We start from the raw sequence: 174,829 nt of genomic DNA, 5'->3' as shown, positions 1-174,829 counted from the left end.
ACCACCTGCGCGCGCTTTACGCCCAATAATTCCGGATAACGCTTGCCACCTACGTATTACCGCGGCTGCTGGCACGTAGTTAGCCGTGGCTTTCTGGTTAGGTACCGTCAAGGTGCCAGCTTATTCAACTAGCACTTGTTCTTCCCTAACAACAGAGTTTTACGACCCGAAAGCCTTCATCACTCACGCGGCGTTGCTCCGTCAGACTTTCGTCCATTGCGGAAGATTCCCTACTGCTGCCTCCCGTAGGAGTCTGGGCCGTGTCTCAGTCCCAGTGTGGCCGATCACCCTCTCAGGTCGGCTACGCATCGTTGCCTTGGTGAGCCGTTACCTCACCAACTAGCTAATGCGACGCGGGTCCATCCATAAGTGACAGCCGAAGCCGCCTTTCAATTTCGAACCATGCAGTTCAAAATATTATCCGGTATTAGCCCCGGTTTCCCGGAGTTATCCCAGTCTTATGGGCAGGTTACCCACGTGTTACTCACCCGTCCGCCGCTAACTTCTTGAGAGCAAGCTCTCAATCCATTCGCTCGACTTGCATGTATTAGGCACGCCGCCAGCGTTCATCCTGAGCCAGGATCAAACTCTCCAATAAAGTTAGTTTGTCTAGCATCTAAAAATAAAAATTGACGTTTCACGTTGTTTGTTTCGTTCAGTTTTCAAAGAACTACTCGGTCGCTCATTTGCGACTTCCTTATGTTAACATCTTCGTTTTTCGATGTCAACTAAGTTTTTTAATTTCTTTTTTGTCGTTTTCTGCATTTCCGCATCAGCGACGGTTATTAATATATCATGTAGTATATAAGGGGTCAATACTTTTTATAAAAAAAATTCACATCCCGTTAAAATCTTAAAACCATGTTCCAAAAACCATTATAGTCTCCCTTCATTCTGCATCATACTCCATATCTCATATCTTATCGGTTTATCACGTTTACGAACGAGTGAAAATTCTAAATTTTATGTTATATTATTATTATAGGAGTGTGATGCAAATGAGCATTAAGTATTCGAACAAAATCAATAAAATCCGGACCTTTGCATTAAGTTTAGTATTTATCGGCCTCTTCATTGCATACTTAGGTGTCTTTTTCCGTGAAAACATTATTATTATGACAACATTTATGATGGTTGGCTTTTTAGCTGTTATCGCTAGTACTGTCGTTTACTTTTGGATTGGCATGTTATCTACTAAAACTGTACAAATTATTTGTCCAAGCTGCGATAAGCCGACCAAAATGCTCGGTCGTGTCGACGCATGTATGCATTGCAACCAACCTTTAACAATGGATCGAAATCTAGAAGGAAAAGAATTTGATGAGAAATATAATAAGAAGAGCTATAAATCATAGGCATATATAGGTACAATGTGCCCTTACAAAACTAAATGTTAAAAGGTGATTTCTTTGTTAAGAAATCACCTTTTGTATTTATCTTTAATTAAATTAGGTTCTTCACTGAACGTTTTAAATCCTCCTGAACCTAACGTAATTCCCATATATAATAAAGAAAGAGGGAGACGTTTACGTCTCCCTCTTTCTTTATTATATATTACGCCTTATGACACTCTGGACAAACGCCATAAATTTCTAAGCGATGACTATTAATAACGAAGCCTGTCGTTTTCGCAGCTTCCTCTTCAAGCTGTTCCAAACCTCCATAAGGAAAATCAACAATCTTACCACATTTTTCGCAAATCACATGATAATGTTGACTTGTAACATAATCAAATCTACTTGAAGCGTCTCCATAAGTTAATTCCTTTACAAGTCCAACCTCTTTAAATACACGTAAGTTATTATAGACAGTTGCAACACTCATATTTGGAAACTTACCTTCTAATGCTTTATAAATGTCATCCGCTGTTGGGTGCGTCATAGATTCCACAAGGTACTCTAAAATAGCATGACGCTGTGGAGTAATGCGTACACCCGTATTTTTCAGCATTTCTAGCGCTTCTTTTAATTCTTCTTTGACCACCGTCATGCACCCCGATTCTATACGGATTATTATTTTATAATTCTTATAAAGAGTGTACTCCTTTTCTTATAAATCGTCAATATTTCTACTATAAGTATGTGGTTTATTTTTGTATATAGCCTTATTCTTATATATCCTTCCCCATTTTCTATACATTTACATAGAAAAAAAGTGCGACATAATCGCACTTGGAATACTATCATCTGAGGAGGTATGCCCTACACTTCACTTTATGTAAGACGATAAAATATGTATAGACACTCGCCTTACTTCTATATATTTTATCTCCACAATGAATTTACTTTATATAAGAAAGAACCTCGTCAGTATGTCCCTTCACTTTCACTTTACGCCACTCTTTTACAAGCTCACCGTCTTTATTAATAAGGAATGTAGAACGCTCGATTCCCATATACTCTTTTCCAAAGTTCTTTTTCAATTTCCAAACATCGTATAATTCCGCTACCTTATGATCTTCATCTACTAAAAGTACAAATGGAAGCTCATGCTTCTCAATGAATTTCAGATGTCTGTTCGCTGAATCAGGACTTACACCAAGAATAACTGTATCTTTCTCTTGAAATAATCCATACGCATCGCGAAAATCACATGCTTCAGTTGTACACCCTGGAGTCATATCTTTCGGATAAAAATATAGCACTACGTTTTTACCACGAAAATCAGCTAAGCGAACTTGTTCCCCGTTACTTCCCTCTAATGTAAATTCTGGAGCCATTTCTCCTACTGTGATCATTGTTATCACTCCTACTCTTTTCTTTTACTATATCAAATGCTATCTTATTTTTCATTGTCTATTACAGACCTCATTACAAAAGCAAACGGTAATGTATATCCAATTAGCGCTTCTGCAATCGCAATCCATCTCCCTACTCCAATCGGAGCTATATCACCGTACCCAACGGACAATAAAGTAACTGCGCTAAAATATAAGCAAATTTCTACAAGTTGAAAAGATTGGGCATGCAAGCTTTCTCCATCTTCTTTCAAAACTGCAAAACCCATTTCTTCTAATACAACATAACTTAACCCAAACGCAATCAATACCGTTGTATAAATTAAAAATAAGGAGGCTAAATTATAAAGCGAAAAGAAACGCCTAGAATCTGAATATGAACTCCATAACAGTTGGACACTTCTCAAAATAGCAATTGCTGCAATTAATAGAATAAATCCCCATAACATGTCCTCCACCTCATTTTATATGTATGAGACGGCCATTGGATTTATCCCTTAGAAACAAACAAGCTTCTATAATTAATTCCCAGCACCACGGTACCTTTTTACCCCTTGATTCCAAAGAGTAATTGCAATCGTAAAACAGATAACACCAACGAATGGTGTTGCAAATGCATAGCTATTCCACTCTGTTTTTCTTAAAAAGTATGCTGCTGGATACACTCCGACAAACGCAAATGGTAAAACAAACGTTAAAATGAAGCGAATCACACGGTTATAAATGTTAACAGGATAGCGACCATAGTTACCTATGTTATACATTAGCGGCATAATTGAACTTTTCGCATCCGACCAAAAACCAAGGCTCGCAAGCGTAACAAATATCCCTCCGTATACAAGTGCTCCTCCTCCTACCATCAGTAAGAATAAGAAGAAATCGTACCAGTAAAAAGATAATTGCAGCTCCACTGCTGCATATCCCATTACAATTATTCCTGTAATCGCTCCAATTAAAGATTCCAGTTCCATTCTTTCTAATATAATTTGAAATAAACTATGAATCGGTCTCGTTAATATACGATCCATTTCTCCTTTAATAATGTAACGATCATTAAAGTCCCATATGTTAAAGAAAGCTGAGAAAATGGCAAACGGCACTAAAAAGAAACCATAAATAAAGATTACTTCTTCTCTACTCCAGCCCTTTAATGCTTGTGTATGCCCAAACACAACGAGAATAAAGATTAAATTAACAGCCTGTAGTGCTAAATCAGAAAGTAATCCAACGATAAAATCGCCCCGATACTCCAATTTTGTTTTTATATATTGGCTTGCATATTGCAAAAATAGGTTTATATATATCATCTCATCATCCCCCTTGTACAATTAGACGTTTTCTCGCCGTTCTCCACATAAGTACAATTGGAATAATAAGTACAATTGCCCAAATTACTTGGAATAATAATGCCTCATACAATTTACTTCCTTGTATACCTTCTGAAAAAATCATACTCGGAATATAACTAATCGCCTGAAACGGTAAAAACATCATTGCCTTTTGGGCCCATAACGGATAAAAACTAATTGGTAATAATAGACCTGAAAATAAATCAATAACGACACGTTTCGCATACATAATTCCACTATTATTAAATAGGAAGAACGTGAGCATTCCCGTCATTAAATTAATTTGTGTATTAATAATAAAACTAAATATTAAAGATAAGAAGAAATATAACCACGTTTGAAAATTCGTTGTAATTTGCAATGAAAATAATAAGGTAACGATAACCATACCTGGAATTGAAAAGAAAGCAAAACGAAATATTCCTTCACCAAGACCTTGCATCACTTTCATGCCTAAATAGTTATATGGACGAATGAGTTCTACTGCTACACGTCCTTCTTGAATCTCCATCGCAATTTCCCTGTCTATATTATTAAAATAAAAAGCACGTGCCATCCACGCAATTGCGATATAAGTAGTCATTTGCGAAATAGATAAACTTTCAATATTCTCTTTTCCACTATAAATTGCTTGCCATAAAAAATAATACGCACCGATATTAATTGTATAAATTAAAATCCCACTATAATAGTTTGTACGATACGCAAGCATCATTAAAAAGCGAATCCGAATCATTTCAATGTACTTACCCATGTTTAATACCTTCTTCATAAATGTTACGAATAATTTCCTCTGTAGATACTTCGTTAATTTTTAAATCTTTAATTTGAAAGGCTTGTACTACTTTAGAAATAAGCATTGAAATGATAACTTCTTCATTCGGTATTTTTGCAACCCACGCGTTTTCCTCTTTCGCTTTCGACCAAACGACATGACTATCTGGCATAACCATTGATAAAGCCTGATAGGAAACTGGTGCAATAAATTGAAAATGGATTTCCTTCTCTGCTCCCCACTGTGTACGAAGATTATTTAAAGAACCGTCATACATAATATTTCCTTCATCCAGCATGATAACGCGCTCACATAAAGCTTCAATATCAGTAATATCATGGGTTGTTAATAAGATTGTTGTTTTATAACGTTCATTCATTTCTTTTAAAAATTCACGTATTTTTAATTTCACAAGAACATCCAACCCAATTGTTGGTTCATCTAAAAATAATAACGGTGGATTATGAATTAATGCTGCCGCTAATTCACAACGCATTCTTTGACCTAGAGATAACTTTCGAACTGGCTTATCTAATAAAGGACCAATATCTAACGTTTCAATCACGTGTTCCATATGCTCTTTATACTGAGCGTCTGATACACCGTACACTTTTTTTAATAAACGAAAAGATTCTTGTACAGCAATATCCCACCAAAGTTGTGAGCGTTGACCGAAAACAACACCAATTGTTCTTACGAATTCTTCTCTCTGCTTATGCGGGTTCATCCCATTTACTAAAATTTCTCCTGATGTCGGAGTCAAAATCCCCGTAAGCATTTTAATAGTTGTTGATTTACCAGCACCGTTCTCACCGATATATCCAACCATTTCACCTTGTTTCACATTAAAAGATACATCATTTACTGCTGGTACTATTTTATAATTACGATTTAATAAATCGCGAAAAGCACCCTTTAATCCCGGACGACTTGAATAGGCTGTAAACTCTTTACGTAACCCTTGTACCTCAATTACCGATTTCATAATCGGCCCCCCCTTCCTAAATGTCACAACGAATAGTTTACCCAACTGCCTTCTCTATCACAAACAATACGTCTTTTCGAAAAACATGTTAGAATAATACATAGATTTTTGTAAGGAGATGAATTGTAGTGAAATTCACAAAATCAGAAGCATTACATAAAGAAGCTTTAGAACATATCGTTGGTGGCGTTAATAGTCCTTCTCGTTCTTTTAAAGCAGTTGGCGGCGGCGCTCCTGTTGCTATGGAACGTGGAAAAGGTGCTTATTTCTGGGATGTAGACGGAAATAAATATATCGATTATTTAGCAGCATACGGTCCTATTATTACTGGACATGCTCACCCGCACATTACAAAAGCAATTACAACAGCTGCTGAAAATGGTGTACTTTACGGAACACCAACAGCACTAGAAGTAAAATTTGCAAAAATGTTAAAAGAAGCAATGCCTGCATTAGATAAAGTCCGCTTCGTAAACTCTGGTACTGAATCAGTAATGACAACAATTCGTGTCGCTCGTGCTTACACAGGCCGCACAAAAATTATGAAATTTGCTGGTTGTTACCACGGTCATTCTGATTTAGTACTTGTAGCAGCTGGATCTGGCCCTTCTACGCTAGGAACTCCTGACTCAGCCGGTGTACCACAAAGTATCGCTCAAGAAGTTATTACCGTTCCATTTAATAATGTAGAAACTTTAAAAGAAGCATTAGATAAATGGGGACATGAAGTAGCAGCTATCCTTGTAGAACCGATTGTTGGAAACTTCGGTATTGTAGAGCCAAAACCTGGCTTCCTTGAGAAAGTGAATGAACTTGTTCACGAAGCTGGTGCACTAGTAATTTATGATGAAGTTATTACTGCTTTCCGCTTCATGTACGGTGGTGCTCAAGACTTACTTGGCGTAACACCAGACTTAACAGCGCTTGGTAAAGTTATTGGCGGCGGACTTCCGATCGGTGCTTATGGTGGTAAGAAAGAAATTATGGAACAAGTTGCCCCGCTCGGACCTGCATATCAAGCTGGTACAATGGCAGGAAATCCTGCTTCTATGGCATCCGGTATCGCTTGTCTAGAAGTTCTTCAACAAGAAGGTCTTTATGAGAAATTAGATGAACTTGGTGCGATGCTTGAAAAGGGAATTTTAGAGCAAGCTGCAAAACATAATATCGATATTACATTAAACCGACTAAAAGGTGCTTTAACTGTATACTTCACAACAAATACAATTGAAGATTACGATGCAGCACAAGATACAGACGGTGAAATGTTCGGTAAATTCTTCAAGCTTATGCTTCAAGAAGGAGTTAACTTAGCACCTTCTAAATACGAGGCATGGTTCTTAACGACAGAACATACAAAAGAAGATATCGAATATACAATTGAAGCTGTAGGCAGAGCATTCGCTGCTTTAGCGGATAATAAATAATCCCTTCATTGAAAAAGGAAAAAAGAAAGCACATCTTTCTTTTTTCCTTTTTTCTATTTCATAAATCCCTTATTAATAGTATAATTATTCATAATTATCTGTTTTATTTTTCTTTTATATCCTTACTATCCTTGTATATAAGGCTGCTCACGCCTTGAATAGTAAGATTATTCAAACTTCAATAAAAGGGGGGATTGACGGATGCTCAATAAAACAAATACATGGACACCGTCTTTATTTCGAGATTATAAAAATGCAGAACATGATGCGTGTGGAATCGTTTCCGTTATGGAGAAACTAAAAGTTGCCACGAAAGAAAACATTGATCTTTGCATACAATCACTTGTCAAAATGAATCATCGAGCTGGTTTCATTAATGGTGAAGGAGATGGTATCGGAATTCACATTGATGTCCCAAAAGCACTTTGGAATGAAAAGCTGAAAAATAACGGATACAATCCAACGATTGTGGATCATCCCCACTTTATCGTTGGACATTTTTTTCTAAACAAAAACGCAAATATCGTTAATTTAAAAAATCATATTCGTACGCAATTAAATAACGAAAGTTTTACTATTATTTTTGAAAGTGATGATGTAATAAATTCCGATGCACTCGGTCCACTTGGTAAACAGGAAGAACCTTTATTTTGGCAAGTTGCTCTTATCGCAGAAAATAAAGTTGAAAATGTTGAGCAAACATTATTTTCAGTAACGATAAAAATAGAGGAAAACGAAGCGATTCATGTTGCTTCATTAAGTCGTGACCATGTTGTATATAAAGTTCTAGGCGCTGGGGATACACTTGTTGCCTATTACAATGATTTACAACATCCACTTATCGCTTCAACTATGACACTAGGACATAACCGCTATTCTACTAATACATTATCTAATTTTTTTCGTGTACAACCATTTAGCATTCTCGGACATAATGGTGAAATTAACACAATTGCAAAATTACGTGATCAAGCTGACATGATTCATGTTCCACTTACTGCTGGGGGCAGTGACTCCCAAGATTTAAACCGCACCTTAGAAACTCTACTTGTTCAATACGACTACAGTTTATTTGAAGCAATGGATATACTATTCCCACCAATTATTAATGAAATGAAACTTTATGAACCGCATTTACAAGATTTATATACGTATATACGTGAAGCTTGGGGCCATTTTGCGCAAGGTCCAGCTGGTATTATTTCACGTTATAAAGATGAGGCTGTTTTCAGCGTTGATTCCCTTGGACTACGACCAGTATGGAAAGTAGAGACAGCGAGTTCTTATGTTTTCTCTTCTGAACCTGGAGTTGTATCACCAACTGAATATGTAGCAGAACCAAAACCACTCGCTCCTGGAGAAAAAGTCGGTCTAAAGTGGAATGAACAAGATGAACTTGTACTCTACGAATACGATGACTACCAAACTCAAGTATATAACCGTTTTAAAAAGCGATTTGATACTAAAGATTATCATTTAAACTTATCTATCCCAGAAACGAAAGAAATCCCAGGATTATGTGATTCTATACAAGTCGAAACGAAACAATACGTTGCTTTCGGATGGGACCGAGAACATATTCAGCTTCTTGAACAGATGGCAACAAAAGGCGTTGAGCCAATTCGCTCACTTGGGCATGACTCACCACTTGCAGCACTCGATACTGGTAGACGAAATATCGCTGATTTCATTAAGGAAAGTGTAGCCGTTGTTACAAATCCAGCAATCGATCGTGATCGAGAGGTCGAGCACTTCTCCACACGAACAATACTTGGAGAGCGCCCAAGTTTATTAAGCGGAGCTAAACGGACATTTGTAGTTGAGATGCTTTCCCCCATTATTTTAGAAGGAAGTGTAGCACAATCTATTACAGAGGAATTACACACAATTACGTACGAACAACTTATACAGCTATTCAATACTCATAGCTCTATCGCTACAATCTCTGCTACATTCAGTCCGACAGAAACTTTACAATGCGCCTTAAATCGAATTAGTTCTGAAGCGATAAAGGCCGTGAACGATGGAGCTTCCCTACTATTAATAGACGATGCCAACGCTCATCTAAATGAACAGTTATGGATTGATCCGCATTTAGTTACCGCTAAAGTACATCGAGTATTAAGCGAAAATAAATTACGCCGAAACTGCTCTCTCGTTATACGTTCTGGTGCCCTTCGCTCCTTACATGATATCGTCACACTGTATGGATTAGGAGCAGATGGTATGAATCCATATTTATTATTTGCAACCGTAAATGATGGAACAAAAACGCCAATTACGAATTTGTATAATGCTCTTAATAAAGGACTAGAAAAAGTCATTTCAACAATTGGAATTCATGAATTACGTGGTTACGGCCGCCTCTATTCTTCTATCGGATTACATGAGGAAATCGCAAATATATTACAAATTACGAATTTCTTCGGTTCAAATGATTTAGCTTTTTCGCTTGAATCACTTGCTGAAGATGCACAATTGCGAGCGGATGATTATAACAATCCTAAAGTTAGAATGCGAAAATCTTTTCATATATTCCCGCGAATTTGGAAAGCAATCGGCGATGTCGCAAAAGGAAATTCTTATGATGATTACCGTGACAAATTAAGTGAGTTAGAAGAAAATAATCCAATCGCGATTAGACATCTTGTTCAAACGAAAGAAACAAAACATGTCGTTCCGGCTGAAGAAGTATCCATCAGCATTCAAAATCATGATTTACCATTTATTATTAGTTCCATGTCATTCGGTTCTCAAAATGAAATTGCCTTTCGTGCATATGCAGAAGCGGCCGATCAGCTAAATATGATTAGCTTGAACGGTGAAGGCGGCGAAATTAAAGATATGATTGGAAAATATCCACATACACGTGGACAACAAGTTGCATCTGGGCGATTTGGTGTAAACGCCGAACTACTAAATTCATCAAACTTAATTGAAATAAAAATTGGGCAAGGCGCAAAGCCTGGTGAAGGCGGACATTTGCCTGGTTCAAAAGTAACAGCAAAAATCGCTGAAGCGCGTAATGCTACAATTGGCTCTGATTTAATTTCACCTTCTAACAACCATGATATTTATTCCATTGAAGATTTAGCTCAAATGATTACAGAAATTAAAACGGCTAATCAACTTGCGAAAGTAGCTGTAAAGGTCCCTGTTGTCCCTAACATTGGAACAATTGCTGTCGGTATCGCAAAGGCTGGTGCTGACTTTATTAACATTAGCGGATTTGATGGTGGTACAGGTGCCGCACGTATTCACGCATTGCAACATGTAGGCCTTCCTGTAGAAATTGGTGTGAAAGCCGCTCACAATGCTTTATTAGAAGCAAATATGAGGCACAAGGTAGAAATTTGGGCTGACGGTGGTATTCGAAGTGTTAATGATGCCTTGAAAATCATGCTCCTTGGGGCAAACCGTATTGGATTTGGTACATTATCCATGATTGCAATCGGCTGTACAACTTGCCGCGGATGTCATCTAGATACTTGTCACGTTGGAATTGCAACACAAATTGAGTCTGAAGCTCAGGCGAAAGAACACGGATTACGCCGCTTCGTCCCGCGCGAATTAGAAAGCGCCGTTGCTGGATTATTACATTTATTCACCACTTTTGGCGTAGAACTAAAACGATTAACAGGAAATCTTGGTTATACAAATTTACAAGAAATTGTCGGACATTCCGATTTATTAGAACAAGTTCGAGGCGAAAATTTATTAGACTTATGTAATTTACTACAAACGATAGAACACCCATCTGTTACAAAAACAGAATACGTACCAGAAAAACAATTTGAAACAGTTCATTCCCCTCATTCAAAAGAATTAGTAGGCGTTGGCGTAGAGCAACGCGTTATGGGTGGTCTAGAATCTTGCTATCGCGTTCGTAGTAAATTATATGAAGACACGAAGCTTGAACCACTTACATTAAAGTATACGAATGGCTCTATTCCTGGAAATGGATTAGGTGCTTACAATAGTGAGAACTTATTTATACACGTAAATGGCGGTGCACAAGATGGTATTGGTAAAACCTCCTTTGGTGGTGGTATTTATATAACGAAAGCAAAAGGAAAAGACGGCATATATTATAACGGTTCTGTCGGAAAAGGTTTTGGGTACGGTGCACAAAAAGGATCGCTATACGTTCAAGGTAACGCTGATGCTCGCGCTGGCATTCGCCTCTCTGGAGCAGACATGATAATTGGAGGGCGAATGACAAAGCCACTCCGTGAAAAAGAGCAAGGGAATATAGGTGTATACTCTAATATTAAAGGTTTCGCTTTTGAATATATGACAAATGGGCGAGCGCTTGTTTTAGGGGATCCTGGTCCATGGATTTGTGCTGGTATGACTGGTGGTGTTGTTTATTTACGTCATGATTCAAGCTCGGGTTTAACAGAACACGCCTTAAAAAGAAGAATCGCAAAAGGGGCAAATGTTACATTACAACCAATTAGTAAAAACGGCGTGCAAGATGTGACTGAGTTATTGTTAGATTACATTCGTGTATTAAATGAACATGAGCAATACGAGGAAGTTGCTTTATTAACACCGTTACTCGATGATATGCAGCAACAGTTTTTTGAAATTATCCCGAAAAAAGAGCAGGCTGATCCATCTATCTCAACAGAGTGATATACCAACTTTTCATTTTCAAGAAAAAATTGACGAAGTACACTTCTCATAGTAATCTATAGTAACAATTTGAAACCTGCTGAAATTCAGCAGGTTTTTTCACTAAAAATTGATGTTTAAAAAGAATTAGGAAAAAGTATAAAATGAATCTTAATTTCTTATTAACGTCACTAAAATATCACTTGCTAACATATTGTAATGAATGTATAGTATCATGTTGTACATTCATTATGACAAGAGAAAGGATCTTATTAAGGGTATGAAACTTGGTGCTCGCATTTTAAAAACGGGTATTGCCATCACATTAGCTTTATTTGCTTGTATTTTACTTCAATTACCGAGTCCAGTATTCGCGGGAATCTCAGCTATATTCGCTGTTCAACCGTCTGTATACCGCTCGTATTTAACAGCTCTTGAGCAAATTCAAGCAAACGTCATTGGTGCCGTATTCGCTATCGTATTTGCTACTGCTTTTGGACATAATCCTTTTATTATTGGATTAACATGTATATTAGTAATTGCGCTTACGTTACAATTACGATTAGAAAACACAATATCAATTGCTTTAGTAACAGTTATCGCCATTATGGAGTATCAGGGCGACGATTTCTTTAGTTTTGCCTTACTTCGCTTTGCGACGATTATGATTGGAATTATTGCGGCTTCACTTGTAAATTTAGTGTTTATGCCGCCAAAATACGAAACAAAACTATATCATCGTATCGTTGATAATACAGAAGAAATTGTAAAATGGATTCGAATGAATAGCAGGCAAGCTTCTGATTTTACAACGCTAAAAACTGATATTGATCGTATGAAAGAAAAGATGATTAAACTAAACCATTACTATTTGCTGTATAAAGAAGAAAGAAGCTACACGAAAAAAGTAAAGTTCGCAAAAATTCGTAAGCTCGTTTTATTCAGACAAATGTTAGCGACGACAAGCCGTGCTTTAAGTACGTTAAAATCATTACATCGTACTGAAAATGAACTGCGCTATATGCCAGAAGAATTTCAGGAATCTATCCAAAACGAACTTGACTCATTAACCCATTACCATGAACAAGTTTTATTAAAATTTATTGGTAAAGCAAAAAAACAACAATCCGTTGAAATGCTTGATGAAGTTGAAACAGGTAAACAAGAATTAATTGATATCTTTATGGATTATCAAAACAAGGACGATGAGGAAGCGTATAAAACATGGCTACACCTCTTCCCTCTTATTTCTGCCATTATTAACTATAGTGAAGAAGTAGAGCATTTAGATTTACTTGTGGATAGCTTCTACACATACCATAAACCAGAAGCAGAACTCCAAATCGAAGATAAAAAAGAAGACGAATAAAGAAAACAGCTCCTTTTACGCTAAAGGAGCTGTTTCTGTTATATGTTGAAGTTGATATAAATTGTAATAAAACCCTCTTTTTTTCATTAACTCTTCATGAGAACCTGTTTCTTTAATTTCACCATCTTCAATGTAAATAATCGTATCCACATGTGTAATCGTCGCCAATCGATGTGCGATTACGATCGTCGTCCGATCAGCAGCTAGCGTCTGAAGCGCCTGCTGAATATACCGTTCATTTTCTAAATCCAAAGCGGAAGTCGCCTCATCTAATATAAGTAACGATGGATTCTTTAGAAACACTCTTGCAATCGCTACACGTTGCCTTTGCCCACCAGATACCTTCACACCGCGTTCCCCAACGACAGTATCATAGCCATCAGGTAACTCTATAATAAAATCATGGATTTGCGCAGCTTTAGCAGCTGCAATCACTTCTTCCTCTGTAGCTTTCGGGTTTCCATATAAAATATTTGCCCCGATTGTATCACTAAATAACAAATTATCTTGCAGTACAATTCCAATATGACTACGTAAATTTCTCATATCATACTTTCTAACATCTATCCCATCTACATAAACTGCACCTGAAGAAACATCATAGAAACGTGGGATTAAGCTAGCAAGAGATGACTTCCCTCCCCCACTTGCTCCTACAAGTGCTACCTTCTCTCCTGGCAACATAGTTAACGAAAGGTTATGTAATATCTCTTTTTCATCCGAATTGTAACGAAAAGATACATTATCAAATATCACTTCACCATTTAATTTTGTCGTTTGTACCGCACTTGGCACATTGACAATATCGTATTTTTCATCTAACAATTCAAACACTCGATCCATCGATGCGAAAGACTGTGTTAATGTTGTAGAGGAATTGACAAGGCGGCGAAGCGGACTATACAAACTATCCATATATCCAACAAAGGCAACCATAGTCCCTAATGTTAACTGCCCCTGAATTACTTCATATGCTGCAAAACCGATCACCAGTAACGGGCCTAAATCGGTTAACGTATTCACTGCTGAAAATGTCCTTGCAGTCCAACTCGTATGCGTTAATGCTTTCGTCAAAAATGCATTATTTCTTTTTTCAAACTGCTTACCCTCATACTCTTCTAATGCAAAGCTACGTGTCACTTGCATCCCTTGAATACGTTCATGTAAATACCCTTGCATCGTTGCTAACGCCTGCGAACGCTCTTTCGTTAATTTTCGAAGACGCCCGAAAAAATATTTCACTGCCACTACATAAATAGGTAAAATTAATAACGCAACAAATGTTAATTTTATATTCATAGAAAACATAACAATAATAGCAATTGCAATTGTTGCAGTATCTAGCCAAACATTCATCAAACCAGTAATTACAAAATCCTTCGTTTGTTCTACATCATGGATTACACGTGAAATAAGCTCTCCTGTTTTTGTATTCGAATAATAGCGTAAACTCAACTTTTGTAAATGACCAAAAATATGTTTTCGTAAATCATATAGTATTGTATTTGCGATACGCTGCGCGAAATATTGACGATAATATTCAATTGGCGGTCTTACTACTGCAAAAATAAAAAAAGCAATCCCAACGGCTGTTACTAATTGGGATGTTTTATCTTGAAGTGACCCTCCCCCTTGAATTACATCATCGATAATATATTTTAATAACCACGGCATAATAAGCGGGATGCCGAATTTAACTAGACCAATCATAATCGTAATAGCAATAAGCCATCGATACGGTTTAACAAATTGCAAATATCTTTTTATACCTTGCACATAATCCCCCCTCTAATAGGACAAACCTGCCGGGAAATCCCCTGCAGGTTTGTTTTAATTTCTGTACATTAAATATCTTTCATACCACATATCTACGAAATCTGGCGCGAATGGCCCTTTTCTTTGATGAATCCATTGTGTTAATTGTGCTACATTTCGTTTTAAAATAGTATCAATAACAGGTGGATACTGCATAATTTGACTATGCTTTTCATACTCATCTTCATCTAAAAGCGTATATGTCATATCTGGATATACTTTAATATCTAAATCATAATCAATGTACTTTAATGCTTCAGAATCATATGCAAAAGGTGAGCCTAAATTACAATAATAATATACTCCCTCTTCCCTTAGCATCCCAATCACATTAAACCAATAATTTGCATGAAAATAACAAATTGCTGGTTCACGAGTAATCCATGTTCGGCCATCTGATTCTGTCACTACTGTACGATCATTTGCTCCGATCACAAGGCTCTGTGTCCCTTTTAAAATTGTTGTCTCTTCCCACATTCTATGAATGGAGCCATTATGTTTATAACTATGTATTTGTACTTTTTCTCCTTCTTTGGGAAATCCCATATATGCTCCCTTCTTTCAACTGCAAATGCCCTTTGAGCTGCATTCACTTTTTTTCTATTATAACTTTTTTGTCGAAATTTTAAAACTAAAGCGACAAGACTCTATTTTTCACACTGAATACTATATCCCTAATCTTCTTAGGAGACGGGGCCTTCGCTGAATGATTTACAAACGAGGAAATAGAAATAGAAAAAGCCCTTCCTTATTTCTATCTAAAGAAGGACCTTTCACCGGAAGGTAACAACATGCCTTACCCTAAATTCGAAATCATTTTTTCAGTCTCAAAAGATTGAATCACACTATTTGTTTGCTCTTCAAATTTCTCATGTAACAGTTTTAACGCTAATTCTGTTCTATATATTTCTTGGCGGATAAAATGTAATTCCTTTTTATCGCACGTATCCTTTTCGCTCATTTCAATTTGCTGATACTTCTCTAGATGAGCTTGTAACTTTAACAACTCATCCATCGTTTCCAATTGCTCTCCTACCAACTTATCAAAGTCGTTCATTACTTACCCCCTTTTGGACTTATTTATCAGTTATTCTTCCTCATTACATATTTCTCATCTTTAACTTCCTTCTCCTTTGACTACATTTGTTGACTTATTAGAAGTTATGTCGTTCACTTTATTTTCATTACTATGACCCAGGCACAAAGAAAACACTTCTCCCGAATTAGAGAAGTGTTTTTCTTTCATTACTGATTTGAACTAGAAGATTGTGATTGTTTTGCAGCTGATTGTGCATTTTGTTTTTTCACAGCATGCACATCTGTTTCAGTTGCGAATTCTGTACCATAACTAGCGTTTGCACTTTGTGCACCAGAAGCTTGTGCTTTCTTTGCTTCTGATTGTGCATTTGCTTGTTTTACTGCTTGTACATTTGTTTCAGTCGCGAACTCTGTACCATAACTAGCATTTGTACTTTGAATGCTAGCACCAGAAGTTGCCTTGTTATAACCTTGTTGTTTTTTACTCATCTTTCTCACCTCCACAACCAATAATGTAACCAATTCACTTAGAAGTTATCCGTGATTTTCTTTTTTTAATCTCCGTATATATCTCTTATCACTCATTCAAACTATAGGAAATGGAGGTGGAAATATGTATATAGGACGCGATATGACTGAACTAACGATGGTTTCAAAAAATGAGTGGAAAGAAGATGAATTAGCTTATTTTCATCACTCATTACAACAGATTTTGCCGTATTTAAATGCAGAAGGTCAAAGTATCTATAAAGAAATTGTAGTAGAAATTGAATCAAGAGGTGGCTTACAACAAGGTGAAGCTAATTGGACTCATGGGACAAAAATTTCTTACGATTAAAAAAGTGTTCCCAATCTAGGGAACACTTTTTTAATTTATTGCATTGTAATTTTCTCAACGCAATTCTCATAAATCGTACGATGCGATTTCGAGAATGGTAACTGCTCAAATGCTTCTTTCGATACAAATTTCAATGTATCTGTTTCAACAATATCACCAGTTATTTTTCCGTAAAATACGAATATATCCCAAGTGCGATGTGTAAATGTATGTTGTACATTCATTGCGTATTCTTCAATAGAAATCGAGAGCTCAAATTTTTCTTTCATATAATCTGTAAGCTGCTCTTTCTGATTCCGAATCCCTTCCCCAAGTTCAGCATTTGGAAACTCCCACATGTTAGCTAATAACCCGGTACTTGGACGTTTATTAATGACGTAACGACCATCTTCTGTTTGAAGTACCCCTGCAACAATCGGTACCATTGTAGGAGCCTTCGCTTTACTTTTTACTGGTAACTCCTTTTGAACACCTTCAGCATATCCTCGGCAATGTTCACGTACAGGACAAAGTAAGCAAGATGGATTTTTTGGAATACAAATTAGTGCACCTAATTCCATCAAACCTTGATTAAAATAAGATGGATTTTCAGCCGAAATAATTTCACGTACAATCTCTTCAAACACTTTTCTAGTTTTCGGTTTTGCAATGTCATCCCACACTGATAAAATGCGAGATAATACACGCATAACATTTCCGTCAACTGCCGGCTCTGGTATACCATATGCGATACTTAAAATAGCACCTTTTGTATAGGGGCCAACTCCTTTTAATTTTTCAATTTTCTTTACATCACTTGGTACTATCCCGCCGTATACTTCTTTCACTTCTTTTACAGCCGCATGTAAATTTCGTGCTCTAGAATAATATCCTAAACCTTCCCATGCTTTTAACACTTCTTCATCACCAGCATTTGCCAAAGCTTCTAGAGTAGGAAACTTCCCCATAAAATTCGCGTAATATGGTTTTACAGCTTCTACCCTTGTTTGCTGCAACATAATTTCCGAAACCCAGACGCGGTATGGATCTTTATTTTTACGCCACGGTAAGTCGCGTTGCTCTTTTTCAAACCAACCAATTAAATCATTTTGAAACTGCTCTATGTTAAAATTATTTAATATTTCAAGTGTCAAACTTGATCCCCCTCATTTTTTTGCATATAAGTACTATTATAAAGATTTTAGGAAAAAATTTAAGTAAGATGACATAGGAAATAGAAGGCAAAGGACTTGAGGTATCGAATAAAAAGAGTTACATTAATAAAAAACGGAGGTGGATTTCTATGGACACAGCCACTCACCTTGTTATGGGCGTTACTCTAGGCAGTTTGGCAACGTTAGATCCAGCCATAGCACAAAGTGATATTGGGCCACAAGCAGTTATGCTTGCTACAATTGCCGGTTCCAATATTCCTGACATCGATACAGTTTTAAAATTGCGTAATAACGCTAAATATATAAGAAATCATCGCGGGATTACTCATTCCATTCCTGCAGTGATTCTTTGGTCATTCCTTATAAGTGGCATCTCTTTCGCCTTCTTTTCACACGCTCCATATTTGCATCTACTACTTTGGTCATTTATTGCCGTCTTTCTTCATGTCTTTGTAGATATTTTCAACGCCTACGGTACCCAGGCATTACGGCCCTTCACAAAAAAATGGGTAGCGCTCGGCATCATTAATACATTTGATACCGTCATTTTCTTTATCCACCTACTCGCGATTGCTTGTATGCTTGTAGGTTCCCATAAAGGGTATACTGCCTTAGCAGCGTATATATTGATGATTATTTACTATATCGGACGGATTATGATGCATAGAAACATACGTAGCGTCGTATATAAACGTTTCAATCATGTGGAGAAAATAATCATTTCCCCTTCTTACAGATTTTATCATTACCATTTAGCAATCGTTACAACTGATTATTACTACGTTGCTAGATGGCATCGTGGTAACATCATGATATATGATAAGTTCGACCGGGTACCGTTCCCAGATAATGCTATTATGCGCGCAGCTAAACAAGATGAAAACATCTCAGCATTTCTATCTTTCTCCCCTGTGTATCGCTGGGACATTTTCGATTATGATCATTATTACGAAGTTCGCTTCATTGATTTGCGCTATCGCAGTAAAGATTATTATCCATTCGTTGCAATCGTTCAACTCGACCACAATTTAAATATTATTAGTTCCTATACAGGATGGATTTTTAGTGAAGAAAAACTTCGAAAAAAACTGGAATTACTTCCACATTAAAAAAAGCGACTTAAGTCGCTTTTTTTAATGTTTCAAATGATCTTCTTGATTGATTAAATGGCTATATTTCGGATTATTTGTACGCATTTCATGAAGGCGACCTCCATGATTATTAATCCATGTTCGTACCACTTGTTCAGTCATTTCATCACCTTGATAACGACCTGATTTAGCATAAGTTGTTTGAAAGTCTTCCCACAATAATTCAACCCACGCACGAGCTTGTGCGTAAGAAAGTTTGTCATTTTTGTCTAACAATTCTTTTGTTAATGTTTCGTGAATATCATTCATGTTCTATTCTCCTTTTACCTATTTATTCCCTTAATTTCTAAAGGATAGTTTCCTCTATTTTGCACATTCTATAAGTGATACTTCTTAAAGAGGTATCAACTGATGATGAGGAGGGCGTTCGCAATGGGTAAACAAGCCGAATTTTGGTCTGAGTCAAAAAACAACAGCAAAATCGATGGTCAGCCGAAAGCGAAATCACGCTTCGCTTCGAAACGACCTAACGGCACAATTAACACGCACCCACAAGAACGTATGCGTGCTGCAAATCAGCAGGAAGAATAGTTCAGGTACAACCTAAAAAATTAACTTCCTACACGAGGTGATAAAGATGAGCTACCGTGATCGCTTAGATAGTCGTTCTGAATTATTTAACCATACGTGGACTCGTCCGAAACATGCAAAGGCGCAAGTTAACGGACAGACGCAACAAACCCAGTCTCTCATTATACTGGCGAATGAATGTAAAAAACGCCAATTTTAGAATCTCCTATCTCCTGTAACGCCTACCAAAGATGAAAACCAGAGAGATATTCGCTCTCTGGTTTTCATTTTTCTTGCAATAAAGAAATCGGTATTCCAATCTCTTCATTATCATTTTGCTTATGTCCCCAAGCAAATACCCCGTTGAAATACGTAATTTCAAATAATATACCAGGTTCTTCTACTAATTCATATGTCTCACCAATATGGAATTTGTTTATATCAGTCATATAAGCACGAGCCATTGCCATCTTGCGCATTAATACATCGAACTCATTTACAATACCAAGCTGCTCTGCCTTTATTGCTTGCTCTTTCAAAACCCCAATTTCTTCCCTTAGCTCATGTGGTGTCATTTCACTGTAGCGCTTTGGCATATTCATCTTATTCCCCTCATCCCTCTTCACGTTTCATCTGCAAAAATATCTCTATCTCATCAATAGAGAACCCTTTGCGATATAACGCTTGTTTCATCTTATTTTCGAATGTCCATCCATCATACTTCTTATATTTCTCATAATATTTATTCCCATGATAGTGTAACGCTTCTTGTTGCTGTTCGTCATCTTTTTCGTCTTTCAATTCTTCCAAACAAATTTGAATCACATCTCTAGAATATCCTTTACGAACAAGCATTTCGTCTAACTTTAGCTTCATTTGTAAAAAGGAATGCTTTTGATAAGACCTTTTCTTCTTTTCTATAAGAAGTAAAGCATTCTCAATTTGCTTTTCCTTCGGATATTCTTGTAAACTATGTGTAATGATTAGATCCTGAACACCTTTATTTAATAACTCTCTTTTAATAACAGTCGGACCCTTTCGATTCACATTACTTTGCGTTCGCGTATATAAAACAGCATACTCTTTATCATTAATATATCGATCATGTAATAATTTCGAAACGACTTCAGAGATGACGGCCTGTCCCACTTCTTTTTTTCGTAAATAGTCTTCTACTTCTTTTTTTGTTCTCATTTGATAGGATAGATAGGAAATTGCTTGTAAATATGCTTTTTGTACCTCTTCATTGTATAAAATATTCCCTAACGCTATTTCATCAATTTCTAATCCTTTTTGTAATCCATGTTTCATTAAGATTACTTGATCCACACTAAATCCGTATTCTTCACCTTGACCTTTATCAATATAAATATTAAATCGTTCTTTCGATCGTTTTTGCACTTCTATTTTTGTAATGACAGCCATACTCTCACCTCTCTATTATTTTAACATAGTCAAGGAACGTTTTTGCTTTTCAAGAATATATATAATGAGGAGGAAATAATTGTGAGAATCGCAATTTCTGGTGGTACCGGCTTTATCGGTAAATACCTTTCTACTTTTTTTATTCAAAAAGGATATAATGTTTACATTCTTACTCGAAACAAAACTACTGAAACTTCCCATCCTAACCTTCAGTATGTACAATGGACACCAGATTTACAAACCTTCCCCCTCTCTTCTATCGATGTAGTTATTAATCTAGCTGGAGAGTCTATTAATAGTAGATGGACAAAGAAACAAAAGGAATCCATTTTAAACAGTCGAATTCAAACAACAAAAGGACTCATTAAACAATTGCAAACACTTGGTACAAAGCCAAATACATTTATTAACGCAAGTGCTATTGGATACTATGGAACGTCTGAAACTGAGTCTTTTACAGAACAGCATGAGATTCCTGGAAATGACTTTTTAGCAAATACAGTATATTCATGGGAACAAGAAGCATCTAAAGCACGTTCTCTTGGAATGCGAACAATCTACGCAAGACTTGGAGTTGTATTAGGCGCAGACGGAGGAGCTCTTCCCAAAATGCTACTCCCCTATCAATTCTATATTGGAGGTACAATTGGATCTGGAAACCAATGGTTATCATGGATTCATATAGACGATGTCGTTCGCCTAATTGATTTCATCATACACAAAGAAGAAATTGATGGCCCTTTTAACATCACAGCTCCCCTACCTATAAGAATGAAGGAATTTGGAGAAACCATTGCAACTATAATGAAAAAACCTCATTGGTTACCTGTCCCTTCATTTATGATTCACACTTTATTAGGTGAGATGAGTATACTTGTACTCGAAGGACAACATGTATTACCTAGTAAAGCAATTGAACATGGGTATCAATACACATTTCCGGCAATAGACCATGCATTACAAAATATACTTTCGCATACAATGTAGTACTTCTAAAACACAGTTTTACAGGGTCCCCTTTCAAAACTTTCATTTTCTAGAATCCGGAGCATTATTACACAAATAACCTTTCAGTTACTTTCCCTTAAATTCCATTAACATTGTAAAGTAACAGAAATGAGGTACCTATGAAAATATTGCTCAAACAAGCCATTGTCTATCCTATTACATCCCAAAAATTTCAAGGGGATGTACTCGTTATAGGAGAAAGAATTGCCGAGGTCAAGCCTTCCATTCAACCTACTCAAGATATGACAGTTATAGACGCTCGTGCTCTTCATCTTTTACCTGGATTTATTGATGTCCATACTCATCTTGGTCTCTATGATGAAGGTACTGGTTGGGCTGGCAATGATGCAAATGAAACATCTGAAGTTTCAACACCACATATCCGTTCTTTGGACGGAATCCACCCTTTTGATATTGCCTTTCAAGATGCTGTACAAAACGGAATCACAACTGTTCACGTTATGCCAGGAAGTCAAAACATTATCGGTGGTACGACTTGTGTAATAAAAACAGCTGGAACTTGTATTGATCATATGATTATTCAAGAACCTGCCGGCTTAAAGATTGCCTTCGGAGAAAATCCTAAAAAGGTCCATAGTAATGGAACAAAAGAATCCATAACACGTATGGGAATTATGGGATTACTTCGGGAATCATTCTATGAAGCACAGCACTACGGGCATGAAGCTGATTTTCGAATGCTTCCTATCTTAAAAGCATTACGCCGCGAAATACCCGTACGTATCCACGCTCACCGAGCAGATGATATTAGTTCTGCTCTACGCTTTGCAACAGAGTTCAATCTCGATTTACGTATTGAACATTGTACAGAAGGACACTTTATTGTTGAAGAACTTTCGAAACACAATTTGAAGGTTTCAGTTGGCCCCACTCTTACACGCCGTTCTAAAATCGAACTTAAAAACAAAACATGGGATACTTACCATATATTATCAAAAAATGGTGTGGAAGTTTCTATAACAACAGATCACCCTTATACACCAATTCAATATTTAAATATTTGTGCTGCTGTCGCAGTAAGAGAAGGATTAGACGAAAAAACTGCACTAGAAGGAATCACCATATTTCCAGCACGAAATTTACGTTTAGAGGATAGAATTGGAAGCATTGAGGTTGGAAAAGACGCTGATCTTGTGTTATGGACTCATCATCCTTTCCATTATTTAGCCAAGCCTGTACTAACCATGATTGATGGAAAAATAATTTACAAAAAAAATAAAAAAAACTAGTTTATTTTTTTGACTAGATAAAGTATTATACGATTATAAACTGAATGAAACCATAATCAATTTGTGTCGTGATTATCATTTTCAAATTGATGAATGGGGAAGGCAAATGGTGCGCCACCAGCGTTAGAAACTGGTTCTAGTGGGTTCGATTCCCACCCCGAAATTTTTTAAAGATTGATATAAAAATTTCGAGGGTGGGGTGTTTTTTCGTCATGCTACCCTCGTGTGAGGAGGAGTTAGTATGTTGAAAAAACGCGACTTACACGACAGCCACGTTCTATACGAGTTAATGGTGGACCCAGCTGTCTTCCCTTTTGTGCGTCAAAAGGCTTATTCTTATGAAGAGTATTTATTTTTAACGAAACAAACGATTGAAGCTGAAGAGCGTGGGGAATTAATTTCACGCACAATTTTAGATGAATGGGGTAACCCTATCGGAACAATTACTTTATTTGATGTGCAAGAAAAAGCCGGATTTCTCGGAACATGGCTTGGCAAACCCTATCATGGAAAAGGCTATAATAAATTGGCGAAAGATTCATTTTTTAGTGAACTTTTCTATGAATTAGATATTGAAACAATCTTTATGCGTATTCGTAAAATAAATATTCGTTCTATTAAAGCTGCCGAAAAACTACAATATGTAAATCTAGCAAACGAAACAAGAAAAGCCGTTTATGATGAAATTAACGCAAATGAAGAAGTATATAACTTATATGAAATCCCAAAAGATCAATATACACTTGCTACAATGCGAGATACAACGTTCCAAGATGCTCACCAATTAAAAGAAGCATAATCTAAATTTACAGAAAAAATAATTAATCATTAACATTTTACCATATACGTATATCACCCTATGTCTTTGGAAACGATAGATAGTGACTTTAGGACACGAGGTGATTTGTAATGGATAAAAAGAAACGTGACAAAACAAAAAACACATTATCTAGTACACAAGAAGTTCTTTACCAACGAGAATTTCGCAAAGCAGATCGCGCAGCGGGTTATCGCTCGAAAAGTATTTAAAGTGAGAATGAATAATTAGAAGTTTTCCCCCCTAATTATTCATTCTCATTACATATTTTTTCTACGTGATAGAATAGACAAAAAGGTTCCTTATTTATAAGGAACCTTTTTTGTGTGGATAACGTTATCCACACAATTTATAGAATTGTGAATAAATTCAACAAATCCTTCACAAGTTTATATGTTGTAACGCATAGTAAATGTTAGAATTGTGGATAGTTTTCTAAAAATTGTGGACAATGTGGATATAGTTGTTAATATTTCGACTTTACTGTTTAATGAAAACGTAATCTTCATGTGGATAAGTTACTACTTTATCTTATAAAACAATAAAGAACCCTCTTTAAACATATAAAAGAGGGTTTCATATTAAGTAAATAATTGTGCAAGAGCAGGTGATTTAATAGGTATATGATTCGGTTCTACATGATTTTCTGTCAAAATTGTATCCACAATATGACCAGCTGGCTCCGGACGATAAATGCTTTTCATCGCTTCTTTCATTTGAAGAAGCTTCATATCATCTTGTAATAACGCCTCTGTCTTTGCAAAAACCTCACTATCATCACGAATGACAACTGCAGCTCCTTTTCTTTCAAAGTACATCGCATTTTCATTTTCTTGCCCTGGAACAGGCTTATATAAAATGACAGGTACTTGCAATGCTGCCGCTTCACTTAACGTAATACCGCCTGGCTTCGTAATCATACAAGAAGTAACACGGAATAATTCATCAATATTTTCAACATAACCAAATACTTTTAATGCATCAGGATTTTTTTCCTGTACTCCTAATAAATCCTGTTTTAACGCTTCATTCTTTCCACAAACGACAACTACTTGTAAATCAGGTAATGACATAAATGATTGGCATAGTTCTTTTACACTTCCTAATACCCCATGAGCACCTGCTACAATTAGTAAAATCTTTTTATTCTTACATAACTGATATTTATTATATATAATGTCTGGATTGATCTTCAGCTCAAAACTACTACGAATCGGAATTCCAGTTTCAACAATTTGCTCCGAGGGCACACCAATATCAACCATAATTTTTTTCACGTGATCCGTTGCTACAAAATAACGATCTACTTCCCGATGAATCCATATTTTGTGCACACAAAAATCCGTTAATACGTTATAAACAGGAATTGAAATACCTGTTTGCTTTTTTAACTCTGGTACAGCTATGATCGGAAAAGTATTAATAACAATATCCGGTTTCTCTGCTTGTAAAAGTAATTTCAAACGTTTTCTTCCAAAGTTCGCATACCAAGATGCTATTTTTTTATCATAAATTTTTTCTACGCCATAATAAAACAAGCGGTATAATTCTTTTCCTATTGTATAACTTTTTAAATATAAATATTTTGTAATATCGGTTATAACTGGATGTGATTCTCCGAACAAATCGCATACAATTACATCTTTAATTCCTTTTTGGCGAAATGTTTGTTCTAATGTTTTCGCTACTTGCACATGACCATTACCGTAATGTGCAGTTAATATTAAAACCTTGGGGTTTTTTATCAAACAAATCCACTCCTAGCTTATTGTTTCTCCATATTGCATATACGACAATAGGAAAAACATTTTCCTTAAAAATTACATAAACAGATTCTAATACTTCTCTTTCAGCTATGTACCTGTCGTGGATATGCAAAGCATATAAGATTGACCCCTTAATCCTATCTGTGCTCATATCTTTACATTATACTTTCCTATAAGAGCTTTCGCAATAACTTACAAATGTTCTCTATTCCATGATACTCACTCTTTTACTTCTTAATTCTTTTTACTATTTTGATTTCCCTTTACAATTATGTAAATTTCTCCACTTATTCCTTACAAAAATATGGATATTCTATTTTTAGTATACTCTTTTCTATATACATACTCTAGGTTTTATTGTAAAGAAAGCAAAAAGCCTAATCCAATATTTGGATTAGACTGCTTGTAAAATATGTCTTGCTTGCTCTACATTTTTTTCAGTAGGTGGTTCTACATTCGCGAGTGGATATTTATGCCCAAGTGCCTCCCATTTATATACACCAAGCTTATGATATGGTAGCACTTCAACCTTCTGAACATTAGACAGGCTTTGAATAAAGCTAGATAATTTTTGTAGATCCTCTTCATTATCCGTAACACCAGGAACTAATACGTGTCTTACCCAAATTGGTTTATTTTTATCCGATAAATAACGAGCAAATTGTAAAATATGTTCATTTGGTTTCCCTGTTAATTTACGGTGTTTCTTTGAATCAATATGTTTCAAATCCAATAAAACTAAATCTGTGTAATCCATTAAAATATCTAGCTTATTTTGGAATTCTGGTTCTTCAGAATAACAACCACCCGAAGAATCAATTGTTGTATGAATTCCAACTTCCTTACATTTCTTAAATAATTCAATTAAGAAATCTAGCTGTAGTAATGGTTCACCACCACTAACTGTTATACCGCCTCCAGAAGCTTCAATAAAAGGAAGGTAACATGTCACATCCTGCATTACTTCTTCAACTGTTATTTCTTTTCCTTTACCGATCTCCCACGTATCAGCATTATGACAGTATTGACAACGTAATAAACACCCTTGTGTAAATATGACATAACGAATTCCTGGGCCATCAACAGTACCACAAGACTCTACAGAATGAATTCTTCCTTTTATCATGTTACTTCCTCCTTTATTGAAGTAGCCCCCCTCTGCTATTTATAAAAAGCAGAGGGACACTTTTTCACTTACATACTTTCATGCATTGTACGATTAATTACATCGATTTGTTGTTCACGAGTTAATTTAATAAAGTTTACAGCGTAACCAGATACGCGAATTGTTAATTGTGGATATTTCTCAGGATGTTCCATCGCATCCATTAATGTTTCACGATTAAATACGTTAATATTTAAGTGATGGCCTTCTTTTACTGCATAACCATCAAGCATTGATACTAAGTTACGTACTTGTACATCATCTTCTTTACCAAGTGCTTTTGGAATAATAGAGAATGTATTAGAAATACCATCTTGTGCATCTTCATATGGTAATTTAGCTACAGATAATAATGAAGCTAATGCACCTTTTGTATCACGACCATGCATTGGGTTCGCACCTGGTGCAAATGGTTCTCCAGTACGGCGACCATCTGGAGTGTTACCAGTTTTCTTACCGTATACAACGTTAGATGTGATTGTTAAGATCGACATTGTATGAACAGAATTTCTGTATGTTTTATGTTTACGAAGTTTATTCATAAATGTTTTTACAAGATTTACAGCGATTTCATCTACACGGTCATCATTGTTACCGTATTTAGGGAAATCTCCTTCGATTTCAAAGTCAACTGCAATACCGTTTTCATCACGAATTGGTTTTACTTTTGCGTGTTTAATTGCACTTAAAGAGTCTGCTACTACAGATAGACCCGCGATACCTGTTGCCATTGTACGAAGAACATTTGTATCATGAAGTGCCATTTCAATACGTTCGTAGCTATATTTATCATGCATGTAATGAATAACATTTAATGTGTTTAAATATAGACCTGCTAACCATTCCATTGTCATATCAAACTTACGCATAACTTCTTCATAATCTAATACTTCAGAAGTAATCGGTGCGTACTCAGGACCAACTTGTGCTTTAGATTTTTCATCTTTACCACCGTTAATCGCATATAGTAATGCTTTTGCTAAGTTTGCACGTGCGCCGAAGAACTGCATTTGTTTACCAATTCTCATTGCAGATACACAACAAGCAATTCCGTAGTCATCACCGTAGTCAGCACGCATAATGTCATCATTTTCATATTGAATTGCTGATGTTTTAATAGACATTTTCGCACAGTAGTTTTTAAAGTTCTGCGGTAATTGTTTAGACCAAAGAACTGTTAAGTTTGGTTCTGGAGCTGGTCCTAAATTATCTAATGTATGCAAGAAACGGAATGAGTTCTTTGTTACTAATGGACGACCATCTAATGCCATACCACCGATAGACTCAGTTACCCAAGTTGGGTCACCAGAGAATAATTCATTATAATCAGGTGTTCTTGCAAATTTCACAAGACGTAATTTCATAATGAAGTGATCCACAATTTCTTGTACTTCTTCTTCTGTTAAAGTACCATTTGCTAAATCTCTTTCAATATAAATATCTAAGAATGTAGAAGTACGTCCAAGACTCATTGCAGCTCCGTTTTGCTCTTTAATTGCTGCAAGATATGCGAAGTATAACCATTGGAATGCTTCTTGTGTGTTTGTTGCTGGCTTAGAAATATCAAAGCCATGAGAAGCAGCCATTTGTTTTAACTCTTGAAGTGCACGCATTTGCTCAGATAACTCTTCGCGTAAACGCATTGTATCTTCGCTCATTACACCGCCAGTTAAATTCAAATCAGCTTTTTTCGCTTCAATTAAATGATCAATACCATATAATGCTACGCGTCGGTAGTCACCGATAATACGTCCACGTCCGTATGCATCTGGAAGACCAGTAATTACACCTGATTTACGTGCATTTCTCATTTCTGGTGTATAAGCATCGAATACACCTTGGTTATGAGTTTTTCTCCAATCTCTAAAAATACGACTAAGCTCTTTATCCATTTCGTATCCATAAGATTCACAAGCTTGTTCCGCCATACGAATACCACCATATGGTTGTAAAGAACGTTTAAATGGTTTTTCAGTTTGGAAACCGACTACTTTTTCAATATCTTTATTTAAATATCCTGGTTCATGTGATGTAATAGAAGAAACAATTTTTGTATCCATATCAAGAACGCCACCGTTTTCACGTTCTTTCGTTGTTAAATCCATTACTTGATCCCAAAGTTGTTTCGTTGCTTCAGTTGCTCCCGCTAAGAAAGATTCGTCTCCTTCGAAAACGTTTACATTATTTAAAATGAAATCGCGAACATCAATCTCTGCTTTCCATTTTTCACCTTTAAAGTTTTCCCATGCGTTTTTAACATTTTCTAATACTTGAGTCATCCTAATCTCCTCCATTTTTGATTAGTACAGGACTAAGATTTTTTATATAACAGCTTACACACTTAGAATACTACTTTTTTGCTAAAGTGAACGAAATAGTTGTGACATATTTGTGAAATGTTGAGCAAACTACTATATGCACAGTGTTAACTTCACTTAAAAGTCTTTATAATTAACCCTTTCCTTAATTGTATTTTTTTGGTATCCTTATATACGAGTCCTATTTTGTAATATAAGAACAATACCCATTGTAGAGCTGTAATACTCTTATCTCCTAATCTGTTATAGTTTTTATAACAGAACAAAAAAGTGTACATATGTTGTACACTTTTTTTGTTACTACTCTAAAACATCTCTTTTTCTATTCCCATCATAGAATCCACCACGGCTACCTTCTAATACAATTAATTGCTCTAATCCTTCTATATGATCACCTATAATTCGCAAGACAGCTGGAGGATGACCTATTTTTGCAAAATGTTCACTGGGACGAATGCGGTTCATCTTATCGACCTCTACACGACTTACACACGCAATTTCGAATCCTGAAAGAATAGCTTTCACTTGCGCTACGCAAGGTGACAATAAAGACCTATACCCAATTGATTTCAAACACTTCTGGCTAAACGCATTAGGTACAGCGATAAGAGATCCTACTCCTAAATCTTTTCTATCACAAGCTAAATTTAATGCATATTTAAATGCAGTTACAAGATGAAGCGGTACTCTTAAATCTAAATAATGATTTAGATCATTTAATGCGACATCCATTCCATCTGCAATAGCTTTTGCAAATGGATATAGCTCACTAGCTGGAATAACAAAATCACCGTCTATAAATAATACAATTTCTCCTTTGGCGAAATAAGTCCCAAGTGAACGTCCCACATCGTTGCCAAGTGCTTCTTTATATACAATTGTTGTTGCTCCCTTGTCTTTTGCAATCGTTGCTGTTTTATCAGACGAACCATTTACAACAACGATAATTTCAAAAGGTTCAATTTTGCGAAGCTCTTCTATAACATTTCCAATTGTTTTCTCTTCATCTTGTACAGGAATAATGACTGATAATTGCTTTCCTTTATACAATTTAGATGTAATGCCCCATCCTTGATAAAGATCTTCGAAATCTAAAGTATGATAGACACTATCTCTTTTCCTATTTCCATCATAATATCCTCCGCGCTCATCACTACCTACTATTCGCTCCGCTACAGCTTCTATATGATCACCTATCATCCGTTTTTCAGATTGCGAAAGACCCGTGCCATATGCAGCATGCTCGGTCGGCCGAAATTTATTTGGCGTAATAACGTCAATTGCACAATGCCGACTAATTCTCCATTCGCTTTGAACGAGGCGTAAATGAGCCAAAATAGGATTAACAAAACATTCATATCCGATGCTTTGAACGACCTCTTTCGTCAGCGCATGAGGTGCATCTAATAAGGAATCAATTTTTAATTCTTCACGCTCTAACATTGCATTTAATATTTGGCGCCATACGGTAATAGAATGCGGTTTTTGTTTCTTTAAAAATAATGCGTCCAAATTATTTAAAACGATGTCGGCCTGATCATGTAAAATCGGATTCAGGAATAATTGTAATTTTGAAATTTGAATAGCAAAATCACCATCTATAAATAGTAATACATCACCTATCGCGTGTTTTGCGCCAATCGCGCGGCCAACATCGTTCCCTAGTAGCTCTATATACTTGATTACTTTACACCCTAAACGATCAGCAACTTCTTCTGTACCATCGTTACAACCGTTTGCTACTACAATAATCTCTATTGGATTTAATCCTTTTGCCGATTGGATAACATCTGAAATCGTTTCAACTTCATTACATACAGGTATAATGACCGATAGTGACTTAGCCATTATTTTCTTCACGGAACCACTTAATAGTTTCTTTCAATCCTTCTTCCCATGTTACTTCTGCTTGAAACTGAACAAGTTCTCTTAATTTCGCAACATCTGGTCTTCTATTTGGAATTTCTTCAAAGCCATGTGGGTACACCTCTTCAAAAGGAACTTGAACAATCTTTGAAGAGGATTTCGTTAGCTTTTTAATTACTTCTGCCACTTCTTTTATACTCTTTTCATTGTCAGAACCTATGTTAATAATTTCACCATTTACATTCTCATCCATCGCTCGAATCGTTGCCTCTACCGCATCACTTACATACGTAAAACAACGTGTCTGCTCTCCATCTCCATATACGAGAATGTCTTCTCCTTGCAAAGCCGCACTAATAAATCGTGGGATTACCCCTGCATACGGACCATCTTTCGCTCTTGGACCATAAATATTAAAATAACGAACAATCGTTACCGGTAAACCTTCTAATGCGTATCCTAAACATAATGTTTCTTCTAATGTTTTACACACTGCATAACTCCAGCGTATTTTAGAAGTTGCCCCGTATAATCGATCTCCCTCTTCAGAGAAGGGTGGCTTTGCCTTACCATATACTTCTGAAGTAGAAGCAAAGACCACTTTCTTCTTTTCTTTTAGCGCTGCTTGTAAAATATTTCTCGTTCCATCAAAATTTGTTTCAATAAGCTCTATACTCTTTTCCATTGTCGTTTTCACGCCTAAAATTGCTGCTAAATGAAACACTACATCATGTTGGTTTACTAATTCATAAATAGAATTTTTATCTAAAACACTTATTGGAATAACTCGAATTTCTTTCATTAACTCATCATGATATTTATTTTTCCCTTTATAGAAGTTATCAACGATCGTAACTCCATAGCCTCTTTTCACCAGCTCTTCAGCTAAATGTGAACCAATAAATCCTGCTCCACCTGTAATTAAACATTTCTTACTCATACACTCACCTTCTTTATAATTCCACGTGTATCTATTACTCGCTTCATTCCTTTAAAAAGCTTCCAATCGATATTAGAGTGATCAGTTAAAATTAAAATACAACCCGCTTGTTTAACGACATGTTCATCCAAAGAAACAGATTGGTACACCTTGCCTTCAAACTTTGCAGAAGAAATATATGGATCGTGATATTCGATTTCATATCCTTCTTTTAGTAACAATTCAATAATTGGTAAAGCCGGTGATTCTCTCAAATCATTTACATCTTTCTTATATGCAATTCCTACAATTAAAACTGATGCAGGTGATTGCACCATGCCTTTTACTTTCCGGACTATTTTCTCTGGCATTTCTTCATTAATCACATGTGCAGCCTCAATTAATTGACTAATTTCCCCATTCCTTTTTATTCTCCATTGGAAATATAAAGGATCTACTGGAATACAATGTCCTCCTATTCCTGGTCCTGGCCAATATGGGGTAAATCCAAACGGTTTTGTAGATGCGGCTTCAATCGCCTCATAAAAATCAATTCCTAAACTTTCACATAGTGTGTTTAACTCATTTACTAATGAAATATTGACTAGGCGCTGAATATTTTCAAATAACTTACACATTTCCGCTACTTTCGGAGAACTAACTGGAACAACGACATCAAATGTATTGCTATATAACTCCTGTACTTTTTGTTTACACTTTTCTGTTTGTCCACTAATAACTTTTGGAATCGTTTGAACGGAATAGTGACTATTAGCCGGATCAATTCTCTCAGGGGAATATCCGATATAGAAATCTTCTCCTACCTTTTTACCTGTTTGAGAAATAATAGGAATGATAACTTCCTCGAGTGTACCTGGATATGTGGAGCTTTCAAAAATGAAGGTTTGTCCTTTTTGAAGGTTTTGTTGTATATAATGTGAGGCTGAAATGAGGGCACTTAAGTCTGGTTCTCTTTGTTCATTAATCGGAGTCGGGACAGTAACAATAACATAATCACTATTTTGAAAATCAGCAATGCCTTGATCCGGTGTGTTCACTATTAATTTTTTTTTCACCAATAAACTTTGTAACTCTTTAGAAGAAACATCCGGAATATAGCTTTCTCCTTTTATAATTGATTCTATTTTTCTAATATCTTTATCTAACCCAAGTACTGTATGCCCTCTCTCTGCAAAATGGACTGCTAAAGGAAGGCCAACATACCCTAAGCCAATAATAGCTACTTTACTACTATTCATTTGTATTCTCTTCTTCCCTTCTCAATTGTTGAATGATATCTCTATCTCTATCTCCATCCGTAAAGCCACCGCGTTCGTCTGTACATTGTAATAAATACGCAATCGCCTCAATTTGATCACCGAAAATACGATCAAATGCTGAAATACGCCCATTTACAAATTCGTGTTGCTCTGGACGTACTCGATTTGTTTTTATAACATCTACTAACTCTACTGCTGTAATAGAGAATCCTTCTAAAATAGCTTTCACCTGAGCTAATGGAGGAATCACAAGAGAATCATAACCAATTTTCTCTATTACTTTTTTATGCATAGCGTGTGGTACTGCTGTTAATGAGTTATTCCATAAATCTGGTCGCTTCGCTATCAAATTCACAAAATATTTTCCCATGCTAATTGGATCTGCTGGATGAAACATATCTAATAAACACTGTAAATCATTTAATGCCACATCACTTCCATCTTCAATAGCACGCAAAAATAGAATTAAATTTGTTGCTGGAATAACAAAATCACTATCAACAAATAAACAAATATCTGCCGTAGCATACATGGCCCCTATCGCCCGTGCTACATTATGCCCAAGCACTTCATCCAACTCAACAACAATAACATTCTCTAGCTTTACTTGTTTAATGGTCTTTACGGCAGCTCCATTCACAACAACTATAATTTCATCTACACCTGCTTTTTTCACTTCTTGTATAACAGACCTTATAGTTGTTTTCTCTTCTGATACTGGGATAATGGCACTATATTTCGCTTTTTTCTTTTGTAATAAAACTGGTTTATACTTTCCTACAAACTCCCTATCTTTATTGCCCTCTGAAAAACCACCGCGATTACCGTATGTTTCGATTACGTATTGTAAAGCTCGCAAATGATCACCCATAATACGACTAGTCGCTTTCGGATAAGGAGAGCCAGGTGATGTGCCCGTATGGACAGGACGAACTTTATTTGTGTAAATGACATCAACTGAAGCCATATCAGAAATATCTACTCCTCTAGACATCGCCATCGCTTGAAATAGTGCTGGATCCGCTAAATTCCACCACCCTAGTTCTTCAATCACTTCACGACTTATCGCATGTGGTATCGCAATTAAAGATCCTACAACAAATTCTTTTTTGTTCAAATAACGGTTTAACATATATTTTCCAACCGTCGTATAATGCGGTCTCATCTTCAAATAAACGGACCATGTTAAATTATTTAAAACAATCTCATGTCCTTGCTGTATTCCTTTAATAAAATTGTATAATTCTTCACTTTTCATGACGATATCGCCATCTAAAAATAAAACAATTTCACCTTTTGCTTCTCTAGCACCAATTGCCCGTCCCACATCATTACCAAGAGAATATCTATAATAAATCACACGGCAATTATGCTGTAACGCTATTTCTTTCGTACCATCTGTCGATCCATTATCTACTATGATAATTTCATATGGTTCCAACTTCCTTACTTCTACTAAAACTTTTGATAAAGTACTTGCTTCATTATGCACTGGAATAACAACTGACACTCTCATACTTGTATCACGCTTACCCTTCCAAGCGAACATAAGCAATAATCGGAATACGTACAACTACATCTTCTGGTGGTCCATAAGAAGGAGAAGTACGAACAATTACTGCCCCATCCGTCACAGATAAAAGAACGCCTGCAATGATTTCTACAGCTGTCACAACTTGCACTAGTTCACCAACATGGTTACGTAATTCATCAGTAAATAACATATATAACTCTCCTTTCTTACGCTTCTTTAATTGATATAATACTTGTAAATGGTAATAAAACTTCTGTTCCTATTCCTTCTTGCAGTGTTAAGAAATCATCACCAACTGCTACAATCACACCCGTTAACTGTCCAACTGTCACAGTAATCTCTACGTTTTTACCCAAATACTGCTCTGCAATTTCTTTAAAAGGTGATGTATTACATTCTTTTAAAATGTTACAAATAATAGATTGAAATCTACTTGATTCAATAACTTCTTCCGTAGCTTGCTTAGAGTTTCTTTGAATAAATCTCGCGAAGTTTTGTGAAAATAAAAGTCTCTCCACAGCAGGCAATAACTTATTATCTAAAAAATAATCTAATTGTCTATTAAACAATCTCGATAGCTTTTTCCAATACTTACCGAACAAACACATACACTTCTCCTCCTATTATTTTTAAAGTATAAAAACACATCCATACATCTTAATGTATACAGAGCAGGCTTTTTTTGTGATAGGTAAGGCATACATTTTTCAAAGAAACCATCTTTTCTAGTCACACAAAAAAGATAGATGGTATCCCATCTATCTTTATGTATATTTTAATTTTTAATTGTAACAATGGCAGCTGCACTATAATAAACCGCTCGTGGTAATTCTGCCTGTTCACTTATAGAAGCTGTAACAAGTGAACCACCACTTGCCGAGAAATACTTAACAGCTTCTAAAGGAATACCATCTTCTTTTACATCAATATGCGTTCCATCTCGCCAATCTATTTTCTGCATTGTTGCTGAGAAATCGCCAGCCACTTTACCAATTTCTTCACCATCCATCCCTAAAAAGGTCCATTCCCACTTTGTTAAACTTAGTACTTGTTTCAACTCTCCAATTTTCTTTCCATCTATATTAGAAAAAGTATAGAAGTTTCGTACTCACATCTCCTTTTGAACACGCAACAATCTTTCTCCCGAGTGATTATATAAATAAAATTGTTGCTTATGTAGTCCCTTTAAAAGAAAAGAAAGTACAACTTGCCATACACGTTGAATAACAAAATCATACTCTTCTTTTAAAAAACCTAATGCACTGCCATCTAATCCAAAGTACGTTATTACTTGAAATATCCCTACCTCTTTACGAACAACAAATTTTTGTTGTTCAAATAATTCAGAATTCTCTATATTATAAATTTCCTTTTTAAGTATTTTTGATCTTCGTTTTTCCATAAAGCTATATATGAATAATCCAAATGCCGGTATTACAACACTTATTAATTTCAAATTTTCTTTCTCCGAAGTGAATAGCGTCCCTTTTTTATATTCCATCACTAATACAATTGTGAAAATAACCCATACAATAATAGATACAAAAAAAATGCGTTTTGCATTACGTGCGTGATGCCTATCTATACTCATACTCCTCCCCCTTTTCCATTTATCCCGCTATTCGCCGGGCAGTAAGACCCCCACTTCAAAATTCAGCGAAAGCAAAGAAGTTAGGTGGGGGATCGACTGCCCGTAAAAGCCCGATTGGTGAGGGCTAATAATCAGTGAGGGATGAAGAATCCCCCACTGATTAAAGTTTCACTTTATTTCATTATCCCATTGCCCCTACACTTCCTCAATAAAAAAAGACTATCCAATAGGATAGCCTCTTACACTTCAATATTTCGCAACATCGTATAAATGTCGTTATTCACTTTACCAAACGATTTAATATTATTTTGAATATTAGATAATAAAACGACATACACACTTCCGTTTTTGCTAAATCCATTTAAACAATTCCATCCTGGCATTACACCGTGATTCGAATAACTTCCCGGGTCTACATACCAACCAAATCCGTAATCCTTTTTCACAGCCGTAAACATTTGATTATAACTCTCTTTTGAAATCAGCTTTCCAGAGAAGAGTGCTTCATTAAATAAATATAAATCATGTGCACTTGTATATATATCACCACAACCATATAGTTGTGACATACTTGGAATATTAGGTGTTGTCATATTGTTATTTACTATTTTATAACCTGTTGATGGGAACCTTGTTTGCTCTAACGCTTTACCGAAACCAGAATGTTTCATACCCGCAGTAGCAAAAATATGTTGTTTAATATAGTCTTCTAACGGTTGTCCACTTACCTTCTCAGCGATATAGGCGAGTATCGAATAGTTCGAATCGGAATATTTCCATTTCTCTCCTGGGCTCCCAACACGCTTTTGCTTTCCTATTCGTTTTATCAGTTCTTCATGAGAAATATCCTCTGTTCCTTGCTCATACTCTGGAATTCCTGATGTATGTGTTAGTAAATGCTTTAACTGAATCCCATTACCTTGAGGGAAATCTGGAATATACTTTGCAACCGTATCCTCTACATTTAATTTATTTTGATCCTTTAATTGCATAATAGCAGTCGCTACAAATGCCTTTGAAATAGAACCAATATAAAAAGTTGTCTCTGAATTATTCGGTACTTGTTTCTCTTTGTTCGCCATACCGTATCCTTTATTCAAAAGAACTTTTCCGTTCTTCACAATAACAGCTGTCCCGCTAAATCCTGCGTTTTGTAAATATTGATCTAATTGAGCGTCTTCATTAATTTCTTGAGGTGGTCCCTCAGCAGGCTTTTCCACAGCTTGTGCTTGCTTCACTTGTTCTTCTTGTTCTTCCTGCTCTTTTTGTTTTTGTGCTTCTTGTTTCTTTTTTTCTTCTTCTTTCTTTTTCAGCTCTTCTTGTTTCTTCATTTCTGCCGCTGCTTTTAAAGTTTCTTCTTTCTTATTATGCGCAACAATTTTTGTATACATGAAATATACAAGTGAAAATAGTAAGACGAGAATGATTGTTCTTTTTATGTATACAATCGGCCGACGTGCTTTCCCATTCGCATTATTTTTTTCCTGATCCATGATTGCTTTTTTCCCCTTACTCACCAATAATTTACTTCCTCTACTAAAGATTTATTTTAGCAGATTATGGATACTCTATTCTATATCATCCCTACTTTATCACGCACTGCACATATTACCAACCTATATGTATAAAAAAGAAAAAGAAAATTTACAAAAGTAAGATTCCCGTTAAATCGTTAACATAAAAAAGAGGATATCCTCTAAAAAAATTGATGTTATCAATCTTTTGGGATATCCTCTTATCTCATTATTTATACGTGTTTTTTCATATCATCGGCAACAGATTCAACATTTGTACCTACGATAACTTGGACACTCGTGTTACTTAATTTCATAACACCTTTTGCACCAGCACGTTTTAATGCTGCTTCGTTTACTTGACCAGCATCTTTCACTTGTAAGCGTAGACGTGTTGCACAGTTATCAATAACTGTTAAGTTTTCTTTTCCACCTAAAGCTGCTACGTAAGTTTCACCAATTGAACCTGCAACAGGTGCGTCACCCTCTTCAGCTAGCTCGTCGTCATCTTCGCGACCAGGAGTTTTTAGATCGAACTTCTTAATTAAGAAGTAAAATACAACGAAATAAATTACTGCGTAAATTAAACCGACTCCCGCGAGTAATACTGGTTTTGTTGCAATACCGAAGTTTAAGAAGTAATCGATTGCACCGGCACTAAATGTGAAACCATCGTGAATGCCAAGAGTTGTTGTAATAAATAGAGACAGACCTGTTAATACAGCATGAATACCATATAATACTGGTGATAAGAACATGAATGAGAATTCAATTGGTTCTGTAATACCAGTTAAGAATGAAGTTAATGCTAGACCACCTAACATACCTGTAACCATTTTACGTTTTTCTGGTTTAGCAGCCGCAATCATTGCGAAACATGCTGCTGGTAAACCGAACATCATAACTGGGAAGAAACCAGTCATAAACATACCCGCTGTTTTATCTCCTGCAAGGAAGCGAGCAATATCACCATTTACAACATTACCTGCTGCATTTGTAAAGTCACCAAGTACGAACCAGAAGTATGTGTTCATTACGTGGTGTAAACCGATTGGAATTAATAGACGGTTTAATAAACCAAATAGACCTGAACCAACTGCCCCTAAATTAACAATTCCATGAGCTAATGCATCGATAGCATTTTGAATTGCTGGCCAAATTTGTGCGAATAGAATTCCTAATAGTAACATCACAACCGATGTAACAATCGGAACGAAACGTTTTCCAGCAAAGAACCCTAACCATTCTGGAAGTTTAATCTTATGGAATTTATTATAAAGAAGTCCTGCTATAACACCGACAATAATACCACCTAAAACTTTCATATCCACTTTAGTCGATAATTCGGCTGCCTTAGATACCTGTGTCATTGTATCTGCAAGCTTAGATGGGTCTACATTAGCGCTATTACCTATTAAATCTTGAACTTTGCCTAATTTATCTTGTAATTCTACAGTAGAATATCCCTTACTAAGTGCGTCAATACTGTTTTTCATAACTAGATAACCAATTGCACCTGCAAGACCTGCTGCACCACTACCATCAACAGACAAACCGATTGCAATACCAATTGCAAAAATAAGTGCTAAATTATCAAAAACTGCTGCACCGGCCTGTGCCATAACAGGAATATCAAATACATCTGGTTGTCCTAGACGAAGCAATAATCCTGCTGCTGGTAGCACTGCGATTGGAAGCATTAACGCTTTACCAATACGTTGTAGAAACTGCAACATTTTAATTCCCCCTAATTCAATTTATGAAATCGTTATCATTATAAGTACGCCTTAGAAAACGCTTTCTATTTACATAACCATAATAACATATAGTTGTATAGATGTGTAGTTTTTATTTTTGAATTTTTTATGGATAAATCTCCTATTTCCAAACTGTTATATAAAAGGAAAATTCTCCTTTTTTAATATAGAATACTCGAAACGAAATACCTACTATAGAACATGTAACTTTCGTTTTATCATTCCACCTTTTCATGTTATTATTTATTTCCGAGCATATCGGGAAAAGTAAACGTAGTTAATTCGAAATAGGAGCGTTGGTACTATGCAGTGCATTGAAACAAACAACTTACAACAGTTGTTAGAACAAGTAAAACCATATACGAAAAAAGGAAAGCTTGCTACTTATATCCCCGAACTAGGAAATGCAAATCCAGACGATTTAGGGATTGCCATTTTCCATAAAGAAACAGAATATATCCATGCTGGCAACTCACAAACACTATTTACTCTTCAAAGTATTTCAAAAGTAATTACACTTGCACTTGCCCTTTTAGATCGTGGTGAAGAATATGTATTTTCTAAAGTTGGAATGGAACCAACTGGTGATCCATTCAACTCTATTATTAAGTTAGAAACAACAAGTCCATCCAAACCACTTAATCCAATGATTAATGCGGGAGCACTAGCTATTACGAGCATGTTAACAGGAAAAGATAATGAAAAAAAAATGGAGCGCATCCTTCATTTTGTACGTGAAATAACAGATAATCCTACCATTAATTATTCTTCTAAAGTTGCCAATTCAGAATTAGAGACAGCTTACTTAAACCGTTCACTTTGTTACTACATGAAACAAAACGGAATTATCGATTGTGACATCGAAGAACTTATGGATTTATACACTCGACAATGTGCAGTTGAAGTAAACTGTATCGATTTAGCACGTATCGGCTTAATTTTTGCGATGGATGGATATGATCCATATAAGAAAAAACAAATTATCCCTAAACATATTACAAAAATCTGTAAAACATTTATGGTTACATGTGGTATGTATAACGAGTCTGGTGAATTTGCGATCCGCGTTGGTATCCCAGCAAAAAGCGGCGTAGCTGGTGGCATTTTCGGCTGCGTAAAAGGAGAAATGGGAATTGGCATTTTCGGACCGGCTTTAGATGCAAACGGAAATAGTATCGCTGGTTTTAAAATTCTTGAACTTCTTTCTGCTCAAGAAGGTTGGAGCATTTTTTAATTCAGAGTTATCCTGCTATACTAGCAGGATTTTTTTCATTTCATAAAAACCTCAACTTTATCCGCTATCCATCCCCTTACAAAACAGTACTAAAAGTTTCTCTATATCATGCATATTTGCTCCCCCCTCCTGAATAATATAGTACAACCTAGCGCTATATGTGGAGGTGTGAAAGATGAAACTAATATTTCAAATGGAAAAACAGCCTGTTCTTGAAAAAACGATTCTTCTTTTTATATTGAGTATTGTAGAAAGCTTGAAGTTAAAAGTGGTTTCACTCGATGAAGCTCACCGATACATATTCAATTTAGAAGTACTTGAACTACTAATGGATCGGAACATCGATGATCAAGTACTTGAACTTATTCATTTCGGAATGGGACTTGAAGACATTCATCATGTGCTTCCAGAAGAACTTGAACATACTATCGAAGAATTAAAGTGGCTTTGCATTCAAGTGTTAAGTGAATACAGTATGCATGAAGAATCGGAACAACTAATTGAAGATATACGTTGAAAAAGCACCTATGTAGGTGCTTTTAATGTTTTTTTAAACTATTTTTATACGCCTCAATATTTACTGGTAGCTCTTCCTCTTCTAAAGTATGTTCATTTACATCTTTATGAATAAACGCACCTTTAGGCGGTTGATGGTCATGCCCTTTTTTCTTATGATCAAATGCTTTTCCGCGTCCCATACGGATCACCCTTTCTTTAAAAGAAATCCGTATTAGTATGGAGAAAAGTACGTCGATATATGCAATCCTTTGCCATATTTCCAAGGAAATACTCGAATATTGTTTTCTGTTCTCCTCACAATAACTGATCTATCCCAATAAGAATTAATAGCACGCCCGCAATAACAGTAGCCCATTTCCCTAAGTATTCTGCTAAAAATCGTTTTCCTACATAAGCAAAACCACTAATACAAATAAAACTAAACACCCCAGAAATAGTTGCTGTAAGCCACAGATTCAAGTTTGTTACCCCAGCGTCAAATCCACCTGCAATATTATTAATAGACAACGCAACCCCTAAAACAATTGCTTCTGAAAAACTAATTGTTTTAGAACCATCAAAATCTGCTTTTTCTGGATCACGTAAAATGCCCATAAGTACATTACCATCTTTAGAACCTACAGTATTTCTTTGCCCCAAGAAAGGCTGGCACAAAATAAACACACCGATTATACCTAAAACGATTGCTCCAATTAGGTTTGCAGTAAACTCTGAAATAAATAACGCTATCCAGTTCCCAAAAAAGCCAGCTAATAAAGTAAATAAAAAACCAAAAAATGCGATGATAAAATTGTTAAGCCACGAAATTCGAATTTTACGAATGCCATATGCAATCCCAACACCTGCATTATCTAAATTAGAAGCAATACCGATTAAAAAAATTGAAAATAGACCTGCCGTACTCATAAACAGCCACCCCTTTTTCTCACTTTTCAATGCATATTATGAAAATGTTGAGCAACTGTGCCTGTCTGTTTCATATACATGTAAGAAATGCTCAACATTTTTTCAACAATAAAAAAGGAGTGCCTTCACTATGCCTAAAGAAAACCCAAATGAGCGGCTTAGTACATTAATAAAAAAACTTTTAAAAGAACGTGCCTTATCCATGCGTCAATTAGGAATGCATACAAATATTGATCCCGCAACAATCTCAAGAATTATGAATGGTAAACAACCGCCAAAACAAAAACATCTACAAAAATTTGCAGAATGTTTGCAAGTTCCACCCCAATTGTTATTTGATGAAATGTATCCTGATTCTCCTCACATTAATAAAGAAAAGACGGATATGTACACATCTCTTGATACAATTCAGCAAACGCTGCAATCCTCTAACTTATTCGATTTTGACTATACAACAACTCGCGTAAAACAAGAACTTGAAAACTATGAACGCTATGCTCAGACAACAGAAGGTGAAAAACGTATTCATGAAAGTTTCGCGAGTAAATTAGAACAAATTGATAGCGCTGGTCCTTTTATTGAACAATTAACCGATATGTATCAACAATTTTGCAATGAAACTATCTCAAAAGAAGAGCGTGCAGTTCTTGGAGGCGCATTACTGTATTTCATTTTATCGACAGATATTATTCCCGACTATCTCTTTCCAATTGGCTATTTAGATGATGCAATTGCTGTTGAATTAGCGAAAGAAAAATTAATCGAACTAAAACGAAAAACATAGAAAAATAAAGAACTATTTCAGTTGTTTCTGTTCAACTCTGAAATAGTTCACTAAAAAATCGTACAAGTATACATACCTGTACGATTTCAACACACTAATCTATTTTTTCGTGTGACACCATTCATATATAAATGCTGTTATTACTTTTGTAAATTCAATTAACTGTTCTACTTCAACTTTCTCATTTATTGAATGAGCTTCTTCTAATGTACCTGGTCCGTAAATAACAGCTGGAATATGAAATTCACTAAACCAACCACCATCCGTTACCGTTGCAGACATATCTAAAATTGCATTTTTAGATAGAATTGATTCGTGTACTGAGCTAAGAGTTTTTACTGCTTCATGTTCACTATCTACTTCTAAAGAAGGGAAAATTTCGCCACGATCCACAATCATTGATTCTCCGCCCCACTTAAATTGTGGTGGATTTTCACTTAACCATGGATCGGCAGCCGCTACTTTCTCAATATACTCTTCAATTTCTTTTATTATTTGTTCATGTGTTTCATTCGGATAGAAGTGCACCGTTATCCATAACCGGCACTCATCCGCAATAAATGCTGCATGCCGTCCGCCTTCAATAACAGCTGGGTTAATTGTTGTTGTTCCAGATGGATAACCTTCATATGTTTTCATAACTGCCCAATGACGCTCTAATTCTTGTAAACTTTGTACAATTTTCATCATTTTTTCAATCGCACTCGCTCCGAATAAACGTCCTCCAGCATGAATCATTTGCCTGCGTGTTGCATCATGAAACGTCTGGGGGCTTTTCACAGTAATCCATCCAGTAATTACGCCGCCCTGTCCTTGCATATGTAAATCACTTGTATCCACTACGACTGCAAAATCAGCATCATAACCTCTTTTGCAGCATTGAAGTGTACCTGCTTCTCCAACTTCTTCCCCAATTACTGATTGAAAGATTAAATCTCCAGGTAATTCAATGCCAGCTTCTTGTAACAGTTGAATAGCAAATAGTGCTCCAGCCAGTCCTCCTTTCATATCCGCCGCACCACGTCCAACTAACCAACCATCTTTTATAAATGGCTCAAACGGATTGGTTTCCCACGCTTCATCTACCGATACTTCTGCTACATCCACATGTCCATTAATAATAAGACTTTTATGTGTGTCACTTTCTAGCCCTTTTCTCACCCCAACAACGTTCGGGTCATTCGGATATACATCCCATTTATCAACACTAAAATTTCGTTTTTTTAGAAAATCTGCAACAAATTCTTGCGCCTCATTTGTGTTTCTCGCCGGCGGTGCTGGTGTTTCAAAACGAATTAAAGTCTTTGTAAGCTCTAGTAACTCATCTTTTCGTAAATCAATCTGTTCTAATAGCTGTGAAACTTCTTGATTCATCGCTAGTTCCCCTTTGCATACATAGTATGTTTCCAGCTTTATTGTCACAAAAAAAGAGACTGTTTACAATTTTACAGTCTCTTTTTTTAGCATAAGTTTCTAATATATTTACAAACTTTCTGCCTCTGTTGTATTCGTTTTTTCAATATGTTCTACCTTACGTGCCTTATTTCTTGTCGCACGGTAAAACAGTAAACAAACAATCATAAATGGAATACCACAATATAATGCCATTCTTTGTTCTGGAATAAAAGCCATACCAACAATTACTGTTACATTTAATACTAACGCAAGCAGTGGTACGAATGGATACAGCGGTGTTTTAAATTTCAAGTCCTTCACATCCCCGCCCTGCTTAATGTATGACCTTCTAGCCAACAAGTTAGATAGAGCAATAGATGCCCAAACTAATATCGCCCCGAACCCGGCAATAGAAAGTAGCCATAAATAAACTGTATCTTCCGCATAAATACCTGATAGTAATGAAAGGCAACCTACAATTGTACTTACAATCAATGCATAAATAGGAACACCATTTTTAGATAACTTACCGAAAATTGGACTAATCATTCCTTGATTAGACATAGACCATAGCATACGAGAAGTTGCATATAATCCTGAATTCGCAACGGATAGAACCGCTGTAATAATAACGAAATTTATAATATCGGCTGCATAAGGAATACCAATTTTATCAAATACAACTACGAATGGACTTTCTATCACTCCCGCTTGCTGCCAAGGGAATAAGCCTGCAAGAATGAAAATAGATAATACAAAGAACACAAGTATACGCCAAACTGTATTATTAATTGCCTTCGGAATCGTTTTCTCTGGATTTTCACTCTCTCCAGCTGCAATACCAACTAGTTCCGTTCCTTGGAAGGAAAAATTAACTGCAATCATCGTAATTAAAATGGCTGATAATCCATTTGGAAACAACCCACCATAATCAGTAAAGCTAGAGAACATCGGTGCTGGTTCATTTCCTTTCATATCTAGAAAACCAAACATTGCTGCCCCGCCTAAAATAATAAATGCAATGATTGTAATTACTTTAATACTTGCAAACCAAAATTCAACTTCTGCAAAACTTCTTGAAGATAACGCATTGATAGCAAAGAGAAGCACCGCAAACGCTACACACCAAATCCATGACGGTACATCAGGAAACCATCGTTTCATTAAAATACTAACTGCAATCAGTTCAATACCTATCGTAGCAGACCAGTTTAGCCATGACATCCAGCCGACTACATAACCCGCTGCAGGGGAAATGTGCTTTGTAGCATACGTTTGATAAGATCCTGCGTCAGGCATCGCAACAGCTAACTCTCCAAGACAGAGCATCGTTAAATACATAACAAATCCTCCAACAAGATACGCTACAATCGCTCCTCCAGGCCCAGCTTCATGAATTGTATACCCAGATCCTAAAAAAAGACCGGTACCAATAACTCCTCCAAGTGCAATCATAAAGATGTGCCTGCTTTTCAATTCCCTTTTTAACCCTTGGTTTTGATCCATCATATAAATCCCCCCTTTTCACTTTGGAAACCCATTTCATGTAAGCGTTTTTAAAAATGTTCATAATAAGAATAATTATTGAAAAGAGCAAAATACATAGTATCAATCACTACCTGTTATTAAAAGATCATCCCTCACTGTTATTAATAACTTTTTATCAGCGATAGCTTGTCCTTCTACTACTTCTAATGATTCGATATATCCACTGATTCCTACTTTAATTTCTACTTTCTGTTTATCTATTGTTTCAATTAACGCTAATTTCTCCCACTCGTATACGTAAGAACTTTCCGTAACAAATAACTTCTCTACTTTCCCGTAACAAGGACTATACACGCCTTCTATAACCATCTTCACTTTATAAACTCCTCCTTCTTATTAATCGGTACTGAAACGTTGCATATCCCTCCTTTAGAGATTTCAACTATTATTTATGCAAAATGCGTACCAATCTCCAATTCCTATTTAAAATGAAGGTTTCTCAAAAAAAAATCTTCATAACCGCAAAATTTTTCTATCATTTGAGAAGTTTTAAAGGGAAAATAGCAAAAAAATTTTGCGATTTTATAAGAATTTTAATAAAATTATAAAAAGTCAGTCTTCATAGGGTGAAATGAGGAGAAGATAATCTATGCGTACAGAAGAAATTAATTTTAAACAGATCATTGAAATGAATATGCTATATGAAACTTTACTCAATGAGCTCGATATCGGGATTCATATTATTAATGAGGAAAGTAAAACGATTATCTATAACCGCAAAATGATGGAAATTGAATCAATGGAACGCTCAGATGTGCTATATAAAAGTCCTTTAGAAGTATTCGCATTTGAAGAAAATAAAAATAGTACTCTAATAGAGGCATTAAAATTAGGAAAAACAAACAAAAATATAAAACAAACGTATTTTAACAATAAAGGGCAAGAAATTACAACAATTAACAATACTTTCCCTATAATAGAAAACGGAAAAATTAAAGGCGCTATTGAAATTTCAACAGAGATTAGCCATTTCAAACAAACAATGAAAACGAACCTTTCTCGAAAACAAAATAATAAGTTTACCTTTGATCACATAATCGGTGATTCTAATGCTATTCAATCTGTCATTACAGAAGCAAAGAGAGTAATTCGTACATCCTCATCCATACTTCTCGTAGGAGAAACAGGGACCGGTAAAGAACTATTTGCACAAAGTATCCATAATGAAAGTCAACGTTCAACAAAACCATTTATTTCACAAAACTGTGCCGCTATACCTGATACACTCATGGAAAGCTTATTATTTGGTACGAACCGAGGTGCATTTACAGGAGCTATCGATAAAGCTGGTTTATTTGAAGAAGCAAATGGAGGAACTTTGTTATTAGATGAGATCAACTCATTAAGTCCAGCACTTCAAGCGAAGTTACTACGAGCTATACAAGAAAAAACAATACGAAGAATCGGAGGCACACAAGAAAAAGAAATTGATGTTCGTATTATAGCAACTATTAATGAAGATCCTCTTGAAGCTATTACACATAATCGATTACGGGAAGACTTATATTACCGATTAAGCGTCGTTACTTTATGTCTCCCGCCTTTACGTGAACGAAAAGAAGATATTCCTGATCTTGTGCAGCACTTTATCGAAAAGTACAACATTCAATTTGGACTTGGCGTAACGGATCTAGATGTACATGTAAGAGAATTCTTGTATGCATATGATTGGCCTGGAAACGTACGAGAATTGGAACATATCATTGAAGGTTCGATGAATTTAGTTGAAGATGAAAATATTATTACAGCGTTTCATCTTCCCGCTCGCTTTCGTGAACAAATAAAAAAAGAATTCAATATGCAACCTTCCCTAACTAATAACGAGGATGATGCACCTAAAACGTTAAAGCACACAATAGAGACAATGGAGAAGAACTACATCAATCAAATTCTGACAGAGTATCACGGTAATATCTCACAGGCTGCAAAGTTTTTAGGATTAAGTAGGCAAAACTTACAATATCGAATTAAAAAATTGCATTTACACATATGAAATGAAACTTTAATCAAATATAGGATGAATCCGCTTCCAAGTACAAATGAAAATTGGGAAAATATGCTACAATAAACATATAACATACTAGAAAGGAACGATATATATGAGTAATGATAACAAATTAAAGTTATTACACTACTTAGCCTTCTTCCCTACCCTTGTATGTATGATGTTACTAGTTGATATGAATGCTTATCCTTATGCAAAACTATTAGCAACAATTAGCGGCTCCTTTGCAGCTATTATGCTTGCTGCTTTTTGGAATTTGAAGATACGTATGAAGAAAGAAAAATCTTCTTAATGCCAAAACAATAAAAAAATCGAGCTTACACAGCTCGATTTTTTTATTGTTTATTAAAATTCAACATTCTCCAAATACAAACCACTCGCCTCAGCAAGACAATTAATTTGATTACGTTGTTTTTCCTCTAAAATATTTGGGATTGCGTCCGCATCTAATTGTCCTAATCCAACTTCAATTAATGCTCCAACAATTTTTCGTACCATGTTATGAAGGAATCCGTTACCACTTACTCTAATTTGTACAAATCCTGCTTCTTCCATCACTTCAAGTGTATATACTTCTCGAACCATAGACTTTTTCTTTGATTTCGCATTTGAAAAAGCAGTAAAGTCATGTGAACCAACTAAATGTTTCGCAGCTTCTTTCATGCTTTTCACATTTAATTTTTTATTCACATGCATGCTGTATTTACGCATAAATGGATTTGTATGCTCTTCATTCCAAATTTTATAAAGATATGTTTTTGCTTTAGAATTATAACGAGCATGGAAGCGATCTTGTACTTCTTCTACATTCGTAATGCTAATATCGTTGGGTAAATATTGATTTAAATATTTTTTCACTTTATGTTCCACTAACTTCTCATCACTTTGAAAGTTAGCAACTTGATTCAAAGCATGTACACCCGCATCTGTTCTACTACAACCGATAATTTCAATTTCTTTTCCGATCATTTCAGATATGACACTCTCGATTTTTCCTTGAATTGTATTATCGTTATTACCGAGACGTTGCCATCCTTTAAAACGTGCACCATCGTACTGAATCGTTAATTTATAATTATTCATTTTACTCTCCTTCATAGAAAATATTCCCTCATATCGTGAGGGAATATGAATAAACTTTACTTTCTAACAAGCTTCACTACATTTTCTACATGGGCTGTATGTGGGAACATATCAACTGGTTGTACATATTCCACTTCATAACTCTTCATTAATGCTTGTACATCACGTGCTAATGAAGAAGGATTACAAGATACGTAAACAACTTGTTTTGGTTTCACTTTTAAAATTGTTTCCAGTAATTTATCATCGCAACCTGTACGAGGTGGATCGACAACAATTACATCTGGACGCCATCCTTCTTTTACCCATTTCGGTAACCATTGTTCAGCTTTACCTGCTTCATATTTCGTATTTGTAAATCCGTGACGCTTCGCATTTTTTCTTGCATCTTCAATCGCTTCTGGAATTACATCCATACCACGTACTTCCGCTGCATCATTTGCAAGCCAAAGACCGATTGTACCAACACCACAATAAGCATCTACAATTTTCTCATCGCCTGTTAAAGCAGCTGCTTTTTTCGCTTCATCGTATAAAACAACTGTTTGTTCTGGATTTAACTGGAAGAATGCACGTGCTGATAATTCAAATGATAAATCACCTAGTGTTTCTTGAATTACTTCTTTTCCAGCTAATTTAAATGTTTTATCACCGAAAATAACAGATGTTTTACGCCAGTTTACGTTTTGCATAATTGATTTAACAGCTGGCATCTGTTTTTGTACTTCTGCGATAAATTGATCTTTATTTGGTAATTCTTCTTTTGTTGTAATAAGTGTAACTTGTACTTCCCCTGTTTGAACTGCAGTACGTGTCACAATTGTGCGTACTAAACCTTTTTGTTTTTTCTCATTGTAAATAGAAACATTTAATTTTTCTAATATACGTCTTACAACTTTTGTCGCTTCATTCGTTGCTTTATGTTGAATCATACAGTGAGCAATATCAATTAACTGATGTGAATTTTGCTTATACAGCCCTGTAATAACCTTTTCGTCTTTACGTCCCACTTGTAATTGACTCTTATTACGATAATGCCATGGGTTTTCCATACCAAGCGTTGGACGAATTTTTTCTTCCAAACTGTTGTTCATATACTTCTCGAATGCTTGTACGACGATATCACGCTTTTGATTTAATTGTTCTTTATAATCTAAATGTTGCAGCTGACAACCGCCACACTCTTCATATACCGGACATGGTGCTTTCACACGATGTGGTGAAGCTTTACGAACTTTTTTCACTTTCGCTTCAGCGAAGCCACGCTGAATTTTCGTTGTTTCAGCAACAACTTCTTCTCCTGGTAATGCCCCTGGAATGAAAACAACTTGTCTCTTAAAATAACCAACGCCTTCTCCGTTAATCCCAAGACGTTTAATTGTCACAGGAAACGTTTGACCAACTTCCAACTTACTCTCATGTTGCTTTTGTATCATTATTACACCTCTACTCTATACTTTTCCATAAATATAACGCTGCATAACTGCAGTATGGTTCACACTCTTGTTTCACTTTTTCTAAAAATGCATCATCAGGTTTATCATCTAATTGAAATACACCTTGCACTGCACGCTGAATCCCAATGTCCGCTTTCGGAAACATATTTTTCCGTCCAAGCCCGAACATTAAAAAATTTTGCACTGTCCATGTACCAATCCCCCTAATTGGTAACAATTGTGCGGAAACCTCTTCATCCGCCCTGGTTTCTATACTCGCTAAATTTAATGTACCGCTGACAATACTTCGACCTAACCCTACTATATATTCAGCCTTTCGCTGACTAAACTTCTGCTCCCTCAATTCTTCTATTGAAATATTTGCTACTATTTCTGGAGTGGGGAAAAAGAATACACCGTTCTTCTCTGTTCCATATCGTTTCACAAACTGTTCTGTTAACACAGTAGCAAATTTCAAATTTATTTGTTGATGAATGATACAGCGAAGAAGACAAGCAAAATAATCAAACTCTAAAATAATTGGAGTATAAGCATATGTTTCAAATAGTGGACGTAATGATGTGTTTAAAAAATGATTTTGTATATCTTGAAACGGTTCATTCCAATGAAAAATGGCCCTCATTCGTTTCATGACTTTCTCTTGATCTCCTGCCTGACTAGAGATCCAAAACTGTGGATTTTGAACAGTACCAATCCCTTGCAAGCGAACAACAATCTGTTCCTCGTCTATACAAAGCGGGACATAAATGACTTTCTCATCTAATTGAATGACGTTAAGAGGATCAAAAGATAAACGTTTTAATACCTCTTCAAAATGATACGGATACTCTAACGTAACATGTTCGCTCCACATACGTTTCCCCATCCTTTTTACACATCATTATAGCATGAGAAAACCGCAAGCATACATGCTTACGGTTGATTGCTTTTTACTAAGTCATCTAGACTTTTAAAATGATACCCTTTCTCGCGCAAATCATCAATGATTTTCGCAAGTGCTTCTGCATTATCTTTTGATATTGCATGAAGTAATAAAACAGATCCTGGATGAATCATCGTCATTACATTATTATGTGCATATTGCCATCCTCTTTGCTCGTCCACTTTCCAATCCAAAAATGCAAGTGACCAAAATACATTATAATAGCCCATTTCTTTCGTAAGAGCCAACGTTCTTTCACTAAATACGCCGCGCGGCGGACGTACATATTTTACTTCTTTTTGCCCAGTTACTTTTTTAATCTCTTCCGTTACACTCGTTAATTCTTCACGAAGTTTCGCATCATTTACCGTTGTAAAATCAGGATGACTCCACGAATGATTTCCAATAATATGTCCTTCATTCTTCATTCTTAATAACAAATCTTTTTGGGTTTTAATATAATGACCCGTTACAAAGAAAGTTGCCGGTACTTTTTTCTCTTTTAATACATCTAAGATTTTCCCTGTGTATCCATTCTCGTACCCATTATCGAATGTTAAATAAATATCTTTTTTCTTTGCATCCCCTAAATAAAACCCACCATTTTTTTGTAGTAAATCTGTGTATAACTTTCCTGCATCTGGTACTGTTTCATTTTTAGGACGCGGGATTCCCCAGTTATGTGGAGTATTTGTATAAGCTAATGCTGAAACTGGAACAAGTGCCATCATAATTGAAAAAATGAGACCGATATATAACCATTTATATTTCATAAATAGTCTCCTTTCCATATATAATCGTACTTGTAGTTTCTGTTGCCGTGCATTCTTTCATGCTGAACATGTTTTTCTATATATACCAAAAAAATGCATCTCGAATCATTCGAGATGCATTTTTGTTTACTTAAATACTGGCTCTTTAAAGCTAGCTAATTTTTCAAGTGATGTTTTATCAACATCTGCATGTAAGCTATTACCATGAGAATCCATCGTTACAACTGCTTTAAATCCTTCGATACGTAAATGCCACATTGCCTCTGGAATACCAAATTGTAAGAAATCAACATCTTTTACTTCTTTAATACATTCGGCATAATATTGCGCTGCACCGCCAATTGCATTTAAATATACACCACCGTGCTCTTCTAAAGCCGCTAATGTTTTTGCACCCATACCACCTTTTCCAATGACAGCGCGAATACCGAATTTCTTCATAATATCGCCTTGGTACGGTTCTTCACGAATACTTGTCGTTGGACCTGCCGCTTTAATTTGCCAGTTTTCATTTTCATCTTTCACGACAACTGGACCACAGTGATAAATAACTTGTCCTTTTAAATCTACTGGACAATCGTTATCCATTAAATGCTTATGGATTGCGTCACGACCTGTATACATCATGCCATTAATTGTTACAACATCACCAACGCGAAGTTCACGAATTTGCTCTTCTGTAATTGGTGCTTGTAATACAATCTCACGTTGCTCTGTTTTTTCTTGCGCTTCTTGCTGAAGTGTATCCCCACCTTCTTGATATAGCCAATCCATAATTTCACCTGTTTCAGGATGGATTGTTACGCCAAGGCGGCGATATGCCCAGCAATTATACGCAACAGATACGTAGAAACTAGCTGGCAGACGATTATACACGCCAATTTTACAACCAAGTAAAGTTGTTTCTCCGCCAAATCCCATCGTACCAATGCCAAGCTTATTCGCATTTTCTAATACGTACTCTTCAAGTTTTTGTAACTCTGGTACTGGATTGACATCATCTAATGTACGGAATAATTGATTTTTTGCTAATTCGTAACCTGATGTGCGGTCTCCCCCGATACCAACACCAATTACACCTGCACTACAGCCTTGACCTTGCGCTTGATATACAGCATGAAGAAGGCATTTACGAATCCCTTCTAAATCACGGCCAGCGCGTCCAAGTCCTTCTAATTCACACGGTAAGCTATACTGAATATTTTTATTCTCACAGCCACCACCCTTTAGGATTAAGCGTGCATCAATATAATCTTTTTCCCATTGTTCAAACTTAATAACCGGTGTACCTGGTCCTAAATTATTTCCACTATTGTCTCCAAAAAGAGAATCAACAGAATTGGGACGAAGTTTACCATCTTTTGTCGCCCGCTCAAGCGCATTATAGATAGCTTCCTTCAAATGTAATTGATTCACACCAACTGGTGTATAAATTTTAAACGTTGGCATCCCTGTATCTTGGCAAATTGGCGAGATGTTATCATCAGCCATTTTAATATTATTCGTAATTGTGCCAAGTGCCATCGCAGAACGAGTCCCTGCATTTTCTCGTTCTTTCGCTTGTTGAATCGCACGACGAACATCTTTCGGTAAGTTCGTTGACGTTTCAACAATTAGTTGATACATGCTTTCTTGAAGCTTTTCCATTGTTACTTCCCCCTCAATTGTGAACGCTACCAAAACGTTATGAGCTGAAAATTCCATCGTTATGCTCTTCAGCTTTTTATTTGTTTCACGCTATTAAAGCATAAATGAAATTTTTCACAACTTGATTATACCTTTTTTTCTACCGTCCTTCTATTATCCATACAGAAAAAGGCTGCCAATTTTGCATTGGCAGCCTTTTTAATATATTATTCGTCTTTTTTAAATTGCTCACATTTTAATTCTAATTCATCTAACATCGCAAGAAGACGATCTACATCTTCTAACTCTACTTCTTCAGGTTCAATTGTATCAATTACTTCAATGAACATATTTAAACGTTCTTTTAAATATACTAGTTGTGAATCTTTATCTTCAATTGCTTTTCCCATGAAGGCACTCTCCTTTTAATTCGAGATGCTTTTATTATACCGCAAAAATGATTGCTATGGGCATGAAATTTCATCAATTTGTCACAGCCATTCATTCAAATGTAAGCCCTCTCTCTTTTTTCACAAAAAAGTTTCACTTTATAAAAAGTACATATTCTTCTATTATAGAGAATGGACAAATTGTTATTTCAATAGTCAAAGGAGTATTTCATATGACGATATCACAAAAAATGAAGCCGATTACTCCTTCTTACGATCCATGGGAAGCGTATATGGACCTTGAAGAGTACGGCAAACTACTATTAACAAACGTTGAGTTTACAACGACAACGTTATGCAATATGCGTTGCGAGCATTGTGCTGTTGGTTACACATTACAGCCGAAAGATCCAAATCCGCTTCCTATGGAACTTTTATTAAAACGATTAGATGAGATTCCTCATTTACGTTCTTTAAGTATTACTGGCGGAGAACCAATGCTTTCAAAGAAATCCGTCGACAACTATGTAACACCACTCTTAAAATACGCTCATGAACGAGGCGTTCGCACTCAAATCAACTCAAACTTAACTATAGATTTAGCACGTTACGAACAAATTATTCCTTATTTAGACGTATTGCATATATCTCATAACTGGGGAACAATTGATGACTTCGTTGAAGGTGGATTTGCAATGATGGAACGTAAACCTACTTATGAACAACGTGCAAAATTATTTGAACGAATGATTACAAATAGTAAAGCTCTATCAGATGCAGGTGTACTCGTATCAGCCGAAACGATGTTAAACAAAAGGACTCTACCGCATATTGAACATATTCATCGTCAAATTGTCGAAGAGATGGGCTGTAAACGTCATGAAATTCATCCAATGTATCCAAGTGACTTCGCGAGTAATCTAGAGATCTTAACAAAAGCTGAAATTCGAGATGCAATTGAGCATTTACTAGAAATTCGCGATGAAAATGTATGGATGTTATTTGGAACTTTACCTTTCTACGCTTGTAGCGATGACGAGCGAGACATCGCCACATTTAAGAAATTACAAGAAAGCAAAAATGTAACAGTTCGTAACGATCCAGATGGTCGTTCTCGTTTAAACGTCAACATTTTCGATGGAAATATTATTGTAACTGATTTCGGTGACGTTCCTCTTCTAGGTAACGTACAAACAAACACACTACAAGAAGCGTATGACAAATGGAGTGCTTCAAAAACAGCACAATCATTAAGCTGTCACTGTCCTGCAGTAAAATGCCTTGGACCAAATGTTCTTGTAAAAAATAGCTACTATCCGACAGAAGACTTCTTATCAAAAACAGCAAACATAACATTTTAAAGTTCAACTTTAATCAGTGGGGGTTTTGTTCATTCCCCACTGATTATTAGTTGAACCAATTGCCCACAAATAGCGGGATAAATAAAAACGTCAGCTTATAAGCTGACGTTTTTTCATATTATTGCGAGTGAGAAGAAGAAATGAATTTAAAATACAAATGATCATGAATTGGAATAGCAGCTCCGATTCCTTGTGAGGTAATATTTTTTACTACAAGCCTCTTTTGATTTCCTTTTAACACAAGGTACACTTCTCCAAATGTTACTTTTCCTTTTTCATTTACTGCTGGTGTATAAGCGTATAAATATCCAAGTTGACTCGGACTAATATTATACACACGCTCATGTCCAGTACCATAACCAATGGTCGTTTTAAATGCAAGTGGCAATTGTACTTTTTCAAGTGCTTTGAGAAGCATCATTTTTTTCACATCCGCAGTATTTTTCATATCTGCTGTTAAATCACCTTCAACCGTCTTTTGCGTTTCTTGCTTATAGCGTAGCGGATATAAGCGATCTCCTCCGCGATTATCGTACACATTGCGATTTACTTGTTTATATTCCCAATTAATCGACGTATCAACCGATTCATAATTTAAAGCCCATTGACCTAGATAAATCTTCGCTCGGTACCCTACCGCAAGCGGCGCATTCGAAATTGTCGTTTCATTAAACATTCGAATTAAGTCCGGATTTTCAATTTTAATATTTGCTGTTTTCAATAGTTCTTGAGCAAACTTACTCGGTTGTAAGCGCGGCAAATCTTGCGCATCATTTGGAAACGTATTGTCTTTAGAAATATTTAAAACAGATGAAGGCATTTTTGTTTCTACCGTTGTCTTTGCAAAACTCATGTTAGGAAATAATAGAATAAACGAGACCATAGTTGAAAGACATATGCTGTATACTCGTTTCACCTGTCTGGCTCCTTCCTATGTAAAGGTATATATACTACTTTGTTTATTGTTTTCTCTCAATACAATTGTTATGCCTATTTTTCATAATAAATAAAAACCAATTCCCATAATGACATACGCCGCTAATAAAGTACCGCCTTCAAACCAATTTGTATCTCCATCATTTGAAATCGCAATCGTTAAGAAAACAGCTGTAATCATAGAAACAAGTTCTGGTATTGTAAATACTAAAGGCATCCTTTGTGCAAGGAACATAGAAAGCAGTACTAATACAGGAGCAACAAACATGGCAATTTGCAACGTAGAACCGACTGCAATTTCAACTGCAATATTTACTTTATTTTTATACGCCATAATAATTGCAGATGCATGTTCCGCTGCATTCCCAACAATTGCAACGATAATAACCCCTATAAATAACTCTGACCAACCAAATGACTTTGCAACTGTCTCAAATGTATGCACAAGCGCCTCTGACACATAAGCGACCGCAATTGTCGCTATTGCTAAAATGAGTAGCGCTTTACCTTTCGACCACTCTGGTTCTTCCTCATGAGCTACTTCATCCGTTTTATGTTGATATACACCACGATGCGTAACGAGCTTAAATAGCAGTGCAGCAAGGTACATAATAATCATAATGATAGAAACACCGATACTTAATTGATACGTCTTCCCAGCATCCATCTTCATTGAAAAAATCTCTGGAATAACAAAAGCTACTACTACCGCAAAGATTAATAAAGCTGAATTATGCCTTGCATCATATACATTAAAACTTTGTCTTTTGTATTTAAGCCCTCCTATAAAGAAGGATAGCCCTCCTACTAATAATAAATTCCCAAGTACAGAACCCGTTAAAGAGGCTAATACAACCTCAATTAATCCCGCCTGAAGTGCAAAAATCGAAATAATTAGTTCAACAGCATTACCAAAAGTAGCATTTAATAATCCGCCTATTCTAGGTCCAGAGACAATTGCCAAACTTTCTGTCGCTCTCCCCATAAAACCCGCTAAGGCGATAATAGTAATGCAATACACAGCGAACATAATTGTTTGAGGCCAATGAAGCATTTTTCCAAGTACAGAAAGTGGTACCCCGATCAGCGCTACTATAAGAAATATTTTATTAAACATGCTTTTCATCCTTCCATCGTATGTATTTCTCCTCGATATTATTATTATTCTTCTCCTAACTTGTCCGATTTCATCACAATTACGTTTAAAAAATCGGATTGAAGAAAACAGTATAAAAGATATTTAAATTATCTTGTTTAAACGGAGAAAACAATAAATTATGAACAGGGGTTAAAAGCATGCATTTAAAAGAAAAAATTGAAACTATTATTTGCGGTCAACGAACTGGTGTATTATCTACTGTACGTGAAAATAAGCCTCATAGTACCTTTATGATGTTTTTCCACGAAGATTTTGTGTTATATGTTGCAACAGATCGGAAATCAAAAAAGATAACAGATATCGAAAACAATCCAAATGTACATGTACTACTTGGACGTGAAGGAAAAAAATTAGATGAAGATTATATTGAAGTTGAAGGCTTAGCCTCCATCGAGGAAGACTCCACATTAAAAAACAAGTTTTGGAATAATAGCTTAAAACGCTGGTTACTTGGTCCTGAAGACCCTAATTACGTATTAATAAAAATCAATCCCGACACAATTTATTACATCGATGGTGCTGGTACGACGGAGCCCGAGTTTTTACGACTATAAAATAAAACAAGCCCCCTTTAGGTGGGCTTGTTTTGTCGAAAAGTTCTTCTGAAAAAAACAATAAAATAGGTGGAACTTTCTAAAGATTCTGTTATATAATAGCAGTAACTTAAATAAACTGTATTAAAACAGATTGAGAGGAGAAATCAAATTGATGAAAAGAGAAGAACGCAAAAACATGATTGAGTTTATTGAAAAGAAAAAAGGGATTGAGCGTGATGAATTATTGTTTATGACAGACGATGAAGTAGAACATATTTATAATGTAACGTACTTTTTGTATGAAGAAATTGCAGAGTAGTATAATAATCCCCACCTTATTAGAAATATAAGGTGGGGATTATTTCGTTATTTGCGGAGCGGTAAAATCCCACTGATTAAAGTTTCGCTTTATACGTGAGAATGGTTTTCATGTATAATAATGTAAGATTGGAGGAATTTTACTATGAGTTCATGGCTCTTATTCGCACTATTATCAGCAATCGCTGCTGCCCTTGTATCTATTTTCGGAAAGATTGGTTTAGATGGAATCGATGCCAATGTTGCAACAACGGTTCGTTCTATTATTATGGCATTATTTATGGTGGGCGTTATTATTATCCAAGGTAAATTTCAAAATATCAGCGACGTACTGCTAAATAAAAAAGCACTGCTCTTTATCACATTAAGTGGGGTTGCAGGTGCTTCGTCATGGCTATTTTATTTTCTTGCCCTTAAAACAGGGAAAGTTTCACAAGTGGCTCCTGTCGATAAATTAAGCGTCGTATTTTCTATCATCCTCGCGATGATTATACTCGGTGAAAAGTTAAACTTTATGACTGGCGTTGGTGTAGTCTTTATTACAGCTGGTGTATTATTTATTGCTTTCAGCTAAAAAAACCGCTAATAGCGGTTTTTCTTTTTCTTTATATAAAACCATACAATACATGTAACAACTACTGAAATGAATAAAATCCATACTCCGTAATGATGTAGGCTATACTCAACGAAACGCCACTTCTCTCCTAACTTCCAGCCAAGTCCAATAAAAACACTTATCCAAATAAGCGCACCACCGTAAGCGTACAAACAAAAACGCCAAAGTGTTAAATTCGACATCCCAGCAAAATATGCTGTTAAATGACGTACTCCCGGGATAAAGTAACCAATCATTAAAAGAAATGGTCCATATTTTTCAAATAAAATATGCGTTTTTTCAATGTGATGTTCTTTAATTCTAATCTTCGGTCCATATTTTTTTAAAACAGGGAGTCCAAGTTTTAAACCTAATATGTAGCTTAATGTAATACCTAACATCGCACCAGCCATCCCGCTTAAAAAAGCAGCAGTTCCTGACATAACTCCTTTAGAAACATTATAACCAACGAAGGTCAATAAAAACTCGTCTGGTATCGGTAATCCAACAATTCCACCGGCCAACGCTATAATAATTCCAAAATACCCATAATGCGCGATTAACTCGCCAATATGTTGTTCCATTCGGAAAACACATCCTATGCACGATCGTTATTCCACATTGTGCCCTTTCTATCTTTCAGACAAACATGGTATACATATTCACTATACATTGTTTTTATAATGAACTCTACTTCTATCCATTCCTTTAGCAGGAAGAAAGTGAACCATTAATCAGTGGTGATTTGTTCATCCTAACTAATTTTTAGCACACACCAATTGTGCGCCCGACTCCCTCCTACTTCCCTTGTATTCACCGCTTTTTAAAGTGCTAGTCTTATTATCTGTAAATAGTGGGATTAAAAAATAAAAATTCATATGCTTGTTTTTTTGTTACAATAAAGGAAAGTTACTTTTCGCAACGGTTTAACTCTCAGGAAAAATGATATATCTAGCAAAAACATAGTTTGGTCGATATAATGCAACTTCTACCTATTAAAAGAACATACACCCTTTACATACAACATCATTTTTCTAAATTATACAGGGGGAACGAACATGACCATTGAAAATCAATTTATCCAAAAGGTTTACTATAAAACATTTTTAACAGAAGAAACTTCTACTCCAGTATCAGAAGTACTCGGTGAAGCATATATAAATGAATCTACAAATGAATTCTCCAACATTTCTAATATCCGCTTTGCTCAAGGTGAATTTTATTACCAAAATAAAGACTTTGAAGCAGCGATATTTAAATGGGAGAAAGTAAATAACGAACTTGCACTTTGGGCAACCAAAAATATTGCAGATTCTTATTTTGAACTAGGATTCTTGCCAAAAGCAGAAGAGATTTATCAATCTATTCAAACGGAAGATACAACTCTTACAATGGAAGTTTCCTTACAACTTCTTTCTCTGTACATCGAACAAGATCGTTTAGGTCTAGCATTTAAGACGATTAGTGAGGCCGTTGCATTTCAACCTGACTATCCTAATATTACTGCAATTGCTCGCTCATTCTATGAAAAACAAGAAGATTGGAATAATGCTATCGAACTTGCCGTTCAAGAAGGAATTCGAACAAAATCGTTACACTGGTTCGATACTTTAATCAATTATGTGAATCAAGGATTCACGAAACAAATCAAACCAGAATATTTCTATGAATCTTTAAAAGCATTATATGCAATTGATCAAGTCCAATTTAAAGAACTTGTTATTGCGCTTTGGAACAGCTATCAAAATGAAAACTTGCATCTACCTTGGATTCAAACAATAAATCATTTATTCTTACATATTGAAACAGACAACAATGACGATTGGCATGAAATTGTTGAACGCTATCAAGATACGTACTTTGAGTTAATTACTGGTGAGCATTTCATGCATGAAATGCAGGGACTTGTACCAGATTTATTAACCAATTGGTTTAGTTTAACGAAAGCAAAAGATGCCCTATTTGTCTCTGCTGCAGTGTTAGCATGGAATGAAGTTTCACCTACAACTTTAGAGTCATTACTCGTAAAAAGTGCGGGAGCCCTACTTTCTAATTCAACAGCTGAAACAAATGTAAATATGGAAACAGTTTCTCATTTATTCGAAACAATTGCTGTATGGGCTGAAAAAAACGATGTGGATTTAAGTCATCAATTTACGTTACTCGTTCACGAACTGTGTGATTTAAATGTTACACAATTACTAATAGCGGGAACTAGTGACCAGGATAAATCATCATTCATCAATTCTATACTAGGAGAGAACATCTTAACTGAGACTGTAACAACTCCTATTCTATTTAAAGATGATAGCCAAACTGAAATAACAGAATTCACTGCGTTAGATGTACACAATATACCTAGCTTTGATGAATTCCATCAAAGAATGGCTACACCTTCCGAATCAGAACTTGAGAAAAAATGTATAGAAATTAAGTTACCAAGTAGATTTTTAAGAAAAAATAAATTTGCATTTCTTGTTACGCCACCTGTTCAAGGGCAAGTGGATAAAAACAGCTCATATTTTGAATACTTACAAGCAGCAGATAGCCTTATTTACGTATTAAATTCTTCTTCACCATTACATGGTGAAGAACTTGATACATTACTTTATTTACGTGAACAAGTGCCAAATTTACAAATTCATTTCGTATTACACACAAATAATACGACCAATAACGAAAAACTAATGAGTAAAATTAAAGTCCATTTCCCAAATGCACAGTTCTTCCCATACTCTCCTTCACAAGAGAGTAGCCAGCAACTTGGAGACGTGACAGAGTCTATTCTTTCTAATCTAGCAGAACGTAACATGGAACAAGAACGTATAGAAAAACTAATATGGTTTACTCAAAAGACAATCGCATACCTTGTAAATGAACGTGTGGAGTTAGAAAATACATTAGTGAAATCCGTACGCTGGAATAAACATATCTCAGTTAAATTAAATGGATTTATTAACAACCTTACTGCTCTTGAAAAAGATAAAATTCGTTCTATTACAGAATCTTATCTTTTAACGAAAGAAGAAATCACACGAGATATCCATTCTCAAATTCCTGAATTATTACAGAGTTGTTCTGACCTCGTTCAAGAAGATAGCGACTTCAAATTAGTTCATGAAGAATTAAATACTGCGATGAACGAACGAGTTCAAAAACATGTACAACAAGTGCTTCTTCCTAAATTTACTGGTTCTATTCAGGAATGGATTGAAACAGCTCATAATGAATTTATTCAAGCTCAATCTTATTTAGATGAAATGAGTGAAACGTTTAATAAATTATATAAAGAAGAACGCATGAAACTTCCTTGTGATTTCAAATTACTAGATGACTGGCATCGAGATGTTGTACGCATGACAAATAGAATTACAGTAACGAACATCAATATTTTATTACGCTTTACACCGACACAATTTTTCTTAAAAAGTGCGGGAAAACTATTTGGTAACATGCAAAAAAATCAGTCTATGCTCGCAAACAAATATAAACAATACATTGAAACGGAAGACTATACGGAAATTGCTCAAACAATCTCAAAACAATTCTTCCTTCAATTTGAAGTATTTGAAGGCGCATTAGAACGAGATATCATGATGTTCTTTAAAGATCCACTTAGCATATTGAAACAAAATGTAGAAGCAGCTCAACTTGAAATACAGGAAGACGAGCAAACATTAGCAACATTAAGAAGCAACCCAGAAACTTATCACGATCCGTTAGCATTCTTTAAACTGCAACTATTGCAACACAAATTCGTTTTAAGTACAAACAAAAACAATGAAGACGTCTATGAATTTAATGAGTCTCCTACGATTTAACATAAAAAACCAAGCAAATTTCAGTTTGCTTGGTTTTTTACTTTAATTCATTATTTTCATATGTTCAAATGGATAATAAATTGCCGCTAATTCTCCTAATACATCTTCTCTATCAATAAGTCCTAAACCATTTCTACTATCTCTGCTTATTAAGCGATTATCTCCCATAACAAAAATCTTATTTTTAGGAATTGTAATCGGTCCAAAGTCCTCTGTTAAATTCATAAGTTTTTTTTCAGCTTGTTTTTTATTACTATACAAATACGCTTCCTGTGTCACTTCATGATTCACATATAATTGATCATTTCTCACCTCGATTACATCGCCAGGCAAACCAATAACCCTTTTCACATAAAAATTATCCGTCTTCACAACAATAATATCTTCTCTCCCATAACTTTCAAACTGCTTTGCTAACTTATTAACAATCAGCTTATCCCCATCTTGTAACGTCGGCTTCATGGACGCTCCTTTTACAGTCGTAGGAAAAAACACAAAAATTTTCGCTAAAAACACTAACAAACATGCAATTGCAATTGTTCCAAAGAATTCACGCAAACGTTTTTTCTTTTGCATCATTCCACCATCTCATCATCTTTTTACTTTTATTATAAGGAATTCAACTGTAAAATTTCCACAAAATTCTGAATTATAAAATTGTAATATTACAAACTTAAAAATAACATCCTCATAAATTTATTATTTTTATATACCATAATCTATATTTATCTCACTATTTGCGAGCAGTAAAAAAGATACTCTCAAAATAGTCTATCCACTATTTTGAGAGTATCTTTTTATATTCCCACATATACAATACACATTTGAGCCGCTACATATGTAAACCAAATCCAAAGTGGTTCATACTTTAATTTGCGTCCTCCAATATCTGTCACACCTATAATAAAATCAGAAATCACAAATAGTAAACCACCAAAAGCCGGTATCCACCATATTCCTATATTCTCATAGTATAGGGCGAATGCAAAGCAAGCCATTCCTCCAACCCACAATCCGTAAATTAGAGCTCCTATCGTAAACAATTTATCTTGTTTATCATTTCGTATAAAAAAGAACCATCCTATAATTAGAAAGAGTCCGTATACGAGTAAACCAATCCAAAAACCATTCCATGAGATGCCTGTTTGCAAAAATGCTTTTACATAAAAACAATGCGCAAGGGCAAAAGTAATCATACCTCCAATTAATCGATGACCAATTGGAATCAAACCTGCCATAAATAAATCTCCTACAGTTGATAACGTCATACCTAGTGCAACCCACGTACTATACTCTACTGATGGATCTTGTAACCATATCCAAATTGCACTTGCTGTTAAAGAAAAACTAAGAATAAGACGCACCGCTAAAGGTAACGGCATATTATTTCTTGTTTTTTTTGTCTGTCCTATTGCGTACATTGCACCAATTAAAAAAAGAATGATTTGTCCAATTAACACCATGTAAAATAGATTCATAACATGTTCTCCTCAATAAATGCTTTTTGTATCTTTTTTCGTTACACCTAGTCTATTATCCTTTTTCTATATAAAAAAAGAAGAACAGTACTGTTCTTCCATTGTAATCGTTTTCCTGTTATCTATGCTACTTGTTTTTCGTTCGCCCTTTTCTGCTTAGCTGTCGTTCGATTCACCACGATAATTCCCGCGGCTACACATGCCAAACCGAATAATACAAATGAATGAATTGCTTCTCCTAAAATCATGCTCGATAATAACACACCAAATACGGGTATAAAGAACATGTACATTGATACTTTTCCAACCTTGTTATACTTCATAATTGTATTCCAAATGCAAAAGCCTGCTGCGGATAAGAAAGATAAGTAGAGAAGCATAAGTATTGCATGTACACTAAATGTAAATGGCATGGCTCCAACTTGCAAAGCCCCTATACATAATAGCCCGATAGAACCAAAAATCATTTGGTATGCTGTCATATAGCCAACATCTAATGTTTTGCTACCTTCTTTCGCCAATATGTTTCCATATGAATACAACATTGCTGCACTAAGAAGTAATAAGCTACCGATTCCGAAATGGAATGACAAACTACCATCACTCGGTACATTTACTAAAATGACACCACAAAAGCCGATAGAGACCCCAATTATTTTTCTCATATTGAGAGCGTCATCTTTATATAAAAAGTGAGCGAGTAAAATTTGAAAGAATGATGATGTTCCTGAAATGATAGCTCCTTCAATGCCAGAACTATAACTCATTCCAATATAAAAACATATATATTGAAGAAATGTTTGAAATAAACCAATTTGTACTAACTGTTTCCCCGTTCCTTTTTTGAAGCTCATATCTTTTCCTAATACTTTAAAGAATAATAAGAGCATGACTCCAGATAAAAAGAAACGATAACCAGCAAATAATATTTGCTCCCCAACTTCTTGTGGCTGAATTCCAAGTTCAGCATAACTTAATTTAATAAATGGGAATGCGCTCCCCCATAAAAAAGTCGCTACTATTGCAGCAATTAGTACGCCAATCGGATGGGTAAAAAATTTCTCTGTCTTCACTTGTTGTCTTCCTTTCCGATCTTTATATGAACAATATTCATATATACCAAAGGTATTGCGAAAACACAAGTTTTCCGTTTATACTTGAAACAAAACTGTGCCATCTTATAAAAAGATATGATATACTATAGAATAATTACAACATAATAACTATTAAAATCAGATTCAACAGAAATGCTGCTATCCATTATGGATGGCAGCTTTCGTCGTTTTATAGGGGTTTCGATTTTGATTCTTTTTCTCAATAAGAATTTGGAAGGAGCGAGTAGAATGAACTCAGAAGTAAAAACATTACAAGTACAAAAGTCTATTTCTCATCCCTCTTTATGGGATACATTAAAGAAACATCATGAACTTATATTTGCAATCGCATCTGGTATTTTCATTTTAGCTGGTTGGTTATTCACAAAGAACGATGCAGTGAATGTAGGCATTACTTGCTATATCCTTGCTTATATAGTTGGTGGATATGCAAAGGCGAAAGAAGGTATTGAAGATACAATTGAAGAGAAAGAGCTAAATGTCGAAATGCTCATGCTCTTCGCTGCTATCGGTGCTGCAATCATTGGCTACTGGGCAGAAGGCGCGATTTTAATCTTTATCTTTGCACTGAGCGGTGCGATGGAGTCTTATACATTAAGTAAAAGTCAAAAAGAAATTTCAGCGCTTCTTGATTTACAACCAGAAGAAGCATTACGTATTTCTAATGGAACCGAGGAACGTGTTCCTGTTGGACGATTACAAATTAACGACATTATTTTAATTAAGCCAGGTGAGCGCGTTCCTGCTGACGGTACGATTCATAACGGTGAAACAAATATCGATGAAGCAGCAATTACTGGAGAACCTATTCCAAATGAAAAAAAATATGGCGATGAAGTATTTGCCGGTACTGTAAATTTACGCGGTGCTATCGAAGTTAAAATTACGAAGCCGAGCGATCAAACATTATTCCAAAAGATTATCCGTCTCGTCCAAAGTGCACAAAGTGAAAAATCACCATCACAACTATTCATCGAAAAGTTTGAAGGAACATACGTAAAAGGTGTACTACTCGTTGTTGCGCTTATGATGTTCGTCCCTCATTTCTTACTTGACTGGAGCTGGAATGAAACGTTTTATCGCGCTATGATCTTACTTGTAGTCGCATCTCCTTGTGCACTCGTTGCTGCCATTACACCAGCAACATTATCTGCAATTTCTAACGGAGCAAGAAATGGAATTCTCTTTAAAGGTGGCATACATTTAGAACGCCTCGCTTCAGTAAAAGCGATCGCCTTTGATAAAACAGGAACATTAACACAAGGAAAACCTACCGTAACAGATGTATATGTTCGAGAAAGTATGACAGAAAAAGAAGTACTTTCTATTACAGCATCAATTGAAAGTCACTCTACACACCCTTTAGCTGAATCTATTGTTAAATATGCACAACATGCGTATGACATTGCATTAAAAAAACCAGAAAATGTTGAAGATGTAACTGGTTTTGGACTCAAAGGAATATTTGAAAACAAAGCTTATAAAATAGGTAAAGCTGATTTTATCGGTGAAGAAACAAAGACATTTCATAATGGTATTTCTGCCTCACTTGAAAAAGAAGGTAAAACTGTCGTTTATATTAGTGATGAGAGAGGCATTCTTGGACTTATCGCTTTAAAAGATACACTTCGCCAAGAAACAATAGCTGCTATTCGCGAATTACAAAGCATCGGTGTCGAGGCAATTATGATTACTGGAGATAATGAAGAAACGGCAAAAGCTATTGCCTCTGAAAGTAATATAAAAGAATATTACGCATCATGCTTACCAGAAACAAAAGTTGAAACGATTAAAAAGCTAAAGGAAAAATACGGGACAGTAGCAATGGTCGGAGATGGTATAAATGATGCCCCTGCACTCGCTACTGCTAGCATTGGTGTAGCAATGGGAGAAGGAACAGACGTAGCTTTAGAAACTGCAGACGTTGTACTTATGAAAAACGAATTATCTCGACTTTCTCAAGCGATCCGCTTATCAAAACGAATGAATCGTATTGTAAAGCAAAACGTAATCTTTTCACTAGCTTTAATTGCAATGCTGATTTGTTCAAACTTCTTGCAATTTTTAGCTCTTCCATTCGGTGTTATTGGGCATGAAGGAAGTACAATTCTTGTCATTTTGAATGGCTTACGATTATTAAAAGGAAACAAATAAGAAACGGGTCCCTCATAGAGGACCCGTTTTTTTTAATGGTAGCTATTATGCCCGTTCGCACTCCCACTCGTTTTATGCTTTGGATGCGAACTACTCTTTTGTTTATTGTTATTTTTATTGTTGTGATTCTTTTTATTATTACTCATGAAATATCCCCCCTGTTCCCTATTATTATGGAACAAGAGCTCACTTTTCATTACGGGAATTATTGTCACCCGTCCTATAATGATGGAGTAAACCATTAATTTCACCGCCAAGTAAAATGACCCATCCAGTCAAATAAAACCATAACATTAAAATAATAATACCACCGAGACCACCATATGTATTGGCGTAATTCGCAAACTTATCTACATAATAAGCAAATGAGTACGATACCACAATCCATCCTACAGTAGCAAATGTTGCTCCTGAAATGACTTCTCTTCTTTTTAACTTTCGATCTGGTGCAAATGTATATAAAAAACTAAACAATGCAAATAGCACGAAAAAACTCGCTACTAATCGCGTAATACTCCACACGTAAGAAAAACTATCCGATAACCCAATTGCTTTAAATACCGCTGCTCCAATGACTTGTCCAAACACTGGAACAATTAGCGCAAACACAATCATAAAAATAATCGCTAATGTAAACACAATGGATAAAGCTCTCGTTTTAATAAAGGAACGTGTTTCTGTTACATCATACGCACGATTAAAAGCATTCATAACCGCATTTACCCCGTTTGAAGCAAACCATAGCATTGATAATAAACCAAATGATAATAAACCACCATTTTGCTCATTTACAACTTTATCAACGTTTACTTCAATTAAAGACATTGCATCTTCGGGTACGTACGGTTCTAATAAGTTGAGCACACTTTCTGTTTGAAGGTCAATGAATCCAAGAAGCGTAATTAAGAAAACAAGCCCAGGAAAAATCGCAAGCAAGAAGAAATAAGCGAGCTGTGCTGCCAAGCCCGCTACATCATCGCGCATCGTCCGGTCATACAAATCTTTACCAAACGAATAAGTACGATTTCTTCTCACCTTTTCTAAAATTTTTCTCATATATGTTTAAACGCTTTTCTTCTCTTCTTTATCTTGCTTCAACTCAATGTACGCTTCAGTTTTTTTTTCCTCTACATTTGAGTCTTTCATAAATAGTTCACGCGCTTCTTTCATACCGCCCTCTTCAGCAACTATTGGCTCTTCTTCTGCTTTCAGCTCATCTACCTTTGAAGATACAGCTTGAATTTCAATCGTTTCTGGCTTCTCTGCTGGCTCAACCTTTTTCTTACTAAAAATTTCTTTCGTTTCTTTTAACGTCTCTACAACAGACGGCGTCAATTTTTTAATTTCTGCTACTTTCGCTTTTACTACATTGAAGTCAGCGAGTTCGCGTCCTTTATCTGTAACAGTTTGCACTTTTTCTTTTATCTTCGCATTTTCACCGATTTCAATCATCTTTGTTTTTGCTTTTTCCGCAGTATTTTTTACTTTTTCACGGTTTTCCTTCTTCAACATAGATACAGCCACACCTGCAGCTACACCAATCGCAATGTTTCGAGCAATATTATTTTTCTTTGCCATATTCCTTCACCCTTTCATTTCTTATGTTAGAAAGTATTTCTTTCTAAGCTTCCTCATATTCCTTGTTCATTTCGAATGAAAGCTAATAGCTTTGCACACCCTTCTGTTACAAGGTCATATACTTCTTGGAAATTCCCTGTATAGTAAGGGTCGGGAACGTCTGTCCAGCCACCGTCTGGAACAAAATCGGACAGTCTACCAATATAGCCTCCAGTTTTACCTAAACTTTTTAAATCTGCTATATTCTTGTTGTCCATGGCAATAATATAATCAAACTTTGTTAAGTCTTCTTTTTCTACTTGCCTTGCTTTAATTCCTTCAAAAGTGACTGCATTTTCTTTTAAAATTTTTTGTGTTCCTTTATGTGGCGGATGGCCAACATGCCAATCTCCAGTTCCTGCAGAATCAATGACAATTTTCTCCTCGAGTCCCTCTTTTACGACAAGATCTCGAAAAATTGCTTCTGCCATCGGTGAACGGCAAATGTTCCCAAGACAAACAAACAATACTTGAACCATATTTTTGTTCTTCCCTTCTTGGTGCATTTCTTTATATATACTTATAGTATAAACAACCAATTATTAATTATAAAGGAAATCCCTACTAATTTAATAGGATTGAAAAGATTCATTAACGAAAATGATAAAAAATGTTAAGATATCCTTATGTTATTTTAAAGGGGGACACTTCGGTGGATTTATCCGTAAAGTCAGAAGAAAACGTTGAATATATGGTCGAAGCTATTAAAGAAAAATTACGTATGGTTAATGCTGGAGCGATGAGAGCTGCTAGCTTTAATGAAGAAATGTACGAAGACTTACGTGACATTTATGAGCATGTTATGAAACGTGAAACATTCAGCATCAGTGAAATGCAAGCTATTACAGAAGAATTAGGTACATTAATTAAAAAGTAAAAAAAGCCTCGTTTATATGAGGCTTTTTTTATTTCCAACAAATTCATGACAACTCTTCTCTTTCCCTCAACCAACTGTAAAATACTGTACAATGGAAGTAGAACCTCACCTTAGATTTTTTCTCCATACATACTACTCACAAATAATAGCAACACTACCATTGCTAACTGTTTTTACTGGAGGTGCTTACTTATGAGCAATTGGTACAGTAAGACGAAAGATCAAACATTAATCGACTTAGAAACAAACGAACAACACGGTTTAACAGATGAAATCGTAAATGAACGTTTAAAGCAATACGGTTCTAATGAATTAGCTACAAAACAAAAACGCACGTTATGGCAGCGTATTTTCGCCCAAATTAATGACGTCCTCGTATATGTCCTTATTATTGCTGCCCTTATTTCTGCCTTTGTAGGTGAATGGGCTGATGCAAGTATTATCGCGCTCGTTGTAGTTTTAAACGCTGTTATCGGTGTCATCCAAGAATCGAAAGCAGAACAAGCTTTAGAGGCATTGAAAAAGATGGCGACACCTAAAGCTATCGTCAAGCGAGATGGTGAACTAAAAGAAATTCCATCTGAACAAGTCGTTCCAGGTGATGTTGTCATGCTGGATGCAGGACGTTATATCCCATGTGATTTACGGCTTATCGAAACCGCAAATTTGAAAGTTGAAGAATCTGCTCTAACTGGTGAATCCGTTCCTGTTGATAAAGATGCAATTTACCACCCTTCTATGCAAAGCGATGAGCAAGTACCACTGGGCGATCAAAAAAATATGGCCTTTATGTCGACACTAGTAACATATGGGCGCGGAGTCGGTGTCGCTGTTGAAACGGGAATGAACTCACAAATTGGTAAGATTGCTACCCTTTTACATGAAGCCGACGATGATATGACACCACTTCAAAAGAGCTTAGCACAAGTCGGAAAGTATTTAGGCTTTGTCGCTGTATCTATTTGCGTCATTATGTTTATCATCGGTTTTTTACAAGGACGAGATACTTTAGAAATGTTTATGACTGCTATTAGTTTAGCCGTTGCAGCTATTCCAGAAGGCTTGCCGGCTATCGTTTCCATCGTTCTTGCAATTGGTGTGCAGCGAATGATTAAACAAAATGTTATCATTCGTAAACTACCAGCTGTCGAAGCTCTCGGTTCTGTCACAATTATTTGTTCAGATAAAACAGGTACGTTAACGCAAAATAAAATGACCGTTACTCACTTTTATAGTGATAACACATACGACCACTTAGAAAATTTAAATGCAAATAATGATGCGCAACGTCTATTGTTAGAAAATATGGTGCTATGCAACGATGCGTCTTACGGTTCCGATTCACAAACAGGGGACCCTACAGAAATCGCCCTTCTTGTTGCCGGAAACACTTTTAACATGCAAAAAGATCATTTAGAAAAGATACATGAACGCGTTAACGAGCTGCCTTTCGATTCAGATCGTAAAATGATGTCAACCGTTCATACATACGATGAAAGCTACTATAGCATGACAAAAGGTGCTATTGATAAACTCTTACCTCGATGTACCCACATATTTAAAAACGGTAAAATCGAGGTTCTAACAGATGCTGATAAAAATCAAATATTAGAAGCTGCCGGGGCAATGTCTCAAGAGGCTTTAAGAGTACTTTCATTTGCATTTAAACAATACAATTCAAACGATGTGGTTATAGATCATCTTGAAGAAAATCTCATCTTTATTGGTCTTGTCGGTATGATTGATCCACCGCGAACTGAAGTAAAAGATTCAATTACAGAATGTAAAAAAGCCGGTATTCGCACAGTTATGATTACTGGTGACCATAAAGATACCGCCTTTGCAATTGCCAAAGAACTTGGCATTGCTGAAGACATATCTGAAATTATGATTGGAACTGAATTAGATAACATTTCAGATACAGAGCTAGCAAGCAAAATTGATCACTTAAATGTATTCGCTAGGGTCTCTCCAGAGCATAAAGTAAAGATTGTAAAAGCATTACGTGCAAAAGGAAATATCGTTTCTATGACTGGTGATGGTGTCAATGATGCTCCATCTTTAAAGCAGGCTGATGTTGGCGTAGCGATGGGCATTACAGGAACAGACGTTGCAAAAGGGGCAGCGGATGTAGTGTTAACAGATGATAATTTCTCATCTATAGTGAAAGCTGTTGAGGAAGGTAGAAATATTTATCGTAACATAAAAAAATCAATTCTCTTTCTACTCTCTTGTAACTTTGGAGAAATTATCGCTTTATTTTTAGCTATTTTACTCGGTTGGGCAACACCACTACGACCTATTCACATTTTGTGGGTCAATTTGATTACAGATACACTGCCTGCATTATCACTTGGGGTTGACCCTGAAGATCCAGATGTGATGAAGGAAAAACCACGACATGCGAAAGAAAGCTTATTTAGTGGTAGCGTTCCTTTTCTTATTTTCAATGGAGTTGTCATTGGACTTTTAACGCTAACAGCCTTTATCATCGGGGCAAAATTCTATACCGGAGATACAAATTTATTTCCTCTTTTCCCAGAGAAAATTGATGAAGATGCTCTATTACACGCTCAAACAATGGCATTTGTCGTTCTTAGTTTTTCTCAGCTCGTTCATTCATTTAACTTGCGTTCAAGAACGAAATCCATTTTTTCAATTGGGATCTTTACAAATAAATATTTAGTCTTCTCCCTTCTTATCGGTGTTCTTATGCAAGTGTGTATTATCTCCATCCCACCTCTTGCAAATATATTCGGTGTACATGCATTAACGATGCGAGATTGGGGATTTGTTCTCTTCTTAAGTATCATTCCACTTGTTTTGAATGAGATCATTAAATTAGTAAAGAGAAACTAAAAGGCAATGAGGATTATTCCTCATTGCCTTTTCATTTATTTCACTATTTGTGGGAGATGTCCCCGCTGATTAAAGTTTCACTTTACCCTTGTAATTCTTTTTTTATGTTCTCAGTTAATGTAGCCATACGTTTGCGGCTTTCTTCACGCTCACGTTTATTTTGTTCTTCAATTTGTTGCGTTTCTTGCATACCTCTTGAAATAATGTTCCAAGTTTCCTCAAGTGTTTCCATCTTAATACTAGAAGAACCTGATAATCTCGCTACTTCCACACTTTGCGTTGCGATATTTTGTGCATTTTTCTTAAGTAATTCATTTGTGCGGCGATCAAGTTCAGCCATAGAATCTGCAACAAGCTTTTGACGTTTCGCATTTACCGCTTGAATAATACCATTTTTAAAGATAGGAATCGTTGTAATAAATGCTGTATTGATTTTACCAATTAATTTATTATTACCACGTTGAACCATACGAATTTGTGGTGCTGTAAGTAGCGCAACCATACGTGCTTTTTCTAAATCATCAATACGCTGCTCTAAAATTTCAACAGAGTTTTTCAGTGATTCTAATTCAATACCTGCTAATTGGTCATTGTTACGCACACGCTCTTCGTACATTGGAACCAACTCTGTATTTAAACGCTCTAATAACATTTCCCCTGCTACTACATACTTTTCTAAGTCTAAATAATATTTCAAATTTTGCTCATATAAACCATCTAACGTACCGATTGATTTTTTCATTTCATCTTGATACTTTGTAATTTCTACGTATACTTTATCCATTTCGCGACCCATTGTTTGGTACTTACTAAAGATCTGTTCAATCATTTTATCAGCTTTTTTGAACATACGTGAGAAGAAACCGCTTTTCTCTTCCGCAAAGTCTTTGCTATCGAATCTGTCCATAATTTTACCAAGCTGTTTTAATAATTCTCCAGAGTCTTCTATTTTTGATAAAGACATTGTATGTAAAATTTGATCAGCGAAACGTGAAATTTCCATAGATGGTTCTTTTCCAAGCTCGATTAATTCTAACTGATCTTTAATATCTACTGCATTATAAATACGTTGTACTTCTGCATCTTGTCTAAGTTGTAAACGAACATCTTGTGCCGTTTGCTCATTTAATTCTGTTTTCGAATCTAGTATGACTGGGTTATTCATATGGTATTCTCCCTTTCCTTATAAAAATGGACGAAATAGTCCTTTTATTGTTTGTGATAAATTTTTATAGGCTGATGAACCATGAAACTCAAGATCGAAATTAACTTCTTCAAGCCAATGGGAATCAAATGCTCCTGCTTCAATATACGGTTCGATATCGTTTCTTCCCGTTGGATTGAAATGGAATACATCTACTCCAATTTGATTTAAAAATAGTAATAAAACAGCATCTGAACGGCTTAATTCTCCGCTCTTCTCATTATTAAATATAACAATTTTCGGTACTTCTTGCGAGTAATCAAATTTCTCAAGTTGCTCTAAAATGTTCGGCGGTATTTGAGAAAGCTGTGCGAAAACATACAGTGCTACATCTTGTTTCGTCTCTTTCGCAATGGGTTTACACATTTCACTTTCGCACGTATGGATGATCGCCTCTGCAATACCATGTTGCAATCCTTCTGGCAAACGTTTATGTGGCCACCAATGACTGTTCATAATTAAATCAGGGTGTAATTTCCCCCCGCGGTCTAACGCATCTCGGTAATGATATTGGAAATTCGCTTTTTGTTCTTTCGTAAACGGAAATGTATTAATTAATAAACTGTTATCAAATGATGTAATAGCCTTTAATCGCTGAAAATATTCTTTATCATTTTTTGAGACACCTGATATTTTCGCAAATAAAGAAGGGATATAAATGTGTTTATTTTCAACAAAGAATGTTGGACGCACAAATGCCTTTTCTTTCGTAATTAAAAAGAGTTCATCATACGTTGTTTTGAGCGTACGAGCTACAGGCGTATAGGAACGAAATTGCCATGGCTTGTACAGCAGTGAGTTATCGTGGTGAAGTACTTGTTCAATTTCTTTTGAAGCCTGATACGCTACTGTCGCAACTCGCTCACGGCGGCGATCTGGAAATGGCTCAAGAGAAATGCGACCTGGATGAGACACAACAAAACTTCTTCCTTCCTCATCAACATTCTCAAATCCATCTTTTCCTTCTGGGTGATAATAAAGTACATCGCAACCGAGCATAATAAGAAAGTATAAGAAATATATACGGCTTTCCTGTGCATCACCGTACCAAATAATGCGCGGCATTTGTTTCTTATAATTAATCGTAGAGAACCACTTCGCTACGTAATTGTCACTTAACTTAATCATATCGATTAAGAAACGACGGAACCCTTCTGTTTTTAATGATTGGTTATGTTGTTTTTCATACAATTTCAATACAGAAATAAACGTCGTATGTATATAATGCTGTAAGTCAGGATTGTCTACTTGTGGTAATAGTTGTTTTCCAGACAGATGGGCGACAAGCCTATTTACTGTAAGGCCATTCGGTGCTTCTTGATGTAATGTAAAAACCTCTTGAATATGGCGCAGTTTTTCGGGATCAATCACCTTATTTAAATTTTGTTCATGCAAAACCACGATCCCTTTCACTTCGCTATAATCAAATAGCTCATTGAAATATTCATCTACATCATTAGGAACACCAAGAATACGAGTTGCTATATAACTAAACTTCATCTCATTCTCTGTCAGTTCATATTGTGGGCGTTTTTCTAAAAGCGCTTCAAATTGCTTTAAATCTGATTCGTCTTTTAATGCACATGGTTGAAGTGTAAAACGTGAAAACACAACAGTTCACCTCCAAAAACATTTACTTTTTTTATAAAGTCTCTCTTCTATTATAAACTATTTTTAGTTATAAAAAATGGGCGCTCGCATAACGAGCAAACCCATTTCAATTATTTATGATTATTTTTAGTAGCTGCAACTTCTTCTTTAGCTTGTCCAGAATTCTTCATGTAGTGAAGTATAAACGTTGCTCCAAATGCTACAACTAAAATGATAAAGAATAGCATATGACTTATTTCAATATGAATAACAGACAGTAACATTTTTGCTGCAATAATTAAGATTAAAATATATGCTGTCGTTTCAAGTTCTGGAATACGCTCTAACAATTTTAAGAATACACCAGCGATACCACGCATCATTAAAATACCGAGCATTCCACCTAATAATAGAATCCAAACTTCATTTGATACACCAAATGCAGCAAGTACGCTATCTACAGAGAACGCGATATCCATTAATTCAACCATCGCAACTGTTCCCCAGAAGACGCCAAACATTCTGAAGAGAATACTGTTTTGGTTCATACCATGAGCTTCCTCTTCTTCTGCATTACCTTTTCTTTTATCAATGAAGTATTTAATTGAAAGCCAAGCTAAGTAAAGTGCACCTAACACTTTTACCCAAGCTAATTTAATTAAGAACATTCCAATTCCAATCGCAATAAATCGGAATACATAAGCTCCAATAAGTCCATAGAATAATGCCTTTTTACGTTTTTCTTCCGGAAGGTGTTTTACCATTACTGCTAATACAAGTGCATTATCAGCAGATAACAAACCTTCAAGTACAACAAGTGTACCTATTAATCCCCAAGATACTGGATCTTGCAACACTTTAATCCACATGTCCAAGTCGAAAAACTGAGCATACGTATCAAGGATCCCTTGCAAAATACTCATCTTACCTTTATCCCCTATTCTTTGCTAGATTTATAGAAAGGTCAAAAAAAGGAAACGAATATCGTTTCCCTTCTTATGCATCCAAGCCATACGCTCTTACAAGCGCACCTAAGCCACCTTGGAAACCGCTTCCTACTGCATTAAACTTCCACTGTCCATTATGACGGTATAATTCACAAAAGACAACTGCTGTTTCAATGGAGAAATCTTCCCCTAAATCAAAACGAAGAACTTCTTCACTAGTTTCTTCATTCGCTAAACGAACGAATGCGTTTCCAACTTGTCCAAAGTTTTGATTACGGCCTTCTCCATCATAAATTGTAACTGTAATAGCAATTTTGTGCACATCTGCCGGAACTTTCTTTAAGTCCACAACAAGTTGTTCATCATCGCCTTCACCTTCACCTGTCCGGTTATCCCCTGTATGCAGAACAGATCCACAAGGAGACTGTAAATTATTATAGAAAATAAAATCGGTTTCCTTCGTACATTTTCCGTTCGCATCTAATAGGAATGCTGATGCATCTAAATCGAAATCTGATCCACCGTCATAAGATTTAATATCCCATCCAAGACCAATTACTGCTTTTGTTAAGCCAGGGCTTGTCTTACCTAAATCAATCTTCTGTCCTTTTTGCAATTGAATAACCATTTATATTCACCTCTATATTTTATATCTTTAAAAATATATCCATCAGTAAACACCTGTTTCACCGATGGATATATAAAATCTATTACTCTACATCTAAACCGAAATTATTACATAGAGATGCTAATCCGCCCTGGAACCCACTTCCGATTGCATTGAACTTCCAGTCACCTGCATGACGGTATAATTCCCCTACTACAACAGCTGTTTCAATAGAGAAATCTTCTCCTAAATCGTAACGAATTAACTCTGCATTCTTTTCTTCATCTAAAATACGTACGAAAGAGTTAGAAACTTGTCCGAAGTTTTGGCTACGACCTTCTCCATCGTAAATTGTGATTGAGAAACAAATACGTTCGATATGTGCAGGTACATTTTTTAAATCTACTTTAATCGATTCGTCATCGCCTTCACCTTCACCAGTTCGGTTATCTCCTAAATGCTCGACAGCACCATTCGCACCTTTTGGATTATTATAGAAGACGAAATCCTCTGCACCTGAAACTTTACCGTTAGCACCTACTAAGAAAATACTAACATCTAAATCGAAATCGTTTTGTCCGTCATAACGATTCGTATCCCAACCAAGTCCTACAAGAACTTTTGAAAGACCTGGATTTGTTTTTGTTAAGTCTACCTTTTGTCCTTTTTTCAATGAAATTGATGCCATATTCAATTCCTCCTCGGTTTATTTTATTAATAACGTGATACAATCTCACTTAAGTTTTTATCTTGTGTGCCTTCTCCAACAGCTGAAAACTTCCATTCACTTCCGTGGCGATACATTTCACCTGCAATTAGAGTCGTTTTGCCAGCATAATTATCCGATAAATTATAGCGTGCTAATTCTTCACCAGTTTGCGGGTTTTGAATACGAATATATGCATTACGAATCATCCCGAAATCTTGACGACGATTTACACAGTCATAAATATTTACAACGAATACTAAACGATTAATACGGCTTGGAACTTTATGTAATTCTACGAAAATTGTTTCGTCGTCACCAGCGCCTTCACCTGTTAAATTATCTCCTGAATGAATAATACTACCACAAGTAGAAAGTTTGTTTCCGAAGTAAACTAAATCGTTTTTGTTTAAAAAGCGATCCCCTTCTAACATAACAACAGATGCATCACAATCTACATTTGGTTTACTTCCAAATAATGAAGACAGAAACCCACCTGATTGTCCAATTGGATCCCAGCCTAAGCCAACCTGTAGTTTTGCTACTTTTGGTTGTCCTTTCGTTAAATCGATCTTTTGACCTTTTTCTAAAATAATAGGCATGAAGTTTCTTCCTTTCTACAAAGCATTTTCCAAATCGGAAAATATTGTATTCTCCCCTTATATTGTAGCATTATTTACCTAGTGATAAAAAGGATAAATTCTCAGTTATATGAAAACATTCATATAACTTATTTATGCTAATGTAAGAAGTGGTAAATAGCACCAACCATTCCTGCGCAATTTCCGTTTTGTGCAAGTTCAATCTCACAATTATTATAAATCTCTTTATTTAAATATTTTTCTACCTCTCCTTTTACTTCTTTTAAGAACTGCTTTCCCCTATCAGTAATTCCTCCACCTATAACAATCATTTCTGGATTAAAAATATAAGCAAGGTTACTAATTCCAATCGCTAAATGTTTAAAGAAAACCTCAACTGCTTGCGTAACTTCTCTATCTCCTTTATCATACAGTTCGAAAATCGTTTTTCCATTCCAATCACTTTCACCTTTATATTTTCGCACAAGACAAATTAACCCTGAAATGGAAGCGACCTCTTCAAACGGCCTTCCTTCTATCAACATATTTCCCCATTCGCCAGCACTAAACGAATGCCCCCTATATAAATCTCCATCTATAAAAATTGCTCCTCCAATACCAGTTCCAAGAGTAAGCATAATAAAATTTCTTTTTCGGTTTCCAATACCTTTCCATTTCTCTCCCAAAGCTGCACAATTCACATCATTTTCAATGGACACAGGAACTTGTAATACCCTTTGCAATCTATCAATAATAGGAATAGTCGCGTAGTTCGGAATATGCTCCACCCCTCCCGTTACAACCCCTTTATGAATATTAACAATTCCCGCAGTACTAATACCAATTCCCGAAATCGTATGCTCATTCATTAATTTTTTGGATAGAAGAATAAGTTTTTGAATGATTTGTTCCCCGCCCAAATGAATTTCTGTTGAAACTGTTTTATGCTTTAATACCGTCCCTGTTTCTGAGACAATCCCATATTTAATTTGCGTACCACCAATATCAAATGCAATATATTCTTTCATCTGCTGTCACTTCCTCTACTGTAATGAGTGTAAAATTCCCACCACTCTACTATTATAAAGAATTTACACTAACTCTTTTCTCTCTTCAGAAATACACCACCTTTTTCTATATATAGTTTTTTTTGCATAAAACTCTTTTTCCTATGAAATATTACAAAGGGATGTATTTTAGATGGAATATTAATTTTCAGGAGGAAATCAATGACAAAAATCTTCATTTTAGCATCAACTCTTTCTTTATCTTTTTTTAGTGGTTTAAATATCGGTAATGCAGCAACAGACAACTTCTCTCCAGTAACAAATGCGATTGTACAAAATAACGATCATTTAGCAGAAGGCAACTCAAAAGATAATAATAAACCACCAGGAAACAATGGTTCTCAGGACGATAGTGGTTCTGGCGGCAATGACTCGGGTGGCAACGGCTCGGGTGGCAATGGTTCTGGCGGCAACGACTCTGGCGGCAGCGGTTCTGGCGGCAACGGCTCGGGTGGCAATGGTTCTGGCGACAACGGCTCTGGCGGCAACGACTCTGGCGGCAGCGGTTCTGGCGGCAATGGCTCGGGTGGCAATGGTTCTGGCGACAACGGTTCCGGTGGTAACGGTTCTGGTGGCAATGGTTCTGGCGGCAGCGGTTCTGGTGGTAGTGGTTCTGGTGGTAACGGTTCTGGTGGTAACGGTTCTGGTGGCAACGGCTCAGGCGGTAACGGTTCTGATGGCGGTGGTTCTAGTGGCAACAGTTCCGGTGGTAACGGTTCTGGCGGCAACGGCTCGGGTGGCAATGGTTCTGGTGGCAGTGGTTCTGGTGGCAACGGCTCGGGTGGCAACGGCTCGGGTGGCAATGACTCGGGTGGCAATGACTCGGGTGGCAGTGGCTCTCAAGGTGGTAATGGCTCTCAAGGCGGCAACCGCGTTAAAGACGATAGCGGTTCTCAGGGTGGCAACGGCTCTCAAGGTGGCAATAGCTCTCAAGGCGGTAACCGCGTTAAAGACGATAGCGGTTCTCAGGGTGGCAATGGCTCTCAAGGCGGCAACCGCGTTAAAGACGATAGCGGTTCTCAGGGTGGCAACGGCTCTCAAGGTGGCAATGTAAAAGATAATGCGAAAGAACAAGGCGATAAGTTACCTAATACGGCAACACATTATCCTGCATCTATTTTAATGGGACTTTCAACATTCCTAATCGGTATGTTACTATTTATTCGCCGTAAAAACGCAAAATAAAAACACATCCTTCCATCTAAAACATACATAAAACAAATTGCAAAACTAAAAAGGACTTTGGATTGCATTTTATTATGCAGCCCAAAGTCCTTTTTATCATCTATCAAAAAAGCATTAATACGCTTTTCCCCAATACACCATTTGTTTAGCTTCTTTACCACAACAAATACATTCGTCAGCTAAATGCTCTTGCTCAAAAGGCATACAGCGAGAAGATACTCCAACTTCTTCTTTTAGTTTCTCTTCACAAGCTAATTCTCCGCACCACATTGCCTTAATAAATCCTTGCTTTTCATCAGCTACTTTTTTCATCTCTTCGAAATTCGTCACACTATACGTATTCTCATCGCGAAATACTTTTGCCTTATTAAATAAAGAATTATGAATTTCCTCAAGTAGTGCTGGAATACGCTCTTCTAATTGATCTATTGATATAAATTCTTTTTCTTTCGTATCTCTTCTTACAAGTACAACTTGATTCTTTTCAATATCTTTAGGACCAACTTCTAATCGAATTGGAATACCCTTCATTTCATACTCATTAAATTTCCAGCCTGGTGTTTTATTACTAGCATCTATTTTTACTCGTGCAACCTTTTGAATATGTTCTTGTAACTCTGTTGCTTTCGCTAAAACTCCTTCCTTATGCTGCGCAATTGGTACAATAACAACTTGCACTGGTGCAACTTTAGGAGGCATTACAAGACCATTATTATCGCTATGAACCATAATAAGTCCACCTATCATTCTTGTTGATACACCCCAAGATGTTTGGTGTACATATTGCCACTTACCGTTGCGATCTAAAAATTTAATATCAAATGCTTCAGAGAAATTCGTTCCAAAGTTATGGGATGTTCCTGTTTGAAGTGCTTTCCCATCATGCATTAAACTTTCGATCGTATAAGTTGCCTTTGCTCCTGCAAACTTTTCTTTTTCTGTTTTTTGCCCTTTAATTACTGGTATCGCTAAATAATCTTCACAGAAAGAAGCATATAGATTTAAAATATGTAACGTTTCAGCTTGCGATTCTTCTGCTGTTTCATGAATTGTATGGCCCTCTTGCCATAAGAATTCCGTTGTACGAAGGAATGGTCTCGTTGTTTTCTCCCAACGAACTACTGAACACCACTGATTATATAGCTTTGGCAAATCATTATAGGATTGCACAATTTTTGAAAAATGCTCACAGAATAAAGTTTCAGATGTAGGGCGTACACAAAGTCTCTCCGCTAATTTTTCATCCCCGCCATGTGTCACCCATGCTACTTCAGGAGCAAATCCTTCTACATGATCCTTCTCTTTTTGCAATAAGCTCTCTGGGATAAACATTGGCATATATACATTTTCATGACCAGTTGCTTTTAACTTTTCATCCATAACTTTCTGCATATTTTCCCATAAGGCATAACCGTACGGACGTAGAATCATACATCCTTTTACACTTGAATAATCAACAAGTTCTGCTTTTTTTACAATATCTGTGTACCACTGTGCAAAATCCTCTTCCATCTTCGTAATCGCTTGTACTTGTTCTTTTGCCATAGTCAATCTTCCTCCTTTTGAAAATACAAAAAAGCCCGTGTCCCTAAATAGGGACCGAGCTTTGCCGGCGTTACCACCCTGATTCATGCACAAAAATTGTGCATGCTCTCTTTTTGATAACGGGAAATTCCCGCTGCATATGCAGAACGCAAAGGTAGGTTCCATATCGCCTTTTTAAGAATCTTTCAGCCTAGCGGATTCTCTCTCTGCTAAAAAGGTTGAACATGTACTAGTCCTTTTTCATCGTTATAACGAAATAAATTTGTTGATTATCATAATACAAATTCTTTTTTTAAACAATAGCTAATTTTCTCATTTTTATATATTCTTTTCATTTTCTGCAGTTTTATACGTAGCTTTTTCGCGAGATTTTTACCAGTTGATGTGCAATCATACCGATAAGTGTACCAAGTAGAACGAAGAAACCAATAAATCCATATCCCATTCCTTCCCATCCACCAATCACCATCATTGTAACGGGAAAGGATGCTAAGCAAAGAAGTATTAAACTAAGTGCAAATATAATATCGAACTGTTTGTTTGGAAACCGTTTCTTTAGTAAATACGAAATAGTAAATACAAGGATAATCGTAATTCCGCCAATGATGTAAAAGATACTAAATCCATCTAGCCAATCCATAGTATTCCCTCCTTCCATTCATTCCCTTATACTTAATTATATGTTTAATTTTTCTGAAAATAAATAATAAATTTTTACCTAGAAATATATTTTTATTACTAGGTATTAGTAGTAATATATAAGAATAGGTTTTATATAATCAGGAGGGAACTTTATGGATAAAGCATTAACAAATCACGTCATTATTTTATCTTTCGATTGCTTATCAGCTTTAGATTTTCCTATATTACAAAAACTCCCTAATTTTCAAACATTAATAAACAAGGGCGCGATGGCGAGAAAAGTGGAACCTATTTATCCTTCTGTAACATATCCAAGTCACTCAACAATCGTTACTGGAAACTACCCTAATAAACATGGCGTAGTTAGCAATACGTTACTTCAACCTGGACGCGAGTCACCAGATTGGCATTGGTACCGAAAATCCATTAAAGGAACAACGTTATACGATGAAGCACATAAAGCAAATTTAACGACAGCTGCCCTTCTATGGCCTGTTACCGGCAGAGCAAATATTGATTACAATTTACCTGAAATTTTTCCAAATAGACCGTGGCAAAATCAAATCTTAGTTTCATTATTTAGCGGTAGCCCACTATATCAATTAGATTTGAATCAGCGTTTTGGTCATATAAGAAATGGCTTATCACAGCCTGAACTCGATGATTTCGTACTTGCATCTGCTGTGCATACAATCCAGACGAAGAAGCCTAATGTCATGTTTATACATTTCACCGATTTAGACACTCAAAGACACTATCACGGCTTTGAATCTAACGAAACAATAGCTGCTATCCATAGACATGATGAACGGCTAGGAAAAATTATTCAAGCTTTAAAAGACAGTGACCTATACGAAGAAAGTACAATTATCGCTCTCGGTGATCATAGCGCTTTAAGTGAAAACAAAGCCATTCAATTAAATGTACTATTTCATCAAAATGGGCTTATATCTATAAATTCAAAAGGAAAATTAGTAGACTGGAAGGTCTATTGCCAAAGTTGCGACGGCTCTGCCTATGTATATGTGAAAGACAAAAATGATACGGATACAATTCGAAAAGTACAACTACTACTTGAAGAGTTACTTCAAAATAAACAAAACGGTATTGAATTTATGCTTCATGATGAAGCTGCAAAAGACTGCGGTGCAGATGGTAATTGTTTATTTATGTTGGAAGCACAAGAAGGATATTATTTCACTGAAAACTATACAGGCGATTTTATAAAAGAAATTACTGAAAAAGATGTTACGCCCAGTAAAAAATATACATTTGGTACGCATGGATACTCTCCAACAAAACCTAACTATGAAACAATTTTTATCGCTGCTGGGAAAGGGATAAAAAGCGGCGTTACCATTCCGTACATGAGACTTATTGATGAAGGTCCAACTATCGCTAGACTACTCGGTTTACACTTAGGTGAAACAGACGGATCAATTGTAGAGGATTTACTTCAATTGTAAAGAACTGTGTATATATGTAAAAGTTATGTAAAAATCATCACTGTTTCTCTTTTTATAATTTTTATTTTTGTACACTGTTAGTAGAACAATTTAAGGGGGAACATTATATGAAAAAAATGTCCAGACAAGAAAAAAGCTGGATATTATACGATTGGGCGAACTCGGTATATTCGCTCGTCATTACAACTGCATTATTCCCAATTTACTTTAAAGCAGCTGCAAAAGAAGCCGGACTACCTGGTGCAACTTCAACGGCATATTGGGGATATGCAAACTCTTTCGCTACACTTTTAATTTCTATACTTGCTCCTATTCTCGGCACAGTTGCTGATTATAAAGGATTTAAAAAACGATTTTTCACATTCTTCTTTGGACTCGGTATCGTATTTACAAGTATGCTAGCAGTCGTCCCAACATCTCAGTGGTACTTATTACTAGGCTGCTATATGCTCGCATTAGTCGGTTTTGCGGGAGCAAACATTTTTTATGATGCATTTTTAGTAGATGTTACCTCTAAAGATAGAATGGACCGAATTTCTACAAGAGGCTTTGCATTAGGTTATATTGGAAGCACAATTCCTTTTATCGGTTGTATCGCTCTTATTATTCTTGCTCAAAAAGGAACTATCCCTTTATCAGTCGGCATTGCTAGTCAAATTTCGTTCGCAATAACAGCTCTTTGGTGGGGATTATTTACAATTCCAATGCTAAAAAATGTAGAGCAAACACATTATATTGAACGTCATCCAAGACCAATTGCAATGAGCTTCAAACGCCTTGCTGATACTTTTAAAAATATTAAAGAATATAAAACTGTATTTATATTCCTAATCGCTTACTTCTTCTACATTGACGGGGTCGATACAATTATTACTATGTCTACCGCTTACGGAACAGATCTCGGTATTAGTGCAACGAATCTATTAATCATCTTATTTGTCACACAAATTGTAGCTTGTCCATTCGCCTTATTATACGGAAAGTTATCAGAAACATTTACAGGTAAAAAAATGCTATACGTCGGTATTATTATTTATATCATTATCTGCATATATGCTTATTTCTTAAAAACGACACTCGATTTCTGGATTTTAGCAATGTTAGTTGCCACTTCTCAAGGTGGTATTCAAGCACTTAGTCGGTCCTATTTTGCAAAACTAGTACCAAAAGAATCTGCAAATGAATTCTTCGGATTTTATAATATCTTTGGTAAATTCGCGGCAATTATGGGTCCAGTATTAGTCGGTGTTACAACGCAATTAACAGGAAAAACCAACGCTGGTGTCCTTAGTATTATTGTACTGTTCGTTATCGGTGGATTCTTACTAACTAGAGTTCCCGAAAATGATACGTCCGTTACACCACCTAGTCCAAAAACTAAAACGCTATAAGAAAAAGATCCTCTTCTCATGAGAAGAGGATCTTTTCTTTATTTTTAGCGATAACGTCTTACAATTAAAAATTCTACAGCCGACTTTACAACTATCGCAGCGCATAACGCAAACAAAAGCGGTATGTTATGAAAATCAATCCATTTATTAAAACCTACCGATGCGAAAAACAAACCAAAAATTAATACAACAAGTACATAATACGTAACATTTGCACTTATTTTTAATACATGTTTTTCTACATCTTCTTTCTCCTCCGTTGTCCCTTCCACATTATGCGATGCCAAACTTTTAAACATATAATGTAATGCGATGCTACAAATAAATAGTGCATACCAGTTTACTTGAAGTTCAGTTAACCAATAATAAAGTGCAAACACTAACGTACTTATAGCTACTAATGCCGTAACTACAAGGCTTATTTTCTCTTTCCCCAACAACTACTCCCCCTACAACTTGTACAAAAATAGTTTATCAACAGTTGTTCCTAATACTTCAGCTAAACGGAATGCTAACGCTAAGCTTGGATCATATTTATTATTCTCAATTGCATTTATCGTCTGTCTAGAAACTTTACACTTATCAGCCAATGCACCTTGTGAAATATTGTTTTCAGTGCGTAATTCATAGATTTGATTTTTCACACCATTTCTCCTAACCTGTAAACTCGTTTTTACATCATCAGTATATAGTTGGGGCATGTCATTGTCAAAAGATTGCCACAAGAAAAGGGAGCAATCCTGCTCCCTTACAATGATTATTTCGAAGCTAACGAATTTGTTAGTTCCTCTTTATTAGCGACATCTTCTTTATTTATTTGCATGCGTAGAACTGGCCCTATCGCAAATAAAATAAGTGCCATTGCTATACAAAATACAGTAACTAGTGAGGTCATCTCCTTCAATCCTCCAGCTAGTGAAGTTCCGATTAACATTGCCCCCATAAACAGTGGTAAAATTGTTCCATTTACTCTTCCAATCATATTTTCTGGTACAAGTTGAATCATAAGCGTACCGACAACGATATTAACACAAGCTAAACAAATACCTGTTCCAAACCTCATGAAACTAGTAATCCAAAATGATGTAGATAGCCCTTCTACTAAAAATGACATTGCTAATATGCTCATACCGAATACAAACATCTTTTTCGGGTTCACTTTTGAAGCGAAAACTGCAGCAACAATACCACCGATTAACATACCTATCCCATCAGCTGCGGCTAAATATTGAACTGCTTCCTTTTCCATTCCAAGACGCTCTATTACAAGAAACACTTCTAATGGATTCGTTAATCCAACAGCTAAGCCCATAACGGTGAAAGTGATCGTAATCATACGTAAATTTTTCGTATGAAGAACGTATTTCCATCCTTCTTTTATATCATTTTTTAATGAATCTCTCGCCACTTGCTCTTGTTCCACCCATTTTGGTAAAAACGAAAGAGCAATAGCAGATAACAAAAATAAAATGATTAAGCTATATAGTGACGTAAATAAACCAAGTTGTGTATACACAAGTGATCCTACCACTGGTCCAAAAATCATAAATAATGACTGTAATGTTTGGTTAAATGCAATCGCATTTGCTACCTGCTCTTCTTTTACGTAGCGCTTAAATATACGCGAAGATGATGGCTGAGAAAATTGGCCTACGATCGCGGAAATGAGTGTTGCAAAAAATATAGCCTGCCAATAATCCAGCTTTAACAACAAGACAATTCCTACAATAGACAGTACACTTAACACATCTCCAGCAACCATCGTTCTTTTCGGATTCCAGCGATCAGCTAGCGCCCCACCGATAAACGAGAAAATAAAAATAGGTGCATATTCCATAACCGATAACAACGAAACTGAAACTGGATCATTATTCGTTCGCTCCATTATGAAATACAAAAGAGCCATATTTCTGATCCAAATTGCAAATTGTTGTAAAATATCAGATGCCATAACGAGCATAAATGCTCGGTTTTTAAATAAAGCGTTCATTTTCATTCCCCTTTCATAAACCGACCGTTCGGTCTAATTCGTTTTGTAAGAAAAGCAACTGACTTATTATTCAGCTGCCATTCCTTTTAACAATACATCTATTGCCTTTTTATAAATACGTTGCAGCTCTTTATAATCTAACTCGTAGTAAAGTACTCCAAGCCCTGATAATAATCCATTCACAATATACATAAGGTCGCGCGTACTATCTTCACGAAACTCTCCAGACTGTATACCTGCTTCAATTAGTTTCTCAAACATAACATATGATTCTCTAGTTAAAGCCAATAGTTCATCCAAAATCTCTTTACTTACAACTTGGCTCATAGAGAATTCCTCTATTGCATTTGAAATGGGTTGCTGTATGTCCTCGACATGATATTCCGCGAGACCATATAGTTTTTCAGTATTCGTACTATACAACTTCTCTTTTTCATTCCATTTTTCAAGCCAATCATACGTATGCTGTTTCACTACAAATAAAAATAATTCTTCTTTACTTTTAAAGTGATAATAAATGCTTCCTTTACTTCGCTTTGTAATTTCACAAATCTCTTCCATAGATGTAGCTGCATAACCCTTCTGTGAAAACAGACTTTCTGCTTTATATGCAATTTCTTTCTTTATCTCTTCTGCACTTCTTCTCATATTTACACCTCTTTAAACCGACCGTTCAGTCTAATAATAACAAATTAAAAACCTCTATTACAAGAGGCTATATTCCTTATTTAAGAAAACGTACTTTCAAACCACGTTCGAATCATATGTATTATTCCAATTTTAAATCCTAATTTAACAAGAAATACGCCTCCCGCAGCTAATAAAAATAACACTACTTTCCCCTTATTTTTCACTTTCGGTTCCCTTTTCATTTCTATTCCCCTTAGTACGTTAAAAATATTAATCAAACGTTTGTTTAACTGTTTTTATGCATATGTAAGCCAACTAATCAAACGTTTGTTTAAAAAGAAATACGCCTATATAAGGCGCATTTTCATCAATCACCGCCACCTCCGCCGCCATCGCAGCTGCCTCCGCTATCTCCACCGAAAGATCCTCCACAATCATGTGAACCTCCATGCGAGCTATCATTATCAGATCCAGCAAAGAAAAATAATGGTGACGAACTGTTAGATGAATTATGAATGTTATTTTGTTTCGTAAGATTTACCTTCTTTTTGTTTGATCGAACTGCCGTTACGATCGTTCCAACTACAACAAATAATAGTATGACAATAATAAATTCCATATAAAAGCCTCCCTTAATCTTCGAATAATTGAATGGTTCTCTCTAAATTTTCAAGTGAAATGAAGCGCGATTCACGAAGGATCTCTTTTCCATTATAAAATAATAAAACTGTTGGCCCTGTAAACACTGCATAACGCCCCGCAATCTCTTGCATGTCTTGTAGTAATATTTCCACTTTCTCTACGTAATCATAATTCTCTAATAGACCATTTACTTTTCTTAGCATAACATCACAAACACCACAATTTTCCGTTTTAATAAAGAGCAGTACTAATTGTTGTTCTTCAATATGTGTCGCTAATTCTTCTATCGTTTCAAATTTATTCATCTTATCCCTCTTAGCGTAATTTACGAAATACTTTATCCTGATACATACGAAAAGCTGAACTCTCTTTAATCTTTCTCTTTTCCATTACCTGCTGAAAACGCAGCATTTTTGCCGTTAACTCTTCTTGTAATTTTTTTCTCTCTGCTTCATCATAACAGCACGCAATTAAGTCTTCTATTTTTAATATATCTTTTTGTAGTTCCATTTCTGGTGGAATCATACCCGCATTTTTTAAGATTTTATAACTCATTCTAAGTTCTGGAGGTACCATTGAAAGGTCTTCTAATTGTAGTGGTTTTCCTTTTCCCGGAATATGATCAAGGTCTCCATTCCGTATTGCTTGTCGAATTTTTTCTTCAGCAATGTTCAAAAAGACATCCACACCATTCGCTCCTTTACATATTTTTACTATTATTTTACATGATATTTTCTCATCTTGCTACGCTATTACAAATTGACTTCATACAATTTTTTCTCAAATTTAATTACAAGAAGCCTTTTCCTCCCTAATCAATATTTTATTTCCATGTGTAGTCTGTATTAGAGCCATTTCATATTGAGAAAATCTTTTTGAATCAAATAAAGCGTTTACACTAAATCTTACATTTGCTACGATTTAATCACCCCCAGCTCCCTTGTATAGACTTCGTGATGTCTTATCATTTTTATCCCGCTTTAATGGGCAGTAAGACCCCCACCTCAAAATTTAGCGAAAGCAAAGAAGTTAGGTGGGGGATCAACTGCCCATAAAAGTCCGATTGGTGAGGGCTGATAATCAGTGGGGGATGAAGCCCCCCACTGATTAAAGTTTCACTTTATCTAGACGTTTCATACGTCTAGATTCACTTTGGTTTATTGGCGTATGCCTTTAAATATATCTTTTATTTTGAAAGGAGAAATGACTATGAGCTCCAAAAAATTCACACTGCTATTACTATCTCTACTACTCTTCTTACCTCTTTTTCTCACAAACTTTATTACTCCAAATGTTGCATTAGCAGACTCACCAAAGCAAGGTCAAAAAATTGTTGGGTATTTTCCTTCATGGGGCATTTACGGACGTAATTATCAAGTTGCAGACATTGATGCATCAAAGCTAACTCATTTAAACTATGCTTTCGCTGATATTTGCTGGAATGGAAAACATGGAAACCCTTCTACTCACCCCGATAATCCAAATAAACAAACGTGGAACTGTAAAGAGTCTGGTGTACCACTGCAAAATAAAGAGGTTCCTAATGGCACTCTCGTACTCGGTGAACCATGGGCTGATGTCACAAAATCTTATCCGGGATCAGGTACAACTTGGGAAGATTGTGATAAATACGCCCGTTGTGGAAATTTCGGAGAACTGAAACGATTAAAAGCTAAGTATCCTCACTTAAAAACAATTATTTCAGTTGGTGGCTGGACTTGGTCTAACCGCTTTTCTGATATGGCAGCTGATGAAAAAACAAGAAAAGTATTCGCTGAATCTACAGTAGCTTTTCTTCGTGAATATGGATTTGACGGCGTTGATTTAGATTGGGAATATCCGGGCGTTGAAACAATTCCTGGTGGTAGTTATCGTCCTGAAGATAAGCAAAACTTCACCCTACTCCTTCAAGATGTTCGAAATGCATTAACGAAAGCTACTGCAGAAGATGGGAAACAATATTTACTAACAATCGCATCAGGTGCAAGCCAACGTTATGCGGATCATACAGAGCTAAAGAAGATCTCTCAAATACTTGATTGGATTAATATTATGGCATATGATTTCCACGGTGGATGGGAAGCTACTTCTAACCATAATGCAGCACTATACAAAGATTCAAATGACCCAGCAGCGGATACAAAATTTTATGTAGATGGTGCGATAGACATTTATACAAATGAAGGGGTTCCAGCGGATAAACTCGTATTAGGTGTACCTTTTTACGGACGTGGATGGAAAAGTTGCGGAAAAGAAAATAATGGGCAATACCAACCTTGTAAACCAGGTAGTGACGGAAAGCTCGCTTCTAAAGGTACTTGGGATGATTATTCTACCGGTGACACAGGTGTGTACGATTATGGTGATTTAGCAGCTAATTATGTTAATAAAAATGGTTTTGTTCGCCACTGGAACGATGTAGCGAAAGTACCTTATTTATATAATGCGACTACAGGCACGTTTATTAGCTATGATGACAACGAATCTATGAAATATAAAACAGACTATATAAAGACAAAAGGTCTAAGTGGCGCAATGTTTTGGGAACTAAGCGGGGATTGCCGTACAAGTCCAAAATATAGTTGCAGTGGACCAAAATTGCTTGATACGTTAGTAAAAGAATTACTTGGTGGACCTATTACTCAAAAAGATACTGAGCCCCCAACAAACGTAAAAAATATTGCTGTTACAAATAAAAATTCAAACTCCGTTCAATTAAACTGGACTGCATCTACTGATAACGTAGGAGTTACGGAATATGAAATTACTGCCGGAGAAGAGAAATGGAGTACAACAACAAATAGCATTACAATCAAAAACTTAAAATCTAATACCGAATACACATTTTCAATAATTGCAAAAGATGCTGCCGGGAATAAATCACAGCCTACTTCTATCATTGTAAAAACAGATGATACTGATACAACACCCCCTGGTGGAAATGGTAATGCTACCTTTTCAGTCACTTCAAATTGGGGAAGTGGTTACAACTTCTCGATTGTAATTAAAAATAGTGGAACGACCCCTATTAAAAACTGGAAATTAGAATTTGATTATAACGGCAATTTAACACAAGTTTGGGATTCTAAAATTAGTAGTAAAATAAATAATCATTACGTAATTACGAATGCAGGATGGAATGGTGAAATTCCTCCTGGTGGATCCGTTACAATCGGAGGGGCAGGAACAGGCACTCCCGCCGAACTTGTAAATGCATCCATTAGCGAAAACTAAGCGTAACCTCCATTAATTATTTCACTAAAGTTTGAATTTAGGTTTGAGTGCTCTATCCTAAATTCAAACTTTTAATTTTATGAAAAATCACAAATTACAATTACAATAACCTATTATAATTATATTCGGTTTCTAATATGAAGTTCGTGTGAAGTTCATCTGAATTTTACATGAATTTCCTTTAAGTTCTATTGTCTTCCCATACTAATCACATTATCCTTTACATATAGGAATTATTTTCATTCCATTTCAAACTATCTATATATACAAAGAAAGATAGTCGCCTATTAGGGAAAGGCATCTAAATATAAACATAACATAAGAAAAAGCACGCTTATAAGCGCACCATAAGAGTGCTTCTTCATACAATTCTCATGTAAGAGTTCTCGAAAATCATGTTAATCACAAAGAAAAGGCATTAGCTTATACAAGCTAATGCCTTTTCTTTATTCATATCGTTCAGCATCCCATTCTTCTATATTCCATACTTTTGTTATCCATGCTTCATAGAAAGAAGGCTCATGTGAGACAAGTAAAACTGTTCCTTTATATTGTTGTAACGCTTCCTGCAAAGACTTCTTTGTTTCTATATCCAAATGATTAGTCGGTTCATCTAAAATTAAAACATTGCTTTTCGTTACGATAAGTTCACATAAACGTACTTTCGTTTGTTCCCCGCCGCTTAATAAACGAATAGGTTTTAATACATGTTCTTCTTTCAATCCACACTTTGCTAATGCTTGGCGTACTTCTTTCTTTGTCATATCTGGTCGTTCTGCCCAAACTTTTTCTAATGGTGTTGTTTCTGAAGCAAACTCTTCCTGCGCAAAATAAGCAGGATTTACTCGTTCTCCAATAGAAATTGAACCGCTTAGCGGCTTTATTTGACCTAATAACGTTTTTAACATTGTCGTTTTTCCAATTCCATTATGACCAACAATCGCTATCTTTTCTCCTTTTTTTACTTGCAAATTCAATTCTGGACATAACGGAGAACTATATCCTATCCTTAGTTTTTCAGCCTGTAATATGCGACTAACTGGCTCCTCATAAACATTGAAATCAAAACGGGATCGAGGTACATGATTAACCTTTTCAACCCTTTGCATTTTCTCCAATACTTTCTCTCGACTTTTGGCCTGTTTCGCTTTTCGAATTTTATTTTTTTGAATAAATGTTTCTAACTGAGCAATTTCTTTTTGCTGTTTCGCATGCGCCGATTGTAATTGTTTCCTTTGCAATTGATAACTTTGCACAAATTTTTCATAATTTCCTACGTACCGCTTCACTTTCCGTTCTTCTAGATGATAAATAACATTCGTAATACTGTTCAAAAATACTTCGTCATGTGAAATGATCACATAAGCTTTTTCATACAGTCTCAAATACGATTGCAACCATTCTATATGGGCTGTATCTAAATAATTTGTTGGCTCATCTAGCAATAAAACATCAGCTTTTTCTAAAAGGAGCTTCCCAAGTAATAACTTTGTTCGCTGTCCTCCACTTAACTTTGAAACATCCTTTTTCAACCCTATTTCAAATAAACCTAAACCGATTGCTACTTCTTCAATTTCTGTATGAATTTGATAGAAATTAGAGCTTTCCAATATAGTTTGTAATTCTCCATACTTTACTAACAGTTTTTCTACTTCTCCTGCTCCATTCATTTCTTCAGCAATTTTTAACATTTCGCATTCAATCCTATACAAATTAGAAAATGCACTTTGTAAGTATCCTTCAATTGTTATCCCCTCTTGTAAATCCATATGCTGCTGTAAAAAACCTATCTTCACATGTGGAAACCATTCAATGTTTCCGTCATCATGTATAAGTTCTCCTGTTAAAATCCTTAACAAGGTTGATTTTCCAATTCCATTTTTCCCAACTAACCCAACATGCTCGCCCTTTAATAGTCGAAAACACGCATTATATAAAATGGTTTTCTCACCATATGAATGACTTAAATTTTCTACTGTTAATATACTCATTTTTTTCTCTCCTCTACTTATGGTTCATAAGCTAAATAGAGAGCAACAGTAAAAAGCCTTATTTAATTGTGCATATAAAAAATGGGTAAGGTGAATACACCTTACCCATTACATATTATCGTAAAAAAGGATTAAGGTTCTTTACCTGCTGTCTTCAATTTAGCTTAATCGTTAAAAATGGGCAGACTTCTCCCGTATCAAGCTAAAACCATTTGAAGAACAGTTGATAAAGTCATTTTATCCTTTCACTCCTTTAACATTTGTTATATTAAGAGTATAAACTACTCTGTTATATTCTATTCTCTATTTTTTCTTTTGTTCCTTCTCCGTTTTTTCATTTTCTGCGTAAATTTCTTTATACATCTTTTCTAATGCATATGGACTTGTAAAGATGAGCGTTAACGATTTCCAAATATAAATTCTTCTTTGTAATTCTATTCCGTACTCTTTACTAACCATATTTTTCACTTCTGGAATATGCTCTTCGTTTTGAAATTGTTGTACAGACTTCAATTCATTCTTTTTAAAATCTGTTAAAAATCCTATTACAGATCGTCCATGTTCCTGTGACCTTTCTTCTAAATCAAACTGAATTGAATGAACAAAACCTAAAACGTGAAAGATTTGAGCATGTAACCCGACAACAGCACGCTGTTCCATTAAGTTGTAGCACTCTCTTTTTAACTCTTCTACCATTTCTAAAGAATTTCTATTAACTGTTCTTTTGCTGACAAACATAATTTTTAAAATATGAGCGACTGCCCCCATACTTTTTAATATACTCTCTAAAACTTCTACCGCGTCTTCCACATAACCATTTGAAATTATAGAATGAATAAATTCATCTAATACCACTTGAAACTTTTTAATTAAATGTAAATCGCGTAATTCTGGAACATCTTCTCTCAATTGATTCCGGCCTTGAACCCACTTTAAAACTTCTGTCATTTCTTCTTCTTTTAATTCATGATGTTCCATACCATACTTCATTAATAAAATATGATTTTTTAATAAGGACTTTCCTTCTTCAAGATTATCCGGCGTTAATGAATCAACTATTTGCTCTATAGATTTCATCTTTCTCCCCCTATATAAAAAAGCCTCTTAACAGTAATTATACTAAAAACTGTTAAGAGGCTTTTTCTATTTTTTCATATAAGGAGCTAATACTCTCAGAATTTCTTCCTTATCCTTCTTTAACTCAAGTGATGTTAACATATCCATCGTTCTTGGTCTAGGTAATTTCACTTGTACCTCTCCAACTATTGATGCTGGTCTTTGAGATAAAATAAATACGCGATCCGAAAGTAAGATTGCCTCATCTAAGTCATGTGTAACCATAACGATTGTTTGCTTCTCTTGGTGCCAAGAGTTTAAAAGCCAGCTATGTACTTCCATTTTTGTAAAGGCATCTAATTTTCCAAAAGGCTCATCAAGTAGCATAATTGGCTTTTCACATAAATATGTGCGCAAAAAACTAATTCTTTGACGCATACCACCAGACAATTCATCTGGATAATGGTCTGCATATTCATCTAGTTCAAATTGCTTTAATGCTTCCATTCCCTCTGTCAGCCTTTGTTTTTTCGGTTTCCCTTCGATTTCCAATGGAAGAACTATATTTTGCAAAGCTGATCGCCAAGGTAGTAATAAATCCTGCTGCGGCATATAACTTACAACATCTTGCTCTTGTACGTGCGTATCCTTATACGTTACATTTCCACTTGTTGGTTTTTCAACATTTGCAATCATATTTAATAATGTGCTTTTCCCGCAACCACTCGGTCCTACAAAGGAAACGAACTCTCCCTCTCGTATAGAAGCACCAATATTTGCTAATACATTCTTTCCATCAAAAGCTTTTACAATCTCTTTTATTTGTAATCCACTCATTTTTCACTTGGAAGGAACTCATTTGTAAAGGCATCTTTCACATCAATTTTCTTCTTAATAACTTTGTTATCATATAAGAAATTCATGTAATTCGTCCAAACTTCTTCCTTCTGTACTCCCCACGTTTTTGCATCATCTTGATATTTCGTACTTAACCATTTTTGACTTTCTTGTACTAATTCTTTATTCACATCTGGAACTGCTTTAATTAAAATATCAGCAGCTTCTTTCGGTTCTTTAATTGCAAAATTATAACCTTCTGTCGTTGCACTCATAAACTTTTTCACAAAGTCTTTATCTTGCTTCGTATGTTTTTCACTCGTAATAATAACAGGACTATAGAAATCAAGCGCTGGGTCTAAGTCTTTCACCATAATCGTATTTAACTCTTTTCCTTGGCGCTTCGCTTCAATTCCATCCCATCCGTAATATATCCATTCAAAGTCTGCATCACGACCGATTGATTTAAAGAAATCTGTTTGTCCTAAGATGATTTTTTCAACTTTATTAAAATCAGCTTGATGCTTCTCCATGATTGTCTTCAACGTTGCTTCTTCTGCTGGTCCTCCCCAGCCGCCGTAACGTTTACCTTCAAAATCTTTTGGTGACGTCATATTATCTTTTTTAAGTGATGCAAAAGCTGAAGTGTTATGTTGAATGATTGCTCCTATAGATACAACAGGAATACCTTCCACACGAGCCAACGTTACATTTTCTTGTGCGCTTATTGCGAAGTCAGCTTTTCCGGAAGCTATCATTTGCTCCGCTGTCACATTATCACCTGGCTGAATAATTTCTACATCTAATCCTTGCTTTTTATAATAATCTTTCGCTTGCGCTACATATAGGCCAGTATGATTCGTATTCGGAAACCAATCTAATACTACTTTTACTTTTTGATCTTTACTTGCACTTTCTTCTTTCTTCGCCGGATTACATCCAGCTACACCTACTGCTAATAAGGCAGCCAACATAACTTTTAAACCTTTTTTCATTTTCTGCCGTCCTTTCTATATATCCATGGTGCTGTTATTCTTGCCATAAACTCCACAATAAAATACAGACATAATGTCACCATAACAATAATTGCCGCCACACCAAATACTCGGGCTGTTAGAAAGGATTTTGTAGCTCTTGTAAGCATAACTCCTAATCCTTCGCTTGCACCGAGCCATTCCCCAATAATTGCTCCCATTACGCTATATGTAACTGCAATTTTTAAACCTGAGAAAAAGTATGGCAGCACTGCTGGAAACTTTACTTTCTGGTAAACTTGCCATTTCGTTGCCTTCATCGTTTGCAACAAATTCAACATATTTTTATCTACCGTTTGAAAACCTTCTAAAATGCTGAGCGCAATCGGGAAGAAACAAACGAGTATTACTACCATTACTTTCGGTAGCATTCCATATCCAAACCAAATAATAAATAACGGTGCAAGTACAACGATTGGAATCGTTTGCGAAATAACAAGCAACGGATTTATTAAAATACGAAATAAAGGGATAACATCCATAATAATTGCAATACTTGTCCCAATTAAAATCGCAAAAAACAGTCCGATTAGAACCTCTTGTAACGTTTGCATCATATTCGGTAATAGTAAATCTTTCATTCCAATTAATTCTTGAACAATGGCAGAAGGCTTCGGTAAAATCCACGGTTCAATTTTAAATAATGAAACAGATCCTTCCCATATCGCTATGAGAAGGATAAGCCAAATTGTTGTAATTATTTTAGATTGCTTCTGGTTTTGCATATTCATCACGGTACTTCCAAACCTTTTCATCTATCGTTACACCAGTGCTTGGACGATAATGGATTTTAATAGAAGTAATCACTTCTTCTGCTCCAGCATCCACACAAGCTTGTTGCGCACGTTTAATGATATCAAGAAGTACATCTAATTCTCCTTCCAGCGTTGTTTCCATTGCCCCTACTTCATAACGAACTCCCGATTGTTGTACAACTTCAATTGCTTTATCAACAACAGAATACACATCTTTGTTCTTCGCTTGTGGTACTACTGAAAATGAAATTGTAACTTGTTGTGACATAGTAAAATCCCCCTTATAAAATGAAATATTAAAACAAGAAAAGGCTTTCCTACTGCGTAGGAAAGCCTTGTATGCAAGTTATTATAGAATAACATATGCTACATCACTTTAAGTAACTCCCTACGCTGGCATTATCCAGATCAGGTTGAGGGTCGATGTTTGTTTACATCCTCTCAGCCAATTGGCTCCCCGGTCCTTAATTCGTTTTCATTGTAGCATGATTTATTTTATTGAACAAACAAAAGCACGTATAATCATTTCATTTAACTTTTGAATTCCCCTATTAACTCTTGTAACTCCTGTGAAAGCCAGCTTAAAGAACTAGCTAATTCAGCTATATCTTGTACAGACATTTCCTGTTCTTTCATACTTTCTTCAATATTATTACTACTATTTGCATACTTATTTGCAATAAGTGATAGTTCATTTACAACACGAACAATATTTTGGCTATTTTGCAATATATCACTTGAATTGCTAGAAACAACTCTAACTTGATTTGTAACAGATTGTGCTGATTTTGAAATTTTTTCAAAGAAAGCACCACTACTTTGAAAAAGTTTAATTCCGGATTCTACTTCTTTTGAAGCTTTTTGTATTGAAACAACAGCTTCTTCCGTTTCAACTTGTGTTTCCCCTATTAATTTCGCTATATCTTTTGCTGATGCTTCCGTCTGCTCTGCTAATTTACGCACTTCATCAGCAACAACGGCAAATCCCTTTCCGGTTGCCTCAGCACGTGAAGCTTCAATAGAAGCATTTAAAGCTAGCGAATTCGTTTGATTTGAAATACCTGTAATTACATTTACAATATCACTAATTTCTTTTGATCTTGTTTCCAAAGAATGAATGATAGAAGATAAATCTTGTACTGCATTTTGTATTATTTTCATTTGATTAATCGTCTGTTCAATAACACCATTTCCTTTTACTGAATGATGCGTCGTACCTTCAGACTCTTTCGCCATTTGTTTTGCAATATTAGTTATCTCTTCCATCCTATCTTCCATTTCATATACAATACCTAAATACTTTGGTACTGAAGTTTCTTGTGATTGAACGCCAGCCCTTAACTCAACTATAGAACTTACGATTCCTTGGACTGCCATACTATTCTCTTTCGTACTCACTGACAATTCTTGCGAAGATGAGGAAACCTGTTCTGCTGTCTGCTTCACTTTATCTATAATTCCTTTAAACTTCTCAATGGTATTATTAAAATACGCATTAATAATACCAATATCATCTGGTCTTTCCTCTAATTTAATACTTAAATCACCTTCACCGACTCTGCGCAATCCTTCACGTAAATCCCGCAATGGAGCAAGTGCGTTACGCACAATTAAGAATTGAATAAAAGTTGCAATTAAAACAGAAATACAAATAAACATTAAACCTTGTATAATGAACTTTTCTTTTGTACTAGGAACAATAGAAGCATCTACATCAGCTGCAACAAGTGCCACAATATTACCTTCTCCATCTTTAATTGGCTCTAATATCGTTACCCATGTTCCTAATGCGTCTTCATATACTTCTGTCATGTTTGCTTTTTTTGTGCTCATTACTTTATCATATGCTTTCATCCAAAGGTCTGGTTGTTTATAATATTCTCCCGGCCTTACTTCAACAACATTTGCTAAACCTGTAGATAAATCAATGATTTGTAGCTCACCTTTTTCATTTTTTTTCGCTCCAACAATATAGGTTTGTCCAACACTGTTCAATTCTTCCGTTGATTCATCTAATTTCTCTGTTAACTTCTCTCTCTTTTCTCTTTCTGCTGTTGGGTCTTTTGCAACATCTCTCAATATTTCTGCGTCTAATTTATGTAATACCGTATCTCCTGTTTCAAAAGAATGCCTTTCAAATATAGACATCATGCTATTTTGAAACATGTTAAAACTTAACGCTCCCATAGTACCGACAAGCGTCAAAATAACTAACACAGTTAACAATACATTTTTTTGAAGAAATGATAGTTTATGCCAATATCTTCTCATTAACATCACCTTTCTTAATTAACTTACTATAAAGTAACGCTATTAAAATATACACCTTATTAATAAACGATAACGGCTCTCATTTGTTTATAAACAAAAAAAAGACCAATGAAAAGAGCATTGGTCAAGACCAACCCTATCCGTCCGGTAACTGGCTAGCATAGCCTTTCGACCTTAGCTCCTGTAGTTTTGCGTCCTAATGTTTCCATCAGTTTGCCTTTCTCGCTGAACGAGTTGAACGATATGGGAGTTCTATGAGAATTAAATTATTCTCTATCAAAGATTACAACATAAGAATTAAAATGTCTACCTATTTAGAGATGCAAATGTAAAGTTTCAAGGTATTATTTTTTCGAAATAATTTAACAAAGTTCGTGAATGTTACATTTCTTGTGTTATATAATAAAAAATGTATATAACACAAGGATTATTTTGGGTATTTGTTTTAATTTTCGTTCAAATTAAATTATTCAAATATATCTTAACTAATGAATTCCGGAGGTAGTTTATCATGTTTTGGCTACAATTTCTTACGTTACTACTCTGCATTTTTATTGGCGCACGCCTAGGCGGAGTTGGTCTAGGAGTAATGGGTGGCGTTGGTATGGCAATACTTGTTTTTGTCTTCCACTTACAACCTACAGCTCCTCCTATTGATGTAATGCTTATGATTTTAGCAGTAATTACAGCTGCCGGTGCACTGCAAGCTGCTGGAGGAATGGACTACCTTGTTCATCTAGCTGAGAAAGCATTGCGAAAAAATCCAAAGCGCATTACATTCTTTGCTCCAATTGTTACTTATTTATTTACACTGTGCGCAGGAACTGGTCACGTTGCTTATTCTGTACTTCCTGTTATCGCAGAAGTCTCTCGCGAATCTGGGATTAGACCGGAACGACCAATGTCAATTGCCGTAATCGCTTCCCAACAAGCAATTACAGCTAGCCCTATATCAGCTGCAACAGTTGCACTTTTAGCAATGCTAGCTGACTATAAAATCACCTTATTAGATATTTTAAAAGTAAGTATTCCTTCTACCTTCATCGCTTGTATGGTAGCTGCATTTGTTGCTAGCAAAATGGGGAAAGAATTAAATGAAGACCCTGAATACTTGAAACGTTTAAAAGAAGGAATGATTCCTAAAATTGAAGAGAAGAAAGAATTTGTTGGTTTAAAAGGCGCTAAACTATCCGTTATCCTTTTCTTAGTAGGAACTTTCCTTGTCGTACTTCTCGGTTCATTTGAAGCACTTCGTCCAGGATGGATGGTTGCCGGGAAGTTAATTCGTCTTTCCATGCCAAACACAATTGAAATGGTTATGTTAACTATCGCAGCTCTTATTATTATTTTCTGCAAACCAAATGTAGAAAGCATCGTGTCTGGTAACGTCTTTAAAGCGGGGGCAACAGCTGTTGTTGCTATTTTCGGTATCGCTTGGATGGGAGATACTTTCTTTAACGGAAACTTAAATATGATTCAAGGATCAATTCAGCACCTAGTAACAAGTGCACCATGGCTATTTGCCATCGCATTATTCATTCTATCTATTTTACTATATAGCCAAGCAGCAACAGTACGTGCTTTAATGCCTCTTGGATTATCACTCGGTATTCCACCAGCACTACTAATCGCAATGTTCCCTGCAGTAAATGGATATTTCTTCATTCCAAACTATGGAACAATCGTTGCTGCCATTAACTTCGATCGCACTGGTACAACAGGTATTGGTAAATATGTTTTAAATCATAGCTTTATGATTCCAGGCCTAATCGCAACATTCACCTCTATCGGAATTGGAATGCTCCTAATATCAATTATGTTTTAAAGAAAAAGCACAAACCGACAATTTTAAAGGGTTTGTGCTTTTTTAATCAAACGTTTGTTTAAATATTTTTAACTGTCCATTATGTTCTTTTCTATTTTTGTGAAGTTCCCTTTCCCTACAAGCTCCTATTTACTTCCACTACTAGCTTCTTCGTACTTTCATACGGAGATTCCGCTAAACTAATCGCGGAAATAACAGAAACACCGTCCGCACCAGCTTCTATAACTGACGCTGTATTTTCAATTGTAATGCCACCAATCCCAACGATCGGTATTGTAATTTCTTGTTCTCTAAAATGAGCTAAACCTTTCGTTCCTTGTACAGCTTTCGTATCTTTTTTCGTACTCGTTGGGAAAATAGGCCCAACACCTAAATAATCAGCTCCGTTTTCAATTGCCCAGCGTGCTTCTTCAATTGTATGGGTAGATACACCAACAATTTTATCACCCATTTTTTCACGAACAGAAGTAATTCCTTCATCATCTTGGCCAACATGCACGCCATCTGCATCTAACTCCATAGCTAGTTCCACATCATCATTTACGATGAATGGTACACCGTACTCTTTACAGACTGCTTGTAGTTCTTTCGCGAAACAAATACGTTTCTCTCCCGTTAAAGCCCCTTCCCCCTTTTCACGAAATTGAAAAATTGTTATACCGCCTTCAAGTGCATCTCTCAATACTTGTAGTGGCTCCTTCGCACAATTGTTACTTCCCATAATAAAATATACTGATAATAATCTAGACATTTCAGCCTTTGTAATACAGGGCATCTAGTTCCCCTCCTTACTATATAAGCTCAATCTTCCCATACTTCTCAATATCACCCGAAGTGGTATTCGCTAACTGATTTAAAAATTCAATTTGGAAACTACCAGGTCCCTTTTCCACTGTCTTAGCAGCTGCCAGTTCCGCAGCTACACCATAAAACGTTAATGCCGCTACTGCTGCCTTTACATAATCCTTTTCTACTGCTACAAATGCTCCTATTACAGAAGTTAGTAAACAACCAGTTCCCGTAACTTTCGTTAAAATAGGGTGACCATTTCGAATAAGGATCGTTCGTTCTCCATCTGTAACAACATCTTCTTTTCCAGTAATCACCGCTACTGTATTTAATTCATCCGCTGCCTGCCTTGCAATACTTACGACATTGCCATTTCCAACACCGGCGTCTACCCCTTTAATTTCCCATCTCTCATTAATAACGTTCGCTATTTCAGCTGCATTTCCGCGGATAATCGCTAAATCAATTTCAGCCGGAATATGTCTCGCAACTTCTGTTCGATACGATGTTGCTCCTGCACCAACTGGATCAAATAGTACTGGTACATTATTCACATTTGCTGATTTACCAGCAAGTAACATCGCTTCTACCTCTTCAGGACGAAGTGTACCCATATTTAAAACAAGGGCTCCCGCAATGCTAGCCATTTCTGCTACTTCTTCTTTTGCATACGCCATTACAGGTGATGCTCCTAATGCTAACAAACCGTTTGCTGTAAAATTTGTTACAACAACATTTGTAATATTATGCACGAGTGGATTAGACTCTCTCACCAAATCCACTACTTTACTAATTTCTTTCATATTCATCCTTTTCATCTCCTAACTATAGTGATGGGAGATACACAAAAAGGCACTTTGCGCGTACGCAAAGTGCCTGAACATGTGCTTTTACACTCTCCCTACGCTGGCATTATCCAACAGGTTCAAATGGTCAATGACGGATTAGTCATACTCTCAGTTTGCATCCACAAACTCCCATGTGTTTATTATTCATCTACTTCAAAGTCTACTCTTATTCTAGTAAAATAACAAGTTCTTTACTTTTCTATTTCATATAGAAGCAACTGATAAAACAATACGCATAATAAAGTGAAACTTTAATCAGTGGGGGCTTTGTTCATCCCCCACTGATTATTAGTTGAACCAATCGGGCTTTTATGGGCAGTTGATCCCCTACCTAACTTCTTGGCTTCCGCTGAATTTTGAGGCAGGGGTCTTACTGCCCGTTAATGCGGGATAAATAAGTATCTATTTCTCATAGTCTCATCATGGCGCATATTATGTTCTGTCGCCATCATTCACCCTCAAACAGATGTTATCCCACTAAAAAACGTTCAAATCTGGAGCGAAACTGAATCTCAAGAAGATGTATGCTATAGTTAACGTATGGAAATTTGAAAGGATGTTTTAAATATGGTAAAAAGCGTTGTAATCGCTGAAAAGCCTTCCGTTGCACGTGATATTGCGCGTGTACTTAAGTGTGATAAAAAAGGAAATGGCTACCTTGAAGGTAGTAAATATATTGTAACTTGGGCTTTAGGTCATCTCGTTACATTAGCTGATCCAGAAAGCTATGATGTGAAATATAAACAGTGGAATTTAGAAGATTTACCGATGCTACCTGAGCGCTTGAAATTAACGGTTATTAAACAAACAGGGAAACAATTTAATGCTGTGAAGAGTCAGCTACTTAGAAAAGATGTAAATGAAATTATTGTAGCGACAGATGCTGGACGCGAAGGCGAATTAGTCGCACGTTGGATTATCGATAAAGTTAAAATACAAAAACCTATTAAGCGTTTATGGATTTCATCTGTTACTGATAAAGCAATTAAAGATGGCTTCGCAAATTTAAAACCAGGTAAAGCATATGACAATTTATACGCTTCGGCTGTCGCACGTTCAGAAGCTGACTGGTACATCGGTCTTAACGCGACTCGCGCTTTAACGACTCGCTTTAATGCCCAGCTGAATTGCGGCCGTGTTGCGATGTATCCCGTCAATAGTTAGGGTGAAATTAATATTTCTAGTATTTATATGACTTGTATGATTTTCTCCCAAATTTATATGGTTATAATGATAATTTTAAGTAGTAAAAACCTCGATTTAATTGTAAAACACCTTTTAAAAAATGGTTATAACAGACTTCTTGTATCTGCCCTTTTAAATTAGACATATAAAAAGATTTTTTCAGTTTGTATTCGATAATTACGTTCTGAGATTTTCTTACACTCCTCCGGAAAATTATTATAAAGAAATTTCGTACTACATTTTAAGTCTTTAGCAATATCAATTATTGCCTTCACACCAAATTGTTCCTTTTCTGTTTCACTCAGATAAATACTAACTTCTTTATTTAGCCATCCCCATACTGTTGTTTTAGGTACACCTATGTAATTAGCAAACTGCTTTATATTTCCATTAAAGCCGCTTTGAAGAATAAAGGACAAATTTTCATATAATGCATGAATACTAAAGCTGTTTTCTTTGCTATTTTCTTTAAACAAAGATTATTATATTTTGAGAAATATAATAATCTTTGTGGTCTGTAAATTGAAGAATATTAAGTGGTTTAAAAAGATACAATTGACAATAAGGACATATACCAATTCTATTCTTTCTATGCAAGAATGGAATTAACTTATTACAAGTAGGGCATTTTTCTTCTAAGTAAATTTTATGATTTATACATACATTATAAGTCGTAAGACACCAGATTAATGGGTAATACAAAAATCCTTTCTCCATTAATTCCTTCAAACATTCCTCCATCGAAATGAAGTTCATTAAAAATACATACAATTCCAAAAAAAATTTAGCATATACTGTTTAAAAGCATAATACCCTCAACAAAAAAAGAAAAAGCACTCGTCAAAGCGCTTTTCTTTAATTTAACTTCTTGTCCTTAAGAAATATTCTATGCGTTATTCTTTAAATTACATTTCCAATTGATAATTTACTAATTTTCCATCATGACATTGTATGCTTTCAATTAATCCATAGTCCCCATCTTTACAACCATCGAAATTAGACAATAATTTTTTTCCAGTTCAAAGTAAAAATTAAATTCCGATTCTACTCGTTTCTTCATTGTATATTTAGCCACCACATCTTTCTTTATCATATATCTTTAATATTACATAACAAACTTTTTCATTTTGATAACATGGCGCTACCTTCTAAATAAATGTATAATTTCTATATTAAAATGCCATTAAAGAAGATACACCATTCGAAATGGGGGAATACAACATGAAAACAAAAATCTACAAATATCCTAGACAAAAGATTAATGGAATTTGGCTAATAATTGCTGGCACAGCAATGTTTTTACTTTTAATAAAATACAACGGTTATCCAAATGTTTGGCCTTTTAGTATCGTATATGCATTAGGTGTAATTTGGCAATTAAACCCTAAAACTAGATATAAATTAGCAGTTGGTCCTGGCACAAAAGAACAAAAAAGGTGGTCTAATTTTTCAATCACCCTATTAGCTATTTTAGTTTTTCTGGTTTGTCATTTTTTTTTCAATGACTATAGAATTGGCTGGCTATTAATCCTTTTAACTGTAGGTATTCATTTTTTACTCTTTATTCCGGTACATGGGAAATTGATGTTTTTTTTATCAATTAGTCTAATAATTAATGCATTAATAGGACTAATCATTAATAACATCAGCCTAGACATATTTTTTGTAATAGATGGTCTAATAAAAATTTTATTTGGTGGTATTTTTATTAAGGTAAGTCCTATTAACTTTTAAAAAATAGGCTATTTTTTAAAAGTTAATGAAATAAGAATATAAATAAGGTGATCCTTGTTTTTAGGAGTAGCCTATGCGTATCAAGCTAAGAAAAGCAAATACCCCAAAATGAGAACATTTTCATTTTGGGGCATTTGCTTTTCTTAGCTTAATGATGATGTGCTGTTCCCTCAATATTGTAAAAGCATTAAAATTGTAACATTATAATATAAAACATAATAACTTCGAGATAAAAGAGCAACTTATGAATTTTCTGTTTTATATACTTTTAAGATAAACACACATATATAGGAATACTCTTAATTATGTGGATGTTTATAAATCATTTAAATAATTTTATATTACGTTAAGTAATGAAGATCAATAAGAATTCATTATTATATATTATGGATAATATTACTAAAGTTATTAGTGTATCAAATAAAGATTAAAAAAACTTAGAATATAATCTAATGTAGTACTAAAAAAATTAAATGCCCTGAAACAGAGTTGATTGAATTAATACTGAACCAACTCGCACTGAGAAACAACTCTGAATACATATAACATACTGATCGGTTCTCATCATCCTTTTACTGTCACAATTGAGATTTATATTATTATAGGGTAAAACCGATTGTACATTTAAACAATCGGTTTTCAATAAAAAGCACTTGGGTTTCTAAAATAAATTTTTAATATTTTTTCACAAATTAACGAGATAATTGTTTTTTATTAATTGCAAAGACTGAAAGAAAAATAAAGACTACTGCATATGCTAAAATAATAATATAATCCAGTACTTCAATACCATGGTGAGCAACCACATCCGTTGGCACCTTTACAATATAATATACAGGTAAAACTTTAGATATTATTTGCATAAAATCTGGTAATAAACCTGGAGGTTGTGCCACACCTCCTAAGAATATAAGTAACATAAAAATCCCAGTTCCAATAACTTGTGCAGAATCACTTGGAACTAACACCCCTATGATAATTCCCCCTAAAATTGATACTATTGAGGTTACCCATAACCAAAGGCATATAATTAGCCATTCTGTGATTGAAAGATTTATACCTTGGTAAAGAAATGCTACCATAAATACAATGCATATAATAAGAAAATTTAAAAATAACTGTGCAATCATATTAGCAATTACATATGTAAATGGAGGTAACGGCGATACTTTTATCAATTTTATCCATCCCTGCGAAAAATCAAGAGATATCCTATTACTTAGTGTGTTTAATCCACTTCCCATTACCCCTATAGTAGCACAGCCAATCATTAATTTTAAATTCCAAGAAACCCCTTCAATTATTGTATCTCCCCCCACTTGGCTAATCAGAATGAAATAAAACATCACAGGGAAGATTACTGTGAAAATTATAAATCGGCGATTTCGTATTGTTCGAATTAATTCACTTTTACATTGAGCAATCAGAGTATTCATTTTGTCCCCTCTTTCTAGCTAGTTACCTTTCTATAATAGTCTTCTAAAGAACTATTTTGCACCTCTAATGCTGATATATCATAATTTTTACTCATTAATACTTTTAAAGTACTTTCAATATTACTGCTTTCAATTTTCACGTTTTTCTCTTTTATTTCCACTGAATTAACGCAAGATAATTGTTTTAGTTCCTTTTCATCTATACACTGATTCATTTTAAAACTAATATAACTACTACATACTTGTGCCTTTAGTTCTTTAGGAGAACCATCTGCAATAATTGCTCCCTTATCTAAAAATATTATGCGATCTGAAACAGAATCCGCCTCTTCTAAATAATGTGTCGTAAGAATAACTGTTTTGTTATTTTCCTTAATTAGCTTCTTTAAAGAATCCCAAAATAGTTGACGTGATGTAATATCCATTCCAACTGTTGGCTCATCCAGGAATAATAAATCTGGATTCCCGCACATTGCTAAGGCAAAATTCAATCTCCTTTTCTGTCCTCCAGACAACTTAGTAGAAATTACATCTTGCTCCTCTTTTAGTCCTGATATTTCTAAAAGTAGATCCATAGGTAAAGAATTTTTATAATAACTTCTAAATAAATTAATAGTTTCTTTTACTGTTAATAAATTTATCACACTAACTTCTTGAAGCATTACTCCAATTCTTTGCTTAACTGAATTATTAGTAGGATTATTCCCGAATAGCTCTACATTCCCAGATGTTTGTCTAATCAACCCTAGCATAATACCAATAATTGTGGACTTTCCAGCACCATTTGAACCTAATATAGTTACAATAGAACCTTTTTGAATATTTAAATCAATATTATTAAGAACCTTTTTATTTTCAAAACTCTTAGTCACGTTTTCCAACTTAATAATTGTTGTATCCACTTGAACTCTCCTCTTATTCTATTTTACTACACTTACAATTAGGATTTTTAATAGTAGATAGAATTTTAGCATCAAAGTTTCTAGTATCTATTTTTAGCTGTTTTCCCAAGGTTAAACTATTTTCAGGTTCAATCATCCTCGGCATTTCTCCAATAATATTAGGCAAATCAGCTAAAAAGAATCCTGATACAATTAAAGCATGATCCGGATTGAATTGTATATTAGGATACCCATTTTTCAACTCTTCTACTGATTTATATAGTTTAGGAGATAGACTGTCTAACTTATTTACATATATATCCTCTAAGCATTGTAAACAACCCGTTTGTTCCGGTATAAAAGTAGGCCCAATATACAAGTCCCATCGATCAACAAATAGCAATGTCCATCTAAATTTATACTTAATAGCCAAAGAATTTATTAAAGAATAGAGTAAAGGATCATACTCATCAACAGCAACTGTTACAAAATTACAATCTTTAAGTTCTGCTTCTAGTTTCTCACTTTGGAATTTTTGAACATCAATAAATTGCGTATTACATAGATCCTTTTTACTTTTATAAAATTGTTCATAAGCATAGACTTTATTCTGACCTATTCTCTGGTTAATATATTCATGACAATTTTCTATATGTAGATTACTCAATGTTCCGCAATCAATTAATTTTAGATTATTGAATTCATATCTCAATAGCTTACTTGCGATTTTGGCCCCCAAAACCCCGAGACCGATTAATGCCATATTAGTATTTTGAATGGATTCTTTCAAAAATTGTTCTTTTCCGTACATATTATTAGTCATCCAATAAGGCAAAATATGCTTATCATGAAGACTTGCAGTAAAATATCCTTTTTGTAAACCCGTAACAATAATATTCATCACTGTTTTTTTATATTGATTTGGAACAAAGTGAATAATATCTTTTAATACTTGTCCGTAATTTAACCTTTCAAAGAACTCCTTTATCCAACTTGTCTTATTTTTATCCTTCAATTTAAATAAGCTTGCAGAAAGGTAACTATTTTTTATACATAATTCATATTCACTTGGAAAAAAAAGAAAATAACCTGGGGTTACAGATATACTTTTTTCAATTAATTCATTATACATTTTTAATTCTCCTAACCACTTATCCTACTGGTATCATATATAATATAGATTTTCCTTTTCCATCTAACCCTAAAAAATTATTAATCCGATCATCATAAAAACCAGTAAAAGGTATAGCTTTTAGCTTTAAGTATGTACTTACCAACAAAATATTTTGGGATAGATGACCACTTTCCATTAAAGCTAATCTGTAAGCTCTTAAACCATATTTATCTACTTGATGCTCAAAATTAGCTACTAGCAAAAAAATTACTGCTGCCTGTTCGTAATTATTCTCTGCAATTAATGGGTTTCTTTTACTGTCTGTTGAGATTCCTAAATCATTTATATGTAGATCTAGATCTTCTTCCTTTTTTACCAGATGTAGCGTATTATGGCTTGGATTAAATAAATAAATTCCTCTATCTAAACCCTCTATATTTTGGACATATAAATATATTTCAACAGGGTACAATGCCCCACCAGAAGGATACGATCTTTTAGAAATAATGAACTCTTTATCATGACTAACAATCTTCTTCTTCTCAGTTGTCCCAGCACTAAATTGTAGTAATTGATGAAATTTTTCACGCCCCATGGTACCCCCTGAAAACTCCCAGGATGACCTTCTACCGAAAAGAGAATCGATAAATTCATTTTCGCTATTATATAACTCTTTAAAAGATGGTACCTTACATACAACAGGGTATGTTTTTTCATAGTCATATAGAGGAACAGAATACGGCATTAGCGGCATTTGTTTGCTAAATATATCTGGATAATATTTGCTATTCTCATGATATAAGGATGCTAACCAAAATCTATCCTCAAACAGCTTGTTTACCCTATCATCAACACTAATTACATTATATGAATTTACAAACCAATTTTTATAAGACATTAATCCACCAACTTTTTTATTAAGCTTGCAAGAATATATTCAAAATCAGGTGTAATACCTAAACGATTATTTGTCATATGAATAATTGAGATAGCTATTGTCTGAATAGCCATGGTTCGAGCTGATAAATCGTCTACTCTCTTGCCATCTAAAGGATTAATTAATTTAGAGCCCAATAAATTCCTATATGCTGTTTGAACATGTTTCTTCCACTCTACATACAGACTATTTAAATTACCTTGATTATATGTGCAGTCCATATTTTCAAGTAATTTTAAACGCTTTTGAATAACACTTCCTTGGTCTTTGTATAAATTATTCACAACATTATTCACTTTTTCTCGATCATCCACATAATTATTCCAAAAACGCGCATAAATATCAAAGAAATCTCTTAAGTTTTTAACTTTCAACTCTAGAGCTGTAATTATCATTATATCAATAGATACCACCAATAGTTTGTTAAAAGGAATTTTTTGTGAAATTAGCTTTAAAGAAAGTTCGCTAGAATGATAGAATAAATTTTCACAGGTATGGATGGTATCATCTCCCCCATACCTTAATATCTCTGGTTCATAGCTTATCTCTTTAACAGTAAAATTAGGATAAAACGGCAAACTAGTATAATTAATTTTCTTCCCATCAAATTTATGATTCTTATAGTAATCTTCAGCTGTTAATTTATTTGTTTGTTTTTTAATACTATACTTTGTAATAATTTCATTTAACTTTTCAATAACTTGTTGTACATCTACCTTTAAATTTAAAAATCTCAGTCTTATATGTGGCCCTCCTTCCCAATAACGTATAAAAAACCATTTATCTATTAATTTGTTTTTTTTCATTTCCTGTAAAAATAGATCTAAATCTTCTTCCATGAAGCTATGATAATTATTACTGTCATGCAAAAAAACATGTATAGAATTCCAAATATTTGTTGTTTCAGGTGCTAACATATTAACATTCCTCTCAAAAAATGTTTATGGGAAAGGATGTGGATCTGAATTGACATCATCCATAGTTTGAATAGTAACTGCTTGTCTGAAAAAATTTTCCCCTTGCTGAATTCTTTTTAAATTAATTCTTCTATATTGATGCCCAAAAGACATCGTTAGCATTCCTTCAACAAAAACCTTGACAGCTTTAAGGTTTGATTTTTCTAATTCACTGCTTGTTTGATTTACAATCAAAATATCACCAAATGTACCTGATACTACGTTTAATAAATGTTTGACTTCTTTCGTAAAATTCATAGATGGTTCTTCTTCATACCAGCTTTTATAACATTCTCTAATATTTTTAGTTTTCGATTCCTCAGTAAATAAAAAAGAAAATCTTTCAAGTGTTTCTGGATGTGAGTATAACAATACGTGGTCATCCATAACCTGTACTTTTCCTGAATCTGAAACCATTTCTGCTGCTTTCTCCCTATCCTTCAGAAATACTTCTTCATAAATGGCAAATGAAGTTGTAACTTCTACTAAAGCACCTAAGATTGCTTTTTCAGGGTTTGGATGAGCCCCTGCTGCAGAGTATGTTTTGACAGGAGCATTTTCTTTTGGGTTTATCATCATTACCCAAACAGATGGTATACCTGTTTCCATTGTTGTGTCAAAAATATGTATATCATAGCCTTCCGCTTCAATTAACTCTGTAATGATAAGCAGGTTTTTGTCCTCTACATCTTCCAAATTGATTCTAGTCAAAGGCCTTTTCGTATACCATGAAACTAAGAAGGCATCTCTTTCTATAACCTCTAATAAACCATAGAAAATAGCTTCTTCAATAGAATTTCCTAATGCACAACCATTGGAGGTCTCATAAACAAATCGATTACGTGGTTTTGAGTTATCATTTAGTAACCTATAATAAATCATTGTTTCCGGTAGTAGTACAGGGGCTTTCTCTTTCCATGAATAGACCCAACACCAATTATATTCTAGGTCATCAGAATACGGAATATATCCATACCCCGGTTCCTCATATTGAGATTTATCATGTAGTGTAAGTCTTTTAGGGTCAAAAGCCTTATCTTTTAATTGCTTATACGAACCATGAATAACTGTTTTTGTTCGTCTAGGATGCATACCAACATATCTTTCTAATGCTTCTAGAATTGATGATTTCTCTGAATCATAAAAGTTATATGTACGTCCACTACCATATTCTATTACGTCGCCTTCAAATAATGGCATTTCAGATACTACAAAGGGCATCCACCTAGTTTTTATTTGATTTCTATAAATATGAGTAATTAATCCCGTACGGTAATCTACATATAAATTTCTCAATTTTTCCAAATTAAGCAAAGGATTATCTAAACGATATGTCCTTTCCTCTGATTTATAGATTTCTTTAAAATTAATGGTAGCTAATTCCGGAGAATCTTCTGGTAATAAATTACATGTAGCGCATAATGGATTTTGTAAAAAAGAATGCCTTTCCCCATGAGAATTTTCTTGGTTCCCTACATAAACGGCATTAATTAACATATCCTTCTTTTGACCCTGAAAATACAGTTCTAGTTGATTATGAATAATAGTTGCAAAAAAGAGTCCTGTAACACTATCCATTTTTAAATTATTTTCATTTTTAATCTCTAAAAACTCTTCGCTTTTTCTGCGTAATATTTCTTTTTGAGGATGTGCTACAACAACCCTTTGTTCACAACAACTAACACAACCTACATTTTCTTCTGGTATTACCCATGGTCCTATTAATATTTTCTCCATATCAATTGTACATCTCAAAAATGGTTTTTTATACTCTACAGCAAATTGCTGAATAAATATGTCTTCTTTTATATTTTTTTCATCACTACAGCTTAATACTGCATTAAAAGAGCTAAGATCATTATTTAGTTCAGAAATACTATTAACCTGAAATACTTCTATCTTTTTTTTCTCTAAAAAAGATTTAGTTTCCTTAGCAAAAAAACCTTCACCAATAACGACTACACATTTTTTCATCATACTACACACCCACTCTTTCTAATCTAACTTGCCCTGCAACCATGTTACTTTGAACAATTAGCGGGTCTTTATCGTATATGAAATATTGTATATTGATGTTATCTGCCTTTAATTCAGTTTCTATATCTTTTATATAGTTAAATATATCTTTTTGAGTATTTATAAATGCTTCATTCAATACTATTGTATTGTTTTTAAAATTTAATTTCCCCATCAAATTATTATCAATATGATAAATGTAAAAATTAGATTTAAATGACCCTTTTTTATAATGCATATTCTCCAACTGTGCATTAGACAACATTTCCATAACTCCATTTAAAAAAGCATCATGACTATTAAATCCAAAACTTATGAAATACTGATTTTCCCAATCCTTGAACAATAATAGTGAAAGATTTTTATACTTTGTATCAACCTGAAATACTTTAAAACTTTTATTAGATGTAACTTTCAGGAAATGATAGTATAAAAATAACAGGTTATCTTGCTCTATATTTTTATACTCTATATTTAGAGGGGTACAATGAATATTTTCTTCTGCAAGTATTTGTTGTACTAACTGTAGCAAGAGTCCTTTTCCTAAAAATTCACTAATATTTCTTCCACAAGACCAAACTGTATTATCACATTTTTCATCCAATGAATCTTCATTATTCAAAAAGACTCTAACAATATTGGTAACTAAATTTGCTTCCGCTTCTATTAACGTCTGACCATACCCAATAATATCGATTTCCTTATCCAAACCACTTTTAAATCTCAGACCTGTCATCAAATGAGAAATGGGGATTTGGGGGTTTTTTTGGGGCTCTATTCGATCTAATATTCCTAAATACTCGTGTTGCAATAAATCAATATTATATTCTTTTTTGTGACTATGTAGCTTCTTCTCATCTATATCGTTGATACTTTTCCAATTAACTTCTGACGACTTAATATTATATTCAAAATTTGGATGGCTACTTATTTTTAACTGATAAGGATCAATTACATAAAATTCATTTATTATATTTTTATTTTCCAAATAATCCATAAGCAACCTTAAGCTTAAAATACTAATGGTATCGTCTTTAAACATTTTATTTTTACATTCTAATTTATTTTTATTATTTGTAAATCTATCCTCGAAATATTCCCAGCTTTTTGATGTAAACCATCCAACTACTCCATAATGATTTATAGAAACAGCAATTAAAATAGGTATATCAGGGGACATTTGAAGTAAATTATAAATCTCTTCCTTATTATATGTATCGCTTATATACACAGTACAGGTATTTAGATATTGAGTATTTAGCTGATTTTCTACAATTTCTCCATACTTATAATGCAATTTAAATGTATCAAAGGAAGAACCTTTTCCATATAAATAAACTATATTTTTATTTAAACTTGAATTACTGTGTTCTTCCCTTATATCTTTATTAAAGGTAATAATCTTCTGCTTAAGAAGTAATTTCAATAAATTCGAAATTACTTCTTGTTTATTTTGTGGAAAACTACATATAATCTCTTCCATAGAATGGTTAGCTTTAATGAATTTAATAATCTCATTAAACTCATCATAAATTTCTTCATTTTTAACAAAAAAACTATTTTCTCTAGTACGAATCATAATACCATCAGAATATTTTTCGATTTTAGCATATTTATTTATATACAATTTTTGATCAAAAATAAGCATATTATTTTACCTCTTTATACCCCATTAAATTTTTCCAGTCACATTCAAATATTTTCTCTACTGCATTAGATAATATAAAACACATCATATTCCGATCCTTAGCATTAAATCCAATAATAGGTAGTTGTTCATAGAAAATATTTATGATAAATCGGTAAGCATTAAAATGTTTGGACTCTAATAATTCGATTCCTTTATTACTCGTTAGTAAATGTTTATGAAAACTACTAAATCCCTCTAATGATTCTTTATCTTTTATAACTTTTTTAAAGCTATTTGAAGACTCAATTCTTATATCCTCCGAAAGGGAAAGTTTTTCCATTGTACTTACTATTAAATCATCCCATTCCCTAAATACCTTTAAATGGGGATCATTTCCCCATTCAATTTCTACTTTTCCCAATAGAAATTCAGCCAGAAAACTCTCTATTTTTGCGGAAACTCGAGCCTCAACTTCTTTAAATTCTTTTATAATCACATGGTCTAAATTCCTTTTTCCAGCTTGATGCAAAAAACCTTCAGCATGAGATTTAAAGCTTAAATAGCCATATTTAATACCATCTTTAAATTTATCAGCTATTAATGCCATTAAGCATATACAATAAACTAGTCTCTCTTCTTTAGATTTTGAATCACTAATAATTTCCTTGAAAATCGGCATTATTTCGTTTAAGAAAAATTCTCTACTGCCTATTAATAGGGGATTATCCCCAAATAGTGCAGTATTACGTTTATAATCTGTAAACATAACAGTATTATTTTCGTATATAGGTGTGTATGGTCCATAATTATATTCCAATGCACCTAATTTCTTAGAAAGAATTAGATATTCTTTACTATTTATTTCTTCATTGGAAGGATATTCCGCTAGATATTCAGAAACATATCCCATCAAGAAGTTTTTAACTTTCTTTTTTTGATTTATAGGAAAACCGGATAAATTCAAATCAATATGCGGTCCATATTGCCAGTGTCTTTTTAAGTAAAACAATAAATCACCATAAGTAAGCCTTAACTCCTCAATTAGCGGGAATATACAATCTAACAGAATAGAATCCTTATCTCGATCATAATAAAATATCCTTAAGGTTAACCAATCTTCTTCTTGAATCATTTTTATATCCCCTTACATACCTTTTGAGTTAATTCGAGAATATATTCCTCAACATAATTCTCTTGCTCTGAATTATCTATATATTCCCCTAAATCCGGCAAAACTTCCTCAATCAATAATCCATACTTAATAGTAGTGGTCAATTTTCTAAATACCTTAACGAATATAGGATTACTTAAATCCATATAAAGAGGTTTCGCATCTGTATTTTCATAATTATCGTCATCCTGCGATTTGACTAAATCCTTATATTCCAAAGGAACCATTTTAAAAAAGAATTTTGTTGGTAAATCATTTTCCAAAATCCATTTTTGAATATTATAAAAGTACTGCATTTCACTCATATTAGCCTCTAACTCTAAAAACCTTTGCCTTGGAATAACCCATTTTTTTCTCTGTATTACCACATTACCAATAGTTATACGCCCATATTTTCTTATGCTTAACTTTTCTTCTGGAGGTAAGTTTAGCTCATTATAAATGTGAAATGGTAATCCTATATACCCTGATTGAAATATATGAGTCAAATATTTTTGTAAACTTGGTAAATAAAATGGAGTCAAATATCCTATATAGAAAGGATTTATTTTCCCGATTTTATTATGTCTTAAAACAAGCCTCTTCGTATTTTTATCAAAAACTAATGATAAATCATTAATTTTTATACTATTACATGTTTGGCGTGCCAATGGAAAATCACTCATTTCCAATTCATACTCTCCCATAGCTGGATGCAAATTGGCATTGAATCCCATTGAAGAAGATAACTCAATAGTTACTCCATCATTATCAAAAACTTTTTCCTTAAGATGTCTTTTTAATGAATTAATATAAGATTTTTGATAATAATTTAGAAAACGAGTAAAAAATTCTGTATATCCTATATAAACTTGGTTAATAATTGCTAGTGAATTTTCACCTCTAGTTTTTTGAACAAAAAAACTATGCGAGCTTGTGCGAGACTTTAGTTCCTGAGGTATTTCTTTATAGTAACGTTCAATATCCTTTTTATTAATACAAACATTGTTACCATTGTTAGTTGGAGATATAAATTCGTCCATAAAGGATTTTTTTAGTTTATTAATCTTCTTTATGTGCGCAAGATTTTCTCCAAACTTTGGTTCATATCCTGGTATTAGCGTTCTTAAGTATTCATCAAAAAGAGGTTTTAGAAGAGTTAGAAACTCTTCGACGTTATTACAAACCCCTTTTTCTCCATATTTTTCAATAAACAACTCTGCGACTGCACTCTGGTAACGAAATCTTATATCGAAAATAGGCGAAATCTTTTGTAATAATTCAATATTATTTAAAGTAATTTCCCAGTCTTCCTTTTTCTCTGCCGAATTCTTATACAGTATAGAATCTTCGTAGATTATGTTATTTATTAATTTTTTGGGGAAATCTACTTGTAAAAATTGAGCTATTTCTATAATTATATTTTTTATTTTTGATAAAATAATATTCCTTTGGTTCGTTGATGCATCCGAGTACAGTAATATAAATTTATTTATTTCACTTAAAGATGCACAAACTTTTCGAACAACTCCAACATCAAAAGATGCCATTTTTGATATACATTCTTCTATAATGTTTTCTGATTGCTGATCTAAACATACATTTGGTAGAATTAATTGAATTTGATTAAGCTTCTTAATAAAACTATGAGTCTTTGTACTAGAATTGAAAATTTTATTTACATATAAGAAGAGCTGATTATATGTTAAACACTCCTCTTCTTTAAGTAATTCAACAATCTTTTTAATTAATGGATTATTATTGATATTTATTAACTTTTCATTAGATCTAAATACTTTGGATGTCTTATCTACTTTATCCTCATTTATAATATAACTAATTACATTATTATCCTCACTAACTGTAGAATTTAAATGATAAGTACAAAAAGGCATAACATCATTATGCAAGAGTAAGTGATCAAATATCCGCATAACTAAAGTATAATTAATCTTCACGAAACTCTTTCGAATCTCTTGATTTCCTATTTGATTTTCCTTACCATCCCACTCCTCAACTAAAGTTGAAGTAAATGTACTAAAGGGGCTTGTTTTACAAGCTGCTCGTATAAGAAAAATTGCTAATGATGGCTCTATCTTTCTTAATCTTGATTTTTGCTCATCAATCGGCGTAGTAGTATATTGTATCGTTTTTTCATACATGGACTGGCTTGTAAGTACTATTCCATTTAATAAGTTTTCATTTTTAACTACCTCTTGAAAATCTTTTCTTATCCTATATAGTTCCTCTTTGTAAATAACTGGATATAATTCTTGCATTCTTTTTAACTCCCGTAAGCGCACATTCCATTTATTTACAAATTTGATTATATTTAAAGGGACCCCTTCTGTTTCTACACAATCCAAATCAATTTCTTTGAATTTGTATACATTTTTTTTAATGGCGATTAACTTTTTTCTAATTAAGGGATTCTTTTCTGCTTCGACTTTCAAAAAAATCAAATGAAATAAGTCATCCTTTATGTTATCCAATTGTTGTTCTATTTGTAGCGTATCCCGAATTAAAGTTACTGTATTACTAGCTGTCAAACCTATTATTTTATCAAGTGGTACGCCGCCAATTCTTTTTAAGTAATACGGAGTTAATATCCTTTGTTTATTTTCTACATTTAGAACCATACTACATCTCCAAATCCTTTATTTTGTTTGAAACCCTAAAATATTTACAAATTTAATGATTATATAAAAATATTTTACTCAGTTATTATTACACTATACTAAGTATTAAATTAAGAGCAGCAAGATGAGCAACAAGATGAAGATCCACATAGGTAAGTACCATTAGATCCACTACTAGCACCTGTTTCCGGAATAGAAATTGCATCCGTTACCTCTGTAATATCCAGACCTGTAATTTCTAAATCATCAAAAAAATTAACGTTTTCTTTATTCATTTTTTCCATAATTGTGATTACCTCCATTAATTTTATTAATATATTTTATGTAATTATTATTACACTATGCTAAATATTAAATTAAGAACAGCAAGATGAGCAACAAGATGAAGATCCACATAGGTAAGTGCCATTAGATCCACTACTAGCACCTGTTTCCGGAATAGAAATTGCATCTGTTACCTCTGTAATATCCAGACCTGTAATTTCTAAATCATCAAAAAAATTAACGTTTTCTTTATTCATTTTTTCCATAATTATGATTACCTCCATTGATTAATTGTTATTTTTTCCATTAAATTGTTATAACATGTCATAACTTGTAATATTTTAGGGAATCGAACAAAAATCATAATATCACGATGCATTATTTTAGTAAATACTTTTATTTTATAGAATATTACTTTTTTTTAAAAAAATAACCTCTGTAAAAACATGTTATTGAATTATATGCTCTTTTTTTTTACAATATCTCACTAATATTACATTATAATAAGTATTAATTTAAAAATAGTAAGATGAAGATTCACAAGTAAGTACCATTAGATCCGCTACTAGTACCTGTTCCATTAGCGGAAATTACACCTGTAACCTCTATAATATCAAGACCTGTGATTTCTAAATCATCAAAAGGTTTAATGGTTTCTTCGTTTATTTTTTCCATAATTATAAATAGCTTCATTGATTAATTGTTACTTTTTGTATTAAAATGTAACAATATTTAACATTTCACATCATAATATCATTATATAAAATTAGATTAATCAAAATATTACAAGTACGTATCTCCAAAATATAAATTTAGTTTTATGTTCTAGGATAGTAACAGTACTTCTATGAATGCAGGAGGCCCTAATGGAACCTATACATTATATAAAACAATTATTCCCAAAATTAATCGCCCTAAGAAGATATTTACACCAACACCCTGAAATAGGTTTTGAAGAGTACAATACCAACAAATTCATCAATAAAATTTTATCTTCACTTAATGAAATCGAAATTATTCCCCAAGTAGCAAATACCGGAGTTATCGCAAAAATAAATGTAAACAAACACTACAAAACATTAGCGTTCAGAGCAGATATAGATGCATTACCGATTCAAGATAAAAAAGAGGTTACATATAAAAGTCTCTATGAAGGTTTTAGCCATTCTTGTGGTCATGATGTTCATACTACAATTTTACTAGGAACTATTCTTACATTAATAAAATATAAAAATCAGCTTAGATGTAATCTAATTTTTATATTCCAACCTGCTGAAGAAGGTCCTGGAGGCGCTAAACCAATACTTGAGTTTATTCAACCCGATCAAATCGATATGATTCTAGGATTACATGTTTTACCACACTTACCAACGGGATATATTGCAGCCAGTGAAGGATTAGCAATGGGGGCATCCTCAAAGATTAATATTAATCTTTGTGGTGAAGCGCGCCATATTGCCGAATCAGTTCATGACGAAAATCTAATATATTTATCCAGCGAATTACTTATTCTACTTAAAAATGCAGAAAAAACTTTTAAAGAAACTCACAAAGACTTTTTATTTTCAGTCGGAACTATCAATGGGGGGTATTACTATAATACAACTGCTGATGAGATTACAATGACAGGCACTATCAGGTCTTTTTCCCATCAAACTAATAAAAGCTTCTTCGAGTACATTAAAAATAACATTACTAACTCGCATTTAAAAACACTAATTCCTAAGATTAATATAGATTTTGAAAACATGTATCCTCCTCTTTACAATGATAATGAAGCTATACAACTTATTAAAGCCTCTGCATCTAAAGTACTTGGTACAAAAAATATTGTCCCCGCATGGAAGGTTTTAGGAGCTGATGACTTTTCCTTTTATACAGAAAAAATAAAAGGTGGTTATTTTTGGCTAGGAACACATAAGTATGGAGAAATAGCTTATGATCTTCATAGTCCTTATTTTGATGTTGATGAAAATTGTATTTTTTATGGAACTTTAGTTTTATCACAAATAGCCTTAGATTATTTTTAACCTCCAAAATTACTTAATGCTTATAAAGAACTTTAATAAACAAATTTTTTTCACCTTTGGAACATGTTGAATAATATGTTCCAAAGGTGAAAAATAAGTTTGCGTATATGTTAAAGAATTATACTGCTTTAAATTTAGAAAGAATGGAATCAATCCATTTTAAATATATTCCATTAAAAAATCATCTGTAATTTTATTACTTCCCACCTCAATAAATAACATCCTTCTATAAATAAACATCGCATCTTAAATTACATATTTTTTAATTTTCCTCTTATATTTAATTAACCATAAAATGTCTAAATAAAAAATAAAGCATAAATTGTCTAAAAGGACAATTTATGCTTTAAGTTACACTAATTTAGAGAGAATGGAAAAGATACTGCAATTACATAATAAATTCAAATAAAAAAGCTAAGTCATGTTGAATTTCTTGCATGCTCAGGCTTTTTATTAGTCGAACTTAAATCCTTTTAGAGCTTCTGCCATTGCATTATTCAATGGTTCTTCTTCTTTTTTCTGTTGTTTCATATATTTTTGAACGTCGCGTTTATCGGCTTTGTTTCCAGATTCTTTTTTACGTCGTTCTTGGAATGTTGATAATTTCTCACGATAGCCACATTTACATGCGAAAATTTGGCCTGCACCCTCACCACGTAATTCTAGTTTCTTCTTACATTGCGGACAGCGAGCGTTTGTTGTACGAGATACATTTTTACGATGACCACATTCACGATCTTGGCAAACGAGCATTTTGCCTTTTTTACCGTTTACCTCAAGCATAGGTTTACCGCAATCAGGACATGACTTTGTAGAAATATTTTCATGTTTGTACTTTTTATCACTTGCTTTAACTTCTGCAACGATTTCTTTAGTGTGCTGTTTCATTTCATTAATAAAAGCATCTTTTTTTAGCTTGCCTTTTGCAATTAGTTCAAGTTTTTGTTCCCACTCCGCTGTTGTAGCTGGTGAACGTAATTCTTCCGGAACTAAATCTAACAGTTGACGACCTTTGGGTGTGATGTAAATATCCTTGCCACTACGTTTTTCGATTAGGAATGAATTAAATAGTTTATCAATGATATCTGCACGTGTCGCTACAGTACCTAATCCACCAGTGGATTTTAACGTATCAGCAAGTTGTTTATTTTGCGTATCCATATATTTTGTAGGATTCTCCATTGCTGATAGTAAAGTCGCTTCGTTAAATCGTGCAGGTGGCTTTGTTTGACCCGATGTTTGCATAATTAACTTTATAGTTAATGTATCGCCCTTTTCAATGCGAGGTAAAAGTTGCTCTTTTACGTCATCAGTTGCATCATCGTCTTCAAAGCGATTTTCGTATACTTCCTTCCAACCAACATGTAAAATTGTTTTCCCGCGTGCAATGAACGTTTCATTACCAACTTTTGTACGTAACGTTAGTTGCTCGTATTCGAATGCTGGGAATAAAACAGCTAAGAAACGTTTGACAACTAAATCATAAATTTTACGTTCTTTATCTGTGAAGGCGGAGAAGTTAACGTATCCTTCTGTTGGAATAATTGCGTGATGATCACTTACTTTACTATCATCAACAAATGACTTATTAGACTTGATAGGCTTTTGTAATACTTTATGTGCTAAAGGACGGTACTCTCCAACGCCACATGCTTTTAGACGTTCTGGAAGTGTTCCAACGATATCAGATGAAATATAGCGTGAATCTGTACGAGGATACGTTAGCACTTTATGCTGTTCATACAACTTCTGCATAATGTTTAATGTTTCTTTCGCAGAGTAACCGAACTTTTTATTTGCATCACGTTGTAGTTCCGTTAAATCGTAAAGACCAGGAGAGAATGACTTCTTCTGCTTTTTATCAATCTCCACAACAGTAGCATTTTGCTTATCTAAGCTCTTTACGATACTATCAATTTTTTCTTTGTTAAAGCTTCGATTATTCCCGTTAGTATCTTGCCAAGTTAGTTTGACTGAATCAGTTTGTGCTTCAATGCCATAGTACACTTGTGGTTTGAAGTTTTTAATTTCATCTTCACGTGCAGCTATCATGGCTACAGTAGGCGTCTGAACACGCCCACAATTTAACTGTGCATTATATTTTGTCGTTAAAGCTCTAGTGGCATTTAGTCCGATGTACCAATCTGCTTCAGAACGAGCTACGGCAGCAAAATATAAGTTTTCATATGCTTTACCAGGTTTTAAATTATTGAATCCATCTTTGATTGCCTTATCTGTTACGGATGAAATCCATAAACGTTTGATCGGTTTATTCACTTTAGATTTGGCAATAATCCAACGGGCTACTAACTCACCTTCACGCCCCGCATCTGTCGCGATAATGATTTCATTTACGTCATTACGATTCAACTGTGATTTAACGGAATTAAACTGTTTACCAGACTGTTTGATTACTGATAGTTTTAAACGATCAGGTAGCATTGGTAAATCTTCTAAATTCCACTTTTGATATTTCTTATCATACACTTCTGGATCAGCTAAGGTTACTAGATGTCCAAGTGCCCATGTTACGATATATTTATCGCCCTCTAAAAAGCCGTTCCCCTTTTTATTACATTTCAGTACATTCGCAATATCACGAGCTACTGATGGTTTTTCTGCTAATACTAAGCTTTTTGCCATATTTTCATACTCCTTAAATATCTTGTACTTTATACTATAACACAGTTCTAATACATGAAATATGGATAAAGGATTAGTTCTATTTTGAAGTCATTATTGTCATTGCTTGTTTAAGTATTTCTACTTCCTGTTTTAAACGTTTATTTTCTTTTTGAATAGCACTGAATTCTTTAAAAGAAATAGCCGATTCATCAGCATATAGTTTTATCCAAGAATAGATTGCGGTGGGTGATACTTTATATTCCTTACCCAGTTCAGTTGTTGCCCTTCCTTCAAGATGTAATTGAACAATTTTCTTTTTAAAACTTTCGTCATATTTCTTACTAGACATAAAAAATCTCCTTCAAAAAATGTTTATTAATATTGTAGCATCACCTTTTTATGATGACTATAGTCGGTCGATTAAATTAGTGAATTTCTTAGTTAATTAACTAAGAGGTGAGCGTATGGAGATATCAAAAGCTTTTGGTACCGTGTTGAGAAAACACAGAAAACTAGCTGGTCTTTCCCAAGAACAATTGGCGTTACAATGCGACCTAGATAGAACTTTTATTGGATTACTAGAACGCGGACAAAGACAGCCTAGCATTACTACGATATTTATTATTTGTGGGGTACTAAAAATCATGCCTCATGAATTAATTAAAGAAGTTGAAAGTTTATGCGTTATTTAAATGATGTATTTCACAAAACATAGAGGGAAATTGAAGAGCGAATATACTATACAAAAGTATGGACTAAATTAAGAGAACCCCTGCTAGTAGCAGTAAGGTTCTCTTAATTATAAGCAAAATATATTTTTCCACTTTATCAGAAGACTATAAGTCTAAGTCTTCGATAAGTGTATTTTTCGTCTTCGTTATAGTTACTACATTATCAATTGTATTATCAGTATTAAGCTCTAGTATAGCCTTATTAGGCTGTTCTTTAAATATATCCTGAAATAGTTGTTCCACTGTAGCAGATCTAGTTTTTCCAGTTGTAATTAAGTTTATTAAACCAAGATCTTTAACGCTTGATAAATTTGCCCATTGAAAAAGAACATTTTGATAGATTTCGTTATTGTCCTTGAGATTTACAATCTCAGCCTTAAGTTCAGCGATTTCTTGTGACATCTTAGCTTCTTTTTCTTTGAGTTGATTGTAGCGAGTAGATATTTTACGATAGCCATACTCATTTACCTTCAGTTGATTAATAATTTTCTTTTTAGTAGCTGGAGTGTCCTGTGATAATCTGTTTATAACATCATTTGTTGAGATAATTTCAATGTATTGATTATTATTTTCTATTAAAGCGCTTCTCTTTTTATTGATTTCATCAACTAACAATTTCCCTTGACGATCAGGTTTTCTCCAAAAATCTTCACTCAGTTTAAAATCTAATATTCCTTTGTTATATTCTTCTAATGCATAAAGGAAAATTTCTTTATATCTTATAATTTGAATATCCCCCTGATTTCTTAAGAAATCATCAATAATCTTTAGAAGAATATCTTTAGGATATATTTTAGGCTTACGCCCTCGACTTTTCATACATTTCAAACCCTTCCTTTAGTTTTGCTAATTGGTATAATGCATCTTTTACTTGCTTAGAACTTTCAATTAACTGATAATTGAATTGCGAATTTTTTTCATCATATACATCATTTTTATGATGTATGAGGCCAGTTTTATGAAGTGCTAATAGTTTATCGATGCATAATTTAAGAACAGACTCTTGATTAACAAGGATGTTTTGTAATTTATCATAATGTTTTTGGTAATCATCGAAGGTTATTCTCCAATGTTTACAGAGATAGTGTTCATCTACGGGACAGTCTTGTAAAGGATCTGTACAATAACCGATTTCTAATGGAATTTTAACAACTTCAGAAACTTCCGTAGTGGTATTCATCGCATTTTTAAAAATAATTTCTTTGAAAAATTCGTTTGAAAGGTCACCTAAATGTCTTTTTTGATTCGCTAATAATTTTATTAGGTCTGAATCAACCCAATATTCCAAGTGGTTATGATAAGCCATTTGAGAATAAATAGAATTGTGTCCCCCTAATCTAGCAATCTCACTGGGATGATAACCTTGCAACATTAAATTCAAAAATGCAAAATGGCGAGTATCATTTGGTCTTATTTTCCTATAAATATTGTAAGGTGATTGGATATGTGGCTCCAAGCTGTTCTCTAATAATTTGAGGCCATACTTCCCACAAACAATTTCACTATAAAATTTGTTTAATAAATTCTTGAAATTTGTGTAATTAAAGATTTCTGGTTTTATATTTCGAACTGTACTAGACGTTTGCAATAATGTTTTAGACGGTTTAACAGAATATATTTTTTGTTGATATAATTTAATTGAATTGGCAATTTTATCCGAAATCAAAATTTTGTCGTAAGCGATTTTACGATTCCTTAGATTTTTGCTTCGAGGTAAAGATAAAAAACATCCTTCTTTATTAAAATTTAAACAATCAAATTTCAAATTACAAAATTCGTTAATACGTATTGGGATAATGTTTGTTAAATTCCACCATAAATAAATTGGATAGTAGTCCAAATATTCTTTATCAATTTCCTCATTAGAAAAGTATACTTCAACTATTAAAGAAAATTTAAGAACATCTTGGCTTGATGGTAATTTTCTTATTGCTGTTGATTTCTGTATTTGATAGTATCTTAAAATTAGTTCCAGATACTCTTCTGGCACTATCAGATCTTGGCAAAAATCTAGAAATTCTAATAGAAAAGATGCTTTAGTTTGTAGAGAATTATGTTTAAGCTCTTTAGAAAAATAGTTAAGTTCAAATTCATCTATTGCTTCTAGATTAAATCCTTTACTTAGGATCAGTGCATCCTTTGCTCTTCTTGTTTTCCTTGTCAAATGCTGAAAGCTGTTACCATCCTCTAAAAGTAAAATAAACCAAGATTTTAATAGCAAGATAAATTGGTCAGTATCAAACTTCTTTGATGAAAAAGAATCGAAGCTAAAGTCTACAAAATGTGTTTGTGAAAAATATTCGTCATAAATATCCCATCTGTTATTGGATGCTTCGGCTGTAAGATTTACACCCGTGCCTTTAAGACTGTTTATCCTATCTTGTAAAGTGCCACGGAGACTCTCATTATAATGAGTTGAGGTAGACGAAAAATCTAAACTATGATTATTCTCCATATTAGTTGCCTCCAATTGTTAGATTTTCATTTATACTATCTAAGCTGCGTATGTTATTTAAGAAATCTGAGTAGTCCTTGCCTAAAAATGAGCTTAGTACATTTTCTCCAAATTGTTTTTTAGCAGTACTTATTAAGGAAAGGTTTTTGTATAATAAATTAGCTAATCTAACCCTTTCGCCTTTATAAGAAATGTTTTTAATCTGTTCTAATTTAGGTATCAAATTATTTAGGTTGTAAACAGTCTTTGTTAGTACATAGAAATGTGGGATTGCAAATGGACAACTGTTACATTTTCTATCTAGATATAAACAATCACCAAGAATACATTGCCAAAAAGATTCTTTGGCCGGCAATTGATTCATATTTATTAAATCTAATACTTCTCTCTGTTGTTCTTGCGATAAACTCTTAACGAACTCGTATAATGGTTTCTTTTGTTCTTCAATTGCATTTAACATTATGGAGAAATTTTCAATTTTATATATGTCTCCAAAAACTGTGGCTAACAGATTTTTTTCATTGTTTTCCATAAAATTATTTTGAGATTCACCAATAACAATTTGTTTTAAATAATCGTAGGTATAGCCAAAATAGCCTTTATCGAATAATTGCTTACTAATTTTATTTAGATGTTCTTCATTTACATGGACATATCTGTTGGTAGTGTCTAAAGAATCATGATTTCTAATGAATTTAGTAATCTCCAAAGGATTACGATTTGTTTTTTGTTTTAGGATTGAATTCACAAAGGTTATAAATGTACTGTTAGCCATTAGCGATTTAAATTTAAAATTATTTATAGGAAAATTCCGGAAAAATTTATCATGCATGCTAGTAGTCAATTCGTTTGAATTACCTAAATCAATTAAGTTATTTCTTTTTGAATTTATCAATTGAGCCTTAAGTTCACATAAAACTATGGCATTAGCTACAGGTACAATCATATCTTCAGAAATAAAGAAAAAAGCCTTTTTACCATTTTTGTTATGATAAACATTCATTAAGTTTGATTTTAACTCCCAGATGATTTTTGCAGCTTCCTCTAAGGTTAAATTGTGATTTTCAAATGATTTATAATCCTGCACAGGGATAGACAAGGGGATACGAGGTATCTTTTCAATAAAATCAGTGCTTCTCCATCCGTTATTTAAATGAAGCATTACGTATAACCAAATTGATTCATAGTTCCCTTTTGTCCCATCTATTGATTTTGCTTTATATTCAGAAATAGCATTTTCTTTGTGGAATTTACTGTCTTTAACATAGTCCAGGAGTGTTAAAAACTCATTAGTCGAATAGATTTTCTTATTGTGTTTAGAGTTTGCTAAACGCTCTTTTTTTTCCACATGGGGGTTATTAAGTTTTGAAACCAAGTACTTGCAATTGGGAAATTTTGAAAATAAGTGATTAAAGAAACTATATAAAGATTCTTTGTAAGCACCTGGAACTTTATTGTTTAAAAATACAAAATTAATCTCATTAGAAGTCATGTCCATAATTTCTTTTGAAATTAATGTCGACTGTAGTAATTCTGTTATTTTAATAAATCGAACAAAAAGTTTCTTGATCGTTTTAATATTTCCGTTTGAACTTAATAATTTTTTTGAAACAAAATTATGCCATGCCTTTTCTGTACCTTTAACTAAATTTGGAAAATGAAAACCTAATTCTTTGAATGCTTTCAAAAAGATTTTATCTGGGAGGGTAGTGTACTCCAATTCATTTTTATATTGTTCAATTAAATTAGGGGATTTTAATGATTTTAAATAATCATCAATAACTTTCTTAGGATATACAATTCTAAGTTTTTTTAGCCGACCGAACCTCAAATGAGATGGTATTTGAAACTTTTCTCTATTTTTATTTAATACAAGGCTGGGGAATTTAGCAATTGCTTCATCATAAGTATAGTTTAAGTTTAATAAATTATTTTGCTCTTCATATAACTTTTTTAAAAGATTAGAACAATCTTCTAGCAAATAATAATTAAGATTCTCGTACTCCAACTTTAAGATACGAAAGTTTTCTTTATTTTCATCAAACTGTTTTCTTGAATAGTCTAATTGGATTATTAAATCTTTTTCGGAAATTATGGTTTTAATTTTTTCATTTATAGAGATCGTTGAATAGTTTGTTATTTCCTCTATAATTTTTACGATTTTTTCATCTTCTAAATGCCCAAGTACTTGAAGTGAGCTCTTTGTTTCTGAGATGGTGTTTGGATCATATTTTATAACATCAATAGGATCCGTAATAGTAGTTGATTGATTAGTTTCTGTAGGTGAAACATGTTTTTTGATTTTCTCAGTAATCAGTGCATTCTTTTCCTTCTCTAAATATTCAAGCATCCGGAAATTAGTAGTAATTTGCCGTTGTTTGTCATTTATTCTTGCAAGAATGGCATCGATTTTATCTTTCGGAAAAGCTACATGAGATTTATAGAATTTTTTAAATTTCACTTCAATCGGTAATTCTTCAGAAATAACGGGAATGTTAAAATTTGAGCAAATTCTGTAGAACTTACTTATTTTATATCCTAGTAAATATTCTACTTCACTAATTAAATAATAATTCGAATTGTAGTAGTTATATAAATCCGTTCTCCTTTTAACAAAATCATCAATCTCATCCTTGGGCCAATAATTTTGACCTAATGGAGAAATTTTTATAGGAGGGATCCTAAGTTTAGCCATATATCTATTAATATTACTTGGTATATCAAGCAATTCCATTAATTGTCTAGAAGTATAATATTCAGTTAAAACATTATTAGTTTCAGCTAGATCGTGATATTGTTTCTTTAGATTGAGAAATTGTTCCTTATCATAGAAAATAATGGCACTCGCAAACTTATATACGTTATCAATAGGCCTTGTATGGATAGGGGTTAATTTACGAATAAGTTTTTTAGAATATCCTAAGGCTTTTATTTGACCACCAGTTATTTTGGTTTCAAGGTTATGTTCATAATTTTTATCTATAATATTTTTCAAGGAATCTATACTTGATTTGTCATAATAATTAATTCCATATTTCCCTTTTGAAGTTAATGCAATGTCATATTCTTGAATTACCTTTTTGAACTTTTTAGTATTTGTATAGCCTAAATGTTCTTTAGCATCCTTTTCGCAGATAGTATGAGTTAAAATTTTTCTGGATTTTAACTTTCCCTCCACTTCGACTTTATCATAAAAGGCGAGCACCCCAGCGTACTCATTAATTCTATCGATATGTTCTGCCTTAACCTTTTGAAGTACTATCCTATCATTTTTTTTAAATCCTAGTTCCTGCACTTGCTGAGTGCTCAAACGATTGGCTTTATTAAATGAATACCTTTTTTTAACTAAGTCAATAAAGGATTTTATATCTGATTCCTTATAATACTTGAAAGAGCTATATCCTCTTTTTACTTCTTTAATATCACAATCATTTAATGCTTGTTGAAGTTGGTGGTGGGTTTTAAAACCCACTAATTCCATTATTTGCGAAAGTGATAATAATTCACAACTACAGTTTTTAGATGCTAAATATGCATTTACTTCTAATTTGTCATAGAAATAAGAGACTCCAGTAAAAGTCCTATATCTATCGAAAAGCTCAGTATGTTCGCTCTTAAGAATATCTCTATCGTGTTGAGTGCATCCTAACGTGATAAGTTCTTTAGGAGTATATTTATTTAAGCAATTGTCTTTATATCGTTTTTCAAGAACATTCCGTAAATTGTTTATAATATTAGTATCATAAACAATTTCTCTAGAACTATTAATACTTACTTTTTGTATTAAGGCTTCTTTAAGAAATAATCTAGTTTGATATATCGATAAGTTAAGGAGAGTTGAAACCTCTTTTAATGTCATATGATTAGGCAAGTCCTACACTTCCTTTAGTATGTCATAATTATTAATTGCTAAATTCATAGAGCTAAGTAATGTATTTTCATCTACATAACTTAATGCAGACTGTAAGCTTCTATCGCCTCTAGCTAATGCAATTTGGGTAGGAGTTAGACCCAAATCTATTAATATGTTCGTGAAAACGCCCCTGCCAATATGTGTAGACCATTTATTGTTTGTTAACAGTATATAATCTTCGACTTGATTTTTTGCTAGTAAGTCATTTAAAAACTGTTGTTTAATCTTATCAATTTTTGCTGAATATCTTTTGCCCCTTAAAGCTTTAAAGTTCCTCGCTGAGATAAAAAGTGCTTCGGAAGTTCCTTTAGTTAATTTGGTTAGCATTTTTAGGTGTTCTTCATACAGGGGCTTTATAATTTCGGGGCAAATACATATTTGATCTCTTGGATATTTAACTTGAATATCAGCCTTATTTATTGCATCTGCAAATAAGATGTTTTGATTGTCTCTAATCTCAATTATTAGGTTACTATTAGCCCACTTTAAACTAGAGCATTTTAAGTTAATGACCTCAGAACGTCTTAATCCTCCAAAAAATTGTAAAGCTATACCTAATGCCATTAATGGTTCAATACGCTTTGCTGTCATAATAAAATCTATAATTAGTCTATTTCTATTTTTACCGAAGTCTTTAATAACATTATTTTGAATGGAATTTCTTATTGGTAAAATAATATCTAAGTCATTAGTGTTTTCAAAAATATTCGTCTCAATTTTCCGGCTTTTTCGGCCGTAATAAACAGTCTGGTAATTTACACTAAAGACCTCGTTAATTATTTTTTCTGATCTCAACCAATGGAAAAGTTTGTTTAGATACTGTATCTCAGTTTTTACATATTCACTCTTTAATTCACCTGCTCTACTTTTTAATGATAAATAGGAAATATAATCCGCTCCATGTTGAAGAGTTAAACTGCCCAGTCCCCCCATAATTAATTCAGGATAATTATCTTTATTTTTATATAAATAATTTAAAAATCTTGTTATTGCATAAGCTACATTTCTTTGGCTATTAATAGACTTTCCTTTATTTTTATATTCTCTTTTTATAAAATTTGAAAGAGGTGAGGGAAATATTAGATAGCTATTTTCTTTAATTCCAATACCAATACTACTGAATATTTCTCCATTTCTTGAAGTTTCATCAAATTCCCTTACAACAAATCTCATAGTTTCCTCCCCTAAATTCTATTATTATGCTTATTTATTTTTTATACCCAAAGTAAAAATGTACATGGGTGAAATTATTATTGATATCATTACTATTAAAAGAATATATTAAATTTCGCCCTAAAAACAGTATACATGTACAAACACCTACTGTCGCTATGATCGCTAATCGTGAAGATGAAATAAAGAACTTCAAAGCTCAAACTTACTACGGTATCGAAGCACAAACAACGAATCAGTTAAAACTAACTTGGCAAGATGCAAACGGCAATAGCCGCAGTTTTAATAAAGAAAAAATTGACGGTATTGTAAAAGGTTTAGATAAGCATAATGCTACTGTTGTGGAAATTGATAAAAAACAGAAGAAGTCATTCTCTCCTGGTCTTTACGATTTAACTGAATTACAACGTGATGCAAATAAAAAGTTCGGTTACTCTGCGAAAGAAACATTAAACATTATGCAGAAATTGTATGAGCAACATAAAGTTCTAACGTATCCTCGTACAGATTCACGCTATATTTCATCTGATATCGTTGGAACACTTCCAGAGCGGCTAAAAGCATGTGGCGTTGGAGAATACCGTCCTTTAGCACATAAAGTATTACAAAAGCCTATCAAGGCTAATAAATCATTTGTTGATGATAGTAAAGTAAGCGATCATCACGCAATTATTCCGACAGAAGGATACGTTAATTTCTCCGCCTTCACAGATAAAGAACGTAAAATTTATGATTTAGTTGTAAAACGTTTCTTAGCCATTTTATTCCCAGCATTCGAATACGAACAACTAACGTTACGCACAAAAGTTGGCAATGAAACGTTCATTGCACGAGGAAAAACAATTTTACATGCCGGCTGGAAAGAAGTATATGAAAACCGCTTTGAAGATGATGATGTAATGGATGACGTAAAAGAGCAACTTCTACCTCGCATTGAAAAAGGCGATACATTAACTGTAAAGTTAATTATGCAAACATCAGGTCAAACGAAAGCACCTGCACGTTTTAACGAGGCAACTTTACTTTCAGCAATGGAGAATCCTACAAAATATATGGATACGCAAAACAAACAACTTGCTGATACGTTAAAATCAACTGGTGGATTAGGTACTGTAGCGACACGCGCAGATATTATCGACAAGTTATTCAATTCGTTCTTACTTGAAAAACGTGGTAAAGATATTCACATTACTTCAAAAGGCCGTCAGCTACTTGATTTAGTGCCAGAAGAACTGAAATCTCCTACACTAACTGGTGAATGGGAGCAAAAACTCGAAGCAATTGCAAAGGGTAAACTGAAAAAAGAAGTATTCATTTCAGAAATGAAGAACTATACGAAAGAAATTGTTTCTGAAATTAAATCGAGTGATAAAAAATATAAACATGACAACATTTCAACAAAGTCTTGTCCAGACTGCGGTAAACCAATGCTAGAGGTAAACGGCAAAAAAGGAAAAATGCTTGTATGCCAAGACCGTGAATGTGGTCATCGTAAAAATGTATCTCGTACAACAAACGCTCGTTGTCCGCAATGTAAGAAGAAGTTAGAATTACGTGGTGAAGGTGCAGGACAAATCTTTGCATGTAAATGTGGCTATCGCGAGAAATTATCCACATTCCAAGAAAGACGTAAAAAGGAATCTGGAAGCAAAGCTGATAAACGCGACGTTCAAAAATATATGAAACAGCAGAACAAAGAAGAAGAACCATTAAACAATCCGTTCGCAGAAGCATTAAAGAAGTTAAAATTTGATTAAACAAAAAGGTTCCTACCACTATCGGTAGGAACCTTTTATTTTTAATGAATAATTTTACTTCCTTTAGCGTTCTCAACAAACTTTTCACTCGATTTGTTAATTGGTGTTTTCAGTAATAACGCAGCAACAATCATAATTACTACGAAAGCACTTAACACAAGTAAATCTCGCGTTACGATATCCCAAAGCATTCCACCTACTGTTTCACGAATTGCACTAATTGCATATGTGAACGGTAAGAACGGATAAATTGCTTGGAAGAACGCTGGTGTCATTTGAATTGGGAATGTTCCGCCCGATCCTGCTACTTGCAGTACAAGTAAAATAATCGCCATCGATTTCCCAACGTTTCCGAAAATAGAAACAAGTGAGTATACGATACAAACGAAGACTCCACCAATAAATAAACTAAATAACACAAACCAGAACTTATCGACTACGTACGTACCGAGCAAGAATATATCTCCCATCGATACGATAAACGCTTGTGAAAGACCTATCGTTAAGAATGTTAATAAACGTCCGAAGTAAATTTCATGGCTCTTATAATTCGCGCCTTCTTCATGTACTTCTACTGTTAATAATGAAACCATTAATAATGCGCCTACCCATAATGCAAGCACTGTATAGAATGGTGACATCGCTGAACCGTAGTTTGGCATCGCAAATAACTTATTCTCTTTTAAATTGACTGGATTCGCGAAGTAATCACTTTGCTTTTCAACATCATTTTTTAATAAGCGTATGATGTCTTTTAAATCCTCTTCAGATTCAAAATCACGAATTTTATTTGCTAATTCTTTAATCTTTTTCTCAGTCTCCGGCATTTCAGCTTTAATATCTGCTAATTTTTTTCTACCGTCTACTAAGCCTTTTGATGAATCTTCTAGTAATTTTTTAACATCTGGAAGCTTTTTGTCTGCTTCTTTTAAAATTTGAGATGTGTTTTTAGACATCTCTTTTGTGCGAGCAATTGCTGCATTGAAATTTGGAGTGATTTCCGAGTCATATTTAGCTAAAATGTCACCTATTTGAGCCGAAGTACTTTTAGATACTGCGTTAATACTTTCAATAACATCTGCTGCTGGTTTTTGACCTTTATTAATAGCGTCAATTCCTTTATCAGTTAAATCGATTCCTTTTTGGAAACCATCTTTTAATTTATTCAATTTAGCAATCGTGTTATTCATGTTTTTATCACTATTTACATCTGCTAAAACTTTATTCGCATTTTCCATAACAGGAATCATATCATTAACTAAATTCTTTCCAGCTTGTAACTCTCCTCTTATATCATTTAAAGCTACTTTTGTAGAATCTAATCCGTTAATCCCTTTATTATTCAAGTCTTCTCTTGCTTTTCCAAGCTCCGTTTTTAATCTGCTGTAATTATTTACAGCCTGATCATAGCCTTCTCTACCATTGTCTAATATCTCGTTAACTTTTTTTATTTCTTGATTTAAATTCTGTTGCGCATTTCCAGCTTTATCTTTTAATTGTTCAGCCGTACTTACCGCTTTTTCAAAATCTGCTACAAACGTCGCATTATAATCTGCCTCCGCTTGGTTTACCAAATTATTTATTGCATCTAACTTTTTATTAGTAGCATCTCTTACATCTTGTTTCACTTCTTGCCCTGTACCTATAATATTAGCGATATCTTTAACGCCACCATTTGCATTTTCTATAGCTGATTTAAGATTCGTTAATTTATCTATACGTCTTTGGAAGAAGTCTTTTCCAGAATCAGTTGGTGCAGATTCTTTAAATTTAGTAAAGACATCAATTAAATATGAAACACTATCCACACGACCTTGAAGATTCTCAGAAACCTTATTAAGATCTTGTTTCGCTTTTTCTGGATCAAAATTACCATTTTGTAACCCGTTTATAACTCCTTGTGCATAAGTTGTTCCAACACGTATTGAGCCGAATACATTATTTACAGTTTGATCAATATTTTTAGCTATATCTTTATACAATTGACCATTCACCTGCGGTAATTCTGGTATCTGCGGAATAGTTATATTAGGTAACACTGGGAATTTAGATGGATCTGGAAGTGCCAGATTGAAATCAACAGATGGATTTTTTAAGAAATCCGTAATTGCCGCCGCACCATTCAAACCTGTTTGCATTGCAATTAAATTATTCTTAATAGTTCCCGGAGCACGATTCAATGTTTCATCATTTCTCGCAAAGAACGCATCTAAACTCTTAAGTGTATCCTGCCCATCATTAATAACACTCTCTACAACCGGCAACTCTTTTTGTGCTACTTTCACAACATCTTCTGCTCGAGTCGCATCATCTAACGCCTTATCCATTAATGTATTCATTTCTGGGAACTGCGCTTCTAACTTAAAGACAAGGTCTTTTACTTTCTCGATACTTGGTAAGTTTGTTTCTAAATCGATTCCAAGGTCATTGAAGATTTTAAAAATCTCACCGTTTGCTGTTTTAACGAAGTTTTTACTAATTTCTTCCGTAATACCTGATGCACCTTTTGCTGTAATTTTCGGTGCAATCGCATTTACTTTTTCATTTACATAGTAATCAAGTTCTGGCTTTTGTGGATTTTCATCCAGAACCGTTGCAATTTTTTCAGAGAAGTCTTTTGGGATTGTAATACTTGCATAATAATCCCCACGCTCAACTCCGTAAATCGCCTGCTTTTGGTCTACAAATTTCCAACCAAGATTCTTGTTTTTCTTTAGAGAATCTACAATCTCGTCCCCGATATTGATATCTTTCCCTCTTAAATTAGAGCCTGCATCTTGATTAGAAACGGCAATGGGAACCTCTTTTGTATTTCCATATGGATCCCAAGAAGCTTTAATGTTAAACCATGCATATAACGATGGTAAAATCATTAATCCTAAAACAATAACAATTGCAGCCCAATGTTTAGCTACATTCCGTAAATCTGTCTTATAAATACGCCAAATTTGTTTCATAGAAGTTATCACCTAATTATATATTTTTCCTTCTTTAGAAAATGATACATACATTTTGCAATTATATCACTTTCTACATCGTGGATTAAACGAAAATACACTATTTTTCCCATTAAATATTTCACTTACTTCATTATATAACGAAGTAAAAAAAGTATGCATACAAAATGACCAAATTAGTTTTACATTCAATAATAACAAATATATAGGAAATGTCATAAAAAATACAAGTATTTTATCTTGGCAATACTTGTATTCCTCAAAAAAATCCTCACAGCTTTCCATCATCTGTGAGGATTTCTTCTATTATATATCTACTTGTACTTCTACACCGAAATGATCTGAAATTACATTTCTGTTCGTACCATTAAAAATGACTTTTGAAGAACGAACTTTTTCACTTTGGTTACACAATATTAGATCGATTCGTAAGTTATGTTTATTTTCATCCCAACCAGCAATCTCACCTTGGACAGTTGTTCCTTCATCCTTCTCTATTGCTAGTTCATATGTGTCATACAAACCTTTTTGCATCATATATTCATAACCTTCACCTTGTAAACGAGCGTTATTATTAAAATCACCCATTAAGAAGGAAAGTTCATTACTATCTACACGCCCCATCAAACGATTAACTTGATCTTTGAATGATTCTTCTTCATCATTCCACCAACCGAGGTGGCAAGAGTAAAACGTTATATTCTTATCATTATAAGCAATTGTCGCACTTACAATTTTGCGTGTTTTCCAATACGTTGTATCCTTATTTTCTGAAATAAAGAACGTATCTTCTTTTACAACATTATGCTTCGTTATAATCGCTAATCCTTCTTCATACACATCATAACCAATATGAGAGAAATCCCAAGTAATATTGTAATCTTTTACATGTAACGCTTTTAACTCTTCTAATAGTAAAAGTCCAAAATTATCTTCTTTCTTGTTACCGCATACATTTTCAGCTTGTATCGACTGACTTACTTCTTGCAATGCGATGACATCGTACTCTTCTTCTTGAATGACTTTAGCAAGATATTTTATCTTTTCCATTTGATTCTCTTCTTGCCAAGAGTGACAGTTTAAAGTTAGCAATTTCATCTTATTACGCACCTAACATATCTTGAATGTCTGACTTTAATACGTCAGCTTTCGGACCATATACTGCTTGTACACCTTTATCTTTTACGATAAGTCCTAAAGCACCATTTTGTTTCCACTGTGCTTCTGGTGCAACAACATCTAAATCTTTTACTGTTACACGTAAACGCGTCATACAAGCATCTACGTCAGCAATATTTTCTTTACCACCTAATAAATCAATAACTTTTGTTGCTAATGAACCATCCTGTACATTTCCTGTTCCTTCTGATGACTCATCTTCATTATCAATATAGTTACCTGCACGTCCTGGTGTTGGTAAATTGAATTTTTTAATTAAGAAATTGAATAATGTAAAGTTCAGACCGAAGAACACTAATGAAACGATAACGAAATTGATTAAATCTCTTGTTAGTCCTGCATTAACCATCATCGGTGTACGAGTAATTAATTCAATAAATCCAAATGCGTGAACACGTAAGTTAATTAAATCTGCTAATGCGAATGCAAGTCCTGTTGTAATTGCATATACAACATATAATACTGGAGCAATAAACATGAACATGAATTCAATTGGTTCTGTTACACCTGTTAAGAATACTGCTAATGCAGCCGATAAGAACATTGGTTTATATTTTGCACGTTTTTCTTTATCAACATTACGGAACATCGCGAAAGCAATACCCATTAACGCTGCTGTTGAGCCAATAACTTGTCCAGCTTTGAAACGAGCTGGTACAACGTTATTTAATAAATCGTTATATGCTTTCGTATCTCCATTTGCTAGTAAATTATTTAAGTCTGTAATCCATGCAAGCCATAAAGGATCTTGTCCTGCTACAATTTGTCCAACTTTTGAACCAGTTAACATCGTATATGTTCCGCCTAGCTCTGTGTAGTTCATCGGAATCGTTAACATATGATGTAAACCGAATGGTAATAGTAAACGCTCTAACGTTCCATATACAAATGGTGCAACAACTGGTGCACTATCTTTAGATGCTGCAATCCAGCGACCGAATTCATTTAATCCACTTTGGATGAACGGCCATAAAAGTGATAATACAATTGCAGTGACTGTAGACCAAACAATTACAACGAATGGTACGAATCGTTTTCCGTTAAAGAATGCTAATGCCTGTGGTAGTTTATTATAGTTATAATATTTGTTATATAGAGTAGCTCCTAAGAAACCTGTAATAATCCCTACGAAAACTCCCATGTTTAATGCTGGTGCACCAAGTACAGAAGTAAAGTAATCTTTTACAACTAAATCTCCTGCTAATACTGAAGAAACTGTCGCTTTTGAATCCGCTAACATTTCAGCGTTTACGCCAAATATAGCTCCTGTAATTCTGTTTGTTAAGACGAATGCTAATAGCGCTGCAAATGCACCACCTGCGCGATCCTTCGCCCAAGATCCCCCAATTGCTACTGCGAATAAGATGTGTAGATTTGTAATGATTGCCCAACCGATGTCTTCCATTACGCGAGCGATTGTATGAACTGCATTAATATCCCCAGCAGACATCCCAATTAACTTACCGATAGAAATCATTAAACCAGCTGCTGGCATTACAGCTACAACAACTAATAATGCTTTCCCGAACTTTTGCCAAAAATCAAAAGACGTAATTTTCATCTGTTCTTCCTCCCCTTTATTTATAACAACATAATGATTTAAATGATAATTTCTGTTTCTATTATGAAAACGATTCCTTACGTTACTTTATTTTTATCTTTACGCAACCGTTTTCATAAATCTATTTTAATAAAAGCGTTTTCACTTTGCAACAGAAATTTATTTTTTTTCATAAAAAAAGATGCTCTAAGAGCATCCTTTTTTATTATGAAATGCGATAAACCCTTGTTTCATAAGGTTTTAACGTGATTGAAGTTACTTTTTCATTTTCCGCAACTCTATAGTTATTTAAAAGCAAACGTTTGCGTTCTAGTGCAAATGAACCTTCATTATACACAGCTACCTCTTTTGAGATATTACTAATTACAACGATTTTTTCATCGTTTAATGTACGAGTATATGCATAAATTTGCGGATCATCTTCTAAAAGTAAATCATACGTACCGTAATTCAGTACATCGTGCTCTTTTTTCAAGGCAATCATTTTCTTATAGAAATTGAAAATAGAGTTCTCTTCATTCTTTTGCTTTTCAACATTAATTTCTTTATAGTTTGGATTCATACCAAACCAAGATGCACCTGTTGTAAAGCCAGCATTCATCTCATCGTTCCACTGCATAGGAGTACGTGAATTATCGCGGCAAGAAGCCCATATAATTTCCATCATATCTTGATGTGATACGCCCTCTGCAATTTTCTCTCGATATAAATTTTTAATTGCTACATCATCATAATCTTCAATATTTGGGAATTGAACATTTGTCATCCCAATTTCTTGTCCTTGATAAATAAACGGTGTACCGTGCATAAAGAAATACATTGCTCCAAGAGCTGTTGCACTTTCACGCCAATATTGTTTATCGTCTCCCCAAGTTGAAACGATACGTGGCTTATCGTGATTCTCAATATATAAAGCATTCCATCCTTTATTTTCTAACCCTTTTTGCCATTTCGTTAATACCTTTTTCAAACCTACAACATCAAGATCTTTCTTCTTTTCTGCATCCCATAAACTTAAATGTTCGAATTGGAATACCATATTGAACTTACCTTGCTCTTCTCCAACCCAAAGCTCAGCATCTTCAATCTTAACGCCATTCGCTTCACCAACAGTCATAATATCATACTTAGAAAACGTATTTTCTTTTAACTCTTCTAATAAAGGTTGAATACCATCCACATTCATATGTTTATCAAAAGATGGTACATACTTTAGTTCTTTTGGATTTGGCATATCTTTGAAACCATCTTCTTTTTTAATATGGCTGATTGCATCCACTCGGAAACCATCAATTCCTTTATCAAGCCACCAATTAACTGTATCGTATAACACTTCGCGAACCTCTTTATTCTCCCAGTTTAAATCTGGTTGTTTACGCGAGAATAAGTGTAAATAATATTGTCCTGTTACTTCATCATATTCCCATGCCGAACCATTAAAAATACTTTCCCAGTTGTTTGGTTCCGCACCATCTTTACCATCATGCCAAATATACCAATCACGCTTCGGATTGTCTTTAGATGAACGTGACTCAATAAACCATGGATGTTCATCACTCGTATGATTAATAACTAAATCAATAATAAGCTTCATATCACGCTTATGAACTTCATCTAGTAAAGCATCAAAGTCTTCCATCGTACCAAATTCATCCATGATATCTTGATAATCACTAATGTCATAGCCATTATCATCATTAGGTGACTTATACATTGGACAAATCCAAATTACATCTATACCTAAATCTTTTAAATAATCCAGTTTTGCAATAATACCTTGTAAATCTCCAATACCATCACCATTTGAATCCATAAAGCTACGCGGATAAATTTGATACGCAACCGCTTCTTTCCACCATGTCTTTTTCATAGTCATTCTCTCCTTTTGCATCCCATCAGAAATTTATGCAAACGTTTTCGTAACACTATCATAACAAAATATGAATAGTTTGCAACTGTTTTCATTGAACTCTATGTAGATTCCTTATTCTTATGCTTTATTTATTTCTCACAAAAGCAAATCTCATTCCTCACCTGCTCTTGTCCACGCACGTTACATATGCTCGGTTAAAGATTTACGAGACAGCTTTATCAATTGGCCCGATATCGACATTAAAAATTGGCAAACTAGTTATTACGGCCCTAACTTTCAAAGATTGCGTAAAGTGAAAACCATATATGATCCTTGCAATGTTTTTCGTTTTCAACAAAGTATCCCACCCTTTCATACGTAAAAAGGAAGAACAGAATGCTGTTCTTCCTTTTTACATTGAAAATCGTTCAATTGTTTGTTTCAAGTCTGCTGCTTGCTTTTCTAAATCCTTTAACAATTGATCGATTACTACCATATTTTTAGATTGTTGCAACGTCACACGTGCTACTTCTTGTGAACCAGCTGATGTTTCCTCAGCAATTGCTGCTACAGCCTTCGTCTGTGCTCCGGTTTGATGAATGTGACTCACTTGTTCGTTCATATAGCCACTAATTTGCTTCGTTGCATCGGCAACTTCCATAATACTTGATGACATTTCTTTTAAAATTAATTCAGTAGCTTCCCCACGTTTCGCCTCTTCTTTAGCCGTTTTCACTTGCTCTGTCATTTTCAATGCGACTTGTTGCACTTCTTCTTGCATATTCCGTAATAACTGCGATATATTTCTTGCAGAATGATCGCTTTCATCGGCAAGTTTACGTACTTCTTCAGCTACAACTGCAAAGCCCCTTCCATGCTCTCCAGCACGAGCTGCCTCAATAGAAGCATTCAGTGCTAATAAATTCGTTTGACTAGCAATCTCACTCACAACAGAAACAATATGTTCTACTTGTTTCATTCGTTCTTCTAATTTCTTTACATTTTGCATCGAATTTTCATTTTCTTTTGCCAATGTTTGAATACCTTGAATTAAAGAAGTAAAGACTCGTGTACTTTGCCCTAAAGCTTGAACCATTTCTAAAGACAGCTCGTCAGACTGTTTTGCTTTTTCTTCTACTTCACTCGCAATAGAAGTTGTTGTATCAACAGCAGAAACAATCGCCTGAATGGAAGCTGCTGATTGCTCGGCGCCAGAAGAAATTTCTGCAAGGGTTTCAGACACACCTCGTGCTTGCTTTGTTGCTTCCCCTGTTTGCCTTCTAATTTGCTGAACTTGATTATTTGTATACGAAAATGTAGTATCAATATTTTTTACCATACCTCTTAAGTTCCCTAGCATCATATTAAATGCAACACTTAAAGATTTAATCTCATCATCTGTTTTTGGTAACGGGACATCTTCACGAATATCGCCATCGGCCGCTTTCCTTGCAGCCTCCTCCAACTTTCGAAGTGGTTTAATTAAAAAGATTGCTGCTCCATACGCTAAAATTCCAGACCATACTACACCTAATAACATAACGATAATATTATAAACAGTTTGACTTACATAACTTTGAAAATAATCGTATATCACGTAAATAAAAAATATACTTGTTGAATATGTAATAAAAGCTAAAACTGTAGTAAATAGCATAAGTTGTGTACGTAAGCCAAAGGAAAATGTCTTCCTTTCTTTTTCCATCTCTTCTTTCCCCCTTTTTATAAGCAACATAAGTACTACCTATATATTATTATCCATATTTTCGTTATAGAAAGATATAGGGATTTTTAAAATCATTATTTCTTTGAATATCAAATTACCCGAAAAAAATAAAGGATTCTGACAATTTATGACTAATAACAGAAATAAGGGGCAACATTTGTAAAATATATTTTGACTGGGGGTTTTGTATGATTCAGGTTCGAAATCTAGTAAAATCATTCGGCTCGCTTGATGTTTTAAAAGGAATTGATTTACAAGTAAAAGAAAAAGAAGTTGTTGTTTTAATTGGTGCCAGTGGTTCCGGTAAAAGTACATTACTTCGCTGTCTTAACTTTTTAGAAATGTACGATGAAGGTGAAATTCACTTACAAGGTGAACGAATTGATCCACAGCATTCAAATTTAAACAAAGTCCGTGAAAATGTCGGAATGGTTTTTCAGCACTTTAACCTCTTTCCTCATATGACCTCACTAGAAAACATCATAGAAGCACCTATCCATGTAAAAAAATTAGAAACAACAAATGCAAAGGAAATTGGAAATCAGCTTTTGCAAAAAGTCGGTCTACAAGATAAAGCAGATGTAACTCCCCACCTCCTGTCAGGTGGTCAAAAGCAGCGCATTGCCATTGCACGAGCTCTTGCCATGAATCCTAAAATTATGCTATTTGATGAACCTACCTCAGCCTTAGACCCTGAACTTGTTGGAGAAGTATTGCAAGTTATGAAAGAACTTGCTGAAGAAGGAATGACCATGGTTATCGTTACTCATGAAATGAATTTCGCAAGAGATGTAGCTGATCGCGTCATATTTATGGATGACGGAAAGATTGTAGAGGACGCTCCGCCAGCACAATTCTTTTCAGCTCCATCACATGAACGAGCAAAACAATTTTTACGCAACGTTTTATAATGTAACTTCTGTTTCAAATGAAAAGAAATACATTCATACGGTGCACAACTAATTGTCCAAATAAAATATCTCAGTAACATACTTAAAACCATCCGTATGATCAATATATAGGAGGGGTTTTATGAAAAGAAAACTATTAACCATTGTTGCGAGTATTACATTATGTACATCCTTCATACTAGGAGCCTGTAGTAAGGAAAGTGCTACTACTTCTTCAAATGGTAAAAAAGAATTTCGTTATGCGATGAGTGGCTTATATAAACCTTTTAACTATAAAGAAAATGACGGAAAGCTTGCCGGTTTTGATGTGGAAATTGGTGAGGCACTTGCGAAAAAAATGAATATGAAACCCACTCCTATTACAAATCCATGGGAAACGCTAATTCAAGGTCTACAATCGAAAAAATATGATGCTATATTGGGCAGTATGGCAATTACAGAAGAACGCTTAAAAGCTGTTAGTTTCTCAAATCCTTATTATCGTTCTGGTGCCCAAATTTTTGTGGCTAAAAAGAATACATCTATCTCTTCTCCAGAAGATTTGAAAGGTAAAAAAATTGGTGTTGTAAAGGCTAGTACCTTTAAAGACCTTGTTGCAAAACATACAGATCAAATCACAGAATATGACAGCGATATTACTGCACTTATGGACTTAGAGCCTGGACGTATTGATGCAGTAATCACTGATCAAATGGTTGGTTTACGTATGATCAAAGAAGGTAAATCAAATATAAAAGAAGCTGGAAAACCATTAAATCTTGATGAAATGGGAATTGCTATTCGTAAAGATGATAAAGAAATGGTTGAGAAAGTAAATAAAGCTTTAGATGAAATCATTAAAGATGGTACGTATGAAAAAATCAGTAAAAAATGGTTTGGGCGTAATATTCTCGGCGAAGAGGAAAAAACGAAGTAAATTAGCTAGTCAAATGTTTCATACATTATGCCCCACTTTTTATGTGGGGTATTTCATTCCCTACCAAAATCCATACAATATGAGGTGACACATATGTTTGAAATTTTTATGTCTACTTATCCCACACTCTTAAAGGCTACTATTGTCACATTACAATTAACACTAACATCCCTATTACTTGGTTCACTAATTGGATTACTATTCGCTTTTTTTCGAATCTCTAACAATAAGATTTTAAATAGTATTGCTCATGTATATATCGCCATTATTCGTGGTACACCTTTAATTGTTCAAATTGCCATTCTCTATTTCGGTATTACATCGATTATTGTCTTCACTCCTTTTTGGGCAGGAGCAATTGCTTTAGCAATCCATAACGGTGCATATATTACTGAAATTTTCCGCGGTTCCATTCAATCTGTCGACCGTGGACAATTGGAAGCCGCTCGTTCTTTAGGTATGCCTTATCCTTTAGCAATGCGCCGTATTGTATTACCGCAAGCATTTCGTCAATCTCTTCCTCCTTTAGGAAATCAGTTTATTATTGGATTAAAGGACTCTTCTCTCGTTGCATATGTAGGATTGTCCGAATTATGGGGATCAGGTTTATCAATTGCTGCAAGTAACTTCCAACAATTAGATACATACATAATCGTTGGTTTATATTACCTCGTACTTGTTCTTCTATTTACTTATTTTGTTAATCTTTTAGAGAAACGATTACAAAGAAAAGAAACAAATTCAGTTCAATTTAGCAAAAAGAATAAAAAAGAAGTCTCTTTATAAAAAAAAAGCAAGCCTGAAATGGCTTGCTTTTTCACTGCAAAATATATCAATTTTTATTGATTTACTTTTTTAATACTCTCTTCTTCCTCTATATGTTCCTCACGATATGAAATATTATGAGGATCTAGTCCATTTCCTAAAGAACCATAGAAATGCTCTCTATGCGGATCCACTAATTCACTTCCTTGATAATACACACGTGGTGTATTCCATAGCGCTGCCAAAGCTTTTGTCATTGGCATCTCATGATAGCGTTCCGGCCACATTTCTTTAATTTTCTCTTTTACTAACGGATAGTATTTAGAGCTCATAGCAGGGAACAAATGGTGTTCTGTATGATATGAGAAATTGAAATGTAAAACGTCTACCCAGCGCGGCACTGTTACTGATAAACAGTTCGCTAACGGATCATTTACTGGAACAATTGGATTTAAGCGATGATTTGTTGCGATATATGCCATTACAATAAAGTTAGCAATTAACAATGGAATTACATATGCAAATAACCATTTTCCAGGTCCCATAATAAACAATAAACTAATCCAAACAGTCCAAGGCAAAAGAAGTTGAAGCCATACAGATTTTTGATTGGATGACTTAAATTCCTTTATAAAATGAAAGAACATTCGAGTCGAATGTAACGTAAATTGAATGGTTAGTGACAGAAAACTAAAGAATGAACGAACATGAAGAGGCATGCGATATACCCACCTTAAAAACTTACTCTTTTTCAGTTTCTCAAGTGTAGGCCATGCATCTGGATCATTTTCTTCATGTTGTGTATGAACATGATGCGTTGCATTATGCCACTTTCTCCAAAGCTTCGGGCCAGTTGATAATGGCATAAATGCTATCGCGCCTAAAAAATCACGAAGCCATGCTTTTCTTACAACAGTTCCATGTAAAATTTCATGTCCTAAAAATCCAAGTGAAGCAAAACATAATCCAAGAACAATCGCAATTCCTAGATTCGCCCACACATTCAATTCAAATACACCAATCGATATTAACCCCGCCAATGCCACAAGCAAATAAGCCAGTCCACCAAATAAACGTGTAGGAACTGGTTTAAATGCTTTTTTCGGCAAATGTGGTGATACACGTGCTGCATACCACCCAAACGTATGAAGCTCCTTCATCCTTTTGCCCCTTTCTTATGCCGCGTCTTGCGCAACTTACATATATCAATTCTTGCTTCCAGATTGATTTTACTAGCTGATTAAAAAGCATCTATGTATAAGGAAAATATACTCACTCTATCGTCACTTATCTTTTCGCTTTTATTATCAATGAAAAACATTTCTCTTTTTACTCTCTATCAACCTTTCCACATGATGAATCATATCAATAGAATTTCCATATTGTCAACAACTTTTATGACCTAGTAATAAAAGTTGGTTATATTTTTATAATCATACTTTATTCCACTAAAGAAAAAACATAGATTTTATAAGGTTTTACCCATTATGCATATATATACTGACATACTATAGACTCTATCTTATTCAAGAACTCTCTGTGTAAACAACAAATAAACTCACCTGAATCTAGCTTTGCACAACTCCTATCTCTTCATACCGACAACACCAAAATTATATTAAAATAATTTTATCTTTCTTTTAATAAAAATAGGCTCTCTCTAAAACAGCACACATGAATTTCATATCTTATGGAAATATTAAAAGGAAAATTGTTCTAAAATCGGGAGGTTTCTATAATGACAAGCGATACATTTCCACAATTCCCATTATCTTATTGGATTGAATCTACTCAAATCCCTGCTTTTCCCCCTTTATCTGAAAATATAAAGACAAAAGTTGCCGTTATCGGTGCCGGTATTACAGGTATTACTACTGCCTATTTACTTGCGAAAGAAGGCATCGATGTTGTTTTAATTGATTCTGGTCTTATTTTAAATGGAACGACTGGGCATACAACAGCAAAGGTAACAGCACAACACGATCTTATTTATGATGAATTAATAAATCATTTTGGTTTGGAAAAAGCGAGGCTTTACTATGAATCAAATAATCATGCTCTACAATTTATAAATGAGACGGTGAAAACATATAAAATCGACTGTAATTTCTCAAATGAAGATTCATATTTATATACAACTACTGATAATGGATTAAGAAGTTTATCAAAAGAATATGAAGCCTATCAAAAATTAAATATACCTTGTGACTATGTTCAATCTCTATCGATTCCGATTCCAGTACAATCTGCACTTGTCATGAAAAACCAAGGACAATTCCATCCCCTCCTTTATTTGAAAACACTTTTAGAAAAGTTTGTAGAGATGGGCGGAAAAGTTTATGAACAAACAACAGCTATTGATGTGGAAAAGGGTGATTATCCACAAATCATTACAAAGAGCGGACATCGCATCACTTGTGAATATGTTGTCTCTTGTTCACATTTTCCTTTTTATGATGCGAATAGCTTTTTCTTTACACGAATGTACGCAGAACGCTCTTATGCTCTTGCCATTAAAGCAAAAACAGATTATCCAGGTGGCATGTATTTAAGTATTGATGATCCAAAACGCTCCTTACGCTATACAACAAACAATGGAGAACAATTAATTTTAATTGGCGGAGAAAGTCATAAAACAGGACAAGGAATAAACACGATGCTTCATTACGAAGCACTGTATTCTTTTGCGGAAGCAACGTTTGGAGTAGATGAAGTTCCCTATAGATGGTCAGCACAAGATTTAATCACGCTAGATAAGCTTCCTTATATCGGACATATTAACGAAAGAAATCCAAATATATTTGTTGCAACTGGATATCGTAAATGGGGAATGACAACTGGAACTGCTGCCGCTCATTTACTGAAGGACTCCATTCTAAAAGTCCACAATCCCTATAAGGAGCTGTATGCACCATCACGCTTCCATGCAAATCCAGATATAAAAACATTCCTCTCCCAGAACATTGATGTTGCGAAACATTTAATTGAAGGAAAGATTGAAACCGCATTACGTAAGCCAGAAGATCTCGAAGTTGGTGAAGGATCTGTCGTACATGTTAATGGGAAACGAGCAGGTGCTTATAAGGACAAAGATGGGAAATTACATATTGTCGATACAACTTGTACACATCTCGGCTGCGAAGTTGAATGGAATAATGGTGATTGTACTTGGGACTGCCCTTGCCATGGTTCCCGCTTTTCAATTGAGGGAGATGTTATGGAAGGTCCAGCAGATCAACCGTTAAAACGAGTTGATAATGAGTAAACAAATAAAGAAGTTCAACAGGATTCCTGTTGAACTTCTTTATTTGTTATAAAACCTTTTCAGATAAACTTCGACATAAGAAGGGAAATATTAACATCAAATAAAATAATATATTTATCTATAAATAAAAGGAGGGAATACTATGCAAACTTCAGCTCCACCTCATCTAGAATCTACAAAAACTATCTTTTCAAGCTCTATTACAAAACTTGTTGTTTTTATTTGTTGGCTAGCCATTCTAGCTGATGGATATGATTTAGGTATTTACGGTGCCGTTCTGCCAAAGCTCCTAGAAGACAAAAGCTGGGCACTTTCACCGGCACACGCTGGTACAATTGCTAGCTATGCTTTATTTGGGATGTTTATTGGCGCTATTCTAGTTGGAACCATTACAGATCTAATTGGACGAAAATGGACGCTTATATGCTGTTTAGCACTTTTCTCCATCACAATGGGCCTTGCTGCACTTGCTCCTTCCCCTGAATTATTTGGTTTATCTCGATTTATCGGAGGAATCGGATTAGGCGGTGTTATTCCAACAGCTTCAGCACTTACTGTTGAATATTCACCAAAAAAGCGACAATCTTTTATTTATGCTCTTATGTTTACTGGCTATCCTTTAGGTATCGTGTTAGGTGCTATTTTGTCTATGTTTATGTTAGAAGATTTCGGATGGAGAATTATGTTTGGCATCGGAATGATTCCACTACTCCTCATTCCTTTCATCATTCGTTATTTACCTGAATCCATTCAATTTTTGTTATCACGTAATCGACAAGAAGAAGTGGAACAAATCCTTAATCGTTTTCAAATTGAATTCAATGCAAAAGAGGAAACTCATCAAGCCCCACCTAATATACGAAAGAAAAATGGATTTCTTACGTTATTCTCAAAAGAGTACATAAAAGCGACGCTGCTTTTTTGGATTACTTATATAATGGGAATGTTTTTAATATACGGTTTAAACACTTGGTTACCGCAGATGATGCGCCAAGCAGGATACCCTCTTGGATCTAGTCTATCATTTTTACTTATGCTAAATATTACTGCCGCTATCGGTGCATTATTTGCTGGAGCAATCGCGGATCGTATAGGGGCTAAAATTGTTATTAGCATCTCCTATCTTATGGCAGCTATATGTATTGGACTATTAACAATTAAACCATCTGTTACAATCATTTATCTTTTAATCGGCCTTGCTGGAATTGGATCAGTCGGTATTACTCAAATATTAAATGCATATGTAACACAATACTTCCCATCCCATATCCGAGCTACCTCCTTAGGCTGGGGACTTGGACTTGGCCGAGTTGGTGCGATTGCTGGTCCTATTCTTGTCGGTATTATTATGACAATGCAATATGACTTAGCATGGAATTTTTACTTATTCTCATTCGCGGGTCTTCTTGCAGCTATATCTGTTTTCTTTATTCCTACAAAATAAAAAAAGAGCACAAACTCACTTGTGCCCTTTTTCATATACTTCAAACAACATATCTCGAAACAATGTATTTAAACTCTCAATATCGATTCCTGATCCCTTTTCAATTCCTTTTACATATTGCTGATAGTAATGAATTTGTTCTTCTAAAAATTGATTCAACACCTCAATTTTTAATCCAACATCTAATTCAGTACCTGCCTTTTTCTTTATTAACAACTGTTCAATTTCATCTAATACGCTACGTTCTAACGATAATTCTGTAATCAATCGATCGAATTCTACAGGTGGTAAAGTTGTTTTCTCCTCTAGCCACTTACAAGCTAAAATCGGACGCAATACATAAAAGTATTTTTTCAATTTTACGTTCTCACCTTGCAAAAATTCACGATAATTTTTTGAAGCCATATGTAAGTAATGATATATCGTTGCTTTTGGATCAAAGTGCTTATCACTCATTTGCTGAAGCTGTTCTGGGAAATGAGAGTTTTTCGAATAGAAAATCGGTGATCGAATCCATTCGAGTAAAGCTGGGTTTGACTTTGCGAATAACTGTAACGCCTTTTTAATATCCCACCCGCTTATATCTAAATCATCACTAATCGGATACTCAATTACATCTCGTTTATCATGAATTGATAAATACCACTCTACCGGATGCATATAAACAAATCTAACATCATAATCACTATCTTTCGATGGAAATCCCCAAGCACGACTCCCTGATTCCACTGCAAATAAAATTTTCACATCATTCTCTTGTTCAATTCTTGCTAACTCCACTCTAATTTTCTCTCTCATTTCATACCCTCTCCATTTTTTGATTATTTCCTTGGAAATTCGACAAATATACTCCTAATTTTACTACATACTAAAATAGCTGTCAGAAAATTCCCGACAGCCTACCAAAATCCTTTATTTTTTACTTGTTCTTTTCTTTTACACTAACCGCAATTCGTTCAAACTCTTTTTGAATCTCCTCTTTATATGCATCTACTTTTGAAAAATCCATAGCAGCAATATATATTCGTTCTAATTTATCACGAACTGATTTCGCTTTCGCTAAGAAAGACATCGCCTCATTCATTTTTGCTTTATATTGAATCGACACGTCACGAATTTCTGTCGCATACTTCTCATCTGTCCCTGGTGTTACAATCAAGGCATACATATCTATAATTTCATCACCTTCGCGGCTCGGAAAATATTCATGTGGTGCGGTGCTATCAAAAATTGCAAACCCTAATTCTCTTACGATAACCATATCAAGACTATTTGGATCAAATCCACAATGATATACTTCAACTTCAAATCCTTTTTCTTCTGCTGCCTTAGCTAATTTTTTAAGCATTGTTGATTTCCCAGATCCTGGGCGTCCTTTTATAAAATAACGATGTGGTAATCCCTCTGTTAAATTAGGAACAAAATCAACTGCTCCTTTCGGTGTAGCTGCCCCTAAAAACCGATGTTTCACAAGCGATTGTTTCCCGCCTTTATCTGTAAATAACTTCTGAATCAGCTGATCGGTTAGTTCATTTGCTTTATTAAAATCAATATTATTAATATATATTTTCTCCCACTCGTCATGTATAACTAGTGCCTCGTTAAAACAAGCGTAAGCAGTTTGAAAAGCCTTGCTTGCTTCTGAAACAAATCGTTCAATTTCCACCTTCTGCTTTCTTAATTTATCTGAGTCCCAAGCAACCCCTAAATTAATATACTCTTCGACAACTCCTGGCATTTTCGGCTCAATAACATGCGGTGATGTTCCATCAACAATTCCTACTTTTAACTTCGGGATAATTACACCATCAACCGATTTATTATCAGAAGAGCAGTGTAAAAATTCAATATCATATCCTTTTTCAACCCACTCGCGACCTATTGCTTTGATTAAAGAAGATTTCCCGGTTCCAGGACCACCCTTTAAAATAAATAACCTGTTTAGCCCTTTTAAATTCTCATCGTATAAATTATGAAATCCTCTAGCTGTATTTCCACCAGCGTAATAATTCAATACATTCCCTGTCACTGCACTCACTCCTTCGCAGCATTCTATTTACATAAGCTACAATATGCGAGCAACTTTATTTGGGTGAATACCTATTTTATATTGCACGAAAAAAGGAAATGAATTACAATTTAAAAGTAGTGAATATTCAGAAACGAAAACTTAATATGTCTTTATCAAGAGAGGCAGAGGGACCGGCCCTTTGACGCCCAGCAACCTCAGTTTATACAAACTGAATAGGTGCTAATTCCTGCAAAATGCATTGCATTTTGAAAGATAAAACGTAACTATTGTGTACAAAACTCATCTTTCTTGATTATGAAAGGTGAGTTTTTTTATTTCAAAACATATATTGGAGGTATTTAAAATGAAAGTAATTGACCTATCACAAACATTTGAAAACAATATGTCCCAATTCCCTGGAACACCAAAAATCAATTTAGGAGCCATTACAAGCGTTGAAGAGACAGGCTATCAAGTTACAGATTTTCATTCTGTCGTTCATGTTGGCACGCATTGTGATGCTCCTGCTCATTTCATTTCAGGCGCAACGACTATTGATCAATTACCCCTAGATCAATTTGTAGGCGAAGCTGTTCTTATTGATGTAACTCATGTACAAGAACGAAAACTACCTAAAGAAGTATTACACAACGCTGACATAAAAGAAGGTGATATTGTCATTTTCCATTCCAATCTATCTACGAAATGGAATACAGAAGCATATGAGAAAGAAGCTTTTTATCTTTCTGAAGAATTAGCTGAAGAACTAGTTCAATTAAAAGTAAAATCTGTCGGTTTAGATTTCATCTCTCCTGATGAGGTAACGACAGAAACATCGCCAATTCATCACATACTACTTGGGAATAATATTTATTTAATCGAAAACTTAACAAACTTAGATGCAATTAACACGAAACGTTTCTTTTTCTCAGCGGCACCTTTAAAAATTAAAGATAGCGACGGTGCTTTCGCAAGGGCATTCGCTGTAATTTTTTAAACAAACTATACAAAAAAGCAAAGATCATCATTGACCTTTGCTTCTATTTTTTTTATTTAAACTAAGAAAGAATTGCTCAACACGAGGACGTAACCAAGCTAAATAATCTTTCTCTTTCTTCTTTGTACAAGCTATTTCTTCGCCATCTACCATTCCGACAAGCTCTAGCTCTAACAGTTGCCTCGTAAATGCTAACATATTTATTTCTTCGTCTGGATACTCTTCTTTTAATTTCTCCTCAATTTCCCCCAATAAAAAACCGTCACGCATCATTGCCAATGCATCAATCCAAAGTGGCGGCATTTCATATTTTTCTCCTGTAATTGTATCTTTTACAATATAATTCTTTTGCTCTTTTCGAAATTGAATCGTGTGTAAACATACAGTCGAATTTAATGTTAATTCCATCATACCACCTCTTTCATAATATCTGCATAGAAAAAAGGATGCGCGTGCACCCCTTCTTTCTCTAACACTACCGAACCGTTACATGAATAATAAATCTCATGTCGATATTTTCCTCCATTATAAACGAAGTATTTTATAAAAAAAACCCTTCTTGAAACATTTTATAAAATGTTTATATTTACACAACAAGAACACTTTTCTGAAAAATATTTTTCTCTAGCACATTATGCTGTCGGTAAAAAATTTCCTCTTTCGTTCCTATTCCCATGCTACTTTGAATCGCGATACTTCCTTGATGTTCCTCAATGATTTTATATGTAATCATTAACCCCAGTCCCGTACCATTCTCCTTTGTTTTGTAAAAATCTTTACCGATTTTCTCTAACAAATCCGTTAATTTTTTTAAATACTTTTAAAGCTTCTCTTTCCTCATATATCAAGCTTTTAAATTTGTTCATATAAATACTCCTCATACTCAATACAAAAGCTCTACATATTATCTCCTTAAATTATAAGTATGAAATTGCTTTCAGGGTAAGATGTAACCTTATCATACGAAAAGGAAGGAGATTTCCCCTTCCTTTTCGTCACAACTTATATCCATCTTACCCGATCATGTAGCAATCCATCCGTAAAGTCATTTCCGCCCACTACAAAATCCTTCATATATAAATTCAAATATTCTCCGTACTTACTCTCTGTATTTAATAATAATTCCTCTACATAATAGGCACCTTGTTTAAAGTTATCGAACAGTAAACTACACAAGCCAGCATAAATTCCGCATCCTACTTGGAAGTAAGTCGCATTCGTTTTATATTTATGAAAAACTTGACTGCTATTCATCACGTTATACATATATGTCTCACTATTTTCATAAACGAGTAATACACCTACTAGATCCTCGCCGGCAATCTCTTCTTCGGCTGGATTAAATACTTTACGATTCCAACTCCATAAATCTTCTACTTGATCTAAGTTCTGTCTAATTACATTAGTCGTATACTCATTAATTCGGTAAAGAAAACCCACTTCCATATTGAAGTTTTTTCCTAAAATTAAAACTTCCTCATGTGGCATTAAACAGCCATAAAACTCTTTCTCTCCTAACTTTACTTTATACTCTGAAGCATATACATCTTCATAAAAATAAAGAGGACGATGATGACTCATATACATCGGATAACTCCATATCGCTTCATCTAGAAATCGCTCTACTGCCCATGAAGCATAAAGTGTATGAGGCTTTATAAGTGCTGTATCATTTAAAAATGACGTATCATGTTCTACTATATAACATGCTCTTGGCTTTTCCTTTGGACGTTCCTTCATAAGTTCAACAACCATCCATTGAACAACACCTGGATTCATACCTGAGCCTATAATTGCTTTTGTATTTGTAAATTTCTCTTTCTCCTTCTCAAACCTCGTATATCTTTCCGTAAGCTGAAAACCGATTAAACTATCGTCCTGATCTACTTCCTCATTTTCCAAAGCTGAATTAATATAACAAATTCCAAGTTCATTACAACAACTTAATACTCTGATTGTATCTGCCCCCGAAACATCAATAACAACACCCGTGCTTTTTTCTTTCAAATGTTGTTTGAATTTCACTACATCTTGAAGGTCAATTTCATATAAAAACAATTGATCTTTCAAATTTGGAAACAACTCACCATAATAAGCCCTATCTTTTTGTTTTATGTCAACCAAATGAAATGTAACATTCTTTATCGCTTCATAAATCGGGTCTTTTTCATTTGCTATCGCTTGATTTAAAATTGCTAAAACTGCTTTTGCTGCTCCACCAGCACTACCAAGTAATGTAATCGATAACGAATTTGGAAACTGCTCCACAAACAAAACCCCTTTAATATATTAGTTGAGCAGTTCTCCCACAAAAAAATAAATTGAATATATAAAAAATGGCTCGTACATATTTTTTATAATTTTGCACAAGATTTCCTCTTCAAAGGTCACACTAACACATTTATATTCAATTCATTTTCCCTCTCATATTCAAATCGAGCTAAACAAATAGGCTCGACCTTTTCTTCTGCATATAAAAGAAAAAGCCAGCCCTTTCAACTAGATTACGGACAATGGACAGATTTCACATGTTGAATATTCACATACATTTTTGCATCACGTGCTTTTAATATTTCAATATGCCCTTCATCAATCTTTGCCATCTTTCCGATTTTATTAGATTCCTCACCTAAATCGAACACCATGATTTTGCCGGACATTTTAATAAGCTGTTCTTCGAATGTTCTAGCTAACGTAATATTTAATGGATTCACGGGGAGTTCATTTTTATTGAGGGCGTACGGGACTTGGTTTTCTTTATACGGAATTAACCATTTCAAATGCTTTAAAGATATATATACTGTTTTATAAACTGGGCTATAAAAAACAATATAATCGTTCATTACACTTGTAACATAACCATGTATTGGAGCATTTCCTGCTACATAAACCTCTGTAAAAATCCCTTTAGAAGTGCTTAATACTTTTCTTAAAGAAATAGAAGGCGATTCCCTCTTAATTACAGAGTCAACATCTGGTTTTGATATTTCCTCATCATATGGTCTTAAAAATTTATAATATTGTACATGGTATAAAGATATATATACGTAGTCTTGTCCATTGTAAAGAACAACAATATCATTTCCTACGTCTATTAATACACCTTTAAATCTTTTTTCACCGATTAGTTTAACATATATATTTTCTCCAATACTTTTGTTTAACTCATTCATCTATATCCTCCTTCCTATAAATTTTTTGCTTTCCTATTCTCCATTCAAAAAAATAATCAGGGGCAATGTTCCGTCTTAATAGTAAAGACTTCCTTTTCATACTATCCGAAATAAGAAATCGTTCTTCACCTTCAACCATAATGCCCCTCTTATTTATCAAACATTATTCTTCTTCATTCTTTTTACATTTCACTACTTGGCTCACACTCTTAATATGAGACTTAATTACATAAATAACTTCATCGCAGTTTACTAGTGTAATACAGTCATGGTGTACCTCACTTAACAAACCTTCTACACATTCTGGACCGCCACGATTAATCTTTACCCACTTATACTTCAAGTCACGTAATACATCGACAAAAGTATCATCATCAGAGCAGAAACTTGAAACATAGCAATCGCCACATTTACTTTCTTTCACTTTCTTAACTAGACTCTTCACATGCTTTAGTTGGTAATATACTAGTTCACCAAGAGGAAGTTGTAATGTAAGGTAATCTCTTCCTAACGATACAAGTACCCCCACTCGACTCTCTGGTCCACGAAGATTTACTTTTACAGTCTCACCGACTAAACACTTAATTTGCTCACAGCATAATATGCTCTCCAATTTCGTATCCCCCTTTCTTATTATCTTCCTCTACTTGATTGTCTTTGTGCACGAGCGCGACCTGAATTATTGCTACTACTTTCCTTACTACTACTATCGTCGCTCTCATCGCTCTCTCCGCATGCTAATGCATTATAGTTAACGCTTTTAATATGCTTTATTGCAACTAATATAATTTCTTCTTTTACGATCAATGTTACGAAATCACACGAAACATCTTGTAAGATGCCTTCTACTTTCTCTGGACCACCGCGATTAATTTTCACCCAGCAATATTTGAAGCTTTGAAGTAGTGCTTCAAAGTCTTCTGCACATGCACAATCTTCCCAATCGCAATCACTTGATCCACAGTCTTTCGCATTTTTTGTAATACTTTTTAGATGACTAAGTTGATAGTAATAAAGCTCACCTTTTTCATTCTGCAATACGAAGTAGTCCGGACATACTGATATTATTGTTCCTTTTTGAGATTCTGGACCACCCCTGTTTACTCTCACAAAAGATCCAATTAAGTCTTTCAAAAAATCACAATGAAATAAACTCACGAGAAAACCCCTTCCATTAATTTATAAGCATTTGCACTGATAGTATATGTATCTGTACAGGTTACGTTCTCTATGTTTGTCCTAGCTAGAAAAAAATATGCTTTTAACATGGTAGACTACTACCTATCAAAATTCGAAGAAATGCTAAACGCTCCTTAGGCTTTTAATATCTTTAAACAAAAAATCCCGTATGAAGATACATTTCTGCATATCTTCATACGGGATTTCCCATAGTTTAATCTTCGTCTTTAACATCCATATCTTCTGGAATTGGTTCATTCAATATATCTTCCACTAATTGCTTATATTTCTCCATTTGTTCTAAATGTGTATTGAATTGTTCTTTATTTAATAAATATTGCTCTCCATCAAATAGTGCACGAATTTTCTTTTGCTGAATTAGCTCTTCAATATACGACTTTGGTAAATTCAAATACTCCGCAGCTTCTTCTACTGTTATATACAACGCGTTCATTCCTTTATTATTTTTTCATATATACTGTATCTTACTTTATTTTTGTAAACAAATAAAAAAGATTTTGTAAATGCAATTTAAAAAGAAGGTGGATGCATTCCATATATTGTATAATAATATAGTAAGGATTTTTTAAATATAGAATGGTATTACCCATTTACACAAAGGAGAGTTAACATATGGCTACTCGTCACATCATTACAATGTTAGAAAAAACATTACAATTTGAAACAGAAAACACAATTTCTCATTTAACTACATCTTTATCTGATCGTATTCTTTCTCAAAGCGCAGCAATACATGAAAACAATTGTTACCATACAATTGGGGAATGGTACAAAAATCATTTTTTATTCCAACAAGATGATTTCCTTTGGGCTAAATACGCTTTCTATGACGCATATTGTGAAGCTATAAAGGAACAAGGACATCTTACAAAACGCGTCCGTCAAATATTAGAATCATTAGCTCGAATGCATGGAAAACAGTACATTGCCTCCATATTAAATATGCCATTTCCTAACGAACGAGCTAAAGGGACAGCATAATGTAATACTGTTCTGCGGCAGTAAAACATAGATTCATTGTTTTCTAGGAAGATTTACAAATAAAACGTTCATATCACATGAACTGATGAAACCGGTGTCATTACAATGATTGAAAATATAGTAAACAGGAAAACCCCCATTTACCTCTCTCGTCACTCGAGAAGAGAAGTAAATGGGGGTTACTTGTTTCTTTATCCCGCTATTAGTGCGCGGCCATACTCAGCTGGGAATAGCCCCACTGATTACAGTTTAACTTTATTATTTCATCATCTGCTTGATCAATTCACGATTTCTCTTCTTAAATACTTCATTATGCGAAGAAACCATTCCGTACTCACTTGCATCTGGTTGAATAAATTGTTTCGCTTTATTTACAGCATTTCCAGCATCTTGGAATGCTCCCGCAATTAAGTGTAATTTCCCTTCGTGCTTTAAAATATCTCCCGCAGCATATAATCCATCTACAGAGGACTCACTATTCGCATTACCTGCAATATAATAATTATCTATAATTGCAACGTCTAACTCACTATTTTCTAATAACGTAATGTCACGTTCATATCCATGGTTAATAATCACTTCATCAATAGGTAAATGTGAAATTTCACTTGTTTCATGATTCGTTAATTCTACATATTCGATCGCTTCATGATTATCACCAGCAATGAGTTTTGTAATCGATGTATTAAAGAAACACTCCGCCGAGCTGTTCAGCAGTTGTTTTACTTGTGCTTCATGACCAGATAATTCTTCTTTTCTATATGTTACATACACTTTTTTCGCAATTGGTTCTAATTCATTTGCCCAATCAACAGCAGAATTTCCTCCGCCGGAAATAATGACCGTCTTACCTTTGAAACGCTTTAAAGATTTCACTGTATAATTTAAATTAGATACTTCAAATCGCTCAGCACCTTCAATTGATAACTTTTGAGGTTTCAATATACCACTTCCAGTTGCGACGATAACTGTTTTTGAAAAATGTTCTTCTCCAGTGCTTGCTTTTAACGTAAAAGTGCCATCTTCGTTACGAATAATCGATTCTACTTTTGTATTTAATACCACTTCTGGCTTAAATGTTAGCCCTTGCTGTACAAGTTGTTCAATTAATTTATCACCTGTAACTGGCAGCAGCCCTCCTACATCCCAAATCATCTTCTCTGGATAAACATGTATTTTTCCACCTAACTGTGGTTGAAATTCTATTATTTTCGTTTTCATCTCTCTGAGTCCACTATAAAAAGCTGAATAAAGCCCTGCAGGCCCTCCGCCTATCACAGTTACATCAAACAATTCTTCTTGATTCATTCGTGTCACTCCTCAGCTACTAGTCATTGATTATCATTCTCAATAAAATATAACCTGTTTCCGCAAAATTTACAATCAAAATTACTATTGACAATACACCTATATAAAATTATATTATTTAAAGAATCAATAGTGATAATCATTATCATTTTGTTAATAATTAGTAAATTTGAGATTACATCTTCTTTTATTAATATGGTTAATACTATATTGTAGAATCTCATATCCAAGATTTTTAATAAGCATTTTGCATTACCACTACTCTTTCAAAAAGATTGCAGTTAAACAAATTATTATATACAAATATCATCTATGTTAAAGGAGAAAGACAATGAAAAAGTTATTTATTTCACTAACAGTTCTTTTCGTTCTTGTTATGAGCGCTTGTAGCAATGGCTCTACAGACAAAAAGAACGATGCAAAAGGTAGTAAATCAGAAACAATTACATACCAATCTGAAAATGGTAAAGTAGAAGTTCCTGCAAATCCAAAACGTGTTGTTGTTTTATCATCATTCGCTGGTAACGTAATGTCATTAGATGTAAATCTTGTTGGGGTAGATTCATGGTCTAAACAAAACCCACGCTTTGATAGCAAACTTAAAGATGTTGCTGAAGTATCAGATGAAAACGTTGAAAAAATCGCTGAACTAAATCCAGATTTAATCATTGGTTTATCAAATATTAAAAATGTTGATAAGTTAAAGAAGATCGCTCCTACTGTAACGTACACTTACGGAAAAGTTGATTACTTAACACAGCATTTAGAAATCGGTAAATTATTAAACAAAGAAAAAGAAGCAAAAACTTGGGTTGATGACTTCAAGAAACGTGCACAGGACGCTGGTAAAGAAATTAAAGCAAAAATCGGTGAAGATGCAACAGTTTCTGTTGTAGAAAACTTCAACAAACAGCTTTATGTATACGGCGAAAACTGGGGCCGTGGAACAGAAATTCTATACCAAGAAATGAAATTAAAAATGCCTGAAAAAGTAAAAGAAAAAGCATTAAAAGAAGGTTACTACGCATTATCTACTGAAGTATTACCTGAGTTTGCTGGTGATTACTTAATCGTAAGTAAAAACAAAGATACTGATAACTCATTCCAAGAGACAGAATCATATAAAAACATCCCAGCAGTAAAAAATAATCGCGTATACGAAGCAAACATGATGGAATTCTATTTCAATGATCCACTTACATTAGATTTCCAACTAGACTTCTTCAAGAAAAGCTTTCTTGGTAAATAATACAAACATGAGGAATTCTTAATTTAAGAATTCCTCTTCCTTTATTCTATGAACAGAAAAGATGTGAAACGAATGACAAAAGATCACGACAATCCACGTTCTATAGCTTTTACATACAAACTAATTTTGAGCATAATTGCATTCTTTCTTATTTTTATGGTAGCAATGGTATTAGGTGCTGCAGATACTTCAATAAAAGACGTATGGTTAGCACTTACTTCCTCCGCTAAAGGGGACAAAATATCTATTATTCGCGAAATACGTTTGCCACGTGAAGTTGCTGCTATTTTTGTAGGAGCTGGACTTGCTGTTTCTGGAGCAATTATGCAAGGATTAACACGAAATCCACTTGCAGATCCTGGATTATTAGGGCTATCTGGTGGAGCAAATGCTGCGCTTGCACTGACACTTGCTTTCAATCCTTCCATCAGCTATCTTTACTTAACATTTGCTTGCTTTATTGGTGCTGCAATTGGCGCAATTATGGTATTTGGAATTGGTATGGTGAAAAAAGGCGGGCTATCCCCTCTTCGAATTGTATTAGCCGGTGCTGCCGTTTCAGCATTTCTACTCGCAATTTCAGAAGGAGTCGGCATTTACTTCAAAATTTCACAAGATGTATCACTTTGGACTGCTGGGGGCGTAATTGGAACTACTTGGAGCCAATTAAAAATTATTATTCCAGTCATTTCAATTAGTATCTTTATCGCTATCTTACTAGCAAAAAAATTGACAATTCTTAGTTTCAGTGAAGAAGTGGCTATTGGACTAGGTCAAAAAATTATTGTTATTAAAACCATTCTATTTATCATTATTATCTTACTTGCTGGTGCTTCTGTAGCGCTTGTCGGAAATATGGCATTTATCGGTTTAATGGTACCTCACATGGTACGCCCAATTGTCGGTCCAGATTACCGATTTGTTATACCGATGTCAGCAATTGCTGGAGCTTCCTTTATGCTACTTGCAGATACAATCGGACGTACTATTAACGCTCCATACGAAACACCAGTTGCCGCTATTGTCGCAATTGTAGGGCTGCCATTCTTCCTATTCGTTGTACGTAAAGGAGGAAAAACATTCTCATGATGCAATCTATTCTAAGAAAACAACGTCTTATTATACTCGCTTTACTAATACTGACCATCACCACCATTGTAGTTGGAATGGGACTTGGTTCAGCATCTTTATCTTATGATCGACTACTCCCAACATTAATGGGACAGGGGACTTTTAAAGAGGAGTTTGTTTTATACTCTTTAAGACTACCTAGAATTGTTATTACATTATTAGCTGGTATGGCTCTCGCTTTATCAGGGGCTATTCTGCAAGGAATTACTCGAAATGATTTAGCTGAACCTGGTATTCTCGGAATCAACTCTGGGGCCGGTGTTGCTGTTGCTATTTTCTTTTTATACTTTCCAATAGATGTAGGTTCATTCCTTTATTTACTACCTGTCGTTGGATTTATCGGGGCTTTTCTGACAGCTGTTCTAATTTACGTATTTTCATATAGTAAATCAACTGGACTTCAGCCAATACGATTAACATTAACTGGTATCGGTTTTGCATTTGCACTATCTGGAATGATGATTGTCCTTATTTCATCCGCTGATCGTATGAAAGTGGACTTTATTTCAAAATGGATTGCCGGAAATATTTGGGGAGATGACTGGATCTTCGTTTTAGCAATGCTCCCATGGTTAATCGTATTAATTCCATTCGTTTTCTATAAAGCAAATCGATTAAACATTCTAGCATTAAACGAGCCAGTCGCAATCGGTGTTGGAATTGAAATTGAAAAAGAACGCAGATACTTATTAGTTGCAGCCGTTGCGCTTGCAGCTGCAGCTGTTTCCGTAACAGGAGGAATTAGCTTTATCGGACTAATGGCTCCTCATATCGCGAAATCTTTAGTAGGTCCAAGACATCAAATTTTCATGCCTATCGCCCTTTTAATCGGCGGATGGCTATTGCTATTAGCAGACACAATCGGACGAAACATCGTTGATCCTAATGGCATCCCAGCAGGTATTGTCGTTGCTTTAATTGGTGCTCCTTACTTTATGTATTTGTTGCTTAAGAAGGCATAGAAACACCCTCAAGAGTGAAATCTTGAGGGTGTTTCTTCATTTACTGCTGCCCATACCCTTCAAACTTCTTCGCCAAATTCGCCATCTCATCTTCTGGCAATAGCTTCGGCTCTCCGACGCTTTTCGTTTGATAATAAATTTGCGCACAAAACTCAATTTCTTCTGCAACAGTAAACGCCATTTTTATGTTATTTGCACCTGCAATTAAACCGTGGTTCTCAAGTAAAACGGCACGGCGATCAATCATGCCTTCAAAAGCAGCATCTGCTAATTGCTTCGTACCAAATGTTTCATACGGTGCACAGCGTACATTCGGGCCTGCGAAAGCAATTAAATATGATACAGCAGGAAGCTCCCACCCTAATGATGCAATTGTCTTCGCATAAGGTGAATGTGTATGCACAAGCGCATTTATATCTTCACGATTTCTATAATATATAAGGTGCATATCGAGCTCGCTTGACGGTTTTCTCTCTCCCTCTACCACTTCACCATCTAAGTTTAATATAACTACATCTTCAGGTTTTGTTTCATAATACTCTAAACCACTTGGGCTAATCGCAACAAGACCTTGTTCACGATTGAAAATACTAATATTGCCGCCTGTCCCCTTTGTTAAACCGCTAGAAATCATTTTCTTTCCATACGCTACAATTTCTTCTCTTTCTTTTTGTAATAACATATACATCCCCCTAAGTATGAAGCTTATGATGACTGACTTTTTAAATCTATCTACTTATTGAAATAGCTTTTTTAAGTTCTCCGTAAACGGTGCTTTTACAATCCCTTTTTCCGTAATAATCGCTGTTACATTTTCATGTGGTGTGACATCAAATGCCGGATTATATACTTTACTTTCTTTCGGAGCAGAATATTGTCCGAAGCGATTAATCACTTCAGAAGCATCTCTTTCCTCGATTGGAATTTCTTTTCCTGCCTTTGTTTTTAAGTCGATTGTCGGTGTTGGTGCTGCTACATAAAACGGAATGTTGTAGTATTTTGCTAAAATAGATACGCCTAATGTCCCAATTTTATTTGCTACATCACCGTTTGCTGCCACACGGTCGCACCCAACGATTACCGCCTCAATCTTCCCTTGTGACATGACCATAGCTGCCATATTATCCGTAATGACAGTAACATCAATCCCCGCTCGCTGTAGTTCTAATGCTGTTAACGTTGAACCTTGTAATCTAGGACGTGTTTCATCCGAAAAGATTTTTAAGTCCCATCCTTTTTCTTTCGCTAAGTACATTGGAGCTGTCGCAGTCCCATACTTAGTCGTCGCTAACGCACCAGCATTACAATGTGTTAACACTCCCATTCCATCATGGAATAACGTTAATGCATGTTCTCCGATTTGACGGTTAATTTCTTCATCTTCTCTATGAATCTCTTTTGCCTCTTCTAGTAATCTATCTTTCAACTGGCCGATTGATAAATGTGAGTTCTCTGTCGCGACTGTCTCCATTCTTTCAAGTGCCCAAAATAAATTTACTGCTGTTGGCCTTGATGTTGCCAAATATGCACATACCTTTTTGACTTCCTCTATAAAGTCTTCCATCTTACTTTGAATAACTTCCTTTATTCCTAAACACACACCATACGCTGCCGAAACACCAATCGCTGGTGCTCCTCTTACTTTCATTACTTGAATGGCATCCCACACGCTTTCAGCTGTCTTGAAAGATTCATAGACAACCTCATTCGGTAATAATGTTTGATCTAATAAAATTAAAGAATCATCTTTCCACTGAATGGGTATTAATTGCTCTTCCATCATCTTCTCCCCTTACTTCGCGTAGTGCATTGACTGTTCTTTTAACGTTTCTACAAAACTTGTGCCTGTTTTATATTGATTAGCCCGTAAAATAAATTTCTTCGCTACTTGAAGACAAATACGTTCTGCTCTGGCACGTGCTTCCTCATTCTCGATACAAGTAATATCCTTTACTTTCGCTAGCCCAACAATACGACGAATTAACTCAAGGCCCGTCACTGCAGCTGTATCCTCTAATACAGATTGTAAATATACTTCGTTAAAGCCTTCTTCCTTCGCCATAATCTCGGTCACATGAATATTCCAAGCATTTAAAAACTTCTTCTTAAATAAATCAATTACCTCTACCATTGTCGATTGTAGCCAACCCATATACGCATCTTTCTCAGCCCCAGGCTTCATAGTCGCATCTGCATTCACCCAAGCAAACATTAAATTCGCCATTACATTCCCAACGTCATATCCCATCGGTCCATAAAAGGCAAACTCAGGATCAATAATCTTCGTGGAATCATTTTTCACAAAAACGGAACCAGTATGCAGATCACCATGAATAAGTGCCTGTGCATTCGTCATAAAAGAAAACTTACGTTTTGCTACTTCCATACGAAGCTCTTTATCACTATAAATATGCTCTCTAATCCATCCTTCATTTAGCGGAAATAACTCGTTACGCTTATTATGATTTGTAAATGGCTCAGCGTATACGAGGTCTTCTGTAATCTCACATAATTCAGGATTTATATAGTTTTTTACAAGCTCCTTCTTCTCTTTATGATTCATTACAACATCCGATGTTAATAAAAGTGTGTTTACCAAAAAAGTCGTTACATCGTCAGCAAGCCTCGGAAATATTTGATGATTTATAAGTGCTGTACGTAATATTGTGTGGTCTGATAAATCTTCCATTACGCAACAATTCATCACACTATCAAACAAATATACCTTTGGAACAAGCCCAGGTGCTAACTCCTCCTCTAACTGCAAAACATCTGATTCTATACGAATACGATTCGTCGACAACTTAAACTCATCTGAAATCCTTGCTGTATCCCCAGCTTGCTTTACAATGACAGAAATATTCTTCTGCTCATCCCAAACGCGGAATACATAATTTAAATTACCATCGCCTATTTCTTTACACTGTAACCCCTTTGCATCCTCAAACTCACATAATTTCTCTTTCACATATACAATCACATCGTTAGCTTCCATTAAAAAATACTTTGTGAACTTAGACATGGTTTCCCCTCCACACTAATTGTAAGCGTTTTCTAAAAGCTATAAAAAATAATAGGTTGAAAAATTTTTATCCTATATTATATCTTCTTCTTTTTGAAAGGTATATCTAGATTTTATTATATCTTGTTAACATCTTGAGTCAATGTTTCTATATCACTGCAATATGCTTCCTAATTATATATTTTAGATGACAAAAAATGTTCAAAAAGATTCTAATTCATTTTATTTTATTTATCGCACAATTCTTTGTAAAATAGAAATAAGCAATCCCTTTTCAAATCCACAACTTCTAAGAAATATTCCCTTCCTAACAATTTATACTTACACCATGTCTCTAACATACGCACTACTCTTTTACATACTCGTTGAAAATCGATTACATGAAAACTACCTTTTAATTCTCTAACAACCTTAATTGAGAATAAATATTAATTAAATTGATATAAAGTTGGTTTATTCTCTTGACAAAATAACCACTTCTATATGATAATTAATATCGAATTAGAATTATTATAGTTAATTAAAAAATATATTTTATGAGCACACTATTTTTTGATGCTCAAAACCAACATTTAGGAGGAATTTTAATATGTTATTAATCGGCACAGAAGTAAAACCGTTTAAAGCTAATGCTTACCATAATGGAGAATTTATCCAAGTTACTGACGAAAGTTTAAAAGGAAAATGGAGTGTAGTTTGTTTCTACCCAGCTGACTTCACATTCGTTTGCCCAACTGAACTTGAAGACTTACAAAATCAATATGCAACTCTTAAAGACTTAGGCGTTGAAGTATACTCTGTATCTACAGACACTCACTTCACTCACAAAGCATGGCATGATAGCTCAGAAACTATCGGCAAAATCGAATACATTATGATTGGTGACCCAACTCGCACAATCACTACAAACTTCAACGTTTTAATGGAAGAAGAAGGTCTTGCTGCTCGTGGTACATTCATCATCGATCCAGACGGCGTTATCCAATCTATGGAAATCAATGCTGACGGTATCGGCCGTGACGCAAGCATTCTTGTTAACAAAATTAAAGCAGCTCAATACGTACGTAACAACCCAGGTGAAGTTTGCCCAGCTAAATGGCAAGAGGGTTCTGCAACACTTAAACCAAGCCTTGACCTTGTAGGCAAAATCTAAGGAGTTCGATCAAAATGATACTAGATGCAGATATAAAAACACAACTATCCCAATACCTTCAGTTAATGGAGAACGATATTTTACTTAAAGTAAGCGCTGGAGACGACGACGTATCTAAAGATATGTTAGCTCTAGTAGACGAATTAGCTACTATGTCATCTAAGATTACAGTAGAAAAAGTTGAATTAGAGAGAACACCAAGCTTTAGCGTAAATCGCCCTGGTGAAGACACTGGTGTCGTATTCGCTGGTATTCCATTAGGACACGAATTTACTTCATTAGTGTTAGCTTTACTACAAGTAAGTGGACGCGCTCCAAAAGTTGAACAAAAATTAATCGATCAAATTAAAAACATTCAAGGCGAATATCATTTTGAATCTTATATCAGCCTAAGTTGTCATAACTGTCCTGATGTTGTACAAGCTCTTAACGTAATGAGCGTTCTAAACTCTGGTATTACACATACTATGATTGATGGCGCTGCATTCAAAGAGGAAGTAGAAAGCAAAGACATCATGGCAGTACCAACAGTTTTCCTAAACGGCGAATCTTTCGGAAGCGGTCGTATGACACTTGAAGAAATTTTAGCTAAAATGGGTAACGGTCCAGATGCATCAGAGCTTTCTGATAAAGATCCATACGATGTTCTTGTTGTTGGTGGCGGCCCTGCTGGTGCAAGTGCAGCAATTTATGCAGCACGTAAAGGCATCCGCACTGGTATCGTTGCTGAGCGCTTCGGTGGTCAAGTAATGGATACTATGGGCATTGAGAACTTCATCAGCGTAAAACGCACTGAAGGTCCTAAGCTAGTAGCAAGCCTTGAAGAGCACGTAAAAGAATACGACATCGATGTAATGAATCTACAACGTGCAAAACGTTTAGAGAAAAAAGAACTTATTGAAGTGGAACTTGAAAACGGCGCTATTCTGAAAAGTAAAAGCGTAATCGTTTCAACAGGTGCTCGCTGGCGTAACGTTGGCGTACCAGGTGAAGCTGAGTTCAAAAATAAAGGTGTAGCATACTGCCCACACTGTGACGGTCCATTATTCATCGGAAAAGACGTAGCAGTTATCGGCGGAGGTAACTCTGGTATTGAAGCAGCTATCGACTTAGCAGGTATCGTTAAGCACGTAACTGTTCTTGAATTCATGCCAGAATTAAAAGCTGATGCTGTATTACAAGAGCGTCTTAACAGCTTACCAAACGTAACTGTTCTGAAAAACGTTCAAACGAAAGAAATCACTGGTACTGATAAAGTAAACGGTATTTCTTACATCGATCGTGAAACTGAAGAAGTTCATCACGTTGAATTACAAGGTGTATTCGTACAAATCGGTCTTGTGCCAAACACAGACTGGTTAGGCGAAACAGTTGAACGCGCTCGCGGTGAAATCGTAACAGACAAGCACGGCGCTACAAACGTACCAGGAGTGTTTGCTGCAGGTGACTGTACAAATAATCCGTACAAACAAATCATCATCTCTATGGGTTCAGGTGCAAACGCAGCTTTAGGTGCATTTGATTACTTAATCCGTAACTAATTATATAGACGTGAGTAAAAAAAAGCAGGTGCCTTGGCACCTGCTTTTTTTATAATCTTAATGTATAAACTAAAAACCTCTCATTCCCATTCTTCTCATAAGCACCTGGCAACCTTACTTCTCTCTTCAGCTCAAACGTAGTCTGGTTCTCTAAGAAGAAAATATAATCTTCAGAAGGATAGTATAAAATAATATCTACTTCTCTCTCTGTTTCCTCTACCGAAAGCAAAATGTTATTTACTACGTTCATAAACACTTGTACAGAAAATGGATTAAAAAAATAAAACCGATTATCACGTGGATCAATCTCATATTCTTGCGCTAAACAGCATTCAAACCCAATTTTATCTTTACTGTTTCTTACCTTTCGTGCATAGCGCTCAAAATTATCCATTGCTTCTTTATAAAACTCTTCATTCATTTCAATTCCAACTGCTGAAGCACCACACTTATGGTGCATGTAAAAATTTAATCGTCCTTTTCCGCATCCAAAATCTACAACCCGGTCGCTACTTCTTATTTCATATTGATTCAATAACTCATCTAATCCGCTATATGGCGTCGGTTCATAACGGTGATAATGCATAGACTTGTTAAAACCCTTTTGCTCACCGACAGTTTTTATATGTAATACTGCATCGTAATATTGTTCGTTCATTCGTCTTCTCCTATTAGAAAATGGTACTTATTATTATACACCATGTACTGAAGACTCATTTTGCATCAAGTTAACTGATACGTGAAATTATATGAATGATTTTCTGAATATATCTATCGTAACTTAGAATATATCAACGATTTTTTCAATATATCGACTTAACGACACATTCCTACAAAAAAACAGGAGCTATCTAGCCCCTGTCCTCTAATACTTTCAATACAGTTTGTTTCAATATTTCTACTCCATCCATAATACAACTATGATCGAACTTCATATACGGATGGTGTAATCCAGGTTGTAGGTTGGCACCTAGTCCAAGCATGACAGCTTTTAAATGTGGTCTCTTCACTGTGTAGTAATGGAAATCATCGCTTCCTGTCGTATACAGTGGTCCAGTGCATCCCTCTTCCCCGTACACTTCAAGAATGCCTTTTCGCATAAAGCGCTCAGCTTCTTCTGACACTTCAGCTCCTGGTGCAAGGTCGATCCATTTGTATGAAGTTTTCGATCCCATAGATGCGGCCGATTCTATTACATGTTCTATTTTTTTCTTCAATTCTTCTAATAATGTATTACTCTCTGCCCTAACATCTAAGCTAAAATGGCCGTTACCCGGAATAATATTCAAATTATCCCCGCCAGCCTGGCACCTTGTCATCTTCACTGAATATGAGCTTTGCGGTGGTAGCCATATATTTTTCAAACCGATATTGATCATAGAAATGACATCAATTGCATTTATCCCTTGATGTGGGCGTGCCCCATGTGCATCATCTCCATGAATCGTTCCTTCTAAAAATCCTGCTGCTCCGTGACGAATAGATGGGGCAGCTTGTTTCAAAGGTAGTTCTTCAATCGGTCTTAGATGAACACCAAATAAGAAGTCAGCATCATCCACGGCACCCTTCTCTACCATCTTTAAAGAACCATTTCCTTTTTCCTCTGCCGGCTGAAAAATAAATCTAACCGTTCCACTATCCCATCTCATATTTTTCAATTGTAAAATAAGCCCCATCACAATTGTCATATGAGCATCGTGACCACATGAATGATTCGCTTTAAACTCTCCGTCCACTTCTTGCCAAAGTGCATCCATATCGGCACGAATTGCAATAACTGGATTTCCGCTTCCAATTTCAGCAATCACGCCTGGGCAATCATCAAATATTTTATATGAAATTCCTTCTTCTTTTAAAAAGTTAGTAATATACGCTGTCGTTTCATACTCTTTCCAACTCACTTCAGGGTTTTCATGTAAATGCTGAAAAATTTCAGTTAACCGCTCTTGTAGTTCTAATGTTTTCAAAGCTACATTCTCCTTCCCAAATTCCAAAACCATTCAGGTTAATTATACTTATGAAAAACAGATGTTTTTATGAACATATTGAATTTTAAGAAAAAAGTCAATTATTTATTTTTAAATACGATCGACAACTTATTTCCACTCACTTTATAACGATAGAACATTCCTTATTTTCTGTTTTTTATTGACGCTCATATCAATTTTTAGTTATTATAATTTAATAACGTCTATTTTGCGACAATTCTAAAAATACAAACATACATAATGAGGAGGCAATTTATGAAAAAAGAAATACCTTTTGGCGTAGCAATAATCCCTATTATCATTACAGTTGCAGTTATGATGGTTACAATTGTTGTATTAAAACAAAGCCCTCACGTCCCACTTATTATCGGTACAACCGTTGCTTCTATCGTCGCTTGGCGTTACGGTTACAAATGGCACGATATTGAAGAAGCAATGTATAAAGGAATTCGCCTCGCATTACCCGCTATCGTTATCATTATTCTAGTAGGTTTAACGATTGGTGCTTGGATTGGCGGCGGAATCGTCGCAACAATGATTTATTACGGTTTAAATCTTTTAACTCCATCACTATTTTTAGTTTCAATTACAATTATTTGTTCTATTGTTGCATTAGCTATCGGTAGCTCTTGGTCTACAATGGGAACAATTGGTGTTGCAGGAATGGGAATTGGCCTAAGTATGGGAATCCCAGCTCCAATGGTTGCCGGTGCTATCATTTCCGGTTCTTACTTCGGCGATAAAATGTCACCGCTTTCAGACACAACAAACTTAGCCGCAGGATTAACAAATACAGATTTATTCACACATATTCGTCATATGTTATTTACTACAATTCCAGGTTTAATTATTACTCTTATCGTTTATGCATTCTTAGGAAGAAATTTTGGCGCTAACAATATTGATGCAAAAGGTATCGATCAAACGTTACAAGTATTGCAACAAAACTTTGTTATCTCCCCTTTCCTACTAATCATACCTGTAGTCGTTATGGTATTGGTCGCTAAAAAAGTTCCTGCTATACCAGCTATTCTCGTAGGTATAATTTTAGGATTTTTATCACAAGTCTTTATTCAAGGTGGTTCTGTCTCCGCGTCTGTCGGTGCACTCCAAAATGGATTTGTCATAGACACTGGCAACAAGCTAGTAGACGAACTCTTTAACCGCGGTGGCTTAAATTCGATGATGAATACAGTTTCGATGACAATTGTCGCTATGACCTTTGGAGGAGTATTAGAACATACTGGTATTCTTCGCGCAATTGTAAATCAAATTTTAAAATTAGCGACATCAGCAAAAGGACTTATCGCTTCTACTATCGCATCTTGCTTTGCAACCAACCTTACTTGCTCTGAACAATATATTTCGATTGTTGTTCCTTCAAGAATGTACGCAAATGCATACACAGAAAAAGGACTACATTCTAAAAATTTATCCAGAGCATTAGAAGATGGCGGAACATTAACTTCTGTTTTCGTACCTTGGAATACATGTGGTGTATTTATACTCGCAACACTTGGAGTTGGCGCATTCGAATATGCTCCTTATGCTATATTGAATTTCATCGTACCTATTATTTCAATCATTTACGGCATAACTGGTCTCACAATTACGAAACTATCAGACATTGAAAAAGCGGAACTACTAAAAAAACAAAAGGCTCAACTAGAAGCTTAGAGATACCGGTAAATTCATTTCATATATTGCGCGAGGGCGCCCTTGTTGATAGGGCATTTCCTCGCCGCAAATATGAGCATACCCATAATCAACTAGTTTCTTTAATAACCTTTCTGTTGATCGGCGAGTCACTTGTAAGTATTCAGAAAGATCCGCTGCTGTAAACTTCAATGATGGATGTGATTGACTAAATTGAATAATTTTTGACAAGTTGGCTGGACTAAGTTTCGTTTCCTTCGCTATTTTCATGAGTTCTGGGTTGTCATTCTTCAAACTTTGTACTCTCTGTTCTTTCGGGAACGGACCAAATAGTTCTTTATCACTTGTTAGTATATAAAAACAGTGGTCTATTGGATTATTCTTCGCGAAACTTTGAGCAATTTTAGCATTTTGCTCCGCTTCTTTCACAGTTTTTCCGTAACCAAATCCAATAGCTATTGTTCCTTCTATACTCGCAAATAAATTATTTATCATATTTGTTTTTATAATCGATTCAATATCACCACGAGTCGTATACAAAATGAACGTCATTTCATCAACTTTTTTAAATGAACCCCGTAGTTCTTTTGAAATAGCATCTAATTGCTCAAGCAAACCTTCTCGTAATTCTAAAGAAGAAATCATACAAGCACCAACAGTAGCTGAATGGCTTTTTGCTAACTCAGCTTTTATTTTCGCATCTTTTAACCCATGTATAATGGATTGCTTCGGATCTATCATACGCTCTGAAGGAATACCTATTTTTTGAAGTTCATCATAGACAGCGTGAATACTAGTTAAAGCTAAATGAGCATCTCCAGATTGATATTTAGTTACATGAAAATCAATAACTCTATTTATTTCATCTTTACTCCACAGCATATTTTCATAATCTAACACTTGTGGATTTTCTTTTATACCGATATCATGGAACACATTTGTAATGAATGAGCGGTCTACTAAATCAATTGAAATTTTAT

The 174,829-nt window shown here is 34.7% G+C and carries 159 protein-coding genes, 1 rRNA gene, 5 pseudogenes, 4 riboswitches and 1 other annotated feature (2 of these 170 running past the window's edge); of the genes and pseudogenes, 49 read left to right on the top strand and 116 right to left on the bottom strand.

The annotated features are described in order from the left end of the window. A 16S ribosomal RNA gene (locus ACU8YW_RS02785) occupies positions 1–598 on the bottom strand; it reaches 954 nt to the left of the window's first position. 400 nt (positions 599–998) lie between these two features. Here ACU8YW_RS02785 and ACU8YW_RS02780 point away from each other — a divergent pair. Then, positions 999–1,355, top strand: a complete 357-nt coding sequence (locus tag ACU8YW_RS02780; protein WP_000025063.1) for a YgzB family protein — start codon at positions 999–1,001, stop codon at positions 1,353–1,355. A 199-nt stretch (positions 1,356–1,554) separates the two neighbouring features. On the opposite strand, the gene perR is transcribed toward ACU8YW_RS02780, so the two are convergent. From perR to ACU8YW_RS02750, 6 genes are all read right to left on the bottom strand, one after another. Continuing rightward, positions 1,555–1,983, bottom strand: a complete 429-nt coding sequence (gene perR / locus ACU8YW_RS02775) for a peroxide-responsive transcriptional repressor PerR (protein ID WP_000237831.1) — start codon at positions 1,981–1,983, stop codon at positions 1,555–1,557. 298 nt (positions 1,984–2,281) lie between these two features. After that, a complete protein-coding gene (gene bcp, locus ACU8YW_RS02770; RefSeq protein ID WP_097889312.1) occupies positions 2,282–2,737 on the bottom strand; it encodes a thioredoxin-dependent thiol peroxidase in 456 nt (151 codons plus the stop codon). Positions 2,738–2,781: 44 nt separating this feature from the next. Next, positions 2,782–3,186 carry a potassium channel family protein gene (locus ACU8YW_RS02765; RefSeq protein ID WP_098190910.1) on the bottom strand — a complete coding sequence of 135 codons (405 nt, stop codon included), beginning with the start codon at positions 3,184–3,186 and terminating at the stop codon, positions 2,782–2,784. 72 nt (positions 3,187–3,258) lie between these two features. Then, positions 3,259–4,044, bottom strand: a complete 786-nt coding sequence (locus ACU8YW_RS02760; RefSeq protein WP_000639385.1) for an ABC transporter permease — start codon at positions 4,042–4,044, stop codon at positions 3,259–3,261. Positions 4,045–4,048: 4 nt separating this feature from the next. Beyond that, on the bottom strand, positions 4,049–4,840 hold the full coding sequence (locus ACU8YW_RS02755; RefSeq protein ID WP_000521517.1) for an ABC transporter permease: 792 nt from the start codon (positions 4,838–4,840) through the stop codon (positions 4,049–4,051). Then, positions 4,833–5,846, bottom strand: coding sequence for an ABC transporter ATP-binding protein (locus ACU8YW_RS02750; RefSeq protein WP_000843640.1), 1,014 nt, complete (start codon positions 5,844–5,846; stop codon positions 4,833–4,835). Before ACU8YW_RS02750 ends, ACU8YW_RS02755 begins: the two co-directional genes overlap by 8 nt. Positions 5,847–5,974: 128 nt before the next feature. Between ACU8YW_RS02750 and hemL the strand changes: the two genes are divergently transcribed. The 3 genes from hemL to ACU8YW_RS02735 all read left to right on the top strand — a co-directional run bounded on the left by hemL (position 5,975) and on the right by ACU8YW_RS02735 (position 13,259). Beyond that, positions 5,975–7,273, top strand: a complete 1,299-nt coding sequence (hemL, locus tag ACU8YW_RS02745) for a glutamate-1-semialdehyde-2,1-aminomutase (protein WP_000673249.1) — start codon at positions 5,975–5,977, stop codon at positions 7,271–7,273. 201 nt (positions 7,274–7,474) lie between these two features. Next, positions 7,475–11,911: a glutamate synthase-related protein gene (locus ACU8YW_RS02740; RefSeq protein ID WP_106383494.1), complete on the top strand. Its 4,437-nt coding sequence runs from the start codon at positions 7,475–7,477 to the stop codon at positions 11,909–11,911. Positions 11,912–12,170: 259 nt separating this feature from the next. Further along, complete coding sequence (locus tag ACU8YW_RS02735; protein ID WP_000765792.1) at positions 12,171–13,259, top strand: aromatic acid exporter family protein; 1,089 nt, start codon at positions 12,171–12,173, stop codon at positions 13,257–13,259. Positions 13,260–13,274: 15 nt separating this feature from the next. Here ACU8YW_RS02735 and ACU8YW_RS02730 read toward each other — a convergent pair whose 3' ends face one another. The 4 genes from ACU8YW_RS02730 to ACU8YW_RS02715 form a co-directional block, all read right to left on the bottom strand. Then, the gene (locus ACU8YW_RS02730; protein ID WP_426934204.1) at positions 13,275–15,035 is read right to left on the bottom strand and encodes an ABC transporter ATP-binding protein; all 1,761 of its coding nucleotides are present in this window, start codon (positions 15,033–15,035) and stop codon (positions 13,275–13,277) included. Between the two features lie 54 nt (positions 15,036–15,089). Further along, positions 15,090–15,620, bottom strand: coding sequence for a nucleoside tri-diphosphate phosphatase (gene ntdP, locus ACU8YW_RS02725; RefSeq protein ID WP_000506626.1), 531 nt, complete (start codon positions 15,618–15,620; stop codon positions 15,090–15,092). Between the two features lie 250 nt (positions 15,621–15,870). Further along, positions 15,871–16,131 carry a YgaB family protein gene (locus tag ACU8YW_RS02720; RefSeq protein WP_000997582.1) on the bottom strand — a complete coding sequence of 87 codons (261 nt, stop codon included), beginning with the start codon at positions 16,129–16,131 and terminating at the stop codon, positions 15,871–15,873. A gap of 188 nt (positions 16,132–16,319) precedes the next feature. Next, on the bottom strand, positions 16,320–16,601 hold the full coding sequence (locus ACU8YW_RS02715; protein WP_000039039.1) for a gamma-type small acid-soluble spore protein: 282 nt from the start codon (positions 16,599–16,601) through the stop codon (positions 16,320–16,322). 124 nt (positions 16,602–16,725) lie between these two features. On the opposite strand from ACU8YW_RS02715, the gene yfhS reads away from it, so the two are divergent. Continuing rightward, complete coding sequence (gene yfhS, locus ACU8YW_RS02710; RefSeq protein ID WP_048542097.1) at positions 16,726–16,950, top strand: mother cell protein YfhS; 225 nt, start codon at positions 16,726–16,728, stop codon at positions 16,948–16,950. A gap of 35 nt (positions 16,951–16,985) precedes the next feature. On the opposite strand, the gene mutY is transcribed toward yfhS, so the two are convergent. Beyond that, positions 16,986–18,083: an A/G-specific adenine glycosylase gene (gene mutY / locus ACU8YW_RS02705; RefSeq protein ID WP_149213697.1), complete on the bottom strand. Its 1,098-nt coding sequence runs from the start codon at positions 18,081–18,083 to the stop codon at positions 16,986–16,988. A gap of 149 nt (positions 18,084–18,232) precedes the next feature. On the opposite strand from mutY, the gene ACU8YW_RS02700 reads away from it, so the two are divergent. Then, positions 18,233–19,213, top strand: a complete 981-nt coding sequence (locus ACU8YW_RS02700; RefSeq protein ID WP_060486949.1) for a metal-dependent hydrolase — start codon at positions 18,233–18,235, stop codon at positions 19,211–19,213. A 24-nt stretch (positions 19,214–19,237) separates the two neighbouring features. Here ACU8YW_RS02700 and ACU8YW_RS02695 read toward each other — a convergent pair whose 3' ends face one another. Next, on the bottom strand, positions 19,238–19,504 hold the full coding sequence (locus ACU8YW_RS02695; protein WP_000997857.1) for a YfhJ family protein: 267 nt from the start codon (positions 19,502–19,504) through the stop codon (positions 19,238–19,240). A gap of 123 nt (positions 19,505–19,627) precedes the next feature. On the opposite strand from ACU8YW_RS02695, the gene ACU8YW_RS02690 reads away from it, so the two are divergent. After that, positions 19,628–19,786 carry a small, acid-soluble spore protein K gene (locus ACU8YW_RS02690; RefSeq protein ID WP_000517891.1) on the top strand — a complete coding sequence of 53 codons (159 nt, stop codon included), beginning with the start codon at positions 19,628–19,630 and terminating at the stop codon, positions 19,784–19,786. A 46-nt stretch (positions 19,787–19,832) separates the two neighbouring features. Continuing rightward, complete coding sequence (locus ACU8YW_RS02685; RefSeq protein WP_000122093.1) at positions 19,833–19,985, top strand: YpzG family protein; 153 nt, start codon at positions 19,833–19,835, stop codon at positions 19,983–19,985. A gap of 64 nt (positions 19,986–20,049) precedes the next feature. Here ACU8YW_RS02685 and ACU8YW_RS02680 read toward each other — a convergent pair whose 3' ends face one another. Next, positions 20,050–20,367 (bottom strand): YfhH family protein, encoded by a 318-nt coding sequence (locus ACU8YW_RS02680; protein ID WP_001057030.1) that lies wholly within the window; start codon positions 20,365–20,367, stop codon positions 20,050–20,052. Positions 20,368–20,377: 10 nt separating this feature from the next. Beyond that, positions 20,378–21,190 carry a recombination regulator RecX gene (recX, locus tag ACU8YW_RS02675; RefSeq protein WP_000268506.1) on the bottom strand — a complete coding sequence of 271 codons (813 nt, stop codon included), beginning with the start codon at positions 21,188–21,190 and terminating at the stop codon, positions 20,378–20,380. An 81-nt stretch (positions 21,191–21,271) separates the two neighbouring features. On the opposite strand from recX, the gene ACU8YW_RS02670 reads away from it, so the two are divergent. From ACU8YW_RS02670 to ACU8YW_RS02655, 4 genes are all read left to right on the top strand, one after another. After that, positions 21,272–22,177, top strand: coding sequence for a TIGR01777 family oxidoreductase (locus ACU8YW_RS02670; RefSeq protein WP_087982357.1), 906 nt, complete (start codon positions 21,272–21,274; stop codon positions 22,175–22,177). Between the two features lie 140 nt (positions 22,178–22,317). After that, positions 22,318–23,448 (top strand): amidohydrolase, encoded by a 1,131-nt coding sequence (locus tag ACU8YW_RS02665; protein ID WP_000698306.1) that lies wholly within the window; start codon positions 22,318–22,320, stop codon positions 23,446–23,448. Between the two features lie 241 nt (positions 23,449–23,689). Then, the gene (locus ACU8YW_RS02660) at positions 23,690–24,247 is read left to right on the top strand and encodes a GNAT family N-acetyltransferase (RefSeq protein WP_000914737.1); all 558 of its coding nucleotides are present in this window, start codon (positions 23,690–23,692) and stop codon (positions 24,245–24,247) included. Between the two features lie 110 nt (positions 24,248–24,357). Beyond that, positions 24,358–24,477 carry a YfhE family protein gene (locus ACU8YW_RS02655; RefSeq protein WP_000358487.1) on the top strand — a complete coding sequence of 40 codons (120 nt, stop codon included), beginning with the start codon at positions 24,358–24,360 and terminating at the stop codon, positions 24,475–24,477. Between the two features lie 369 nt (positions 24,478–24,846). Here ACU8YW_RS02655 and ACU8YW_RS02650 read toward each other — a convergent pair whose 3' ends face one another. The 13 genes and pseudogenes from ACU8YW_RS02650 to ACU8YW_RS02590 all read right to left on the bottom strand — a co-directional run bounded on the left by ACU8YW_RS02650 (position 24,847) and on the right by ACU8YW_RS02590 (position 40,210). Then, positions 24,847–26,013 carry a diglucosyl diacylglycerol synthase gene (locus ACU8YW_RS02650; protein ID WP_000594705.1) on the bottom strand — a complete coding sequence of 389 codons (1,167 nt, stop codon included), beginning with the start codon at positions 26,011–26,013 and terminating at the stop codon, positions 24,847–24,849. A gap of 412 nt (positions 26,014–26,425) precedes the next feature. Beyond that, positions 26,426–27,157 carry a pyruvate formate-lyase-activating protein gene (gene pflA, locus ACU8YW_RS02645; protein ID WP_000589742.1) on the bottom strand — a complete coding sequence of 244 codons (732 nt, stop codon included), beginning with the start codon at positions 27,155–27,157 and terminating at the stop codon, positions 26,426–26,428. Positions 27,158–27,225: 68 nt separating this feature from the next. Then, complete coding sequence (gene pflB, locus ACU8YW_RS02640; RefSeq protein ID WP_088609562.1) at positions 27,226–29,475, bottom strand: formate C-acetyltransferase; 2,250 nt, start codon at positions 29,473–29,475, stop codon at positions 27,226–27,228. A gap of 339 nt (positions 29,476–29,814) precedes the next feature. Then, complete coding sequence (locus tag ACU8YW_RS02635) at positions 29,815–31,362, bottom strand: glycosyltransferase family 2 protein (RefSeq protein WP_426934239.1); 1,548 nt, start codon at positions 31,360–31,362, stop codon at positions 29,815–29,817. Further along, complete coding sequence (locus ACU8YW_RS02630) at positions 31,355–32,320, bottom strand: UDP-N-acetyl-alpha-D-glucosaminuronate decarboxylase (RefSeq protein ID WP_097907801.1); 966 nt, start codon at positions 32,318–32,320, stop codon at positions 31,355–31,357. Before ACU8YW_RS02630 ends, ACU8YW_RS02635 begins: the two co-directional genes overlap by 8 nt. Beyond that, positions 32,317–33,558, bottom strand: coding sequence for a nucleotide sugar dehydrogenase (locus ACU8YW_RS02625; protein ID WP_426934206.1), 1,242 nt, complete (start codon positions 33,556–33,558; stop codon positions 32,317–32,319). The genes ACU8YW_RS02630 and ACU8YW_RS02625 overlap by 4 nt, the downstream gene beginning before the upstream one ends. Next, positions 33,551–35,095: a glycosyltransferase family 2 protein gene (locus ACU8YW_RS02620; RefSeq protein ID WP_060486941.1), complete on the bottom strand. Its 1,545-nt coding sequence runs from the start codon at positions 35,093–35,095 to the stop codon at positions 33,551–33,553. The genes ACU8YW_RS02625 and ACU8YW_RS02620 overlap by 8 nt, the downstream gene beginning before the upstream one ends. Before the next feature lie 13 nt (positions 35,096–35,108). After that, positions 35,109–35,303 carry an LSm family protein gene (locus ACU8YW_RS02615; RefSeq protein WP_000899469.1) on the bottom strand — a complete coding sequence of 65 codons (195 nt, stop codon included), beginning with the start codon at positions 35,301–35,303 and terminating at the stop codon, positions 35,109–35,111. Between the two features lie 16 nt (positions 35,304–35,319). Then, positions 35,320–35,721, bottom strand: coding sequence for an LSm family protein (locus ACU8YW_RS02610; RefSeq protein WP_046953685.1), 402 nt, complete (start codon positions 35,719–35,721; stop codon positions 35,320–35,322). Positions 35,722–35,888: 167 nt separating this feature from the next. Beyond that, a pseudogene (locus ACU8YW_RS02605) lies at positions 35,889–36,704 on the bottom strand (sugar ABC transporter ATP-binding protein). Between the two features lie 239 nt (positions 36,705–36,943). After that, on the bottom strand, positions 36,944–38,197 hold the full coding sequence (locus tag ACU8YW_RS02600) for a serine hydrolase domain-containing protein (RefSeq protein ID WP_426934207.1): 1,254 nt from the start codon (positions 38,195–38,197) through the stop codon (positions 36,944–36,946). 254 nt (positions 38,198–38,451) lie between these two features. Further along, on the bottom strand, positions 38,452–39,954 hold the full coding sequence (nagE, locus tag ACU8YW_RS02595; RefSeq protein WP_048567302.1) for an N-acetylglucosamine-specific PTS transporter subunit IIBC: 1,503 nt from the start codon (positions 39,952–39,954) through the stop codon (positions 38,452–38,454). Positions 39,955–40,096: 142 nt separating this feature from the next. Further along, on the bottom strand, positions 40,097–40,210 hold the full coding sequence (locus ACU8YW_RS02590; protein ID WP_074651593.1) for a transcriptional regulator: 114 nt from the start codon (positions 40,208–40,210) through the stop codon (positions 40,097–40,099). Between the two features lie 69 nt (positions 40,211–40,279). Here ACU8YW_RS02590 and glsA point away from each other — a divergent pair, with 69 nt between their 5' ends. Together glsA and ACU8YW_RS02580 are read left to right on the top strand one after the other, a co-directional pair. After that, positions 40,280–41,209, top strand: a complete 930-nt coding sequence (glsA, locus tag ACU8YW_RS02585; protein ID WP_001149862.1) for a glutaminase A — start codon at positions 40,280–40,282, stop codon at positions 41,207–41,209. 175 nt (positions 41,210–41,384) lie between these two features. Beyond that, positions 41,385–41,726, top strand: coding sequence for a DUF3969 family protein (locus ACU8YW_RS02580; protein WP_000766602.1), 342 nt, complete (start codon positions 41,385–41,387; stop codon positions 41,724–41,726). A gap of 22 nt (positions 41,727–41,748) precedes the next feature. Here the strand turns inward: ACU8YW_RS02580 and ACU8YW_RS02575 are convergent, their stop codons facing one another. Then, entirely contained in the window at positions 41,749–41,907 is a 159-nt protein-coding gene (locus tag ACU8YW_RS02575) for a hypothetical protein (RefSeq protein ID WP_000532409.1), read from the bottom strand. Between the two features lie 115 nt (positions 41,908–42,022). After that, positions 42,023–42,634: a manganese efflux pump gene (locus ACU8YW_RS02570; protein WP_000100745.1), complete on the bottom strand. Its 612-nt coding sequence runs from the start codon at positions 42,632–42,634 to the stop codon at positions 42,023–42,025. Positions 42,635–42,764: 130 nt separating this feature from the next. Here ACU8YW_RS02570 and ACU8YW_RS02565 point away from each other — a divergent pair, with 130 nt between their 5' ends. Further along, positions 42,765–43,418 (top strand): DUF1232 domain-containing protein, encoded by a 654-nt coding sequence (locus ACU8YW_RS02565; RefSeq protein WP_001123723.1) that lies wholly within the window; start codon positions 42,765–42,767, stop codon positions 43,416–43,418. A gap of 99 nt (positions 43,419–43,517) precedes the next feature. On the opposite strand, the gene ACU8YW_RS02560 is transcribed toward ACU8YW_RS02565, so the two are convergent. The 3 genes from ACU8YW_RS02560 to ACU8YW_RS02550 all read right to left on the bottom strand — a co-directional run bounded on the left by ACU8YW_RS02560 (position 43,518) and on the right by ACU8YW_RS02550 (position 46,676). Beyond that, positions 43,518–44,840 carry an acetylornithine deacetylase gene (locus ACU8YW_RS02560; RefSeq protein WP_116442992.1) on the bottom strand — a complete coding sequence of 441 codons (1,323 nt, stop codon included), beginning with the start codon at positions 44,838–44,840 and terminating at the stop codon, positions 43,518–43,520. 60 nt (positions 44,841–44,900) lie between these two features. Next, entirely contained in the window at positions 44,901–46,322 is a 1,422-nt protein-coding gene (locus ACU8YW_RS02555; protein ID WP_000969239.1) for an amino acid permease, read from the bottom strand. A gap of 99 nt (positions 46,323–46,421) precedes the next feature. Continuing rightward, positions 46,422–46,676, bottom strand: a complete 255-nt coding sequence (locus ACU8YW_RS02550) for a biotin/lipoyl-containing protein (RefSeq protein ID WP_000784766.1) — start codon at positions 46,674–46,676, stop codon at positions 46,422–46,424. A 274-nt stretch (positions 46,677–46,950) separates the two neighbouring features. Here ACU8YW_RS02550 and ACU8YW_RS02545 point away from each other — a divergent pair, with 274 nt between their 5' ends. Further along, positions 46,951–48,354 (top strand): sigma-54 interaction domain-containing protein, encoded by a 1,404-nt coding sequence (locus ACU8YW_RS02545; protein WP_088061645.1) that lies wholly within the window; start codon positions 46,951–46,953, stop codon positions 48,352–48,354. A 106-nt stretch (positions 48,355–48,460) separates the two neighbouring features. Beyond that, the gene (locus ACU8YW_RS02540) at positions 48,461–48,658 is read left to right on the top strand and encodes a hypothetical protein (RefSeq protein ID WP_097889303.1); all 198 of its coding nucleotides are present in this window, start codon (positions 48,461–48,463) and stop codon (positions 48,656–48,658) included. 53 nt (positions 48,659–48,711) lie between these two features. Here the strand turns inward: ACU8YW_RS02540 and truA are convergent, their stop codons facing one another. The 6 genes from truA to ACU8YW_RS02510 form a co-directional block, all read right to left on the bottom strand. Continuing rightward, positions 48,712–49,449, bottom strand: a complete 738-nt coding sequence (gene truA, locus ACU8YW_RS02535) for a tRNA pseudouridine(38-40) synthase TruA (RefSeq protein ID WP_075313210.1) — start codon at positions 49,447–49,449, stop codon at positions 48,712–48,714. 56 nt (positions 49,450–49,505) lie between these two features. After that, on the bottom strand, positions 49,506–50,885 hold the full coding sequence (gene rlmD / locus ACU8YW_RS02530; RefSeq protein ID WP_000615214.1) for a 23S rRNA (uracil(1939)-C(5))-methyltransferase RlmD: 1,380 nt from the start codon (positions 50,883–50,885) through the stop codon (positions 49,506–49,508). A gap of 10 nt (positions 50,886–50,895) precedes the next feature. Further along, positions 50,896–51,759, bottom strand: coding sequence for a DNA-3-methyladenine glycosylase family protein (locus tag ACU8YW_RS02525; protein ID WP_000269433.1), 864 nt, complete (start codon positions 51,757–51,759; stop codon positions 50,896–50,898). Between the two features lie 59 nt (positions 51,760–51,818). Next, positions 51,819–52,601: a delta-lactam-biosynthetic de-N-acetylase gene (gene pdaA, locus ACU8YW_RS02520; RefSeq protein WP_060486931.1), complete on the bottom strand. Its 783-nt coding sequence runs from the start codon at positions 52,599–52,601 to the stop codon at positions 51,819–51,821. 126 nt (positions 52,602–52,727) lie between these two features. Beyond that, on the bottom strand, positions 52,728–54,248 hold the full coding sequence (fumA, locus tag ACU8YW_RS02515; RefSeq protein WP_426934208.1) for a class I fumarate hydratase: 1,521 nt from the start codon (positions 54,246–54,248) through the stop codon (positions 52,728–52,730). 206 nt (positions 54,249–54,454) lie between these two features. Continuing rightward, a complete protein-coding gene (locus ACU8YW_RS02510) occupies positions 54,455–54,637 on the bottom strand; it encodes an SE1561 family protein (RefSeq protein WP_000513547.1) in 183 nt (60 codons plus the stop codon). Positions 54,638–54,849: 212 nt separating this feature from the next. On the opposite strand from ACU8YW_RS02510, the gene yfkAB reads away from it, so the two are divergent. Further along, positions 54,850–55,977: a radical SAM/CxCxxxxC motif protein YfkAB gene (gene yfkAB / locus ACU8YW_RS02505; protein WP_426934209.1), complete on the top strand. Its 1,128-nt coding sequence runs from the start codon at positions 54,850–54,852 to the stop codon at positions 55,975–55,977. Positions 55,978–56,095: 118 nt separating this feature from the next. Here yfkAB and ACU8YW_RS02500 read toward each other — a convergent pair whose 3' ends face one another. Further along, a complete protein-coding gene (locus ACU8YW_RS02500; RefSeq protein WP_088061643.1) occupies positions 56,096–56,893 on the bottom strand; it encodes a YfkD famly protein in 798 nt (265 codons plus the stop codon). A gap of 81 nt (positions 56,894–56,974) precedes the next feature. After that, the gene (cax, locus tag ACU8YW_RS02495) at positions 56,975–58,030 is read right to left on the bottom strand and encodes a calcium/proton exchanger (protein WP_142291666.1); all 1,056 of its coding nucleotides are present in this window, start codon (positions 58,028–58,030) and stop codon (positions 56,975–56,977) included. Between the two features lie 179 nt (positions 58,031–58,209). Between cax and ACU8YW_RS02490 the strand changes: the two genes are divergently transcribed. From ACU8YW_RS02490 to ACU8YW_RS02480, 3 genes are all read left to right on the top strand, one after another. Further along, a complete protein-coding gene (locus tag ACU8YW_RS02490) occupies positions 58,210–58,626 on the top strand; it encodes a pyridoxamine 5'-phosphate oxidase family protein (RefSeq protein ID WP_000550224.1) in 417 nt (138 codons plus the stop codon). A 151-nt stretch (positions 58,627–58,777) separates the two neighbouring features. Beyond that, positions 58,778–58,927 carry a BH0509 family protein gene (locus ACU8YW_RS02485; RefSeq protein ID WP_000977681.1) on the top strand — a complete coding sequence of 50 codons (150 nt, stop codon included), beginning with the start codon at positions 58,778–58,780 and terminating at the stop codon, positions 58,925–58,927. Positions 58,928–59,071: 144 nt separating this feature from the next. Next, complete coding sequence (locus tag ACU8YW_RS02480) at positions 59,072–59,500, top strand: EamA family transporter (RefSeq protein ID WP_088061639.1); 429 nt, start codon at positions 59,072–59,074, stop codon at positions 59,498–59,500. Between the two features lie 8 nt (positions 59,501–59,508). Here the strand turns inward: ACU8YW_RS02480 and ACU8YW_RS02475 are convergent, their stop codons facing one another. After that, positions 59,509–60,105, bottom strand: coding sequence for a DedA family protein (locus tag ACU8YW_RS02475; RefSeq protein ID WP_046953695.1), 597 nt, complete (start codon positions 60,103–60,105; stop codon positions 59,509–59,511). Between the two features lie 474 nt (positions 60,106–60,579). Here ACU8YW_RS02475 and ACU8YW_RS02470 point away from each other — a divergent pair, with 474 nt between their 5' ends. Beyond that, on the top strand, positions 60,580–63,342 hold the full coding sequence (locus ACU8YW_RS02470; RefSeq protein WP_088061637.1) for a tetratricopeptide repeat protein: 2,763 nt from the start codon (positions 60,580–60,582) through the stop codon (positions 63,340–63,342). A gap of 42 nt (positions 63,343–63,384) precedes the next feature. On the opposite strand, the gene lepB is transcribed toward ACU8YW_RS02470, so the two are convergent. The 3 genes from lepB to ACU8YW_RS02455 all read right to left on the bottom strand — a co-directional run bounded on the left by lepB (position 63,385) and on the right by ACU8YW_RS02455 (position 65,893). Beyond that, positions 63,385–63,921, bottom strand: a complete 537-nt coding sequence (gene lepB / locus ACU8YW_RS02465; protein WP_087982334.1) for a signal peptidase I — start codon at positions 63,919–63,921, stop codon at positions 63,385–63,387. A gap of 218 nt (positions 63,922–64,139) precedes the next feature. Then, the gene (locus ACU8YW_RS02460) at positions 64,140–64,820 is read right to left on the bottom strand and encodes a lysoplasmalogenase (RefSeq protein ID WP_088061635.1); all 681 of its coding nucleotides are present in this window, start codon (positions 64,818–64,820) and stop codon (positions 64,140–64,142) included. Positions 64,821–64,942: 122 nt separating this feature from the next. After that, on the bottom strand, positions 64,943–65,893 hold the full coding sequence (locus ACU8YW_RS02455; protein WP_088061633.1) for a DMT family transporter: 951 nt from the start codon (positions 65,891–65,893) through the stop codon (positions 64,943–64,945). A gap of 270 nt (positions 65,894–66,163) precedes the next feature. Here ACU8YW_RS02455 and ACU8YW_RS02450 point away from each other — a divergent pair, with 270 nt between their 5' ends. Further along, a complete protein-coding gene (locus tag ACU8YW_RS02450; RefSeq protein WP_446894034.1) occupies positions 66,164–68,089 on the top strand; it encodes a heavy metal translocating P-type ATPase in 1,926 nt (641 codons plus the stop codon). Positions 68,090–68,275: 186 nt separating this feature from the next. On the opposite strand, the gene ACU8YW_RS02445 is transcribed toward ACU8YW_RS02450, so the two are convergent. From ACU8YW_RS02445 to ACU8YW_RS02435, 3 genes are read right to left on the bottom strand one after another with little or no spacing between them, the layout of a single operon-like run. Beyond that, positions 68,276–69,145 carry a YihY/virulence factor BrkB family protein gene (locus ACU8YW_RS02445; protein ID WP_001226530.1) on the bottom strand — a complete coding sequence of 290 codons (870 nt, stop codon included), beginning with the start codon at positions 69,143–69,145 and terminating at the stop codon, positions 68,276–68,278. A 6-nt stretch (positions 69,146–69,151) separates the two neighbouring features. Further along, positions 69,152–69,667, bottom strand: coding sequence for a DUF4075 domain-containing protein (locus ACU8YW_RS02440; protein ID WP_001085384.1), 516 nt, complete (start codon positions 69,665–69,667; stop codon positions 69,152–69,154). A 53-nt stretch (positions 69,668–69,720) separates the two neighbouring features. Further along, the gene (locus tag ACU8YW_RS02435; RefSeq protein WP_000250910.1) at positions 69,721–70,185 is read right to left on the bottom strand and encodes a low molecular weight protein-tyrosine-phosphatase; all 465 of its coding nucleotides are present in this window, start codon (positions 70,183–70,185) and stop codon (positions 69,721–69,723) included. Positions 70,186–70,358: 173 nt separating this feature from the next. On the opposite strand from ACU8YW_RS02435, the gene ACU8YW_RS02430 reads away from it, so the two are divergent. Both ACU8YW_RS02430 and ACU8YW_RS02425 read left to right on the top strand, forming a co-directional pair. Then, positions 70,359–70,583: a DUF1128 domain-containing protein gene (locus tag ACU8YW_RS02430; protein WP_000366197.1), complete on the top strand. Its 225-nt coding sequence runs from the start codon at positions 70,359–70,361 to the stop codon at positions 70,581–70,583. 192 nt (positions 70,584–70,775) lie between these two features. Beyond that, positions 70,776–73,442: a cation-translocating P-type ATPase gene (locus ACU8YW_RS02425; RefSeq protein ID WP_106383485.1), complete on the top strand. Its 2,667-nt coding sequence runs from the start codon at positions 70,776–70,778 to the stop codon at positions 73,440–73,442. Positions 73,443–73,524: 82 nt separating this feature from the next. Here the strand turns inward: ACU8YW_RS02425 and ACU8YW_RS02420 are convergent, their stop codons facing one another. The 7 genes from ACU8YW_RS02420 to ACU8YW_RS02390 all read right to left on the bottom strand — a co-directional run bounded on the left by ACU8YW_RS02420 (position 73,525) and on the right by ACU8YW_RS02390 (position 80,105). Then, positions 73,525–74,607, bottom strand: coding sequence for a toxic anion resistance protein (locus ACU8YW_RS02420; RefSeq protein WP_001064402.1), 1,083 nt, complete (start codon positions 74,605–74,607; stop codon positions 73,525–73,527). Positions 74,608–74,625: 18 nt separating this feature from the next. Next, positions 74,626–76,257: a YceG family protein gene (locus tag ACU8YW_RS02415; RefSeq protein WP_000492830.1), complete on the bottom strand. Its 1,632-nt coding sequence runs from the start codon at positions 76,255–76,257 to the stop codon at positions 74,626–74,628. A 110-nt stretch (positions 76,258–76,367) separates the two neighbouring features. Continuing rightward, on the bottom strand, positions 76,368–77,159 hold the full coding sequence (locus tag ACU8YW_RS02410; protein ID WP_000025692.1) for a MeeY/MeeF family manganese export membrane protein: 792 nt from the start codon (positions 77,157–77,159) through the stop codon (positions 76,368–76,370). Positions 77,160–77,232: 73 nt separating this feature from the next. Next, positions 77,233–77,811, bottom strand: coding sequence for a TerD family protein (locus tag ACU8YW_RS02405; RefSeq protein ID WP_000236650.1), 579 nt, complete (start codon positions 77,809–77,811; stop codon positions 77,233–77,235). 82 nt (positions 77,812–77,893) lie between these two features. Further along, positions 77,894–78,478 (bottom strand): TerD family protein, encoded by a 585-nt coding sequence (locus ACU8YW_RS02400; protein ID WP_000146727.1) that lies wholly within the window; start codon positions 78,476–78,478, stop codon positions 77,894–77,896. A gap of 26 nt (positions 78,479–78,504) precedes the next feature. After that, positions 78,505–79,098, bottom strand: a complete 594-nt coding sequence (locus tag ACU8YW_RS02395; protein WP_001121585.1) for a TerD family protein — start codon at positions 79,096–79,098, stop codon at positions 78,505–78,507. A gap of 137 nt (positions 79,099–79,235) precedes the next feature. Next, positions 79,236–80,105, bottom strand: a complete 870-nt coding sequence (locus ACU8YW_RS02390) for an ROK family protein (RefSeq protein ID WP_088609560.1) — start codon at positions 80,103–80,105, stop codon at positions 79,236–79,238. A gap of 201 nt (positions 80,106–80,306) precedes the next feature. On the opposite strand from ACU8YW_RS02390, the gene ACU8YW_RS02385 reads away from it, so the two are divergent. Further along, positions 80,307–81,329, top strand: coding sequence for an LPXTG cell wall anchor domain-containing protein (locus ACU8YW_RS02385; protein ID WP_446894033.1), 1,023 nt, complete (start codon positions 80,307–80,309; stop codon positions 81,327–81,329). A gap of 114 nt (positions 81,330–81,443) precedes the next feature. Here ACU8YW_RS02385 and proS read toward each other — a convergent pair whose 3' ends face one another. Both proS and ACU8YW_RS02375 read right to left on the bottom strand, forming a co-directional pair. Continuing rightward, positions 81,444–82,874 carry a proline--tRNA ligase gene (gene proS / locus ACU8YW_RS02380; RefSeq protein WP_088061622.1) on the bottom strand — a complete coding sequence of 477 codons (1,431 nt, stop codon included), beginning with the start codon at positions 82,872–82,874 and terminating at the stop codon, positions 81,444–81,446. Between the two features lie 46 nt (positions 82,875–82,920). Beyond that, positions 82,921–83,127: a binding site (T-box leader), on the bottom strand. A gap of 93 nt (positions 83,128–83,220) precedes the next feature. Next, positions 83,221–83,514 carry a YesK-like family protein gene (locus ACU8YW_RS02375; RefSeq protein WP_060486918.1) on the bottom strand — a complete coding sequence of 98 codons (294 nt, stop codon included), beginning with the start codon at positions 83,512–83,514 and terminating at the stop codon, positions 83,221–83,223. A 154-nt stretch (positions 83,515–83,668) separates the two neighbouring features. On the opposite strand from ACU8YW_RS02375, the gene ACU8YW_RS02370 reads away from it, so the two are divergent. Both ACU8YW_RS02370 and ACU8YW_RS02365 read left to right on the top strand, forming a co-directional pair. Then, positions 83,669–84,982 carry an alkaline phosphatase family protein gene (locus ACU8YW_RS02370; protein WP_087982310.1) on the top strand — a complete coding sequence of 438 codons (1,314 nt, stop codon included), beginning with the start codon at positions 83,669–83,671 and terminating at the stop codon, positions 84,980–84,982. 107 nt (positions 84,983–85,089) lie between these two features. Continuing rightward, positions 85,090–86,373, top strand: a complete 1,284-nt coding sequence (locus ACU8YW_RS02365; protein WP_426934211.1) for an MFS transporter — start codon at positions 85,090–85,092, stop codon at positions 86,371–86,373. Positions 86,374–86,417: 44 nt separating this feature from the next. Here the strand turns inward: ACU8YW_RS02365 and ACU8YW_RS02360 are convergent, their stop codons facing one another. The 8 genes from ACU8YW_RS02360 to ACU8YW_RS02325 form a co-directional block, all read right to left on the bottom strand. Further along, positions 86,418–86,810 carry a hypothetical protein gene (locus ACU8YW_RS02360; protein ID WP_426934212.1) on the bottom strand — a complete coding sequence of 131 codons (393 nt, stop codon included), beginning with the start codon at positions 86,808–86,810 and terminating at the stop codon, positions 86,418–86,420. A 12-nt stretch (positions 86,811–86,822) separates the two neighbouring features. Then, the gene (locus ACU8YW_RS02355; protein WP_074651450.1) at positions 86,823–87,074 is read right to left on the bottom strand and encodes a helix-turn-helix transcriptional regulator; all 252 of its coding nucleotides are present in this window, start codon (positions 87,072–87,074) and stop codon (positions 86,823–86,825) included. Positions 87,075–87,130: 56 nt separating this feature from the next. Next, positions 87,131–88,363 (bottom strand): MFS transporter, encoded by a 1,233-nt coding sequence (locus tag ACU8YW_RS02350; RefSeq protein ID WP_097889298.1) that lies wholly within the window; start codon positions 88,361–88,363, stop codon positions 87,131–87,133. A gap of 66 nt (positions 88,364–88,429) precedes the next feature. Continuing rightward, positions 88,430–89,011: a TetR/AcrR family transcriptional regulator gene (locus tag ACU8YW_RS02345; RefSeq protein ID WP_048541915.1), complete on the bottom strand. Its 582-nt coding sequence runs from the start codon at positions 89,009–89,011 to the stop codon at positions 88,430–88,432. Positions 89,012–89,091: 80 nt separating this feature from the next. Beyond that, positions 89,092–89,235, bottom strand: a complete 144-nt coding sequence (locus ACU8YW_RS02340) for a hypothetical protein (RefSeq protein ID WP_000817984.1) — start codon at positions 89,233–89,235, stop codon at positions 89,092–89,094. A gap of 125 nt (positions 89,236–89,360) precedes the next feature. After that, entirely contained in the window at positions 89,361–89,612 is a 252-nt protein-coding gene (locus ACU8YW_RS02335; RefSeq protein WP_060486913.1) for a hypothetical protein, read from the bottom strand. A 13-nt stretch (positions 89,613–89,625) separates the two neighbouring features. After that, a complete protein-coding gene (locus ACU8YW_RS02330; RefSeq protein ID WP_088061614.1) occupies positions 89,626–89,940 on the bottom strand; it encodes a thioredoxin family protein in 315 nt (104 codons plus the stop codon). A gap of 10 nt (positions 89,941–89,950) precedes the next feature. Further along, a complete protein-coding gene (locus ACU8YW_RS02325; protein WP_060486911.1) occupies positions 89,951–90,322 on the bottom strand; it encodes a DnaJ family domain-containing protein in 372 nt (123 codons plus the stop codon). A gap of 522 nt (positions 90,323–90,844) precedes the next feature. Between ACU8YW_RS02325 and ACU8YW_RS02320 the strand changes: the two genes are divergently transcribed. After that, on the top strand, positions 90,845–92,869 hold the full coding sequence (locus ACU8YW_RS02320) for a glycosyl hydrolase family 18 protein (protein ID WP_327976077.1): 2,025 nt from the start codon (positions 90,845–90,847) through the stop codon (positions 92,867–92,869). A 446-nt stretch (positions 92,870–93,315) separates the two neighbouring features. Here the strand turns inward: ACU8YW_RS02320 and ACU8YW_RS02315 are convergent, their stop codons facing one another. The 7 genes from ACU8YW_RS02315 to ACU8YW_RS02285 all read right to left on the bottom strand — a co-directional run bounded on the left by ACU8YW_RS02315 (position 93,316) and on the right by ACU8YW_RS02285 (position 100,813). After that, entirely contained in the window at positions 93,316–94,860 is a 1,545-nt protein-coding gene (locus ACU8YW_RS02315) for an ABC-F family ATP-binding cassette domain-containing protein (RefSeq protein ID WP_426934213.1), read from the bottom strand. A gap of 303 nt (positions 94,861–95,163) precedes the next feature. Then, positions 95,164–95,937: a hypothetical protein gene (locus ACU8YW_RS02310; RefSeq protein WP_426934214.1), complete on the bottom strand. Its 774-nt coding sequence runs from the start codon at positions 95,935–95,937 to the stop codon at positions 95,164–95,166. A gap of 66 nt (positions 95,938–96,003) precedes the next feature. Continuing rightward, positions 96,004–96,753: an ABC transporter ATP-binding protein gene (locus ACU8YW_RS02305; RefSeq protein ID WP_426934215.1), complete on the bottom strand. Its 750-nt coding sequence runs from the start codon at positions 96,751–96,753 to the stop codon at positions 96,004–96,006. After that, positions 96,750–97,748: an ABC transporter substrate-binding protein gene (locus ACU8YW_RS02300; protein ID WP_353841691.1), complete on the bottom strand. Its 999-nt coding sequence runs from the start codon at positions 97,746–97,748 to the stop codon at positions 96,750–96,752. The genes ACU8YW_RS02305 and ACU8YW_RS02300 overlap by 4 nt, the downstream gene beginning before the upstream one ends. After that, entirely contained in the window at positions 97,745–98,518 is a 774-nt protein-coding gene (locus ACU8YW_RS02295; RefSeq protein WP_426934216.1) for an ABC transporter permease, read from the bottom strand. Before ACU8YW_RS02295 ends, ACU8YW_RS02300 begins: the two co-directional genes overlap by 4 nt. Further along, on the bottom strand, positions 98,490–98,810 hold the full coding sequence (locus ACU8YW_RS02290) for an MTH1187 family thiamine-binding protein (protein WP_000082897.1): 321 nt from the start codon (positions 98,808–98,810) through the stop codon (positions 98,490–98,492). The genes ACU8YW_RS02295 and ACU8YW_RS02290 overlap by 29 nt, the downstream gene beginning before the upstream one ends. 100 nt (positions 98,811–98,910) lie before the next feature. Continuing rightward, a riboswitch (TPP riboswitch) is annotated at positions 98,911–99,012 on the bottom strand. A 61-nt stretch (positions 99,013–99,073) separates the two neighbouring features. Then, entirely contained in the window at positions 99,074–100,813 is a 1,740-nt protein-coding gene (locus ACU8YW_RS02285) for a methyl-accepting chemotaxis protein (protein ID WP_097889293.1), read from the bottom strand. Positions 100,814–100,956: 143 nt separating this feature from the next. Next, positions 100,957–101,041: riboswitch (cyclic di-GMP riboswitch) on the bottom strand. A 283-nt stretch (positions 101,042–101,324) separates the two neighbouring features. On the opposite strand from ACU8YW_RS02285, the gene ACU8YW_RS02280 reads away from it, so the two are divergent. After that, positions 101,325–102,638 carry an anaerobic C4-dicarboxylate transporter family protein gene (locus tag ACU8YW_RS02280; RefSeq protein ID WP_426934217.1) on the top strand — a complete coding sequence of 438 codons (1,314 nt, stop codon included), beginning with the start codon at positions 101,325–101,327 and terminating at the stop codon, positions 102,636–102,638. A gap of 115 nt (positions 102,639–102,753) precedes the next feature. Here ACU8YW_RS02280 and thiE read toward each other — a convergent pair whose 3' ends face one another. Both thiE and thiM read right to left on the bottom strand, forming a co-directional pair. After that, positions 102,754–103,413 (bottom strand): thiamine phosphate synthase, encoded by a 660-nt coding sequence (gene thiE, locus ACU8YW_RS02275; RefSeq protein WP_426934218.1) that lies wholly within the window; start codon positions 103,411–103,413, stop codon positions 102,754–102,756. 16 nt (positions 103,414–103,429) lie between these two features. Next, positions 103,430–104,245 (bottom strand): hydroxyethylthiazole kinase, encoded by an 816-nt coding sequence (thiM, locus tag ACU8YW_RS02270; protein ID WP_097858171.1) that lies wholly within the window; start codon positions 104,243–104,245, stop codon positions 103,430–103,432. Between the two features lie 63 nt (positions 104,246–104,308). Continuing rightward, a riboswitch (TPP riboswitch) is annotated at positions 104,309–104,418 on the bottom strand. A 424-nt stretch (positions 104,419–104,842) separates the two neighbouring features. On the opposite strand from thiM, the pseudogene topB (ACU8YW_RS02265) reads away from it, so the two are divergent. Further along, positions 104,843–105,415, top strand: a pseudogene (gene topB / locus ACU8YW_RS02265) (DNA topoisomerase III); the annotation flags it as partial. 182 nt (positions 105,416–105,597) lie between these two features. Here the strand turns inward: topB (ACU8YW_RS02265) and ACU8YW_RS02260 are convergent. After that, complete coding sequence (locus ACU8YW_RS02260; protein ID WP_426934219.1) at positions 105,598–105,936, bottom strand: hypothetical protein; 339 nt, start codon at positions 105,934–105,936, stop codon at positions 105,598–105,600. A gap of 745 nt (positions 105,937–106,681) precedes the next feature. On the opposite strand from ACU8YW_RS02260, the gene ACU8YW_RS02255 reads away from it, so the two are divergent. After that, entirely contained in the window at positions 106,682–107,194 is a 513-nt protein-coding gene (locus ACU8YW_RS02255) for a DUF6609 family protein (protein WP_426934220.1), read from the top strand. 692 nt (positions 107,195–107,886) lie between these two features. Here ACU8YW_RS02255 and ACU8YW_RS02250 read toward each other — a convergent pair. The 12 genes from ACU8YW_RS02250 to ACU8YW_RS02195 form a co-directional block, all read right to left on the bottom strand. Beyond that, positions 107,887–108,630 (bottom strand): ABC transporter permease, encoded by a 744-nt coding sequence (locus tag ACU8YW_RS02250; RefSeq protein WP_002169246.1) that lies wholly within the window; start codon positions 108,628–108,630, stop codon positions 107,887–107,889. A 14-nt stretch (positions 108,631–108,644) separates the two neighbouring features. Continuing rightward, positions 108,645–109,532, bottom strand: a complete 888-nt coding sequence (locus ACU8YW_RS02245; protein ID WP_002169247.1) for an ABC transporter ATP-binding protein — start codon at positions 109,530–109,532, stop codon at positions 108,645–108,647. A gap of 13 nt (positions 109,533–109,545) precedes the next feature. Further along, positions 109,546–110,643, bottom strand: a complete 1,098-nt coding sequence (locus ACU8YW_RS02240; protein ID WP_426934222.1) for a ThiF family adenylyltransferase — start codon at positions 110,641–110,643, stop codon at positions 109,546–109,548. A gap of 19 nt (positions 110,644–110,662) precedes the next feature. Beyond that, complete coding sequence (locus ACU8YW_RS02235; protein ID WP_426934223.1) at positions 110,663–111,523, bottom strand: SagB/ThcOx family dehydrogenase; 861 nt, start codon at positions 111,521–111,523, stop codon at positions 110,663–110,665. Beyond that, the gene (locus ACU8YW_RS02230) at positions 111,523–112,479 is read right to left on the bottom strand and encodes a thiopeptide-type bacteriocin biosynthesis protein (RefSeq protein ID WP_426934224.1); all 957 of its coding nucleotides are present in this window, start codon (positions 112,477–112,479) and stop codon (positions 111,523–111,525) included. The genes ACU8YW_RS02235 and ACU8YW_RS02230 overlap by 1 nt, the downstream gene beginning before the upstream one ends. A gap of 24 nt (positions 112,480–112,503) precedes the next feature. Further along, entirely contained in the window at positions 112,504–114,495 is a 1,992-nt protein-coding gene (locus ACU8YW_RS02225; RefSeq protein ID WP_446894032.1) for a TOMM precursor leader peptide-binding protein, read from the bottom strand. 1 nt (position 114,496) lies between these two features. Beyond that, entirely contained in the window at positions 114,497–116,182 is a 1,686-nt protein-coding gene (locus tag ACU8YW_RS02220) for a hypothetical protein (RefSeq protein ID WP_446894031.1), read from the bottom strand. A gap of 1 nt (position 116,183) precedes the next feature. Next, positions 116,184–117,296: a lantibiotic dehydratase C-terminal domain-containing protein gene (locus ACU8YW_RS02215; protein WP_426934227.1), complete on the bottom strand. Its 1,113-nt coding sequence runs from the start codon at positions 117,294–117,296 to the stop codon at positions 116,184–116,186. Positions 117,297–117,298: 2 nt separating this feature from the next. Beyond that, positions 117,299–119,953 (bottom strand): lantibiotic dehydratase, encoded by a 2,655-nt coding sequence (locus ACU8YW_RS02210; RefSeq protein ID WP_446894030.1) that lies wholly within the window; start codon positions 119,951–119,953, stop codon positions 117,299–117,301. A 110-nt stretch (positions 119,954–120,063) separates the two neighbouring features. Continuing rightward, positions 120,064–120,237, bottom strand: coding sequence for a thiazolylpeptide-type bacteriocin (locus tag ACU8YW_RS02205; protein WP_002169255.1), 174 nt, complete (start codon positions 120,235–120,237; stop codon positions 120,064–120,066). A gap of 72 nt (positions 120,238–120,309) precedes the next feature. Next, the gene (locus ACU8YW_RS02200) at positions 120,310–120,483 is read right to left on the bottom strand and encodes a thiazolylpeptide-type bacteriocin (protein ID WP_002169255.1); all 174 of its coding nucleotides are present in this window, start codon (positions 120,481–120,483) and stop codon (positions 120,310–120,312) included. Between the two features lie 271 nt (positions 120,484–120,754). Then, entirely contained in the window at positions 120,755–120,892 is a 138-nt protein-coding gene (locus ACU8YW_RS02195; RefSeq protein ID WP_426934229.1) for a hypothetical protein, read from the bottom strand. Positions 120,893–121,083: 191 nt separating this feature from the next. On the opposite strand from ACU8YW_RS02195, the gene ACU8YW_RS02190 reads away from it, so the two are divergent. Beyond that, a complete protein-coding gene (locus ACU8YW_RS02190; RefSeq protein WP_426934230.1) occupies positions 121,084–122,247 on the top strand; it encodes a M20 metallopeptidase family protein in 1,164 nt (387 codons plus the stop codon). Between the two features lie 453 nt (positions 122,248–122,700). Here the strand turns inward: ACU8YW_RS02190 and ACU8YW_RS02185 are convergent, their stop codons facing one another. Continuing rightward, positions 122,701–124,890, bottom strand: coding sequence for a DNA topoisomerase III (locus ACU8YW_RS02185; RefSeq protein ID WP_426934231.1), 2,190 nt, complete (start codon positions 124,888–124,890; stop codon positions 122,701–122,703). Positions 124,891–124,969: 79 nt separating this feature from the next. Beyond that, positions 124,970–125,221: a transposase gene (locus ACU8YW_RS02180; protein WP_002169259.1), complete on the bottom strand. Its 252-nt coding sequence runs from the start codon at positions 125,219–125,221 to the stop codon at positions 124,970–124,972. Between the two features lie 115 nt (positions 125,222–125,336). On the opposite strand from ACU8YW_RS02180, the gene ACU8YW_RS02175 reads away from it, so the two are divergent. After that, complete coding sequence (locus tag ACU8YW_RS02175; RefSeq protein ID WP_016103240.1) at positions 125,337–125,564, top strand: helix-turn-helix domain-containing protein; 228 nt, start codon at positions 125,337–125,339, stop codon at positions 125,562–125,564. 144 nt (positions 125,565–125,708) lie between these two features. On the opposite strand, the gene ACU8YW_RS02170 is transcribed toward ACU8YW_RS02175, so the two are convergent. Genes ACU8YW_RS02170 through ACU8YW_RS02155 form a run of 4 tightly spaced genes read right to left on the bottom strand, consistent with a single transcriptional unit; the run spans position 125,709 to position 133,144 of the window. Continuing rightward, entirely contained in the window at positions 125,709–126,422 is a 714-nt protein-coding gene (locus tag ACU8YW_RS02170) for a hypothetical protein (RefSeq protein WP_033798012.1), read from the bottom strand. Continuing rightward, a complete protein-coding gene (locus tag ACU8YW_RS02165) occupies positions 126,403–128,058 on the bottom strand; it encodes a site-specific integrase (protein WP_016103238.1) in 1,656 nt (551 codons plus the stop codon). Before ACU8YW_RS02165 ends, ACU8YW_RS02170 begins: the two co-directional genes overlap by 20 nt. Position 128,059: 1 nt before the next feature. Further along, positions 128,060–131,929 carry a helix-turn-helix transcriptional regulator gene (locus ACU8YW_RS02160; protein WP_446894029.1) on the bottom strand — a complete coding sequence of 1,290 codons (3,870 nt, stop codon included), beginning with the start codon at positions 131,927–131,929 and terminating at the stop codon, positions 128,060–128,062. A 3-nt stretch (positions 131,930–131,932) separates the two neighbouring features. Further along, positions 131,933–133,144 (bottom strand): site-specific integrase, encoded by a 1,212-nt coding sequence (locus tag ACU8YW_RS02155; RefSeq protein ID WP_098322946.1) that lies wholly within the window; start codon positions 133,142–133,144, stop codon positions 131,933–131,935. A gap of 68 nt (positions 133,145–133,212) precedes the next feature. Here ACU8YW_RS02155 and topB (ACU8YW_RS02150) point away from each other — a divergent pair, with 68 nt between their 5' ends. After that, a complete protein-coding gene (gene topB, locus ACU8YW_RS02150) occupies positions 133,213–134,901 on the top strand; it encodes a DNA topoisomerase III (protein WP_426934233.1) in 1,689 nt (562 codons plus the stop codon). 41 nt (positions 134,902–134,942) lie between these two features. Here the strand turns inward: topB (ACU8YW_RS02150) and ACU8YW_RS02145 are convergent, their stop codons facing one another. From ACU8YW_RS02145 to ACU8YW_RS02130, 4 genes are all read right to left on the bottom strand, one after another. Then, positions 134,943–137,858 (bottom strand): YhgE/Pip family protein, encoded by a 2,916-nt coding sequence (locus ACU8YW_RS02145; RefSeq protein WP_426934234.1) that lies wholly within the window; start codon positions 137,856–137,858, stop codon positions 134,943–134,945. A 306-nt stretch (positions 137,859–138,164) separates the two neighbouring features. Further along, on the bottom strand, positions 138,165–138,956 hold the full coding sequence (locus tag ACU8YW_RS02140) for an endonuclease/exonuclease/phosphatase family protein (RefSeq protein WP_075311954.1): 792 nt from the start codon (positions 138,954–138,956) through the stop codon (positions 138,165–138,167). Positions 138,957–138,960: 4 nt separating this feature from the next. Continuing rightward, on the bottom strand, positions 138,961–140,598 hold the full coding sequence (locus ACU8YW_RS02135; RefSeq protein WP_000705549.1) for a PTS transporter subunit IIBC: 1,638 nt from the start codon (positions 140,596–140,598) through the stop codon (positions 138,961–138,963). 205 nt (positions 140,599–140,803) lie between these two features. Next, positions 140,804–142,468: a glycoside hydrolase family 13 protein gene (locus ACU8YW_RS02130; protein WP_262800537.1), complete on the bottom strand. Its 1,665-nt coding sequence runs from the start codon at positions 142,466–142,468 to the stop codon at positions 140,804–140,806. Between the two features lie 181 nt (positions 142,469–142,649). Between ACU8YW_RS02130 and ACU8YW_RS02125 the strand changes: the two are divergent. Continuing rightward, positions 142,650–142,832 (top strand): annotated as a pseudogene (locus tag ACU8YW_RS02125) (BBE domain-containing protein); the annotation flags it as partial. Positions 142,833–142,862: 30 nt separating this feature from the next. Here the strand turns inward: ACU8YW_RS02125 and ACU8YW_RS02120 are convergent. Both ACU8YW_RS02120 and ACU8YW_RS02115 read right to left on the bottom strand, forming a co-directional pair. Then, a complete protein-coding gene (locus ACU8YW_RS02120) occupies positions 142,863–143,789 on the bottom strand; it encodes a methyl-accepting chemotaxis protein (protein WP_414017849.1) in 927 nt (308 codons plus the stop codon). A 15-nt stretch (positions 143,790–143,804) separates the two neighbouring features. Further along, positions 143,805–143,990, bottom strand: a pseudogene (locus tag ACU8YW_RS02115) (HAMP domain-containing protein); the annotation flags it as partial. A 374-nt stretch (positions 143,991–144,364) separates the two neighbouring features. On the opposite strand from ACU8YW_RS02115, the gene ACU8YW_RS02110 reads away from it, so the two are divergent. From ACU8YW_RS02110 to ACU8YW_RS02100, 3 genes are all read left to right on the top strand, one after another. Further along, the gene (locus ACU8YW_RS02110; protein WP_064477213.1) at positions 144,365–145,087 is read left to right on the top strand and encodes an amino acid ABC transporter ATP-binding protein; all 723 of its coding nucleotides are present in this window, start codon (positions 144,365–144,367) and stop codon (positions 145,085–145,087) included. A 121-nt stretch (positions 145,088–145,208) separates the two neighbouring features. After that, positions 145,209–146,003, top strand: a complete 795-nt coding sequence (locus ACU8YW_RS02105; RefSeq protein WP_046953749.1) for an ABC transporter substrate-binding protein — start codon at positions 145,209–145,211, stop codon at positions 146,001–146,003. Positions 146,004–146,096: 93 nt separating this feature from the next. Further along, positions 146,097–146,789 (top strand): amino acid ABC transporter permease, encoded by a 693-nt coding sequence (locus ACU8YW_RS02100; RefSeq protein ID WP_000461606.1) that lies wholly within the window; start codon positions 146,097–146,099, stop codon positions 146,787–146,789. A 53-nt stretch (positions 146,790–146,842) separates the two neighbouring features. Here the strand turns inward: ACU8YW_RS02100 and desB are convergent, their stop codons facing one another. Next, the gene (desB, locus tag ACU8YW_RS02095) at positions 146,843–147,928 is read right to left on the bottom strand and encodes a Delta(10) desaturase DesB (RefSeq protein ID WP_064477210.1); all 1,086 of its coding nucleotides are present in this window, start codon (positions 147,926–147,928) and stop codon (positions 146,843–146,845) included. Positions 147,929–148,506: 578 nt separating this feature from the next. Between desB and ACU8YW_RS02090 the strand changes: the two genes are divergently transcribed. Then, complete coding sequence (locus tag ACU8YW_RS02090) at positions 148,507–150,033, top strand: FAD-dependent oxidoreductase (RefSeq protein ID WP_088061589.1); 1,527 nt, start codon at positions 148,507–148,509, stop codon at positions 150,031–150,033. Positions 150,034–150,175: 142 nt separating this feature from the next. Continuing rightward, the gene (locus ACU8YW_RS02085; RefSeq protein ID WP_097889287.1) at positions 150,176–151,477 is read left to right on the top strand and encodes an MFS transporter; all 1,302 of its coding nucleotides are present in this window, start codon (positions 150,176–150,178) and stop codon (positions 151,475–151,477) included. A gap of 15 nt (positions 151,478–151,492) precedes the next feature. Here the strand turns inward: ACU8YW_RS02085 and ACU8YW_RS02080 are convergent, their stop codons facing one another. Further along, entirely contained in the window at positions 151,493–152,275 is a 783-nt protein-coding gene (locus ACU8YW_RS02080) for a nucleotidyltransferase domain-containing protein (RefSeq protein ID WP_088061585.1), read from the bottom strand. Positions 152,276–152,396: 121 nt separating this feature from the next. Then, the gene (locus tag ACU8YW_RS02075; RefSeq protein ID WP_048541970.1) at positions 152,397–153,506 is read right to left on the bottom strand and encodes a PRK06851 family protein; all 1,110 of its coding nucleotides are present in this window, start codon (positions 153,504–153,506) and stop codon (positions 152,397–152,399) included. Between the two features lie 149 nt (positions 153,507–153,655). Continuing rightward, positions 153,656–153,768, top strand: a riboswitch (SAM riboswitch). An 84-nt stretch (positions 153,769–153,852) separates the two neighbouring features. On the opposite strand from ACU8YW_RS02075, the gene ACU8YW_RS02070 reads away from it, so the two are divergent. Further along, positions 153,853–154,485, top strand: coding sequence for a cyclase family protein (locus ACU8YW_RS02070; protein ID WP_046958871.1), 633 nt, complete (start codon positions 153,853–153,855; stop codon positions 154,483–154,485). Positions 154,486–154,512: 27 nt separating this feature from the next. Here the strand turns inward: ACU8YW_RS02070 and ACU8YW_RS02065 are convergent, their stop codons facing one another. The 7 genes and pseudogenes from ACU8YW_RS02065 to ACU8YW_RS02035 form a co-directional block, all read right to left on the bottom strand. Next, positions 154,513–154,893: a hypothetical protein gene (locus tag ACU8YW_RS02065; RefSeq protein WP_000424111.1), complete on the bottom strand. Its 381-nt coding sequence runs from the start codon at positions 154,891–154,893 to the stop codon at positions 154,513–154,515. Between the two features lie 178 nt (positions 154,894–155,071). Continuing rightward, a pseudogene (locus ACU8YW_RS02060) lies at positions 155,072–155,278 on the bottom strand (ATP-binding protein); the annotation flags it as partial. 209 nt (positions 155,279–155,487) lie between these two features. Then, positions 155,488–156,753, bottom strand: coding sequence for an S-adenosylmethionine decarboxylase related protein (locus tag ACU8YW_RS02055; protein WP_088061581.1), 1,266 nt, complete (start codon positions 156,751–156,753; stop codon positions 155,488–155,490). Between the two features lie 236 nt (positions 156,754–156,989). After that, entirely contained in the window at positions 156,990–157,658 is a 669-nt protein-coding gene (locus tag ACU8YW_RS02050) for a YwrJ family protein (RefSeq protein WP_001004279.1), read from the bottom strand. A gap of 163 nt (positions 157,659–157,821) precedes the next feature. Beyond that, entirely contained in the window at positions 157,822–158,271 is a 450-nt protein-coding gene (locus ACU8YW_RS02045; protein ID WP_088061577.1) for a spore coat protein, read from the bottom strand. Positions 158,272–158,291: 20 nt separating this feature from the next. Further along, positions 158,292–158,816 (bottom strand): spore coat protein, encoded by a 525-nt coding sequence (locus tag ACU8YW_RS02040; RefSeq protein ID WP_088061576.1) that lies wholly within the window; start codon positions 158,814–158,816, stop codon positions 158,292–158,294. A 235-nt stretch (positions 158,817–159,051) separates the two neighbouring features. After that, positions 159,052–159,291: a helix-turn-helix domain-containing protein gene (locus tag ACU8YW_RS02035; RefSeq protein ID WP_002006755.1), complete on the bottom strand. Its 240-nt coding sequence runs from the start codon at positions 159,289–159,291 to the stop codon at positions 159,052–159,054. 179 nt (positions 159,292–159,470) lie between these two features. On the opposite strand from ACU8YW_RS02035, the gene ACU8YW_RS02030 reads away from it, so the two are divergent. Then, complete coding sequence (locus ACU8YW_RS02030) at positions 159,471–159,839, top strand: hypothetical protein (protein WP_046953739.1); 369 nt, start codon at positions 159,471–159,473, stop codon at positions 159,837–159,839. A 258-nt stretch (positions 159,840–160,097) separates the two neighbouring features. Here the strand turns inward: ACU8YW_RS02030 and ACU8YW_RS02025 are convergent, their stop codons facing one another. Next, positions 160,098–161,147, bottom strand: coding sequence for an NAD(P)/FAD-dependent oxidoreductase (locus tag ACU8YW_RS02025; RefSeq protein ID WP_001070939.1), 1,050 nt, complete (start codon positions 161,145–161,147; stop codon positions 160,098–160,100). A 331-nt stretch (positions 161,148–161,478) separates the two neighbouring features. Between ACU8YW_RS02025 and ACU8YW_RS02020 the strand changes: the two genes are divergently transcribed. The 3 genes from ACU8YW_RS02020 to ACU8YW_RS02010 are packed head-to-tail and all read left to right on the top strand — an operon-like array spanning position 161,479 to position 164,489. After that, positions 161,479–162,396, top strand: coding sequence for an iron-hydroxamate ABC transporter substrate-binding protein (locus ACU8YW_RS02020; RefSeq protein WP_000732569.1), 918 nt, complete (start codon positions 161,479–161,481; stop codon positions 162,394–162,396). 48 nt (positions 162,397–162,444) lie between these two features. Further along, positions 162,445–163,485 (top strand): FecCD family ABC transporter permease, encoded by a 1,041-nt coding sequence (locus tag ACU8YW_RS02015; protein WP_142293504.1) that lies wholly within the window; start codon positions 162,445–162,447, stop codon positions 163,483–163,485. Continuing rightward, positions 163,482–164,489, top strand: coding sequence for a FecCD family ABC transporter permease (locus ACU8YW_RS02010; RefSeq protein ID WP_098091502.1), 1,008 nt, complete (start codon positions 163,482–163,484; stop codon positions 164,487–164,489). Before ACU8YW_RS02015 ends, ACU8YW_RS02010 begins: the two co-directional genes overlap by 4 nt. A gap of 40 nt (positions 164,490–164,529) precedes the next feature. Here ACU8YW_RS02010 and ACU8YW_RS02005 read toward each other — a convergent pair whose 3' ends face one another. Genes ACU8YW_RS02005 through mtnK form a run of 3 tightly spaced genes read right to left on the bottom strand, consistent with a single transcriptional unit; the run spans position 164,530 to position 167,511 of the window. Further along, positions 164,530–165,171: an L-fuculose-phosphate aldolase gene (locus ACU8YW_RS02005; RefSeq protein WP_000926561.1), complete on the bottom strand. Its 642-nt coding sequence runs from the start codon at positions 165,169–165,171 to the stop codon at positions 164,530–164,532. A 54-nt stretch (positions 165,172–165,225) separates the two neighbouring features. Further along, positions 165,226–166,269 carry an S-methyl-5-thioribose-1-phosphate isomerase gene (gene mtnA, locus ACU8YW_RS02000; RefSeq protein WP_142291663.1) on the bottom strand — a complete coding sequence of 348 codons (1,044 nt, stop codon included), beginning with the start codon at positions 166,267–166,269 and terminating at the stop codon, positions 165,226–165,228. A gap of 12 nt (positions 166,270–166,281) precedes the next feature. Continuing rightward, positions 166,282–167,511 (bottom strand): S-methyl-5-thioribose kinase, encoded by a 1,230-nt coding sequence (mtnK, locus tag ACU8YW_RS01995; protein WP_088061569.1) that lies wholly within the window; start codon positions 167,509–167,511, stop codon positions 166,282–166,284. Between the two features lie 589 nt (positions 167,512–168,100). Between mtnK and ahpC the strand changes: the two genes are divergently transcribed. Further along, positions 168,101–168,664 (top strand): alkyl hydroperoxide reductase subunit C, encoded by a 564-nt coding sequence (gene ahpC / locus ACU8YW_RS01990; protein WP_000924420.1) that lies wholly within the window; start codon positions 168,101–168,103, stop codon positions 168,662–168,664. A 14-nt stretch (positions 168,665–168,678) separates the two neighbouring features. Then, on the top strand, positions 168,679–170,205 hold the full coding sequence (gene ahpF, locus ACU8YW_RS01985) for an alkyl hydroperoxide reductase subunit F (RefSeq protein ID WP_000599491.1): 1,527 nt from the start codon (positions 168,679–168,681) through the stop codon (positions 170,203–170,205). A gap of 49 nt (positions 170,206–170,254) precedes the next feature. Here ahpF and ACU8YW_RS01980 read toward each other — a convergent pair whose 3' ends face one another. Together ACU8YW_RS01980 and ACU8YW_RS01975 are read right to left on the bottom strand one after the other, a co-directional pair. Then, positions 170,255–170,863 carry an SAM-dependent methyltransferase gene (locus tag ACU8YW_RS01980; protein WP_088061567.1) on the bottom strand — a complete coding sequence of 203 codons (609 nt, stop codon included), beginning with the start codon at positions 170,861–170,863 and terminating at the stop codon, positions 170,255–170,257. A gap of 193 nt (positions 170,864–171,056) precedes the next feature. Beyond that, positions 171,057–172,172 carry a M20 peptidase aminoacylase family protein gene (locus tag ACU8YW_RS01975; RefSeq protein WP_088061565.1) on the bottom strand — a complete coding sequence of 372 codons (1,116 nt, stop codon included), beginning with the start codon at positions 172,170–172,172 and terminating at the stop codon, positions 171,057–171,059. Positions 172,173–172,448: 276 nt separating this feature from the next. Here ACU8YW_RS01975 and nhaC point away from each other — a divergent pair, with 276 nt between their 5' ends. Then, positions 172,449–173,870, top strand: a complete 1,422-nt coding sequence (gene nhaC / locus ACU8YW_RS01970) for a Na+/H+ antiporter NhaC (RefSeq protein WP_088061563.1) — start codon at positions 172,449–172,451, stop codon at positions 173,868–173,870. Here the strand turns inward: nhaC and ACU8YW_RS01965 are convergent. Then, positions 173,859–174,829, bottom strand: the 3' portion of a protein-coding gene (locus tag ACU8YW_RS01965) for a transcriptional regulator (protein WP_106383453.1). The gene runs 301 nt beyond the window's last position; only the last 971 of its 1,272 coding nucleotides appear in the window; the start codon falls outside the window, past its right edge; its stop codon occupies positions 173,859–173,861. The two genes, nhaC and ACU8YW_RS01965, sit on opposite strands and share 12 nt — an antisense overlap.

The organism is Bacillus pretiosus, from assembly GCF_052947655.1.
Note: the sequence above shows the minus strand (reverse complement) of the source record. Positions and strands in the feature narration are given on the sequence as shown.

What these genes read in the sequence shown, in the direction of transcription:
- ACU8YW_RS02780 (WP_000025063.1), top strand. Translation starts at nt 999, where the DNA reads ATGAGCATTAAGTATTCGAACAAAATCAATAAAATCCGGACCTTTGCA.
- bcp (WP_097889312.1), bottom strand. Translation starts at nt 2,737, where the DNA reads ATGATCACAGTAGGAGAAATGGCTCCAGAATTTACATTAGAGGGAAGT.
- ACU8YW_RS02765 (WP_098190910.1), bottom strand. Translation starts at nt 3,186, where the DNA reads ATGTTATGGGGATTTATTCTATTAATTGCAGCAATTGCTATTTTGAGA.
- ACU8YW_RS02760 (WP_000639385.1), bottom strand. Translation starts at nt 4,044, where the DNA reads ATGATATATATAAACCTATTTTTGCAATATGCAAGCCAATATATAAAA.
- ACU8YW_RS02755 (WP_000521517.1), bottom strand. Translation starts at nt 4,840, where the DNA reads ATGGGTAAGTACATTGAAATGATTCGGATTCGCTTTTTAATGATGCTT.
- ACU8YW_RS02750 (WP_000843640.1), bottom strand. Translation starts at nt 5,846, where the DNA reads ATGAAATCGGTAATTGAGGTACAAGGGTTACGTAAAGAGTTTACAGCC.
- ACU8YW_RS02740 (WP_106383494.1), top strand. Translation starts at nt 7,475, where the DNA reads ATGCTCAATAAAACAAATACATGGACACCGTCTTTATTTCGAGATTAT.
- ACU8YW_RS02735 (WP_000765792.1), top strand. Translation starts at nt 12,171, where the DNA reads ATGAAACTTGGTGCTCGCATTTTAAAAACGGGTATTGCCATCACATTA.
- ntdP (WP_000506626.1), bottom strand. Translation starts at nt 15,620, where the DNA reads ATGGGATTTCCCAAAGAAGGAGAAAAAGTACAAATACATAGTTATAAA.
- ACU8YW_RS02720 (WP_000997582.1), bottom strand. Translation starts at nt 16,131, where the DNA reads ATGAACGACTTTGATAAGTTGGTAGGAGAGCAATTGGAAACGATGGAT.
- ACU8YW_RS02715 (WP_000039039.1), bottom strand. Translation starts at nt 16,601, where the DNA reads ATGAGTAAAAAACAACAAGGTTATAACAAGGCAACTTCTGGTGCTAGC.
- yfhS (WP_048542097.1), top strand. Translation starts at nt 16,726, where the DNA reads ATGTATATAGGACGCGATATGACTGAACTAACGATGGTTTCAAAAAAT.
- ACU8YW_RS02700 (WP_060486949.1), top strand. Translation starts at nt 18,233, where the DNA reads ATGGACACAGCCACTCACCTTGTTATGGGCGTTACTCTAGGCAGTTTG.
- ACU8YW_RS02695 (WP_000997857.1), bottom strand. Translation starts at nt 19,504, where the DNA reads ATGAATGATATTCACGAAACATTAACAAAAGAATTGTTAGACAAAAAT.
- ACU8YW_RS02690 (WP_000517891.1), top strand. Translation starts at nt 19,628, where the DNA reads ATGGGTAAACAAGCCGAATTTTGGTCTGAGTCAAAAAACAACAGCAAA.
- ACU8YW_RS02685 (WP_000122093.1), top strand. Translation starts at nt 19,833, where the DNA reads ATGAGCTACCGTGATCGCTTAGATAGTCGTTCTGAATTATTTAACCAT.
- ACU8YW_RS02680 (WP_001057030.1), bottom strand. Translation starts at nt 20,367, where the DNA reads ATGAATATGCCAAAGCGCTACAGTGAAATGACACCACATGAGCTAAGG.
- recX (WP_000268506.1), bottom strand. Translation starts at nt 21,190, where the DNA reads ATGGCTGTCATTACAAAAATAGAAGTGCAAAAACGATCGAAAGAACGA.
- ACU8YW_RS02665 (WP_000698306.1), top strand. Translation starts at nt 22,318, where the DNA reads ATGAAAATATTGCTCAAACAAGCCATTGTCTATCCTATTACATCCCAA.
- ACU8YW_RS02660 (WP_000914737.1), top strand. Translation starts at nt 23,690, where the DNA reads ATGTTGAAAAAACGCGACTTACACGACAGCCACGTTCTATACGAGTTA.
- ACU8YW_RS02655 (WP_000358487.1), top strand. Translation starts at nt 24,358, where the DNA reads ATGGATAAAAAGAAACGTGACAAAACAAAAAACACATTATCTAGTACA.
- pflA (WP_000589742.1), bottom strand. Translation starts at nt 27,157, where the DNA reads ATGATAAAAGGAAGAATTCATTCTGTAGAGTCTTGTGGTACTGTTGAT.
- pflB (WP_088609562.1), bottom strand. Translation starts at nt 29,475, where the DNA reads ATGACTCAAGTATTAGAAAATGTTAAAAACGCATGGGAAAACTTTAAA.
- ACU8YW_RS02635 (WP_426934239.1), bottom strand. Translation starts at nt 31,362, where the DNA reads ATGGCTAAGTCACTATCGGTCATTATACCTGTATGTAATGAAGTTGAA.
- ACU8YW_RS02630 (WP_097907801.1), bottom strand. Translation starts at nt 32,320, where the DNA reads ATGAGTAAGAAATGTTTAATTACAGGTGGAGCAGGATTTATTGGTTCA.
- ACU8YW_RS02625 (WP_426934206.1), bottom strand. Translation starts at nt 33,558, where the DNA reads ATGAATAGTAGTAAAGTAGCTATTATTGGCTTAGGGTATGTTGGCCTT.
- ACU8YW_RS02620 (WP_060486941.1), bottom strand. Translation starts at nt 35,095, where the DNA reads ATGAGAGTGTCAGTTGTTATTCCAGTGCATAATGAAGCAAGTACTTTA.
- ACU8YW_RS02615 (WP_000899469.1), bottom strand. Translation starts at nt 35,303, where the DNA reads ATGTTATTTACTGATGAATTACGTAACCATGTTGGTGAACTAGTGCAA.
- ACU8YW_RS02610 (WP_046953685.1), bottom strand. Translation starts at nt 35,721, where the DNA reads ATGTGTTTGTTCGGTAAGTATTGGAAAAAGCTATCGAGATTGTTTAAT.
- ACU8YW_RS02600 (WP_426934207.1), bottom strand. Translation starts at nt 38,197, where the DNA reads ATGGATCAGGAAAAAAATAATGCGAATGGGAAAGCACGTCGGCCGATT.
- nagE (WP_048567302.1), bottom strand. Translation starts at nt 39,954, where the DNA reads ATGTTGCAGTTTCTACAACGTATTGGTAAAGCGTTAATGCTTCCAATC.
- ACU8YW_RS02590 (WP_074651593.1), bottom strand. Translation starts at nt 40,210, where the DNA reads ATGAAAAGGTGGAATGATAAAACGAAAGTTACATGTTCTATAGTAGGT.
- glsA (WP_001149862.1), top strand. Translation starts at nt 40,280, where the DNA reads ATGCAGTGCATTGAAACAAACAACTTACAACAGTTGTTAGAACAAGTA.
- ACU8YW_RS02580 (WP_000766602.1), top strand. Translation starts at nt 41,385, where the DNA reads ATGAAACTAATATTTCAAATGGAAAAACAGCCTGTTCTTGAAAAAACG.
- ACU8YW_RS02575 (WP_000532409.1), bottom strand. Translation starts at nt 41,907, where the DNA reads ATGGGACGCGGAAAAGCATTTGATCATAAGAAAAAAGGGCATGACCAT.
- ACU8YW_RS02570 (WP_000100745.1), bottom strand. Translation starts at nt 42,634, where the DNA reads ATGAGTACGGCAGGTCTATTTTCAATTTTTTTAATCGGTATTGCTTCT.
- ACU8YW_RS02565 (WP_001123723.1), top strand. Translation starts at nt 42,765, where the DNA reads ATGCCTAAAGAAAACCCAAATGAGCGGCTTAGTACATTAATAAAAAAA.
- ACU8YW_RS02555 (WP_000969239.1), bottom strand. Translation starts at nt 46,322, where the DNA reads ATGATGGATCAAAACCAAGGGTTAAAAAGGGAATTGAAAAGCAGGCAC.
- ACU8YW_RS02545 (WP_088061645.1), top strand. Translation starts at nt 46,951, where the DNA reads ATGCGTACAGAAGAAATTAATTTTAAACAGATCATTGAAATGAATATG.
- ACU8YW_RS02540 (WP_097889303.1), top strand. Translation starts at nt 48,461, where the DNA reads ATGAGTAATGATAACAAATTAAAGTTATTACACTACTTAGCCTTCTTC.
- truA (WP_075313210.1), bottom strand. Translation starts at nt 49,449, where the DNA reads ATGAATAATTATAAATTAACGATTCAGTACGATGGTGCACGTTTTAAA.
- rlmD (WP_000615214.1), bottom strand. Translation starts at nt 50,885, where the DNA reads ATGATACAAAAGCAACATGAGAGTAAGTTGGAAGTTGGTCAAACGTTT.
- ACU8YW_RS02525 (WP_000269433.1), bottom strand. Translation starts at nt 51,759, where the DNA reads ATGTGGAGCGAACATGTTACGTTAGAGTATCCGTATCATTTTGAAGAG.
- pdaA (WP_060486931.1), bottom strand. Translation starts at nt 52,601, where the DNA reads ATGAAATATAAATGGTTATATATCGGTCTCATTTTTTCAATTATGATG.
- fumA (WP_426934208.1), bottom strand. Translation starts at nt 54,248, where the DNA reads ATGGAAAAGCTTCAAGAAAGCATGTATCAACTAATTGTTGAAACGTCA.
- ACU8YW_RS02510 (WP_000513547.1), bottom strand. Translation starts at nt 54,637, where the DNA reads ATGGGAAAAGCAATTGAAGATAAAGATTCACAACTAGTATATTTAAAA.
- yfkAB (WP_426934209.1), top strand. Translation starts at nt 54,850, where the DNA reads ATGACGATATCACAAAAAATGAAGCCGATTACTCCTTCTTACGATCCA.
- cax (WP_142291666.1), bottom strand. Translation starts at nt 58,030, where the DNA reads ATGTTTAATAAAATATTTCTTATAGTAGCGCTGATCGGGGTACCACTT.
- ACU8YW_RS02490 (WP_000550224.1), top strand. Translation starts at nt 58,210, where the DNA reads ATGCATTTAAAAGAAAAAATTGAAACTATTATTTGCGGTCAACGAACT.
- ACU8YW_RS02480 (WP_088061639.1), top strand. Translation starts at nt 59,072, where the DNA reads ATGAGTTCATGGCTCTTATTCGCACTATTATCAGCAATCGCTGCTGCC.
- ACU8YW_RS02475 (WP_046953695.1), bottom strand. Translation starts at nt 60,105, where the DNA reads ATGGAACAACATATTGGCGAGTTAATCGCGCATTATGGGTATTTTGGA.
- ACU8YW_RS02470 (WP_088061637.1), top strand. Translation starts at nt 60,580, where the DNA reads ATGACCATTGAAAATCAATTTATCCAAAAGGTTTACTATAAAACATTT.
- lepB (WP_087982334.1), bottom strand. Translation starts at nt 63,921, where the DNA reads ATGATGCAAAAGAAAAAACGTTTGCGTGAATTCTTTGGAACAATTGCA.
- ACU8YW_RS02460 (WP_088061635.1), bottom strand. Translation starts at nt 64,820, where the DNA reads ATGAATCTATTTTACATGGTGTTAATTGGACAAATCATTCTTTTTTTA.
- ACU8YW_RS02450 (WP_446894034.1), top strand. Translation starts at nt 66,164, where the DNA reads ATGAACTCAGAAGTAAAAACATTACAAGTACAAAAGTCTATTTCTCAT.
- ACU8YW_RS02445 (WP_001226530.1), bottom strand. Translation starts at nt 69,145, where the DNA reads ATGAGAAAAATTTTAGAAAAGGTGAGAAGAAATCGTACTTATTCGTTT.
- ACU8YW_RS02440 (WP_001085384.1), bottom strand. Translation starts at nt 69,667, where the DNA reads ATGGCAAAGAAAAATAATATTGCTCGAAACATTGCGATTGGTGTAGCT.
- ACU8YW_RS02435 (WP_000250910.1), bottom strand. Translation starts at nt 70,185, where the DNA reads ATGGTTCAAGTATTGTTTGTTTGTCTTGGGAACATTTGCCGTTCACCG.
- ACU8YW_RS02425 (WP_106383485.1), top strand. Translation starts at nt 70,776, where the DNA reads ATGAGCAATTGGTACAGTAAGACGAAAGATCAAACATTAATCGACTTA.
- ACU8YW_RS02420 (WP_001064402.1), bottom strand. Translation starts at nt 74,607, where the DNA reads ATGAATAACCCAGTCATACTAGATTCGAAAACAGAATTAAATGAGCAA.
- ACU8YW_RS02410 (WP_000025692.1), bottom strand. Translation starts at nt 77,159, where the DNA reads ATGAGTATTTTGCAAGGGATCCTTGATACGTATGCTCAGTTTTTCGAC.
- ACU8YW_RS02405 (WP_000236650.1), bottom strand. Translation starts at nt 77,811, where the DNA reads ATGGTTATTCAATTGCAAAAAGGACAGAAGATTGATTTAGGTAAGACA.
- ACU8YW_RS02400 (WP_000146727.1), bottom strand. Translation starts at nt 78,478, where the DNA reads ATGGCATCAATTTCATTGAAAAAAGGACAAAAGGTAGACTTAACAAAA.
- ACU8YW_RS02395 (WP_001121585.1), bottom strand. Translation starts at nt 79,098, where the DNA reads ATGCCTATTATTTTAGAAAAAGGTCAAAAGATCGATTTAACGAAAGGA.
- ACU8YW_RS02390 (WP_088609560.1), bottom strand. Translation starts at nt 80,105, where the DNA reads ATGAAAGAATATATTGCATTTGATATTGGTGGTACGCAAATTAAATAT.
- ACU8YW_RS02385 (WP_446894033.1), top strand. Translation starts at nt 80,307, where the DNA reads ATGACAAAAATCTTCATTTTAGCATCAACTCTTTCTTTATCTTTTTTT.
- proS (WP_088061622.1), bottom strand. Translation starts at nt 82,874, where the DNA reads ATGGCAAAAGAACAAGTACAAGCGATTACGAAGATGGAAGAGGATTTT.
- ACU8YW_RS02375 (WP_060486918.1), bottom strand. Translation starts at nt 83,514, where the DNA reads ATGGATTGGCTAGATGGATTTAGTATCTTTTACATCATTGGCGGAATT.
- ACU8YW_RS02370 (WP_087982310.1), top strand. Translation starts at nt 83,669, where the DNA reads ATGGATAAAGCATTAACAAATCACGTCATTATTTTATCTTTCGATTGC.
- ACU8YW_RS02365 (WP_426934211.1), top strand. Translation starts at nt 85,090, where the DNA reads ATGAAAAAAATGTCCAGACAAGAAAAAAGCTGGATATTATACGATTGG.
- ACU8YW_RS02355 (WP_074651450.1), bottom strand. Translation starts at nt 87,074, where the DNA reads ATGCCCCAACTATATACTGATGATGTAAAAACGAGTTTACAGGTTAGG.
- ACU8YW_RS02350 (WP_097889298.1), bottom strand. Translation starts at nt 88,363, where the DNA reads ATGAACGCTTTATTTAAAAACCGAGCATTTATGCTCGTTATGGCATCT.
- ACU8YW_RS02345 (WP_048541915.1), bottom strand. Translation starts at nt 89,011, where the DNA reads ATGAGAAGAAGTGCAGAAGAGATAAAGAAAGAAATTGCATATAAAGCA.
- ACU8YW_RS02340 (WP_000817984.1), bottom strand. Translation starts at nt 89,235, where the DNA reads ATGAAAAGGGAACCGAAAGTGAAAAATAAGGGGAAAGTAGTGTTATTT.
- ACU8YW_RS02335 (WP_060486913.1), bottom strand. Translation starts at nt 89,612, where the DNA reads ATGGAATTTATTATTGTCATACTATTATTTGTTGTAGTTGGAACGATC.
- ACU8YW_RS02330 (WP_088061614.1), bottom strand. Translation starts at nt 89,940, where the DNA reads ATGAATAAATTTGAAACGATAGAAGAATTAGCGACACATATTGAAGAA.
- ACU8YW_RS02320 (WP_327976077.1), top strand. Translation starts at nt 90,845, where the DNA reads ATGAGCTCCAAAAAATTCACACTGCTATTACTATCTCTACTACTCTTC.
- ACU8YW_RS02315 (WP_426934213.1), bottom strand. Translation starts at nt 94,860, where the DNA reads ATGAGTATATTAACAGTAGAAAATTTAAGTCATTCATATGGTGAGAAA.
- ACU8YW_RS02310 (WP_426934214.1), bottom strand. Translation starts at nt 95,937, where the DNA reads ATGAAATCTATAGAGCAAATAGTTGATTCATTAACGCCGGATAATCTT.
- ACU8YW_RS02305 (WP_426934215.1), bottom strand. Translation starts at nt 96,753, where the DNA reads ATGAGTGGATTACAAATAAAAGAGATTGTAAAAGCTTTTGATGGAAAG.
- ACU8YW_RS02300 (WP_353841691.1), bottom strand. Translation starts at nt 97,748, where the DNA reads ATGAAAAAAGGTTTAAAAGTTATGTTGGCTGCCTTATTAGCAGTAGGT.
- ACU8YW_RS02295 (WP_426934216.1), bottom strand. Translation starts at nt 98,518, where the DNA reads ATGAATATGCAAAACCAGAAGCAATCTAAAATAATTACAACAATTTGG.
- ACU8YW_RS02290 (WP_000082897.1), bottom strand. Translation starts at nt 98,810, where the DNA reads ATGTCACAACAAGTTACAATTTCATTTTCAGTAGTACCACAAGCGAAG.
- ACU8YW_RS02285 (WP_097889293.1), bottom strand. Translation starts at nt 100,813, where the DNA reads ATGAGAAGATATTGGCATAAACTATCATTTCTTCAAAAAAATGTATTG.
- ACU8YW_RS02280 (WP_426934217.1), top strand. Translation starts at nt 101,325, where the DNA reads ATGTTTTGGCTACAATTTCTTACGTTACTACTCTGCATTTTTATTGGC.
- thiE (WP_426934218.1), bottom strand. Translation starts at nt 103,413, where the DNA reads ATGCCCTGTATTACAAAGGCTGAAATGTCTAGATTATTATCAGTATAT.
- thiM (WP_097858171.1), bottom strand. Translation starts at nt 104,245, where the DNA reads ATGAAAAGGATGAATATGAAAGAAATTAGTAAAGTAGTGGATTTGGTG.
- ACU8YW_RS02255 (WP_426934220.1), top strand. Translation starts at nt 106,682, where the DNA reads ATGAAAACAAAAATCTACAAATATCCTAGACAAAAGATTAATGGAATT.
- ACU8YW_RS02250 (WP_002169246.1), bottom strand. Translation starts at nt 108,630, where the DNA reads ATGAATACTCTGATTGCTCAATGTAAAAGTGAATTAATTCGAACAATA.
- ACU8YW_RS02240 (WP_426934222.1), bottom strand. Translation starts at nt 110,643, where the DNA reads ATGTATAATGAATTAATTGAAAAAAGTATATCTGTAACCCCAGGTTAT.
- ACU8YW_RS02235 (WP_426934223.1), bottom strand. Translation starts at nt 111,523, where the DNA reads ATGTCTTATAAAAATTGGTTTGTAAATTCATATAATGTAATTAGTGTT.
- ACU8YW_RS02230 (WP_426934224.1), bottom strand. Translation starts at nt 112,479, where the DNA reads ATGTTAGCACCTGAAACAACAAATATTTGGAATTCTATACATGTTTTT.
- ACU8YW_RS02225 (WP_446894032.1), bottom strand. Translation starts at nt 114,495, where the DNA reads ATGATGAAAAAATGTGTAGTCGTTATTGGTGAAGGTTTTTTTGCTAAG.
- ACU8YW_RS02220 (WP_446894031.1), bottom strand. Translation starts at nt 116,182, where the DNA reads ATGCTTATTTTTGATCAAAAATTGTATATAAATAAATATGCTAAAATC.
- ACU8YW_RS02215 (WP_426934227.1), bottom strand. Translation starts at nt 117,296, where the DNA reads ATGATTCAAGAAGAAGATTGGTTAACCTTAAGGATATTTTATTATGAT.
- ACU8YW_RS02210 (WP_446894030.1), bottom strand. Translation starts at nt 119,953, where the DNA reads ATGGTTCTAAATGTAGAAAATAAACAAAGGATATTAACTCCGTATTAC.
- ACU8YW_RS02205 (WP_002169255.1), bottom strand. Translation starts at nt 120,237, where the DNA reads ATGGAAAAAATGAATAAAGAAAACGTTAATTTTTTTGATGATTTAGAA.
- ACU8YW_RS02200 (WP_002169255.1), bottom strand. Translation starts at nt 120,483, where the DNA reads ATGGAAAAAATGAATAAAGAAAACGTTAATTTTTTTGATGATTTAGAA.
- ACU8YW_RS02195 (WP_426934229.1), bottom strand. Translation starts at nt 120,892, where the DNA reads ATGGAAAAAATAAACGAAGAAACCATTAAACCTTTTGATGATTTAGAA.
- ACU8YW_RS02190 (WP_426934230.1), top strand. Translation starts at nt 121,084, where the DNA reads ATGGAACCTATACATTATATAAAACAATTATTCCCAAAATTAATCGCC.
- ACU8YW_RS02185 (WP_426934231.1), bottom strand. Translation starts at nt 124,890, where the DNA reads ATGGCAAAAAGCTTAGTATTAGCAGAAAAACCATCAGTAGCTCGTGAT.
- ACU8YW_RS02180 (WP_002169259.1), bottom strand. Translation starts at nt 125,221, where the DNA reads ATGTCTAGTAAGAAATATGACGAAAGTTTTAAAAAGAAAATTGTTCAA.
- ACU8YW_RS02175 (WP_016103240.1), top strand. Translation starts at nt 125,337, where the DNA reads ATGGAGATATCAAAAGCTTTTGGTACCGTGTTGAGAAAACACAGAAAA.
- ACU8YW_RS02170 (WP_033798012.1), bottom strand. Translation starts at nt 126,422, where the DNA reads ATGAAAAGTCGAGGGCGTAAGCCTAAAATATATCCTAAAGATATTCTT.
- ACU8YW_RS02165 (WP_016103238.1), bottom strand. Translation starts at nt 128,058, where the DNA reads ATGGAGAATAATCATAGTTTAGATTTTTCGTCTACCTCAACTCATTAT.
- ACU8YW_RS02155 (WP_098322946.1), bottom strand. Translation starts at nt 133,144, where the DNA reads ATGAGATTTGTTGTAAGGGAATTTGATGAAACTTCAAGAAATGGAGAA.
- ACU8YW_RS02145 (WP_426934234.1), bottom strand. Translation starts at nt 137,858, where the DNA reads ATGAAACAAATTTGGCGTATTTATAAGACAGATTTACGGAATGTAGCT.
- ACU8YW_RS02140 (WP_075311954.1), bottom strand. Translation starts at nt 138,956, where the DNA reads ATGAAATTGCTAACTTTAAACTGTCACTCTTGGCAAGAAGAGAATCAA.
- ACU8YW_RS02135 (WP_000705549.1), bottom strand. Translation starts at nt 140,598, where the DNA reads ATGAAAATTACGTCTTTTGATTTTTGGCAAAAGTTCGGGAAAGCATTA.
- ACU8YW_RS02130 (WP_262800537.1), bottom strand. Translation starts at nt 142,468, where the DNA reads ATGAAAAAGACATGGTGGAAAGAAGCGGTTGCGTATCAAATTTATCCG.
- ACU8YW_RS02120 (WP_414017849.1), bottom strand. Translation starts at nt 143,789, where the DNA reads ATGGTAAAAAATATTGATACTACATTTTCGTATACAAATAATCAAGTT.
- ACU8YW_RS02110 (WP_064477213.1), top strand. Translation starts at nt 144,365, where the DNA reads ATGATTCAGGTTCGAAATCTAGTAAAATCATTCGGCTCGCTTGATGTT.
- ACU8YW_RS02105 (WP_046953749.1), top strand. Translation starts at nt 145,209, where the DNA reads ATGAAAAGAAAACTATTAACCATTGTTGCGAGTATTACATTATGTACA.
- ACU8YW_RS02100 (WP_000461606.1), top strand. Translation starts at nt 146,097, where the DNA reads ATGTTTGAAATTTTTATGTCTACTTATCCCACACTCTTAAAGGCTACT.
- desB (WP_064477210.1), bottom strand. Translation starts at nt 147,928, where the DNA reads ATGAAGGAGCTTCATACGTTTGGGTGGTATGCAGCACGTGTATCACCA.
- ACU8YW_RS02090 (WP_088061589.1), top strand. Translation starts at nt 148,507, where the DNA reads ATGACAAGCGATACATTTCCACAATTCCCATTATCTTATTGGATTGAA.
- ACU8YW_RS02085 (WP_097889287.1), top strand. Translation starts at nt 150,176, where the DNA reads ATGCAAACTTCAGCTCCACCTCATCTAGAATCTACAAAAACTATCTTT.
- ACU8YW_RS02080 (WP_088061585.1), bottom strand. Translation starts at nt 152,275, where the DNA reads ATGAGAGAGAAAATTAGAGTGGAGTTAGCAAGAATTGAACAAGAGAAT.
- ACU8YW_RS02070 (WP_046958871.1), top strand. Translation starts at nt 153,853, where the DNA reads ATGAAAGTAATTGACCTATCACAAACATTTGAAAACAATATGTCCCAA.
- ACU8YW_RS02065 (WP_000424111.1), bottom strand. Translation starts at nt 154,893, where the DNA reads ATGGAATTAACATTAAATTCGACTGTATGTTTACACACGATTCAATTT.
- ACU8YW_RS02050 (WP_001004279.1), bottom strand. Translation starts at nt 157,658, where the DNA reads ATGAATGAGTTAAACAAAAGTATTGGAGAAAATATATATGTTAAACTA.
- ACU8YW_RS02035 (WP_002006755.1), bottom strand. Translation starts at nt 159,291, where the DNA reads ATGAACGCGTTGTATATAACAGTAGAAGAAGCTGCGGAGTATTTGAAT.
- ACU8YW_RS02030 (WP_046953739.1), top strand. Translation starts at nt 159,471, where the DNA reads ATGGCTACTCGTCACATCATTACAATGTTAGAAAAAACATTACAATTT.
- ACU8YW_RS02025 (WP_001070939.1), bottom strand. Translation starts at nt 161,147, where the DNA reads ATGAATCAAGAAGAATTGTTTGATGTAACTGTGATAGGCGGAGGGCCT.
- ACU8YW_RS02020 (WP_000732569.1), top strand. Translation starts at nt 161,479, where the DNA reads ATGAAAAAGTTATTTATTTCACTAACAGTTCTTTTCGTTCTTGTTATG.
- ACU8YW_RS02015 (WP_142293504.1), top strand. Translation starts at nt 162,445, where the DNA reads ATGAACAGAAAAGATGTGAAACGAATGACAAAAGATCACGACAATCCA.
- ACU8YW_RS02010 (WP_098091502.1), top strand. Translation starts at nt 163,482, where the DNA reads ATGATGCAATCTATTCTAAGAAAACAACGTCTTATTATACTCGCTTTA.
- ACU8YW_RS02005 (WP_000926561.1), bottom strand. Translation starts at nt 165,171, where the DNA reads ATGTTATTACAAAAAGAAAGAGAAGAAATTGTAGCGTATGGAAAGAAA.
- mtnA (WP_142291663.1), bottom strand. Translation starts at nt 166,269, where the DNA reads ATGGAAGAGCAATTAATACCCATTCAGTGGAAAGATGATTCTTTAATT.
- mtnK (WP_088061569.1), bottom strand. Translation starts at nt 167,511, where the DNA reads ATGTCTAAGTTCACAAAGTATTTTTTAATGGAAGCTAACGATGTGATT.
- ahpC (WP_000924420.1), top strand. Translation starts at nt 168,101, where the DNA reads ATGTTATTAATCGGCACAGAAGTAAAACCGTTTAAAGCTAATGCTTAC.
- ahpF (WP_000599491.1), top strand. Translation starts at nt 168,679, where the DNA reads ATGATACTAGATGCAGATATAAAAACACAACTATCCCAATACCTTCAG.
- ACU8YW_RS01980 (WP_088061567.1), bottom strand. Translation starts at nt 170,863, where the DNA reads ATGAACGAACAATATTACGATGCAGTATTACATATAAAAACTGTCGGT.
- nhaC (WP_088061563.1), top strand. Translation starts at nt 172,449, where the DNA reads ATGAAAAAAGAAATACCTTTTGGCGTAGCAATAATCCCTATTATCATT.